Source organism: Pseudoalteromonas sp. MMG033 (genome assembly GCF_057197785.1).
Genome location: NZ_CM170070.1, coordinates 3,301,447 through 3,532,132, shown reverse-complemented (window position 1 = coordinate 3,532,132; position 230,686 = coordinate 3,301,447). Strand labels below are relative to the sequence as shown.

Sequence of the window (230,686 nt, the reverse complement as noted above, 5' to 3'; positions counted from 1 at the left end):
GAGCAATATCTAAAGATCCCGTTACCCCTCCAGTATGATCAATTCTTCGAACCATTACCGTCGTTTGCATTCCAACAGTCACGTTCGAAACGACGGTGACAACCTGTGCATCATCTACAAATATAGCCACAGGCTCTACACTTGCACCAGACGTCAATGGCAACTGAGTGTAACCAGAGCCAGCACCATAACTGGTATCATGGTTACCATCTGCTGATAGCCTAAATATGAGCAGCTCCTTAGTCGAACCAAAGTCTGCATAGCCTGCTACATAAATTCTATTCTCACCGTCTGTAGTAACCGAACTTGCAACTATATTTTGCGGCTGTCCTGCTACTTCAATGCCAAAATAACTGGTGAAAACTCCGTTAGTTGCAAACGTTCTATCAAAGTGCCCATCAGCATTTAACTTGCTCACAGCAGCTCGGTGAATGCTTCTGCTTACACTGGCCTCGTATTTACCAACTCCACCAACTGTAAGCAACTTACCATCTGGCAATAAAATAGTTTGCCCATACTCATGGTATTCTTTGCTTGCCCTTAAACGAACAACCTGCTCTCCATCTGTACCAAATGAAGTAAGCTTATTCGCGACAAAACTTTGCACCGCAACACTAACATTAATAGTGACTTGCGCACTGGTACATAAAGGAGGGGAAATATCGTCACACACTTCAACGGTTAAGTTATATACCGCCTCACCATTGCTCACTACTTGAGGTGCATTGGCAACAGTAACATGTCCATTCGCTGCTACTGAGAATAAACTGGCGTTCGTGCCACTCAATGCATAACTAATTCCATCACCATCAGGGTCAACAGCTGCAATTTGAAGCACAAGGTCACCGTTTGACACATTTGTGTCTATATTTGCAGAGTTGGGTGAAACCGTAGGTGGGTAATTTCTGGGTAATACTGTAATGGTGACTGTAGCAACATTGGAAGTTTCACCTAAGTTATTCATAACTTGATACGTAAAGCTATCAGTACCAACAAAGTTACTCACTGGAATATAACTAATATAGCCTGTAGATGTATCAATAAAAGTGTCACCATGCTCTACATCATTGATTATTTCGATGCTAGATAAATTTAACGTCTGTCTTTTGGCATCATCATTACTCAACACATCAATCATAACGGACGTGTTCTTATCAAGTGACGCTGTATCTGCATTCGCTATTGGCGTAGTATCCGGCTCCACTATTGTGATAGAGACTATTGCAATGTTTGATTGCGCCCCTTCTGTATCTCGCACCCTGTAAGAAAAACTATCACTGCCTACGGATGTGCCTGTATGCTCATATAAAATCTCTCCGGTAGACTCAACATTAACAGTGCCTTTACTAGGGTTTGCGACTACCTCAACAGTACTACCATCAATCATGCCATCTGAATCAATGTCATTATCCAACACAGCTACCACAACCGATACACCAATTTCCACCTGTGCACTATCTGCGTTTGCGACAGGAGCCTGATTAACAGCTTGTACCGTCACAGTAACCGACGCGATATTAGAAACCAGACCCTCATTGTCTTGAACTCTGTATTGGAATGAATCTGTACCAGAGAACCCTGAACTTGGCGTGTAGACTAAAATACCGTCGCTTGAATTAATATTCACTTGCCCGTTTTCTGGATTTGTCGTGATTTCAATAGAACTAAACACTAACGTACCATCTGAGTCAGAGTCGTTGGACAGCACATCAATATCTACAGGTATATCTTGGGAAGTGCTGGCAGTGTCATTTACAGCCATGGGGGCTGTGTTCTCTCCCGTAACAAATATTTGTACCTGCGCCTCGTTAGATTTAGCACCTTCATTATCATCTATTGTATAAACAAAATAATCAGGACCTCGGTAATTGGCATCACTCTGATAAATAAATTGCCCATTGCTTGAATCAAACGAAAGATTTCCGTGCATTGGCTGCATAACAATTTCTAATGTCGATAAAACCAGCTCACCATCTTTATCACTATCATTACTTGTTACATTTATTGCAGTTGGTTGACCCTGTGCAACTTCGATAGAGTCATCCACGGCCATAGGTGGATCATTGACACTGATGACATTAATTAAACCAAAAGCATTTGCGCTCAAACCTGCTTCATTGGTAATGCTATAAATAAAGAAGTCCTGTCCAGAAAAGTCTGCATTAGGGATATATCTAAACCCGCCTTGTTCGGTCAATTCCAAAGTACCACTCATTGTGGTTGTCTCAATACCAATCGAAACATTATCCAGCGCTTGATCCGTGTCATTCTCTAATACGCCGGGTGAGCTAACCGACAAAATAAAATCTTCGCTGGTCTCAAACATATCATTCACTGCGACGGGCGCAGTGCTAGTGACGTTATCTTGAACAGAAATAAAGACTTCTGCTAGCTGTACCTCACCGTCGTTGCTGCGTACGCGGTAAATAAATGAATCCTCGCCGATGAACTCACTATTTGGTACATAAATAAAGCTACCATCAGAGTTTAGTGTCAAAGCACCATTTTCCACATTACGCTCTGGCTGGGTGTCCATTTGCAGTGCTTGATCCAATAAATGCACATCATTCACAAGTACGCCGCGCCCAGTAACAGCCAACTCAGTGTTTTTTTCAACTACATAACTATTATTAAGCGTAAGTATTGAAACTCTTACCGCTTCTATTTCCAACGTAACAGTCGCCTGAGCCGTTGCTCCTTGCGAATTTTGAATTTGATAAACAAAACTGTCATTACCAAAAAAGTTATCACTCGGCGTGTATGTAAAGATCCCGTTTGCAGAAATATCAACAGTCCCATTTGATGGCACTGTAATAAGCTCATTTAGCACTTCAATAGGGCCAAAGCCTAAATCGTCATCATTGCTTAACACATTGCCAGAAATAGACTCAAACTGAAGCCCAGAGAAATTATCATCTCTTGCAATTGGTGGTGTATTCTCAGTAGCAGGCAACAGGATTGATTCACTAAAAGCACTTTCACCGCTACCATCTATGCCTGTTACCATAACGTAATAGTGCTTTGTGGGCTCCAAACCTGAAAATGACTGAGTGGTCTGTGTCAAAGCAACAAATCGATTGCCAGCTGGCAGTGAATTGATCGTCGCGCGACTGTTTACAGGCTCTTCTGACAAATAAACGTTGTATCTCAGTGCGCCATCAAGAGGCTGCCAATTAATCTCGACAGTGCCATCATCTTGCCTTTGTGCAGGCTCAACGACGATGCTTTGCGGCTGCCAGTTCACCTGTTTAATCGCCACTACACTGAGATTGCCATTGAGATCTTCTACCCACACTTGAAGATTAACAGTGCCACTTTGCTGGCCAAAGTCAAATGGATTAACTCCGGTTTGAGTAAATTTAAAAGACGAGCCACAATTTGCACTGCATAACTCAATAGCTTGCTCTGCATTATCAAAGCCCAAAAGTACTCGAGCAATACCATCAGGGTCTTCAATATTATCAACAGCAACCGTGATATTTCCGCGTTCAGTAAACGCACCTTGAGGATGGGTAAGATCACCGGTTCCATTTATCATCAGCTCATCAACTATCTGCGTTGCCCCTAATCGAGCATGTCTGAATTTAGGTTGATAAGAAAAATCCACCACAACAGGCGAACTTGAAAAAGTGACAGAACTAGAAAGTGTTGGCTGTTCAGCCGCTTCGGTAACGTTATTATTTTGCTGAAGTGGTTTACTATCATCCCCACCACCACAACCTGCAATAGCCGTCGCAAATATAATCGCAGCTAAAATTCGTATCAATGCACTTAGGTTCATCATATTTCTCCTAAGGCTGGCCTAATAGAAAATCACCACGAGCAGTCACACTCGGGTTGTCTATTTCTCTTAAATTGAAGTCACCACTCAACTTCTCAAGCCCATCTATAAATCGACTTTGAATGGTCCCATTAGCCAAGTTATTTCCATGAGAGGCAAAATTAACACCAAGGTCCATACCTTCAGTAGTTATCAAACCATTAAATGCTGCAAACCACTCACCACCCGAATCCTGAAAGGACAAAGCCCCTTGTTCAACAGTTCCTCGATCAAAATTAACTGTCATTTGCATATTTATCGCACTTACAGCGCCTAAACTTGAGCTGGCATTTATGCTTTCAAGTACCGTATAATCTGTGCTTCCAGTTCGCTCGGCAATCAACTCACCAATATCTGCGGTCCCCAAGCTATCTAGTTCTTGTTCATTGATGAACTCATTTTGTGATACATCATTTGCTACTTGAGCAAAGCTCCCCTCCAATATGGGGGTTGGCTGTTCAGTCGGGTCTAATTCAGCACTCGCAATCGTAGTGCCTTGTTCTTCAGTGTCATTTGACTGTGCAGATGAACTTACTGAAGAAGACAGTGAAGATAGCTCAGAAGGGGGTTTAAGCAGTGATGTAACGGCGCCATTCTCACTCACCTTCGCAAAAGAAAAATCGCCGCCTTTACCTAGTAATACAGGCCCTTCAGCACCTGTTGCACCACTCATATCTAACTCAATCGTACCGTCCCAAACAGCCAGAAATAATGCATTATTTTTCCATTCGACTTCATAGTGCGTGCCACGTATCCCAATACTGCCGACAGGTGTTTTTAGTTTATAGTTACTTTTATCACCCTTAATTTCACCTGTAATCGTTCGAAGTCCGCCAGAGATAAGCTCCATCACTACTGAGCCACCTTCAGCACTGCCCAGCGAGTACTCTTCAATCTTCAATTGAGTTTGAGCTTTGAGCGCGATGAGCGCGCCGTCTTGCATTCTGAGCTGGGCCTGACTTGATTCACCCGTATTTACAACATCGACATTATAAATTGGGCTACGCCTTTTGAGATCTCGTTGTGACGCATTGCTGCTGTCTGTCGCAACCACATCACCACGAGACATAATGGTTTTCCCTGCTTGTTCAGCATGGACAAAAAATGGCAATACGACAGCGAGAGCCATGGCACTTGATATTGATGTAAAGTTTACAATCAACTTAAAGTTAGAATTCATAACGGACTCCCGTGAACCATTCTGTTCTATCGTAACTATATAAGGTAATTGAGCTATGTTTGTCGTAGTAGGAAGCTGACAAGTCAATACTCAACGCTTGGCTCCATCTGTACTGCCAATTCAAATTCAGAATCACTAGCTCTTCATTTCTTGTCGACAAAAAAAGTGGGTGATCTGCACGATGTTCAATATCTCTGTATTGCGCTTTAAAGCTCAATAACCCCTTTTCTCCGGTTTTATGGCTTACCGATCCGGAAATAAAGTTATAATCTCGGCCATAATGCTCACCCTCTTCATATCTTGCAGGCTGCCAGGTGTATCCAATATCCGTCCTCACCAGCCATAATGCTGATGAATACCCTGCAGATCCTTGAATCGTATAAATACGACTATCAAGGTTTCGGTCTTGAACATTGTTTTGCGAAAAAATAAAGCCGCTCAAAGCAGCGAAATAGTGAGATGATATGTTGTATTGCGCAGAGCCATACAATCCGATATCTTGTTGATAGGTATTATCATCCAGTGCTAAAACACCAAACTGACCACCTGTGGTGAGCGTTAAATCATCTTTTTTATGCTCATAGCCAAAGCGAATATTGCCTTGGTATCTATCAAACTGATCTGCATCCTTGTGACGCTGATCTGAATAATTGACGTCCAGTCGCCAGCCTTGATATTGAGTTTGCTGCCAACTACCTCTAAAACGATACTTAAACCGCATAAAGTTATCTGATGTTTTCAAGCTGCTCTGGCCTAGTGTGAGAGGCAACCCGCCAATAACAATTCTGTCATCCAGCGCCCCGCTATTCACATTGGAATCATGACCCAGTGCAAGCGAGATTGCGTGGTTAAATGACTGCTCCAGTTTTTGCGTATTGCGATCAATTGCTTCTAATGCTTGACTTACCCTCTCACGCATTGTCGAACTTAATTGCGCATTTAACAAATCTGAAAAAACGCTACTAGCCTGAGCATAGTTTTTTTGTTTCGCATAGGTTAAACCTAATAAATAATGGCTAGGGATATGATCTGGCCAGCTCACCAACACTCGCTCTAATGCAAAAATAGCTTCATCATATTTGGCCTGTTCTAAAGCCGCTTGAGCATACAAAAAGTCAAAACTTGGCTCTCCAGCCCACTCGCCACTTGCAGCTTCCGCTTTTTGATATGCTGATTGATAGTCTTTTTCAACTAAGTTAGCGTTAATATCGCTAAGGATTTGTTTCAATTTCTCATCAGATTGAGATGGATTATCCAGTGCTAGACATATTGAACTACTCAAGCTAGCAAGGGTTATAAAAACGTACTGTGCGCATCGAAGTACTAGTGACATAGCTAATCACCTATCATTGGTTATCGTATGTTCATCACTACCTACTCCAAGCAAGACCTCTTTATCTAACCGTCGACCCGCTAACGACCAGAAAACATAAAACATGCCTAGATAGAGATATGCAAAGTATAATCAAGGACGTTAAAAATTCACTTTAGATTTCGGGTACATTTTCGAGGGATATAGATAATCACAACTTTTTGCAAAGATTCATGTAGTGCACAAAATCAAGCACACCATTCAGACTCGCGTTAATTTCGAAGAAAAAGATAAAAGTGGTCAATAAAGTAATATCGTAATTAAAGACCGATACTAGGCATTCATATCTTACAGAAAACGATAATTTTTGAAATTTAAAAGGGGTAACAATTGATGAGTAAAACAAGCTAAAACGATGTTTGTTCAGGCTACTCTTGCGAATAGCCTAACTTAAGTGATTACTCTCTTTGAAAATCATATACAGATCCAAGTTTTAGGATCTGTGTCAACTCATCTAAAGCCGCATAGTTTTCTTTCAAAAACTGGGGATCAGCCAAATCATATTCACTTAACTGGTCACGATAATGTTTATTTATCCAAATTGATAATGTGCTATAGAGCTGTTCATCCAACAAACAAGCTTGATTTGTGGCTTTAAGCTCAAGCTCAGATAAAACTACACGCAGACGCAAACAAGCAGGCCCGCCCCCATTTTGCATACTTTGCTTCACATCCATATAGATAACATCGTTAACTGGATTGCTTGCCTGCTTAAGTGCGCTTAAATAGGTTTCAACTTCATTGATTTTTTGACATTCACTCGGCGCTATCAATGCCATTCCGCCATTAGGCAAGCTAACTAGTTGACTGTTAAAAATGTAACTCTGTACCGCTTGTTCAACACTCACATCCGTATTTGAGACCTCAATTAAGTGCAAAGGTCGGCTACCTTTATAAGCCTCACGGATTTTCTTGACTGACGTTTGCTGATCATAAAATGCCTGTTCGTGGAATAAAAATACATTCTCATTACCAATCGCTATTACGTCATTATGAAATACACCGGCGTCTATCACATCCGGGTTTTGCTGTATAAAAAGACAGTTTTCAGTTTTAAGCATATGGCTGCGTGCAACCGCTTCACTTGCTTGGCGTGTCTGTCTAGCAGGAAATTTAGACGGCCTAATATCACTATGATTGTCTTGTCCGTAGACAAACAAAGCTAAACCAGAGTGATTATACGAGTCAGCCAAACGAGTATGATTTGCAGCTCCTTCATCACCAAAAAGGGGATGCTGTGGTAACGGTTCATGATGCGCAAAATAATCATTATCACTAAAGACTTGCTTTAAAATACGAGACGTTGTCTCAGCTTCTATTGCACGATGTAATTTATTGTTTAAATTAGCAGGCGTGAAATGAACCTTCCTGTCTTGCGTATCACAACTTGGCGACACCGTAGCCGCATTTGCTGTCCACATTGACGATGCTGAATAACATGCTTTGAGTAGTTGAGGTTCTAACTTGGCTGCTTTAGCAATAACATCGCCATCACTGCCACCAAAGCCAAGAGCACGTAGCGTTTTTAAATCTGGACGCGCATTAGGTGCTAACACGCCTTGATGTAAGCCCAGCTGTGCCAAAGCGTACATCTTGTCTAATCCTTGTAGCGCTGCCTGTTTAGGATTAGAGAATTTTTTCGCATTTGCTTTTGAAGCGACATTTCCATATGACAGGCCTGCGTAATTATGTGATGGCCCGACAAGTCCATCGAAATTAACTTCATAGAAGTTCATTATTGCCCCCTATTGGTGCATTTTGCACAATTTTAGTTAGATACATCTTGTTGATGAGCTCAGATTCACCTACTGATAAGCGAATAAGTAGAATTTCAGCTAGCCAAATCTGCTTATTCGCTAGAACATCAAGTTTAGTGCCAAATTGAAATATAGGAGGTAATTGTGGTTCCAGTCAGAATATACGTAATATAAAATCCATGAATATCAATTTATTTATATTGACAAAGCGTCATTTTATAAGTTGGCTTGCTGCTTATGCAGTTGCCATCCACCTAACGCGTAGCACAGGCCGATAGTCAAACATATCAAAGAGCTCACTATCCAAAATGTGAGTGAGTTTTCGGGAAACAAAGGCATAATAAACAGGAATGCAACCCCACGGCCAATAAACACTAACGCAACCATAAAGATAACTGTTTTTAAGAAAGGTAATCGACGTATCACGCCAGCACCGGACAATGCAAATACTCCCCATGTACTTAAAGCAGAGACAATCACAAAAGTAGTCAACGTGGGTTCAAGTTCTCCCGCCTCAGCCATCGTAGCCATTCGCTCACCAGCCCCGAAAAATCTATACCAAGGCGCACCGAATATAATACACCCAAGATGTAAAACAGCCGCCAAAAAGCTAGAATAAGCAGAAAACAATAAATATTTATTTTTCACACAACACCAAAAGTATAAAAAAGAAAAAACAATTTATACTAAAAAACAAAACAAATAGATACATTAATCATATTAATTTTATATTCGTCAGATACATTTGATCCGTTTTAAAGATATAACTCATTGATAAGATAAGCTTCGAATTATGCTAGATACTGAGTATACTATTGACATGTAAGTAGTATTGAAGGCACAAGCAATGAGACCAGATTGGGATGAATACTTCATTGATTTAGTTGACAGTGTTGGACAAAGGGCCACCTGTGATAGAGGTAAATCAGGCTGTATTATAGTTAAAGATAAAAGAATAATATCAACAGGTTATGTGGGTTCGCCCTCTGGTTTGCCACACTGTGATGATGTCGGTCACCTAATGAAGCAAGTTACCGATAGCGATGGCACCACAAGGCAACACTGCGTGCGAACCATTCACGCTGAGCAAAATGCTATCTGCCAAGCTGCTCGCTATGGCGTTCCTTTAGATGGTGCCACCTTGTATTGCACGATGGAGCCATGCCGAGTTTGCGCAATGCTCATCATAAGCTGCGGCATTTCTAAAGTCGTTGCTAAAAAACGTTATCATGCAGCGCAAGAAACCAGAGATATGTTTGAGATGGCAGGCGTTGAACTAGTTGTCATAGAGCAAGAAATCGCAACTTACGACGATCAGTAACGCTTAGATGGAGTGGTTTTTTAATAAATCCACTCCGACTCAAAGGCTTATTTAAGCCATAGACACCCTGTCAAAGACATCTTTATTAAAGTTTTCTCCAGTTATCCCATGACATTTTGCTCTGTCATGATTAATTCTTTTATTTGCTTCTTTCAATTGATTAATAAACTCGTCAATTTGGACATTATAATATTTAAATACCCCTCGAGTTAAAGCAAGATTAACTTCATTTTTATTGACCTCATCAGATGCACAAAACTGATGCTGAAAGAGTACCTGCGTAGGTGAATCTAATGACTTGTTAAATCTAAACATTGCGGCGTTATCAATGGCCTTCACCCGAGTTTGATTGCCAAGTCTCTCCCACCCAACTGCGCAAACAGAAAAAGAAAACTCTTCGCCAAACTCGTGCACAAGTTCATCTAATGGATCGTGCGCGTTGTTAATAAATGAATTGATATCAAACGCATCAACACTGACCATCCCGTAACGAGATTTATAGCGTAATTGCAAAGTATTCAATAAATAAAAAACTTCGCCTGTACTTTGCCAAATAGGCTCGACTACACTTCGTACAATCGGCTTCGTTACATCTGTACCCAATAGCTTCAGCATCCACTTTTTCATCAGCACCTCCAATTTGAATAACAACCAACTGTAAATGATAACAATTCTTATTGCTATTATTATTTAATGATCATAAGCTAAAAACATGAGTTACCTGATGTGCTCGTAAAACAGCACCCAACAACAACAATCGATGACAAATTTGGAGGTTGAAAATGCGCCTTATCATCGGCATTCGTAACTTTGTCTTAAAGCTACTATACAGAGCGGTTCGTCCGCTGATATTCCTGATGGACCCAGAAGATGCTCACTACATGTTTAAACGTGTCGGAGTAATACTGGGCTCAAACTTTCTAACCCGCTGGCTCACTTCTTTTTTCTTCAACTACGGCCATCGCAGCCTGAAGATTGAAGTTGACGGTATTAAATATAGAAACCCGTTAGGTTTATCCGCAGGCTTTGACAAAGATGGCGAATTAACCAAGATTTACCCATCGATTGGATTTGGCTTGGCTGAACTTGGTTCATTTACCGGTGAAGTTTGTCCAGGAAATCCTGGTAAGCGTTTATTTAGAATGGTCAAGTCAAAATCAATTCTCGTTTGGTACGGCCTGAATAACCAAGGTGCTGAGAAAATTTCATCACGATTAAAAGGTGTGAATTTTGGTAAATTAAAAGTGGGGATAAATGCTGCTAAATCGAATATAACGCCGGAGTTTGATCTACAAGATTCTATCGACGACTACACCAAAACAATGAAGCTATTCAAAGACATAGGCGATTACTATACTATCAACATAAGCTGTCCAAATACGCAAGATGGCGAACCATTTGTTGATAAAAACAATCTAGATGCATTACTTATCGCAGTAAACAAGCACAGAGTTGATGGCCGCCCTATCTATGTCAAACTCGCTGCAGACATGACTTTGGATGAGATTAACATCATTGTTGATGCTTGCGTTGAACATAAAATGGATGGCGTTGTGTTAACCAACCTTGCTAAGCCCAAGTTCAACCAAGAATATGTCAAAGAAGAGCTACCATTTCACAAAGGTGCCATGAGTGGCTTACCGCTTCAGCGTATTTCTACCAACGTGATCAGACATGTTTATAGAAGAACTCGCGGTAAACTCACCATTATTGGTGTAGGTGGTGTATTCACAGCCAAAGACGCCTATGAAAAAATTACTTCTGGCGCAAGCATCTTGCACATGATTTCAACACTCATATTTGACGGACCACAAAATATTAGCGAGATCAATCGTGGACTTGTCAAATTGTTGAAGGCCGATGGCTTTAATTCTATCGAAGAAGCTGTTGGTTCGAGAAACCCGCTGCCCAAGTTAAAGGCAGTCAAGGACGAAGAAGCTAACAAGGAAGTAAGCTCCGCAGCATAAGTTGCAATCAAAAGTTGATGCTACGAGTGGTGATAACTTTTTTCATTCTCCAAAGTTTATCACCACTATTTTAAATTTGTTTGTTCAATCTGGTATTGGCGACGCCAAATTTGAACTATCGGCCAAGAATTGTGCTTTAGGATGCCCCTCTAGCTGTGTTTCAACTTTGTGTGTTTGAGAGCGTTCAACATCGATGATTATGATCACATCACCAGCATCTAGGTGCTCATTGACAAGCAGCTGGAAATACTCATCAAATGACTTTCCAGCAAGTTTTACGATGAACATGACAACAAAACCACCAATAATACTTGCTGCTAGAGCTTGTATTAAAAATTTATTTGTTAAATCAGTAAAAAAATACATGAATGTCAGTAACGCTAATGCAGTCGCACCTGCGAGTAAAAAAGCTCTCTTTCTTGCTGACAATATTTGTGTTTTCTCTATCTGAGTTGAGCCGTGTAAATGATGCGTCCTTATGCCGCTTTCATCCCGAGATAGTACGTAAAAATGGTGATCATCAATACCCAATTGATGTACTTCGTCCGAAATCATTTCTGCATCATCCAAACTATCTGTGGAATAAAATAGTCTTTTCATATCGCACGCTCCAGAATTTTTTTTGACGGTGTCAATACGAAGTCTAGACATAAATCGCTCAAAAAACATCTAAATTTGAATTTAGAACGTATTGATGTAGGTCAAGTCAATCTTGAATTTTAGCTGCATTCCCTATAACATTCCCCTCCGAGAGGGGTGTGAATGGAAACAGTTCTCAATTGCATTAATCTCGTTAATTTATTCAGGCAGGTAATGGGGTAATTACCCGCGATATCAAGTAGGTTGAATATGCTGAAAAAGTCCTTGTCATTCGTAATGGTTTTTACGATGGCGTTTCTTCTAACAGGTTGTGAGCTAGCGCTTTTTGACCCTGCGGGTCCAATTGGTGAGCAGGCGAAAGACCTGATTATAATTTCTGTGGCTTTATTACTTATTGTAATAATCCCTGTATTATTTATGTCTATTTACTTCCCGTACAAGTATCGTACTAGCAATAAAAAAGCTGAGTACAAGCCGTCGTGGGAACACTCAACAAAAATCGAACTTGTTGTTTGGATTGTGCCTTGTATGATCATCGCAGCACTTGCATATTTCACATATGTCACGTCTCACACTCTAGACCCGCGTAAGCCGCTAGGTAAAGACAAAGACACATTGACTATTCAAGTAGTGGCAATGGACTGGAAATGGCTATTCATCTATCCAGAGCAGCAAATTGCAACCGTCAACGAAATCTCAATCCCAGTAAATACGCCGGTAGAGTTCCTAATCACTTCAGACACAGTGATGAACTCATTCTTCATTCCGCGTTTGGGTAGCCAGATTTATGCGATGGCTGGTATGGAAAATAGACTTAACCTGATGGCATCTAAAGAAGGTACCTTCCGCGGTATGTCTGCTAACTACAGTGGTTTTGGTTTCTCAGGCATGAAGTTCAAAACTCACTCTGTAGATCAAGCTGGCTTTGATGCTTGGGTTAATAAAGTAAAAGCATCAGAGTATGTGCTAGACGAACCTACTTACAAAGCGCTTAGCGAGAAATCAAAAGACCATCCTGTAGTTTACTACTCGGATGTCGACCCTCTGCACTTTAAGAAAACCATAGAGAAATACACTGGGGTTCAAAATGGCAAGTAAAGCTACCATAATCACAGATCCGGATCCGCTCACGGGTAAACTGACCTGGGATTCTATTCCTGTTCATGACCCTGTTATTTTGCCAGTAATGATCTGTGCAATACTTGGCGGTATCTTCCTATTCGCACTTATTACCAAAATGGGTAAGTGGAAATACCTTTGGGAAGAATGGTTCACTTCAGTGGATCACAAAAAAATAGGTATTATGTACATCATCGCAGCGATTGTGATGCTGGTTCGTGGTTTCGCGGACGCAATTATGATGCGTACTCACCAAGCGTTAGCAACCGCTGACAGCGTGGGAGCGGGCTATCTACCTCCTGAACACTATGACCAGATCTTTACGGCTCACGGTGTAATCATGATTTTCTTCGTAGCCATGCCTTTAGTTGTTGGCTTGATGAACATTGTTGTACCTCTACAAATCGGTGCGCGTGACGTTGCATTCCCATTCCTGAACTCTTTGAGCTTCTGGTTATTCGTAGTAGGTGCATTACTAGTTAACATTTCACTATTCGTTGGTGAGTTTGCTGCAACTGGTTGGTTAGCATATCCGCCGTTATCAGGTATTGAATACAGTCCCTGGGTCGGGGTCGATTATTGGCTCTGGGCACTACAGATCTCTGGTATTGGTACTCTACTAACGGGTGTTAACTTCTTCGTTACTATCATCAGAATGCGTGCGCCTGGCATGAAGCTTATGCAAATGCCTGTATTCACATGGACTTCTCTATGTGCAAACGTACTAATCATTCTATCGTTCCCTATCCTTACTGTAACTATCACGCTTCTAACGCTAGATAGATACTTAGGTACAAACTTCTTCACTAATGACCTTGGCGGTAACCAAATGATGTACGTAAACCTCATTTGGGCATGGGGTCACCCAGAAGTTTACATTCTGATCTTACCTGCATTTGGTGTTTTCTCTGAAGTCGCTGCTACATTCTCACGTAAGCGTCTGTTCGGTTATACATCGCTTGTATGGGCAACTGCCGTTATCATGGTTTTAGCAATGGTTGTATGGCTACACCACTTCTTTACAATGGGTGCAGGCTCAAGTGTAAATGCCTTCTTTGGTATCGCCACCATGATCATAGCCGTCCCCACCGGTGTTAAGATCTTCAACTGGCTATTCACTATGTACAAAGGTCGTGTTGAATTCACAGCTTCTATGTGGTGGACATGTAGTTTCCTATTCACATTCACAATCGGTGGTATGACAGGTGTAATGCTAGCAGTACCTGCTGCTGACTTCGTACTACACAACAGCTTGTTCCTAATTGCACACTTCCACAATGTAATCATTGGTGGTGCAGTATTTGGTTACTTCGCAGGTCTTACTTACTGGTGGCCAAAAGCAACTGGTTGGATGCTGAACGAGAAACTTAACAAGCTTTCTTGTGCACTATGGACAATCGGTTTCTTCGTTGCATTTATGCCGCTATACATCCTTGGTTTCAACGGTATGACTCGTCGTCTTAACTACTATGACAACCCAGAGTGGACACCACTACTGATCGTTGCAATGATTGGTGCATTCATCGTTGCTGCTGGTATCGCTGTTCAGTTCTACATGGGCTACGTGAGCTTCAGAGACCGTAAGCAAAATATGGACGTAACTGGTGATCCGTGGGATGGTCGTACTCTTGAGTGGGCTACTTCGTCACCGCCTCCATTCTACAACTTTGCTAAGTTGCCTAAAATCCATGACCGTGATGAGCATCATTACAAGAAAGAGCATGGTATTGCTTACCAAAAGCCTGAGAAGTACTCAAAGATCCACATGCCTTCAAATACATGGGCTGGCTTTGTGATCAGTGCATTCTCACTATCTTTAGGTTTCGGTTTCGTATGGCACATCTGGTGGATGGTTATCGCTAGCTTCATCGGTATCGTAGCTTCTTGGATTGCGTACTCATTTGATCGCAACAAAGACTACTACGTACCAGTAGATCAAGTTGAAGAAATCGAGTCAAAGCACTTGGCAGCTGTTGCAGAACACGCAGCTAATAAAGGCAAGTAGAGGAAAGTTTTAAATCATGTCAAACGATCACGTAATCGCAAACGACGCTCACGATCATCACGATGATCATGAGCATCATGATACCGGTGGTGATACTATATTCGGATTCTGGATATATATCATGAGTGACTGTATTTTGTTCGCAACATTGTTTGCAACATATGCAGTACTAAGTGGCGGCTTCGCAGGCGGCCCTACACCAAAAGAGTTATTTGACCTTAATCTAGTTGCAGTTGGTACTGCGTTCCTACTATTCAGTAGTTTTACGTTTGGTATGGCAATGCTTCAAGCCAACCAGCGCAAGATGAAAGGCATGATCACTTGGTTGGTCATCACATTACTTCTAGGCCTAGGTTTCCTTGGCTTAGAAATGTATGAGTTCTGGCACTTCAGTACACTTGGTGCTACGCCGCAAACAAGTGGTTACTGGTCTGCATTCTATGCACTAGTAGCAACACACGGTTTGCACGTATTCGGTGGTATCATCTGGATGCTTGTTCTATTCGTTCACTTCAAGCGTGACGGATTTAGTGAAGATAACTTGGTAAGACTTTCTTGCCTAAGCTTATTCTGGCACTTCCTAGACATCATCTGGATCTGTGTATTTAGCGTTGTGTACTTAGTAGGAGTGATGTAATGGGCCACACTAATAATGAACATGGCACTGGCGGTGCATCTCACGGTAGCGTTAAAGAGTACACGATAGGTTTACTTCTATCTCTAGTACTAACTGCTATCCCGTTTTTAGTTGTAATGTACGATATGGCATCTCCAGCTATCACGCTTGGGATCATCCTAGTTACAGCTATTGCACAGCTATTTGTACAACTTGTATTTTTCTTACACATGAACTCATCTTCTGAGCAAATATGGAACACTACTTCAGCCGCGTTTATTGTGTTGACAGTGGCCATAGTTGTGATTGGCTCCATTTGGATTATGGAGCACCTAAATCACAACATGCTCATGGGACATTAAAATGTTAAGAAGTTACCTGTTAATTACAAAACCAGGCATTATCTTTGGTAACTTAATCACTGCGGTTGCGGGCTACGTGCTCGCAGCCAAAGGTAATATTGATTTCGTTACATTTACAGCAATGATAGTGGGTACAGTTTGTATCATCGCCTCTGGTTGCGTTTTTAATAATGTGATTGACCGTGACATCGACCAGTTGATGTCACGCACAAAGTACCGAAAGCCACTCTTAGAGTCGATTTCGGTGAACAAAGCTTTGGCTTATGCAACCCTTTTGGGTTGCATAGGTTTCGCCTCTTTAGCACTGTATGCATCAATGATGAGCTTTTATTTCGGTGTGCTAGGCTTCGTGGTATACGTTGGCCTTTACACGCTTTATTATAAAAGAAAATCTATATACGGTACTTTTGTAGGCAGTATTTCTGGCGCATGTCCTCCTGTTATGGGGTACTGTGCTGTTAACGGTCAATTTGATATTGGCGCCGTTGTGATCTTGGCAATCTTCTGTATTTGGCAAATTCCGCATTCTTATGCCATTGCTATTTACCGATTCAAAGACTACAAAGACGCAAATATTCCGGTTTTACCAATTGTCAGTGGTGTTGAAGTTGCTAGAAAACACATGATTGGCTTTATTGTTGCCTTTACTGTACTTGCACTTTCTCTATTCACGTTGAACTATGTTGGCGCTATTTTCGCCTCATTTACGTTCATCATTGGTTTGATCTGGCTATTGAGCACAATTTTCGACTTCCATCGTATGGACAATCATACTTGGGCAAAACGCGTATTTATTTTATCGCTGGTTGCCATTACTTCTATGAGTGTTCTGATGTCAGTTGATTTTGCTCATATTGACCAAAATGCATATGTGACAGCAAGGTAGAGTTATGAAGCAGTTTAAAGCCGCTCACTTACATTGGATTTTATCTTTTCTTGGTATTATTGGACTCATTTGGTTTTATCTATCAACAACCACTAAAGACTTTAACGAAACAAGAAAGTCGTTCGATGAATTGGGTGGAGATTTTACGCTGCAAAGCTATGCCGGACCTGTTTCGCTCTCTGATTATAAAGGCCAAGTCGTCGTCATGTACTTCGGCTACCTGTCTTGTGCAGAGGTATGTCCTAACTCTCTCGCTGTAATGACTAATGCATTTATGCGTTTAGAGAAGCAAGGGCTTGATCAGGTGCAGGGCTTACTTGTAACAGTAGACCCTGCGCGTGATACAGTAGAAGATTTAAAGGAATATACTGACTACTTTCACGAGCGTATTACTGGTTTGACTGGCAGCGCTGCGCAAACCAAAGAAGTTGGTGGATTATATGGTGTTTATTATGATGACGAAAACCTTGAAGAGTCGTTTATGGAATACTCAGTAGCCCATGCATCAAGATTTTACATCATAAATAAAGAAGGCGATTTAATTACCGCTATGAGCCATACAACAACGCCTAATGAACTTGCAGCTCAAATTAGAGAGCTTATGCTATGAAGACATATTTATTCATAGCTGGCCTTTTAATGGCAAGTACTCAGGTGGTTGCAAAAAACTCGATTGAAACGATTATTGAAAAATATAATGTCAAACATTGCCATAGCGAATTAAAAGCGATGGCGGGTGATATTATTGGCTCAAAAAAACATCGTTTATTGGTATCAAACCAAACCAACAAAAATGAACTTGAAACTTTGTTGGTAACGGGTGTACTTGAATATAAAGACAGACAAAGCCATATCACTTTTTCTATGTCTCACAGTGCGGGCCATTGTGAAGTAGCGTATAAAGAAAGTTTTGCTGTTAAAAACCCATGTATTGTGGTGCGTGAGGAAGTATTCAAAAAGTGGCTATTCAAAGGTAAATTGAACGACGAGACACATGTTTTTGCTCATAAAAGAGATAAAAACTTTGTTGGCTATATGACCAGCACAAAAGACGGTTCTTATTGTTTAGTTAGCCGTCAGAAAAAGACTTCTTAGTCTGTAAAGTTACAGTGCAGTAACCCTTACTGCACTTTCTTACTCCCCTTCCCTGCTATCACCACCTTTTTAACGCGGCACAAAGCGTTCAGTAAAGAGTTTTATCAAAATATTAGGTAAAGGATACTTCTTATAAATCACCTTGAGATAAGCTTGCCATGCATCTTCTTTGAGCTTTTTAAGTTCATCCTCAGATACAATACCGTCGAAAATTGCTGAGAAATCCTTTAAAAACTGTACATCTCGACGTCGACTGGTTTTAGCATACCCCTTGCCAGCATAGTGAATAAAGTCGGCATCTAGGTAGCTGCCATTACCAAACATATCCATGTGATTAAATGCTTTATCAATCCCCTGATGTTTTAAACCATGTTTATGCAAACAATAATTAAAGTAGCTTTGCTCGTAAAAAGAGACCTCATTACATATCAGCTGCAAGTCTTCCAAATTAGTTATTGAGAATAACCCAGCTTCTTTAGAAGTCAGTATTACTCCTGCATTGTAATATGTCCGCATACCACTTTCAGTTGCCCATTCTACTGGCCCTAATTTTTCACAAATAAGCGAAATATCTGCTTGGCGGTCTTTTAGCAAACCTTCATTAAGCCAATAAGTTGTATCTAACTCTTTATGCAGTTCAAATATGTCTCGCGCATCTGGTCGAATGATAATATCAGAGTCAACGTAGAGTACTCTGTCATACTCATTCAATAGCTCCCCAATCCTAAGCTTTTCAGTCCAAGCAGGAGATGCATTAAACTTGGGGTTAACAATATCTATTTTATAGTGTAATTGGTCAGATACGATTAAATCAGCACCCACCTTTTGTGCGTAAAGTTTAAAACTATGTAGTGCAGCTTTGTACATTGGGTTGTCACCAATGGCCAAAGTAAAAATGGCTTTTTTCATTACTCTCCTTTGTCCAAAACCTTGCGAGATAACAACCCCGCAATTATTTGAACGCTTTACTTAGTCAGAAAACCGCTCAGATTCTAGAAGATAAGCGCATATGTTACAAATATATTTATAAAATAAACCCAGACCATTGATATATTGGATTTTTAATAACTATGGATAAAAATATTATCTTCGTATAGCCATGTTAATTTGCAAAGGTAACATCACCCGAGCTTAAATGCTGTTCTATATTGAAACACGGAAAATGAAAAATGTATTATTCTGTCGTTTTATGTTGATCGTTGACTGTTAGTTTGACTAAGCTTCATTTCTCATAAAGCTTAGTAATTAATCATCAAAGGTGCGTACTATCGGCAATGGTCAGCTCACCATTTAATGACATTCTAACCTTGTCTTCGTTATATATTTCGAGTTTACCTGGTAGTCCAACCAAGTAAGTCATTTCTGGAGAAAACAATTCTACCCAATCGTTGTTTTTATACTTTTGAATGGAATGCTTTATGGTGCTCTCTTTTCCACGCTTGATAGATTTTTCATAGTCTACATTTAAAACTACTCTATAAGTCGGTCTGTTCTTTTCATCGTAGTAGGTGATATCCGCAGGCTGTTCATCTTTGAGTGTCATTTTGACTTCATACAAGGCCTCTGTGCCAACTTGAAGTGCAAATTCATATTTTAAATTAGGTTCAGGTATCTCGTTCGCAGCCTGCGCACTACCGAAACAAAAGCAAAAAGATGTAATGAATAAGGTCGATTTATACCAATTATTAAGCATGAATTACTTCCTGGTTTTATTTTATATATCTATGGATATTCCACATATATTAATTAGCTTAAAATGAGCCATGAGATGTGGAAAATAATGTAAATCTAGAACGGTAAGATATGACTAAGCGAATGAAGATAGACTGAATGGTTAATAAGCGCAAAGTTTTACATATAAATAATAAAAGTTATTTAAAGTCAGAAGAGGCGGTCTATTCCCCCTCTTCATTTACATTGGTATTTAACTACCAATATTAGTCGACACTTTATAGCTCATTTGAACATCTTCAACAAATTCGCTCATGCCTGGGCGTTTCAAAAATAGCGTGCGTGTATAGTTTGAGATAGCCCATATGACGCCTTCTCTATCGACATCGATATTATAAAATGAGCCAAATTTAACCAGATTGCCATTATTCAGTGTGTATACGCTCTGCGGTCCATCGTTGCTACCATAAACACTGGCTACAACAAACACTTGGCCGCCACCAACTGCGATGTCAACAAGCGAACATAAATCGCCACAGGCTACTTTTTGTTGTGCCCACTTTACGCCATCATACTTAAACAACTTGTCACTTTCAGTGATGGCCCAAATAACACCACCTAGCGCAACATCAATTTTTTTAATTTTTTCATTGCTAATGGCATAGTAACCTTCGAAACTATCGCTGACATCATTGAACTTCTTCAAAGTACCATCGCCATTCACGCAGTATGCATGTTCTACTGTAAATGAGCTTACATCCTGTGCGCCCCAGCAGCCCACAACCGATTGCCAGTCATAATTTTGGTATCGATATGCATTGCCATTTTCTCCAACCGCAAAAGTCGCTCCTTCATAATATGCATACCCTTTATCATCAGGTCCGGTACCAAAATGATAGTGAAAATATCCACCTGCTGTTGCAATGGCCTTTTGACCATGTGGCAATGGCTTTTCACGCCACAGCCCAGCTGAGTCATCTTTATGCACCCATGGCACGCCTAAGTGATCAATCGCGACTCGCACAGGTGAATTTATTTCTGCTTCAGCTTGCGCGTTGCCTGATAACGCCACGCCCAAAGTTGCAATCACAGCCAATGTTAAACTTGTAAGTTTCATTTCCTTATTCCTATGTTTATTGTTGCCTCGACTGGATAGTTACACAGATATAACAACTGTAATTGTACCCATATGCGTAATTCAGATACTTTTCTAACAAGTTTTGGGAATTATTCTTACCATTTTCTAGTACTCCAAATTATTGATTAGTTTCAACAATCAAAAACACTGCTGCACACAGATACATACAACAGTGCAATTTGAATAACCCTACTCACTTCGATGGTTAAAAGAAAAGCTCGCTTCAGGGATCACTTGTCCAGACTTGTCATGTGGCGTTGTGTAAAAGCTCACATTTAAGCTGTCGCTGCGATTATCGAGCTCAATATGGGCAAAGCCCCAGATAAAGCTTTTAGCCCAAATTAAGTCATATTCTGGATAACGTTTTTCTTGTTGCTGAGAAAATGGCGTGTGTGTACCACGCATTTTTGAGGCTGCTCCACTGATAATGAGTGGAAGTTTTGGCTTGTTGTTCCCCGGCATAACACGAGAGCAGTCATCTGTCAGTAACTCAAGATCATGCTCATGTCCTGCAATGTAGGCATCTGCATACTGACATAACTCAGGTAAAATCAGTCTTCTAAGTACATGGCCCTCATCATATTTAGTTCCACCAATAGACCACAAGATGTGATGTCCATACACAATCTTCCATTTTGCGGTTGATGTTTTCAGTCCCTTAGCAAGCCAAGCAAGTTGCTTATGGTCTTCACCATTGACCGGCGACTCATGTATTTCTATGTCCTCTACTTCCGCATGTCCGTGTGCCAGTGCCGTCGCAAGACCTTGCTCACTGCCATCTTTTGCCAGTGGAATTTCATAATAATGCTGCCCTGATAACAGCATATTAGTATCGAGCACAAAAAACTCTACGTCATTGCCTGTCTCACCCACTCTGTAACGGTAGTATCCCCGTTTATCCATATGAAAGTTAGGTTGATTAGCCATCCATTGCGTTTGCAGTTTTACGCCCTTTCGAGATGTCTTCCAATCATGATTGCCAAGTGCAGAGTACACCACCAGCTCTTTATTATTCTTAAATAGCGGCTTTAAGGGACCTAATATCAAATCATTCATGCGCTTTTGGTCATCTTTACCATCATTCGCATCCGCACCATCTGGGTAGATATTATCGCCAAGCTGAATACCAAACTCGCAAGCTTTGCGCTCACATAGTGTCGCCATTGCTTTACCAACAGCCGCAGCTCCGGTATCTTCTGTGGCGATTTCTGTGCCAGGATAAACGTAAATTGGCGCGTGATTAAATTCCTCTATTGGCCTGTGATCCTCTAACCAGTCAGCGCGTTCGGCTTCTATAAATTGCTGTTTGTTTTTAGGCTTTTTAATATGCTTAGTTTTTGGATAATCAGGGTGATATCCCCCATCACCAAAAGCCAAAAACGAAATAGAATCTTGAGCAGCCACATTAAATGAGCCACTGAGTAATAACGCAGATACTGCGAAGCAAGAGGTAGATAACTTCATACATTTTCGCTGCAAGGTTACCCAAGCAGCGCCATTGTTGTTTTTAGAAAATTAGAAAGAACTTAAGGTGATACCCAATTGATAGGCGCGGCCATAACTTTCATATTGATAGTTATAACGCTGCTCGCCGTGATACACGTAATACGGCTCATCCGTCAGGTTGACTGCATTAAAATAAACTTGGGTTTGCTCATCGATGAAATACTTCACACTGAGGTCTATTTGGTTATGGGCGTCTTGATACACTCGCGCATCATTTTCAGTCATAATGTAGAACTTACTTTTGTAGCTAGCACTGAGGCGGGCACTGATCTCGTCATTTTCATACCCAATCATCAGGTTTGCCACTGTGTCAGACTGATTTGGCAGACCCTCATCTGCATCAATAAAAGTGCCATTAGCTGAAATCATCAGGCCATTATCAAAGTTTTTCGTGTACGCCAGCTCAATGCCACTCAATTGGGCTTTGCCGCCATTTACCGATTGGATAACTTCTTCAAAACCATCCCACTTGCCATTGTCTTGCACTTGCTGCTTAGCAATAAAATTATCGATATTTTTGTGGAACAACCCCGCAGACATAATGCCAACCTTGCCGGGGTAATATTCAATTGAGAAATCAAGGTTGCTCGATTCATAAGGGTTTAAATCAGGGTTGCCAACCTCGCCTTTGCGTTCTACTTGAATACCATCGTCATCACTGGATGTTTCGCTCTCTAATAACTGAAAAGCTGCGGCATCACCAAAGCTTGGTCTTGCAATCGTATGTGTGTAGGCAAAACGCGTGATTAATTCATCCGAATAGGCATATCTAAGTGTCAGGTTTGGTAATAAATGATCGTAGCTTTTGCTGACATTCCATGGCGTAATTGCAACTTGTTCGCTGTCTTCAATCTCATTTTTGAGTAGCTCAACACGGCTCCCTGATGTCTCATAATCAGTATCTTCGTAGCGCAGCCCAGCAATAACATTTAAGTCATTAATGTCGATACTCGCCATCACATATGCAGCTGCTACGCGCTCTTCAGATGTATAGGATTTACCTTTGCTCTCAATGTCTGTTTCTAATTGATTAAGTGTGAAGTACGCTTGATTCTCTGCAAAAAAATGTCTTATGCCACTTCGCGACAAACCTGGTCCAAACTGGCCGAGATCGTACTCTGGATTGTCTGTTGCAAAGCGCATTGCCGTAACGTCATCAAAACCGTCATCATAAACGTTGGTATTCACAAGGTTGCGTTTTTCACGGTCGCTGTATTTAACACCGGCTTTTAACTGTGCATTGTGCCCTTTTATGACTAAATCTTTACTCACATCAAGTTTAAAACTGAGCGCGTCATCTTCGCTGAGGTTGTGTTCACTGACAATCTCATCTAATGCGAAATTACTTAGGTCATGGGCATTGTCCGAATGAGCGAGTGTTGGTGCGTCACCTAGACTGCCATAACCCAGAGTAAAACCTTCTCCCGCAAAATCGACATCTAATCGGTTAGGCTCAATTTCATCCGACTTTGAATAACCAAGGTTGTATTCCACAAACCAGCTTTGCAGTATGTGCTCCCCTCCCGCCACCAACGACAGAATACTTTGCTCTTCATATCTATCCTTGGTGTCTCTGTCCATTTCCGCGTCAGTGAAATATGCCGCACTTGAACTTGACTCTGCTTCGATGTACTTGCCTTTGTCATACTTATATTCGTTGCGAAGACGATATTCATCGTCCGAGAATTCACTATATAAAGTCCGCAAATAGTACTTATTGAATGTATTATGATGAAGGTCTAAGTTGAGCGCAGCACCTAGTCGTTCACGAGTCACTAGATAATGACGCTGCTCTATCTCTTCGGCACCATAAAATGCAGCATCTTCTCCTGTTGAGGCCTCTTCTTGTTCTAAAGCCATCCAACCCCCGTCCGTTTCCATATTATGCGATCCAAACTTTCGTTCGAACCAAGAAACGGCTGTCGCAACACCTAACTGCGTATCATTGGAAAGCGCAAAAATATCACTAAAACTCGCTGACAATTTAGGGCTAGATTCACTAACCTGTTCGTTATAAGAGCCTTGCGCCGTAAAGCTGTAACTTTGCCCTTGCCTGTCAAACGCGCTGAGGCTTTTTACATTGATGCTGCCACCAATCGCACTGGCGTCCATATCTGGCGTGACGGTTTTGCTCACTTCTAAGCTTTGAATAATTTCACTGGGGATCACATCCATTGCGACACTGCGTACACCCGCTTCAGGCGAAGGTACGTTGGCACCATTAATCGACACATTATTCAGCCCAGGATCGATACCGCGAATTCCGACAAAGCGCCCTTCACCTTGGTCGCGCTGAATATACATCCCCGGTAAACGCTGTAATGCTTCTGCTGCATTTTGATCAGGAAGCTGGCCAATGCCATCTGCACTCACCACAGACATAATACCGTCGGCATTTTTTTGTCGGTTAAATGCCCCTGCTTGTCCTGCGCGCTGGACAACCACAATGATATTATCCAAATCTTCTTGCACAGGCTTGAGCTTCACAGCCACTTGCGTTAGTTGGTCGTCATTGATTGTTATTATTTGAACGGAAGATTGAGCACCAATATAGGAGATTTCCAGCGTGTATTCCCCAGCGGGCAGTTTAGTAAACACAAAACGTCCATCTCGACTTGTACTGATGTGTTTATTTAACTCAACGAGTTTGACATGCGCGCCTTCAAAAAACGCTTTATTTTGTGTATCTCCTACTTGCCCTTGCAGTGTATTTGCATGTGTGCCACTTGCAAACACGCCCAATAGTAGCGCAATGGCTTGATAGGACTTTGAAAAAGGTAACGGTAGTGATTGTTTCATATTTATCTCTTACAGATTGTGTTGATTGATTACCCTAAAAATCGCAGCAACAATATCTGGACAATATGAATTATTTATTTCATCACTAAACCGAAGGTACTGATTTAGCTAGCTTTTAGATTAAAACACTGAGCATTTGAGCTAATTTCACCCTCTTAAATAAGCTCAAAACAATAAACTGAGACTCTTTTAGCCTTAAATTGCCATCAAAGTTAAAAAAACTGTCAAAGTAATGAGCTAAATTGACCCTGTTCAAGAAATTTCACTGCAATAACATAACAACAATAAACATTTTGCTCGGCATCAATTTATGGCTCACTTTATTACATCGATAAAACACATTCATTTATGGGCACTGCTTATCGTGTCTGTCACCATCACAATATTAATGGCAGTACACTTTGGTGAATTAAAACCTTACGCCCAATTCGAAATACTTGACGCAATTGGTGAAGGAGGACTTGCTGCCATGTCTTTAGTGTGGCTAGTTGCAACATTATTGAGCCGCCCACAAGGACGCGTTACGACGGCGCTTTCTTTTGGCCTAACCTTGATGCTGATTTCATTGCTCTTAGATTGCCTAGATGAGTTCTTTTCTTTTAACCACATCCATCCAACTCTCAGCTCACTTGAAGCTTTCCCCGCATTACTCGGTATGATTGTGATGAGCATTGCCATGTATTGGTGGTATCAAGAGCAAACTTTTTTAAACTTAACGTTATTAAGAAAAGAGCGACATTTTAGAGAGCATACCTTTACCGACTATGTGACTGGTTTATACAGTGCGCGCTACATGGAAAAGCAAATTGACGCGGAGGTTTCGCAGCTCATCGATGATGGTACTCGGTTCTGTGTCGCAATCTTAGACTTAAAAGCCTATAGCCAGTTTTGCTTTAAACACGGTATCACCAAAGGCGAGCTATTACTTCGCGACACAGGGCAATTGATCACCCTAAATATTCGTGGCTGCGATCTCACATGCCGTTACGCTGGGGATAAATTCATTGTCTTATACCCTGCGACTAAGCTCAGTACTGCCATAGACATCACAAACCGAGTGTGCACTGCCGCAAAAGTCCACCACCAGTACGATAAAAATCTCGTCACATTAAACCCGAGTACACTGCACTATGCGTGCATTGAAGTTTCACTTGCGATGCAAAGCGTGCAAATTTTTGAGCAGCTGATGGCTCAACTTGCTCACAATAAGCAGGCCTGTTAATGCCTTACTTTGAATCAAACAATCTAAGATTTAACAGTCATCAATTGTTAGAACCACTGGTTGAGCTGGCAAAGCAACGGGGAATACATCCAGACAAAGCGCTCAAAGGCACCAAGATATTTTACAAGGATTTCAAAAATCAAAACCACAACTCTAGTTATGCGCAACTAGAACAAATCATAGAAAACATTACAAAACACAATTTAAGTCAAGACATTAGCTTTGTGTTGGGTCAACACCTATTGCATAGTCTTTGTGCTAAATATGCATCGTATTTGTTTCATTGTATCGACTTGAAAGCGTTGCTGATAGCCTGTAAACAACTGGAAAATGACCTATTTCCCTACTTCAGCATACGTATGCTTAGAGAAGGGCAAGCTATTCATTTCTTTGTAAACCCCGCTGTCAGTGAGCCATCTCCTTGCACCTATCAGTTTTTACTCGAAGTTTGGCTTAGCCTTATAAATGGCTTTATCAAATGGCGATTCAATAATTTAGAGATACAATTTCAACTGCCCTACGGCACGCCTGCGCACATTGAACATTACCATGCGATGCAGGTTGGTACGCTATCATTTGGTCACCACGCCTGTACTGTCGAGATCCGAAAAACTGTACTTCAGGCACGGCAATACGATGCCGTTGCAGCTTTGCAAAGCAATCTAGTCACTTTGCAGCCCTGCACATCAATGGGCTTTTTATCTTATGCAGAAACGTTTTTGATCCATCACCCCAAAGCATGCTTAGAAGATCTCGCCAACCACTTTAAGATCAGCGAAGCAACAATGAAAAGAAAACTCAATCAACATAACAGTCAATTCAGTAGCTTAAAAGACAGAGTGCTTAGCCAGCAGGCCGCATTTTGTATTCAACAACAAGGTTACTCAAATGCACAGGTAGCAAAAGCACTCGCGTTTAACGATTTACCTAATTTTCGCCGAGCGTTTAAACGCTGGTTTGGTGTCACACCGTCAGAGCTTCGAAATACTTAGACAGTACCCGAATGTTGCCTATTCACAATGCCTCATGGAATGTTTATTGCTTATATTTCATACGCTCAATCTCATTTTAAGGATAAAAGATGACCAGTAACATTACAGCCAATTCTCCCCAAGCCCCAAGCGGACATCAAACTTTAAAAAACCGCCAAGCCGTGACTGAATCGAGCTCAGTCCATAGTGCTCATACAGATACTCATAATAATATACGCAGTAGGCAATTTGATTTTTCTAATATGACATTAGAAGAGCAATCAAATGCTGCTGAGGCGCTTTATCAGCAAGGCGTGTTAAGCCTTGGCGAGGTTGCATTTTTAACTGGGCGATACAATTTAATTAAACATGATGGTGAGCTCGGCGGGACGACGCTTGCACAAGCAAAAGCTGAAAAGTTCGATGTGATAGGTCAATTAAAAGAAAACTTATCCACCGTTAAAAGTCAGGGCGCAGCAACACAAGATGTGGTCAGAAATTATGAAACTATGATCAACAAACTTGAAGTATATCAGTTCGGCTTTCATGCCAGCGCATAATTAATAATTTTGGTAATTCAAACATATGAAATGAAAAAAGCCGCGGCATAATGCACACGGCTTCAACAACCAGAATAGGTTACAGAGCTTGTTCTAGCTCAGGTAATACGTCAAATAAGTCGGCGACTAGGCCATAGTCAGCAACTTGGAAAATCGGTGCTTCTGGATCTTTGTTGATGGCTACAATGACTTTAGAGTCTTTCATACCAGCAAGATGCTGAATAGCACCGCTAATGCCCACCGCAATGTACAGATCTGGCGCGACAATCTTACCTGTCTGACCGACTTGCATATCATTTGGTACAAAGCCAGCATCCACTGCAGCACGAGATGCACCAATTGCTGCACCTAGCTTGTCAGCAACACCGTTTAATAGTGCAAAGTTATCGCCGTTTTGCATACCGCGACCACCTGAGATAATCACAGGTGCAGCAGTTAATTCTGGGCGCTCTGATTCAGTTTGCTCAGCACCAACAAAACTGCTTAGGCTGTTCGCTGCGCCATTTGATAGTGACTCTACTGACACAGGGCCCTGCTCGCCCGCAGCATCAAATGCGCTTGCACGAACAGTGATAACTTTTTGTGACTCAAGCGATTTAACCGTCGCAATGGCGTTACCCGCATAAATTGGGCGCTTAAAGGTGTCTGCATCTACTACGTCGACAATTTCAGAAATTTGTGATTTATCCAGTAGTGCCGCAACACGAGGTAAAATGTTTTTACCCGTTGTAGAAGCACTCGCTAAGATATGGCTGTAACCACCAGCCAACTCAACCACTAAATCAGCAGTGTTCTCAGCCAATTGGTGCTCAAAATTCGCATCGTCTACTAATTTCACTGACGTGACGCCAGCAATACCAGCAACAGAGTCTGCCGCAGCAGCCACATTGCTACCCGCGACTAATACATCAACATCACCACCAATTTTAACAGCCGCAGTGATCACTTTTGCGGTTTCTGGCTTCAATACGCCATTTTCATGTTCTGCAATAACTAATACGCTCATGAGATCACCTTTGCTTCTGTCTTAAGTTTTGTTACTAGCTCTTCAACGCTCTCTACAATGACACCTGCTTCACGCTTAGCAGGCTCATCGACTCTAACAAGCTCAACACGAGGTGTTAAATCTACACCTAATGAGTCTGCTGCAATAACATCTAGCGGCTTACGCTTAGCTTTCATGATGTTAGGCAGTGTTGCATAACGTGGTTCGTTTAAGCGAAGATCCGTGGTTACAATCGCAGGTAACGCTAGTGAGACAGTTTGTAGACCACCGTCTACTTCACGAGTTACCACAGCGTTTGAGCCTTCAATAACAAGCTTAGATGCAAACGTACCTTGACCACGTTTAGTCAATGCACCTAGCATTTGTCCAGTTTGGTTGTTATCAGCATCAATTGACTGCTTACCAAGAATGACCAATTCAGGGTTTTCTTGTTCTACTAATTTAGCCAGTAATTTAGCAACATGAAGAGATTCTAATGTTGCATCTGTTTCGATGTGGATTGCCTTGTCAGCACCAAGTGCCAGCGCAGTACGAAGTTGTTCTTGGCAAGCTTTATCACCGATAGATACGGCAATTACTTCAGTTGCACTACCTGCTTCTTTTAATCTAATCGCTTCTTCTACTGCGATTTCGCAAAACGGGTTCATGGCCATCTTTACATTTGTAAGATCAACATCGCTGTTATCTGCCTTGACTCTCGCTTTGACGTTGTAGTCAATCACGCGTTTGATTGGTACAAGTACTTTCATGGTTACTCCATCATCTGGTTATTTGTATAGCTGACGCGTACGTCAATGAAACAATTTGATGAAACCAGCCTACTTCCTGTTGACGTAAACGTCAACCTAAAATAACCTTAGCTTAACGTAAAAAGAACTTAACTCGAGTTTAAGTTAATCTACCGTCAATGTATACGAGGTAAAAATGGTCGAACGTGAAACCATGGAATTTGATGTCGTCATAGTGGGGGCGGGCCCTGCGGGTCTATCATGCGCTATTCGACTTGCTCAACAAGCACAGCAAAAAGAACAAGAACTCATGATCTGTGTGGTAGAAAAAGGCTCTGAAGTGGGTGCGCATATTTTGTCCGGTGCGGTATTCGAAACCAAAGCACTCGATGAACTCATCCCTGATTGGGCACAAAAAGGGGCACCAGTTACTACCAAAGTCACTGAAGACGAAATCTACCTATTCAAAGATGAGCAAAACGCGACAAACTTGCCGCACATGGTGGTGCCAAAAACATTTAAAAACGACGGTAACTACATCGTTTCTATGGGTAATGTCTGTCGTTGGTTAGCGGAACAGGCTGAAGAGCTCGGCGTAGAGATCTTCCCAGGATTTAGTGCCCACTCTTTAATCATCGAAGACAAAGAAGTAAAAGGCATTGTCACAGGTGACATGGGCTTAGATAGAGATGGCCAACCAAAAGACACTTATATGCCAGGTATGGAGCTTAGAGCCAAGTACACAGTATTTGCAGAAGGTTGCCGAGGACATCTTGGTAAACAGCTAATCAAAGAGTTTGAGCTAGATAAAGATGCGACACCTCAGCACTACGGTATTGGCTTTAAAGAAATTTGGCAAATAGACCCTGAAAAACACAAAGAAGGGACTGTCGTGCATGGTACAGGCTGGCCTCTTGATAACGAGACACATGGTGGCTCGTTTATGTATCATGCCGAAAATAACCAAGTTGTGGTGGGTCTTATTATCGACCTGAACTACAAAAATCCATATCTTAGCCCCTTTGATGAATTTCAACGCATGAAACACCACCCTGTTTTTAAGCAAACACTTGAAGGCGGCGAGCGTATTTCATACGGTGCTAGAGCCATTGCCAAAGGTGGCTTACATGCTTTACCAAAAATGCACTTCCCAGGTGGTTTATTGATCGGTTGTGATGCGGGGACTTTGAACTTTGCAAAGATCAAGGGTAATCACACTGCAATGAAATCAGGGATCATTGGCGCAGACACCATTATCGAAGCACTCTCACAAGAAGATGCGAAAGCAGATTTACACAGCTTCGATGATAAGTTTAAAGCCAGCTGGCTACACGAAGAGTTATATCAGTCTCGTAATTTTGGCCCTGCCATGCACAAGTTAGGCCGCTACTTAGGCGGTGCTTACAACATGATTGACCAAAACTTTTTCTCCGGCGCTTTACCGTTCACCATCAAAGACATCAGCAAGGATTATGAGTCATTAAGACTTGCAAAAGATGCAACAGAAATCACTTATCCAAAACCAGATGGCAAACTCAGCTTTGACAAACTCTCTTCGGTGTTTTTATCTAATACCAACCATGAAGAAGTGCAACCATGCCACCTGCAGTTAACAGATAGCACGATCCCTATTTCAGTGAACCTTGAGCAGTACGCTGAGCCTGCACAGCGCTATTGCCCTGCCGGTGTTTACGAAGTAAATGAAAATGAAGAAGGTGAGAAACAGTTTGTTATCAATGCACAAAACTGCATTCACTGTAAGACCTGCGATATCAAAGATCCCAGTCAAAACATTACTTGGGTAACCCCTGAAGGCGCAGGCGGTCCCAACTACCCGAATATGTAAAACCAACCAATTATTTACATATCCTAAATTGCAAGGGGCGAAATGCCCCTTTTTTTCTATACTTACCTCAGACTCAAAAAATGATGAGGTAGACATGGCCAACCAATCAGAAGTGATTTTCAGATTTTTAGCTGAACCAACCGATGTCAACTTTGGTGGGAAAGTACACGGTGGTGTTGTTATGAAGTGGATAGATCAAGCTGGTTATGCCTGTGCTGCTGGCTGGAGCGGTGCTTACTGCGTAACCGTATCCGTGGCAGGCGTCCGCTTTCACAGGCCTATTTTAGTTGGTCAAATTGTTGAGGTGTCTGCAAAAATTGCGCATACCGGCAAAACCAGTATGCAAATTTTTATTCAGGTTCGTTGCGGCGATCCGCAAAAGCAACACATGGTCGAAACCAACCACTGCATCATTAGCTTTATCGCGATGGATCAAGCAGGTTACCCTATCCCAGTTTCAAAGTTTGTTGCTCAAACACCAGAGCAAAAAGCACTAGAGCAATATGCCATCAAAATGAAAGACATTGCGATTCAAACAGAATCCTTACTGCAAGCTACATTCGACCAAGATGAATAGTCAAAATGAGCAATGGCAATTGCTCATTTATTTAGAGGTTAGCTAACTAACTGACGTTGTAACGACTTAAGCTCGCTCAGTGAACGTACGATATAGAGTTGTTTGTCACTGGCGATGTTTTTTAAGTTCTGTTCAAACTCATCATTCCAAAACTGTCGTGATAGTTTTAAATAATGATATGACTGACGTGTGCCCTGTATAATCGAACACCCTTGTGGCCACCCTTCTGGGGTTTTAATTAAGCCCTTAATTGCGCGTTTTGTCACAAGCCAATAGCTCAACCAATAGGGTAAGTCGATATAAATAAGAGTATCAGCGTGAGCTAGGCGCTGCTTGAAAGAACTCAGCGGACCCAGCCCCTCTAAAATCCAGCTAGATTGCTGTAAAATTTTGTCGTGGTTGTCATCAAACTGCGTTCGTGAGACTTGGCTGCCATCTTGATTAAACACCATGATATCTAACTGATGCAGAGGTAAGTCTACCTGTTTTGCTAAATATTTACTAAAGGTCGATTTGCCACTGCCTGGCTTGCCAAATACGGCGACTTTTTTCATTTATTTTCCTTAATAATTTGTCTCCCAATACCGCATAAAAAAACCCGCCGTATTGGGCGGGTTTGATAAAATCTTTGCACATCAAATCCCACCATTCCTATGGAATGATGATAATAATGTGTCGAATATTCTGATTAATTATTTTGTGCATTTTATCAGCATATCTGTACCTGTATTTTTTGTCAAAACTGTTTTTTATCTACAGGTACTTTTCCATCAAAATTAGAGGTTTTCCTTGATGCAGCGAAGTATTAAACTGTTTGTAACCCAATTTATTATAGATATGTAATCCGCGTTGGTTTGACTCAAACACGTCCAGCCAGATCCTTTGAGTATCAAACTGCGCCATGCAGTACTGTTCCATTTGTACAATCGCTTGCTGTCCAATTCCACGAAATTTGCTATCGACAACAATTCGTCTAAATTCAACTTCTCTGTTGGCTTGTCGCGCTAAGATGATAAATCCGGATAAAGCATTATGCGATAATATCGATAAGTAAATGACATCCTGCTTGTGCATTTCAGTTTGATGTTGCGCTTTTGTATAAGGGATAATGAATTTTGAGGTATCACTGCGTCGCTCCATCTCGATGAAGGCATCAATATGTTCGGCGATAGAGGGGATGAGTTTAAGCATTTTTTTGCTACTGAATTTTTATTCGTATGTAAATTAAGAGAGCATTACAGCTTAAAGAGGAACCTAAGCCCCTCTTAACCATTTCATCAGCACTATTTGCGTACTGCAATCGCTTCAATTTCGATGTTTACATCTTTTGGCAAGCGTGCAACCTCAACACACGAACGCGCTGGGTAGTTAGCAACTTGATGCTCATCGAAGAAATTACCGTACACCTCGTTAACTGTACCAAAGTCATTTAGATCTTTAACGAATACAGTAAGCTTTACAATATCTGCAACACTCAAGCCCGAAGACTCAACCACTGCTTTGACATTCTCAAGTGATTGTCTTGCTTGATCAGCAATGGCTTCAGGTACTTCACCTGTCGCTGGGTTTACTGGTATCTGACCAGAAGTCATCACCATGTTTCCTAAGTCAACCCCTTGAACATATGGGCCAATTGCCGCAGGCGCAGATTCTGTATGCAAAACTTTAGTCATTTTAATTTCCATTTCAGGTTAGTGGATAAACTGCGCTTATAGTCTCCGCCTTTTGGATTTTTTTCAAGTGCTTGAGGAAGGTTTGTGGGCTAGTTATAACCAATTAAATCGCTTTGCTATGCCAGCTTAAGTACCAGATCCGTGAGTAGTTCAGGTGTAAATGGCTTTGATATATAACCGTTTACACCTAACTCTTTCATCTCAAGTATTTTTTCTGGCGTGGTATCACCAGTGAGCATGATCACTTTCGTATGACGACAGGCCGGATTTTTCTTCATCCTTTTGATGAGCTCCAAGCCATTAATTTTTGGCATATTCCAGTCAGTTACAATTAAATCGTAACACTTAGCCGACATGGCTTTGAGTGCCTCTTCACCATTGGATGCCTGTGTTAGTTCTTTAAATCCTCGTTCTTGCAGGCTTTCACTGATAAGCTCTCTCATAAAGTAGGTATCATCTACGATCAAAATCTTCATGGCCTTCCTTACTGTTGTCATTTTGTGCATACCACAAATTGATGCTAGTAACAGCTCGCAATAATTGCAAAGCAAGACACCCTATTTAACTGTGTTTGAACGCATTTTGTTCAACCTGCTTTATCAAGCTCCAATTAAGTGTCGTGATGTGAGCCCTGCTAAACTAGCCAATTTGAAATCTGCTTGTGCAAATTGCACACAGTTAAATTGAGCGCTTGAAGGCACTGCTAATGTGCGCATATTTGCAGCCTTTGCGGCAAGCAACCCTGTGACAGAATCCTCCACTGCTAAGCATTTCTCTGGAGTAACGTTGAGCTTTGCCGCAGCACTCAAGTAGACATCTGGGCTGGGCTTACCTGACAGCTCGTCCTCTGATGAGCAGCAAACGGAAAAATAATGTGCAATATTGAGGACATTTAACACCTCAGGAATTAGCCTCTCTGGCGCATTAGTCGCAAGACCAATCTTAATCTGCTTTTCACTTAAATAAGCCAAAGCCTCATGCACACCAGATAATGCCTTACCTTTTTGTAAAATAAGTTCCGCTACACAAGAGACGACGTTATCAGCGGCTTGTGAAATAGAAGGTCCATTCCATGGAGATTGCTGATACCAAAACTCAGCAGCTCCAATGGTTGTCATTGACGCAGTATTGGCTGCCAAATCATCTGTCACATCCACACCTAAACTTGTAAATACCAGCTTCTCAGCTTCTTGCCACATGGGCTCGGAATCAATTAAGGTGCCATCCATGTCAAAAATTACCGCTTCTATCATAGCTTCTCCAATGCAAAAACCACTTCAAATTCTTCACATACAATAGGCATATCAGGCTTAGGCACAAATGCAGTCCCCGCTAATTCCCGATGATAATATGCCCAGTGTACACGCTGCCAATAAGCAAGTGACTTATCGCCCTCTCCTTCTATTTGCGCATAAGCTTCACTGATCTGATTGAATGGGGTAACAGACACTTTGGTTGTTTTTATAATGCATTGAGCTTCACCTTGGTAGTTTGTCACTACATTTAAATCTCCTACTTGTGGCAATGCTTCATCATTTGCTTCATACCACCATAAAGACGGTGACGTGGCCTTTTTCTCTCCTGAAAGTACCAAAGCGAGGCATGTATTTGCATCCATTTCGTTATCGCAAAAGTGCCAACTTTCGAGTTTCCGCTCTGGTAAGCCTTGATCATCAAAATAATGTTTACATATTTGAGCAACTGAAGGGTCTTGAGAATTATCAGCCAAACCATACTCCTGTTGGCAAATTAATGGATATGCACCAATAATAAAGACAGTCAAAGCGAGAATAAACAGCAAAAATCGCTTTTTGCTGTTACAAATTGATTATGCAAACTTATTTGCTAATGAGCGTGTTTCAACAAACGCCGTCTCCAGTGAGTTTTGATGGCGTAAATCCGCAAACTCTTGATACTCAGAGGCAATCTCAAATACTTGCTCACAGCCTAAGTACTTGGACAAGGTTTTAATATGCGGTGCTAAATGATTCATCGTCTCTCTTACTCCCCCTTTTTCGAAGCCAAACTCTCCACATGACGTAATTAGGACCAAGCTTTTCCCACTCAAGACCGGCTCTAGTGGAAAGTCACCTCGATTTAAGTCAAAGCTAAATGTTTCGTGGATCCGGACTATCTGATCAAACCATGCTTTTAATTGTGCGGGCATACCATAGTTATACATAGGGGTAGAAATAACGATGATATCGGCCACTTTCACTTCTTGAATTAATTGATCTGATATTGCCAGCTTCTGACGCTGTTGTTCACTGCGGCTCTGTTGTGGCGTAAATACGGCACCTAACCAATCCTGATCAGTAAAAGGTGGAGGGTTCATTCCCACGTCGCGGTGCTGATATGCTTTTATGGATGAGTTTTCTTTTAAGTTTTCGATAAAGCTGTGGGCTAAGCGTTTAGAGATTGAGTCATGGTTTGGGTTGTCGTTGACACGCTTTCTGATACTTGAGTCTATATGAAGTATTGAGTACATCGAGTTATATACCTATTGTTGCTGTTCTATGACTGCAATTTTGCTGTTTTTGCCATATCACGACAAATGAAAAGAACCCAGTTATAAATAAGTTTTACTCATGTATAATAAAAATAACTTTCGTTTTAGGAATAACCGATGACCAACGTTTCAATGCAAGCACTTAAGGTCTTTGACGCTGCAGCGCGCCACAATAGCTTTAAACTCGCAGCCGACGAGCTAAATCTCACGGCAACCAATGTGTCTCATCATATTAAAAACCTTGAAACGCGCTTGGGCATCGAACTATTCATTAGAAAAACACGAGAAGTCACGCTGACTAAAGCTGGGGCAGATTTGGCAAAAGCCACCAGTTCTGGATTTAGTACCATAGAGCGAGCGCTTCATCAGCTCGTAGAGCAAAGTAAATGCGTGGTGGTGCACACCACCTCGTCCTTTGCGGCCCAAATGCTGATCCCTGCCTTAAGAGGTTTTGCGAAATTAAACCCTGATATTGATGTATCGGTGATCACCGGCGAACATCTGGTTCATGATAATCAAGCTATTACCATTCGGTTTGGTGATATTAGCCACATTGAAACGCACCAAATTCTCTCAATTGAGCAATTTAACTTATATCTCAATCCAAACCTTGACGGCATAAATCCAAGTACTGTTTTTATGCCAAAGTGGAAAAATCAATCTCTTCCCGAAGCCCCCTGGTCAGCGTGGTTAAGTCAAAACCAGATGAATGATAAACAGCATGAACTTATCACTTATGACCAAGAACTCTATTGCATTCAAGAAGCCATTGCTGGCGCTGGTTGTGTTTTTGCCTCACACAGCTTAGTTAACATGCTTGAGCAAAACGGTGTATTAACTTGTTCAGCTCACCAACCTGTTTCCTCAAGCTTAGGATATTATTTGTCCTCGCAAGAAGTACGCTACAGCCAACAACAGCAAATCTTTGTTGACTGGCTTAAAAAGCAATTTATCTAAACATGTATTTATTTCTATGGTAGTAACTTCAAACAGGCAGATCTGTAAAACGCTTTATCATGCAAAATACAACCGAACTCAGCGCGTACTATCATGCCTTCAAAAAAAGTCAGTAGCATCTCGGCATGTTTTTGTGCATTAACTTGATTTTCACCCAGAGCACGAATAAACAAGGACAACAGCCATGCTTTATGATCGACGGCAATTTCACTTGGTTTTTGCTTTGTGCATTTAAATTCTGATTGGGCATGCATAAACATACACCCCTTAAACTGCGGCGAACCAAACCAATCAAAATGCCAATCGAGAATGGCTGAGATTTTATCCTTCGGACAGTCATGAGCACTGACAACCTCATCTAGCATTTGCTCAAAGCGCACATGCCGCCTATGCAACACGGCCTCCACTAAACCAAGCTTATCGCCAAAGCGGCGATACAAGGTGGTTTTGGACACTTTGGCTTCATCTCTTATTAGGTCAACACCAACCACGTTAAACCCATGCTGGTTAAATAAGTCTTCTGCCACATCCAAAATATGCTGCTGTATATCCATGTTTTTTTTTGCCAAAAAATTACTTGTCTGAAAGTGTACAAATCTGTACTCTTTTTAGCAAGCGGTGTACAGGTTTGTACACTTTTAAAATTGCAGCGCTAATATAAGGAGATAAAATGAGTAGATTAACTGATATCACAAAAGGTTTTATGGGTGGTTTTTTGGGAGTTTGGGGATTAGGTATGCTCTCTTCGTTGGTGCATCACCCGATCTTAATGGCCCCATATGGCGCCACATGTGTATTACTCTTTGCGGTTCCTCACTCCCCGTTATCAAGGCCAAAAAATGTCATCGGCGGGCATTGCCTTTCAGCTACCATCGGCTTGATCATGTTATTTTTACTTGGCTCAAGCCTTTTATCCATGGCTATTGGTGTTGGGTTAGCAATTGCCCTAATGCAGCTGTTCAAGGTGGTTCATCCGCCAGCAGGCGCTACCCCACTTGTCATCATCATGGCTGGCAATACACACATCGACTTTTTATTGTTTCCGGTTTTGAGCGGCTGCTTATTCTTGGTTGCACTGGCCAGCCTTTTGAATTTAACGTACGTCAAATGGCAAAAGACGACATGCTCAACAGAAACCATCATTAAATAAAATTTTCTTTAAACACTGGATAATATGTATCAATAAACACACAATAAAACTTCGATAAAATCCAAGCGCTTTTTTAACGCTTCATCGCTTAAATCGACTAACACGCTAACAACAGGAATTTTTATGTTTGAGTCTTTTAATCCAACACCACGTATATTAATGGGTCCAGGCCCCTCTAATGTATCTCCGAGAGTTTTAGGCGCCCTATCTAGGCCAACTATTGGTCATTTAGACCCGCAATTCATCGGCTTAATGGACGAGATAAAACAGCTCCTGCAATATGCATTTAACACACGAAATGCCTTTACTATTGCCCTATCTGCGCCGGGTTCTGCGGGAATGGAAGCCTGTATAGTGAATCTCATCGAGCCCGGTGATAAAGTCATTGTGTGTATTAATGGTGTATTCGGTGGTCGTTTAAAAGAAAACATAGAACGCGTAGGTGCCAAAGCCATTGTTGTCGAAGATAAATGGGGTCACCCAGTCTCAATTGACAAAGTGAGTGACGCCTTCAAAGCGACCCCTGATGCAAAAGCTTTGGCGTTTGTGCACGCAGAAACCTCAACAGGTGCCCGCAGTGATGCAAAAAGCTTATGCCAAATTGCACAGCAATATAACGCACTAAGCATCGTGGATGCTGTTACTTCTCTTGGCGGCAGCGAGCTTAGAGTTGATGAATGGGGTATTGACGCCATCTATTCAGGTTCTCAAAAGTGTTTATCATGCGTACCGGGGATCTCGCCTGTCAGCTTCAGTGAAAAAGCCGTTGAAGTACTTAAATCTCGTCAAAGCAAGGTACAAAGCTGGTTTTTAGATCAATCCTTGGTAATGGATTATTGGTCTGGAGAAGGTAAACGCAGTTACCATCACACGGCTCCGATTAACTCATTGTATGCGCTACATGAATCCTTACTTATGCTCAAGCAAGAAGGACTAGAAAACGCATGGCTACGCCACCAAAGGTTGCATGAGAAACTTCGTCATGGCCTTGAAAAGCTCGGCATTGAGTTTTTGGTTGATGAAACACACCGTCTGCCTCAGCTCAATTCTGTATTAGTGCCTGATGGGGTTGATGATGCGCACGTCAGATCAACTTTATTAAGTAAATACAATCTAGAAATCGGCGCAGGGCTTGGCCAACTTGCAGGAAAAACATGGCGCATAGGTCTGATGGGCAGCACAGCCAATGAGCAAAACGTGGCCTTATTACTTGCAGCCTTAGAAGATACCATCAAGTAAAAATATCTTGCAGGGACAGCCACTGTCCCTGCACTTTAGCTAGTTACTTCCGCGCATACAACACGCCCAAAAAGTGTAGACCAATCAGCCACCACAGAGTGTCAATGAGCATTAAATGAATGTCTAGCATTTTGGCATAAAAGCGTCCGTCACTACTAATCGCATCAGAAAGTTGCACACCAAATAATTGAATAACCACTTCGGCGTTTATCGCCATACCCAACCCAGTGATCACCAACCCAGATAAGATTAAATAAAAACATGCATGTACGCTTTTTACTAATCCCAAATGGAATGAATTGCGCATGGGTTGACGAGGAAGCCTGCTTGCGAACAACTTTTCCCAGCCAAGTCGTGCCAAAATTAAACCAAATACGCCCAGCGCCATTAATGCATGCGTTTCAATCGCATCTTGACGGTGCAGCGCCTGACCTTTTATACGGTAATCGATATTGTGAATTTGCGTGCCCATATTCATTAAAATAAATAGGATCAAAAAAGCGGCAAACCAGTGAAGGGAACGGTCGATAAGATAGTGCTTATTCTTCATAAAATAATCCTTTATTTCTTAGACAAGACCCTATTTATATTAGCGGCAAGAAATAAAGTTTCAATATTTTCTGAAAGAACAAAAGAGGGCTCGTTATGAGCCACTCTGGACGATTGCTAATCGTTACGGATTGACGCTACAGTCTGTGAGTTTTATCCAAGCTTCTGGATTTTGATCAGGTGACTCTTGAGTCCACCAGCTCGCCTTGTAAATTGCTTGTTTGAATGTAACTTGGTTATCTCTCACATAGGTGTTGCCAGCTTCAAATTCAGGCGCTCTGCATAGCGGTGACAGTGCGCCAAAAAAACCTGTAATTGTATCAAGTTTTAAATTTGATGCTGTCCCATAATCAACCCCTTCGGCTATGGTGACAGCACCATCAAATGCTGAAATATGCCAGTTAAATCTTATATTTGTACTTTCAACACTGCCATGTATTTCAACATTTGACACCAAAGTGGCATCAAAAGGCCAGAGTCCGAAGTCACGCATTTGCCCCTGAAAACCACCAATCCAACTGCTGACGCTTTGTGCATTGTTAACCAAAAACCCTGCCGTAGTCGGATCTTGGTAACGAAAGCCGGGGTTAGTTGCACGTTCTAACTTACTCACTCGTTCACTTTCTTCATAGGTATTCCAGGTACTCATATAAGTCAGTACATTCTGTTTAACCTGCTCTACTTGTGCTGTTGTTAATGGCTCAGCGCTCACATTAAAACTTAAAAAGCTCGAACCTAATAAAACTAAACCTGCTTGAATAGATTTCATGATGACTCCTAGTCGTTGTATTTATCACCTTTTTAGTTTTAAAGCGCCGCAAGCAAAATTATTCCATCTTGATAAAAGAGGAAATCTTTGAATTAATATCGATATCTATCAGTTAATTACACATGTCAATTTAGTTAAATTGACAGCTCAGAACGTGCATTACACACGCTCACTAAGGATAAGTTGATTATGTGGCTTGAACTACAACAAGAGTTTTATCTCGTATCGTGTTTATTAACATTATTTTGTGCAGGCCAAATGCAAAGATTCGAGCGTAGCTTTAATACCCGTTTGCCACTTTTGACCTTAGCGAATTGTGCTTTATTGCTGATCCCATTCACCAGCTATCTTCAAATTAAGTTTAATATTCATACACCTTTACTTTCCCAGTTAGCCAACAACTGTATCTTATTATTTTGTGGGCTTGCTTACTTGTTCTATCGATATAAGGTAACACCCAAGCTCAATACAATCTTGCTACATTGCACGCCTTTTTTTGCTTTTCTAATAGTCAAACTCGCCGACTTTCATACTCAAACAGCGCTCATGTATGTTGTCTATTTTGGCTTGATGTTCAGCTATGTAACGGCGATCTGGCATAGCCAAGGTGTAGCAAACGAAAAAACGTTAAAGAAAAGTAAGTTATTGCTGTACTGGGTCGTGTTTGTAGTTACACTCAATGGCGGTGTTGCCATCGCATTTTTAAGTAAATCAACATTGACTTACCCTCTTTGGCTACTATTGAATACCAGTGTTTGTGTTTATTTACTGGCATGTTCTTTCACTGCGGTCTATCGCATCAAGCAAACTCACCTTGCTGGAACAGTTAGTGCACCAATATTAGAAAAGCAGCTGCAACTAAGCCCATCGATTGCCCAAAGCTGCATCGATGAGCTCAAACAGTTACTTGAAGAAGAACAAGTATTTTTAGACAACCAATTGACGCTTGCACAGCTTGCAGACCAGCTTGGACTGACTCAACATCAAACCTCAGAGCTGCTCAATGAGCATATGAACAAGAGCTTTTATACATTACTCAATGAGCATAGAATCCATTTCGCTTGTGAGCTACTCAAAAAAAGTACAACAAGGAATAACATCACTCAAATCGCTCTTGATAGCGGTTTTAATAATAAAAGTTCTTTTTATACGGAATTTAAAAAGCAACTGGGCACTACCCCGAGTAAGTGGCGGGCTCAATATGCATAAACAGCTTTCATAGTTATACAACAGGATAAGTCACTGCTCTCAAACTACCCCTTTAATTAAGTGAGGATTCATTCATGCTAAGTAAGTTATTGCTTAGTGGCACTTTATTTACATGAATGAGTAAAAAGGAAATTGAGTCGTGAAACGTTACGCTGCTTATGTCGCACTTATACTTACAATAATCTGTATTGCTCCTGTGTTTATGCCAACAACGCTATGTGGCCCACCACCACAGTTAAAAATCCAATCAGATGTCGCAGTGATAGGCAAAATATTAACTTTAAACGACAAGACACTTAAACAGTATACGAGTCGCGCCGACAACATAACACAATACAAAAACACACTCACCAATACGTTAAATGATTCTCCACTCGATCCATGGGGTAAACCATACGGCTTTGAATATTTAGGAAGTGAACCTAAATCTTTTATCATTTGGAGTATGGGTTCAATTGACTCAGAGGAAGGTTTGATTATGTATTTATTCAAAGAAGAAGGTAACACCTACAAAGTATCACCACTAACAAGGCAAAGTGATGAATAGTACATATCTGGAGAGTAACCATTGAGCAAGCCCATTGTCGCGTTATTAATGTTAGTTCCTTTATTGCTGTTAGTATTAATATATCAACCAACAATACATTGTTATCCGCTATCCCCAGAAAGAGCAGCTCAGCTGGATATCCAACAATTAGGCACTGCCGCTGCCTTATATAGCAGCCTTTTAAAACATGATATTAGTCAAATCAAAGAACTACACGCCCTTGAGCAAACAACCCCTAAACTAATCGATAATGTCCCCCTAGACCCTTGGGGTAAACCCTACCATTTCAGATTTTTAGGAGGACAAGCTGAGGCTTTTATTATTTGGAGTACAGGCTCTTTGGACTCAGAGGCGGGCTTGATAATGTTCACCTTTACAAAAGTGAATGGCGACTATAAAGCCGCTAGATTACAAAGTGCCGAGCAACATACACTGCTCAATGTTTTAAGAGGTGAAAACTGAAAAGCATTAGCCTCTTGCTGACTCTGTCGCCGCGCACACATAAGCCCAAGCTTGCTGACCTGATTGAAACTGCCCTGCTATCCTAACGTATTCATCCACCTCATACTCATCAGCCTGAGCAAGCTCCTCTGGGGTGATTTCAAATACCGTGCCCTCAACAATATCTAACTCGTAGCCTGTGTATTTCAAAATCGGATGTATGTCTTTACCACTGGTTTTAATCACCTCTGCATCGGTAATTTTAACCTCAGATAGCACATAGCCAACAAGCTGATCTTTTTCGCCTTTTAGCTTACGGCCAAACGTTTCAATTTGAACATGTTCTAACTGCAATGTGCCATATGAAAACAACTTTTCCATTTTTAGCCTCTCCAATTGAGTAAAGTAAACGATTAGGATCTGAAACTTATCTCGCAGAGTTCTAAAGTGCAAGCTTCTGATTAAATTAATAAATAATTAAATATGGTGGGTTTTGTAGCGGGTTTTAAAAGCATTACTTTATCAATCACGCTAACCACAAAACTTGGGTAGCGTGATTGCGATGCGACTGGAAATAAAACAGCCTTAAATAATCGTCTTACGGCTTCTAAGTAAGCATTTTTCGTCTTTACTACACTCTAGTTTAGTGTTGATCAACTCTTCATACTTATCGACAAAGTAGTCTTTCGTTTCAACCGAAGCATCTTTAAAGCTGATAAACGAACCATGAGTTTGCGGAATATCATAGCTGCGGCATGACTCAATCCAGTCTTGCGCTCTATTTTCATAAAAACGCGTGGCAATTTCTTTCTCTTTGCTCACTGGCTTATCTTTGTCAGGTTGATCCCACCATGCTTGATATTGAATGGTGAAAGGTCTGTCTTGATAAGGAAATGCACATGATACTCTTTCACTTAATGGGGCTTTGAACTTATTTGTGTAGAACGGCCCACTTATTGCGCCTAGCGTAATATAGGCCGATACCGTCGAGTCACTATTTTGATCAAAGAGCAACGTTGACTGTAAAGACATCACAAGCGCTTCTCGTCCTTGCTCATCCCAATCAGGGGTTGGCATTCTCGACGTAATTTTATGCGGTGCAGGACCATCAGGTTCAAGCTCAATACCAGTACTGCGATCCCAGCTATCAAAATTCAAAGCATAGCCATTTGCATTACTGGTACTTGAATGTACCTGAGTATCTACATTAACCTTTTTATACAGTTCCGACAGTGAATTAGCAGCAGTTAATTGTGAAGTTGCCCCACCAGTCAGGCCAACAATTTTTGCCCATGCAGCTAATAACGCATCACGCTCTTCGACTGTGCCACCAAAATGTCCATTCATTTGCCAATCTAGCACAGCATCTTTGCTGATTTCAGATGCACAGGCCACCGCTTTGGCGTCAACTTTTAAGTTAGTCCCAATTAAGTTCTGATTTTTATCGCTTGCAATTAAGTGCTCCCAGGCTGCAATAATGGTCGTTGCTTTAATATTTTTCAGTGCAGGTATCGTGTCACTTTTAATAACAAAACTTTGTGCGATTTCTGGCAGTTCGAATGGTTCAAAGAAAAACTCTGTGACTACACCGTAACTCAGCCCACCGCCACCGCGTAGGGCACTTAAAAGCTGACTATTATGAACAGACTGAGTTTTATTATGGTAAGTCGCGCTTTCGCCAAGGTATTCAACCGTGCCATCACCAAGCACAATCGTTGCACCCGTTAACCGCTCACAGCCCATACCATATCTGCGTGTCCAAGGCCCCCAACCGCCACCCATTGTGTAGCCAGCAATCGCTACTGTCATACAGGTTCCATGCGGGATCCCAAGGTTATGCGCATCAAGCACCTTTTTTATATCGACAAACTTTGCACCAGGCTGGATCCTGACTTGCGCTTTGTCATCACTTACCTCAACCGCATCCATGCATTGGAAATCAATCAGTACTTTTCCCGTAGCAACACACTCACCTTCGTGGTCATGGCCCCCAGATTTAACAGTAAGATCGATACCCTCCCCCTGCAAATACGCGATGAGCCCAGAAACCTTCTCAGTATTGGTCACATGGACTACCGCGCTTGGTACAAAATCAAATTTGCGATTAAATACTTTACGAGACTCGTTGTACTTACCATCTAACTCTTTTAATCCATCATTTGGATAAAACACATTACTCGTACCAACAATTGACTCAATATCATCTTTTTGGCATTGGGTTAAAAACATTGCGATGCTTCCTTTTATACGTGCTAATACAATGCCTTTATTGTGGGTGGAGGTATAAAATAAAACTATTACAGGTTGTTACAGCTATATTATATCTTGGTGGAATAAGGGGTAGGTTCATAGCCTACACAACATCGAAAATATGAATAGAAGTTGGAGTTGAAAAACCTATCAACTCCATAGCTTAATGACTCTAAAACTTATAGAGATAGCTAGTAACCCCTACCAGCTGTTTACTCATCACTCAGCTTTAACTTGAATGAGACCAATAAGGCCAACCCTGGGTGCCTTCTTTGCACTTGAACCTCTCCTTGCTGTGACAACACTAGTTCGCGGACAAGGGCCAAGCCAATCCCCGTCCCTTTGGTATTTCGCGTCAGTTCGCTGCTCCCTCGATAAAACAGCTCAAATATTTTGTCTTCTTGCTCTTTGCTTATGCCATTACCGTAATCTCGGATCTCCAATTGAACCATATTTTGATTTGTGGGGTGCCTGCAAAAAGTAAAATCAATTTTCTTTCTATCATTGTCATCTATGTTTGCTGATTCAAAAAACTTGATGGCATTGTCCGTGATATTTATCACCACTTGCGTAAACGCATCAGGCTCAATATACGCTAAAACAGACTCGGGCTCTGCAAATTCCATACAATGCACCTGTTTAAAACCATGCTTGTCAGTCAATGACGAAATTTTAGAATGAATAATGTTTTGTAATACTGTCAGCGGGACATATTCTGGCGCCACATTTTGCTGCTGACGCTCAAAAGCAGACAGCTGTAAAATGTTATCAATGAGCCTTGCTAGCCTATCACTCTCATCACAGATAAAATCAAAATACTCGCCTTGGTGCTCTGGCGAAGCCACCATGCCAGATTTAAGCATCTCGGAATACATCTTTATCGATGTTAAGGGCGTTTTCAGTTCATGGCTTACCGATGAAATAAAGTTAACCTTCTCTTCTGAAAGCGCAAGTTGCTTAACACTAAAGCGATAAAACCCATAGCAAGCAGAAACGATGGCGATGAATAAAATACCGTTAAAAATCAAGCTAAATATGGTTGATTCAGCTAGTGGCATAGGCTTTGATGTCACCGATAGTGTATAGTTTTTATATGGCCAATCCAGTCGAGTTTCATAGATAGGCTGTTGTATGTAACTACTTTCTACTGTTTTCGGCTGTGAGACTGTCGGTGTACTCTCTGAAGGAAGATATAAAAAGTGTGCATGGGGTAGCGTCTCATCCACAATCTTAAGCGTTGCCAAAATCGGTATATCAAACCGCCTATTCTCAAGTATATCCGTCACTTGCTGGTGCAAGTACGGGTCTCTTTTTACTACATACCCTTGCAGCACGGATTGTTCCAAAACAGAGACAACACGATAAAAGATGATATATTCAGGCAAGTCGAAGTTCACATCAAACTGATTTTTTTTAAGGTCTAGTCCAATATTCAACATGGCTTTAATCGATTTAGATTGAAATACAGTGCGATAAACAGATACAGCCATTTCGCGACGCGTAATAGCCTCTAAAGTTTGAATTTCATTGGAAGTGTCAGACAACTCGTCAACTGTAATTGCATTTGGCCAAATTGGAGAATTAAAATTGCCCTTATGATCAATTTGAAAATACCCCACAAGTCCCGTTATATTTTGTGACCCATCTAGCTGTGCTAAAGGTGAGACTACTTTTTGTGTTTGCTTAGTAACTGGGTTATGTACATAGCGATAATAGTTAAATGCATCAACCGGAATTTGATTGCTCACACTGGTCATCCGAAACAGCTTTCTGTTAATAACCCTGACTAAATTACTGGCTTCTTGTTGATACTCAGACAAGCGGTTTTTTTCCGCTTGCTGATAACTAATACAAAACAGTAAAGAGAGGGGGATGAGGAGCAGCAATAAGAGTAAAACCGCCGAAATCTGCAATCGTCTTAAACGCTCAGAATAATTAAGTAAGCGCTTATTTTTTATAAAAGTCATTTGTTATTCTTATAGTGTATAGAGCTGATATCCTTCACCTCTGTGGGTGATTAAGTGCTTCGGTGTTTTGGGGTCTATTTCTATTTTTTTACGAATTTTAGCGATATGAATATCTACCGTTCGCGTATCTATATCTTTGGTTTCTTTGTATCCCCAGACATCTTTTAGCAAATCATCTCGTGACACTAAACCGCCTTTGCGATTTAAATAAGCCAAAATCTCCGCTTCTCTGCGGGTATATTTCATCTCTTTTTGATAGGAGTTACCCGTCAATGACTGTAAGCACACGGAAACTTGCTCACTGAGCGAGATAACATCACCTTTTGCTGTCCACCCTGAGCGCCTAACTAATGCACTGACTCGTAAAACTAACTCTGACGTTGAAAAAGGTTTTGAGACATAATCGTCGGCGCCGAGGGTCAGCGCATTAATGATGTCTTCTTCTGCATTTTTTGCTGTGAGCATCATAATTGGTTGCGTGCGAGAATGAGCTCGAAGTGCATTGCAAATATCAAAGCCATTCATTGAAGGCAGCATAACATCGAGCAAAATACAGGTGTAATCACCGCAAAGCCCCTTATCTAAGCCTTCTTTTCCGTCAACGGCACTGTCTACGTCATAACCATGAAATACAAATAAATCCGTCAAGCCCCTTAAAATGCTTGGCTCATCTTCAACGATGAGCAGTTTTGGTTTAATGCTCAAACCACTTCCTTTTGTTGATGTAAAAATCGATGTGATCGCTGACCTTCTTTCTCATTAGTTTTTATAGATGGCTCAGCAACCCATTTCTGTGAACACGCAGTTTACCAGTTTTCACAAAGGTTTGAATGCAAACTTTTGTAAACTCTCAATGCCCTCGACTTTACTCATTCGCCGACTACTCCCTTAATATTTTATCTCATCAACAGCACAAATAAACGAGTGGGACATTGAATTTTAATGGATATAGTCGTCAACAACACCAAGCGAAATGGCCTGCCATTGATTATGGACACTTTGCTTGCAGCGACAACCATCGTCCATCAAAATGTTACAAAGCAATGTTTTCTAAACCAACCGAATTCTAAATATAGAAAGCAAGTTAATTAGTATAAAGCATGAATAAAAATAAATTTAATATTTTATTTTTAAATATTAAAACAAAACATTAAAGTGGAAAATATAATTTACAGGTTATACGAGCAGGTAATAAATTGATTAATCTGTACAGAAGGATAAAAAGAATAAACTTCAGAAAGTAGAGGATTGCTCCCCTACTACTTATTACACCTTATTAAGGTTGTTCGCACGTAGCTGCTGGGCACGAATAGTCGTTTCCTGTCCAGCAGTCACCACCCCAAGGACTTGTCCAGCGTCTTGCTAATTGATGACCACCAGCAACTTGAGGCGTCATTCCTGCCATAATAGCTTTATTTTCAGAAAGTTTTTTTACTGACTTTTTGTTAAGTTTTAATTTCATTTATTTTCCTTAATGAATTTTTAGGTATTGTTATTGGTATTTCCTTTCATCCACATCAGGTGGATATAAAAAAGTTACATATAAATTCAGTATAAGTAAACAGAAAAACCCATAATAAAAAAAGCACACTGTAACAAATCATGACAATTGAAACATTTTTAAATGAAATCAACCCTTATCAATAGCATTCTCCAACGCAAAAAACTTAAAACCATATTAACCAGATATATTTCTTGATGAAAAATTGATTAATTAAATGGAAAAAACAAACATATTTCTTGATAAAAAAAGCGATTAAGTAAATAGAAAAAAACGAATATAAGACTCTATTTTTTTAACATGTAGACACAAGCACACTGGCAGATAAGTGAGAGGAAGTAGTGCACCATTAGCATAGGTGCACTTAGAAGAAAGGTGTCAACTAGTTACTGCTTTGCCTAACTAATTGATCTAAAAAACGCACACCCCAGCCTTGAGAACCTTTCGGTGCCACCGCAATCGGCTGATTTAACCAATCAACACCCGCAATGTCCAAGTGTACCCATGGAATATCTTTATCTACAAACGTCGCGACGACTGCAGCACCGATACTTGCACCTGGGTTACCTGCACCTGAGTTTTTAATATCTGCAATATCTGACTTAATTTGCTTAAAGAAATTCGGATGCAGAGGCAGAGGCCAAACCGCTTCACCACTGGTTTCACCAACTTGCATCATATTTTGAGCAAGAGACCAGTCGCGCGTAACCATGGCCGCATACTCATCACTTAACGCTCTTGCGGCTGATCCTGTCAACGTCGCAATGTTAACCAGCATTCTAGGTTTAAATTCATCTTGTGCATAACGTACTGCATCGGCTAGTAACAAACGGCCTTCCGCATCCGTTGAGATGATCTCAATCGTCGTCCCTTGCATTGTTGTTAGTACATCCCCCGGACGAATAGCATCTTCCGCTGGCATATTTTCAGCTAGCGGCATCACACCGACAACATTGACATTTTCACCTCTGCTTGCCACAGCCAATAATGTACCGGCAACCGCTGCAGCACCAGACAAATCAGATTTCATCTGCCACATACCGCTGTTTTTCTTCAAACTGATACCACCAGTATCAAATGTGATCCCTTTACCCACCAATGCAATTGGCGCGTCTTTTTTGTTACCGCCACGGTAGTTGATCACCAACATGCGTGGTTCATGGATAGAACCCAAGCCAACACCTAAAATCGCGCCCATATTGCGCTTTTTCATTTCTCTGACTTTCATAACCTTGATATCAACGTTATCGATATCATCAAAAGCATCCTTTACTCTGTCTACAAAGCTCTGCGGATAAATTGATTTACCCGGCTCTGATGCCATATCACGGGTTAGATGTACGCCTTGTACCATGTACTGTAAATCGTCATTATATTTTTTAGTAGCTGCAGCAACGTTGTTACTATAAAGCACAAAGTTACGAGGTAAGGATTGCTTTGCCTGTGATTTATATTTGTCAAAGTGATAATCGCGAAGACCTGCACCCATTGCGACCCAAGCTGAAGGTGTTGCAACTTGAGTATTGAGCGCATCAGTAACGATCGCATACTGAGCATGGCCATTATCTGGTGTGCTCGCCGCTGCGTAGCCACCTAAGTCTTGCAGTTGAGCTTGTGTTAATGCATCAGAGCCAGTACCGATCACGGTAATTTGTGCAAAAGGCGCCAGACCATAAAACGTTTTCGTTTTACCAAACCCACTTTTAAAGCCTGCGCTCTCAATTGCGCCTTGCAATTGACCATTTGTTTTTGTGTTTACTTGCGCCGCAAGCCCGCTTAATGAATTCGCGTTATCAACAAAAATGATTAAACGCTTGTTTTGCGTTAAGTCGAGTTTAGAGAATTGAATATTAGGTAGCGCGTGCGCCATGCTTGCAGCCAACATAGTCAGCGCAGCAAGTGTAAATTTGATCATGCTATTAATCCGCTTAATTAAACCGATAACACTCAAAAGTGTCGCTTTGAGAGCCAAAACCTTAAGTAGACCTGAGTATAGTCAAGGTTTAAGCGGTATGAACTTTACCTCGTATGAGTGAATGTAACCATTTGTTATCGATGAATATAAGCAAAAATGCTGTGTATGGATTAAGACAATTAAATTGCTTTGTATTTTGTATGTGAGAGGACCTATATTAAAACTTTACTTTCAACATTATTCTAGGTCCCCTGATATAAGTTTATTCAAACAGCTCGGAGTTTTTCAAGCGACTGTGGTCATCAAACACTTCGCATGGTGCACCACCACCAACTACGCAACATGGTTGAAGCGATTCTGACGACTTTACCTTCCTACACAATAGCCCTGTGCCCAATGGTCCTGGTTTATCCAATATACAAGGTGTACAACTCGGCGCAAAACAAGCGCCATTTTGGAAATCTTCAAGAGAACAAAGTACAGCCTGGCGTGGGTTGATAAAATGCGCGTTTTCAAGCAGATCAGACGCATCATTAAGTGCTTTTCGCAGCGCTTTTACCGACAAATCTCCTTCTGAATCCTTGACTAAAGATTTGTATTTGGCCAAATAGCTAGGGTCGTTAAAATTTGATGCTAACAAATAGATAATCGCGGTATTTAAGCGCTTTTCTAGCTCCGCCTTTATCCGCGCTTCCTGTGTATTTATACCTTTTGCTGTCGTTTCTTGCCCGTTACTCGCTGCAAACATGGGCATAGCAATAAGAAACATTAAAGATAGTATAACTAGCTTCACTTTAGATAATCCTTTGATATATGTGTGTTCGACACGAAATTACGGACTTTCATAAGAAAAATCTATTACACAGCATTACTCTAAGAAGGCTTATGGAGTAGTCAAAGATCAGTTTCAACAAACATTTATAGCATATGAGTCAACCTCGAATAAATTTGCACAAACCCGACGCTGTAGACACTTGTTATGCATTAAAAAGTTTCATATATTGGCACAGCATTATCTAACCCAAGGAAAATAATAATGAAATCGGGTGCTCTACTTAAAGTGTTATCTTGTCTAACTCTGCTTGTGGCTTCTCAGGGCGAGGCCAATCAACAGAAACTTTTACCTCATGACGGCAAAGCCGATGACAGTTTTGGATTTAGCGTTGCTGTAGACGGTAAAACTGCTCTGATCGGTGCCTTTAAAGCGGATACAAAAACAATTCAAAATGCAGGGGCCGCCTACGTGTATGCACTCGGCAGCAACGGCTGGTACCAACAAGCAAAGTTAGTGGCAGAGCCTGCATTCAGCGAGGACACACTTGGTGGTAATGTGGCACTTAAAAATAATATGGCCATGTTAGGTGTATCAAGAAGAGACAGCCGAGGTAAAGACTCTGGCGCCGTGGTGGTATTCGAAAAACAAGGCAACACTTGGACACAAAAACAAATTTTAACTGCAATTGATGGTAAAGCTGGCGATGTATTTGGACAAAGCATTGCACTGACTGAGCGCTTTTTAGTCATCGGTGCGCCGCACAGTGACGCTCCACACAAAGACTCTGGTTCAGCTTATGTATATACTCGCGAAAACGGTGCTTGGCAGTATCAAACAAAACTCACAGCCAAAGACGGTGCTGCGGATGATTTATTCGGTATTAGTGTGGCGATTGATGGTAATACCATTCTTGTCGGTGCAGACTTACATGATGAAATAGCACAAGAGGCCGGTGCAGTTTATGCCTATGAATTTGATGGTAAACAGTGGCAGCAACAAGCTAAACTGATGGCAAAAGATGGTGGACATACAGATATCTTCGGAGTACGAGTTGCGCTGCGAGGCGATACTGCACTGATCTCTGCCAGAAGAGACGATATTGAAGGTGTAGGTGAGGATGCAGGTTCAGCGTACATTTTTGAGCGCACGGATGGAAAATGGACGCAAACACAAAAGCTGGTCGCGCCAGATGCTCATGCAGATGACCGATTTGCACGCGGCGTAACACTCTCTAATGACACCGCCCTAATTAGTGCGATGCACCATGACGCCAACGGCAGCAATGCAGGTGCTGTCTATATGTATAAAAAACAAGGTAGCCAGTGGCACTACACATCAAAGATCGTCGCCAAAGACGGAAAAATCGATGACAGATTTGGCTGGAATCTCGCGCTATCAAATCAACATGCCATCGTTGCCGCACCACATCGCGATGATAACGGCAATTCATCAGGTGCGGTGTATATGCTGGATTTAGAAGGTAGTAAAGCAGTTGCGTCAAATCGACATGATAAAGTGAAATAATATCCATCTGAATAAATACTAAAAAACAATTAAAAGAGCGATTTTTGTTCATTAATTGTTTTTTAGTAAAATCTATAATCATGAAAAGTCAGCTTACTCCAACCTACATATATTTTCAGACTTCCAATTGTTATAGGTTATTTCTTCCCTTGACGCCTCCTTTGAATTTGTTTACTCCGGTTCCCATGAACTTGATCGTGTTGCCTATTAGTTCCTGGTGTACCCTTATTAGCATTTGGCATATTTGCAGAGTTGTTTCGCGGTGTAATTTTAGATTTTGTCATAACATTTCCTTTTCTATTGTTTAATTGAGTGTTAGTTTTTCATATAAGCAAATAGAAAAAAGGGACTTTTCACTGAAATATGATATTTCCTACAAGCATGAATAAAGGGTTACTGTTTAATTACCTGCCGGAGTTAATCATAATTTCATTAAAGTGCATTTCATCAGAATCAGACTTATTAGTTAAGCTCGCCAGAAAACTTAAAAGAGATAAAAACATTTCACACGATCATCAAATCTTTAGAGATATAAGGCATGGTAGAAGACGATTATCTATTTTTGAATCGTACTTCAATATTGATACTGATTCTCTTAAGCTAAACTTTAGTCGAGAACCTAACCCACAAAATATGGGTAGCTGGTACTTATTAAAATCCTTTGTTAACGGCGGTAAGTATAACAATCAGGAAGAAGACATTGCTTTAAGATATTACTGGAGCTTTCTAGAGGCTCATTGTGACCTTGAGCATACTATTTTGGAAGAACTAAGTTCCGCTAAAAGCATTGAGTTAATAGAAAGTTACTTAAAAACATGGCTTAGCATCAAGACACAGAACAACTTTGATCTAGACGGCAACACCATGTATATTTATTTAGTTAAATCAGTAATGTACTGGGCAGCTTTATTTGAATTATTTTTGGAGCTTGAATTTAATACTACTGAATATTCATATCTCCACAAGGTTTTACCAATCTTCAATGAGAAAACTAACAAACTAAGCCTTTCAACAGAACAGTTCCTTATTAATTTCAAAAAAGCATGGTCACGCGACGAGCATGGCTATGCCAACGAGCGGACTATCAAATGGGCCGACCTATATCGCGATATAGCTAAAAAGAGAATGCAAGATCCAGATATCACGAACCCGCCCATTAGTTCAAACTCTCCTGAGTTACATGAACCTGATATCACCGCTATAAAGAAAAAATTTGATAGATGGCGAAAAGGAAAGACATTAATCTCAATGAACGAAATGAGAAGTTTCATTGCAATTCTCAGGGTACCATTTTCTTACTCTAGAGATGAACTTAGGTTTTCGCACTGCATATTTATTAACTTATTTACATTCATTCAATTACAAGGCTTAGAGCTTAACATCGACTTGAAGCTGCTCTCTGATGCCTTTTCTGATTATAAAAGATACAAAGAAATAGTAAACCGGCGGTATAAAACATATAAACAGACCAAAAAACTAGAGCCTTAATAATTAAATACATATTGCAATTCCCCAAGTCGATTTTTATTTTTAGTCGCTTGTACACAGTTAACTAAACCACATAATCAATCTGCTGCACTAAGTTCGGTGTACCCTGCTCGTCCAGATAAAAACCTGATTTTCTGATTGCACCTTTCAGCTCGCCTTGCTCGCGAATATTCATAGGGGTATCTGCATTTTGCAACCCGATAGCGCCAATATTGGCCTCTGACAGTGTCACCAACTTGTCTTCATCTTTGTTTTTTATCCACACTTTGAGGCTGTCAAATACCTCGTCATTTTCGTCAATAAAGCCGTTGCCATCTTGATCGTATTGAGCTAAATCAGCAAAACCATTACCACTTAACGCACCAAACAGTTCAGTGCCATCATCAATGCGTGAATTATTGTTTAAATCCAGCGCCAAAAAGCCATAGCCTTTTTTAAGATGGGAGAATGTATCTGCTTTGCCATCGGCATCAATATCAAACTGCATCTGCTCACTATCCAGCTCAACTGCCTTATTGGTAAAGCTGATAATCAGCGGATCTTTCATATTTATATCTTCAATCGTACGCTCGTAACTGGTGTGGGATTGCTCAAATACAGACTTAAACGCAAAAGCAATTTGCTCGCCATTTTGGAGTGTAATTTGCCCACCTACTTTAAATACATTAGATTGGTGCTCGTGACTTAAACGCTCAACAATAACATGAGTTGGCTCGGGCTGCTCGGCATCTGCAGCTGCAAGCTCAGCGGCAGCTTCAGCCTCTGCTACGTCCTTACCTATGGTGTCATCGTACCAACTCACTTCTTTTCCGGTTAGCTTCTGTACCAATAACTTAAGAATATACAGCTTAGCATCGTTGCCCATTTCCATGTCACTCGCTGCTTGCTCTGCCTTAGCAACTTCAGTGTCAGCCATGGGCAAAGCACTTTGCTCCTCTTCTGGCATTGTAACTTCTGTACGCTGCTCACTGACGTGAAATTGCCCTTCATGTTTGTTACGCATTTCAATTTGTGCACTTTCAATTTTCATAGCTCCTCCTAACCCATCCATGTAATTTGGTTATCGGCAATAAAGTCTATAAATTGAGCAGGAATTTAAAGAAATAAAAGCAAGGAACAAGCACTATGTGCAGCGGTGTCGCAGCATGTCTCACTCACCCAACTAAGCTGCGAAAGTGGGTGAGTGAATTTACCTTTATTGCCTTAGTCTTACAGTGCTGGGCAACACAGGATCACAGTCATGGTAAAACTCACTACGGTAAGTGTGTGAAACACTATTAATGCAGTATCCATCCGCGTAGTTTGTCGCACCTAAATGCGGGTTTTTAGCCTCCCCATAAATACGGTTACCACTGAAGTGGCTCAACCCTGAGCTAACCTGAAGTGAAAACTCATAGGTAAGCATACCTCTGGCTGTTATATGTGGGCTATGAATTGTGACTTGATTACCGCCAACATAATGCTCACCGATAGCTTGGATCCCTCTATAAGCCCTCTGTAACTCTATGACATTGCTTGAAATTATATTTTCTGAGCATGGCGTCGAGTGGCAAAGTGAGAATATAGCTGATGAAGTAGTGCCTATTGTTTGGCGATCCACACTGTTACTTTGACCATTTGAAAAGAGGCGGTTGTAGTGAACATTGAAATTACTTGCTAAAAGCTTAATGCCATTATTACCAAAAGCATTAATTTCATTATCTGATATAACTCCATAATAACAACGATCCACACAGTCCATACTTTGTACGTAAATTGCGCTTGAATCTAAATAACCATAAACATCACGAATGGTATTTTTAGATACTTCTACCTGACCAGAAGCTGACCCGACTATAGATATTCCCCTGTGCGCCAAACGTCCTTCCCTCACAAGATCTACACCATTAAAATACCTATCAGAACTGGCGTCATACCCTCCAACTCTATCTATGAAATTATTGAAAATATGAATATTACGACTGTTTGTGATCTGAATCGCCCGAGCTGGGTAAATTTCTGAGTAATGCGTTATTGTGCCAGTTTTAAAATCAGTTCCTAAAAAACGACTGAATACCGAGTAAGAAATATCAATGCCATCCACACCTTGTACTTCTACGCCTTTTGTTGCTAAAAAGCCCCCATCAATCACAACTTGCCTGATCTGGCTCCCACTGGCATTTTCGGTAAACTTGAGCATAGCAGCAGAATCGGCAAACTTACTTTTAGCAATAATCTGAGCGGTATGCCCTATACCTTCAAATCGGACAGGCCTATCAATTATCAAAGGTTTGGTAATTAATATGGGTTGTCCACAGATATAAATATTACCTATCCGGCTATCGGCCAAAAAGCTTCTTAGCGCCTCTTCTTTAAGTTCGGGTGGATTGCTATCATCCCACCCCCAACATAAGTCTCCTTCATGCCGCGCAAACACGGATACAGATAAAAGTAGTAATACGATTCCAAAACAGATTCTTTTCATTTTTGTCCCTTATGAAAAATAATGAGTCTGGTAATACAATCCGCTTTTTATTTCAGTACAAAAAAACAACCTCAAGCAAAAAGCAGATAATCCAGTCGACTGAATTAACTTGAGATATTCACCTTTTAATCTGCCAAGCTCAGCCCAGACATCGTTGTCAGGCCAAAGCTCAGCATCTTTTATAGGCCGAATTTATTGCTCTACTAACTTCAAAATGATTTCCTCAAGGTAGTTAAGATACATATCCATATAAGTAACGCCATTTTTATCATCTGATAACCATGGGTTCATCAAAGTATGTCGTAAGACAAACAGTGCGTTATCTTGATACTCAACCTGTTCAACATCTCTCACAAACGAGTGCGGATCAAGACCAAGCTTAATACATAAATTATGTGCTACTTTATCATTGATGTTTTTTCTAAAAATAGAAGTATAAGAGCCAATAAACTCCTTACTAAACATTGGCGTCGACTTCTCAATTTTAATGTGCTCAAACACTTTGCGAGTAAAGTCATTTAACACTCGAGTACTGGTGTTACCCGCGGGATTAATAGCCAAGCAAATCAGGTTTGTGTCTGGCTCTATGGGCGCAATCAAGGTCGCTTTGCCTGCCAGTTTTTCACTCAATGCTGCAATCTTATGGTAAAACACTTCTGTGGTGCGAATTGTGCTCGCTGGTAATTTTCCGAAATGCTCAGCATTGAGTGGTAAAACATTTTGCGCCACATAACTTGCTGCTGCGGCTGCTCCCGGCTTTGAGCCTTCCATAATATACTGACCTAACTGATTTAATTTAGGCTCAGGCTCAACAAATCGGTTCTTTTTATCAAATACATAGGCAGCTTCTTGCACCACAAAGCCACACATATTTTTGTTTCTGGCGATAAATGCACCGCTGCCAAAGGGCATATAACCTAGCTTATGTGGGTCAACCGTAATGGAGTCAGTCTCACATAGCGCGGCAAATGCATTGTAGACTTTGACAGATGGGAAGTATTCAAACCCTGCTTTGACCTCTTCATGCTCGCGCATTCGATTGTCTTCATTTCTAAATACAGACGACAAGTAGCCACCCCATGCGGCATCCACGTGAATATAGTAATTCAATCCCTCATTTCGGATCATTTCGTCACGCAAAGATACAATGTCAGCGATAGGGTCAACGGTACCAAACTCAGTAGTCCCCAAGACGCCAATCACCGCAAGGACGGTACGGTTTTCAGATTTAGCTTTAAGCAATAACTGCTTAAGTGCTGCGGGGTCTAAGCGCATTTTTTCATCTGTGGGGACTTGCCATAGGTTTTTACTGCCTATACCCAAAATCTTCATGGCTTTTATCCATGAATAATGAGCAGTGGCTGGCACAAACACCACGGGCTGTTTTAAATCTTTATGTTGGTCAAAAAAGTCAATGTGACCTTGGTGCTCAATGCGCTGCTCTCTAAGTAACTCGATCAGTTCATCATATTTCTCATCACCCATGGCTTTGAGCTTATTTAAGCAATTGACACGAATTTGCACTACTTCGTCAATCGAGAGATTCATTAGCTCCCAAGTAGACATGCTTTGCAATGAACGCCCTTGCCCATCCACAAAGTCAATATCTGCCAGCTCACCACAGCGCTTTACCGCCAATGGGTAGTACTTCACGGAGCGAAACATCCATAAGCTCTGATAGTTCGCCACCGTACCACCTGAGGTTAAATGTCCCCAAGCGACTGCACCTTTGTCTGTATCCAAGTTATAGCCAAACATTTGCGCTAGTTTATTACCCACTTCCAACTCCATTTTAACGGTGACTGGCGCAGCTTCTTCTGTAACATTATTGGGGTTATACAGCGCAGTAATAAATTGCGCCAGCATTCCCGGTAGCAGCAAATCAGACGCCATATGCCCAATATAACGTGGGTTTGAAAACGGCACTGATTGCTTTAAATCCGCACTCAGCTTATGCAGTTCTTGCTTAGTTTTAGCCATGGTTTCTAGGTAATGGGAAGACTGTTTTTCAATAATTGAGACGGGCGGTAAATCTTCTGGATGAAAACTACGTCGCCAATAAACGTGATCCCGAAAGAACTCTAAAAAGATATCTTCAAACTCGTGGTTATTTTCACCATAAGAGCCAAGAAAGTAAGGAGAGAAAAGGCGTATATCCATGTTAGTTTACTCAGTCTGTATATTTAAACAATCATTCACCATGCCATCGCGTTAATGCGCTCACATGCTGCTATCCTGTGCACTGTATACCGCTCGTTTTCCCGTATAGTTAGGGCAAAGCAATATATGAACGCATCAAGAATACGTTTCATAGACTCAGTAATTAATAAAAAATTTAATTGAAGTGTGTTTATTAAACAGTGGTTTGAGGTAAAACAAACTTAAATACAAATAATGACGCTATTTTTTGGTATATGCCTATATTCGATAAACAGCTTAACGAAGCTCCTTCTTCGAGCCAGCAATTATTTTTTTAGTTCTAACAAATCCCACTTGTTGCCATATAAATCTTCGAAAACGACTACAGTTGCGTACTGTTCAACTCTTGGCTCTTCATGAAACACTACGCCATTGTCTTTCATAAAATGGTAATCACGCCAAAAATCATTAGTTTGTAAGAACAAAAACACCCGTCCACCGCTTTGGTTACCGATCGCCTGTCGTTGTTCATCATTGCTTGCTTTTGCCAACAGCAAATTAGTGCCATTTGAATTTGGTGGGGCAACCTGAACCCAACGCTTACCAGCACCTAAATCAGTGTCTTCAACTAGGGTAAACTGTAGTTTTTGTGTGTAAAACTCAATGGCATCATCATAGCTTTCAACGACGAGTGCGATGTTACCAATTTGCTGCTTTATTGGCTGGGTCATACTTTTATCCATGAGAAAAAGCCCAGTTTATACTAGAAATTACGCAAGCAATAAAGTCGCTCAAGATGAGGCGCGTAACACCTATCGGAACAGATTAATAAGTAATATCTGTGCTAAGTACATATTTAACACAGGATAAGACTTTGATTAAATTAAAGCACCCCGCACTCATCTTGGCGGTTGAGATATGACGCTGTTAACTCAATACGACCAACAAAAACCTGTTAATCAATATGCGCCTGATGTGCTAACCACTCCTCACGCGCCATCCAATAACAGATGTGATTCACTCTATGGTCATATAAAAACTCAGCGTCAGGCTTAAACTCTTTATTCACAAAACCTAATCGAAGCGCAATGTCTTGGCTTTTGTAATTGTGCTCTGCAATAGAAAGGGAGACCTTATTAAGCGCTAAGGTTTCAAATGCATGATCAATTAAGTAGCTCACAGATTGGGTTGCAATACCCTGCCCTTGATACTTTTTAGCAAGCCAATAACCAATTGATGCACATCCATTTCTTTTATCTATGGGATGATATCCACACATGCCTACCAAGGCATGATTTAAATATATCCCGCCCATCAAACCAAGCTCATCATGTAATTGCTTTTGAGTTGTTTTAATGAATGCTTCAGAGTCTTGAACTGACTGGGTAAAATCAAGCCAAGGTAGCCACTGTTTTAGATACTGCCTGTTGTCATCAACGAGTGTAAATAACGTTGGGGCATCCGACAAAGACAATAACTTCAAACAAATTTCATCATTTACTTCTAGTTTTACCAAGGCCTTACTCCTAAGTGTAAAATACTACAACAGGTGTTTTTGTGTGTTTTACTGTGCACCTTCGCTCAGTTAACTATATTTTTGTAAAACGCAGTTTTTAGGCTAATTACAAATTCTTTTGTAACTTTAAGTACCCATAACAAAAACTATCAGCATATTCATTGTTTGTGAAGTATCTACATAATTATTCTCAACAAATAAAAAAACCAAATAATTAACATACTTTTAAACCCTCTTTGAACAACAAACAGGTAGACTATCGCCAATTGCATTTTGTATTAGGTTAATAATGAGACCATCACTAGTATCTATCGCCTTAGCTGCCACTTTGCTAGGCACAGGCTGTCAGCAAACATCAACGCAAACAACGACAACTGACACAGCCACTGTTAACGACACCACGATACGTGTTGCAACGTTTAACGTGAGTATGGAAGCAACCAACTATCAAGCTGATAAAGCGTTAGATGTTTCTGGTAACGTATTAACTAAGGCGTTAAAAAGCGGTGAAATAAAGCAAATCAATAATATTGCCGAGATCATTCAACGCACACGTCCTGACATTATCCTTTTAAATGAATTTGACTATATTGCCGACCCTGAGCAAGGTATAAACTTATTTAAAAGTAAATACTTAGAGGTATCTCAAAATGGCTTTGAGCCAATTTCTTATCCTCATGTATATTTAGCACCTGTCAATACGGGCGTTAAAACACCTTTGACTGGCAAAGACAGCAAACTCACTCATTATGGATTTGGCAAATATCCGGGCCAATACGGCATGGTGCTGCTATCAAAGTTCCCAATAGACGCTGATCAAGTACGTACTTTTCAAAACTTTTTATGGAAAGATATGCCAAATAACATGATGCCAACCACCAAAGATGGTAAGAGCTGGTATGCTCAATCTGAACGTGACATCATGCGCCTTTCTTCAAAGTCTCACTGGGATATTCCAGTTCAGATCTGCAACCAGCAGCTAAACGTGCTTGCTAGCCACCCAACGCCACCTGTTTTTGATGGGCCTGAGGATAGAAATGGTAAAAGAAATCATGATGAACTAAGGCTTTGGAAAGACTATATTTCTGCAACTGGTCACAAATACATTTATGATGACGCAGGTGTGAAAGGCGGTTTCAACGGTTCATCTTTTGTGATTGTCGGTGATTTAAATGCAAGTGACGTCGATGGTGATGGCCACCCTAATGCCATCAAGCAGCTCCTCACACACAGTCGAGTAAACAATTTAGCAACGCCTAAATCAGAAGGTGGAAGATTAAACAAACCGCAAAATGCAAATGCAGTGGCACACACTGCACATTGGGGAATGCGCGCTGATTACGTGCTGCCATCTAGCGATTTAAATGTCATTAATGGTGGTGTATTTTGGCCTGCACAACACGAGCCCGGCGCTGAATTAGTGGCTAATAGAGCTGCTTCTTCTGATCACAGATTAGTGTGGGTTGATATTCTCCTGCCAAATACTTGTGTAAAATAATTACACACGAGCAGGCTAATTGGCCTGCTCAAAACCTGCCTTTTTCCTCTGGCAATTTCCAAATAGAATGTGTGAGTCCAAAGCGCTCAAATATTTCTGTCGCTTCTTGCACAGTCCACTTTACCCAATCAGGGCTCAAGTGTCGCCCGTACCAAGCTTTTGAAAACGCCCAAACCTGCTCCATTGGCTGAACATCGCCCTTATGCATGTTGTGTCTTTCACACCATGCATCAATGTCAGATTCAGACTCAAACATCAGCATAGTACTGCAAGTGTAAATTACATTATCCCACGCTTTCTCCATGGGAATAGGAAAATGAACATACAAATGCTTGTTCGCTATTCTTCCTTGTGTGATTTCAATCTCAACCTGTTTTGACTCGCTACCTAGTGTAGTTGTTATGGTCAAGTCTCGATCAAGTAGTGCAGCTGCCCCCAAAGCACACCAAGCGCAATTTCCCCACCAGCCCATATCACCGGAATTAATCCAAAAATTAGTTGGCGCAGCAGAAAACGGATGCATCACCCAAATTTCATTCGATATTGGGTGCAAAACAACACCATGTTCCGCTTGTAACAACTTTAGTGCCTTAATAATACAATCTTTATTGAGTCCAAACAAAACGCTCAATTCGTCTATACTCGGCGCTTTTGCATGCTCAACAAAATGCGTCATTATCTCATAGTGTAGTCTTGAGTGAGTTATTACCATTGAAATCTCATCGTTTAAATCGTGTAGAGATAACTTAGCTGCCAAATCTAGGTATGGCAAAACAACCACATCTCACAGCTGCATTAATAAATATCGCTAAATTGCGTTTCAAATCCAGAGTAAACGAGCGCTTTAAGCTTGGTAAACTTAATACCCTTTGTGTAATTGCTCATCAAAATCAGTAGCTCATCTGTTTTCATATTTCTGATAATAAACGCATTTGAGCCAAGTTTATCATTTGAGTAAGAGACTATTTCAGGGCGGTGCTTATCAATAACCCAACCAAAACCATAATATTCGGTTGAGCCATCATTGAGTATAGCCGGGGAAAATGCCTCATTTAACAACGAAGGCGGCAGTAATTTATTACCGTTTAGGCCTTGATGCCACTTTAGAAGATCGACCGCAGTTGAATAGACAGCACTTCCGCCTGTCACGCCTTTAACTTGGACCTGATCATTTTGTTTGTTACCTGACAGCCCGTAGACTCTATTTTTAAACTCAGCATTCTTTGAGAATGCCGTGAATATACGTGTGTTATGCATATTGAGTGGTCTAAAAATATGCTGCCTAGCAAATTCTTCTAAAGACTGTTCAGATACACTCTCAACGATATGCGCCAGCATCACATAATCAGTATTGCTAACGTTATACTGACTTCCGGGAATAAACGCCAAGTTTGGCGTAAATTGGATAAACAGCGACACTATATCTTTATTTGTAAATAGCTGTTTTGATATGGGCTTATCTATCAATTCCTCATAGCTCACGATGCCCGAAGTATGTGTTAGCAAATGCCTCGCTGTTACTTCTGAGTAAGGGAAATGAGGTAAGTACGCCTGAATCGGTTTATCGTAATCTAACTTACCTTGGTACCTAAGTATCATAATGGCCATTGCAGTAAATTGCTTTGACAATAAACCCAAATTAAAAGCTGAACTTTCAGTTATTAATTGGTTAGATTGAGGATGGATCTGCCCTACAACTTTGTGAAATAGCACTTGCCCTTGACGGGCAAACAAAACGCTACCACTAAACTCTCCCTCTTTGCCTAGCATATCTATTTGCTGAGTGAGCGCTCTAGCTTTTAAAGACTCATCTAAGGTTGAAAACTTAGCAACAGATGTAAAACTGCATAAAATTAATATAATGTATAAATAAACCGCGTTTGTTTTCATAACGTTATCCTTGTTATTCTAACTAACATCTCATTCGATAAACTAACTTATACCCGAGCTAATTGCTTACTGTGCCGGTTAGATTTACTGTACTAAATAGTTAAATCTAAATAGGTTTTGTCGCATGCTCATTTTGATATATCCTGTTAGCAATATTGGCGCTTAAACCGGCGTATTTTTGTGCGTGTACTCATCATTGGCGAAGCCGTATTTAATTGGACCATACGCCCAAGCGTCCACTTTTCATACCAAGGTACTTCATACAATTCATGGTTATTTGAATTTACGATCAGTGTTCGAATCTCTGTGACACACACCTCGAGCTCAGCAAGCAAATCTTCGTATTGCCAGTCAGCATATGTTTGATGAAAATGCTCTGCCAATAACCCTAATTGATTCCATTTAAATCCGCGTTCAGGGAAATCCACTGGTTGCGCTTGTTGCTTTAAGTGATACCACTTTAAAACAAGATTCCCCCACCCCAATAAATAAGCCAAGGTATCGCATACGCTGACAACGGAGCCTTTGACGTTCCCTTGTACACCTAGAACTCGAGACTTACTGGCAGATATCGAGCGATAATCTGCCATTAATTTAGGGAAAATCGTGTCAATGGCAGACAACAGCTCTTCTTTATTTGAAGCAATTCTAGACATCGCATTTCCTTGCTGTCGTTTTCTAAATGAAGTGGGTAGGCTTAAACGTCAAACGACATTGTAACCCCCTGAATCCACACTCACTATGCTGTTTTTACCGTACTAACCGGCACCCAGCCAATTTCTCCTACACCTCTTTTCACCCGATATCACGCACTTAATTCAAAGAGCACTGTCAGGTTTTCACCAACCGAGGTGTTTAACTCATTATTATCATAATCCTGTGTAAGTACCCCCTCACTTGCTACAGAACCCTTTCCAATGTACTGAGTTGGCGCCCACCCTTGTTGGCCCGACTGTGTTTTAATGAAAACCCAATTTGGAAATTCATCATCCATATTACCAAGCGTTACTTGCTCACCTTGGTTTAAAAAAAAGGGCTCTGGAAACTCAGAGACATGCGCCTCGACAACAACTACTTTCATATCTAACTCATTTATCTAAAACTTTTACATTGAACTTCTAACTGCTTGGTCAGATTCACTCTCTGAAAATGGGTCTTTTTCTGCAAATTGCTCATAACCTTTGCCTGCAACTGGAGGGGTGTTAATCAAATTTACTGTCGCGATGTGTTCAATTCGAAATACCAGCTCTCCTGAGGTCTCTTTGTTGTCATAATCATGAATTAAATCGTCATTCCCCCAATACTTAACCTTCGACATTAAAATAAACCCAGAGCCAATTTCATTGTTTGAAATAGATTCATAAAGAGGCTTAGATACCTCCCCATAGTAATAATAAGACTCTATCTCACCGCCTTCTTCTGGGACATTAAACTGCGCAAAAACCCAAACCCGCTCAGCATCGTTCAACATTTTAAGCGCAGAAAACTCATCTAACGGACTACAGCCAAGTATTGCTGACATTAATAAAGTTAAAAATATAAACTTCATCCGACCTCCAAGTCGATTTTATAAAAACGCTTCCTGAACTTATTATACAAACCGAATTAAGAAAATAACTAGGCAAATATTAATTATTTAATGTGGAATTTATAGTTATTCTTATTTTGAAATATTAGTTCATAATAATTAGTAATAGACTAACGAGCATAAAGGCGTTTTATTAACACACTATCTTCTGGACAACTTAAGTTCACTAGTGCTTTAAATTCATCTTTCGAGAGCACTCGGCCATGGTGAGACGACACAAAATGTTCAGCCTGAATACCAAGCTCGTTAAGCCTCTCGTTTAAAACCTGCGCCCGATAATATACATCTCGACTTGGCCAGCTATTAGGTGAATGAAACCCCGCCTCCAAGCTACTGCCAAACATATCCTCCGCAAATACAACCTTTTGCTTTGGTAAATACACAACGAGGTTATGATCAGCATGGCTGCTTGGGACATCAAAAACCTGTACCTGGTTATTGGCTAGCATCATACCGTCGTGTAGCAACGTACTATTTTTTGGTGTTAAAGGCTGTTCTACACTCGCTTCTACCGCCTTTTGATGTTCCGCCATCAAAAGTATTTTAGCGCCATGTGTACTGACTTCATTTAACCCCATTAAATGGTCGTCATGGTGATGTGTCACAATAAATTGAGACACTGGCTTTTTAGTGCCCAGATGCTGTTTCAACTTGTTTAACCTTTGCTGCCAAGTGAATGTATCATTAGGCATTTGCCATGAGCCGGCCGAGATATAGGATGTGCCAATATCAACAAATAAAGTAAAGCTCCATCCTTGACCAACTAAAAATACGCCCTTAGCAATTTCATTTACGCTCGCCTGTGCAAAATCTAAAAACGTGTCGTTGTCGCTAAGTTTGTAGCCATCAGGTTTTAGCACTAAGGGGAATGTTGATGTACTCTGTGTGACAACGCGCTCTGTAACATGCAAGGTGGGTTTATGCTCGTGACTTACAAGCGTTTGACTCGCCCATGTAAGCCCTTGATTATTTTGTGTATGGCCTAAAAAGTCATAACGCGTCATTTTTCCGTTTTCTTTCGTTATTAAACGCGACAACAGACCAGAAGCTGAACCGATATAAGCTGTTTTACGCACTTGATTAATCGTCCAATTAAGTACCGTATGAGCGTCCCCTTGAATATAGGTAACCCCACCACTGCTCACATCTGCGCGGTTGTCACTGAGCTCCTTAATAATTAGCGTGTCTACACTCGGCTCCATATTAAAAGCCACAGAGTCCCAACTCATTCTAGTGCTGGGCTGATACGTTTGCATGCAATGATCTACCTTCATGCCTTTGCCATTTAGATAACGTCTATCAAGCGTAACTAATGAATGATAGCCATAATTACCAATTAAGTTCTCATCACTGCGTTTAAACGATTTACTTTTGGCAGCAAAATTAATTTCAAGTTGTTGCTTATACCGATGTAACACCAAACTGTGCGAGCCCTCTTCAACATGGCCACTTTGCCCTTGCATGTAACGATAAAGTGACTCCTCCACCTTTAATTGTTTTAGTTTTGAAATTTTGTCAGTACCATAGACTTCAGCAGCGCGCGTAATTGCTTTGATGGCAGCCTCATCTGCGTAAGCAGAGCTACTTTGAAACACCACGAGTGCACAAAGCAAAGCTCGACAGTCATGTGTCTTTGACCACGTTTTTTGTATGAAATAGATACGCATAATATTTCCCTTCATATGAAATGACTTTTGCGCCACTACTGTGCTTTAAAGCCCGAAAAGCACAACAAAGGCACACTGAGGAATTCATGATGAATAGCTGATATCTATAATTTACAATAGGTTATATAATATTTTGATACTCGACAGCCTCTGATTAACTGCATATACTCGAGCATACTTCGAGCCGTAAAATAAGATTATGTCCCCAACGCAGCGTTTTTATATTCAAGAACATCTCATAGACTTATCTCGTTCTGAAATCTCTTATGCAGAGCAAAGTACCAAGGTAGAACCCAAAATTTTACAGGTACTGCTTTTACTCGCACAAAACGCGCCTGAAGTGGTTAGCCACCAACAAATCATGGATGAAGTTTGGAAAGGCAGTGAAGTTGTCCCAAATGCCTTACAGCGGTGTATTGCACGGCTAAGAAAAGTACTTGGGGATGATGCAAAGTCGCCACATATCATTGCGACACATCCCAAAATAGGTTATCGGCTCATGGTAGATGTGCAATGGCTGCCCGAAAATAAAACTAAATTCGCCGCCATGCAAAGCTCGCTGAGTCTCAAACAGGCTCTATATTTTGGGCTGCCGTGTGTTTTGATTATTATGCTTGGCTTAGTGACATGGTGGCATACGCAACCCGAAGCTTTAAAGGTGAACTCTTTTAAACAGATCACTTATACAGATGCCTTTGAGAGTGAAGTAACCTATAGTCCCGATGGACAATACATCGTATTTAATCGCCATACGCACTCATGCCAAAGCCATATCTGGGCTAAAAACCTACAAACAGGTATTGAAAAACAACTAAGTGTAGAGCCCGGCTTTTACCGCGATACACGTTTTACACCGGATGGGCGTAACATACTTTATACAAAGCAACGCCATTGTGATCAAAGCAAAACGACACAACACGAACCGTTACAGGCTAACTGCTGGCAAATCAATATGCTGAATTTTGCTACCGCCTTAAATACACCGCAAGTTGCGACTGTGCCCTATCAGTGCCAAGCCAACTCGATAACACGACCCGTGGCGCTGCCAAACCACCAATATGCATTTTTAAGCCGTCAAGGTAACACGCAGACCTTAATTAAGTTCAATGCACTGGCACAGCACTCGAATACCCTATTTAACTTGGTAGGTCATTCAATTTATACGTATGACTATGACCCAATACAAGCTCAGTATGCAGTGCTTTCCTTTAATCAAGAAAACCAGCATATGCTGAGCATACTCAGTAAGCATGGCGAACTCTTGCAACAAAACGAAATAGATACAAGCAATCAACAGCTGCAAGTAAGCCACTTTTCTATCCGTTTTTCAGGTCATGGCAATGCATTGTTGGCAGTCTCACATGGTAAGCTTTATCACTTAACACTGGATGGCAAAGTGACTGCGTATCAAACTGCAATCAATGATATTGTGAGTGCGCAATCTCATCCTTTAACTTCAAACATCATCGCCATCAAAGGCAATAAAGATACAGATATTGCACTCATCCCTTTAAGTGGTGAGCTCGAAGTCAAAACAGAGCGCGTAATAAACCAAAGCGTGCAACCATATCCAAGTTTTGCGCGCTCTAAAAGCCGAGAAAAGTATGCGCAATTTCAACCAAATGGTGAGTTGATCGCCTTCATTTCTGATCGCAGTGGACAAGATCAGATATGGCTCTGGGACGGCGTACAAGAAAAGCAACTGACACACTTTTCGCAGCACAGCAAAATAGAGCGGTTTAGCTGGTCTCCAGATGGTCAAAACCTGGCTGTCATTCATAAAACCCAGCTCCACATGGTTAATTTGAATGGAGAAACTCACATCATTGAAGCGCCAGCCCCATTAGTGGAAGTACTAAACTGGCACCCTCAATCAGGGATTTTTGTCACGGCATCTCAGCCCTCTGCCCATACACTTTGGCAACTGGACCTAGACAAGCAAACATTTACAGCCCACTCAGTTGACGATGTTCAGTCAGTCTGGCTCAGTGACCATGCACTCTATATCAGTGACTTTGATGGGCTAGTGTTTAAGCGAACACTTAACTCTGATAGCACTGAATATCAGCGAATGCCGACACTGAATGGCCACAGCTTAGTGTTATACAAACAACACTTTTATAGCTATGACATAAAATCAGGTTACTTAACGAAATACGACTTAAACGGCGAATTCATTAAAAAATTGAAGCCACTAAAGCCCTTTGCATGGAAAATATCAGATATAAAAGGTAACTATGTGTTGCTAGCTCAGCTTATCGAGCTGAATCAAGATGTGGTAGAACTCAGCTTATAATTTTGCGTTATTTTTTGAGTTATTGAGGGAGCTCCACTTCCCAAAGTGCTTGCTTTACTGAGGTATGCGTATTGTTTTTTGTTGGCTCAGTGCTGTGCAAGGTTATTGATGAGCCATCGCGTTTTTCGGGGAGACTAAATTTATAAAAGTGTGTCTGTCCCATTTTAGCTACATTGTAAAATCAACCAAGGCCTAGAAAAATCACAATTCTTAGCTTCGCTTTCCCTGATCCAAAAATACAGCATCCCCATATCACCCCACATTGCTTCTATTTCCTCATCAGAGTCAAATTGTAAAAGCAGCTTCCAATCTAGTAATTCACATCGCAGCTTTTCAGCTTCCTTAGAGTTATAGCCTTCAGGGTTACCACAATAAACACCGCCACTAGCTAACTGGCAGTCTTCTTCCATTGAATCTCCTTGAATGGGGCTTGGAAAACCACCTATTTGGTGTCGAGGTTCATCGCCAAAATGTTCATCGATGAAGTCATAATATTCTTCGTCATCATCTTCTGAAATCCCAAGAGATTCAAAATCCAACCTTTGAACATCAGGGTAGCTAATAAAGCTTTCAGACTTAACGTATTTGATTGACGGTAATAAGTGATCTAAATCAAAATCTGACGGCAGATCATACGGAAATAAATCAGAATGGCCATTCTCATATAGAATTGCCCAACCCCCAAAATCTTTAGGATCAAAACCCCAAGGCCACTCTTCGAGATCATAGAAAAATAAAAGTCTACCCGTTTGAGGTAGCCAGTCTATCTCTTTTTTTGGATTGATTTCTTTTAAATCTAATTGCCCGATGAAGCCAAGAGGTTTTTCATTTTTCCGTGGCCAGTCAAACTGGCCACCAACTATCGGTTTCCCACCAAGAAAGCTCGATGTACGTTTATCAGAGCTCACTATTCGCAAACATTTTTGGCCTAAAGCTAGAACTTTTTCATTCATTGTTTCAACAACTCCATTTTATGGCTAACGTATTGCACAGCGGATTTGGAGACCCTGCGACAAAATCCGTTGCTGACTTTTGCTAGGTATTTTTAGTACTCCACACCAACAACCAACATTATTGGGAACTCTCTGTCCTCTTGACATACTGCCAGATAAAGTATCAATTCCTCAGTTTCCCATATGGCCGACGAAAAAGAACAAGGAACGTAAAACGGCTCCCCCTCTTCTTCGCCCTGATCTTCTGTTTCATCATCAAACTCTTCTTCATCTAATGTGATTCTAGGCTCACCGTACCATCCAGCAAGATCAGAAGCTAAGCCCTGTAAAACAATTGTAAAATCATGAATTACGGAGTCAATTAACTCATCGTCGTGTTGTTCACTCTCTTCATCTAGTACACGGAGTTTAATTACTTCAAATTTCTCTTCACCTGAACTAATAAGGTCCTCTACGAACCGAACAATATCTTCTGGTATTTCTACTTTTTCCATAATCTCTGAACCGATTGATTTATGCTTAACGCCGTTGTAACCGGTTACAAATTTATAAATATGTGCCTGTACCATTTGGTCTTTGCCTTTTTGGTTCTCAGCTATAAATTATCCCGTTGACATGGCTTGTTATATGTGTTTACCAATAAACCTTTATTAATTTATTGTTTTTAAATTCGAACTTTGTAGTGGTACCGAAGAATACATAATTATCTTCAACACTAACATAGTTTGAGTTTTTAACTGCGTTTGGATGCTTTTTAAGTCTCGCAGCCAATTCACTTTGAGACAAGTTTTGAAACTGAAAAAACAATAAACTCGTAAGCTCAGTTATCACCTCATCTCTTTGTTTTATTTCTAACTCAGACATCGTTTGTTCATGTGCCAAAAGGGGATATGAAAAAATAACAAAGAATAATACTAATAGTTTACGCATGACTTCCTTGGACATATAAACCTCTGCAAAGGGGCTGGTAATGTTTGACTAAATTTGTGCCGACCCTTTTCGGGTTTTAAAAACACTCGCTCAAATCTTGGTGCAGCTTATTCAAATCACCCTCTAAATAGCGCTTGAACTTCTTGTTCTCTACTGTTTGGGTTGTCATACTTGATCCTTTTTAAAGCAATTATAAAACTGTGTTTTTAAATACAAAGCCATCAATATTGATGAGAGTGAAGATAAAAATATAAATAAAAAAATAAATGAAAAAGGGTTATCGTAAAACCCTATAAGATTACGAATACTCCCTTCTCTATTAGCCTTTCTAAAAAAAAGAGAAAAAATGAATGCAGGCGGACAAAAAACCGCCACCTCCATATGCCATGGCTTTTTCAAAGCTGCTCTACTGAGGATTTTTTTCGTTATTAAACACACAAGAACACCTTGAATTGGCGATAAGAGCAATTGAAAAATTAATAAGCACTTATAAAATTCAGGGTATTTTCCATATTCATTTATATTATTTAAAAAAATTGATCCAGATAGTACTTCATCTAACATCCCAGTCAAATATGACACATCAAAAAACAACCACACGGGTGTTGAAATGAGTAACGGTGAGAGAATAACAACCCATACGATATAGTCTTTTTTAGTCAAAATAGGTCCTCAAAAAACTTAAAATAGAGAATGTGTGTATTAAATTAATAAATATGTGCCTGTCCTATTTGGCTACACCACTAAAACCTATTTATAGTACAAACGCTACGCACATCGAATCACTCTTAAACAATTTGTTATGTATGTTGGGCAATGACATTGTCTATGGATTTGACTGCCGCCGCCCTATGTTTTGATAATTTAAAATGCTTCGGAAGATGCAGTAATGATGCCCTGTACACCCCAAATGCTTCTTCGCGACGGTCGGTGGATGCAAGATAATCCCTTATAGTAAGAGCATGCTCTTTTGACCAAGCCCAAAGTATTTTCCCTTTGACCTCAAATCTCCAATATGCGTCGTCAACCCAATCAATATCAGTAGAGTCACCTTGATAACCACAATTTAAACACGAAACTTCGCATTTAAATGATCCGCTGACTACTTCAGGCTTATAACGAACAAGCTCATTGTTTTCGTTTTTTAGGTTTGGTAGCTCGCTGGCTCTTGCTTCTGCGCTGCATTTAGGGCAGGAAACAGAAAAGTATCGAGGAAAACTAAACCAATCATAAATGTGCGTCATTCTAGCTCGGAGTTTTCACAAAAGTTGTGCCTGTCCTATTTGGTCAACCTTTGAACGCCCATGCCTGAGCGATTTGTTAGGTGCTAATTAACCACCAGCAAAAAAGAAATTATACCTAAAATAATTACACCCATGCTGGCTGCACAACACCAGAGAATTTTGAAACCTATAAACCTGATTCTTTGCCCTGATTTAGAAAAATGTTCAGGAGCTAACGTTAAAGGCCACATATTAGCTTCAATTGATAGCTCTCTTTCTGGTGCAGACGGTAAAATATACTTGTAAAGGAGCTGAGGAAGAACAATTATTGTTAAGCAAAATACAAATGCTAATGAACCTACAAGATAAAAAATGATTGTATCCATTACACCAAACCTTCATTAACAACTAACACTTTTAACTACCACAAACATCGCATAACAACAACGATTCAGATACGTACTGTACCAACCCATAGCATAACAATAATTTAGGCGAATGTAACCAAAACAGAAACTATCAAAGTACTTCACTTGCCACATCGCATTCATCACTAACAGAAATATCCCTCTGTGCTTACTGAATAAGAAATCATAACACTGCGAACACACAACCCTCATCAACATTTACTAAAAGCCTATTTACTTTATGGCAGTAGCTTGAGGTTGCTGTAAGCCCCTAGATTACGAGTACAGCTTAAGATGCAAACTCATCAATAAATTAAAACCAGTCAAGCCCTTCGCTTGGAAAATATCAGACATAAAATAAGTATGTGTTGTTAGATCAGGTTATCTAATTGAATCAAGCTGTACTGGAACTCAGGTAATAATTTTGTATGTTATTTTTGCGTGTTACTAAAGACTTTCCATTTCCCAAAGCACTTGCATTCCTATTGCGTACGCATTGTTTTTTGTCGGCGCAGCCCATTGCAAGGTAATTGACGGGCCATTCTGGCTTTCGGGTGAAGTTAATCTCAGTTCAATGCGTTCATCAAAACAATTTGCCAAAACAACATAGGGAAGGCCTGACACTCGCAACTTGATTGCGTCCGCCTCTAAAAAATGCAAACTATCAGGAATATCTTCGTTTCGCAGAACTTTACCAAATACATCAACAGTATGTACTGAACGTAAACTTTTCAGTGTAAAGTAGGCTTGCTGGAGCTGCTGCGCCGACAGCGCTCTTGCATGGCCCACCGCAGGGTGTGACTCATTAGCAATGCAACCAAAGCCGGTATAAGGGTCTCCATCACAACCTGCTGTTGCCAATAGAGTACAGGGTAAGATGCCCTTGAACAATAAGCCTCTGAAACTCATTTATAGTCCTTTAATTAATCTAGTAACTACCGTGATAATACTCGACTTTATTGCTTTAAAATCATCATCAAAGCAATTAAAAATGCCTGAGCACAGATTTGTACTCAGGCATTAAAACGTTTAATACAAACTAACTTGTTGCTAGTTTATAGTGTGTCTTCTAACCATTTGAAGAATTCACGTTGCCATACGATGCCGTTTTGCGGCGTCAGTACCCAGTGATTCTCTTCAGGGAAGTATAAGAAACGGCTCTCTAAACCACGTAATTTTGCAGCTTGGAACGCCTGAATACCTTGGCCTAATGGTACACGGTAGTCTTTGCCACCATGGATCACAAACATAGGTGCATCCCACTTATCTACATAATTAATTGGGTTGAACTCATTATACGTTTGGTTGATAGACGCATTGCCTTGCTCCCAGTATGGACCACCAAATTCATGGTTTACGAAGAATAGTTCTTCTGTTGTGCCATACATACTGCGTAAATCGAAGATACCACAATGTGAGATGAAGGTTTTAAAGCGACCATCATGGTTGCCCGCTAAATAAAATGCAGAGTAACCGCCAAAGCTTGCACCGATTGCGCCAATGCGCTTTTTATCAACGTAAGATGCTTTTGACACATCATCAATGGCATCAAGGTAGTCTTGCATCGCCTTACCACCCCAATCTTGGGTAATGTCTTCATTCCACTTGACACCATGACCTGGCATTCCGCGGCGATTTGGTGCTACAACGATATACCCTTGTGATGCCATTACTTGGAAGTTCCAGCGGAACGAATAAAACTGTGAAAGCGCAGACTGAGGACCGCCTTGTAGATAAAGTAGTGTTGGGTACTTTTTACTTTCATCAAAATTAGGTGGATAAATCACCCAAGTTAACATTTCCTGACCGTCTTTTGTCGTCACCATACGCTTCTTAACGGTTGGTAAATCAAGGCCTGCATAAAATGCGTCATTGACTTTAGTCAGTGCTGTTAGGTTTTTCTTGCGCAGGTCAAAACGGAAAATTTCTGATGCACGGTTCATGCTGCTACGCGTCACGACTAAGTGCTTATCCATTGCCGCGACAATCCCATTCACATCAAACTGGCCTTTCGTTAGCTGTTTGATCTTTGGTTTAGTACTGACTGATACTTGGAACAATTGGATTGTGCCATCGGTTGGCGCAACAAAGTAAATGCGCTTGCCATCAGGGCTCCATTTGAAGCTATTTACCGTGCCATCCCAATGCTCAGTCAAATTAACTTCTTTGTTTTTGATGCGCACTATGATGTCGTTTTTATCCGCTTCATACCCTGGCACGTCCATTTGAAGCCACGCTAGATTTCCTTTTGACGAAAACGCAGGGCTTTTATCATAACCTAGGTTGCTTTCAGTGATATTGGTTGTTTTTTTACTCGCTAGGTTATAACGATAAATGTCGGTGTTGGTACTGGTAACATATTCAGTACCCGTCAGCTTTTTACTCACATAGTAAATGTTCTCGCCTTTAGGGCCCCAAATGTAATCACTTGAGCCACCAAATGGAGAGGTTGGGCTTGAGTAAGGCTTACCTTCCATGATGTCGACTTTCTTTTCAGTCGCTAAATCTTGATAGAAAACGTGCTTAAAGCCACCATCATTCCACGTGTCCCAATGGCGATAATTCAGGTCATCGAATACATAAGCATTCGCTTGAGACAAGTCTTTATGCCTATGACTAGCTAAAACCGACTCAATATTCACCTTTTTATGGAATAGCTTTTTAGTACCATCAGGAGAGATATTGCTATCAATCAATAGACCTTGATAGGCTTCTAATAGCTGTGTACTTCCGCCTTTAACAGGCACCTGATATACCTTGCTGGCAAAATCATTATTTGCCACGCTCGGCGTCGTTACGCTGTAAATTACATGGGTTTTATCTTTATTTAATCCCAGCGCAGTAACACGTTTAACTTCCCACAGTTTTTCAGGGGTCATCACATCTTGTGCTGACACACCTGCACTTACTGCAAGCCCTAAACTTGCAGAAATAAGAATTCGCAACATAGCGAAATGCCTCCAAAAATAAAAACCCGTCTAGACTACATAAAACCGTCATAACTTAAAAGGAATCAAGGTGATTAACTGGTCACACCTATATTTTGACTGAGTTTAAAATGCGAAATTTATGAAATAGTATGAATTTAAACAAAAAATAAGGGCATCATTGTTAATGCCCTTAAGGGAAGGAATTTGCTTTGTTTGGTTTTGATTTGTCAATATATTTGGGTTGATGACACCATCACCGATTTTAAATACAAATTTGGGGATTAGCCCTCTGTTTAACTATTAACTAGCCCCAAATTTTTGAACTTGTCGATATTGCCTTTTAATGTGTTTTCAGCAAAGTGCAACATTGCTTTATGTAAATGGCTTGCCAGCCCTATACTGTAATGCTCATACATTTCTCGAGATATCGCATTTGTTACAATTGAGTCCGCATAAGCTAAATACCCCTCATAACTTACTCCTTTGAATTCTGTATCGTTATCATGCGTCTTGTAGGTAAACCGATTAGTGATGACATAGTGCTGTTCAACTAAGGCTTGCACCTCTTTACTGCGAACTGGCAAGCTCAGTAATTGCTTATAATTTGAAACCCACACATCAAAATCATGCAGTTCAAGCTCAGCATCCTCGCGACTTAAGTGCTGTAATGATAAATAATACTCATCTAAGGAACCATCTTCTGCGCTTTGGGCCATCATATCTTTCCAGCGCTCTACTTTTTCTAAGGGTAAATCTTTAAATAAAATATCTAAGTTACTTTGACCATTTATTATACTCATTGAATTCTCCAGACTGTTGATAATTAACTGTGTTTTTTCTTGTCTTTTCAACAGCATGTTTTTTTGGTCTTTTAGAGCTTGCAATAAGTCAAAATCTGTTGCGTTTAAAATACTTTGTATTTCTTCAAGGCTAAACTCGAGCTCTTTATACACAATAATTTGCTGCAACTTGATCAGGTGAGTTTGTGTATACTCACGATAACCATTTGCTCCTCGAAGCGGTTTTAACAAACTAATTTTATCGTAATGGTGTAATGTGCGAACACTCACCCCAGCAAGCTGGCTCAATTGACTGACGCTATAACGTTTTGCTTTATTCAACTCTTAATCCTTTGATTACTGCTGAAAGACAAGCCCATCGTTAACTATCACCTAACGTTAGGGTCAAGCATTTTGTAGAGTTTTTCCAATGAAGGTATATCTTGATAAAACCTAATTCACAGCTTTAAGATTTAGCAAAGTACCGAACGTTTAGATATACGACTCGGTACATTTACTAAGCTCATTTAGAGCTCACATATCTCAGAAACTTTATTTTTAGATATAAATTGAGACGCCAACTGAGTAAAACATTTAGGCGCGACCATAGGTAAAATATGCGCAGCATCCTTAACCGTAACAAACTGAACATCACCTAGCTTTTCAAGGTGCTTTGAATGTAATTGAGCTGCTTCATATGGTGTATTTGGGTCTAGCGTGCCCTGCACAATCAAGGTTCTCGGGAGCTGCTTTGGTAACTGCCCAAAATATTTATCACGTGAATATAATGGCGCTGGTACATCTACCAACAATCGAGGTAAGTGACTAGTAAATAGCGCACCTTCTGCCTCTTTGCTCACTATTTCCTTGGTTAAATTGGTCCTACTGTTATTTTCAGAGCTTGTGATCAACATGGAAAGAGGTAAAGAAGGCACTGCTGTTGGGTAAGCTGAAATAATATCGCCTTGCTTGTCTTTAAGTGATTGCAATGTTTGCTTGAGGAGTGACGTATCGCCCGCAGTTAATTGCTTAATTAAATCCGGGATCTGGCTCCGTAAGTCATGATAGTTAAGCAATGAAGCCATGAAAAAGCGAATATCTCCGCCCTCTAGTACCGATTGCCACACTTTATTATCAGACGCTAGTAATGTTTTTAACTGCTTTTCTTGTTTATCTGTCAGTAGCTTACGCCCTACACTATCAACAACTCTGGTGCGATGGCTGATCTCCCATTCAGTATCACCTTCTTTTGGTACAAGTCCATCTAAAATAATACCGTCTAACTTTGGTGAAGCCACTTGCATCAAACGTAACGTCAATTGCGTACCATAAGATACACCATAGACATATACTTCTTTATCAGCGCGGTACTTTTCAATTAAGCCTGCCAGATCCTTAGCAGCATGAGTAATTGTAAACGCCTGTGTTCTTGATGGATTAGCGTATAAAGAGCCTATGCAAGGCCCCCACTCTGTATTACCAAGTGCATAACCCGCTTCACTGCTTGCCGACTCCTGAGCTGGGCAAAGCCGACTAGACTCACCGGTGCCTCGATGATCCGGCACAACAATGTCATACCCTTTAAACGCTTCCCGAAATACAGACAAAAACGGAGTGAACCCTGCTCCTGCTTCACCTGGCCCACCATGTATAAGCCATACTTGTCCGCGGGACTGTTTAGCATCTTTTGTTGGAAATTGACGAACAGCCAGTTCGATTTGGCCTAGATCTGGGTTTGTATAATCAAGAGGCACCTGTGTTTTAGCACATGTTGACGCCTCAAAGCCTGATACATTGGTTGTAACGTCACATGCGCCAAATGTAGCCGCTTGCGCCGATAAAGAAAGAACACCCGCTGACAATAGTGATAATATTTTTAGTTTCAATATGATTACTCCCTAGATAAATCTTCAACATATTGTTTTGTTATTCATATCGAAACCATTATTGCACGAACCGATTTATTAACCAAAAACTAATCCATAAGCTATTGCTAATACAATTCATTGACAATGAGACATTTAAAATCAAAAGTTAATAGATAACGAAAAGAAACATTAATACAGGTGGAAAGTGTTTAGCTATCTATGAAAAATAATAAGTAGCCAAAGTGTCTTTTCAAAGCAGCGCGTGCATCATTGCGCCAATACCCAGCAGAGTGATGATGGCCCCAACCAAATATAAAGGCGCTTTGTAACCGAGTGCAACTTCGCTCTTGATGAGCCTAGGGAACAAACTTCCACTGGTATACAGTAAGATCGCAGCACCACTAACAAACAAGATCAAACCATCGATAGTACTCGAAAAATCCATAGCTCCCTCCAATCGCATTTGAAAAAATTAAGGTAACCCTAAATTTGATGCTTTGCACGGTGTATAGCTACGCCACCTGCAACACCAATAGCGACACCCGCACCAATTGGGATCCCAATATAAGCGAGTAAACCAAATGGCATCCCGATCGCCAATCCAATAATGCATCCAATGCTGCTACCTGCAGCTACGCCCTTGCCAATATAGTATGCCTGAGTAGGTTTAGTTCGCTCATTACCCGATTGTGCACTCATGAGAAAACCCTTATTAAGTGTTACTAATTGACTACACTGTATTGTCACCATATTTAGTGCAATGTTGTCAACGAGGTTTAAAACACAACTTTAAATCAAAGTAACAAATGGATGTAGTAAATAGCTCGATGAATATCCCATAAAAAGAAGTTACTGCTTCTTCTGGTTCAACAATGTATGTTTAATAAACACACCAAACCCAATACCAAGTGTATATGCTGCTAGATCGCTCACTTTAAAACCAAATCCAAACACCAAGGCACCAAGTTTGGTATGCCTTATTGTGTTTAACCAGTCACCTTGATAAAGCTGAGAGAACTCAATCGAATAAGCAAACAATAATGCCATCATAGCTAACTGCATATTTGTAAACTTGGGCTTTAATGAGCATATTAACCAAAACACCATTAGCGCCCACAAAAAATCCCCAAGGTAAAGATGGACCCACTGAGGAAAATCCACCATGCTCGATCTGGTTAGAAGCCCAAGTGACATAGTTAATATAGTTAAAACTAAATAAAGCCCATGCAACTTAACTTTTTGCGCTGTTTTAAACTCCATTTTTTACTTAATCTCCTGATTTATATACTGCTAATTCAGATTTAAGGACATGATTATACCACTATCAATTTCACAAGACGCACCATAAAAATCACGGTTCGGAGTGTTTAACTAACCAATCTAAACATATTTGCCAAAGTACTTCTGATCTGCAGCTGAAAAACTTCATATGGCCAATTTCTTTCAAACCAAACTCTTTAGGGTTTAAAGTTAAAGTTTCTGCTTTCATGTTAGGACTTACAGACATCATATCCCGCACATTTTTATCATTTGCAATAAAATCATCCACGGCATTCACCCACAAAGCGGGAATCGTCAGCTCTGAAAAGTAGTGCTTGTCTATGGTTTTACCAAATGCAGTTTTGACATAGCCTTTTCCATTACACCAAGTACGCCACTGTTTTGATACAGCTGAAGGCAACGGCTCTCCCATGCCAAACCATTGAGACTTTGTATGGCCAAAAAGTAAATTAGAAAACGGAATAAACACGTTCATAAAAAAATGTGACTTAACTTGATCCCGCAACTTCATATTAAGCAACCGACCCGACGAGCTCGCAACATTAAACATTGATTTGAGTTTCAATGCGTTAGATGCCAAACCAATTAACTGTCCACCAGCACTGTGGCCAATTAAATGATAATTGGAGTCGGGAAATTCAGATATCAGCGCTGCAATGGCGGCTTGTTGATCAAGCTGCCCCCAACTTTGTAATGTCGCATCATGATCACTGACATTACCTTGTAAAGATTGCCCTATTCCACGGTTATCATAGGTTAAAACACCATAGTCATTGGCAGCCAAAAACTCTGCAAATGCGGTATAAAACTGTCGCTTTATCCCAGTAGCAGGACCAATTAAAACGGCTCCTCTCAATGTACCTTTGGGTAAAAATACAGTTGCGGAAAGTCGGTATTTATCCTCTCAGTGCACTGTGATTTCTCGACATACAATAAATGGCATAGTTGCAATAAATGAAGGAATATATGCTTATAGCTTACAACTGGTATAACCAGTTAGCAAGCTACAAAACCCCGAATTAGAGTTTTAACTCTAAACTTGAGAGAGATAAAATACTAAAGTGTAAACATGTCTGTCTTTGAAAGGCTGCTAATCACTTGGATAAGCATAAAAGTCCACTTTCAGTTAAACATGACGTGCGTGCTGCACACCATCCAACCGTTTACTCCAATTGCCATTATGCTCAGCGGCACATGCCTCTTCGGTATCAAATAAAATGCGCTTTGTAACACCTTTAATCTTGATGTTGTGTGCTGTTAACTTGCGCTCAATCGCCGACTTAAACCCTGTACCTTTATCGTCGCCCATTGCCAAGTTTAAGCTCTCTTGATTATCAAAAATACATACGACTGTTAAGCTGTCGGGAAAGTTTTGAAAATTAACCACATGCGTTAACCACTCAAACCCTTTATACACTTTCAAAGCATCCTCACACGCTTCTGTCAAAGCAGCAACAATGGCCTTTTCTAATTTTTTATCTGATTTGCGCATAATCTTGGATCAACCTCTAAACTACAGCCGAAGCATTAAACACAATGGAGGCTAATCATCGAACTGATATAAAATAAACTGGCGACATCTTAGCGCCGTTTAATCTCAATGTTAAGTGCTGCCTCTCACCCAGCTATACAAGCAGCCCTTATACATGCTCAATTTTTCAACTTCATTATAAATAGATACAAGATTGTTATTTCGCAGTTAAATCAGAAGTCACACATTTGTCATAGCAACAACAAAATAAAGCCCAATCATTTATGCAAATAATCTCAAGCACGAATGCTTTATTATCATCAATCCCGACCTTTGATAAATATCACCTATAAATACCACCCCACACAATTAACAAACACTTAATAAAACGTAAACGTAATTAAAACATTCCGTGGGTACTATTTTTCCGTCAACAGGCGATAAATCATAAACTCTCTAAATTTAATAAGGATAAAAAAATGAAAAAATTACTTGCTGCACTTGCCCTAACGGCTCTATCTACCTCAGCAATGGCAACAACTGCGACAATTTACTCGTATGACCAAGTATTAAACGCACCTGAAGTTGCAGACTCTACTATATACGCACATGTTGATGTGGTTAAAATGGTGTCAGTTTCTGACTTCGATTTTGATAACAATAATGCGTTACTAATCCCTGGCGTACAGTATGATGAGCATGGCTTCATTTATTATACAGGCGAAGGAAGTCAACCTCGTGAAGTTTTATCAGGTGACGTTGTACTTAATCTAGAGTGTAATTTTAGTAAAGAGCCTGAGCATGCGGGCTTTAAAGGTATGACATCTATTGCTATTACATTAGAGCCTGGCGCAGAATATGAGCTATACGCTGTGCATGATTCAAAAGCAATGGGATGGTTTGGCGCGCCAAAAACAAACTTTTACCGCTGTGTACCGGGTATTAGAAAGCGCTAATTTCAAATAAGTCCTGTTGAATAAGCTATGAATAAAGGGAAAGTAATTATTTTCTTTCCCTTTATTCAGCGGTCACAAGTGATCCAAATAAACGACTCAAAACCATCAATATAAGATGGAAAGCAAAATTAACTGGTTGTTATTTATACTGACAGTTAAATAGGCTACTCAGCCTACCTGTTAAAAATACGCGTTGTCAGTATGCTCTAACTTTAAATTGTTCAAGGAACACACTTTGAAATATACAAACCAATATTTACAACTTTTCTTTTAGTTCTTTAATTTTTGCAGCAAATTTGTCAGTCTCATCATAACCGGTTTCTTGTGAAAGTGTATAGGCTTGCTCATATACTTTTATGGCTTCTTTCACTTGTTTGTTTTTTTCTAGGGCTTCTGCCAACCATACATAGTTTTGTGGGTATTTATTCATGATATAAGCTTCAGCATTACGCCTAAACACCGTGACAGCACCTCCATAGTCCTTCTGCTTCATCAGCTCTAAAGCCAAAGGCACATATATTTCTTGAGGCTGCTTCGCTGCTTGACCGTATTTTTTCATAATGCCCGCTTCATGAGCTAAGAATTTCTCACTGCTAAAGTCATCCATGATCGCCTGAGGAAGCCTCATGTCCGAAAAGATAAATTTGAGCGCAAAATAGTTGTTAAGCAGTGGTGCCGACATATGCCCTTCATCATCAAACTCTTCATGTTTCCAACGAACACCTTTAGGTGTCGTAGTTTCAAGCTCTTTGACAAATCGCTTCAACGAATGGCGATTACCATCTTCTTTTCCAACACCAAAGTACAATGCTTTATCTAACGTATCAGCAGCGCTTAAAAATGCTTTAAAGTCTTTCACGGGCTCTTCTTTATTCCACCAAAATGCGGGCCCCATCACTATGTAAGCATCAAATAAATCTGGCGATTCCATCAATGTATACGCGGCAAACAACCCAGCTAGGGAATGACCTTCTAACACGCTAAAACCGTTTGTTCTATATGTATTATTGATATACGGAATGAGTTCTTTGCTCAAAAAATTTAAAAAAGTTTTCGCTCCGCCACTCTCCTCAACACCAGTCATTTTTGTTGGGCTGAAATCCTTCATGCGGTTTTCACTTTTAATCCCAACAATAATACTGGGTGGCACGCTACCTACGCGCGTTAAAACATCAACACTCCCCACTACATGTTTCAAATTTTGAACACCATCCAGTAGGTAGATCACGGGGTAAGCGGCTTTTGATGCGTCATATCCATCCGGCAGAGATACCACTATTGTTCTTTGCTCTTTTAGTATCTTTGATTCAAATTCAAAGCTTTTTGCAATACTGACTTGCGATTGTGCATGTACGCTAAACTGCAACAACAGCAAAAAGATAAGGGCCACTCTAATCACTCTATATATCTCCTTGATTTATTTTTATTATTCCACCGTACCAATAAAGCCAAGTTGATAAGCTACTTAGTCCATTTTCAAAAGTCCCACTACTCACTTTTTTATATGAATCCAATAGAAAAACAATGAGCTTTAATTACAGTTACTTACTTATTTGATTTATCAAGTTTAGTGAACGTTCGAAGTATAGAGTCTAACTGCATGATAAAGTTCATTAAAAAATACAACAAACTAAATTTCAATGCTAAAAGCATATAGGATTGCTTTTTCCAAACGAAACTATAAAAGAGGAAAAGACATGATTACTGATATTGTGAAATATTAAATGCTCAAACAAGAGTAATAGTTTTACCCAGTAAGGAGTCATGGTAAGTTAGTTTCCTTACCATGCTCATATATGATTCTTAACTACCCTTTGAAGTAAGCCTCTTTCAACTTAGTGATAACTTGCGTACTGACCCAATAAATATTTGAAACAGCATCTGGTTCGTTATATCTGGCAAAAAATAAATACTGACCATCTGGCGACACTCTTGCAACAGTTTCTGAGTAAGGTGTATTGATACTTGTACCTAAATTAATAGGTTTGGACCAACTACCATCAGCTTCCTTGAAGTAGACAAATAAATCACTGTCTTTTCTCGCTTCATCGTCACGATGTCTCGCGTTAACCAGCAAGTAATCTTCATTAGGTGATATAAAACCATGCAAACCAAATTCAATGTCCATCGGCTTAGCCTTTAAAAACTGCCCATTTTCTTTTTTTGCGGTATACATTCTGCGCTCTGACATATTGGTAAAAATCATATCGCCATCAATGCCCTGATTAAAATCAGAAAGTCGTCCAGTGTTAAGTGGTGATTCAAAACGCTTTGCTTCGCTTAGCCCTTCATCTTCTCTGGTAACATACCAAATACCAGACTCTTTAGAGTCAGGACTTCTGCCAGTAAAGTACACTCGCTCTTCATTTAAACTTGCGTACGGAACGAGCTCATACTTCATCTTTCCGCCAGTAAAACCGGCTTCTTTGGGCTTTGTCCAGTGCCCGTTCTCGATTTTTGAATACATGATTTTAGGGCTTGTATCCACTCCTTCAATCACATCTAATGCTGTAAAGTACATCTCTTTCAAATCAGGAGAAAAAGAGATGCCAAACTCATAACGCCCTTCAATTGACACCGTATTTGCTGCAAATACCTCTGGCGTTAACCCTGGTGTTTGTTGGCCGAACCAATCCCCTTTAAGCGCAGGAAATGATGCGGCTACACTCACATTGCACATCATTGTCGCTGCAATACATATCACACTTGAAATTGATTTAATTTTATTCATGGCTTTATCCTTTACTTATTGTCACTCGAAATTCGACTTTGGTTTCCAAGTTTGCTTTGCATATTGTTTTACCACTCTGATCAGTCGCACTAATGCGAGTGTTTACCTAAAAACAAACAGAGCAGATTTAATTTTTATTTATTATCAAGCAAGTAGCTCTCAATTCACTGAAGCCAATGTACCAACTTTAATCGATATGTGGTGTAAACTAATGTAAAACGTGAAAGCGCTTTCACGATGAAACAACATTAATAGATGTCTGGGCCGAGCCCGTCATTGCAGAAGAGATATGAGACAAAGAGAGTATAAACAAATGTAAAGTAGTCGATTCTTAAAGTATCGACCTAACAATAAAACTGACTTGAAAAATCTCAGAGCCTTCTATTCATAAGTAACAAAAGGCATAAATATAAAACAAAACGCTTTGTTGTCGAGCATGGGTTTCAAAAGCGTCTTTAAGTACACTATAAATTTATGATACATGAGCGAGCCTTTAAACCTTGTTTAAAATACCCAACACACCAAAAAAAGCAGCAATAGGCACAACTGTTGCGGCATCAATTGCAACGGCAACAGGTGTCACGACGATTTTACCCGCTTTAGTGACGCCACTTTCAGGTGTCCCAATCACAACATAATGATCATCCGCTAAGGTTTGAAAAGGGAAGTCTCCTTCAACATCGTAGCGCTTGCCTTTTAAATTAAACTCAAGCGCTACATTGCCATACTGATCTAATGGGATGTTATTTACCTCGAGCACTTTCTTATCTGCAACCCTATTAGACACTAACTTAAGTGTACCTGTGATCTGGTTGTTCGTGTCGATTTTGAAGCCACTATACGTAGGAATGAATTCAATATGTCTGCTTACTTCTAATGAACTTGTCAGTAAATCATCAGCCTCAAAAACATAGCTGTATTTTGTGCCAGTAATTAACAGCAACTGTTTATCTTTAGCCGCGTAAAAACCGGTAATCTTCTCTTGATAGCTGGGCGCCTGCCATAGTTGCGAAGTACAGCCAGAAAAAATCACCAGTACAAATATGATAAAACTAAATTTCATTGTTCAATATCTCCCTATATATTCTTATCCAACAGCAGGTTGCCCTTATTTAAATAAAATCATTGTGTTATGTAGTGTGCCTAGCCTGCTCTCAAAGCCAAGATAGAATCAATATTATCTACATCTTCAAACTGACGTAGTGTCTCACATTGACGCTCGATAGCTACGATTGACATCCTGTCAGCAAGTTCATTACCTTCTATGCCAACATGCCCATTGACGTGATGGACCTTAACCTTACTCGCAATTTTTTGATAAATCTCAAATGCCGGTTGAATAATATCTAAATTCTTGATCTCACCATCGGACTTTGTCCAACCTTTTTTTTGCCAACCCATGGCCCATTTAGTAATACAATCAATCGCATATTTAGAGTCACAAAATATTCCAACAGTGTGCCCTTGATCTAAATAACTAAGGGCAACCACCAGTGCTTGCTTTAACCCTCGCAATTCAGCCGTATTGTTTGTACCAACCGGCTGATAAAATCCATACCAAAGCTCAGATAATTGATTGCTATGATAAATAGCAAGCCCAGTACCCGCTTCGCCTGGGTTCGGATCGCACGCACCATCAGTAAAGATTTTAAATTCATATGGCATAGTATCGATTTGCACTTGCGTCAACGGCGCTGTTTTTGGTGCTTTACCACCTTTACTTGCCGTACTTTTTTCACTTTGTAAATTAGATTTTTTACCAAACGCGGCTTCCGCTTCTGCTAATGACGGAAAAGACTTAAATCGAGCTCCCGCAAAGCCATCAACCAAAGACTTGCATTGTGCCCATGTTGTAAAAATTCCCGTTTCTCTGCCCTTCCAAACAACATAATATTTTTTAGCCAAACTTCTCTCCTAGCGCTCATAAGGTGCAGGCTCCATTGTAGAGTATCTCAACGAAAAAAAATTAATATATGCACGAGTAGGTGAAAAAACAGCGATTACTTAAACTATAAGGACAACAATTACACAAAAATGCATAAAGGCGCTCAATAGGCGCCTTTATTCAACTAACAATATACTATGACTTTTAACGCTTGGGTCTAAGATCATCAATGACTTTGGCATCTACCCACATAATATCCGAATCATCTTCGCTAAATTTTCTGTTGAAGAATAAGTATTTTCCATCAGGAGACACCACAGCGCCTGTATCTGGCCCAGGCGTATTGATTTTATCTCCTAAGTTAATTGCATCGCTCCATATGCCGTTTTCTAATTGAAAACTCACATACAAGTCAGTCTTACCATAGCCGCCTTCTCTTTCACTGTCCCAAATAATATAGCTTTCATCTGGTGCTACAAATGGATGCGCGGTCCATTTTCCTGAGTTTATCTGCTTGCCAAAAGCTTTTGGTGCCTCGCGTTTGCCATCAATCAAACGGGAATATCGAATTGTACCTTTAACCTCGCGCTCATCAAAAACATACATACCCTTGTCTGATACGCTGATCACCATAATAGGTATCGATTGAAATGCCTTGCCAATACTTTTTGGTTCAGACCATTGAACACCTATGCGGTCACGATAGGTTCTACCCGAGTACATCTTCATGCCATCAGCAGAAACAGCGCCTCCGACACCTGCTGGCAACACTTTTTCATGCCATTTCCCATCAATCAGTTTAAACATCAATTGTGTACTGGTTCGAGCCTCACGATTGTTTCTTGTAAAGTAATATTCAGTCATGTCCGGCGTAAATCTGCCTGTCCAATCTCGATGCTCCTTAGATACAATACCCGGCGCGAAAATTTCTGGCGTCTCGCCAGGTGGTGTTTGCCCAAAATAAGGGCCCGTAATATCTTTGGCAAATCCAGTAGCGCTAAATATTAAACTTGATAAAAGTAACGTGATCGAATGAGAGTAAAGCTTCATTGTTTTTTCCTTATTATAGGCGCAATTCGTTATCTCATCGAGGCCAAACTCGATTAAGCAAATTCAGCTTATGCACTGCAAAAAAGAATCGCCTTACGTCTTGATGATTTCTCATTGATTTTTCCTGAAAATCAGAGTGGATCACACAAAAAACAATAATAAGCATTAGTATCAATTGGTTAATGATTTAGAGCTGTAATAAAGTGGAAACTAGTATGTTGAATTTTAAAAGCTATTCATACAATTAGACGAGCTCTCTTAGGTCAAACCGACTTAATTATCTGAGCTTCCAGTCAATAACTTTTGTTATCAAGTCTCCGTGTTTTCGCGAAAAGAAAACCGCTCAAACTAACTGACTCCGCCGCGATTAAGCTATTTAGTCACTTATGATTTTTATGAAAATCGCACCAGACACGTTATAAATATGCTGAAGCACAGTGCTTAACTTGAGCAATCTGAATGTGTAACAGCACGACACATTATTAAAATAAAAAGTATAAAAAACTGAACTTAGCAACCAATCCAAAACTTTATGCCGATAAAAAATTTATAAAACGCCTGTTTTCATCAAACTTTATCCCATTTATTGAAGTAAATATAAAATATTTCATTTCATTATTTTTCAATAGCCAAATAACTCAATCGCATTATGATTGATGTGCAATTATTAAACAAAAAAGGAAATTACAATGAAACTATCACTTAATAAAAAAAGTATGAAAAGTCTTACTAAAACAAATAAAAACCTACCACAAGAGCTAACCGACAAAGTTGCAGGCGGGTTCAGAACGGATTGGAGAGACTGTACGGGTACAACTTATGGCTGCCACTCATTTGGTACTTGTCACTCAAGGCTTTGCTAATAAGTAATCAAAGATAAAAAACGATGCTTACCTTGCCAAAAGTAAAGGTACGCATCGTTCATATGGCAATCAGGCTTCACCTTTACTTTTTTGCTTTACTTTTTTGCTTTACTTTTTTTCTTTATAAACCGGATACTTCTAAAAAAGTATAAAGAGGCAAGAATAGTCAGTATGTAATAAGGCACATCAATAGCATAAATTAGATAGCGCTTCACCCTATCCTCTAACAATATCAGCATGATTACTTCAAGAAATAGCGATATTAAAATTGAAAGAGAAAAAACTTACAACCATTTTCAATCGCGACAAACATGTCTGCGCTTTCACCTTGCGAAAAATTTTTTAACTTTACATATAACACCACAAAATACCTGACAAAATTACTCCCAGCGAAGTATCCACAGCTGAGGCTTATGAAATATCTATGAATACAGATCCCATAATAATTTTCCTCTGCTTCTAGAAAAACTGATCACAATACAGCTATATAAACAAATTAGCCCAACATCTTAGAACATTTCAAACTAGAATAACCAAAACAAAATCAATCCTTTTTACCTACTCACTCGTCGAATTTAATTCAAAATAACTATTTCTCGTGTTAGATATGCTAAGTGCTAGCAAAAAAAATATGAGAAAGGATATGAAGAAAATAACAAAGAAAATAGGGCTATCAATTTTGTTGATGGGTTTTAGCTATAACACGTTGGCTTCATCAGATCACATCAAACTGCTCAAGCAAGTTGAGTCCAAGGTCATTGATTGGCGACGAGATATCCACCAGAACCCCGAACTGGGCAACCGTGAAGTGCGCACAGCTGCGCTCGTCGCAAAGCATTTAAAATCTTTAGGGATGCAAGTCGAAACAGGCATTGCCTACACTGGCGTCGTCGGTTTTTTAAAAGGCGCAAAGCCAGGACCAACAGTCATGCTACGTGCGGATATGGATGCGCTCCCTGTGACAGAAAAAACTGATGTGCCCTTTAAATCAACAAAAATGACAAATTATCAAGGCGTCGATGTCGGTATTATGCATGCTTGCGGCCACGATACACATGTCGCAATGTTAATGGGTGCAGCTGAAGTGCTCAGCGGTATGCAAAGCGAGCTTGCAGGTAACGTCATGTTCGTCTTTCAACCGGCTGAAGAAGGTGCCCCAGAAGGAGAGGAAGGCGGAGCTGAGCTGATGTTAAAGCAAGGAATATTTGACAGATATCAGCCCGATGTGGCCTTTGGTTTACATATCACATCCAAGCTCAATGTCGGCCAAATCGGCTATCGAAGTGGTCCAACGATGGCCAGTGCCGATAGGTTTGAAATTACAGTGACCGGAGAGCAAACGCACGGCTCCACACCTTGGGCTGGCGCAGATCCCATTGCGGCCGCCGCTCAAATTGTATCTGGAGTCAATCATATTGTGAGCCGACAAATTGATATTACCAAAGAGCCTGCAATCGTATCTTTTGGCAAAATCTCAGGCGGTGTGCGTAACAATATCATTCCTGAAGAAGTAAATATGATAGGGACAATTCGCAATTTTGATATGGAAAATAGACAGCAGATCTTTGATAAAATAACCCATACCGCAGAGCACACGGCAAAAGCCTCTGGCAATAAGGCCAAAGTCGTGATTAAAGAAGGTTACCCTGTCACCGTCAATGACCCATTACTGACTGAAAAAATGCTTCCGTCGCTTGCAAAAGTGGTCGGCGACGCGGGGCTCATTAATATGCCGAAAGTGACAGGCGCCGAAGACTTCTCATTTTACGCCATGGAAGTACCTGGTTTATTCGTGTTTTTGGGGGGAACCCCGAAAGGCACGCATCCTAAAGATGCACCAAGTAACCACTCGCCTTACTTTTTTGCCGATGAGTCAGCCTTTAAATTAGGTACGCGCGCACTCACTGAGTTTGCCCTTGATTACTTGTCGCAATCGAATTAACCACTTGATATAAAAAGCCGAGTGAGTGCAATAAGGATTTAACTGCACTCACCCTTTTGAACTATTTTACTCAGCACAAATTCAATTAACTGTGTTTGTTGTTTTGTAACAACGTATCCAGCTTGGCCTCAAGACGTTGAATGTCCTCTTTTGTCGCAGAGGCGCCCTCTTCTTTTTCTTCTTGTTCATGCATAACTTGCATTGCGTCGACAATAATACCAATGAAAAGGTTTAGCACCGCAAAGCTCGTAAAAACAATAAAGGGAATAAAGAACAACCAAGAATAAGGGAACAGCTCCATTGTCGGCCTTACAATACCCATTGACCAACTCTCTAACGTCATCACCTGAAACAATGTGTACGAAGACGCGCCAATACTGCCAAACCACTCTTGCATATTCGGATCAGGATGCTGACCAAATAGCTTGGTGGTTAATACCGCAGAAACATAAAATACAACTCCTAACACGCCTACAACTGATGCCATACCAGGTAACGAATGCCCCAAAGCCCCTATGACTTTTCGCATCTGTGGCACAACTGAGAACAGGCGTAATACTCTGAGAATTCTGAACGCTCGTAGCACTGATAACGCGCCACCAGCAGGTACCCAAGAAATTGCAACAATGATTAAATCAAAGCAGTTCCAGCCCGATTTGAAAAACTGTATTCGATAAGCAATTAGCTTTAACACTAATTCAAAAGTGAAAATAAGTAAGATGACAGTGTCAATTTTGTGCAATAAGTCAGCATTGCTCTTGCCAATATTGGTGGTTTCTAAGCCTAAGGTAACAGCATTAAACAAAATGACTGCTATCAAAAAGTTTTGGAACAGCTTTGCTTCAACTAAAGCGGTTATTTTAGACATCATATTTTTAAGCTCGACATAACTAAAATTTTATTAAAAAAGAAAAGACATCATTTTATTTAATTTAAGCATTGTCAACAATAAAGTATTGAAAAAACAGCCTAAAATTCAACCGCATTAAATATTTAATTTTATAGAACCCAGGCATTTACACAATGCAAACAAGTCGGTAACTTATAATCCCCTTATGATACACTACATTAAAACAAAGCGACTTAAGTGATGGTATCGTTAAGCTTTTATGACGTTAAAAGCTAATGATGTGAGCATGGTAAAGGTATCATTGGGGGCCCATACAGCCAGAAATGACTGAATTGTATTGGTAATGCTATAAGAACTGTTAAATATAAAAATTTACGGAACAAAATACCAATTAAAAGGGCACTATATTTTTTAAATATGCATCTAAAGTCAATAAAACCAAACAGCAACTGAGTTGAAATAATAATTTAAAAGGATTGAATATGAAACTTAGCCTAAATAAAAAAAGCTTTAAATCCCTAAGCCAAGATAATAAACAGCTTCCAGTTAACGCAACTCCAGAAGTTGGTGGTGGACGCCTTACAGATAATTGCACCAATCACTGTGGCTCTGTCAAAGCACAAACATGTGATACATTACTATATACAAATAAACAGCAAACAGCCTGCTGTTGGACTGCTATGTGTTAATGTGATTTTATTTAACTAAAATAAATCACGATGTGATGGTTAATTTTAAAAGCCATCACTTTATAATTTTAATAGCAACTAATCACCAAATACTACTGATTTTATAATTAAACCACTAAACAATAGCACAACTACTGCGCCAGATATCACCACTAGTGCAATACAGCTTTTCATAACCTGACTCCTAGTCCAACTTGCTTCAATTTTAGTTAAAGTAGCTTCTACAAAGGATGAAAACGCTCAGCCCTCAGTACGAAAGCTAATATTGACTCGCAAACGCTTAATACCATCGGCTTGAGTATACTGAGTTGTTCAAACAGGTTTCCTCTTTTGTGAGTACTTCTTATGACCCCCTTTTCACTGCACACAGTTTTAATTTTACCTATAAATAAAAACAACGAGGACTCCTTTCAAAATCCTAAAGTAACGAGCAGACGTATTTTGCTCATAGTTTTGACTACTAACTATACCTAATCACACACTCACGATAGCAACCAATAAAACTTTAAGATCATCTGTTAAAACAATGAAGTATGAAAGCTTGAAATAAGGAAACAAAAATGTGTGGCTAAATAATGTTCTTATATGAAGAATAAGCTCCTAAATTTACACAGCCACTGATAGTAACACTATCAGTAAGTACTTAAAAAACACACAGCCAAGGCACTTGCAAATTTAGCGCACCAAGTTTTCTAAAAGTAAAACGTGCTACCTAGGCCGTGTAATTTACTTATTTAGATTGGCTCTAATTAAAGTGCCTTTGAATCTTTAATAAATAGTAGCCCCAAGCGCCTACATACGTTGATGGACAGCTCACATGTCCAGAATAGTACTTAGTGAACGAATCTGAGTTTGGCGGCCTAATATGATCTGGAGCGCCGGTCTCAAATTCATACTTGCACAATGTGTATGGAGAACCTGATGCCTGAGCCGTTGATATCAGTGTACTTGCAGAGAATAAGATAACTGCCATACCCATAAGAGATAACTTCATATTTAATTTCCTTTTGTTTGTATTAAAAATATAAACTAACCGCCAACTGCTGAAAATTACAACAAATATGAATTGATTTATTTTCATTTACTAATAACAAGTTGAATTCACAGGTATTTAGGTTAGAAAGATGCTCATGGATAATTTATTTTAAAACCCGCTACCATTTAAAATTAATAATGGATTTGTGAATAGCTTTTAAATTATATTCACCAAACTCGACAAGCAACTACAGCTACGCATTTACTATAGAAGCCTGATTTAGCTCACTTATTATTGCGCACTCATATTGAAAACCATATCAATTCATGTCATAACTAAGTTCGTTGTCACAATCGTTAAGGATATTAATTATGACTAAGCACATAACTTTTTTAATTTTTATGGCGCTGATAAGTGGCTGCTCTAGTACAAAAGATACTCCTCCTGAAACAATCCCTTTAGTATCAGCGCTGTTTAGTGACAATACATTCGAGCAAGCACTTACGATAAATGAGCAAGAAATATTTACACTCCCTGCCCAAGAACAAGAGAAATTCTTAGACTATTTCAACAACGAACTCATTAAAGGGGTTAGAGAAGATAAGATCATTTTTAATTATCTTAAACAGCGTATCAACCAATTTACTTACGATGGTGATACCCTCACGGCAACTGAGTCATTAGAAAGAAATGAAGGTAATTGCATTTCATTAGCCATACTCACTCAAGCATATGCAAAACTTGCACAGGTGGATACGACGTTTATAGAGGTAGGCACAGTTCCCGTATTTAAAAAAAGTAATAATACCATCCTCATTTCAAATCATTTTCGTACCAAGCTACTAGCGCCGAAATCGAGTACTGACCCAAACATAATTGAAATCATTAGAGCAGGTACAATCGTTGATTACTTCCCTGCCCAAGACAGTTTTTTTATCGACAATGCAAATTATCATGACCTTGTTGCTAAATATTATGCAAACCGAGCTGTTGATGCATTATTGGAGGACAACTTTAATCAAAGCTTCAACCTGCTCAAGCAAGCGTTGAGTTACAAACCCTATGATCCTGAATTGATTAACATTGCAGGGGTGCTACATCGTCGCAGTGGTCAAGAAAGCCATGCTATAAGAATTTATGAATACGCAAAGAGCTATAACCTAACTAGCCAAAACTTACTTTCAAATTACCTTTCTATTGCCAAAAACCAAAATAACATCACGCTTGTAGAGCAGTTGGAGAGTTTACTTGATAAAACAGCATCGACACCGTTTGATAAGATTCAAGTTGCTCAAAGGTCTGCTCAAAAAGGACGATTTACCAGAGCAATTCAAGAGCTAAAAGAAGTCATCATTGAGACGCCCTACCTGCCTGAGCCCTATTTTGAATTAGCCCGAATTTACCACACCAAAGGAGATATAGAGAAGACAGATAAGCTACTTGCTTTGGCTGTTGAAAGGTCATCAGATCCAGAGAAGCGCTCTCTATTTCAAGCCAAGAGAGATACTATCCCTAAACCATAAATGCATGGAGTATTATTGATACTCCAGTGCTCTTTAAACCTCTCCTAAAACCCAGTTTTGTTTCAAAGATTAAATTGATGAGTTTTGAAGGCTGCATGGCCTTCTCCAGCTTATGCAAACTAATTATCGTTAAGTATCTGTATTTAAATCAAATTTCACCTTATATCACTAGACTAAAGCTATGTATTTCACTTTTTAGGGTTGTTAATAATACTAATTTATTTTTGTCTTAGGCTATTACTGAGTAACTGACAGACCGTATTCTGGTTTGAGGCATAAAAACGTTACAACAAGATCTAAAAAAACAAATACAAAAAAACAATTATTATATTCAAATAAATTGAATATAATTTTTACATAAAAAAGGCATGCTAAGCATGCCTTTTAAAGTCTCTAAAATACTAATTAAAACTTGTAAGAGAGTCGAACATAGCCAAAGCGCCCTATATTGTCATAGGTGCCTCCCTCAAGCGTAGTACCTGTGGTATATCTGATCATCTCTTTATTGAAGATATTATCTATACCCACTTTAACTGCCATTCCGTTGTCAAAATTATAACCACCAGAAATATCTGTTATAATATAGGTCGGCCATTCCATATGATTAGAAGGGTTGGGGTTCTTCTCTAATTCATCAGCACGGTAACGATTTGTTTTTTGGGTGTAACGTGTTTTCCAACTAGCAAAGAAGTTATCATAATTATAGCCAATATCTAATGCCCCCGCCCAAGATGGTTCTGTATCTACACCAGCATACTCTTGAAATTCAGTCACATCTTCTTGGAATGGGTAGTCCTTTCGTTCAATCAAGCGTGTTGCCATTAGGCGAGTTTTAAAGTTACCAAAACTTGTCTTGAAATCATAATTTACTTCAAAATCAACACCTGCTGATTCTTGCATAGCAATATTCAAGGCTTTATTTTCAATAAGCGTCAACCTGCCATCATTCGCACGTGTAAGTAAAGCACAGTACTGGTTATCAATGCTGCCAGCATCAACACAACGGGTCACTATTTTCTTAGAATCAATAAAGTCTATCGCATCTTCTAATTCTATATTCCAATAATCAACAGTAAAGGTTAGACCATCCACAAAACTAGGTGTAAACACAGCACCGACGGTGTAACTTGTAGACTCTTCGGGAACAAGCTCGTCATTACCAGACTGTTGACCTCTGACCCTAGCTGAATCATATGAGTCATCAAACCCAACAGGCACGCCTAATGCAGTACAATTAGCTTGTCTTAAATCACGAGCCGCACCTGAAACCTGATTTAAGTTTTTAACTCTACATGGGTCATCAATACCATAAAACGTTTCACTAACAGCCCCGAATAATTCACCAATGTTTGGCGCTCGAATCGCTTCAGATAGCGTAGAGCGTAACCTTAGATCATCATATACCTGCCAATCTAAACCTACTTTCCAGCTCGTCACATCACCGACAGTACTATAGTCAGCATATCGACTTGCAACCTCTAAAGTCAGTGTATCAATCAGTGGTATATCACCTAAAAGAGGAATGGACGCCTCCACAAACACTTCTGATACATCATACTCCCCCTCATCTTCACCGAGAACATTAAAGAAAGTATCACCAGATTTAGCATTATCATCTTCTCTTTGACGACTCTTCTCTTCTCTATATTCAATACCAAAAGCAACCCCTACAGGACCGGCTGGCAGCTCATAGAAACCAGCATTAGCAAGACTTGCCCCCGCATTTAACTGCTCTAATTTAGTTGTACCTACAGATACCGTATTGACGTAATCAATAGACTCTTGGCTTGGGCGGTTATAACCCATAATATCCATTGGCACACAGCCGTTTGCACGAGCATTGGCATCTCGGCATACCACATTACCTGTATCGTCAAAGACTGCGTCTATTGCAGCCTGAAAGTTTGGTCTGACTAAGTTGTTATAATTCGCGCGTTCAATTTCAGTCACACCCGAATTGATGAATACTTCATAGTCCCAATCCTCAGCAACAATCCCTTCTAACCCAAAGACAAAACGTGTTGTTTCACGTGTACTAATTTCGAAACGGCGACCAATATCACCATTAAAACGATTAATACTAATAGCCGTCAAAGGATTACCTTCATCATCGAACGTTGAATCCATGATCTGGGCTGTTTGTGGGTGTAAAAATGCGTTGTCCCGAGAGAGTGTGATCCCTGAACGTGTATGGTAGCTTGGCTGCCCCCACCTTTCAGATTCAATCTTTGCAAACTTACCTTCAAAATAGAAAGAGGTCTCATCATTGATATCATAGTTGCTTTTAAAGTTGACAATATGCCTATCAAAAGTTGGCTGGACCTCTGTATATTTACGCAAGTTAAAATACTCGCAATCTACACATCCATATCCATCCAACTTATTATAATCCAGCTGCACAGGACGTGGAGTACCATCCTCATTGAATGTGTAATAAATACCACCCGCATTAAATACTCCAGATTCTGTTAGATTAAAGAGCCCAGCATTGTCATACATTTTTTCATCTGGATTATCTAAGTCATCAGGCCTATTCGAGTCTCGTTCAAAGTTAGTCAGCTCGCGAACAGCATAATTTGTAAATTCATTATCGAGTGCATTCAGTCTTGATTGAGTTGCAAATTCATAGGAGACACCAAAATTACCTTTTCCATCTAGAAAATCTTGGCCAAAAGAAATATTAAACTTTTGATTGTCATAATCAGAATTCGCTGCCTCACCATGTGTTGCAGAAACAGAGAATCCCTCAATCCTATCTTTAAGGATAAAGTTAACTACCCCCGTTACTGCATCAGCACCATAAATAGCAGAGGCACCACCAGTAATGACTTCGACTCGATCAACCCATTCAGTTGGGATAGTATTAGTATCAACCATAGATGAACCACCACTACTTGAAACATGACGCTTGCCATTTACAAGTACTAAAGTTCTATCAACGCCCATGCCTCTCAAGTCTAATACGTTGAGGCCGGAGGTTCCGATAAAGCGACCTGAGTTTTGCATACCGAATGTAGGTTTTAAACTTGGTAGTTTATTTAATGCTTCACCTATATTTAGAGCACCAGTATTAACTAAATCTTGCCCTGAAAGGACTGACACAGGGTTTTGTGCAATCACTCCTTCACGCATAATACGAGAGCCTGTAACTTCAATTTTTTCTATTGCGTCTTCATTTGCGTATGCAGTATGAGCAGGCACAGCACTGAGTGCACCTAAACACATCAATTTAACTGACATACTTATTGGGTTTAACTTACTCTTATTCCCCATAATTACTTCCTTTCTATATATAAAAACCAAACCAAAAACAAAAAACTCAAAACAGCCACATATTAATACCACAAAATCCATTATGTAAATAAAGAAACATAAAAATAAAATAATAAAACAAAAAATAAAGAAAAATAAATCAAATTAGATTCCAACAAGAACACAACAAAAAATAAACAGTAAAAACAGAGACCTAAAGTTACTAATTTTTTTTCAATCGACAACCAACCGTTCCTTTCAACTCACGTATCAGCAAGATAAGAAAACCACACACAAAAAACTTAAACACATAAAAATTATTGATGAAAAATTCATGACAACATAAGGTTATATAAGAAAACAACCAACACATATAACGAGTAAAAAATAAAAAATCATAAGCTACAAGTTCAGCATTTGGCTTAAGACGATAAAAAGCCTACCTTGTGAAAATATAGGTCTTTATTGATATAAATCATAAACATTTAAATCCCACAATAAAAAATATCGAATTTAAACTCCTTTTCACTTAACTTAGAATCAAAAATACCTATAAAATTTTAGATAGATTTTTATATGCTTAACTTTACACAACCTCATTAAAACCACGTTGCAAAAAATATAAGAATCAATCTTATATAATGTCCTATATCACATTAATCCAGATTAAACTTTTGGCGTTTAAAACACAGATAGTCGGCATGATCAAAGAAGCTGGATCGGGTGTGCCTGTACCGGAAATATGTCGTAAACATGGTGTTGGTCAAAGTACATTTTATAAGTGGCGTTCTAAATATGGTGGGATGGACGCCTCTGATGTGAAGCGTTTAAAAGAGCTTGAAGATGAAAATCGCAAGCTAAAAGGCATGTTTGCGACTCTCAGTTTAAAACATTCAATGCTTGAGGAAATCATCTCAAAAAAGCTGTGAAAACAAGCAGGCGCAGAGCTTGGGTCGAACATTTACGAGCACGGTTTGAGGTTAGCGTGGCATTTGCTGTAACGTAGCGGGTTTAGGTCGAAGCGTTTATTACTATAAATGCAAGCGGCCATCGGATGATGATGTGATTGATGCTTTGTTAGCGCTTGTTGAGCGGCACCCTAGGTGGGGCATGCCAAAACTGTTTAAACGACTTAAGCATCAAGGCAAAGTATGGAATAAAAAGCGTGTTGAGCGAGTATATAACATGCTTAAACTTAACCTTAGACGAAAAGGAAAACGCCGTTTACCATCACGCACACCGAAGCCGTTAAGCGCACCGAGCAAATACAAAGACTCGTGGTCGATGGATTTTATGAGCGATGCACTTAGTTACGGACATCGTTTTAGAACACTGAATATACTGGATGATTACAACCGCCAAGCATTAGCGATTGAGATCGATACAAGCCTGACAGCTGAACGCGTTATTCGGGTGTTGGATTTATATCTGTTTGAATCACTTCAGCAAGTTCGTGACATTACAGATGAATGGTTAGATATTTATAATTATGAACGGCCTCACGATGTACTAGGAAATCAAACTCCAATGAGCTATCTTAAGGCAGCATGATTCTACTAATGGGCTGTACTAAAGTTGGGGGTAGTTACACAATAACTACAGCAGGCAAAAGAACAACCAAAACGCATGCTGAACAATAAGTTTTATACAACCTACATAATAAACCATGCGGTTAAGTTATCTGTCATTGGTGAATTTATGAGTTACTAAAAATGAAAAGTGATATCTTTAATTATCACTATTCATGTTTAGTAGTTAAGCGTTAAGAAAATAACCAAATTAATAACTTATATGCTCGCCTATTCTGAGTTCTGGCTGCTTTAAAAAGTCCAGAACATTTAAAATATCAATCAAGCTGCTTTCTAATCTTTGGCATAATCCGCCTGCTAACGGGTACTGTATCGCCGGAGCTCAGTATCAAATTCCCACCACCTGATGGGAGCTTTTGAAGAGACTGTATCAGCTGCTTATTTACAATGTATGAGCGATGTATACGCAAAAATGTTGCGGGTAATCTTTCTTCCATGATAGTCAAAGTCTCGTTGTGCAACACACTGCGCCTATCTAATAGGCTGATTTCTACATAATCTCTCGCGCCTTTCACGAAGCAAATACTCTCACATGATATCCACTCGCTTTTGTCTGCAAGATTGAGCTTTATCTTAGATGGTGTCTGCTGCTCACTATACTCATCTAATGCCAGCTGTAACTGATCAGCTCTTTGCTGTGCAAGCTGCTTTTGAAATTGCTCGTGTTTATATGCAATTGCATGTTGAACAAAAAAGAATAACAAAAGCGCAGCGACAAAATAATAAAAATAGAGATCGAGAAATTGATTAGGGTTCACCGCAATTATGGTAAAAAATATGAAAAGTGCGCAGGCATGTTTTCTCGCATTTTCCTGCCTATTAAATACTTGAAAAGCTGTGATTAAAAAGCTGATACCAGCAGGCACTTGAATGGCGATCACGGTTTTGTCTTCTATCGTACTACCCAGATAAATAAATATAAACGTCAATAACATGGATAGGGAAAAGCAGCTCTTACGATGATTCTTTACAAAACCATCTATGATATATAACAGCAAACTCAGACCGCTCAACGTCCCCAGTAATAAAATAACCACCAATCGAATTTCATGATAAGGATATTCGTATGCGACTAAACCCCTTGACACTTCAGTCAACAATTGGAGTACCACCAGCAAAGAGAGTAAAGGAAGCCAAAAAGCACTTAGCCTTGGACTCGAGTCTTGCAACACCAACAAGCTTGAGAAAACCAAACCAATGATCAAAACACCTAACGGCACCAATGTGGGTAGATAGTGATGCAATACGATATCTTGAGGTGAGTCATAGTATGTAACTATCGCAAGCCCAATGGAGCGACTGATATCAAACGCTTTATGATGAGATGACAGTTTAATAACGATTTCATTCTGAGACTTCTTCAGCAGCCCTTTAGGTATATAGGTAACAAAGTCCATCACACCTGGCCGCTCTTCGTCAGGTTGAGAAGAGGGATAACCATTTCGGCCAATTAATTCGCCATTAAAGTAAAACTCAGCCGCCGCTTGGGCAGAAAAAAACAACCCAATTGGTTTATCGATAAGCTCAGGTGCGTCTATGTCAAACGTGGAGCCTATCCAAGTTACCTTATTACCCAACTTTACCTCTCCTAGAGACATCGTTTTGCAATTTTGAAGGAAAAACGTCTTTGAAGACAGCTTTTCGTCTTCATCATAACAAACCCTAACCTCTTGAATAAATTGCTTATTAAATTCATTTGCTACGAGTTGTGTCGAGAATATCATGCTAAAAATGGCCAAAAAGCACCCACATATCTGATTGATATTTATCACAATGGGATTTAAGAAAGCTCGAACGCACATCTTGATAAGTTTTACTGCCTTTTGCAGAAGAAACGCCACCGCTTGCATATAAGTGCTAGAAAAATAAGAAGTAATTGGTAATGTCCTTATCAATTAGTAAATTGCTTTAAAGGGTCTATTTAAATGAACTATATCAAAAAGTCTGTATATACAGGAATCGTCTTATCACAGTTAATTTTTTCTCCACTATGTCTAAGTGCACAGTTAACGCCAAAACAAATAGATGCACTTGTTGAAAAAGCATCAAACGAGCTTAATGTGCCAGGAATTGCATTGGCAGTTGTAAAAAGTGGAGAAGTGATCCATGCAAAAGGCTATGGCGTTCAATCTATTGAAAGCAAAACTCCAGTAAATACGGATACCCTATTTCAGGTCGCGTCAATTTCAAAATCATTTGTAACTGCTGCATTGGCACTACTCGTAGATGAAAACAAACTCAGCTGGGACGATAAGGTCATTGATTACCTTCCGCACTTTCAAATGTATGATCCTTGGGTAACAAGAGAGTTTACTATTCGCGACTTATTAACTCATCGCTCTGGTTTGCCTCTGGGTGCTGGGGACTTATTACAATGGCCTGATGCACAGGCACACGCAACGCCTGATGAAATCATCTCAGCATTAAAGTATTTAAAACCAACCAGTTCATTTCGTTCTGAATATTCTTATGTCAATTTAATGTATATTGTCGCCGAAGAGGTGATACGCGCAATCACCAAGATGCCTTGGGACGAATATGTCGAAAAAGCATTATTAGCACCGCTTCAAATGACTCACTGTGTAGCAAGCCCGACTCGAATTAAAATACCAAGTAAACGTGCAATACCGCATATGGAAGTGGATGGTGAGCTCAAAACCACTTTTTTCAAAGATGATACCCAAATTAATTGTGACATAGCGGGTATGGCAAAGTGGGCACAGCTATTTCTTTCCAAAGGAAAACTGCCTAATGGGCAAAACTTACTGTCTGAAAAACAACACGCAGAGCTGTGGAAGCCAGTGACTTTAAAGAAAGTCTCTTATATTGATCAAAAATACGCGCAGACTCATTTCCAAGCATATGGATTAGGTTGGAATTTGATGGACTTTCATGGCCACTTGCATGTTTCTCATGGCGGCGCGGTACAAGGCATGACCTCACATATCGCTTTTTTACCTGAAAAAGATGTTGCTGTGATTGCGCTTACAAATCAATGGTCACGAGCAGCTCAAGGTCTAACCGCAACTATCCTAGAACACTATATTGAAGCAGAACCCACAAATTACATTGATGTGTACATAGAAGGCAACAAACGATACGAAGCCTACAAAAAACAGCAAAAGAAAACAGAAAAGCCTTTACAACTGAGCACAACCAAACCGCCTATTGCACTTGTTCAATATGCCGGTACTTACAAGGATAATTGGTATGGTACAGTGGATGTCACAGTAAAAGGCTCCGAGCTTAATATTAAGTTTTCTCGCGGTAATGCTTTAACTGGTAAGCTTGACCACCTAGAAGGCAACCGGTTCGTTGCAAAATGGCATGACCGAACACTGAATGCAGATGCTTTTGTAAACTTTGACGTCGACTTCGATGGTAAGGTCAGCGGATTCAAAATGAAAGCAGTAAGTAGTAGCACTGATTTTTCTTATAACTTTCATGATTTAGACCTAAAAAAAATCAGCGAGTAGCAGCAAGGCTTTGCGCTATCTTTTAGACTCAAATGAGCCCACTTATCATTCAGCAACAGTGGTAGGGTGGGCTCAACACAAAAAGCTTTTAGGCCAAGAACTTGCGTATAACTTAGTCTTTGCAACAAATTGCCTTAATTGATGTAGTTAAACCCTATCGCATTCCATACCCAAAAAACATATAAAAAGCTTAAACAGCTCAGCGTGAAAATCGAATAGAGAAGCTTGTGTATCCACCCTAATTCGGTCATACGCCAGATAAATGCCAATCCAACCAACTTTATTAACGTAGTAAAACCAACAACTAATACAAAGCAAAGTAGCAGTTTCACTTCAAGTGTCGGGAAATTTAATAAGAAATTATATTCGTCCAACACAAAACCGGAATTCATGAAAATAAAGCCAATCACAGTAACCAGTATCAAACCCGCAGAGATGCAGGCTGTATTTTCGAATATACTGAGGCGCTTAACCCGGCTCTTTCGATTGCCAGTGAGTATTAACATAGACAGAGCAAGTAATGAGGCGAGCACTAAAACAAAATAAAAGAAAAACGGGCTTTGCGACAAGCTCATCTTTTCATAGTCACCAGACCACATACTTGCAGAGAAGCGTGCTATTTCTCCTGAACTATCTGGATAAAAATAAAAAATAGAACCGTGATAAGACTCTGCTTGAAATACATTTTCTTGAAGTCGTTTTAGCTTAAATGACACGTTACTTCCCAAACGACGCATTTTCAAATCACCCTGTGCATCGAGAGAAATTGTCACTGAACTATCCAAGGCAGCCATTTTTTCTAACTGAGTGTAGGAGCGGCGGGTACTCAACCAAGATCCGGTATATTCGTCTAACTTACGCGTTGCAACAGGCACCGACAAAAACTGGCTATATGCACCTACTGAAGTAGGCTCGACTAACTTTAACGGTTTACTTTGATAGTACTTATTTAAAATAACTTTAGGTAAAGAGTCTGCTAAATGAGCGGCCCCGCCAACCATATTGCTTGCGATAAAAATACCCAGCTTTAACTCAGGATAAATGACCATATTAGATGAGAAAGTGAGCGTAGCCCCCGAATGGTGGTAGTATTGATGTCCTCTAAAGTGACCTTCAAACATACCATGAACGACATCTGCAGCGAGCGGTCTATCATTATACAGCCTGTGCTTCATGCTATCGTTGGTTAATGGCGTGACTAGTTGATTGTTTTCACGCATCAGGGCGCACATATACAGTGCCATATCATGTGCAGTTGAAGAGACCGCCCCAGCCCCGCCAATGTGTCCTAGAAATTCAAACGGCTTTACCAAATTGCGCCCAACAGTGTCTTTGAAATACCCCGTTGCCAGCTGTTGCCGCAGAGTATCATTCATATTGGCAGCACCATAGCTGCTACCAAGCGGCTCACGTAGCGTGGTATTTTGCATACTTAGAGGAGCAAACATGTTCTGCTTCATATAGGATGCCAAATCCATACCCGATTTTTGCTCTACCAAATACCCCAGCAAACCAAACCCATAATTTGAATAAGACATGTTATGACCAACAGGCCAAATTCTATTTGGCATATATTTAGCCAGATATTCAGGTGTACTTAGCATCTGCTCAGGCTGGTCGCTGATTAAATGACCTGCGTCCGCTTCTTCAAAGCCTGCTCGGTGGCTGAGCAAAGCTGCAATGGTTATTGGCGCTTCAAATGTATTAGGGATTTTGAATTCAGTGAGGTAGTCATTAATATCAACATCAAGGGCCAGTTTGCCCTGCTCTACCAATTGCATAACCGCGATGGCCGTCATGGTTTTAGTAATTGAACCTATACGGAACATGGTTGTATTGGGGTCGACTTTCTTTCGACTACTCACATCCGCATAGCCATAGCCTTTGAGCAACGCTACGTCGCCATCCTTAACAATGACAATGGTGACACCTGGTATTGAATGCTGCGTCATGCCACGCTCAATCAAAGAGTCGACATACTGCTCTAACCCGATTAACGCTTGCGTCTCAACTATTTTTTCACTGTCATCAATAGAAGCATTGGCATTTGCACTTTGAGCAGTAAAAAGGCTAGCGATAAAAACCAGAAACAGAAAAGTGGCTGTAGATAGCGAAATGGCTATTTGTGTCTTCATGTAGCAACCTTGCTTGTTTATCATTTTAATCAAAAATAGTGACCACTATATCCAAATGATAAAAGCAGTTCATAACACTCATGGCGTCAGTGTATATTTATATCACCAACATAAGAACACCTATTCTAATATAAACACCTAACAGAGCATTATGTACTTAGGTTTTAGACTACACTTTATCCGTTCTCCTAACTATAAACGTAGTCATGCCATTCTTTATGCAAAAAATCACACTTGACATTTTTCAACGCCTTTTCGACAGAAATTGGCTCATCGCTGTCAGCGATTGCCTTAAGATAGCTTTGCCTATCTTGTATGGCCTGTAAAATATCCGCCGAACCTTTAAATGCATTACCATGAGAAAGTAACAAAGTATAAGACGCATAGTTCTTGAGTAGCTCTAAAGAGTGCACATGTTTTTTTGCATTATCAACCTGCACTGAAGGCAATAAAGGCAATCCACCATTGGAAGTCATGACATCATCAGCGACGTGAATATATGCATCGTTGATAATTGTATACATGCCACAAATTACATGACCTTGTATTAACTTAAACGTCAAACGAAATGCCCCAAAAGATAACGCGTTTCCATCCATTATAGGGTTTACCCCCTCAAAGTAGTGGTGTCTTTCTTTAGGTATATATTTCTCTAAGGTCGACTTATATAAATAACTACCGTAAAGCTCAGGTGAATTAAGTACCGGCAGACCAGAAATATGATCTGGATGAAAGTGAGAAAAAACGACTTTTTTCACTTGGATACCTGTGTTAGCTAAATCATCTATCACTGCCTGAGCCTGTTCTTCAAAGGCCGTGTCAATCAACAGTGCTTCGTCATCTTGTATGAGCGCATAAATGTTAAATCCAAAATGTTGATTTTCAAATGGAGGAAACTGATATTGATAGAGCCCCTTTTCTAACTTAATTTTTTTCACAGTATTAATTCTATGTCCTTATATTTATGTTGAAATTAGTATGATATATATCGCTTGTTCACTGTCGTTTTGCGCTATGCATGTCGATATGACTTCACCTTATTGAAAAAGTCATTAACCCAGAAAGCTAGCCATACCCTCTAAACCTTCAAAAAGACGATTGAAGTGCCTTTTTCATCCACCAATCTCTCGAGAGCTTATATAGACAGTGTTTCTTTAGAGAGTTTGGGTAAGGTACATCTGGATGCTCAAACACAACATTGGTATTTATCATGTGTATTCTTTCCATTACTGCACGAGATGCAAAATTATCAACCACCGCAAATGATACGATTTCGTTTAATCCAATATCTTCAAAGCCGACTTTTAGCGCAGCCCCGGCCGCCTCTGTCGCATAGCCAAAGCCCCAATGTGGGCGTGCGAGTCTCCACAAAACTTCAACACAAGGTGAGCACGGCAAAGTGGCAGTCGGCTTATGCAAACCCACAATACCCACAAACTCACTGGTCTTACGCTGTTCTACTGCCCACACTCCCCATCCTTGTTGAACAAGCAAGGATTGACATGTTTTAGCAATAGAGTCGCTCTGAACTCGATTCAATGTACTAGGGAAAAACTTCATCACTTCAGGATCAGAAGACATTTTAGCAAACTCAGGGAAGTCACTTTCTTTCCATTGTCGCAGCTGAAGGCGTTTAGTTATGGGCTCAATTATCTCTGTCATACTTCCCTTGCTTAGCGCTCTGTCTATCTAATTCAATTTCGTGTCTGCTAGTAAATAGGAGCCAAAATAACATGCTATTCACTGCCTATATATGACCATAGAAACAATTTACTCTGCTAATCAATCTATTTTTATATATAAGCCTGTATCAACACGACTTTCACGTAGTTCCTACCTGAGAGTTATACCAAATACTGAGTGTAAAATTCTGCCAAGTTATAGAATAAAACTAATAAGGTAGATATTCACGCTAACACTGGAATTATCAATATAGGCGAAAAGCGCACATCACCTCACAAAAACTTCTGCATATAAACCTAATACAACTCAGTTAATATAACTAATTTTAACTTAGGAAAATATTTTCTAGCTTTCTATGTTACCTTTGAGTATTAAATACTGAGCTTGATATAGCCTCAACATACTCAGAAACACCCCGCTCACTTAGAGGACAACATGAGTAAAGCGTTTAATTTCATAAAAAAATCTAATCACGTCTTATTCTTTTTGGCAGTGACACTTTTTATTGTCGTCATTTCTGTCGAGTTTATTTCGAAATTCTTCGACCATAAATATGAGCCACCAAAAATTGCACTGGTCGATAACAGTGATACCCAAGAGCAAATTAAACAAACACAGTACACAAAAGAGTATTCAACGAAGTTAAAAGGTGTGTACATTTTTGAGTTGATCTCCAAAGAAATTGATATTACTCAACATCATGACAGCGAGATTTATTCTATGTTTACAGGCCCAAAAGTGTCGCACGACTTATATAACGGACACTTCTTATCCAGAAACGCCGTTAACTTGATGTTTGTTAGAGAAAATAGCAAACCGCATATGTTATTGCGAAAAGACGGACTAATGCTTAAGTTTTTAAAGGCAAGATTCTCATCAAGTGAAGAGGAGCACTTATTAAATAAAAACATTTACCTGATCATTAATGAAGACACTAATCAAAATGGGTATCTTGACCATGAAGATTCAGCCAAGTTATTTACCTCAACCTTTGATGGCAAAGACTTAAGACTCATATTGGAAGACGTCAGATCATTTAGATTGATTGAAAATAATAAGTTGCTTATATCGCAACAAGGCCAATCTCCCCAGTTTTATACTTTTGATTTGACCAGCTCCACCTTATTGGGCTTGGATACATCAATCAAAACATCCCGAGAGAAAATTTAAAATCTAATTGATATAAACATAAAATCAAATTGCACTCCTAGCTGGCGCTTGTATAGCAAGTTTTCAGAGCCAAATCGTCATTCATGATGCGAGCTTAACTGATTACTAAACGCCCAATAGTGGTAGATGCTTCCTCTGCTGATAAGTAAGCGCTAATTCTAAGCAGTGCTTAATGATGGTCTGTGGCAGTGGCTCCGCAACAGAGAGTACTATTGCTCTATTGCCATTAAATTCAAGTGTTTCACCGTATAACACTCGAAAGGTATCAACCAACTTTGTTTGGCAATGAAAATACAGAAAGTAATTGTGTGGTGTTTTGGGCTTCCAATCGATTCTTACTGGGCTACCTACTTTTACTTTATAGCTAGGCTCTCCCCATTTAAGAGACTCTTCAACGTCACCTAAATCGAGTTCATTGGCAACTTGGAAAACTAACTCGCGAAGTAATTCAAGCTGGACTCGTACATGCTCAGGGTATTGCTGCCAGCATGCTTTAACCGCCCTATCCATTTATAAACTCCACTGTTATCCCTATTCACCTAAATTACAAAATATAAACCAAAAAACCAATAGACAATCAGCATAAACGCTTTAATAGATCTAGGTTAATTGAATTCACCCACAATCATAAAAAACCCAAGCCACTGATAAGTTTGGATATAATTCAAATCATCAAACTGTAATCAAAAAATCATAGGGAGTTCAAGTCCACCTTTCTTATTTCATTATAGTAATTAGCAGCAGATGAATTGGCGTGAATAATTACGAGTGTAAATCACCTCAATCCAATCTAAATAATAATTACCAATAAAGTAACAAGGATAAAGAATGACTCTAAAATGCGCAGTGAAAAGCTTACTCACCATTGCTGTCTTATCCAGCTATAGTGGCCTTGCCTCAGCAAGCAATAAAGAGAATACGCACTTAGCACCTGAAGTTGCAAAAGCAGATATACACATTGGTTATACAGAAACTCCCTTTCTTAAAAAAGCATTTATCGATACATCTCCGGAAAATAGACAGGATGGGATCTCCGTAGGCAAGCTAGGTAACTCTGGGGCTGATAAACAACAGATCATACAGTTTGCAAAAGAGCTTGCAGCCTATGAGCACGGACATTACGACAGCCTTTTAATCTCCCACAAAGGAAAACTGGTTTTTGAATCCTATTATGCAAAAGGCCGGGTAAACCTACCTCATTATCAGGCCTCAGTCACAAAAACCTACACGGGTTTAGCGCTCGGTCGGGCCATTCAATTGGGCTACCTTTCCATGGATGACTTAGACAAGCCAATAACGAGCTTTCTAACCAAATTAAACTTAAAAGGAGCAATTAAAAAAGGCGCCGATAAAGTGACTTTGCGTCACGCATTGACCATGACTTCAGGTATTCGAACCAATGATGAGCAAAGGGCACAGATAAATAAGTTACCAAACCAATTAATGGGCCAAAAAGAAATTCAAACAATACTAAATTACAGCACACCCGTCACCAAAGACTCACAAACATTCAAGTACGGCTATGGTCCGCTACTGGTTATGCACGTCCTCGAAGCGGTCGTTCCGGGCTCAGCAAAAGACTTCATCAAAAAAGAGTTACTCGACAAGATGGGGATCAGCAATTATCGATGGAGAACGAATGGAGCTTCAGGTTTGCCAGAAGCGGGATGGCGTACCAACATGACCTCACGAGATATGGTCAAATGGGGCATGCTAGCTATGAACAAAGGTAAATGGCAAGGTGAGCAGCTCATACCTGAAAAGTTTATCACTGATGGTACTAGCAGACTTGTCATTACCGGTGATGATGAAGTGCATTGGGGCGGTAAAGATGTATCTAAACAAGGTTACGGCTATCTGTGGTGGGGAGTAGATTTAAAAGTTGGGGATAAAAAATATTTAGGGGTTTCAGCTCAAGGCGGCAACGGTCAAATCATTATGATCATTGAAGAGTTAGACCTACTGATTGTGCACACAGCCAACGATAACAGTATTGCGTTCAAGCAGGTCATTGCTGAAAAAATTCTGCCAGCATTTATTTAAACGCAAAGCTAAAAAGTTGAGGTACTAGACAAGCCACTTAACTTACACCGTATTGTATTGCTTTGGTTAAGTGGCATACTCAAAGAAGATCCACATTTAGGGCATATATTGAAAATGCCCTACTTTCAAAATTCAGTGCTTATTGCCTTTGAACTAGGCTAAACCAATTTCCAGAGTTATCCAGCGCCATCGCTTCAACACCGTACAGCTGATCTGTTGGCGGTTGAATAAACTCCACACCACTCGAAACAAGTTCTTCGTACGTTTTTTGGCAGTTTTCTGTTTCAAAAACACCCGCACCAAATGCGCCTTCTTCAATTAGACTCCGTATTTTCTCCGCCGCGTCCTTGTTAAACATAGGCCCTTCTTTAGGCTCTGCCAATACTAATTGGAGTTCGGGTTTAGATTTCGGGTGCACGGTCAACCATCGAAAACCGCCCTCCACTTTCATATCATCTCCCACTTCAAAACCAAGCTTGTTTTTATAAAAATCAAGCGCGTCTTCCTGATTGAGAACATAGATTGTTGTATGTGCTATGGATGTGATCATTTATATATTCCTTATTTGTTCAATCATCTTCATCATACAAAAATAATCACAAGAATATTTCTTCAATCTTGCTCATTTCGTCAATTTACCCAAAAAGTGATATGCATAGCACGCAGGTATCGCCTGAGCAGGAAAGCAATAGGCTTCTGCTGATAAAGCCCATAACTTACGTCGATATGAAGTCGGCGCTACACCAACTTGTTTTACAAATAAAGATGAAAAGCTACCTAGGCTTGCATAACCCACTTTTTCACAAACCTCAGAGACACTACACTGTTCTGTAATAAGCATTCTCTTTGCTTGCTCGACTCTAAGCCGGATCAAATAATCATTGGGTGTTTCACCATACGTGTCCTTAAAAACACGCAAAAAATGGTATGGGGACATACATGAGTGTTTTGCGATATCGGATAAGCTAAGAGGTTCAGGGTAATTGTCTACAATAAAATCCCTGCTATCGCTGAGTCTCTTATATTTGTTGCTGCTAGCCATGAACATATCCTTTTACTAAAGCGCATTCATAATACACCATTAAAGCATGCGAAGCGCCACGACCCAAAGCAATCATCAGCCCTTACAAAATACTCTATTTTTTTGGGCTTGCTTAAGTTGTATTAGAACCAAATATCAATCAAAAAATCCTATAACTACTAAGCGCTCACCGAATTCATCTCTAAACGACTATTGCCACTTCTAGATAATATCAGTATGTCGTTTCAAAGCAGAGAATATGAAAGTGGCAGTCTTTTAAATAAAGATACTAAAGCATTGTGCGATTGCAGTATGTCGCCTTCTCAAAATCATCAACGTTCATGGCGATATTTGGTACGTGTGGGAACATTTCAACAAGTTTTGATACGACAGCCTGAGATAATGCCGTCTTTTGCTTTTCTGTTCGACCTTGCATGATGGAAGCAAACACATGAATAAACTCCTCTCGTTTGTTGCCAACTGAGTACTTTTTAAAAGGGTTAATTCTCACTTTAATGTCATTGTCATCAAATAATTGAGTCGCGCTCGCTACCAAAAAAACTTTCTCAAGAATAAACTCTTCATCATGCATTTTTAGAATGCCTTCTGAGCAATCCATTACAAAATGTGGCATGTATACTCCTATCTATTATTGTTTTACCTGCGTTCAATCCAAACACACTAAGTCTCAGATCCTAAAAAATATGACTCTACTATTCAGCCTAGCTTACCGCCTTATCTATCAAGTTTAAACGTTTCTTACTTCCCAAATACTAAGTCGAAGCTTTCACCTGAATTTAGCCTGTCTACTTTCTCCTATCGCTTTTTAGGGTCAACATTTTCAAGAGCAACTCTCGAAGCTTAGTAAGCCGATATACCTGTTAAGAGAAGCTTTTGAACGACATCACTTCGTTCATGTGCGAATGATCAATATCTAGATATTCAAGAATAAGAAAAGACAGTACTCAAAATAAGTATCTGACCCCTTAAGTAACCATGGCTTTATCTTAAAGTACTTTTTTGAAAAACTCGCTCGGTTAAAATCTTCAGCGTATGTATTTTCATGTGTAGTAAAGGCTATATTAAATTTTCATTCTTTCTAAAGTAAATTATAAGCTTTTAAGTGACCAAAAATCTCACCACAAACCCACCATCAAATCGAAAAAGGCATAAAACCCCGTAAAAGAAAATGAATTTAGATAAATATATTTATAATTAAAAGAAAGCCACAAACTAAAAAACTGAAAATACAAAAATAAATTTTAAAATAAAAAAGAAAAACCAGCCCAAAAACACCAACAATAAAAATATAAACTTAAAATAAAAAATAAGTGTATATTTTATCATTTACACAATTATACTATATCGTTAACTTAACTGCGTATACGGAGCATTTTCGCTCTGATAAGCTATTGGCATAAACTTCTGGAGTATACAATTGACACATAAACCAACTTTTTCTGTAGCTGCATTGCTCTCTTTCTTTTTAATTGGCTGTGGTGGTGGCAGCAGCAGTAACAACAATAGTAATACAAACAGCTCTTCTTCCACGACAAATATTGTAACTTATACCTTAACGACCAATATTGTCGGATCTGGTAGAGCCATTGACCCTGCAAAAACAGTGCGAGCCGATGGTGACACTCGCTTCTTACTAGAGCCAGATGAAGGCTACTATGTCGCCTCAGCTACTGGGTGTGGTGGTACACTGTCTGACAACTGGTATAGCATTGAAAGTATGCAGTCAGGCTGTACTGTTGATATTATATTTAAACCTCGTGTCGAACTCAGTTCATTGGATATAGATCCTGTACTTACTCAATGTTTATCTGAACAAGGCGACTACAAGTTCGCCGATGAAGTTACTTCCATTGACTGTCATCAGCCCATAGAAAACACGGAAGCCATTAAGCATTTTACAAAGCTTCAGTACTTAGAACTTCATAATCAAAGCTTTACAAACATCAATATTTCAGAAAACCCAGAGCTGTATTTGCTTGAGATCTCTAGCCCACTCCTTGAAACGCTTGATATTTCAAACAACACCAAACTAGAATGGCTAAGGATCGATGATAGTCAATTAAATTCTTTGGATATCTCTAACAACACACATCTCATAGACCTTGCTATTTCCAGTGGGCAACTAAAAGCGCTCGATGTCACAAAGAATAAAAAACTCAAAATCTTGTCTGTAGGTGCGGCTCAATTAGAAACCTTGGATGTATCTAAAAACATCGAGTTGTACTCTTTGTCTATCAACAGCCAAGTGCTGTCAAATATTGACATTAATACGAATATAAACCTTGAACATTTATATATTGAAAATGCATTTATTTCCAGTTTACAACTCTCTGCCAACCTAAAACTTAACTCTTTATCGCTCAGCGAAGCCAATATTACTCAGCTAGATCTGTCACAAAACTCTGAATTACATCATGTGTTTATAACACACACCCCACTAACCACTTTAAACTTAACTAACTTGCAAAACTTGGAGCATTTAGAGCTATTTGACAACCAACTAATAAACTTAGATCTTTCAGATGCTCAACACCTGACATTTTTAACAGTATCAAAAAACCAACTATCTGAGATCGACCTCAGTAAGAATACTGACTTGAAGAATGTAAATTTATCTTCTAATGCGCTAACAAACATTAATTTAGAGAATAATCCGCATGTGCAATCACTCAATCTCACGAATAATGCATTAAACACAATTAAACTGTCGCAAAATCCAGAGTTGTTGGAATTGCGACTGGCGGATAACAAGCTTTCGACATTAGATTTAACGGGGCTACCTAATCTCTCAAAACTCTTTGTAGAGAATAACCAACTGACTCAACTGGACATCTCGCGCAACCCAATGCTTACAGAGTTTCACCTGTTAAATAACCAACTTACAAAACTTAGTTTCCCTATTAATGAATTGCTTACTGAACTATCCGTCTCTGGCAATGGTTTTACAGAACTGGACTTTTCAAACTTTAAAGCACTTGAAAAACTGTCAGTTTCAGACCCCAAACTTGAAACCATTAAACTAGATGCAAATGCTAGCCTGACAGAATTAAGCGTATTTTCGGATAATTTGCAAACAATAGATGTGTCAAAAAATACCGCTCTATCCCAATTAACACTTGAGAGCAGCACCCTTACAACACTGAATGTTGAAAATAATACAGCGTTAAATACACTGCAAATATTCAGTTCAGAGCTTGATGAACTCGACATTTCTTCAAATAAATCATTGCAAGATCTGCATGTTCAAGCTTGGGGAATGGACCGCCTCAACACATCTAACAATGAGCAGCTTCACAACCTTCATGTTTATAGTGATGAGCTCGCTTCACTCGACTTATCTAACAACTCGCAGCTTCAGCAACTGACTGTATATGCTCACGGACTAACACAGCTTGACCTTTCTGCCATACCGGATCTCATAGAGCTCCGTATTAGCTCTTACATAAAAGACATAGACTTGTCTCATTTAACACGGCTTACTAGTCTAGATCTAAGCAATATACAAATAAATGACTTAGACTTATCTGCTCACTCTCAGCTCAACTCATTATCGCTAAGTTACTTGCCACTAAAGAAACTTGACCTGTCTGGTATGCCAGAGCTCTACTCTCTTTCTGTCAATGGGTTACAACTTACTTACCTTGGTCTTGACCTTGAACACAATACAAAACTGAGTTACTTGGATGTTAACGGCAATGCTTTGACTGAGCTAGATATCTCCAATAATCCGGAGTTGACAATCCTATACGCCTCGAACAACAATCTAACCAATATAGACTTATCTAACAATGTGCTTTTATCGTATTTATCGTTGGAATATAACCAACTTTATCAATTGGATATCAGCGACAATATCGCCTTATCCTCTTTATACGTTTCGAATAATCAACTAACCGAAATTGACCTATCCAACAACTTACTACTGGAAAGAGTTACATTATCTAACAATAAGCTTCAAGAATTAGACATAACCCAAAATACTGAATTGTACTATCTAATTGCACCCTCTAACAAGTTAACGACTTTGGATATCTCAGATCAATCTAAGTTAGAGACACTAATTGTAAACGATAACAAACTAAAGACGTTAACAGTAACAAATGCACCTGCGTTATCATATCTTTATACCTCTGACAACTTACTCACATCTATTAACCTTGAGGGAGCGAACGCACTCAAGACGCTTAATGTTGATAATAACCAATTAGCAGAACTTGCGTTATCTTCAGCCTCAGCACTACAAAATTTGGATGTATATTCAAATCAACTAACACAACTTGACCTGAGTAATAACCCATTACTGACTAAAGTCAATATAAGCAACAATCACTTATCATCACTGATTTTGGGAAGCCATGACTCCCTAATTGAACTAAAAGCAGAGAATAACCAACTTTCAGAACTTGCGTTATCTTCAGCCTCAGCACTACAAAATTTGGATGTATATTCAAATCAACTAACACAACTTGACCTGAGTAATAACCCATTACTGATTAAAGTCAATATAAGCGACAATCACTTATCATCACTGATTTTGGGAAGCCATGACTCCCTAATTGAACTAGAGGCAGTGAATAACCAACTTTCAGAGCTCACTCTAGCCTCTATCCCATCTCTCATTACTCTTAATATAGACTTCAACCTGTTGACTGACCTAGATACCACTGCAAATCCTTCATTGCAGACATTACATGCAAGTAACAATAGTTTGAACAAACTTACCATAGCCGCTAACTCAATGTTGTCTGAGCTACATTTGAACGATAATCAACTAAGTGCACTAGACTTATCAGGACAACCAGAGCTAACCCACGCATATTTATTCGAAAACAATATCGCTCAGCTGAATATAACCAAAAGTACGGCATTGACAATGTTAGCAGCCAGCAATAACGAGCTTACGCAACTCAATACAAGTGATAACAGTGCACTTGTAGAGTTATATCTGGACAGCAACAAATTAACCACTGTCGACCTCGCAAATAATAGCCAATTAAGCTACCTCCAGTTACATAACAACGAATTGTCTGAAGTCGATATCAGTTCAATTGAAGAACTATATAATTTGACCCTCGACTACAATGTTTCTTGTACTGGTAATATGTGCTTTATGGCGTATTACTACTAACCGACAAATAAGCAACTGACACACTGAGTGTGTTAGTTGCTAAAAGTAGTGGCTGTAGTGGCCCAATAAATTTGGCCACCTGATTAGAGGTGATAGAATCACCATAACTGATTTGGTGCAAGTATGACTAAAAGAACTCGTCCAACTTATTCTCCTGAATTTAAACTTGAAGTAGCTCAGAGAAACGCTTCGTGAGAGATGTTGCCGAGTAGATGGGACTAGGTAAACCCACTGCCGATAAATGGGCTCGCCAACAAAAAGAAGAGCCTAATGGTAACCTCACAAGTGCGAACCCGCTGACCCCTGACCAACTTAAAACCCGTGCACTTGAACACAAACTCAGCGCCTAGAATAGGACAATGAGACCCTAAAAAGGCTTCAGCTCTTTTGATGTAAGACTCCATCAAAGGTTTACCCTGATCCCCTCCCTTCTAGAGAGAAGGCCTGTGAAGCGCTTGTGTTCGGTATTTAAAGCGCAGCGTAGCAGTTTTACCTATATTGGCGTGAAACACTAAGTACCATAACGCCTGAGCGGCTACGTTTAATTGCCAAAATGAAACGTTGGTTTGGGCTAAGTCATAGCTTAGCAAGTCAATGAACTTTAGTTCAGCTGCTCACAAAATCTGGCTTAAAAGCAAGTCGTTGGTTGGTAACTAAGTTGATGAAACAAGTGGGACTAGTTAGACGTCAAATGCCAACACATAAGTATGCAAGAGCAGAAAAAGAACTCGTTAGCATGCCGAATTTATTGAAAAGAGAATTTAGCACAAAAGAACCAGTTCAAGTCTAGTGTGGCTCTCGTGGGCTTTATCTGTCAATTTTAATCGACCTATATGCTCGCAAAATTGTTGGCTGGGCAACGTCAGCGAAACCAGACAGTGAACTAATGAAAAGGCTTTGAGAATGGCTTATGAAAACCGAGGTAATCAAAAGCGGATACTAATCCATAGTGATAAAGGCTGTCATTATACTAGCAAGAGTTTAAGTCAGTTACTCTGGCGTTATGACATACAACAAAGTCACTCTCGTAGGGGAAACCGTTGGGATAACGTGCCAATGAAACGCTTTTTTAGGAGTTTAAAACCCGAGAGGATGCCTATTACGGCTATCGAAAAGCTCACCATAAACCCACAACCAACTCGAACAGAATATAAAAAACAGAAGAGAAATAAATTTAGATAAATATATTTATAATTAAAAGTAAAACGCACGCTACAAATCATTAAAAAATGAAAAAACAAAAGCCCGCATAATTAAAACTAGGAACCCCCTCCATAACCCAAAAATAAAAGTACACGTTAGGTTTTAAATAGAGCCAGTAATAAGGCATTAAATTTAACCAAACAAAACCCAAAAAAAACATTAAAGTTACAAAAAAATCATGTTCGTATCTTTTTTAACCTCAATATTGTACCATATTGCGCATTATTGCCTTCTTATTCAGAACGCTCGCGCTCTGATAAGCTATCGACATAAACTTCTGGAGTACCCAATTGACACATAAACCAACTTTTCCTGTAGCTGCATTGCTCTCTCTGTTTTTAATTGGCTGTGGCGGCGGCAGCAGTAACAACAATAGTGATACAAACAGCTCTTCTACTACGACAAATATTGTAACTTATACCTTAAATACCAATATTGTCGGTTCTGGTAGAGCCATTAACCCTACAAAAACAGTGTATGCCGATAGTTACACTCGCTTGTCACTAGAGCCAGATGAAGGCTACTATGTTGCCTCAGCTACTGGGTGTGGTGGTACACTGACAGACAACTGGTATAGCATTGAAAGCATGCAGTCAGACTGTACTGTTGATATTGTATTTAAACCTCGTGTCGAACTCACTTCATTGGATATAGGCCCTGTACTCACTCAATGTTTATCTGAACAAGGCGACTACAGGTTTGCCGATGAAGTTACTTCAATTTTCTGTTATCAGCCCATTGAAAACACAAAAGCCATTGAGCATTTTACAAAGCTTGAATATTTAGAGTTGTATGAGCAAAATTTTACCAGCCTAAACACTTCCGAAAACCCTGAGCTGCGTTCACTTGTCATTTTAAGCCCACTCCTTGAAACGCTTGATATTTCAGGCAACACCAAACTCGAATCGCTAAGGATCGATGGTAGTCAATTAAACTCTTTGGATATCTCTAACCACACAGATCTCGTAAACCTTGCCATTACCAGCGGACAACTTAGAGCGCTAGACGTCACAAAGAATGCAAAACTTAACTCCTTATCTGTAAATGCTGCTCAATTAGAAACCCTGGATGTGTCTAAAAACCTTGAATTGAGCAACTTGTCAGTCTCCAGCCAAGTGCTACCCGATCTTGACGTTAATACGAATATAAATCTTGGCAGCTTAATTATTAATAATGCACCAATAACCAACCTACAGCTATCAAATAACCCAAAACTTAGCCGATTATGGCTCTACGAAGTAGATGTTACTCAGCTAGAACTGTCACAAAACTCTGAATTAAATGATTTATCGATCATACATACCCCAATAACCACTTTAAATTTAACTAACTCGCTGAACTTGGACCGTCTAGAGCTTTATGAAAACCAACTAATAAACTTAGATCTTTCATATGCTCAACACCTGACATTTTTGACAGTATCTAAAAACCAACTATCTGAGATCGACCTCAGTAAGAATAATGAATTGGTGATTGTCAATTTATCTTCTAATGCGCTAACAGACATTAACTTAGAGAATAATCCGCATTTGCAATCACTCGATCTCACGAGTAATGCATTAAATACAATTAAACTATCGCAAAATCCAGAGTTGTCCGAATTACGACTGGCGGATAACAAGCTTTCGGCAGTAGATTTAACGGAGTTACCAAATCTCTCCAAACTCTTTGTAGAGAATAACCAACTGACTCAACTGGACATCTCGCGCAACCCAATGCTTACAGAGCTTCATCTGTTAAATAACCAACTTACGAAACTCAGTTTTCCTGTTAACGAATTACTTACTGAACTAGCCGTTTCTGGCAATGGTTTTACCGAACTGGACTTTTCGAACTTTAAAGCCCTTGAAAAACTGTCAGTTTCAGATCCCAAACTTGAAACCATTAAACTAGATGCAAATGCTAGCCTGACAGAATTAAGCGTATTTTCGGATAATTTGCAAACAATAGATGTGTCAAAAAATACCGCTCTATCCCAATTAACACTCGAGAGTAGCGTCCTTACAACACTTAATGTTGAAAATAATACGGCATTGAAAACACTGTTAATATACCGCTCAGAGCTTAATAAACTCGACGTTTCTTCAAATAAATCGTTGCAAAAGCTGTATGTTCAAGCATGGGAAATGGACCGCCTCAACACATCTAATAATGAGCAACTTCAAAGCCTTTCTATTTATAGTGATAAGCTCACTGCGCTCGACTTATCTAACAACTCGCAGCTTGATAAACTAAATGTTCATGCTTACAGACTTACACAGCTTGACCTTTTGGCCACGCCAGATCTAAAAGATCTCAGTTTATTGGGTAGCCATGACATACAAGACATCGAGTTATCTCATTTAACACAGCTTACTAGTCTGAGTCTAACCAATATACAGATAAATGACTTAGACTTATCAGCCCACTCTCAGCTCAACTACCTATCGCTTCAGAGCTTACCACTAGAGACACTGAACCTATCTCATGTGCCTGAGCTCAATTCTCTTGTTGTCATCGGGTCATACGTAACAAACCTTGGCCTTGAACACATTACAAAACTGAGTTTCTTGGATGTTAGCGACAATGCTTTAACAGCGCTAGATATCTCCAATAATCCGGAGTTGACGACCCTATACGCCTCGAACAATAAACTAACTAATATTGACTTGTCTAACAATGTGCTTTTAACGTATTTATCGTTGAATAATAACCAACTTACACGGTTGGATACTAGCAATAATAGCGCCTTATACTATTTAGATGTTTCGGGCAATAAACTAACCGAGGTTGACCTATCCAACAACATGAATCTGGAAGGTATCACATTGTCAAATAATAAGCTTCAAGAGTTAGACTTAACCAGCAATGTTGAATTAAATTATCTGAGTGCTGATTTTAACGAGTTAACATCTCTAAACCTATCGAATAAATCAGAGTTAGGGACGCTTAATGTAAATTATAACAAACTAGATACATTAGACCTCGCCAATACACCTGCACTCGAATATATCTATGCCACTGGTAACTTACTTACATCTATCAACTTGGCAGGAGTTGAGGTGCTCAAAGAACTTCATGTTAGTGATAACCAGCTTTCAGAGCTCATACTACCGCCCAGTCCATATCTCATTACTGTGGATGCGAACTACAATCAACTGACTCAACTTGATACCACTGCAAACTCCGCATTGAAGACATTATATGCAAGCGGTAATAAATTGACCAAGCTTGATATAGCAACCAACTCAGTCTTGAGTACAATATATGTGGACGACAACCAACTAAGTGAACTTGATTTGTCAGAGCAGCCTGAACTAACCTACGCAAAAGTGAGTCGAAATAATATTGCCCAACTCAATATTACCCAAAGTGAGGCATTAACAAATTTAATAGCTGACAACAACGAACTTACGCAGCTAAATACGAGTGATAATAGTGCACTTGTAGAGTTATATTTAAACAACAACAAGTTAACCACTGTCGACCTCGCAAATAATAGTCAATTAAGCTACCTCCAGTTACATAACAACGCATTGTCAGAAGTCGATATCAGCTCTAATATGTCTCTTTCTTATTTAACGCTTGACTTAAATGTATCTTGTATAGGTGATTTTTGCTTTGTAGCGTCTTACTACTAGCCTAAAAATTAGAGACCGGCACACTCCGTGTGCCAGTCTCTATATTTACCTATGCGATTTAATTCAGCTTCAGATTAGAAGAACAAAATAATTGTCAATGCCATAATGGAATGTGATACTTGAATATAATTATTAGCCGCACAAATGAACCTAATGTTTAGAAAGTAATTCTAGCTCAATTGCTTATTTATGCTAAATTTCGTTTATATTGAGGAACAGTTCAAATGGTTCAGCCATTAGCCAAAACTATTTTGAGATCATACCCTTCCCAATACATCTCGGGCTACTACAACCGCTACCGGCCTCACAAACACAATGATGGTTGCTCGCCAATCATGAAACAACGGCAGTATTGGGAATAATTATAACTAGGTGACCAAAAAGTATTAATTACTACATTTCCTTACTCTTCTTCAAGAACAAAATTACCATAGATTTGTCTCATCATTTAACACTTTACTTGGCTCTTGAGATAACAGTACCTTATCAGCATTAAAAGGGTTGCCAAAATAGATATTATACACATGCTTATAATATGCCCAAGTGTACTCTATAGAAGATCGCTCATTAGTAACAATCTTAATCCATGTATTCGGTTTTAGAACACAAACATGTTTAACATGACCTCTTTTGCCCCATTTCGAAACTAAGAGCTCTCCATTCAATACTTCGAGCTTAAAACCCAGCTGACGTTGCTAAATATCATTTATACATCTAAACTCAGACACCACAGGGTCACTAAAGTTACTATACTCTGAATATTTAACTTTATATAAGAATACACCTTGGGTTTCTGGCACACCCTTTATTGAATAATTTTCAGGGACTGCATTTCGTACTGCAGCTCTTGGATTACCGCGAGACTTTTTTGTCCAATACGTTTCTATATGCTGAATTATCGTATTCATAACACTTACATTAAAATTTATATAAATTGAAAGCAGCCATCGACGAACATTAGGAACAAACATAAGGCCTGCCGCGCCCATAATACTATAACAAATATTCAGTAGAAGTTAGGTATTCACTTACAGCCAATCGTTTTACTTTTTAAAGTCATTCTCACGTTTGTTAAGCACCGTATACCATTTCATATTCAGAACAATCTGAGCTGATAACCCGAAAGCCAAGCGCGTCATAAAGATTCTTTGCGGGGTTACTCTTGAGAACACTTAAGCCTACCGATAATTTGTCTTTTTTCGCTTTTTCACATAAATCAGTGATTAGATTCCTACCTATTCCAAAACCTTGATATGAAGGTAGTATTTGTATCTGAAAAATATACCATTGTGATTTTTCAGAAATGAAACTAGCTTTAAACAATCCAATATTTTCATTGTTAATTTGGATTATCTGGGCGTCTTCAAAATTATATTTTATGCGATAAAGATGCTCACTATCACTTATATCTACACCATCACTTAATAAATAGTTATCCATTGTTATTCGGCGCAGATCCAATAAAAAATCTAAATCACCGTCGTTGGCTTTGCGTAAAGTATAAATCATGTACTTTTTAAACCTTTTTTTGTTTTTAATATAAAATTATTGAATGTATTTTTAAAGTAGTAAATGACAAGCACAACTAACCTCAAAATCGTGCTCAAAACCGGACAGGCACTTCTTAAAGCGAACTGGAGAACAAATAGAAGAACAACTAGGACAGATATATTTTGAAGATGTCTCGAGTTAGGGCATTACTTACCCACCCTAAATTACCACTGAGCTTCAGCGAGGCGTGATAGTGGTTGTTTAATTAACTCAGCCCACCACGAACCATTCGCTGGAAATGGTCTCTTATCCAAAGCCAATTATCTGGCTTTTGTAAAGATACCTAACTCTCATAGCTCACCACAGTTCATTAAAGATATAGCAATACAAACCATCTTATCAATTTGTAGAAATACTCATTATTTTTTTGAACCGAAAATACTTAGGGGACGTATTACAGAGTCGTTTGGATAACAGTTCTGGTGCAAAAATCTTAAAACGTTATGAACAAAACACAGTTCAACAAGGTTTACACAGAACACAAAGATTTAGCTAGGATAGCCGTAGAAAGTGGCTCTTTTTAAAGATACACTAGCGCGGTTTAAACTAGGGCCAATATTAGGAATTTACATTGAAATTCACCGACAAAAACGTATTGCTATTTGATTTGGATGGCACATTGATAGACAGTGTGCCAGATTTAGCGCTCAGCATTAATCAAATGCTACATGAATTAGACATGAAACCCTACCCTACAGATACGATCCGCAGTTGGGTTGGTAACGGCGCAGCGGTGTTAACCAAAAGAGCATTATCAGGTCATATTGACATCACCCCTGACTTAGATCCCGCTTATGTCGAAAAAGCACTTTCAATTTTTCTAACTTATTACGAACAAAATGTATGTGTTGATACGACACTATACCCCAATGTAAAAAGCACATTAGAATCCCTGCATCGCGACGGTTATCGATTGGTAATTGTTACAAACAAACCAGAGCAGTTTGTTCGCCCAATTTTAAAGCACTTAGGTCTAGACAACCTTTTCGAAATGGTTGTCGGAGGCGACAGCTTGCCAAAACGCAAACCTGACCCTATGCAGTTGACTTACGTATGTGAATCGCTCGGCGTTAAAGCATCGTCGTGTTTAATGATAGGTGACTCGAAAAACGATATTTTTGCAGCAACAGCAGCAGAGATGCAGAGCATCGGTTTAACCTATGGATATAATCACGGTGAAGACATTAATAGCCATGGCGCATCACTGGTGTTAGATAATTTTGCCGACATCATTGAAGCCCTAGTTCCCGTTGCGGAATCAGCACATTAACAAGCTCAGCCTTTTGAAGTTTGACGTTTTAACATTTCCATTATTGTGTAGAGCATGATAAATAAACAGCCAAAGTATGCCAATACTCGCGTCGGGATCATAGGCGGCGGTATTGGCGGTGCAACCATCGCATTAAAATTAAGCCAACAAGGCGCTGACGTATTACTTTTCGAAAAAGAGAGTAGCTTAGTCAATGGCCCGCCAATGTGTCACCTGCACGCAGGGGGCAATTTATATAGAGAAATATCAGATCAGCAGTGTATCGATTTATTAAAACAATCGATTAATACAGCAAAGCTGTATCAAGAAGCCATAGATTACAGGCCGACAATCGTGGCTGTACCATCGCACGATAAAGGCGAACCAAGCGATGTTATATCTAGGCTAACAGTGCTACAGAGGGAATATCAGAGGCTCGTCGAGTCAGATCCTCAAAATGAAATACTGGGGCCTGCATCCGAGTATTTTAGATTGTACCAACGCGCAGACATTGAAAAATTGTCGCAATTACCGGTTCCAAATCATCCACAAACCCCCGATGAATGGATGATAGCCTTTGCGAAGCAAACAGATTTAACGCGGCTTAAATTCCCGATCTTTTTAGTACAAGAATATGGCATTAGCGTTTTCAGGCTAGCAGCATTAACCAGTTTAGCACTAGAAAATAGTCCACATTGTGAGTTACTCACAAGCACTCAAGTGACTTCAGTCACACAAAACAGTGCACAAAAATGGATGATTGAAACAACACGCTCGGGCATAGATGAGACATTTGAAGTAGACTATCTAATTAATGCCTGTGGGTTTAGAACTGGTACCATTGATGACATGGTAGGTGCCAAACCAAAGCGTATGGTTGAATTTAAAGCCGCTTATATTAGCCGTTGGAATGACACCCAGACTAAATGGCCCGAAGTTATCTTTCATGGTACTCGAGGCACTAAAGATGGCATGACGCAGTTAACTCCATACCCTAATGGTTACTTTCAAATACACGCAATGACGCCTGACATTACCCTTTTTGAGGATGGGTTAGTGTCGTCTAAACAGGAAAGTGCTCAACCAGAGTTACCGAGCAAATACATCAGAAAGGTAAATCATCAGTGGGACGAACAAATCATCAATGAAAGAACCGCCAAAGCTATCGAAAAAGTAGCGGGCTATATCCCTGATTTTAATAGTGCTGATGTTGGTGGCCGCCCTATGTATGGCGCGCAGCAAATACCAGGTGCTGATGCGACATTAAGGGTTGCTGATGTGGCTTTTCAATCAAATAGCTATGCTCGATGTGAAATCGTCAAGGCATCGTCTGCCCTGCCAGCGGCAAATACCATCTTTGATAAATTAGTCGAGCTTGGTTTGTTAACTGACGAAAACTCACAACGCTGTCGAAATAGCTTTGTTGATACTTCCATGACTAACAACATACCTGAACAACAAATTGCCCAAAGGGCTGAATACCTAGCCCTAGAAAGAGGCTTTCCTGCAGATCTAGCAGGGAGAACAATGCCAAGTGTTACATAACTAGGTCTAACGGCTCTAGGTAATGCAAAAGCCTTTAGCCGTTTTCCTCTTCTGAAAAGTGAATTATTTCATTCGTATTTTGGTAGATAGATTTTGTATGGCGTTATGGACAAATCTTGTCTGTCCCATATTCCCTCAACAAAGTAAAAGAGCAATGCTGAGGCAATGATTAGATCTATACCCTTGTGTGTCGAACTAAAACATGGAGCAGCTAGCCAGCTACACCGCATTTAATAAAAAACATACATTCTTGAATTATTAAGCACGTAAAAATAGCACTGAAACCCTGACGAAGCTTTGTTCCCCTAGTAATAGAGTTCAATCAGAAAAACATGCACATAAACCTACATGTTTTCCTGTCATTGCAATTAGTATTGTGACTGATGTCTTAGATATTATTGCGAAGATATCTATTTAGCTCGGTTATATCGACACTATAAATATTCATAAGACCATTAAGAATACTTTCCTGCCGTTGTAGCAATTCATTATAATTTTTTACAGCCTTTACTTCAGGATTCTTATCACTTGAGAAAAATAACGTATTACCGTCAGCTGATAAAATAGGATCTGAGTCCATTCTACGTGAATTAATTTTGTCGCCTAAATTGATAGGCTCCCCCCACTTACCATCCTTCTGTTTAACCGATACATGCAAATCATAGTGCCCTAATCCGCCCGGTCTCATTGAAGTATAAAATAACAGTTTTCCATCCGTGGATACCTCTGGATCAGCATCACTGGCCGTGGAGTTAAGCTCTGAAATCTCCGTTGGTGCTAGATACCCTTCAGGGTGATACTTAGATATAAAGAGATCCATGCCCCCTTTAGAACCTTTTATCACTGATGAAAAATAGATATCTTTATTGGTGTGCACTGTCGGATAGATCACATTATGAACACCGTTAATTTTACCAGGCACTAACTCAGGCTGGCCAAATTTATCGCCATCAAAGTTTACTTGCCACATTTTAAATATACCTTTATCAGACCCTTCAACGGGCCTTCTGGAAGTAAAGTAAAAGGTGTTGCTGTCTTTGGAGAAGTAGGGGTTAGTATCATGAAACTCGCCACTAAATGGCATTAGAGTTGGGGTTTGCCAAGTATCCCCTTGTTTATGGGTAATAACCAGCGCACTGTGTGAAAATCGGGCCAACGCCCTAACAAACGCAAACTTTTTTCCGTCGGGGGATAAACTAGAACCATAATCAAATTGATTGGTCGATACAATATTTGGTGCAAACAAACTCGGTTTTAGGTTGTTTAAAATGGCTGCTAACTTATCATCAGCTTGTACAGACCATTGAGCGGAAAAAGCTGAAATCAATAACGCTATTTTTGCGACTGTTTTTTGTTTTATCATATAAACATCCATTCTTGCTTTAGCATACTTTATTTTCTTTTAGTCGTTGTATGCGTGTTGAATCAAGCTGTTTGAAAAACAACTATGTCCTTAAAATTTATAAACATTACATTTCACTGAAATTTAAAAGTTCAATGAAACCACAAGGCTTATGACTTTTTAAACACCTCCTAGTTAATCTTAAGCATATTATTACGTTGATTATGACTTTAGTGAGAACAAGTAGAACTAAGATACCAAATAGGCAGATGCCAAATGGGACAGGCACCTTCAAATTTAATCACCATATTAAATTGTAATAAACACGCTTTTTTGAACAATAAGTATGTGCCTGTCCTTGAATTATAAACTTGAAGCTATACGCACCATTTTTTGCGCTATCACAGATACTTGGTTATATGTAGTTTCAAATGTTTCTGTGACACTAAAGCCATACTCTTGATATAGGTATTTAGCTGGTTGGTTTGTGCTTGCCACATATAAGCACGGCTGCCCAGATATATTGGACAATAAAAACTCAAACAATGCTTTCCCTACTCCCTTCCCTCTATGCTCAGGAGCAACAAACAACGCGCGAATTTCATGCCCACAGATAGCGCCAAATCCTAAAGCCTCGCCTTGCTCTTGATACACAAATATTTGTGATTCCATTAAACCTCTTAACCGCTCCTTATCCTCCTCAAGTGGCAGAAGTGTAAATACTTTCTCTTCAAACTTGAGTTCATCAAGCTTTGAGCGACGATATATATCAAAAATCGCCGCAAGATCGTTTTGTGTATATGGTCGAATATCCATGTTATTCCTAATAATCTCACCTAATCGGCACAATAACAGTAAGAAAATTAACGAGCAGCAAATGCAGCCCTACTAGATTGGCCTCATAAGATGAAACGTGTGTAATATGGCTATGGTCCCCAATAATCAAATTTAAAAATAACGCCCTCAGGCACAGTGAAACTAATTGATACACCACAATGAATAGTGTGCTCGCCAGCCTCAATTTCTGTTATCTCACCCAACGCTAAACTCCATGGTTTACCGTCTAAGAGCAAAGGGCCACATTCACCACCATTATCATCGATGACACCAAAGTATGTTTTACCATCCGCCGATGGTTTTACCTCACCACGCAGATAATTATCACCATTGCAGGCCACAAGTATGAGGCTTAACAGAATTATAAATAGGAACTTCACTATTTCCTGCTTGTATCACTTCTACGAATTACGGACCAACTCGCTATTTCACAACCTTACTATGTCATTTACGGTTGAAGAAGTTGCTTACTCCAATAGCCGTCAGTGCGCTCATATAATTCCCGCAAATGAAGCCTGCTCTCTTGAAACGTTAGAAACTCAATTGAGACTGGCTTAATGGTATAACCTCCCCAATTATCTGGTTTTGGCACAGGTTGACCATCCAATTTTATAGACGCTTTCTGTAAACGCGTTGCTAAAAGGCTTACTGATTCAAGCGGTGCACTTTGCTCAAAAGCAGAGGTTGTTAACTGAGCACTTCTTGTTCTTGCTTCCCAAAACCGATCGGCTTCAATTTTTGAAATCTCTTCTGCATGACCGATAACACGAACTTGGTAGCCGACATGATCCCACCATATAGTCATAGCTGATTTTGAGTTATGCGAAATCTGTTTGCCTTTTGCTGAGTCCAAATAAGAGCAAAAAACAAAGCCTTCATCACTCACAGCTTTTAAATCAACAAATCTCCCTGATGGAAAACCGCTCTCATCAAGAGTAGATACACACACTGCATTTTTTTGATTTAAAGGGCTATTAGCCTGTGATTCCTGCCACCAAACTTTGAATTTACTTATAGGGTTATCCATAAACCTCACTCCTTTTTAGATTTAATTTGCCAAACAAGGGAAAAACTGAACAACATGCCTGTTTTGTTCCCTTCTGGCAATATTGTAATCCATTAGATAGATAAAAATTTTCTTAATATGGATTAACTTGTTCCTTCCGCTGGTTTATCTTTAACCCCCATGATCAAGAGCCACAAACAAATTCCGATTTCCCCCAAAGAAGCTGGCAGTTCAACAAACAGTGGAATAGCAAAATTTGGAAAAAGAAGATAACCAAAGAATTTTATCAAATACCCAAAACAGCCAACCATCAATAAAATGCCAAATATTTTAGGGATGAAGCCTGATTTATAAACGAGGTAACCGAAAGGAAATAACCAAAGACCCCAAAATATCTGAACTACTGAAATCCCATTATTGTATGATCTAAGCAATAACATCACTTGTGTATGTATTTGCTCGACATCAAATGAATTTAAATATTCAGCTCCGCTAAGGAGGGTAAGTACATCAACTTTATTGATCATATTGAAAATGGAAATAGGCACACTGACAACAGCGAGCGCCACCATGAAAAAGGCGTAATTTTTGTCAACTGACTCGAATAATTTGTACAAAATAAATGGCAGCACAAAAAAGCTTATATAACAGAGCACCCCACTAACAATCCCAAACCTGAATAAGAGCTCAGAATTCAGAATGTTATTAGCCGTTACTGCCGCATCTCCCCATACAATAAGTTGCGATGGTACATAAATAAGGTTAAATATTCCTGTTAAAACAACTGCCAAATAAAATAAGCCAGCGAGTCTTGCAATACTATTTTTAGACACTACTATTCCTTATTAAAATAAACTTGTTTAGTTTGAATACTCAGGGCTCAGGGCTCATAGTGCCAATTTAAACGCTGAGTAATCGATTACAAAAATATCAAGTGAAGCGGATCCGAGTGAGCCTAATACGGATCCAACTTTAGGCTTTGCTATTCGTTAGACTCTTGAGGCCATTTCCAAGCAAGCCATACAATTACCATTGTAAGAATCGACTCAACGACAGCATACATTTTATAAAAATACCAACCCACAGCATATGCAAGGAACATAAGCATAATTGTCATTATGAACCCAACGGCTATGTTCAATATTCTGTTTATTTTTGCAGGTAATAAAACCGACAAGCAGATCATCAAGCTCGTGACCAACATTATCGAGGACAATCCAAGCAAGGTCGTTTGATCGCCGGAACCGAAAATAGTTGTACCGTTTATCATTGTCTCGATTTTTGTAGGCGTATAAAGTTCAAAATAATCACAATAGATATAAAGTGACATTACCGCAGACCACAAAGCACAAAGCTTAATTTTAATATTTACCTGATATTCAGAGAACTTTGACATTATTCTGATACTCCTTTTTTGTCTCATAACTACAGCGCATCTCCTGCCGTATAATTACGACTACTCATATGCGCACTCGATTAAGTAATACAATAACAACAACTTAACTGCATGTAACCATACTAGAAACAATTAGAAACAATCAAAATACGTCAACCTCAATAAAGCTGCGTTATTTGGCGAATTGGGGGGGCTGGATAATTGGAAAACACAATATTAATTTGCGATGAAGCCCTTGCTTTATCAATGTTTCAGCGCATATTAACGAGTAAATAACTTTTTTAGCTATCTATACAGATAGAGAAATAGAGGACGAGAAATAGAGGACAGACAGATAAATAGGATATATGGGATAAATCAGTGATAAATAGTAGAGATAAATAGGACAGACACTTTTAAATTACAATCGAATCATAGCCCCCTTTCCAATCTAAGAGTTTTATGTATAGAGAAAACTGTAATAACCCACCTTATGGTAGCAATAAATTTAAATTAGGAATATTTTCATTTCAATAAGCTATTGATAACTAGATTAGAAAGAGAAAGAGAAATAGAGGAGAAATAGAGGACAGACAGATAAATAGTAAGGATAAATAGGACAAGGATAAATAGGACAGACACTTTTAAATTACAATCGAATCATAGCCCTGTTGTGGTCAACTAATTCCGGACAATGATTTAAGTTGTTCTTCCATTACAGCTGGTGCTGTCATATCGTTGTGACTGTGCGGTCTTTTCCAGTTGTAGTAACTCATCAAATAAAAGCTTATATCTTGTTCTGCTTCTTTAATTGATTTATAGCCCGTGCTCGGAATCCACTCTGTTTTCAGACTTCTAAATAAACGTTCCATTGGAGAATTATCCCAACAGTTACCTCTGCGACTCATACTTTGTGTTATTTGATAGCGCCATAACCTCTGCCTATATTTGATTGAGCTATACTGACAGCCTTGGTCCGAGTGAAACATGAGCCCTCTAGGTCGGCCTCTTTGTTCATAGGCCCTATCTAACGCTTTGACAGCCAACGCTGCATCTGGTTTATCTGACATTGCCCAGCTAACCACTCTTCTGGCATATAAATCAATCACTACAGCTAAATATGCCCACTTCTGACCTGTCCAAATATAAGTAATATCTCCGCACCATGCTTGATTTGGTTTGTGAGCACCGAACTCACGATTTAGTCGGTTGGGTATGTCTGGACGCTCATTCACTGCTCTTTTATATGCGTGAGGCCCTGGCTGTTTCGATACAAGTTGCATATCACGCATGATCCGCCTGATTTTGAAAAGGCCAACATCAATATCATACTCGGCCAGCATTGCCGAGAGTGTTCGGCTTCCTGCGGAGCCACGGCTTAATTTAAAGCACTCTTGGAGCTTAGCTCGAAGGAACACCTCGTTAGTATCAATGACATTAAGACGGCGCTTGTAGTCATAGAAACTTGAACGAGCGACATCAAAGACATTACAGACCAACTCAACCGAATCTTGCTCACTTAACTGGTCTATTAGAGAATACTGTTTGTTTCTTCTGACATTAAGAGAGCTGTAGCCTTTTTTAGTATCGATTTCTCTCGTTCTAAGCGATTGATACGGGCTTCAAGTTCTTGGATCTTCTGTTGTTCGGGCGTCAAAGCTTTCGACTTCGGTGTTTCACCGTTCCTTTCAACCTCAAGTTGCTGAACCCACCGTCTTAGAGTCGTTTCACCCACATCCAAGGAGCGACATGCATCTGGAAATGAGTAACCTTTATCTAAAACTAAGCAAGCTGCTTCAAGTTTAAACTCTTTACTAAATGTTCGACGTTTTCTGGCCATTTGACACCTCTAGTTAAGTGGTAATCATACCACCTAAAGTTGTGTCCGGGTTTATTGAACCACAACACCCCCTTTCCAATCTAAGAGTTTTATGTATAGAGAAAACTGTAATAACCCACCTTATGGTAGCAATAAATTTAAATTAGGAATATTTTCATTTCAATAAGCTATTGATAACTAGATTAGAAAGAGAGGCATAATCAAAAATAGGTTACCCTACCCCTTTATACCAATTCATGTCATTTTTAGCAGCATGCGCCCTTAATACCGTTTGCGAACCTACAAAGTTTCCATAGTGAGTACCATAATTTAGCACCCTCTCCAGCCAACTCACTTCTTCAATTTTCAACGATTCAAGAATTTTAGGAATACCTTTTAGTACGCTGCCTTTCTTTTTAGGATGAACATGCCGACCCGTCCAATCAACTAGCTCAAGATAATCCAAGAGCGAGAAAGGTAATGTGTTCTCATGCCCCCTTACTCCAAACGGCTTTAGTGACTTAGGTTGGTTGCAGTTGCTCTCTATTACATGGTGATTAGATTTTTTTACGTTTGCTTTGGCGTTTTTAAAGTGCCTTATGCGCTCTTGAATCGATGTGAAATCACTATCCTCTAGATTATTTGCCATGTTGGAACGAATTGGATTTAAGTCCACATAGGCCATACAACTGAGTAAAGCTGATTCATCTAGCAAGGCTTGTGACTTATATCGCCCTTCCCAGTATTTACCCGTGCAGTTATCTTCCTTGTTTGCTTCTTTTGCAATATATTCATTAAGGTTTTTCATGAACCAACTAATGTCAAATAGTCTAGCTCGCCACGTTTCAACTAACTCAGATACAAGCAGTTGCTCTGCCTCACTCAGAGTATCACCTTTTCGCTGCTTATCTATGATAGGACTCCCCTTGTACAACTTATACCATCTAGATATTACCTCGTTATCTGACCAACTAAGTGCTTGCTGTCTATTCACTTTAACCACTAAATGATAGTGATTACTCATGATGGCATAAGCTGCTATATCAATGGCAAATACTCGACTTAGCAGTTTTACTCTTTCGACTAACCAAGTTCGTCTATGGTCAAAGTTCTTACCTGTGTATTTATCTTCTCCGCACAAAAAAGCACGGCGTACACACCGTGCTATCAAGTGATAATAAGACGTCGACGACAGATCTATCAGTGCTTTCCTTGCTTTTGTCATTCCTATTCAACTCAAATTAAAACTGGATATTTAAACAGTAGTCAAGTAACGCGATTTGAGCAATTAATATGTGCCTGTCCGAGCGAATTACCTAAATTACAATACGCTAAATAATTGGTAATGAAGGCATATATGGAATTATGTGGAATTTTACAGCTGTTCACTATAAGAGCGTTAAAAGAAAAAGTACCGGAAGCCCAGTACTTTTGAAGCTATGCAGCTAAACCTGTTGTTCTAAGATCAAGGACAGAATTGTTGTGACTGGCAGAAGTTTTCGCTTAGGCAAAACCAGTCAGTCTCACAAAGTCCATTTTTAGATTTTGGCGCTTCGCCGGCTCCAATATTGGGAGTTAAGTTTGGAGATATTTCGTTTTTATCTGCGGACAAATTTTTAATCTTTTGCTTCTTTAATCTAATTTTCATACCTATTTCCTTATTGTGTGTTAAATGAGCAGGTATTACCTGCAGAAAACACTCTAGGCACAAAAAACGAACAACGCAAATTTTATCTAAAATACATACTATTATGCTTTGTATTACATTAAATTATGTGTAAAAAGTATATGTTAAAGTTCAATGCTGTTTAGGTAGACAAGGAAACAGCTGGACAGTTACTTTCCAAGTGCACCACTACCTATATTCGCCTGAAATCAAGGTGTTTACCTGTTTACTTATCCTCTTCGCACACAAAAGATCGAAGTGCACAGCGCTATCAAGAAATCAATAAGTGGTTTCCGAGCACTTATCATCCCTATTCAACTCAAATTAATTTAGATATTTACAAAATGATCAAGTAAGCAGTTTGAGCAGTCAATTTGTGCCTGTCCTATTTGACTGCTATTTGACTGCTCTATTTGACTGGCTTCATATTTAGCTGGTTTGGTTATACATACATTTGTTTGACAAGCAAATCTATAACGCCAGTTAATGAAACGATAACGACCATGTATCCAATAAAACCACCAAGAATCTTACTGCCTTTTTTGAAGCCAAATTTAGCGTAACCATATGCAGGTATACCTACAACGTTTAATAATCCACATAACAATGGGAAAAACTTTAGGTCTTTTACAGAGTTTTCCAAAGCATGTTGTTTACACCAAACAAAACAACAAACCGCAATAAACAAAGTATGAAGCAGAAAGGTTACGCCTTCTTGCCCTTTTGCGTACAGGAAGTAACTGTCGACGAATGCGACTATGACGAATGAGGTAATTATTAAGATTATTGTTTTATTCGATGCTTTCATTTTATATGTACAACATTTTAATCTACAGATAAATATCTGAATAAAACAGCGTAATTTCTGACGCACAACATCGGCTATTCAAATACGTACTTTATTACTCTCAATCATAACAGTAAGTTAAAACGATGCAACCATATCGGAAACAAACTGAGTGCATCAATTGACGCATCGAGAATGAGTTGGACAGGCACTTTTACAAGATAGAGAAAATTATAGCAACATGTTTGTGCCTGTCTTATTTGGTTTTACTTTTAACTCACCAGTCCAATCTTTCCATGAAATCGACTTGCCAGGTAATGCTATTTTTGAGAAAGGCCAAGCGGCTTGAAGCCAATTTAAAACAGTCTGATAAAGTATTTTTTCTAACGCAATACTATCATCTCGGATCCAAAAGTAGACTTCACAGTCATAATTTGGTGATTGGCTTGGATCTATATAAACAGAGCCGAGGCATTTTTCCTTTGAATTGTTGAATACGGAATATGCAAAAGCATCTCTTGCTTCAAATTCTTGTTTGTGAATCTTTAAGCTTTCTATATTTTCTTCAAGGGTCATATTAACTTTAGGCCACTCAGTTTCAGGGCCAAATATTCCCTGTAGCCTTTTTTGACTGGACATTACTGCTTCAAAGTCTAATTCCGCAACTTCTTCTTCAAGAACTCTGAAATGAAAATTTTCACTATCAAAAAACGTCGGAGGCTTGAATGATTCGGGAATAAAAGGATTGGGCATACTTTGGCTATCCGTAGTTGTCTGACGCCGCAAATAAACGGCTAAAATTAGTTGGCTATAATTTTGAGCGAAACGGCAGCGTTATTTATCCGCTGCGAACGCCGGTGAGTATTAATACGTTTGTTAGGACTAACCCCTAGAACCAGCGCACTAAACCAGATAAAAATATGCTAACTAGACCCATTAAAGCAACTGCAAACGCTACGCTTCGTAATGCTTTTAAATTAGCATAATAGAACGCCATATGGCCTAACCGGCCAACAAAATAAACCATAGCAGATATATTTACCCAACTAGAATTGGATGAAGACAAAAGTGCGAACATTAGGAAAAGTATGAAAATACCCACTGTCTCATTGCTGTTAGCGATAGCACGACTAGAGCGAAATAAAAAATTGTCGTGGCTTTGCTCTGCAATCGTGCCAGGAGTATGACCTTTTTTAATACTGACAACATCGGCAACAAGTAATTGAACTAAAAACATTAAGCCTGTTAAACCAATAACTAAAATGCTGATTTGATACTGCTCAAACAATTCCATTTTTAAACTCCAAAGCGGGCAATTTAGTAAAAGCCCTAACATTTTTATCTACAACAAATGCTTCATAACAACAGCGTAATGCCTGCCACATAACAGCAGACCTTTAGATACACCTTACAACACTATCAACCATATCAATAAGTTAAACAGATGTCACCAAATTAGGAATCATTAATGAACATCACTTGCCGCATAGCTGTGATATTTAAAAAGGGAAAGTTGGACAGACACTTTTATAAAATAGGAAAGATTACAGCAATACATTTATACCTGTCCTATTTGGTTTTAAGCTCTGGACCTTGAAGCTGTACTCTTTTAAAAAGACTATCAAGTTCCTTCAGATATTGGTTGCGACCAACAATATGCGTATTGGAATGGGCAGCACCTTTAACTTCCATGACACTAACATTTTGGGACGAGCCAATGGCACCTTTTATTTCCTCATATGACGCCACTAAATCATGCGAGCCCTGAAGGACAACAACCCTCGAACTAAACTTTGAAATAGCTTGGTCGAAGTTTGGATTAGCTGCCATGAAAACCTCTAATGGTAAATACGCAGCTGGTGTTGTGAACCAACTCTTTTTAAACTTTGCGCGAAACGCGACGGCAAGCGAAGGAGCAACTGAATCCACTAATATACCCGCAGGTGGGTTTTTAACAGCAAGCTCTACTGCAATCGCCCCACCCAACGAACGACCTAGTAGTACAGATTCTTGCAGACGACATGAACCGGCTTTATTTATGTGTACCAATGCACTATTCCCTAGCGCTTTGACGTTCGAAAAAGTACTTCGCCCCGCGGCACCGTCATAACCGGGAAATGAGATAGCATAAATACTGATATCTGATTCAAGCAAATACCCAAATATTTCTTTTTCATATCTCGGGATGCCGCCACTGCGCCCAGGGAAGAAGATTACGTAACGCCCAGCGTTTTTTGCTGAGTAAACCCGAACTAAAGCTTCGGATTTACCTTCACTAACTTTGAAGCTCGAACTTTCATTAGTTAAACCATCCGGTGAAGTCACAAAAACTAATTCATCAAGAAAGAACCGCAACCCGATAAACACCATCAGGACATATAACAAAGCGATAGCACTAATGGAGCTTAAAAACCTAAAAGTAAACATATCTCCTTGCTATTGTAGAAGTAAATGCAGTCTTAAGCAGTAAATAATGGTTTGCTAAAATGTGACTCGAGGCGAAATCGCGCCAACTGATACGAGGCCTACGTTAAGGCTATGCCAGTTAAATTTGAACGCTGTTTAGGGCGAAATTAATGTGCCTGTCCCATTTAATTCTAATTCTTTAATTCTTTTTCAATTACGCACTTTATTCATCTTAACCATAACAACGAGTGAAGCGGATGTCACCAAATTAGGAATAATTAAAGGACATCACTTGCCGCATAGCGGTGATATTTGAAAAGAGTAAGTAGAACAGATGCTTTTATAAAATTGAGAAAATTACAGCAATATATTTGTGCCTGTCCTATTTGGCTTTACTATTTGGCTTTATTTGGCTGTATAGCTTTATGTCATCTGAAATTTTTGCGAGGCGGACTTTAGCGCTTCTAATCCTTTATTGAAAACATCTTTCACACTGTTATTAATTCTTGCTGTCAGGTTCGTTTTATTGAACAGAAAACCTCAAAACACTATAAATTTACTTAATTGTAATTGAACTACGTAAAAGAGAACCTACATACAATTATTTTAAGGTACATGCACAGCCCAATTTAAATGACGTTTAGAAGCTGTACAAACTTGCTTACACATAAATTAAGCATTATAAATGTCATCTCACTTGCGAAAAAAGGATAACGTGTGGCAACTTTTAAATTCTTAGACTTCACCTTTTGTGATCAAAGCTATCGATTATGCCAGTCAGGTAAAACCATTCATATCCGACCTAAAACAGCGCAAGCAATAGAGATGTTTATCAATAATCCTCAAACTCTGATCACTAAAGATGAATTACACACTGCTTTATGGGGCAATTCACAACATCAAGATTACCGCCTCTTTCAAGTGATCAGTGAAATACGTAAGCTCGCGCCCAATAAAAACCTTATTCGCACTCAACCTAATCATGGCTATTACTGGCTAGCTTCTATCGACAAACTCGCAGTAAAAAAGTCAAATAAAGTGGCAAACTATGCCGTTGCTGCATGCCTGGCCATTTGTGGTATCAGCTCAACGAGCTTTTTTATTCAAGAAGACAATGCATTTGAGCCTACTTTACCACCAGCTTTTAGCAGCTATACAAATGCAGTTGATGCTTATCGCTCACAAGACTACACAACAGCTCAAAAATGGCTGGAGTTCAGCCTTAAAGAAAACCCATACTCTCAAGAAGCCAAGCTACTGTTAGCCGAGATAAAATTCAGTCAACAGCAGCTAGCCCATGCTAAGCAATTAGCACATGAACTAGTGCTAGAAAATGAATCACAAAGTTATTATCGAGGACAAGCACTTTCTTTATTGAGCAGAATAGCCACAATGCAGCATAACTTTAAAGATGCACTAGATTTTGCAATTCAAGGAAAAGAATCCGCTGAAGAAGGGTTTGCAATCTGCAGTGCGCACATGTTCGAACAACAAATCGCAGCCCTAGTCAGTAAACAGCAAGATAAATCTTTTAACTCACAGGTACGCATGCAAATCGACAGTAAAGAGGCCCTATCAAGTAACGCAGAAAACAAAATAGAAAAGAGCGAATATGCGCAACTTTGTAAAGAACTTAAAGACTCCGTGACTTCAAAACTAGAGTGTGAAAACGTGGAATTTACTGCCCAGTTAATAGGCATAAGACAATTCACCACCTAGACTTAACCCAATGAAAAGTAAACTAATATATATAATTATAGAAACTTAGAGGCATTTATACTGACATAAAATGTGCAGCTCACTTTATAAAGGCATTTACTTATCTAATATTGAGAGCAGCCAATGAAAGCATTTAATCGATTATCAATTTTAGCATGTGCTATTTTATCTTTCACAAGCCTTAATGCAGTATCCGCAGAGGTACCTACTAATCAGTCATCGAATTACTCAAACCCAGTTCTAAGTGCAAAGCTACATCGATTGCTTGGCTCTAAGGCAAACTTTGAAATAACTTCATTTAATGACACTTTTGAGCGCGTCACAATCGACAATCAAATCTTACTTGCCAGTAAAGATGGGCAACACTTATTTTGGGGTAAAGTGATCGACACCTCGACAAGCACAGATCTGATTGAACAGGCAAATCAACTTCATAGGCAAACACTACTCGAGTCTATTCCAAGAGAGAAACTACTCACCTACTCAGCAGCTGAAGAGCGACATAAAATAACTATTTTTACTGACATTGACTGTCCATTTTGCAGAAAGCTTCACGCTCAAATTAAAGACTTAAACCAGCTAGGTGTCAGCGTCGATTATGTCATGTTGCCCAGAGGAAAAGCGGGTAGTAAAGCTTTCAATAAAACCGTAAATGCACTGTGTGCCACAAACCCGCAAGCAGCCATGGACTCTGCAATGCATACGGGGCACTTTGAAACAAACATTCAAGCAACCCCAGAATGTATTAACAACCTCAATACTCAAAAAACGTTGGCGCAAAAATTTGGTTTTAGCGCCACGCCAACCATTTTATTTGCCAATGGAGAAGCAGTACCCGGCTTTATAAGTACTGAAGATATTGCAGATATAATTAAGAAAATAAAATCAACTTAATAAGGGTATTTAGATGTACCCAGAGACAAGAAATTTCTGACTGACAGCTAATGCCCACATATGCGGAACTAAATACTTGGCTATAATTGATGATGTGCGAACCAAGCCAAGCCTTTTGGTTCCGCTCATAATGCGCTTTTCATGTACCGCATTGTAACTTAACAACTTTACCAGACATTATAATTGCTGTAATTTCCTTTTCTCCACCGCCAGCAGTGAATACAAAATTATTGTCAGAGCGAGACTCAGGCATGCCTAAATGAAAATATAACTCGTTTTGAGATATGCCCAATTTTAACTCTTCACAAATTGAGTTATTCCTATAACTTGGTTTGCAAGAGCTGGTTTCAGCACAATTTTTATATATGCAAAAGTTGCCATTTGATGCCCACTTTCCTCCTTGATCTAAACAAGAGTCTTGAAGTAAAAAAGTCTTTGCTGGTTGCCAAGCTAAAGTAATCAAAGCTATAAGAATTAACACCAATGCTAATTTAATCTTCATAGGTAAATAACGATCCCTTAAACGGCATAAAATAGCTGGCTAAAATTAGCGACGAAGGAGCACAAGCCTGATGTTCTGTGTCCTTTATTTTATCGCCTTGTAAGAGCCCCTACAGTTTTGTCGACAGCCAAATTGCAAATTTAGTTGAATATTTAACGACTAACCGAATTGGTGAATAAACTAGTGAGTTAGAGCCATTAAGTAGACCCAAACTTTGATGCGCTTCCTCTTCTTGTTTAATACTCAATACGGCTTCATAGGCACTCGGGTCGTGTTTGCTTAGGTAGCTGAGCTGCCAATCCAAGTGATGGAGCACAGTTGATTCAACGGCGTGAGTACAAACCCAAATAGATTTACGCCCCAATAACGCAGTGACTAAACCCAAGAAGTAACCACCAATAGCCCAAAACCAAAGCGCATAACAGTGCCTGACGCTATTTTGTTCGAGCCAACTATTAAACGTATCAAAGTGCTCCTTTTCGTGGTGCAACATATCATCTAATTGTTCGACGATATCCTTGTAAAGCAATTTGGCTACTGTTCGTTGTGCTCGATAAATATTAATTGCACCAAACTCACCAGCATGGTCAACACGAATAATTCTCTGAACTTCTTTGGATGGCATGATGCTAATCTCTAGAGCTTATAATGCTTGCCGTAAACGGCATAAAATAGCAGGCTAAAATTGGCAGCGAAGGAGCACAAGCCTACTGTTTTGCGCCCATGGTTGAGGCACTGTTTATGTTTTGCTTAGCCGTAAGTTCATTAAGCGAATAAATTTTTCAGCCAGTCAAAAGTAAGTACAGTGGTAAATACTTTTAAAGCGATTAAGCCAATAAAAACAAATACAAGAGCAACTTTAACTGCTTTGCTTTCAATCTTATTCCAAAACAGCAATTTAGCTTTTACCTCACTTTTTAGTTCATCCATAGCTTCTTTCATAAAGATCCTTTTTATTTAATCTTATATTAGTTACTGAGCTTATGTTCCGTAAAACATAACATTTTAATCTACGAAAAATATCGCATAACAACAGCGACTCAGATACGCACTTTAATCACCTTAACCATAACAATAAGTTAAGCAGGTGTCACCCAATTAGGAATTATTGAAAAATATGAATACCCGTGTAACTGTGGTACATGAAAAAGAACAAGTTGAACAGGCACATTTATAAAATAGAGAAGATTACAGCAATATATTTGTGCCTGTCCCGTTTGTTTTACTATTTGCTTTAATAGGCAGAATGGAGAGGTGAAGAACCATATCTAATTATCAAAGAAGAATTCGTTGATAATCGGGGAAGTCCATGTAGCCCGAATAAAGGGCAGCAAAACGTAGCGGCGACTTGATGCGATTGTTATGTGCTTGATTGGCAGGTTACCTGATTTTCTTTAACCAAAAGCACCACACGCTTATGAACCTCGTTATTTGTAACGTAACCACACTTACCCGACAAGACAAGACCACTTTCAATTTTGAACTGGTATTGATAAACACCGTCACTTTGCTCTAACGCATAATAAATCGTGTTCTTCGAACCAGCATTAATGGGGCCAAAGTCCAATCCTGAGCTTGGCAAGTTAACCCTCGCGCTTTCAACTGCCGATTTTGAGTTGTTTATCACCGTTACACTGGGAAGCGCAAAGAAGTAAGTATGGTATGCCGAAAACAGAATGCACACCAGTGCTGCCACAATCTTGAATGTTAATTTCATAAGCTCCCGAAAGCACAGAACATTTTTATCTACAACAAATGTTATATAACAACAACTTTTCAAATACGCACTTTAATACCCTCAACCAGAACAATAAGTTAAGCAGATATCACTAAGTTAGAAACGTTCAATTTGCAACTTTGTTATATAGCGCTTTCAACCTAAATGCTTGTATCTTTTCTTAAGCTTTTCGAACTTGTTAACTCTTTTATTATGTTCTTTGACACTATAAAAGCCAGCAACAAAAGAAAATACCCACACTATCAAGAAGCCCAAAAAATAAGCTCCAATCAAGATGAAAAACAATAGTACAGCAATTGTCGCAAGTAATTTATTACTATAAAACAAACCAAATGGACCAAAGAGTAACACCAATACGAATTGCTTAAAGTTACTCTTTATTTCAGCAGTTTCTAATTCCATAACTTCAGAGCTAAATAACATTTTTATCTACGACAAATGTCGCATAACAACAGCGTAATGTCTGCCGCATAACAACAGCTTTTCAGATACGCACTTTAATACTCTCAACCATAACAATAAGTTAGGCAAATGTCACCAAATTAGAAATGTTTAAAATATGTCACTTGTCGTATAACAGTGATATTTGACAAATACTGAGCGCTGTATATATATACATATAAATAATTTAAAATGGAACTGCATATGAAATCACCATTTTTATCCATGATTCAGGAACATATGTATACGCAAAGATATGCCAAAAGTACTATTTCATGTTATCTCTATTGGATAACTGCCTTTATTCGATTTCATAATTTATTGCACCCAAAAACACTTGATGAGGAGGCGGTAGAACAGTTTTTAAGTCACCTAGCCAACCAACAAAACGTGGCTGCAAATACACGCGATCCTTACCCATAAATTCAGCTGTTTGATTGATAGAGCACCCATATTCTAGACTGTTGACGACATCAGAGTGCTTAATCAAAAAACCTTCAATGCTAACTAACAAATGTTTCGGCGACCAATTAAGTAATTTTTGTGTGTTAAAAGCTTATCAGATTAACTCCAACATAACTTTCTTGACGTTCTCCATGCTACCGCCTTCTGAAATAAGATTCTCGTAGTAGGAATTAATTATTGAATTTTTGAGCGCTACAATTTTCAGATTAGCTAAACTTCCACCGGTAAAATGAACATTTGTACAAGAGTTTTCACCTGTAACCCAAAGCCCTGCTTTGGCACTTGAACCAGCCGGATAAATAAAACATCCTTCAACAAACGCATTGGCTAAATTACTCATAACTACCGTACTAAATTCATTAGTAGCACCTGAGAAATAGCAGTTTAATATGTTTATATCACGAATTCTCCAATTTCCATCACCCACAAAATCCCTTAAAAATAAAGCTCTTTTTGCAAAACTATTGCATTCCAGTCTGACGTTTTGAATTGCCCAATGAGATACGTAGGCTGAAGTATTACTAAAAACAGTTACTATGTTCGAGTTAAATGCCTGAGAAGATACTTTAATAGATAAGTTGGAAATCGCTCCACCAGTATTTAGTGCTTGATATGCATTAAACCGAATAAAACCATGAAGGTCATCTGAATTACTATAATTTACAAAAAGTGTTGTACCAATCTGTTCAGTAGAACCCGTAGATCCTTCCCCTGTTATTACCACTCCTTTTGTTATTTCATTTATAGGATTATTAAAATAATATCCACCGCTAGGGAAGAGAATAGTTTTACCTGCATTGCTAACGGAAATGTTTGCTCTCTCACCTTGTTGCGCATAATACAATGCAGTGTTAAAAGCTATACTACAATCAAAGTCCTTGTCATTGGGTTTAGCTCCGAACCATCTAATATTTAGCACTCCTCCATCCCAACACCTGATCCACCGTCCCGTCATTCTTTGGTCAGAAGGAATAACAAGCATACCGTCATACTGTTGGTTGTTAAAAGTTGAGGCGCTTGAGTTATCATAAAAAAATAAACCTCCCCCTCCGTCATTTTTGCTATGAAACCCAAGAACTAGTGCCACAGAGCCAGGTTCGATGGTCAATATATTTGAAAGTTCTTCCATAGACTCTATACAAATAAAGTTGTTTGCTCCACCATTAAAACTAGAGGCATTTGAACTTAAAGATGCCAACAGAGCTGTTCCTCCGCCTAGAGCTAATGATTTCTTTAGTAAATTACGTCGTTGCAGATTGCTGTTCTCATTCATTTATATACTTTCTCATTTGCTTAACAAGATAATAGAGTAGGTATTGTAATCGATAATTACTTTTACGGCGATTTCACCTGTTTCTTTTTATGCAAATAAAACAAATAAAAGACAAATAGAGAAACAAATAGGACAGGCACTTTTCTTTGTTTTCTTTTTTTAAATTAGAACCAAATTGCAGAAATGCATTACAAGCCAAAGGTTTTTATGAGTAACATGAATCACCCCCCTTACGGAAGAAATAAATATAAATTAGGAACATATTCATTTTATTAAACAATAATAAAAACAAATAGGGCAGGTACTTTTCTTTCTTTTCTTTTTTAAAGTTAGAACCGAATTGCAGAAATGTATTACAAGCCTAAGGTTTACTGAGTAACGTGACTACCCCCTTACGGAAAAAATAAATATAACTTAGGAATATATTCATTTTATTAAATGATAAGAGCCTAGATTTATAAGCAAAGCTAAAACTACTTTTTACTAACCAACTCCTTTATACCAATTCATATCATTTTTAGCTGCATGTGCTTTTAACACAGTTTGCGAACCTGCAAAGTTACCGTAGTGACTTCCAAAACTTTGTATCCTATCCAGCCATGTCACTTCTTCAATTTTCAGTGAAACTAGAATATTAGGCATGCTTTTTGGTATATACCCCCTCTTTTTGGGGTGAACATGCCGGCCCGTCCAGTCAACTAGCTCAAGGTAGTCAATTAATGAAAAAGGTATTGTGTTTGCATGCTCCCTCGCACCAAACGGTTTTAGTGATTTAGGTTGTTTTGCTTGGCTCTTGGCTTCATTTAGATTTGATTTCTTTGCGTTTGATTTGGTGTTTTTAAAGTGCTGGATGCGCTCTTGAATCGATGTGAAATCACTATCCTCTAGATTATTTGCCATGTTCGCTCGGACTGGGTTTAAATCTACATAGGCCATGCAGCTGAGCAGCGCTGTTTCGTCTAGCAAGGCTTGAGACTTGTACCGCCCTTCCCAGTATTTACCCGTGCAGTTATCTTCCTTGTTTGCTTCCTTTGCGATGAACTCATTAAGGTTTTTCATAAACCAGCTGATGTCGTATAACCGAGCTCGCCACTTTTCAATCAGTTCCAACACAAGCAATTGCTCTGCTTCACTGAGAATATCACCGTGAAGGTATCTATCAATGATAGGGCTACCCTTGTACAACCTATACCATCTAGATATTACCTCGTTATCTGACCAATTAAGTGCTTGCTGCCTATTCACTTTCACCACCAAATGATAGTGATTACTCATGATGGCATAAGCCGCTATCTCAATGGCAAATACACTGCTTAGCAGTTTTACTCTCTCAACTAACCATGTTCGTCTATGGTCAAAGTTTTTACCTGTATACTTATCATCTCCGCACAAAAAAGCACGGCGTACACACCGCGCTATTAAGTGATAATAAAACGTCGATGACAAATCTATTAGGGCTTTCCGTGCTCTTGTCATTCCTATTCAACTCCACTTTAAACTGGATATTTAAACAGTAGTCAAGCACCTCAATTTATGCAAAGAAATTGTGCTTGTCCCATCTGTGTTGATGTAGTCGCCATTTTTATCCATGTTCCAAGCACATATATGCCAAAAGTACTAGTTCAATTTACCTCTATTGGATATCCGCCGCTATCCAACTCAAAATTTGATGACCCTAAATCACTTGGTGCAACGAACTCGTGCCTGTCCCATTTGGTTCTAGCGTTTAGTGAGATATACACAGTTCTATAGGAGTCAATTTTTATAGCATAATTAGTAAGAATTGATTCGACTTCACGCCACCCAAATATGACATCGTCATGATCTACTTCTGCACTATTTGGTGTAATATTTCCACATCTAATACTGATAGTTTTCAAAATCACCTCTGAATGGCTAACATTTTTATCTACGACAAATGCCGCATAACAACAGCTTTTCAAATACGCACTTTGATACCCTCAACCATAACAATAGGTTAAGCAGAAATAACCAATCTAGAAACGATTATAGTACGTCAATAGCCGTATAACTGTGATATATGAAAAAGCACCAAACACTATACGTATAGAAATTCAAATAAATCAAAATAGAACTGGTTATGAAATAGCCTTTTTATCCATAATACAAGCGTATCTTCCTACGTAAAGGTATGTCAAAAGTACCATTTCATGGTATCTCTATTAGATAACTGCCTTTACTCGATTTCATAATTTAATGCCCTAAATCAATTGGTCCAATGAATTTGTGCCTGTCCTATTTGGTTCTACCTATCCTTATTTGTTAGTTTACTATTTTGAATCAACTTTATAGGTACCTGCTGGACCTTCAACTATAGCTATACCACATTTGTTTGCTATAGATTGAATTGAGTCTTCTAGCATTTTGTAACCAAGTTCATCCGCGCCAATTGGTTCTAATGAAAGCACATATCCATATTTTAAATCTGGCTCCAATTTTAATGCTTGAGCGGTGGGCTTCTCTGAATCATCCAATTTTTCTAGAATCAACTGCCAATCCATTTTAGGGCTGGGGTATACATAGGAAGTAAAATCATCCCACTTTTCCTCATTCCAATCGCCTGTTCTTGGGAGATCAGCTGGTAAAGCCGCGATACAAGTAACCCAAATTGCAACATCCATGCTCATATAATTCTCCTATTAAACTAACGTATTAATAAACGGGGTGAAATAGCAGGCTAAAATTAGCGACGAAGGCGCGCAAGCCTGCTGTTTTTCGTCCTTTGATTTAGGCACTTGTTAGGCATTTACATGACTATTTATTCGAATTGGCCCCATATGAAGGCCAAAAACAATTGTAAGTTTTCTCTTAGGATTATGAAAGAAAATCATAAAACCTGTGTCATTGGGTTCTTCGAATTCCTCAGCCGTACCGTAGTAATTAATAAACCAATCAAGCTTTTGAGCTTTCTTCTTGTCATTGTTATTAAACTGTTCACTAAGATAATTTACAAATAAGATCTTATCAGCAGAAAAACCAACGTTAATACGGGTTTCATGATTCTCTGCGACATACTCAAAATCGACACCTCCCCCTTGCGACTGTTCAACCCTTACTACTGAGGAGAATTTAGAGAGAATATCTTTTACCTCTGCAGCAGAAGCGTCCAACTCGATAATTGGAAAGTTTGGTTCAAATTTTTTCTTTTTGAATAGTGAGAACATACATGCCTAACATTTTTATCTACGACAAATGCCGCATAACAACCGCTTTTCAAATAAGCACTTTAATACCCTCAACCATAACAATAACTTAAGCAGGTGTCACCAAATTAGGAATTATTGAAAAATATGAATTGCCGTGTAACTGTGATATTTGAAAAAGAGCAAGTTGAACAGACACATTTATAAAATAGAGAAGATTACAGCAATATATTTGTGCCTGTCCGTCCCATTTGGCTAACGGCACAAAATAGCAGGCTATAATTGGCGACAAAGGAACGCAAGCCTGCTATTTTGCGTCCTTGTTTAAGCTTTTGTTAGAGTATCTTTACTCAATAACTCTAAAGTTGCTTATATAATAAAAGCACTCATCATCTTGTATATCCTTATCCCAATCAATTTTAATACTCGTTGGGAAAAATACATTGAATCATATTTTAATTCGATGCTTGCAGCTTGAGTTATTCCCTTTTTTGCTTTGTAAAACATTTCATCAATTGTTATTTCAAAATCATGCTCATTTTCATGTTCAAAAAGAGCAATGCCATCAATAACCAAAACATTCGACGAAAATGCCAGCATGCATCCATTCTGAACTTTATAGCTATAGCTAAATGGCTCTTTCTCTTTCCAAGATTCAAAGTTTCGATCAAGTGTTTTTCTTATATCACCTTTAATAAATTGGAACCCTACCCCCCAAAAAAACAGAATAATAACGATAGCTGTTCCAAGAACAAATAGAACAGATATTGGCTTTCGGCTATCAAAAATTTGCATGAAACTCTAAAGTCCAGCTAAGCCGCTGGAACGGAGTTGATTATTTTGTGCAAGCGTAGCGAAAAAGTACAAAACGAGCAACGCAGTGGAAGTCAGCTTGAGCTGTTTGTTACATGCTTTCATATTCGAAGTACGGAACCATCTGGATTAAGCGCGATGATAGAATACTTACCTTTGAAGACGATATTTACTTGACCACCATAAACATCATCGATTGCTAAATGCTTTGTACCTTCCAATTTAAGAATTTCTGCCCCGCCGATGGCACGGTTTATGCGACCTAACTCAACGAAATTGGCTTTCGATATTTCTTCCACTTCTGTGATTTTCACAAATAAGTATGGCCAATCATCAACATGTGAGGTCGCCTCTTTTAATTCGTCTGGTAACCAAACTGAATCCCATTGAAATGCCAACGTGACTGACCTATCAAATGCTACGTGATGAAATATACCGACCCAGAAAGAGTCATGGAGAGTGTACTTACTTAAGAACTCTTCAAAATCATGCGATGGCTTTTGCTCCCAAGGTAAGTCATCCTCTATAAGCTTTTTATAAAGCCAATCTGGGTAAAACTGATCATTATCCAATGTTGAAAACTCTCCTTGCATGTAACGTTTAAATAATAGGCAGGAAATTATTGGCTACACTGCCGCCTCTCGGCAAGCCTATGATTTTATGCCCTTATTGATTGACTTGTTATGCACGTCTACTGCTCAAATATTGCATACATGAGCATATTAATTTCAAAAACGTCTGACTCACTGAAATCCGTGGTTAACTCGATTCCTTTATCAGCAGCGCCATTAAAGTTATTTTGAACTTGATCTGAGATAGTGAACAGCCAGCTTACTAATTCTCTTTCTATACTTTCAGCGCCTGAGACTTCTCCAGAGATCATCTCCAAAGCTTCAAGTAGCTTTGTAAAATCTTCTCTACTCGGATATTTTCCAAACCTTGAGGTATAGGCTATTCCTTCAGTAGCATGAAATTGGACTATTTCTTTTGCTTCTTTATAGTTCATTATTCAGATAACACTCATTCTCTGATTTATTTGTAAACGACCAGTATTCACCATTGCTATAAGCGCATAACACCCGCATTTTCAGCTTGTTTGGAGCGCAGCGTAAAACCAGTCCGGCAACATGCGCTTGTTACGTGTTGCCAGTACACGTTACTTTGTTACAAGAAGGACAGGTAGCGATTTCAATTGCTGGAGAAACCTCCCATGCATTGCTGCACTCACTACATTGCCTCCAATTTTCATCTAACTTTACAGCTAGCACCATATTAGTACTCGGAACCTGAGATCCTAAATGTTCATTATTGCCATGTAGCTCTGGTGTGATTTTATAAAATAGCTGTTTGCATTGGATTATAAAATCACCATCTAGTGACAACTCTATTAGCTGCTCAGGAGAATCAATAAATTTTCCTGAGCTACCCATAAATTCTTCTGGGCCAGTAGCATTTAAGTGATTTATACCAATGCAAACTATTTCAAAAGCTACAGGATCCCACTGTGTTTGAAACAGCATTTTCGCATCAAACCTGTGATCCATGTTCATGGATTTACTCTCCATCACATAGCCACGGTTAATTATCTGCATCTCTTTCAGCATGCCATCATGAAAAGTAACCTTTTCATGTAGAAACTGTTCTAGCTCTTCCGGAGACTTAATCTCAGTGTATTCGTTCATACTCATTGGTACACGTAACGCCCTGATAATAGAAATATTTTTCTGGGTTGGTTTATGCGCGCGAAGCGCAATGCATTAAGCGATACAGTTAAATTTGTCCAATTAATCAATTTGTTATGTTTTAAATACTCGCCACCACCAAGGCTTTGTGACCTTGTTTTACTATTATTGTATTTTTCTAATATTCTTTCATTTGCTTTCTGTTGATAGTTTGAAAGCTTCTTAACACTTGGTACATAATCTTGAAAGTGAAATTGTGCCTGTCCCATTTGGTTGATTTCATAACTTAATGCCCTAAATCAATTGGTCCAATGAATTTGTGCCTGTCCCATTTGGTTCTTTTGTCCCGCTTTAGTTACTTGTTCGGTTAATTTACTACTATATAAAGTCATTTGTAACCATCATACCACCCACGAAGAATACCCATAACATAGCCAAAATAGTAAGAACATGAAATATATGCAGAAGTTTACTGCCTTGAAAATACTTTAAACTGGCTATGATAGAGATAATTGGCAAAAGGGATAGTGCAAAAAACAAACACAAAATCCATATTTTAACTATGCCGCTAAGAAAAACTAAAAATGCTATACCAAATATGACTAAAACTAACAGCCCATGAGCAGATACAAGAAAGCGTAATTTTGTAGGGTTTGAATCCTTTAACCAGAATATAAGGCTTATAAATATTAAACACCCATAAAACAAAAAATTTATAAAAATTTCACTCATCCTGAGATTGACCTAAAGCCTCGCATAACGAGCTAATAATACTTGACTAAAATTGGTAAAGCACGAACCAAGCCAAGCTTTATTAGTCCATACGTTTATGCGTTTGTTATGTGCCGCCGCTCATTTTTTCAATATTGCATAGAAAGGTAATGCATAAGTCGCTGGATCAACCGCGATTAGCCACATAAACTGATTGTTTGACATTAACATACTGCATAGTATTGTCAAAACTGGAACAACTGCCAAAACATATGATTCAGTTGTTTTCTTGAGAATTTTTAAAAACAATACGCGGAAGTTATAGAAAATAACCAGCGCAGGTATAGTTAAAACAGCATATTCCATTATCAGCTCAGTTCAATGAGACGGCACAAAACGCCCAACTAACCGGTGAGGTTTGCTGGCACATTGTTTTGCGTGTTTTTGCAAAACGCGTGACCGTAAACCGAAAGAGATTGTGTCTGTCCCATGTGTGTGCTTTATCAAAGATAACACCATCAGCTTTAAAGCACTGTTCTTTTTCAAGTTTAATGGTTTTAAATTTTATAAGCTTACCTTCAAGGTGAACTTCCGAAAGCACTATTATTCCTGAAATAGTAACTTTTGTTCCATTAGTTGGCATACTTGAAAAAGTATCAAAAGAAGCTAACGCCATAACTAATGCTAAATATTTCATGAAAACTCTAACGCCTTAATAAACGGCGAAAAATAGTAGGCTAAAATAAGCGACGAAGGAGCGCAAGCCTACTGTTTTGCGTCCAAGGTTTAATTAATTTGTTAGGTTTTCTTTCCGCTCACAGCTGTCAGATTTAATAGTTAAAACATCGCCTTCAGTATATAAAAGAGGACCTGCATAATAGCTTCCTGTTTTAAACAGATAGAAAGCTGTCAATTCACCTAGTTTACCTTTAATGGTAAAACCAACAGAGTTTTTGCTGGTACAAACAACAGAAAGCTCATTAATATCACCAAATTGTGACTTTATATTTCGGGAATTACTCAAGGTTTCTTTTAGTTTTTTAATAGATGTTAATTGAGATTCATCAAGACTAAAGCCGTAAACTGATAGTAATTCATTATCGTTAGTGCCAACACCAACCTTTTCTACGTGAGGTATTTGTTTAAAATATTCCTGACATAAAGGTAATGCAAAAGCCTTTGCCATTAGCACTACTTCTATAAACATCAGAGAAATTAGAAGTTTCATACTCAGTTTCCAGAAAACATAGACATAATGACTCCCACAAGGTGCTAGCCTCCGCATTTTCGTGGGTTAGCTTAAAGCCAGAGCCATAATTAGTTTGTCAAATAACTATATAGCAGAGGCCAGCATGACTAAACATAACATACTTTTCATTGGTTTAGATACTCATAAAGAATTCATTGAGGTTGCCTACATTGAAGATAATCGCGGCGCACACCCCATTCATTTCGGTCGTATTTCTTCTGCTAAAGTAGCTATAAAAAGGCTCATCAGGCAATTTGAATCTAAATACCCCAATGCAACTCTGCATTTCGTTTATGAAGCTGGCCCCTGTGGTTATTGGATTTATCGCTTAATTACTTCTCTTGGGCATTGCTGTTACGTAGTTGCCCCCTCGCTTATCCCTAAAAAGCCTGGTGAACGTGTTAAAACTGACAAGCGTGATGAAAACAAATAGGACAGGCACTTTTCTTTCTTTTCTTTTTTAAAATTAGAACCGAATTGCAGAAATGTATTACAAGCCTAAGGTTTTTCTGAGCAACACGATTAAAATCCGCCTTATGATAGAAGCAAATATAACTTAGGAATATATTCATTTTATTAAACAAGAAGAGTCTAGATTTATAAGCAAGGCTAAAACAACTTTTTACTAACCAACTCCCTTATACCAATTTACATCATTTTTAGCGGCATGCGCTCTTAATACCGTTTTCGAGCCAGCAAAGTTGCCATAGTGAGTACCATAATTTTGCATCCTATCCAGCCAAGTTGCTTCTTCAATTTTCAGTGATACTAGAATATCGGGCACACTCTTTGGTATGTACCCTTTCTTTTTCGGATGGGCATGTCGACCCGTCCAATCAACTAACTCAAGGTAATCCAAAAACGAAAAAGGCAATGTGTTTTCATACTCTCTTTTACCAAACGATTTCAGTGTTTTTGGCTGTTTGATTTGATGCGCAGCTTTATTATTTTGATTAGATTTTTTTGCGTTTGATTTGGCGTTTTTAAAATACCTTATGCGCTCTTGGATAGATGTAAAGTCACTATCTTCTAGATTATTTGCCATGTTCGCTCGGACTGGGTTTAAATCTACATAGGCCATGCAGCTGAGCAATGCTGTTTCATCTAACAAGGCTTGTGATTTGTATCGTCCTTCCCAGTATTTACCGGTACAACCATCTTCTTTATTTGCTTCTTTTGCAATGTATTCATTAAGGTTTTTCATAAACCAGCTAATGTCGTATAACCGAGTTCGCCACTTTTCAATCAGTTCCAACGCAAGTAATTTCTCTGCTTCACTGAGAATATCACCGTGAAGGTATCTATCAATGATAGGACTACCCTTGTACAACCTATACCATCTTGATATCACTTCGTTATCTGACCAATTAAGTGCTTGTTGTCTATTCACTTTAACCACTAAATGATAGTGATTGCTCATGATGGCATAAGCTGCTATTTCAATGGCAAATACACGGCTTAGCAATTTTACTCTTTCGACTAACCATGTTCGTCTATGGTCAAAGTTTTTACCTGTATACTTATCATTTCCGCACAAAAAAGCACGGCGTACACACCGCGCTATTAAGTGATAATAAGACGTCGACGACAAATCTATTAGGGCTTTCCGTGCTCTTGTCATTCCTATTCAACTCCACTTTAAACTGGATATTTAAACAGTAGTCAAGCACCTCAATTTATGCAAAGAAATTGTATCTGTCCCATGTGTGTGAGTAAAGTCTGCTCTGCTCATAAAAGTGAGTAACCAACGAATACCAGCAAGAAAACCGACGAAATTACTTGCTTCATCCTATTCATTAACTCTTTCTAATTCGAGTTAGGAAATTATGGCTTAAAGTTAGGCAAGGATCAGTGTGTATAACTTGACAGAGGGAGTCATACCAACGCCTTAATAAACGGCGAAAAATAGCAGGCTAAACTAAGCGAAGAATGAGCGCAAACCTGCTGTTTTGCGTCCATTGTTTAATTAATTTGTTATGTTTCAATCTCACTGATTTCTTTCTTAACCGAATCAATGTCAACATGCTTTGCGACCAAGGGCCACTGCTTTATGGTTGAATCAAGGTACATAGACAAGCCATATAGGATTCCAGAAAATGATGCTAATGCAGGCAAATACAAACCACGTAATTCTTGAAAGTACAAAAGAAAACTAACAAAGAATCCAATCCATGCAACGACAGCTAAAAGCCGACTCTTTTTAATTAGTTTGGATTCATGTTCTTGGGGATGTTCAATTGCAAACTCAATAGACTTTAATGATTTCACTTTTCTAGAATTATCCACAAACTTTCCTTGAAACATAACGCCCGCATAAAATGCGGAAAATGCTTGGATAAAATTAGCGAAGAATGAGCGCCAGCCAAGCATTTGACGTCATTTTTGATGCGTTTGTTAGATTCAATTGATGATTTCAGATGTTTCAATTATTAGCGCTTCTGCGATCATTCTTATCAGAGGTATTTCTTTTAAAAGCAACCTTTCGTGATGGAAAGGAACAAACTTTGTCTTGTCGCCTTCTTTACTATGGACAATTGCATTTCTCGTTCGATAAATTCTACTCGCAAGATTCTTGTAAATGACATTTTCATCGGAAAGATTAAAGTCAACAGCCTGGCCATCAGAAAAGAGAACCTTATTGTTCTTATAATAATCAATTAGACTATCATCAAAATCTTCTAACTTCGCCTTTAAGTCTGAAAGATCAATATGCTTCTTAAGCGTAAGGATAAGAGCGCTAGCTTCGTTGAAAGTAATAGTTTCACTACGTATTTGTAGGGATTTACTGACATCTTTGACTAAAGACATTACATCTTTCTTTCGTTTGTATGAGAAGTCAGGTTTTGTAATTTTATCTTTAATTCTTTCAATTAAATCATCATTGAATATCGATTCGAAAAAATGCTCTATCACATGATAAAAGGAAATAAACTCTAAAACGGGGTTATCAGCACCGACACCTAACTGGTAATGATGAATCAAGTCAGGAATATACTTCCGCTTTGGTGCGTCAAAATCATCAAAACCCGACTTTCTATGCCTTATCACTCGACCTCTTCTTATTATCTCCTCAATAAATCTTTGCTGAACCAATGCAATATCGAGGTTATATGAAAATTGAAATAAATAAGCACTTGCCATCAGTTGAAATTCTTTGAATGACCTTGACTTAGTCGACTCAACGGATAGAGTCAGCATCCTTGGTGTAATCTCCGCTAGTATATCTAAAGCGCTTGAATGTTTTTCTAGTACCCGTTCCCACATCGAGTAATGAGAGCCACCAATGAAATACCTTGCTTCAGAAACTTTAGCAACTTTTGAAAGAAGAAATACAATATATTCTTGGCTAGCCGCCCCTAGTTTATAGCGATATCCATTATCCGAGTCTTCATTTTCAATGGGCCCTTCTCTCCGACGCATAAAAAATGTTGGAATATTCCCCTCTTCTTTTACAAGTACTTCAAATGACTTGTTAGAGGAAATAACCGTTTCATCTACTTCTTCTAGTTTTTTAAGATTAGAGACAACCTCTTCTAAGCGCTCTCTTGATTCATGAAACTCTACGTTTATACGTGGATTACTAAACCTAAATAGAAAATTTCCATCTTCTTCCACTTCTAATTCAGAACGCAATGCTTCTGCGATGATAGCAGCGAGTTCATCAATCGATACTTCAATATCCATGTTACCTCTATGGGAATCTAACATTTTTATCTACAACAAATGTCGCATAACAACAGCGTAATGTCTGCCGCATAACAACAGCTTTTCAGATACGCACTTTAATCCCCTCAACCATAACAATAAGTTAAGCCGGTGTAACCAAGTTAGAAACAATTAAGGTGAGTCACTTGTCGTATAACAGTGATATTTGACAAAGAGCAAGTTGAGTAGACACTTTTACAAGATAGAGAAAATTATATAAATATCTTTTTGCCCAGTAAATTTGTGCCTTTCCCATTTGATTCAGTAAACGCGAAAGTAATCGTAACTAAAACCGCAAACAACGAAAGCACAAAGATAAAACCCGCAAACACTCTAAACGGAGCTCTAACGTTAGCTAATTGTGCTCTCCGTAAATTCATAACTTCCTTTGACTTATAACGCCTTACTAATTGGCGCATAAATGCTTGGTTAAAATTAGCTACGAAAGAGCGCAAGCCAAGCGTTTTACGTCATTTTATGTGGTTTGTTATTTTACTATTTTAAATCAACTTTATAGGTACCTGCTGGACCTTCAACTATAGCTACACCACATTTGTTTGCTATAGATTGAATTGAGTCTTCTAGCATTTTGTAACCAAGTTCATCCGCGCCAATTGGTTCTAATGAAAGCACATATCCATATTTTAAATCTGGCTCCAATTTTAATGCTTGAGCGGTGGGCTTCTCTGAATCATCCAATTTTTCTAGAATCAACTGCCAATCCATTTTAGGGCTGGGGAATACATAGGAAGTAAAATCATCCCACTTTTCCTCATTCCAATCGCCTGTTCTTGGGAGATCAGCTGGTAAATCCGCGATACAGGTGACCCAAATTGCAACATCCATGCTCATATAATTCTCCTATTAAACTAACGTATTAATAAACGGCGGAAAATAGCAGGCTAAAATTAGCGACGAAGGCCCGCAAGCCTGCTGTTTCTAGACCGTGGTTTAGGCACTTGTTTTAGTTTGCATCTTTTGCTTTATAACCCGCAACCTTTTTGGCAAAAGTTTTGTTTGGCGTTTCTATTACAATTGAGCCCAGTGTAAGATAGTAAATCCAGCCCATGTTAACATCGACTTCATCCTCATCTGCTCCATCAATATAATACATTCGGATATCTTCAGGATCTTTCTTTGAAACCCAAATTCCCCCTTTAATATTTGACAAACAGCCACCTGATTTGGATTTAGTACCAATGCAAGAAGAAAAGCCACCACCAATATAATAATACGCTTCGTCATCTTGATATTTGGATATATAAATTCCTTTTCTTATGCCATAAAACCAATCAACAAACCCCTTCTTTTCTTCATAAATAACGTCGCTTTCGACAATATACTTTGTCTTAGAAACAAACTCATTAAGCCTGTCAGGATTGCGAAAAGATGGGATTTGTGCACAACCTGCTATCGCAATTAACAATATGATGATTTGAAATACTTTCATTCAACGTGCTCCATAATTTTTAAATGCAAACTAACGCTTGCCGTAAACGGCACAAAGTAGCAGGCTAAAATTGGCGAAGAAAGAGCACAAACCTACTGTTTTCCGTCCTTGGATTTACGGCCTTGTTAGCTGTACTTTACTAGAACTTCTTTAGCAAACCGATAAAAACAAACTGCCGCTAATAATGTGAAAATCGAGGGGACAAGAAATACGGAAACCTCAAGTAAGCCAAACTCTTCAGAGCTCTCAACAATTGCACTCGCTACAAATGAAGAGAAAATTGTAGCAACAATAGAGATTTTAACTCCTTTGGCATGCTTACTTTTTGTAACTTTATCCAGTTTTACAAATGTGAAAAGTACTATTAAAAGAGCTATTAGATAAGTAAGAGTATCTACTATCATCACAGCCAATTCAGTCAGTGAAACTCCATACAAATTCTTGATAATTTCTGCGAACATTTCCACTACTCAGGCTTTCCTTGTACAACTAACATTTTTATCTACGACAAATGTCGAATAACGACATCGTAATGTCTGCCGCATAACAACAGCTTTTCAGACACTCACTCTAGTACCCTCAACCATAACAGTAAGTTAAATAAATGTCACCAAGTTAGAAACAGTTAAAGTGCGTCAATTGTCGTATAACAGTGATATCTTGAAAATACTAAGAACTGTATATGCCAAAAGTACCATTTCACGTGACCTCCATTGAATAACCGCCTTTGTCCAATTTCACAATTTATAGAACTCAAAAACTCTCGTTAAATAGCCGAAAGAGCAAAATCAGTAACGCACATTCACACCACCAAAACCTTACTTGGATCTAAATAAAACATCTTCTTCCAGCCTTGGGTTTCAAATGTTACAAGCCAAGGTAGCGGGACAAGTGACAAAATAGAATAATGTACGTGAGCAGGTTTTCCTTTGGCGTTGCCTGTACCGCCCAAAGTCCCAATGGGTTGACCTGAACTTAACCACTGACCAGCAAAAGTTATAACACTCTCTAGGTGCGCATAATAATGAACCCGCCATTTGGGTCCGAGCACAATCACCACTTTACCGCCTTTATTGACCTGTCCTGAAAATAGAACTGCCCTGAAAATAAAAAAAACCGTCGGATGCCGACAACACATCTGTGCTTTTTTTCCCAAAAATATCTATGCCTTTGTCCACGCCCGAACTCCCCCACGGTTCATACCAAAAAGTCTCTTGATGCCAATCATGAACACTGGCTCCACGTACCGGTATTTGTAATGTTTGAGCAAAAAATTAAACAGACTTCTTCTTTTTTTTACACTCCTCAAACACAAAGCTCAACGATGGAATGAAGAATACCAAGCGCAGAGACCCTTAATTACTTTGTTACTCTAATGAATTAGCGGAACTACTTTGATTAAAAAAGATCCAAGAAAAAAATAACATGAAAGCAAAGTCATTTAATCCATAAATACTGTAGAAAATACCTGCAAACAGATCCTCTTCATAAACTGAACTAAGTTCATTTCCCTTAAACCAAAGCACCCAAGCAACGACATAAACTAGCTTTTCTAGTGCAAATGCACCAGCTATCCATTTAATGCCTTGAGTAACCTGAGAAGCCCCAAGAAAAACAAAACCCCACACCATAATCATTAACAGACCAAAATTGGACATTACTACTGGGTCAAACTCGTTAATTACCGAATTTGTAAACACTCGTGAAAATACTAGTACAGCAACAATATTGATCATACCTGAAGCTATAAAACCTAGCTTAATCGCATTCATACTCACCTACCATTCGCTTTTCTATTTGATATCAAGCTTAGCAAACACTTTTCGATGAGGTAGGTAAGCTGTATTGCTTAAGTAGGTGACCCATATCTATTTCACTTCACCAAAGCCTTACTTGGATCCAAATAAAACATCTTCTTCCAGCCTTGGGTTTCAGGTGTTACAAGCCAAGGTAGTGGGATAAGAGACAAGATAGAATAATGCACATGTGCGGGTTTGCCTTTGGCGTTGCCTGTATCACCCAAAGTACCAATGGGTTGGCCTGAACTTAGCCACTGACCAGCATGAGTTGTAACACTCTCTAGGTGCGCATAATAATGAATGCGCCATTTAGGGCCGAGCACAATCGCCACTTTGCCGCCCTTATTGAACTGCCCTGAAAATAAAACAACCCCGTCGGATGCCGACAGCACATCTGTGCCTTTTTTCCCAAAAATATCTATGCCTTTGTGTACACCCGAACTCCCCCACGGTTCATACCAAAAAGTCTCTTGATGCCAATCATGAACACTCGCACCACGTACCGGTATGTGTAATTTCTCGGGCAGTAACAAACCAATTAGAATGATGAAAGTCACAACAAAGAATAAATACTTTAGATACCTCACACTGCCACCCTTAAAATTTTTGCCAACTAATACAGAACAAAAACAGAATAATTTAGTTGCATAAAATGCACGAAAAAACATAACTTAGTGACAAACCAGCCTTTAAAAGTAGATTAAATACTAAAACTCCTTAAAAAGTGCTGAATAACGCGCTGATTAAAATACAAACTAATAAACTAGTATTATAAAAATAAAATTTATTCCTCCATTTTGCTTTCATAATTATGTACCACCATGCGTTATAACTAAGATGATCCCGCTTGGAAATGGTATGCAGCACGCTATAGATCATGAAAACGTCCAGTTAACTGGTGTCATTTGTGAACAAAAACATAACAACAAAAACCAACAAAGTACTAAAGTCACAAACAGCTTCGACTTAGCCAAGATTTCACCAAATAACCTTGGCTGTGCCAATTTTCGCAAGGACTATGGCCTCAAATATGCCTATTTGGCAGGCGGCATGTATCGTGGTATCGCCTCTAAAGAGTTGGTCATCGCACTTGCAAACGCAGGCGTGATGGGCTTTTTAGGCACAGGTGGTAGACAGCTAAAAGACATTGAACAAGACATAATTCATATTCAAAGCAAGCTCACACATAGACAAGCATATGGGATAAATCTAGTTGCAAATTTAGACTCGCCAGATACCGAGCTTGCCACCGTAGAGCTCTACCTTCAACACGGGATTAAGTGTATTGAAGCCGCCGCGTTTATTCGCATTACACCCGCTCTGGTATTGTATCGCTTACAGGGTTTATACCAAGATGAGCAAGGCAATGTGCGCACCCACAATAAACTGATCGCCAAACTCTCTCGCCCAGAAGTCGCCAATGGCTTTTTAAGCCCAGCACCAAAGCAAATCGTCCAACAACTGCTTGATGATCACAAAATCACGGCTGAGCAAGCTAAATTAAGTCAGTCCATTTTTATGTGTGATGACATCTGCGTTGAGGCTGACTCGGGCGGCCATACAGACAGAGGGCAGCCCGCTGTTTTACTGCCCGCAATCCAAAGCTTACGGGACCAAAAAGTCGCTGAGTTTGGCTTTGTGCATTCACCGCGAATTGGGCTTGGTGGCGGCATTGGCACGCCAAGTGCTGCCGCAGCCGCTTTTATGATGGGCGCAGACTTTATTCTCACGGGCTCTATCAACCAATGCACCGTCGAAGCAGGTACATCCGATACCGTTAAACACATGCTGCAACACATCAATGTGCAAGACACTGAGTACGCGCCCGCTGGCGATATGTTTGAATCCGGTGCCAAGGTGCAGGTACTGAAAAAAGGTAGCTTTTTTGCGGCGCGTGCCAACAAGTTGTTTCAGCTTTATCAGCAATATGACTCGCTCGACGCCCTACCGCCAAGAATACAAGCGCAGCTACAAGACAAGTACTTCAACATGAGCTTTGACGAGATCTGGCAACAAACCAAAGGCTACTTGCTTGCATCTAAGCGCCCACATGACGCGGAGCGTGCCGAAAAAGACGACAAATACAAAATGGCCCGCGTGTTTCGTTGGTACTTTGCCCACAGCATGAAGCTCGCCTTTAGTGGCGATGAGCAAATGCGAGTGAACTTTCAAGTGCACACTGGCCCAGCTCTTGGTGCATTTAATCAATGGGTCAAAGGCACTGAGCTTGAACCATGGCAAAACCGTCACGTTGACAAAGTTGCCGAAAAACTGATGCAAGACACCGCTGAATTGATGAATGCCAAAGTGCAACAACTACTGGCTGCAAACCTCGCTTACAAATAAAAAACGGAGTAGATATGAAAACATACATATTTCCGGGACAAGGATCACAATATGTCGGTATGGGCAAACCGCTTTTTGCTGAGTTTCCTGCGTATGTTGAGCAAGCCAGTGACTTACTTGGCTACTCAATCAGCGAGCTGTGCTTGGCAGATCCCAACAAGCAGCTTAATCACACTCAATTTACTCAGCCTGCGCTTTATGTCGTCAGTGCCCTCGCCTTTTTACAACAGCAAAAACAACGAGAGCCTGCGGACTATTTAGCAGGTCACAGCTTAGGTGAATACGCTGCGTTATTTGCCGCAGGCGCAATCAGTTTTGAAACTGGATTAAAGCTGGTACAAAAGCGCGGTGAGCTCATGAGCAAAGCAGCCCCCGGCGCCATGGCCGCTGTGTTGAATGTCAGCGAATTTGACTTAAATAAGGCACTGACAGAGAACAACTTAAACACCATTGATATTGCCAATTTGAATGCGCCAGACCAAATCGTGATCTCTGGGCTTGCTGAAGGCATTAACCAAAGCCAAGCTTGTATTGAGCAGCTAGGTGGTCGCTTTATCAAACTTAATACCAGTGGTGCATTTCATTCTCGCTATATGGCCCCTGCGCAAACTGAGTTTGCTGAATTTATTCAAGGCTTTGAGTTTAAAACTCTACAAATACCTGTGATTGCTAACGTCACAGCACAACCTTATAACCATTCAGATATCGCCCAGCATTTAATAGCGCAAATTACCCAGCCTGTGCAGTGGACCAAAAGCGTTGAATACTTGCTCTCACAAGGTGATATGGACTTTTTAGAGCTTGGGCCAAAAAAGGTGCTCACTAAATTAGTGCAAACCATTGAAAAACAGTTTGTGAAGCCAGTGCAGTCAAGTGCCGTAAAAATACCATCAAATGTTCAAGCAGGCATTACGCCGCAGCAACAGGTTGCACACTGGAATAACACGTATCCAGTGGGTACCGAGGTGCTTATCAAAGGGCAAACAACGCCCTACAAGACCCGTACTCAAGCCACTTTGCAGTTTGGTCACCGCCCTACACTTTATTTGCACGGTTTCGGCGGATACTTCCATTTAACTGATTTACGCCCTGCCCAGCAGCACGCGCACATACCCGCAACGGCTTAAATCCACATGAATACAATCACTGGCCCAAGCAAGGCCATCAACAGAATAAAACTTAACCATAATATTGGACCACAGCGATGAAATATTACATTGGCTTAGCCACCTCATTTCACGACCCTGCAATTGCAATCGTTAACGCAAAAGGCGAACTCATTTTTGCCGAAGACGCAGAGCGCTTTTTAGGCTACAAACGTGGCCTATACTGCTTGCCAGACAACCCTTACTACATTGAAGAAGTACTAAAAACCCACTGCGCTGATTGCACTGAGCTTGTGATTGCCAAAACATGGAGTAAAGGCCGCGAAAAAAGCACCAATATTTTAGAAAATGTGGTTTTAAGTATTTTAGAAACTTTCTCATTTAATATTGACGTCAACACCCGTGATATTAAAGATCAGTTCTACTTTGCTCGCGCTTCTCAAGCAGCGGCTGGCAGAACCCTATCACGCTTTTTTGAAGCTGGTTGCCGCAACTTTATCGTTGGTAACTACAGAACTAAAAAACCAACGGATGTACGCTATCACGACCACCATTTAACCCACGCGGCCAATGCTTGTTTTAACAGCCCGTATGATGACGCGACCTGTATCGTGGTAGATGGCATGGGCGAAAAAAGCAGTATTGCCTATTACACCTACAAACATGGCAAAATTAAACCAGCGCCAATCAAGGTAAAACGCTCATTTAAAAGCTTGGGTTTGTTCTACACCATCATCTGTGAAAACCTCGGCTTTGACCCGCTCAAAGGTGAAGAGTGGAAAGTGATGGGCCTTGCGCCGTACGGTAAAAAAGACCAAAGAGTCTATGATTTACTGCGCTCATCTTTACAGGTTAAAAACGGTAACTTTGCTGTTCCGAAAAACCTTAATGCCATCATGAAAGAAATCAAAAGCATGGCAAGAGAGCCTGGTGAGTCGGTTGAACGCTATAAAGACTTTGCTTACACAGGTCAGTTGGTGTTTGGTGAAATCTTCATGGATTTAATCAACGCCGCATACGAGTATGCACCGTCTAAAAACCTATGTATTTCAGGTGGCTGTTCACTGAATTCCTCATTTATGGGCACCGCTCTCGAGCGCTCTAAATTTGACAACATCTTTGTGCCTTCAGCCCCTGCTGATGATGGCAATGCCATTGGCGCTGCGTTGTTAAGTTACCAGCAAGACAACCCAAGTTGGCAGCCAAGTAAAACCGTGCAATCGCCATACACAGGCTCGACAGTTAAAGAAAAATCGCTGCAAAAGCTGGCGCAATATGGCCACTTAAAAGCCACAGATTGCGGCGATGAGGTCTACAAAAAAACCGCAGAGTTTTTAGCACAAGGTAAAATCATCGGGTGGGCACAAGGTCGCGCCGAATTTGGCCCGCGCTCTTTAGGTAACCGCTCCATCCTCGCAAACCCATGTTTGCCAGATATGAAAGACACCATCAATGCCCGCGTTAAGTTCCGTGAAGAGTTCAGACCGTTTGCACCGTCTATTTTGCACGAGCATGGCGATGAATACTTTGAAAACTACCAAGAGTCGCCTTACATGGAGCGTACTTTGGTCTTTAGAGAAGAAGTACGAGACAAGGTGCCTGCGGTTGTGCACGTCGACAATACAGGTCGTTTACAGTCAGTGAAAAAAGAGTGGAACGAACCTTACTACAACTTGATCAGTAGCTTCAAAGAGATCACAGGCGTGCCTGTACTACTAAACACCAGCTTCAACATTATGGGTAAGCCCATTGTGCATTCTGTTGAAGACATGCTCGCGGTGTTCCTGATGTCAGGCATCGACGTGTTGGTGATTAACAACACCATTTACGAAAAGAGCTAACAGCAAGCGCCCTAAATCAATAGTGATTTAGGGCGACCGCCAAGGTAGGCGGTCACTTTATTTGCTTTGCACATTATTAGTTACACCCGTTTTACTGAGACAAACCATGAAAAACAAGCAAGATACTACGGCTAACAAACACACCTCAGCTCAACAAGAGATTGCCATTGTTGGTATATCGCTACGCTTTCCCGGCGCCAGCAGCAAAGAGCAGTTTTGGCACAACTTAGCAAACAAAGTAAGTAGTATCAGTGAGATCCCAGCAGCGCGCTTTCGATGGCAAGATGACTTTGACCCAACTCCGAAAAAAGACGAACAAAAAATCGTGAGTAAATGGGGCGGATTTATCGACAATATTGACGGTTTTGATGCCGGATTTTTTGCCATATCCCCCAAAGAAGCGCAAAGCATGGACCCACAACAACGCCTGAGCATGGAGCTGGCGTGGCAATGTTTTGAAGATGCGGGTTTGTCTCCAAGCAGCTTCAAAAATACCAAAACGGGTGTGTACTTAGGTTGCAGTAATACCGACTATCAAGAGCTTGCCACGGGTAACATCGACCCGCATTTTTTAACGGGCATGTCGACTGGGGTTTTTGCCAATCGCATCTCCCATTATTTTAATTTCCAAGGCCCCAGTGAGACCGTCGATACTGCGTGTTCATCATCTTTGGTTGCGTTGCACAAAGCCATGAACGACTTTAATGCCGGAGAGATCAACGCCGCCTTAGTTGGCGGTGTTAACCTGCTTATCACCAAAAGTCGCTACGTGTCATTCAGTAAACTTGGGGTATTATCGCCAAATGGGCACTGCAAAACCCTAGATGCCAATGCCGATGGCTATGTGCGTGGCGAAGGCGTGGGCATGGTACTGCTGATGCCGTTAGAGCGCGCTTTAAAAGAAAACCTCACTGTGTACGGTGTGGTCAAAGGCAGCAGTGTCGGTCATTCAGGTCACACCAATACCCTCACCTCACCCAGTCCATTTTCGCAATCTCGTGTCATTCAAGAGGCCATCGACAATGCGGGGATCCATAGTGATGATTTATCTTACATTGAGCTACATGGGACAGGCACTCGACTTGGCGACCCAATCGAAATTCAAGGTCTAAAACGCGCTTTTCGTGCCACAAAATCTAAAAAGTCAGACGGAGACTCTACTTGTTATCTCAGCACAGTCAAAACCAATATCGGTCACTTGGAGTCCGCTGCGGGCATAGCGGGTATCATCAAGGTGCTTTTGAGTTTTAAACACCAGCAAGTACCACCGCTACAAAACTTCGAGACGTTGAACCCCAAAATCACGCTGGATAAATCACCGTTTGCCTTAGCAACTGACTGTGTCCCCTTAGAGCAAAAGCATGTGCTTGCTGGTATTTCATCATTTGGCTTTGCAGGCGTAAACGCCCATGTGATTTTGCAATCACCACCAGCCCAAATAGCAAATACCGTTAGTTTAGATACGCCAGCTGTTATTATGCTCTCCGCCAAAAAGCCTGAGGCCTTAATGGCGCGCGCCAAAGCACTCAAAGCCTTTATTGAAGCGCAAAACTTAACTGATGATAACTTGGCCGATTTGGCATTTACCCTACAAGTTGGCCGCGAAGACATGAGCCAACGCTTGGCTTTTAGTGCCAGCTCAATGGCTGAAGTAACAAAACAGCTTAATTTGTTTATTGAAGGCAAAAGCGGCGCTTGGCAACAAGGGAAAGCAGATAAAGACAACGCGAGTACCTGTATAACAGCAGATAATCAAAACACTTCAAATGCACTAAGCCAATGGCTAACAGATGCGACTGTTGATTGGTCAGCACTCTACCCTGATGCCAAACCGCAGCGACTTGCCCTACCCGGTTACCCGTTTAATCCAAAGCCATATTGGATAACCTCAAAAAAAGACGCGCCTAAAGCCGAAGTTTTACACCCACTACTGCATAAAGCACTACCTGCTTTTGATGAACTACTATTTAGCTCGACTTTTACTGGCGACGAATTCTTTTTAGCTGACCACAAAGTCAACGGCGAATGCGTATTGCCTGGGGTTTGCACGTTAGAAATGGCCCGTGCAGCCATCGCATTATCCCATAATTTAGATGCGTCTCATGCCATTCAAATTAAAAACGTCAAATGGCTGCGCCCGATTAGCATTGAACAAGGGGCATCCACTGAGCAAAACACCGTTTATCTATCCCTTTGGCAGTCAGATAGTGCAATGCAATTTGAAGTGTGGCAAAAGCACGAAGGCGCACAACAAGTCTGTGCCTCAGGAGAAGTGCAAGTTTCACAGCACAGCGCGCCCGTCACCTTATTTGAATTAGCCACCGAGTCTGATCAGCTGCTTACACCAAGTGACGCTTACGCCACGTTTAAAAACATGGGCATAGACTACGGCCCCCGCTTTCAAGGCCTACAACAGTTAAGCAAACAAGGTATAACAGCAACCGCCAAAGTGGCCGTGCCTTCGTCGTGCAGCCAAGGCTTTGGCCTATCACCTGCCCTTGTCGACGCGGCGCTGCAATCCTTAGTCATATTCGCCGACCAATCACACGCAGCTCTGCCATTTGCCACCGAACAGGTGTGCTTTTACAACGCACAGCAATTAAGTGCAGCACAGCACACTGAAGTCTGGGTCAAAGCAACGCAAACAAGCACCGATACAGATAACACACAAAAGTTTGATTTGGATATTTGTGATCTCGATGGCAATTTACTTATGGGTATTAAAGGCTTTTCAACTCGAAAAGTATCATTAGATGCTATCAAACCAAGTACGCAAGACTTGCTCACGCTCACGCCTTGCTGGCAAGCAGTCACACCCGACTTTGAAACGCCTCCTGAACTGCACGCTGCTTACTTTGGGCCACAGGCATTAAAACCAGATTGGTTAACCGAGAGTAATGACACCAATCAGCTGGTTTGGTTGGCACAAGATGAGTACGCACAGCCGCTGGCTTTATTCCAACAACTCAAGCGCATGTTAGCAGACGGGTTTGATAGTAAGCCACTGTCAATCACCTTAGTGACAAAACAAACACAAGCCGTTTTTGGCCAAAATGAACAAATTAACTGTGAAGGTGCAGGCCTAATTGGCCTACTGCAAAGCGTTGCACAGGAATACCCAAGCTGGACGGTGCGCATCATAGATGCGGAGCAATTAGATTCTATCCCAAGTGAATTTACAGCGCTGCCTGCGGGGCTGTACGCGCATCGTACCGGGCAATATTTTAGCTTTGAGCTGGCGCAGCACACCTTTATAGATGCGGCAGCTAACAATGCGAGTCTGCAAAAGCAAGGCACCTATCTCGTACTGGGCGGGGCTGGCGGTCTTGGCCAAGTATGGAGCGAGTGGATGATAAAGCACCACGATGCGCATATCATCTGGCTTGGCCGCCGTGAACTAAACGCGGATATTCAAAGCGATATTGACCGTTTAGCAAAGCTTGGTAAAGCCCCTGTATACATTCAATGTGATGCCAGTGACATAGATGCGATGGAAAGTGCATATCAAGACATCACCCGTCACTTTGGTGGTTTAAATGGTGTGGTACATTCGATTTTACACCTAGAAGACCAAACGCTGGCAAACATGAATGACGCGCAATTTAACCGCAGTTATCACGCCAAACAGCAAACTGGTGAAGTCGCACTGGAAGTATTCAGCCAAGCAGATTTAGACTTTTTCTTGTTCTTTTCATCCATGCAGTCGTTTTCTCCTGCTGCGGGGCAAAGTAACTATGCCGCAGGGTGTGTATATCTAGATTCACTTGCTCGCACTTACCAACATAAGTGCCCAGTTAAAATCATCAATTGGGGATACTGGGGCTCTGTGGGCGCAGTCCAAGACGAGTACTACCAAAAGAAAATGCAGGCGATGGGCATTGGCTCTATCGAGGCAGATCAAGGCATGCAAGCACTTGCGACCTTGATGGGCGCAAACTTAACACAAGCGGGCGTGCTTAAAATCACGCAAGCCGCACTAACCGATACCTTTAAGTTACAAAGCTTTAGTGCATCAGGCGCGCAGCACGCACTCGCAAAGCAAAACTCTAAATATCAAGCGCCTAAGCAAGATATCAAAGCGCAGGTTGACCTAAACCAACTTTGCGCGGCGCTCCACCAAGCTGGTTGGCAACAGCCAGCCCAGCGTGAACATGCCCTTGCCATTTTGCCAGAGTATTTCAGTAAGTGGTGGACAGAGACCGAGCGCTATTTAGAGGCGCACCAGCTAATGAAAAATGGCGTTATTCAAACTGTTGAAGCTACCCATATTTCAACCCCATCGGAGGATCTACTAGATAATTGCTTGGCGAATTTACCTGCCATTTTAAATGGCGAGATCAAAGCCACAGATGCGCTCTTTCCCAGTGCATCCATGGCCTTAATCGAAGCGGTTTATCAAAATAATCCGGTTGCGGATTATGCAAATGCGGTGCTGATTGAGCAGCTGCAAACCTACTTGGCGACAGCTAATTTGGAGCCGATACGCGTGCTTGAAATTGGCGCAGGTACTGGCGGCACGACTCGCTCGGTTTTACCAGCGCTTAAACCGTGGCAAGTTGAAGAATACGCTTATACCGACTTATCCAAAGCATTCTTTAACCATGCCAAAGCGCAGTATCAAACTGATTACCCATTTGTTGACACCAAATACCTAGATATCAGCAAGCCTCTTGCAGGGCAAAATATTGATATCGGCAGCTATGATGTGGTGATTGCTACTAACGTTCTACACGCCACTGCTGACATTAAAAATACCCTGCAAAATACCAAGGCTTGCTTAAAGCAAGGCGGTGTTTTACTTATTAATGAAGTGGTACACACCTCCTTATTTACACACCTGACATTCGGCTTATTAGAAGGATGGTGGCTAAGCCAAGATAAGCACTTGCGCTTAGCAGGCTCGCCGATGTTGTCTATCAAAAACTGGCAACAAGCCCTTTTTGAAACTGGATTTGTAAACGCCTTTACCGCAGGTGATGCAAGCGCGCCTCAGCAGGTTTTTTGCGCCCAAAGCGATGGCTTTTCTTTACAAGCAAAAACGCCAACTCACACCAAGAACAAAAATAAAAAAGACAATCACAAAGCAACACAGAGTATGAGCAGTACATCAATACAACAACCACAACACAATGCAGATCCCTCTGTGCTAACTGAATTTGTCCACAATGCGCTATTTGACATTGCCAGTGCCGCCCTAGACATGGCTCCTAATGAGCTAGACGCAGATGAGTCCTTTGCAGACTATGGGGTAGACTCTATTTTAGCCATTCAAATGCTGGATGAGATCAATGCCAAGTTTAACGTAAACTTGCCAGCAACCTTGCTGTTTGACTACCCATCAATTGACACACTGAGTACTTATATCATCGCAGAGCATAAAGAGCAGGTTTTAGCGGAAATGCCAGCCCAAAGCGACAGCAACGCAACTGAACACGTTGTTAAAACAAATACAAACTCTGATAACACGCACAACTTGCGCAAGCACAGCTCACACAGCAAAGTGGTGCAGTCAGAACAAAAAAAATCAACGGCACAAGCGCCAGTTAATAGCGGTAAAGTCGCCATTGTGGGCATGAGCGGTCAATTTGGTGATGCAGACAATCTCGAAGAATTTTGGTGCATGCTGGCGGAAAAGCGCACCTCGGTCAAAGCACAAACACGATGGGATTTATCACGCCTTACTGACAATCAGCAAAGCTGGAGCAAATACGCCAGCTTGCTGAATGACATCAGCCTCTTCGACGCGCCCTTTTTCTCAATTACGCCGCAAGAAGCCATGTACATGGACCCACAGCAAAGACTCTTTTTGCAAGAAGCGTATAAAGCATTAGAAGATGCCAATATGATCACCAAAGTTGCGGGTCAAAATGTCGGCGTATACTTGGGCTGTGCGCAAAGTGATTATGCTGGCTTGGCCGAAGAAGATGCGCCCGCACAAGTGTTTTGGGGCAATGCAGGATCAGTTATCCCAGCTCGTGTTTCTTACTTTTTAAATTTAAAAGGCCCTGCACTTGCTATCGACACAGCGTGTTCGTCCTCTTTGGTTGCCCTTCACAGTGCGTGCCAAGCTTTAAACAACAATGAGATCAGCAGCGCCCTTGTCGGCGGTGTTACTACTTTATGCACGCCTAAATTTTCCATCCATGCGGGTAAAGCAGGCATGCTGAGCCCAGATGGCACCTGCTATACCTTTGACGATCGCGCCAATGGCTTTGTGCCCGGTGAAGGCGCAGGTGTGCTCGTACTGAAAAAGCTTGAAGACGCCGAGCGCGATGGCGACCACATTTACGGTGTGATCCTAGGTTCTGCCACCAATCAAGATGGCACCACCAGCGGGATCACCGCACCAAGTTCTTTATCACAAGAGCAATTGCACCGCGATATTTACGCACGCTTTGATATTGCACCCGATTCAATTCAAATGATCGAAGCCCACGGCACAGGCACAAAACTGGGCGACCCCATTGAGTTTCAAGCACTGACCCGTGCATTTAGAGCCCACACCGACAGCAACGAGTTTTGTGCGCTGGGCTCGGTCAAAACCAATATCGGCCACTGCCTAACCGCAGCGGGCGTTGCTGGGGTGATCAAAGCGCTACTTGCCATGAAGCACCGCACAATTCCTGCTTCGCTTCACTATGAGCAAGGCAACAGTCACATCAATTGGCACAACACGCCATTTTTTGTCAACCAAGAAGCCATCGCATGGCAAAGCGACAATGGGCAAAAGCGCCGTGCAGCGGTGAGTTCCTTTGGCTTTAGTGGCACCAACGCCCATGTTGTACTTGAAGAATACCTGCCTCAATCTATCCAGCAGCAAAGCACGACTACGCAGCCTGTGATCATCACGCTTAGCGCCAAAAGCAAAGAGTCACTCAATGACAAAGCGCACGCCTTGAAGTCATGGCTAACTCGCAAAAACGTACAAGACAGCGCCCTGACTAGCCTTGCCTTCACGCTACAAAGCGCCCGTGAAGAGATGGACTATCGCATGGCATTTACCGCAAGCACCATTGCAGATGTGCAAGATGGCCTGACGCAATTTACAAACAAGGCACGTGGTCACTACAAGCAAGGGGAAGTCAAACAAGGTAAAGAGATTTTAAGCGCACTGGATAGCAGTGACTTTATGCGTTGGATAGAGCAAGGCGACTTGAACAAGTTGCTGGCGCTTTGGGTTGTTGGTGCTGACATCGATTGGCCTTTATTGTACACACAGCAAACGCCAGCGCTATTGCGTTTACCCACTTATCCGTTCGCTAAAACGTCATTTTGGCTACCAGAAAAAAGTACAGATAAGCCAGCTGAAAAATGCGAGCCAAGTGCTGCACTCGACTTTATTAGTCCAAGCGCAAACGAGCAAAACACGCAAGTGTTTGAACCTGTACCGCACACACCAACTGCACAATCATCCACTAAGCCGTCCGCACTGCTCCATTACACTGCAAACTGGGCAGACAAGCCGTTAACTTCTACTGAGCCTGCGACATATCATCGTCAAGTTGTATTGCTTGGTGATGACTTACCAGAAATATACTCGGTATCGAGCACGCGTCTAAGCTGCACAGCCTCTGAAACTCAAGCGCAATTAGAAACCTATACAAATGGACTTATCGGCTATTTTAAGCAGCTCGAACTACAGCAAGGCACCATCACCAAAAAGACGCCGAGCAAGTTACTTGTTCAAGTTGTAGTGAAAGACCAAACCTCACTTTTATCTGCACTCAATGGTGTACTGAAAACAGCCGCTATCGAATACAGCAACATTGAGACTCAGCTTATTGCCGTTGATGATACAAATAATTTTGAACACCTTGTTGAGGATGAAGCAAAAAAACAAGACGCCTGCATACGCTACCAACAAGGACAGCGACAGGTTTTAACCTTTGACTTGCAAGCCTATCAGCAAGTTGACGCCACCACTTTGCCTTGGAAAGAAGACGGTGTGTATGTCATAACAGGCGGTCTTGGCCAACTTGGTCAAACCTTTGCCAAAGAAATCATCCAACATACTCAACAAGCACATATTGTATTTATTGGCCGCCGAGCACACAGTGATGCGATTCAATCACACCTTGATGCACTTGGAGGCGAACCTTCCAAACTGAGCTATGTATCATTGGATATTGCCAATCATGATGACGTCAACGCCCTGTTTGCAAACCTCAAAGCCAAACATGGTGGTATCACAGGCATAATTCACAGTGCAGGAGTGATCAAAGACCAACTGATAAGCAATAAAACGCCGCAAGAAGTCGCACAGGTGTTTGCGCCAAAAGTAGCTGGCTTAATCGCGTTAGATGAAGCAAGTAAAACATGTGATTTAGACTTTTTTGTCTGCTTCTCTTCCATTGCCGGTGTATTTGGCAATATGGGACAGGCAGATTATGCCTGTGCTAACGCCTTTATGGACCGCTTTATGGCGGCTCGTCAAATGCAAGTATCACAAGGTATGCGTAGCGGTTTGAGCCTGTCAATTAACTGGCCATTGTGGTCAGAAGGCGGCATGCAGGTTGACTCATTAACCACGTCTATTTTGCAATCTCAAGGCATTGAAGTCATGCCGAATGAAGTCGGTATCGACGCGTTTTATCGTATTTTTACCTTGCACAACATCCCTACTCAGCACTGTTTTTTATACGGCGGTGCCAGCAAATTAACACAGCTTTGGCACAAGCCTAGCACCACAAATCAGCGCATCAACACCAGCTCTGTTGAGGGTGGAAAAAGCCACGCTCAGATCCGCAACCACGTTAAGTCAATTATTACCGACATCACTAAAATCGATGTGAAAGATTTAGACGATGAGGTTGATTTTAAAGACATGGGTTTTGACTCCATCATGCTGATGTCAGTGGTGCAACAGCTTGAGTCAGATACGTTTTTGAACATTGAAACTTTGCCACCCGCACTGCTTTTTGAGATAAGCACCATCAATGAGTTATGCGACTATTTGGCTGCGCACCAATTGCCAACGCAAGTGGATGAGCCCTTGGCTCAAAGCACACCAGCCAGTGCAAATTTACATGGGCCTATGCCACTGTCAAAAGCTCAGCAAGGTCTGTGGTTACTGCACAAGCAAAACCCGCAACTAAGCACTTACCACGTACCAATGGTTTTTGAAGTCAATGACTTGAATGTGGACTGCATGCAGGCTGCGCTTAACTGGCTCAGCCAAAAACACCCCATTTTGTCGGTGCAGCTTGCTGAAGTGGAAGGCTTACCTCAGCAACAAATCACAAGGCTTACACCCACACTGGTACAAAATCACACGCCAGTGGCATCAAAATCAGCCTTGATTGATTTGATCCAAGCTGACATCAAACAGCCATTCGCGATGACACAATCACACTCTGCACACAGCCCGCTGCTGTGGCGCGCAACACATTGGCAAATAAACGGCCAGCTCGATGTAATGGTTTTAGTATTCCATCACCTCATCATTGACGGTGTCTCTGCGACCCTATTGCTTGAACAGTTATGGCAAACTTACCACGCTTTGGTCGCCAATGAGTCGCTAGAGCAAGCTCAACCGGATACTGGCTTCTTCACCTACCTTGAGTGGGAAAAGCAGATGCTCAACAGCGAGCAAAGTACACAGCTAAAACACTATTGGCAAACACAGTTGCAAGGTATTGAGTCTGAGCTCGTACTGGCTGGCAAACAAGAAAAGCAAAGTGCGAACAAGCAAGCAAAGCGGCTTGAGCTGGCGATGAATAACAACCAAGTGCAACGTATTCAGCAGTTTTGTAGTAGCAATAAAATAAACCCTGCTGCGTTTTTCTTATCTGCGTTTCAAACTCTATTGAGTGCCAAAACGCAACGTGATGACATCACTTTGGGCGTGCCAGTGCTGCACCGCCCAACCAGTGATATGGCCAACTCATTAGGCTTGTTTGTAAACCAGCTGCCACTTAGCGCTTCTGTCAATCAGGCGCACTCATTCTCACATTTGGCACTGCAAAACCAACACCAGCTTGGCGAGCTTATAAAACACAGCGGCTATCCATTTGCTGAAATCGTCCGCGCAACGGGTGCTAAACGCGCGATGCACAGCCATCCGATTTTCCAAATCGGGTTTGCCTACCATAACTTCTTAAAACCAGATTGGATTGAGTCTAATCAAGACTTGATGAACGCCATTTGGCCTGACTGTGTGCAAGAACCTGAACTAGATTTAAGCTTGGAAGTCACGCCTTTATCACACAGCTTTAAAGTTGCGTTTAAATTTGATGAAGCCGTCTACCCTTCAGCAATTATTGATGCATTGGCTAAAGACTATACGGCTTTAATTGATGACGTGATGTTTGCAGGCGAGCAAACACTTGGCAGCTTACCAGTCTTTACTCATGTGCAAACACAACCAGCCGCTCAACCGACCCTAGTCAATTTGTTTGAAGCACAAGCCGCTATCCACCCAGAGCACATTGCGGTTTGCTTTGGTATGCAGTCAATCAATTACCGTCAACTCAACGACAAAGCCAATCAATTTGCAAACACGCTCTTAAATCACCCTGAATTTAAGCAAGGCGCTGAAAACCTTGTTGCGCTATGTGCCAAACCTTCTATTGAGTTAATCGTCGCGATACTGGGGATTTTAAAATCAGGAGCAGCCTATGTCCCCCTTGACCCCAACTCACCTGCGGCGCGCATTAAATATATTTTAGAAGACGCCAAACCAAGTATTTTAGTACTTGGGGCAGAGATGCCACATGCAGGGGCCTACCAGCACCATCAAGTGATTAATTTGCAAGCGGCCCTTGCAAGTACGACACAAGTTGCCAATATCAATCGCGCATCTGCATCCAACTTGGCGTACATCATTTATACATCAGGCTCAACGGGCAAGCCAAAAGGCGTTTTGGTGGAGCATCACAATGTATGCAACTTGTTTAACAACACCCAATCGTTATTTGACTTTAACGAGCAAGATACTTGGTGCTTATTCCACTCTTATGCCTTTGATTTTTCTGTGTGGGAAATTTGGGGCGCGCTACTGCACGGTGGCAAGCTGTTGATCCCAGATGAGCTTACTCGCAAAGAATCCGTGAGTTTTGCCAAGTTTGTCATTGATAATCAAGTGACTATTTTAAACCAAACGCCATCGGCATTTTACCCACTGATGGACAACTTGTTGGCAAGCCCACACAATGCACTGCGTAAAGTGATATTTGGTGGTGAAGCACTCGATGTGAGCAAGCTGGCTCCTTGGTTTGAGCAAGCACAGCCACAAGCTGAGCTTGTAAACATGTATGGCATCACTGAAACCACAGTGCATGTCACCGAAGTCACCATAGATGCGAGCATGGTCTATGGCACACAAGCGCGCAGTATCATAGGTCGTGCCCTACCCGGCTACGAAGTATTGTTGTTAGATGAACAATTTAACCCAGTTCAAGTAGGCCAAGTTGGTGAGGTTTTTGTCGCAGGTTGTGGCGTGACTCGAGGCTATCACAATCAACCCGCGTTGACTGATGCACGCTTTATTACTCACAGTGATGGTAAGCGTCTTTACCGCTCAGGTGATTTAGCCCGATTAAATGAGTCTGGCTTACTGGAATATATGGGCCGAGCCGATGACCAAGTTCAGATCCGTGGTCATCGCATTGAACTTGGCGAAGTCCAACATGCACTGCAATCACTGAGCTACATCACAGACGCCTATGTCACTAGCGCACAAAAGCAACGTGGCCAAGTATTGGTCGCCTATATCATTGCCCCAAATTCGCCATCGACTGCGAAGATCCGCACCGATTTACTGAGCAAATTGCCTGAATACATGGTACCTGCTTATTTTGTATTGGTGCCCCATTTCCCAATTACTTCAAACGGTAAAATAGATAAGCAGGCATTATCAAAGCAGTTACCATTTGTGCCATCACAAACAGCAATGTTAGACGCAAAATCTAACGCCAGCACCCTCACTGCAACACCTAAACTGACTGGGCGATCAGAGCTCAAAGCAGCAGTGACGCAAATTTGGCAGCAGGTTTTAGAAGTCGACCACATCGCCTCCAACGTGCCATTTTTTGAAGCTGGCGGTGATTCACTGCTGGCCAATGTGCTCACTGCTAAGTTTAAATCACAGTTAGATGTTGAATTTCCACTGACGCAGATTTTTCAATCTAGCACCATAGATGCGATGACAGACTTTATCGCCCAAGCACCTGTTCAAGAGATAACAAGCGATACAGCTAATAGCAATTCTTACAATCAAGAAAATCACACTCAAGATATCGCACTCATTGGCCTATCTTGCCAGTACCCTGATTCACAGAACCACACCGAATTTTGGCAGAATTTGGTCAACGAAAAAGACTTACTCAAACGACTTAGTGAGTCTACCGAGCAAGGCGATATTACCTGGCTCGACTCTTGGGTTGAGGGCCAAGACCAATTTGACCCAGAGTTTTTCAATATCTCTGAAAAGAACGCCAAAACAATGAGCTACTCGCAACGTCAATTGCTTCTACATGCGTGGAAAGCCATTGAAGATGCAGGCTACTGCGCTGAAAACATGCCAAATACGGGCGTGTATGTGTCATCCTCTGGTGCGGACAACCCAGATTTAAACCTGCAAGACAAGTTTAAAGATGGTCAGTTTATTTTAAACGCACAAGACTATGTGGCTTCGACTATCAATCAACCTGGTACACTGCCAACCACTATTTCATATCATCTTGGCTTTACTGGCCCAAGCTTGTTTGTGCACTCAAATTGCTCATCGTCTATGTCTGCTATCTCGTTGGCATGCAGCGCACTAAAAGCTGGCGAGATTGATTACGCCATTGTCGGCGCTGCTTGTCTTTACCCTCAGCGCTACACCGGATATGAATACGAGAAAGGGCTCAACTTTGCAGGCGATGCACGCTGTAAGGTGTTTGACGAAAAAGCCGACGGTATGATTGGCGGCAGCGGCGTGTCTGTGATTGTATTAAAACGCGCCGATGATGCAGTCAATGACGCTGATAACATCTACAGCCTCATTCGTGGTATCAAGGTAAATAACGACGGCAAAGACAAAGCAGGCTTTTTCGCTCCGGGCACCAAAGGCCAAATGCACGTCATAGCGCAAACTTTAAAAGCCGCAGACGTCTCTCCTACTTCAATCAGTTATGTGGAAGCCCATGGTACTGGCACTGCTCTTGGTGACCCCATTGAGTTTTCATCTTTGCAGCAGGTTTATCAGCAATATAGCGGCGACAAACAGTTTTGCGGTTTAGGTGCTGTTAAATCCAACCTAGGTCACACAGATACATTAGCGGGCCTCACTGGCTTAATTAAAACATCGTTGGCGCTTTATCACAAAAAGCTGCCAGCTTCATTACATTACAATAACGCTAATCCGCACATAGATTTAGCAAATTCACCATTTTATGTGGTCGATAGCACACGAGATTGGCACACACCGCTACTACCAAGGCGCGCAGCCGTAAGCTCTTTTGGTATTGGTGGCACCAATGCCCATGCGGTGCTGGAAGAGGCCAATGACATCGAGCATCACGAGCTTGAAAGTCAGCTGATCCATACACCGGCCATTATTGTGCTCTCTGCACACACGCAAGCGGTATTAGACAAACAAGTGGCGCAACTACACGACTATTTAGCTGCTAACAACTTAAATGAGCGAGATCTAAGAAGACTGGCTTATACCTTGCAAACTGGCCGCACGGTGATGCCAATTCGCACAGGATTTGTCGTCAGCTCTATTGCTGAGCTGAAATCAAAACTCGCTGAATACGTGCCAACAGCCACAACTAAGCCAACGCACTCAATTGAGTTAGCGCATGCGATAAGACTTTTAGATCATCAAGAGATCTTAGCCCATTGGGTCGAAACTGGTTTCACAAACTGGGGCTTTATCTATCAAGGTGCAAAGCTGCCAAAGCTCAGTTTGCCTACCTACCCGTTTGCACTTAAAAACATTGGCCTTGGCGATGTACAAATCGTGCAAACACCAAAAGTTGGAGATGATGAGCAGGCTAAAATGACGCTGAAAGCCCCTGTTTGGGTCAAAAAAGCCAAAACAGGCCAAGCTCATACGACAGCGACTGATACAGAGCGTCACCTTGTTTTATGTGACTTCCCTGCACACGCGCAATTCAGTGAACTGACAGATGCGCAAATACACTCATTGCACTCTGAACACTTCGCGATTGAGCAAAAAATTGCAGACTATGGCTTTCAACTGGTTGAGCTTATCAAGCTCTTAGCAAAGGCCAAGAAGCAGATAAAACTGCAACTGGTCATTGGCGACACTGCATCCACCGATACTCAAGCGAACCTGCATACTTGCTTCCATGCGCTATTAAACACAGCCAGCCTTGAGCACACAACACTGCAAACACAATTGTTGGTGTTAGACGCAGAAACAATAGAAAGTAACGTTGCTAAGATACTCTGTGCCGAACAAAGTGGCTTTGATGATAAATTTGTTCGTTACACCAAGGGTGAGCGTGAAGTATTAACCTATCAAGCAATTACATCAGCTGAGGCAAAAATGCCGTTTAAAGCAAATGGCGTTTACCTCATCACAGGTGGCTTTGGTGGCATAGGTCAGCACTTTATCAAGGCGATCAATGCACAACCTTTTAATAAAACCATTGTCGTGACAGGGCGTAAACCGCAAAGCCATCCTGAAGTACAAAAGCAGTTGGTGGCGCTAAGCACATCAAATACGCAATTGCAGTACCAAAGCGTGGACGTTTCACATAAAATGAATGTGCTTTTGATGGTTCGTGACATCCTTGCCAAGCATGGTTCGCTGTGCGGTGTTATCCATGCGGCAGGCATTGTTAAAGACACACTTTTAAGCAAAAAAGATAAACACAGCTTTTCGCAAGTACTTGCCCCTAAAGTTTCGGGCGTGGTTGCATTGGATGAAGCCACTCAAGATTTAGTATTGGACTTTTTTGTCTGTTTTGCAGGGCTAAGCGGCGTAAATGGTGCTTTGACGCAAGTCGACTATGCCACTGCCAATGCCTTCTTAGATAGCTATATGCACTATCGCAGTGGACTGCAACAACGCGGTGAACGCCAAGGTATGAGCGCCAGTATCGACTGGCCATACTGGCAAGATGGCGGCATGAAAATCAACCCTGATTTTAAAGACATGCTGGCACAAACTGGTTTTACACCTATGCCAACACGCACAGGCATTGACGCTTTTTACAGTGCGCTGCAACACCCTCAAACGCTCGTTGAATATACTAACAAGACGCAAACTGCCAATGTCAGTATCACTCACAATGCACACCTGTTTGACAGTATCGAGGCACTCACTGCTGAGCTAAAAACGGGATTAAGCGGCATTGCCGCTGACATTTTAGGGGTGGATGCCAACGAGCTTGACCCTGATACAGATTTAGGTGACTTTGGCGCAGACTCTATCGCTTTTATCACCTTTATCAACCAAGTGAATGCCAAATACCAACTAACATTGTCGCCGAGCGTGCTGTTTATGCACTCTACTTTAAACAGTATCTTTACCCATATTTTGGACGAGCACAGCGATAAATTGGTTGGGAACAACTCAGATCATACTGAGCTTCAAAAGACCCAAGTTACTGAACAGAAGAATGAAACGGATGATCGCATTGCGATCATTGGGATCAGCGCACAATTTCCACAAGCAAATAACATTGATGCATTTTGGCAAAACCTCGTCAATCAAACTGACTGTGTGACTGAATTTAACTGGGCAGGTGAAAATACTGATACCCGTTCACAACAACCATTACCAAAAGACATTAACTGGCTTGGTCGCCTTGAGCGCAACCAAAGCTTTGATCCGCTGTTTTTCAATATTGCGCCAGCTGAAAGTGACCGCATTAAACTTCAAGAAAGCTTGCTGATGTCACATGTTTGGCAATGTATTGAAGATGCAGGCTATGATCCAAAATCCTTAGCTGGCACCAACACTGGGTTATTCATTGGCTGTCAGGCTGGATATCACGAGGGCTTGCTCACCTCCTCTGCCTATGCGCCAAACCGCATGAGCTACTTCTTGGATTTGCACGGCCCTAGTGAAGGCGTAGACACCACCTGCTCGTCTTCTCTCGTTGCCATCCACAAAGCAGTACAAGCCATTCAAAATGGTGAGTGTGATCAGGCCATCGTAGGCGGTGTAAATGTCATTGACTCTCCCAGTGCATCGATTGCAATGCATGACATTGGCGCGCTCTCACCCACAGGGCGTTGTCGTACTTTCTCGGCAAATGCCAACGGTATCGTGCGCGGCGAAGGTGTGGGCATGATCTTTATTAAAAAGCTAAGTGAATCGGAGCGTGATAAAGATCACATCTATGGGACGATTTTAGGTTCCGCCATTAATCACGGCGGTAAGTCTCAAGGCTTTACTGTCCCCAATGCAAAAGCGCAAACTCGCCTGCTCGACAAAGCTTGGCAAGATGCGGGCGTTGACCCAGGCACGCTCAGCTACATTGAGTGCCATGGTACCGGCACCTCACTTGGCGACCCTGTTGAGCTCGATGCACTCAAGGCCGCCTATAAAAAAATCAGCGCGGCTACAGATAACGCGCAAACCTGTGCGCTGGGCTCAGTGAAAAGTAATATCGGCCATCTTGAAATTGCCGCAGGTATTGCTGGGGTGATCAAAGTATTACTGCAGCTTAAACACCAAACTTTGGTGCCATCGCTGCATGTGGATGAGCTCAATCCGTACTTAGGCCTTGAGAACTCACCATTTAAAGTACAAACAGAGGTGACACCTTGGCAAAGCGAGCAACCACGCCGTGCCGGGGTAAGCTCATTTGGTATCAGTGGCGTCAACGCCCATATCGTACTTGAAGAATACAGCAAACAGCCTAATGTCGAGACCACAGCAGCGGATACTGAGTCTGCCATCGTGCTTTCAGCTACTAGCGAATCAGCGCTAGAAGCAAAAGTTAAGGCGCTCAATGCCTATCTTGAGCAGCAACCGACCGTGTCGTTCGAGTCCCTAGTTTATACACTGCAAATAGGTAGAACGGCGCATAAATACCGCACTGGCTGGGCTGTTTCCTCTGTTGCAGCTTTAAAACAAAAACTCGGCGCTGAGCTTGAAAGCAATACTTTGATGATTAAAAAGGTGCCAAGCACAAAAGCTGAGGCGATTACTGATAACGATGTATTAAAGCTTGCACACAACCCAGCGGCTCTACTGCGCTTTTGGCTTGAAGGACACCCAATCAATTGGTCTGTACTGTATAAAACACCGGTGCAAAAAGTCAGCTTGCCAAGTACACCGTTTTTAACCACAGAACCCCCTGCTGCGCCTTGGTTACTGCTAGAGAATCAATGGCAAACGATGCCACTGAGTTGCCCGCTAGATTGGCAAGCACAGTTAAAACCACTGCTTGCCAGCAAAAAAGGGCTTATCGTCGCACAAGATAAGCAAAGCGCTGAGCCACTGCGTGCTAAGCTCAAAGGCTGTGACGTGGACATTATATATTTTTCAGAGCTCGAAACTTTGGTATTTAACCAAGATACGTTACCTAGCTTTGCCTACTTCATTGCCGAGCAAGCAGAAACAAAGCCTGCCACTATAAAGCCTCTGTTCGAATTTATACAGGCGATTGCCAAGTTTGATAAACACGCGATGCAGTTGTTTTACGCTTTGCCAAATAGCCAAATTAATAGCAGTTATGAAGACATCAGCGCACTTCTTAGAAGCTACACCATGCGCAACCCTGCCCATGTTTGGAGTCTGGTTGAGTTTGCTGACAACGGTTCAAACTGGGCTGACAAATTACTGCAAGAGCTGGTTTGCCCAAGCTTAAACAGCGATGCCACTCAACCTAACCAAGTGAAGTACCAAGACCAATCTCGCTTTGGCTTAGCGCTGAACAAAGCAGCTTTTCCTGCAAATAACTCTGCCCTCATTGCAAACAACTTTAAGCAACAGGGTGTGTATTTGATTGCTGGCGCACTGGGCGAGTTAGGCATGGCACTGTGCGAGCAGTTATTAACGCAATTTAACGCCACCCTTATCTTGCTTGGTAGACGCAAAGAGGCGCAATGTATTGACTCGCTCAATCAACTCAAAGCATCTCAACAAGGTCAAGTCCATTACTTGAGCGCAGATGTCACATGCGAGCAAAGCCTTCAAGAGGTGCACAAGTACATGGATGAACACAACTTGCAGTTAAATGGCATACTGCATTTAGGTACCGCCTTTCAAGAAGATGAAAACAACTGGGCTGACTTTGAGCAAGCGATGCAAGTCAAAGTGCAAGGCTCAATCAATCTGGACAAGGTATTTGCACATACCGACCTTGATTTGTTTGTGATGTTCTCATCCATGGCGGTATTCGGCAGTTTAAATCACCTATCCTATTCATACGGTAATGGCTTTCAAAACGCATTTGCCCACGCCCGTCAACAACAAGTACTGGCAGGTGACAGACATGGTAAAACGTTGGCCATTAATTGGGGGTACTGGCATTCGGATGACCCTGTAAAAAGCATTGAAAATGGCTTTGCAGAGAAAAAAGGCTACCAGCTGATTACCATGCCTGAAGCGTTTAGCTTAATGCAACACGTGTTGAGCAACGAAGTCACCAACATGGGCGCTTTACTGAGCTCCGCACCTGATAAAATCTATCAAAATACCGCGCGCTTGATGAGCCGTCAGGTTGCGCCAGCTGACACGGTCACACACTTATCAGGTGAACAGGTCGAAGTAGTCAACAGCGCTGATATACGAGGTGCAGTGATCCAAATCGTCAGTAATGTGATTGGTATAGCAGCAGATGAGTTAGACCTAGATTGTGACCTATACGAATATGGCTTTGACTCTATCTCTTTACTGAAAACCTTTCAGCAATTAAAAGAGCAGCTTAATATTGAACTACAGGCAGATGCGTTTAAAAACATGAATACCATAGCGGCATTCATTGAAGACATTGAAAAGCTCTATGCTGTGCAGCAAACAGATAGCCAAAGTGAAGATAGCCAGCAAAAGCCTGACTTTATTTTAGATGCGGGCTTCACCCCAACAGCTAATACTACTGGGCTAACAAAATCCTATGAAGGCGACGTGAAATCAGTGCTACTCACTGGCGCAACGGGCTTTTTAGGGAGCCATATTCTTCAGCAGTTATTAGATGAGACAGATGCCACCATCTACTGCATTGTCAGAGCAAGTTCATTAAATGAGGCCAAGCAACGTATTACGCACTCAGCCAAAAGCTACCAGCTTTCACCTGATATGAGTCGCGTCGAGCCCATGCTTGGAGATATGGAAAAGCCACAGCTTGGCTTGTCTGATAAAGATTGGCAAAGCTTGTGCGAACATGTGCAGCACATAGTTCATACGGCTTCTTACGTGAATCATATTCAGCCTTACTTTGCATTTAAAAAGTCAGTGGCGGGCACCAATCAGCTGTTACAAATGGCCACGACAAAATCGCTCAAAATGATGCACTTTGTCTCGAGCACGACCGCCAGTACACAAGTCAAAAATTCGCATTTTTCAGTGAATCCCATCGAAGACTTTATCGACGTCACTGATGCCGAGCTCATCTGTAGTGGCTACGGTCAATCTAAATGGGTGCAAGAGGAGAATATCCGCCAAGCTTCAGAATGTGGTGTGCCCTACACCATTTATCGCTTTGCGCAAATTTCAGGGTCGTCACAAACTGGCATTGGCAACACCGATGATATTTTCCATCGAATTTTAAAAATGATGATGCGCACGCCTGTGCAGCCCGCAGATGTACCGTATTTACTGGATATTATTCCGGTGGATAAAGCCGCTGCCGCCATCGTACTTGGCATGAATGATGAGCAAAAACGCAATACGGTCTTTCATGTGGCAAACAAAACACCACTGCCTGTCTCGCAGTTTTACGACATGGCACAAAGCCAAGGCTTGCGCTTTGAGCAAGGTGAAAAGCATGCGTTTATTGAGTCATGCAAACACTATATCGAACACGCAACGGAGGGTAATACCCAAGTCATTATGGATGGCTTACTCACGCAGCGCCCAGGATATGATGAATATTTGTTTGAAGCGTACCTAATGCCAATGACACCGTACGACAAAGACAATTATTTAGCGCTGGTCAAACAATACCAAGTTGGATTAGATGACTGGGAGGCGCTGTTTAACACCTACTTTAAACAGTGGCGAGAAGACTCGCACTATCAAGTTATTTGGCAAGAGGCTGAACTCCCCTCTCATTAACATAAAGGCTCAAAGTCGCCAGCTTATTTGTGCGGCTTTGAGCTTTTCCTATAATTCAGCTACCGTGTTTTAAAAAAACGTACTGAAATACGCTATGCATATTAAAGACACCGCACATCAAGCGCTTGCAGAGTTTGGCTACCCAGAACAAAAAGTCAAAACAGCACAAGCTCGACAAATATCAGCAACCCTGTACCGCGCATTGCCTGATCATCATATCGATTCAGTGTTTGAACTCTGTGAGCAGCTACTTGAGTCAAGAGAGTGGATGCTCAGTTTAATCGCCTTTGACTGGGCATTTAGAGTTAAAAAACAATATACCCCAAACACATTTGAGGTGTTTGAGCGATGGCTACTCGAATACGTAACCGATTGGTATGACTGTGACGATTTTTGCACGCATGCTTTTGGTGAGTTAATCGTGCAGTACCCGCGGTTAATAAATAAAACCCATGCATGGGCTAAACACGACAATTTTGCTGTTAGAAGAGCCGTTGCCGTGATCTTAATTTACCCGTTAAATAAAGGAAAATATCCCCAAAGTGCGCCTTTAAACGCGGCGAATCTCTTGTTCAATGATGAGCATGATTTAGTGCAAAAAGGCTATGGCTGGTTACTCAAAGTACTCTCTAAAACCTCGCCCAATGAAGTAATTAATTATCTCAAAAGACATCACAAAAAGATGCCACGTGTGGCATTTCGATACGCACTTGAGAAACTAGATAAGCAAGTCAAAGCTGAGTTAATGTCACTGTAAAGCCAAGCTGTTCCCGTTATGGTAATTTTCGTTACGATCCTTTATTATTTTGTTACTTTATAACAATTATGAGCGACCCATGATAACGATAACAAAGCTCTGTGATAAATACATTGAACAGGTTAAGCGCATCCAAATCGAACAGGATCAAATTGAATTTGCAGGCACTGCGTCAGAGTTTTTAGAAGAAATATGCGACACCACACATTTACATGTCATAAAACATCAAGAAGAGGTGATTGGTTATTTTAAGCTTGATCTCGCCTATGCGAAAAAGTACGATTTTTGCCCAGAAGATGGCGTTGGGATCCGCGCATTTGTCATCGATAAAGGCCAACAAGGAAAAGGTTATGGCAAGCAGGCTGTTGCCGCACTCTTCTCTTATGTAAAAGCATTTTACCCACAATTTAATCAAATTTGCTTAACTGTCAACTGCCGCAATTCGTTAGCTTATGAATGTTATAAAAAAGCTGGATTTACAGACTCTGGCAAGAAGTATTTAGGTAGTCCAGCTGGGCCAAACTATATTTTGCAGAGTTCATTAATTGACTAATACTGCGTATTGGTCGGGATTCAAATATAAAAAATGCCTTATCTAAGTTAAAAATATGCACTTATAAAAAGTGCATATTCAATTCAAGACCTATAGATAGTCCACCTCTGCTAAACCGCCATCACGACGACAACGATCTAAGTCAGCTTGAAACTGAGCCCTGAAGATAGACTTGGATGACCATAAATAATTATAGTTATTTTTATCTATACAAGTTACCAAAATAGTCATGTATGCATGAGCCGTTGATTGTACACCAAGTGTCATCGTCACAGCTGCAATACCACCAAATAACATTGATTTTAATTTCATTTTATTAACTCCCTTGTTTAATCACTATTTAAAACTCGGAGAAAATATATAAACAATTTAAAAAGGTGTAAATACAGAAATTTAACTTTACAAAACTTTACCTTTGCGCTGTTGAAGGTTTATAAAATTTATGAATAATCAAGAATAAATATGATGTTAATATGAAAAAATACAAGAGGTAAGAAAGTAAGAAAGCTATATTCCAGCAATTTAAAAAAGTACGCCCACTAGACAGACGTACTTAAGAACTTAAACTAAATAAGCTTTATATCTGGAAAACCACCTTCGTTAAAGCAACGTGATAGAAAATAGTTTTGCTCCCTAGGGTTAGAGGCAGTAACAGACCATAACTCTATGAATTCAGAGCGGTCTACGCAGGTAATCAGCATGGTACCACTGCCTACTGATGCAGAAACTTGGTTACTTAAAGCTAAAGTGACTGCAGTAATACAGCCAAACAACATTGATTTAATTTTCATTCATCAAAACTCCTTGTTTAATTTTTAAGTGAAAATATATATAAACAAAAAACCAGTGTAAATAATAAATTTAAAAAACCTTACTTCAAATTAAAACAAAACCAATAGACACTTTGATAGAGTTATTTATAATTTAGAAGCTAATTTATAAATAACGGAAACAAATAATTGTCTTATCAGACATGTCTATTCTGAATTAACAAAAAAATTACACATTTCATCCACATTTGCGAATTAAGCTGACTTCATGGGATACATCCAAGCTACCTGAAGAACTGTATGATTGAGCATGCTGCATTTGATGAAATTGTCATAGCGAGCCACAACCTTGGTAAAACGCGTGAGATCAGCGCCTTAATAAAACCCTATTGCCACAAAATTCGTTCCGCTCACGCATTGGAATTAGATGAAATAGAAGAGACTGGCACTAGTTTTTGTCAAAATGCGCAATTAAAAGCACTCAATATTGCCCACCTTAGTGGCAAAGTGGCAATTGCTGATGATAGCGGATTGTGCATAGATGCACTAAATGGTTTACCTGGGCTGTACACTGCAAGATGGGCCGAACAGGCCGGCGGATTTGATGGCGCCATTGACCATGTGTTGACCCGCATGGCCTTAACACAAAAAAGACACGCCAAAATGGTGTGTGCATTAAGCCTTGCTTATCCTAGTGGTGATGTTTGCTCTTTTGTTGGCGAATTACCGGGTACGATTAGCTGGCGCGCATCAGGACACAATCGCATTGGCTTTGAGCCAATATTTATTCCTCATGGGCACAACTCAACACTTGCATCACTCCCCCCTGAGAAACGAAATGTGCTTCACCCTAGAGCCAGTGCATTTAAGCAGCTAAAAGAACATTTGTTTTGCAAACCGGCAATCACACTGAACCAACCGCACTGCGAGGAGGTACGCCATGCCACTGTATGAGCAATGTCTCGAGATCAATCTAGCGTCAGATCTGCAAATTGAACTCAAGCTCAGCTTAGCAAATAAATTAAACTCAACTCAGTTACAAAAAATACAAGCACAAGTGCAATTTTTGTATGACAGAATATGTGAAATAAGCGCAACAGAATTTTTAATAATTATTCCTAATTTACTTTTTTGTCGTTTCAAGTGGCTTGATAGTATTGATATTACTGTGAAACCTCTCTTGCTTGAATATAACCACAACATTATCTGTCAAAGAAGTATTGTTGAATACGAGACCCAGACATTTGGGACTGTCGACATTCTATTTGAAAACGAAAAGTTTGGCATTTATTTGCTTAACATCAAAGCTGGTGAGTCAATCCCCGCACACATGCACCTGCAGATGGAAGAACATGAGCTCGTTTTAGATGAAGGCTTAATGTTTAACGGAGAAAATATAGAGCCCGGTAGTAGCTTTGATTGGCCAAAAGGCGTGGTGCATGGTTATGACAACCTAAGTGCATTACCTGCTACCATCTTATGTATAGATCGTCCTAAGTTTATTCCAGAGGATGAAATTATTGTCAACCATACTAACCCTTTAGGATCAGTGACACCTGCCAACATCAATTACTATCAAGGTATCTCAGCAACATGAGCAAAACAGTTTTAGTCACAGGTGCAAGTTCAGGCATAGGCTACCAAATTTGCAAAGATCTACTAACCAAGGGTGAGCGGGTGATCGGTTTAAGCAGGACCATAGATAGAAGCCACCCGCTTAATGAATTTGAGCAATTTATCCCGTGGCAATGTGACTTATCGGATATAACTCAAGCTGGCGACTTGTTTCAGACTTTGATTGATAATATCGGCTCAATTGACGCATTAATATATGCGGCGGGCGTTTGTTACCACGAGCCGTTTGGCCAAACTAAAATGAGCTCCATCACTGAACAGCTTAACGTTAACCTTATTTCCGCTTTTTTGCTTTGTGAGCAAGCCATTGCACATATGCCAAAACAAAGCACCATTATATTGCTCAGCTCAACACTGGCTGAAAAGCCCATTGCTACCAGTGCGATATATAGCGCCTCAAAAGCAGGACTCGAACAAGTAATGAAGGCGTCGGCAATCGCTGGGACAGCCAAGCAGATCAGCGTCAATGCAGTAGCACTTGGCTGTGTCGATACGCCCATGTTAAGCCAACATCGAGACGATAACTTAGAACAGCAAACACGATTAAAAGCACTCGCTGAGCTACACCCATTTGGACTTGGTAAAGCAAACGAAGTGGCGCAAATCATTACCACTTTATTATCTCAGCCTTGGACAACTGGCAGTGTCATTAAGGTTGATGGCGGCCTTTCATTAAACTAGATAACAGCACTATGAATACATTCCCAATTACATTATTACAAAATATGATGCTGGCATTTTGCAGCGCAGCCCCTCATTTGCCCATTGCCAATGCTGGGGGCGTCATCAAATTTGACCATGTTGATGCCAATAAACTCGTTGAGGCACAAAGAGCCGTGATGGCCTGTCACGCAAGTTTTGATTTTTATTTTCATCAAACGCCCAATGGCATTGAGCAACGTCAACATGCACATTGCGAGCGCTCCTATCCAATTACCGATTTATCCACACTGCCTTTTGAACGTGCAGAGCAAGTAGCCCGTGACAAAATAGAAACGCTTTTTACGACTCCTATTTCTGCATTTGAGTACCCGCTACACAGAAATGAAATTTTCATACTGCCGAACAATCAAGTTTGGCTAGCCTTTTTAGCCAATCATTTAATCTGTGATGGATACAGTGCATTTGCTTACTTAAAGCAAGTTGTAGACTATTATGATAAAGGACATACCCCGACAAATACTCAATTTGAACCAGCTCAACTTGCCAATCAGCAAGCAGAGTACCTGACATCAAACCAGTACCAAAAGGACAAAGCATTTTGGCTAAGTCACTTAGCAGCGTCGATTGAATTTAGGCTCTTTTCACCAACAAACCCGTTAAAAAGTAAAGCGATACACCTTTCTTTACCTCGGTCACAACTCGCACCAGCCGTAGAGTTTTCAAATCAACATGAACTGAGTTTATCCACATTGATGCTGACCCTTTGGATACGTCAATTAAACCAAGATTTCCCCCTGCCTAACTCAAATCAATTGCGTGTTGGTTTACCTGTCCACGGGCGTAAAAAAAGCGACAGTAATTTAATTGCATTTATGGCGAATATGTTGGTTCATGAATTTTCATTATCTGATGAGCTCGATTTGGCAGCACAAGCGCAGAAAATCTCTACACAATTAAAACATGCCTATAGACATAAAAAGCTGCCTCCGGAACTCTTGTATGAAGAGCTTAATTTACCGCCACATATACCCCTGAGTGAGTTCAGGTTTGGCTATATGGAACTGGAAAAGCTCAGCGATACACCGGGTATGCCAAGATCATTCAGCTATGAGTCGCATCAGCATCACAGCTTACCGCTACAGCTGAATGTGATTAACTTCCATGGCGTACATCAGGTAGACTTTTTAATCGAATACAACCCACATAACCTCAATGAGGAACAAGTGGTTAAGCATATCTATTCTCTCTTTGACGCCATTAAAAACATCGCTAGTAACTGACAAAAAATGAAGCAAATACCAAAAGTAACTAACAAGGAGATCAGCGCTTTGGGCATCAAATTTATGGATGACCCAGCAGGATTTCTGATGACACTTGCAGATATATTTGGAGATGTGCTGCAATTTAAACTTGGACCATTTAAAGTCACTTTGATCTCTAACCCCAGCATGATCCAAGAAGTGTTGATTGGGAAAGTGAAGCAATTTCCTAAATCGACTAGAGATACGAACATTCTCAGCAAAGCCATCGGCCAAGGTATTGTCACCGCAGATCAGCAAACACATAAACCACTGCGTAAAATCGCCCAGCCCGCCTTCATGCATCGTCGCCTGCAAAGCTACCAAGGTGTATTTGAGCAATATGCTCTAGAGTCAGTTTCTGAGCTGAGCCATGGCGATACTGTCGATATGGCAGTAGAGATGGAACGGTTATCGCTGCAAATTACGTGCAAAACGCTGTTTGGTTTGTGTCAATCCGAACTGAAAAAAGCCAGTGCTGTATCAGAAGCGATGAATGAATTACATCATTTGCTCAGTAAAAACTTTGAAGCTGTAGTCAACTTTCCTGCTTGGTTCCCCTCGCCGCTTAATGTCAGAGTAAAAAGAGCACGTAAAATCATAGATCAAATTATTGATGAAATTCTTTTAAAAAGAAGGAACGAGCCGTTTCAAGATCATGGTGACTTATTGTCATCCTTACTTGAAGCCACGGATGAAACAGGCAATTCACTCACCAATGAAAATATAAAAGACCATTTGGTGTCTTACTTTATCGTCGGCCATGAGACAACCTCGAATAGCTTAATGTGGTGCTGGTATTGTTTGGCAAAATATGATGTTGAGGCCAATAAAGTATATAAAGAAGTTATCAATCACAAAAGTGGTGAGTCGCTGTCTTTTGATAAATTTCCAGCGACTCTGGCATTTATAAAAGAGGTGTTGAGGCTATTTCCACCTGTATGGCTGATTGGCGCTAGGCGTGCTCAAGAAGATACAAACCTAAATAGTTATAAAATAAGTAAAGGAGATAAAGTATTTATCTCTCCATTTGTTGTGCACAAATTAAAGAGCAACTTTGATAACCCCGAAAACTTTGATCCAACTCGCTGGGAAAATGAGCCCGACATAAAAAAAGGCAGCTATATCCCCTTCGGTGCGGGCCACAGAAACTGTATAGGGCAACATTTCGCAATGCAGGAAATGCTGAGTGTTCTTGTCACGTATTTAAAGCAGACAAGAATAGAGTTTTTAGATGAGCAAGTAGACCCACAAAACATCAATGCCAGATCCACACTCTCTAATCACAATGGCATGCCAATGCGCATAAACAAGCAGTTTCAAGCAACAAGTATTAAAGAAAAACTTAAAGCTTTTTAATGGAGTTGAAGTTAAAAATTGATTCCCTCAAGGCCAATATTCTGTTGTTTATACCGCAATTGATACATTTAATGGGCAATTTTACACAGACTCCGATATATTCTTAAAGCAGTAAACGACGTATCTCATCAAGTAATTTACTGCTAAAAGCGCAATTAAATTAGATCCCTTGGCTACCAAGGGACTTTACCAGCTTTTCCCAATTCTGCTTTTCTTCTTGCGTTGCAGATACCATAGATCCAAATAAATTCGTTGCCGCTTTTTCAACCCCACTAAACTGCAATGTATACTTATCTAACTGCTTCAAAACAGGCCTAGCCTGCTCTTCAAGAAAAGGCTCAGGCATATCCATCGTGAGTACGATGCGGGATGTTTTACCAATCAATAGTGGCGTTGGCTGTGGATTTTCAAGCTCATACTTAAAAGCGAAATGAGGTAGAAAAGATCTATCAAAAAGTCCTTTTAGCTTTGCAGGTAGACCGCCCCACCAAATTGGTGAGAAGATCACAATATGTTCAGCCCATAGGAGCCACTTTTGAAAGTCTTTTAAATCTGGTTCCAAATCTTGCTCTGCATCGTAGCCCGAGTCTAGACTAGGGTTAAAAGCCATTTCAGATAAATTGAAGTGCTTTACTTCATAGTACTCTCTCGCCTCAACAGTGTATGTATTGGCTAATTGTTGGCAAAAACTCGTGGATTTCGGGTTTCCATTAAGAATTAGTATTTTCTTCGTCATCTTACTCATTTCCAATTTTAAGAGGTCGATAACGATTCTACTCTCTCCCCTTAGGGGTAGAGTCAAGCATTGTTGGACAAGAGTTTATTGCCGATAGGCAGGCATCCACTCTTCCTATTCGCTCTTTTAATATCTCTGTTTGCTGGGTTAATTGACACTTCAGTTTTATCAAAAAAGTCTCAATTTTTGGCCAATCGACTTCTCCATTGTCATACACTATCACCGCCTCTAATTGAGATAGCGTTGAGCCCAAAGATTTTGCCTCTTTTATCAGATTCAAAATTTCGACATGTGAAGCATTATAATATCGATACCGTCCCTTTCGAGGTGGTAAAGTGATCAGTCCCCGCTCTTCGTATAGGCGTATCGCTTTTATAGAAAGTCCTGTTTTTTTCGCTACTTCACCTATGTACATAATACTTCTCTGCTCTTTGACAACTTCGCTAGATTAATTTCCAGCCTCAAGTCTCTATTAGAATAACAGTTGATGCAATAGTCGCCCTGGTACACTTGCTGCCACAATGGCTGAGATGACAGTACCAATATATGCGCCACTCATACAGTGCATATGGAGCTTTTGGTTTTGCTTATAAATAGCATAAGTTCCAATGCTCACCGACACTATCACTAAAATTGCAAAAAGATGTAGCCAAGTTAGACTGCCTGTGGGCTGAATTAGAAAAGAAATTAATGACGCTATAATCATCAATACTACCCATACTCGACCAAAAAGCTTATGTAGTGAAGTGCCTTTTTTCATTGCTAGATTAAGAACCCCCAATCCAATAGCAGGAATTACAGAAAACAAATGTATTAAAATAGGCAATGAAATATCCATAAATACCTTTTTAATTTTTATCAAAGGAAACTGTGAAAATATTTATTTAAAATAATTATTCTTTAAGACTGAAATTTAAATTAACAAGCTCAAATTTAAATTTTCACTAAAGTGAAAAGGGAAGTAAATCCCCCCCATTTCACTCGGTAAAACTAGCAGTTACATAACATTAATCAACAAAGGGTATGCCGCCGTTTCTTCTACATATCCTTTCCAAAAACCTTGCTTCATAATGCGACTCAACGGTCTCAACCCATTCAAGAGCCCCTTCTTTATAACAAGACACCATAAATCCGCCATAAGCATTTACAGAGATGGAAGTTGATGAAGCCACCAGTATAACAGCAGCGATTAAGAGTTTATTTAACATTATATTTTCCTTATTTGTTAACACTAAATTCGATACTCACCTTAGATACAAAAACCACTTTTTACTATCGACATTACAATTCAGCCATACCTGACAAGACCATATGCATTAGTATGCTCGTAATATCTGCTAGACATCTATGCTTAATACAGCTCAAAAACTGGTTAATACAGGTCAAAAACTGGTTAATGTTTACACAAATCAATATTGCATATCATACCTTTGATGTAAATAAATATTAAAAATATATATCAGGCATGTTTTATGGAGTGTTTTAATTTCATAAAAGGAAATAGTGAAGTAGCTTATCAAAGTTGTGAGCTGTATATGTTGTAGGAAATTTTAACGATAGGTAAAATTAGAGGTAATTCAAGTAGTGGCCAGGGATTTAATTACATGGCGCACTACTTTTTTCAAATATCAGAATTCAAAGTTTACTTGCACAGGGTAATGGTCAGATAGTTCATTATAATATCCATTATGATAATAGCGCCCTGAACTTAAGTTCCAATTGCCCTTTAAATAGCTCCAATAAAAGTTACGCTCTGCTTTAGGGTAACGAACTGACATGCTCGGATTGTTTTTAGGTTGTTTATAATCTTTATGCCAAAATACATAATCTAAAGTATCGTTGTACTCTAGGCTGTAATCAAAATAGTATGCATTGGCTTTGGTAAACCAATTATGTTTTGCTGAAAAAGAGCCTACTTCAGGTGTTTCAAAGTTCAATTTACTATGAGAAGTCGTCAGCATATCTGCAATTTCATGTTGCTTGCTCCACTCAACATTCATATCACCACCGATGATCACAGGCTCACTGGTGGGAATATTTTCTGCTTTGATAAATGTTTGAATTTCGCCTAACTGCCCCATTCGAACGCGATGCTCTTGCTCTGTATTACCATCATGTGTTGCTTGCAAATGCGTGCCCACAAGATGGTAGCGTTGCCCGTTTTTTTCGATTTCAACATAAGCGAAACCTTTGTTCGCTAAATAATCCCAGCTGCCGCTTAAGCTATTTTTAAAAACATGTGCTTTTTGTGAAATGATTGGGTACTTAGAAATAATCACAACACCACCTCGAATAACAAATGGGCTACTTGAACAGTTCCCTGTTAAGCTATCCCATCCGCTACCGCTGCAATCTTGTCCCACATTAGGCGTTTGATATGGGTAAATATCTGACAAAGCAGATAATGCTTGTTCTGCGTCACCATTGAATACCTCATTGACAAGAATAACATCTGGACTATCACTCAGTGATTTAATCACCGCCGGCAGTCGCTCAGCTCTATTACTTTGGTCCCAATCTTGAACGTTTAACTGCATAATATTGTATGCCATCACCTTAAGCGATTGAGCCATACTCTGTGTGCTCAACAATATCAAAACGCAAAATAGGGTTAGTTTGATCTTCATTTTATCTCCAGTACTTCATTATTTTTGTATGTTTCGCTGAGAAACTCGCGCATTAACGCATTTACAAGACGACTTACGGCGTAACAAATTTCGGTACAAAGAGGTTAAGCTTTGAAAGTGTCTATCTCATTTCAAAAACTTGTTATTTAAATGAAGGTTTTTATTTTTATGTATGACGATTTTAAGGAGAATTTATTACATAGAAATAGAGGGGTTTACAGCTATTTAAATAGCTGTAAATAAGGGGCGTATAGCCCCTTATTTATGTACCAATATTTATGGCGCACATTCTGCCCAAGCTGTTGTACAAATATCAACATCTGTTAAAACACAAAACAATGAGAAGAATCCACCACCATTGATTTCTTTAGTCTGCTTTGCATTAAGTGACTGTTGATTTTTAGAAAGGACTTTTAAATTGTTCTTTTTTATTTTTAATTTCATTTTTCTTTCCTTAGTTAATTCTCATCCCAGATTAATATTTATGGGGCACACTGAGCCCAATTTGTTGTACACAATTCAACATCTGTTACAAGGCAACGTCCTGTGACGAAAAATCCTCCATTAATCTCTTTAGTCTGCTTTGCATTAAGTGACTGTTGATTTTTAGAAAGTGCTTTTAAGTTATTCTTTTTTATTTTCAATTTCATATCTCTATCCTTATTGGTTAATTTTCAAACTTAAACTAGCACAATAAAAACAAAAAAATCAACGAATAAAAATAAAATAATCATTTATTAAAAGACAAGTAAATTACAAAAATAAAAAATTAAAACTACAATACTTTTCAAATTTAAAAGCACACTTTAAAATTTAAAAATATACTTTTCAAATTAAAAAACACCACTTTCACAAAGTCAACGCACTTCAAAACACATAATGATACTTTTCAATTTAAAAAGCATTTCAAATCTTTTAACTTCCTACTTAGTGAAATAGTATATTCGCTTTAAATACCCAATAAATTTATAACAACGCCAAAGATGACAAAACATGTTAAGGTTATGGCAAATCAAAAAACTTACCGAGTGCTCTATGACAATAGAAAGCTATCTTGCTCTATTCAGCGCCATGTTTATCGTAGGGATCATTCCGGGCCCTGCTGTATTTGCTATTACCACCGCTTCTATGACAGGCGGCTTTCAACGTGGTGCAGCAATGACATTAGGGCTTATCATTGCTGATTATTTTTTCATACTCTTGGCGGTATCAGGACTGGCTTTTATAGCAGAGTCTATGGGCAGTACCTTTGCGATAATAAAATATCTATGTGCCGCTTATTTAATCTGGATGGGTATTAAGCTATTTCGGGCAACTCCTGCTATAGATGAGCAAACGCCACCAGCAACCAAACATCATATTGATATTTTGGCTGGTTTCTTATTAACCATGAGTAATCCAAAAGCCATTATATTTTACGTTGCACTGTTCCCTGCCTTTGTGGACTTTCATACTATTACAATAACTGACATTTTGGGGATTTTTATCTGTGCTACCTTAGCGTTTGGTTCGGTCAATCTCGGATATTCATACCTCAGTGCAAAAGCAAAAAGGTTTGTTTCTACATCAAAGCGAATGGGAGTTTTTAATAAACTCGCAGGCAGTTTGTTGTCAGCCTCCGGAGTGGCCGTGGCGATGAGGACATAACAATCTAATACAGACTTCGCTTTCAAGGAAAGATAAATATGGAACTATTGCTCGGACTAGTTGCATTTATAACGTCACTGATTGCAGCCATCGTTGGATTTGGCGGTGGCATGTTACTAATTGCGCTTCTACCATTTTTTTTAAATCCCGCGCTGGTGATCCCCATACATGGACTCACTCAAATTACCAGTAATGCATCACGGGCGCTGTTTTCTCTCTCTGATGTCCAATGGTTCCTCCTCCCCGCTTTTTTTGTCGGCTCGATACTCGGTACTCTCCTTTTTGGTGTTGTTTTATATAACATGCCAACAACCTATATTCCGACAGCAATTGGCCTGTATATCTTGTTAAACCTTTGGTACTCACCTTTTTCGAATTTTATTAAGCGTTTTGAGAACTTCTATATCATTGGCGCCTTACAAACCGGGCTGGGATTAATTGTGGGTGCCACAGGGCCACTATCTTTGACAGTGCTGACCAAACAACTTCAATCCAAAGACCAAGTTGTGGCCACTAGTGCAGTGTTCATGACACTCAGCCATTTAGCAAAAGTTCCTGTGTTTTTGTTAGTCTCCTCTGAGCTATTACAAAACGGCCCTGTTATTATTACCATGATATGCGGCGCAATGTTTGGGTCATATATTGGCACTAAGCTACGTTTATCCGCGAACAACACACAACTCATTGGTATCATTAAAGTGTTACTCAGTGCTCTGGCAGTTAACATGCTACTATCAGCTCTTTTTTAGCCACCTAACAACTAAATAACATACCGTAAAGCGGTTTTTTACCTTTATCAAACACAATACTAATGTCCCAATCAATTAGCTCCACACTCCTTCCATATTCTTAGCATATAATAAAATAGATTTAGATAAGATAGAGAAACGACATGCGCTTGATCCCATATGCTCTTTTGAGCTTAGCCACTTTGACTGGGTGTCAATTCAGCGAAAATGACACGCCTGAAGTTACGGTAGTAACACCAGCTCCGGAAGTACAAAGTAATTTGGAAATCACTGATATATCAACTGGTCCGCTAGATATGTTAGCACCAAGTGATACCGTTAAAACTTATTACACGGTAGATGTAACGGGTTTTGATAATATTGACGTTGAAGTCCATTTTTACCTAATGCACTCCGATGAGCTAGATTCACAAAGTGAGCAAGAAGCTGCAATTGAAGACATTCAACAAATCGCTGTTGTTGAATTAGCAGGGCTTTCTGCTGGTACTAGCGAGCACGAAATTGAACTGACATTGCCAAATTCTTTAGAAGGCGGTAACTACCACATCTTGGCTCAAATTGATCCAAATGACCTACACGTGGAAGACATTGAAGAAGATAACCACCCTTCTGTTGATCACGATCCTCATTTAGAAGGCAACTTCCCACATGCTGACATTGTCGTTCGCCAGCAAGAAGGTCATGATTATAAATTACTTGGCGCTGAATTTGGTCAAGCGGCGCTAATTTTGGACACGCCGGACGTCGACAATGGTGCAAGTGACCACCACTCTGATCTTATTGGTTACTTTGAAGCTGACTATGAAGGCACAAACTTAGGCCTTTCGCATATTAAAGCAGAAGTCATGGTTGCTGGTAACTGGGTTGAAACACACTTTTGGGATGCAACAGCGGGCCAATATACAGACACACTTGCCCATGAATTCAGAGCTGAATTACATGATGAGCATATTGGTTTTGACATCGCATTAGAGCCTGAATTAATCAAAAGCCTACATGAAAACTACGACGCGAATGCACAAAATAACCTTGAGCTGCGTTTTACCCTCATTGATGCGGCCCAAGATGCTGAAACTAACACTGATAACAATCAGGTGTTAACCTCTATCCCGTTCTACTTTTTTGAGCAAGAAGCGGCAACCGAAGAGCCTGCTAGCCGATCTTCAAGACAAGCTAGGTTTACTGAGCAAGCCATCGTGCCAGCTTCCGTTGGTTTGGCCAATATCAACTTCCAAAGTGAATTTGATAAGTCATACGGTGACAAATCTAAGTTCAGTGTTGGCGTAGACTTACAAGGTCAGCTATTTATCGTACCGACTGGCGATCCAGGTGGTCGTATTACCGGTGAAGGTACCGTTGAAGCTTACTTCTTCAAAGCGAAAAATACCTTATTCAGTATTTCTTATAATGGCAGTGCTTACATCAGTGGCCTAAATACAGGTTATGAGTCTGAAATGATCATCTTCAACAATGTTGTGTTTGAAGATGAAAAGTTTACTGCTAAATATGAAAAGTCATGGGAAAAGAAATGGGAAGAAGATAAAACGCTTGCCCAAGCCACATTTACTGTAGGTCCAATCCCTATCAAGGTAGAAGCAGGTGTCACAGGTAACCTAGGCTTTGAACTTACCGTTGGCTACAATGCAGAGCTATACGCTGAAGGCGACCTATTCCATGTCGACTTTGGTGCTTTTGGTCGTGGTGGTGTAAACCTACTCGTTGCTTCAGCTGGAGTACAAGCGATTTTAACGTTAATCGATAATACGTTTGCCATGGAGTCAAATGCAGGATTTGCACTGCTTACCAACAACAACACAAATCCACATATTTACTACGGTATTGAATTGAAGAATGACCTTGATGTCATTTCAGGTAAATTTGGTTTATATGCGGAAACCTATGGTGTTAAATGGTGTAAAAAGTGGGGGATCCCTTACCCTTGTGGTAAGAAAACATCTCGCTATGATCTTTGGTTATATCAAACCAATAGTGTATTTGATAAATCTTGGACAATTTACTCCAAAGAAGGTGAAATCGATCTATGATCACGCTTAATAAAGCGATGCTAGCCAGTGCACTTTGTGCACTGGCTGTTTCTAATACAGCCGAGGCAAGCTGTTCAGCACAATACAACTTTGTTATCGATACGCACACCACATTTAACTACGATCAAGTCAGCCAGCAAGGGCAACAAACCCATATAAAGCTCAATGGATTGTTGACTATCAAAGCTGCAAAGCACAATGACGAAGACGGATGGTGGGCAATCAAAGCGGATAAAGTGACAGCTGGTCAGGGGCAGTTTGCATCAGAGCTTGCTAGCTACACAGTTCCATTTGCATTTAAGTTAGCAAAAAATGGGCTAGTCACAGACTTTTGGTTTCCAACCAAACTAGACACTCAGACGCAAGACCAACTTAAAGGCCTAGCCTACTATTTTCAGTTTCAGCGCAGCAATCCAGCTTTAATCAAAAAAGAGCAAGATACGCTAGGCCGTTATACCGTGTCTTATCAATTTAAAGATGATGAGATCCATCTAAATAAGCACACCTATGCGCTCCATGATAAAACACAAGCGGCATTGCAGACGGTAAACGTCGCTTCATCAGGTCATCAAATCACACCTAATGCATGTTTTTTTGAAACCCGAAAAGGTCAAGAAACGCTGCTTTTTTCTGGTCAATCACAAAGCCTAAATTTAAAAACCAAGCAGCAATATCAATTGCGACCAACGAGCTCAGCATATCCCTCAGCGCTATTTAGTTTACCCACGAATTTAGAAAGCTGGCCAAGCACAGAAAAAACACTCAGCGAGGATGAGCTTGCTCAGCTCAAAAAATCCTTACAAAGCTTGGTGAGCAAAGAAAATCTAACCGATATTTCAGCCTACGATTTAGCCAAACAGCTAAGTCAGTTTGACGCAGTTATCGGCTCACTAGAGACGATATTTTTGCAACAAACACTCTCCGATGAAGCGCAAATGCGCTTGTTTAATGCATTAGGTCAGCTTGATAGCGCTAACAGCCAACTGCTACTGGGCCATATACTGGTTAATGCAGAGAAAGATCCTTTAATGCAGTTCCGTGCCCTTCGCGCCTTATCTCAAGGGCAAAACGCGCTGAGCCCCGAACTTAGCGCCTTGTTGACAGAGCAAATCGAGAGCGGCTTCAATAGCTTAGACTCAGAAGTGACGAGCAGTTTTTATATGACCATTGGTGCCATGCTCAATAGCCGAGCTGCCAATGCCCAGTCTGCTCAGCTACATGACGTATTGTCTGAGCAATTGTCATTAGTCACAGAGACAAACATAAAATCAGCGCTTATTACCAGCCTTGGTAATAGCCGAGATGAGCAGCACTTCGAGCAAATCGACAGCTATGTAGAGGATTCAAATAAAAGTGTGCAACGAGCTTCAATTAGAGCGCTCGGCATGATGCAAACTGAGCAAGCGTACACGAGTTTAGAAAAGCAACTTGCTAAACCTCAACATCAAAATCAAGTCGCGCTGCTAAAAGCGCTATCAAATTATCAACTTGAACCAGCTGCCAGTGATGCTGTACTTGCAATTGCCATGAACAACCCAACAGCTGAGAGCCGTTATGCAGCTATTCAAGCACTTGCAACACAAGAGCGTAAAGACGGTATTAAAGCCACATTACGCACTGCGTTAAAAAAAGAAACGTCTAAGCGTAACTTTAAAGCCATTGTTGAGCTGCTTCACAATACAAAGCAAAGCACACCATAAACTTTCAAATAGTGGCTTCGTCTAACTAATTGTTAGTCGAAGCCATAACTCAATGACATTCCACTCCCCCATTCCGATTATCCGTAGCTTTGATAAGCACGTCACACACGCTTTTTATATCGAATTTTTAGGGTTTAAAATAGACTGGCAACATCAATATCAAGCTGACTTGCCCATGTATATGCAAATATCAAAAGATACCTGCATACTACATTTGTCAGAGCATTATGGTGATGCATCTCCCGGGGTGAGTATCAGAATTGGCTGTGATGATCTTAAGTCTTATCACGCACAGCTAATTGAGAAACAGTTTAAGCATGCGAGGCCTGGCATTATCGAGCAACCGTGGGGACTTGAAATGGCCATATCTGATCCATTCGGTAATAAGCTGATCTTTTTCCAAACCGCCGAGTAGAAGGTGAATGAGTTCACCTTCTAAAAGTTATGGCCCCATGTCTAATCTTTCATTTGTTCTATCGCGACAATCTCAGAGCGGTTCATTGTCAGCTTATAACGTTCTAGCTGAGTGTCCTCACCTGATTTAAAGCGCATAACTAGGTTGATTTGATATCGACGCTCCACCGAGTTTTTCGACACTTTATGCCCTTCAAGGCTGTAAAGCTTGCCGGCCCCCTTTTTTAGATAGCGCGCAAAAGAGCTCATATTAAAGGTGATCCTTTGCTGCACTTCCTCATATCCCGGTAAAAACTCGTCAATCTGAACCTGGTTTTTACAGCTAAAGTGCAATAAATTTGCTTCCTGACGATTTTGTCTGCCGCGCTTTTTAAGCAGCTTATCCACATCATCTGGTATATCTTTCTTTTTGATATGCTCCAGCCAAATGGTTTGCGTACAGACGGTTTCATCATTGACTGAGTTTTTAAATTTGTTGCGCCATTTAGGCCGGCCCTTTTGTACCTTGCGCCACGCCCATTGAGTCAAATCATCTTTAAAGGTTTCTCTCAAGCCATAAATGACTCCTAACAGGGCAATAAGCGCTACCGTGATCTCTTCAAAATTTGACCGCGCATTCAGTACCAGATACATCACAAACGCCATGATCACCGCAGTCACCGCACCGCGAGCAAGACGCTTTAGGTTAGCACCTAAGTTGGTAGTTTCTTTATTAAATACCACGCCATATTCTATGAGCCTTTCCAATAGGCGCATCTTATTAGTGATTCGGTTTGGGTCGTCCAGCGTCACTTGTGAGTTATAGCTTTGCTTTTCTCGATAGAGGTTTTCTTGTTTGCAGAAATCGATTACCTCGCCCCGCTCTTTACTAAACTCACTTGATTTAGGGCCCCGAGCCAGTAACTTTAAAAAAGCTTGCTCTGTATGCCAACTTAAATAATTGTCAGCATTTTGAAAGTACGATTTAAGCCGGTTATCCGGTGGCGTATAGCGTCTTAACTTCACCAAGAGTTTTGCGCTTTGCTCAACCAATTCAATAGCTGCGGGATAAAACTCCTCAGCTTGTTTGATCTTTAAGGTTTGCTTCACGTCCGCATCTAGCGCAATGCGAATTTGATAACAAAATAAATTGAGGTTGACACGATAATCGCTTTTTTGCCCCTTGCTTTGGCTGATAAAACGACTTCGAACAAGTGGAAGGTGTAATTGCTCAGAATAATAGGCACTGTGACACTTGATATTGGCATTGAAGTAATCAACTTCATTGAGCGTGTTCGCATTGATCCCCATGTCGATTGGGATGGAAAAGTATAGATCAAGCTGGTTTGTCTCTTTTGGCAGGAGCTGATAGTTGATTTTAAATGATAGGCTTTCGTCTTGGCTTAGTTTTGCTTTGCTCACTCGAATAATTTCCCTCCTATTTTTAACACCGAGTAAGTATAACACAAATCCTTTTCTTACATTGGTTTAAGCTACTAAAAACTCAAGTATCACGACAAAATTTCATTATGATTAGATTGCCAATACAAGGATAATAAAGCTTTTGATTAATAGGAATTAACATGTCAGACACACAAAATGAAACGCTTGAAAATTTTATTGAACGCTTGACACATCAAGGCGAATCAGTTGAATTTGAACACACTATCCAGCTCATAGATAACTTATATGAATTCACACCTTGTGAATTTAAAAATGGCGAGCTGAATAATGAAGCTGGTAAAAATTTAGGGTCATGCAAAATTCTCGCTTTTGCAAAACAGCACAAATTATCGGAACAAGCCACCCTACATTGCTTTGGACAATACTACCGTCATGACGTCCTGCAAAACCCAGATAGCGATGACCATGGCAATATCAGAAACTTTATTAAGTATGGCTGGAGCGGGGTTTCGTTCGAAGCTAGTCCTCTCAAGGCTCGCGCTTAGTTCGATAAATTAAGGGCTTTCAAATATAAAACTGATCGGTTTGCTAGCCAATACGTACAGTTTAAAAACTCAATTTTTGGCAGCAAAATGGACCACGTAGATACATCCAGAATTATAGAAATGGCTTGGGAAGACAGAACCCCTTTTGAGGCAATACATCGTTTGTATGGCCTTGATGAAAAAGCGGTAATTAGATTGATGCGTGACGAGCTCAAAGCCAGTAGCTTCAAACTTTGGAGAGCGCGAGTTTCAGGTAGAAAAACCAAGCATCAAAAACTGCGCTCTCCTGAAGTCAGCCGTGGCTATTGTCCGACTCAGTATAAACATAGAAAATGAAACTAAGGTATGAATACAACTAGAGTTCATACCTGTTTTAATCGTCATTATTCAATATTTAAATAACCAGTCCGTTGTAGTTCTGACGATTTGAACTTGACTGGGTCTTGCAATCGACAATCGCCTCCCTGCCTCACAAACCCTTTTATAAAGTCAGTATCATCTTCATTTGAAAAACACGTTTTAGGCACCATGATAGACTTTAGCTGTGCTGGTGAAAATGCCCAATTTTCATCTGCCTGCAGCTGTAAACTCTGTAAATAAAGCGCATATACTGTCGCCGCTGGTGCTATCCAAGATGTGTGTTTTTCATAGTCGGGTGCATAACGCAAACCAAATGCATCAAAGTGCATTTTTGGCGTACTATTAGTACCTAATTTTGGGAATATTTCTGCACCGGTATTAATAAACATATCAACCGTTTCATGCATATTGAACTCATCAACATATTCTGATGCAGTTTCTCGCCAAAACTGTTCTCCGGTCTTGTCTAACTGACTATCCTGCACACCCGTTGTGAAAGAAGCTATACGCAATCGGTTATCAAACTCAATAACGTCCAATGCATGAGACAGCGGATCAGCCTCATGCAAAGCGGACTGCAAGCCTAATATATCCTCTAAATTAAACATAACTTCATAAAATGGCTGCAAAGATAGTAGCATTGAACTTGCTTCTTCAATCGTCAACAACCCATCACAATGTTTATTGAAAACACCTGAGACCATATCGGCCGTATGTGAGCCCGAATAGTTAACAAATCTAACACCGTGCTTTTGAAGAACATCTTGTTTTAGAGAATCCGCAGCAGCCTGAAACTTTGCCAATAGTGCATTACTGTCTTTTTGGCATACCAGCTCATGATTCGTTTCAAATGGCCTGAACTTTCTTACGTCAATAATGACAAACCCAGCCCTTGGCGCGTACTCTGCCATATAGCCAATCACCCTATTACCATGGGCGTTTTGGTGGGAGTTTGTCTCTGAGTTAAATTCATCTTGAGGTACGCGTTGCGCATATTGATTACCTAATTCACCTAACCAAAATGACGATGCAAACCCAGGTAAAGACTCCCCGCTTTCAGCATCTGTAAACGTAAATTGATCAAGCTCAGATAATATTTTTACACCTACTCCAGAGAGCAATAAATTTGGGTTGTCAGCAACAAACTTGTTAGACTCTGCATCATAAGCATAAGCCGCTTTCATTCTGCTTCGGTAACGCAGTGCAACTTGTAAGGCAATTTCACGATCCAAAACGAGTATTGTTTGGTCTTCATCGACTCTTTCGCTGTCAAATTGACCATCAGTGAAATTAATACGGACCTGCTCACACAACTCATGTCTCGACTGTACTGGTTCAAGCGTACAATCGATACCTGCTTGCTCCATCCAAGCAATTGTATCTTTTGAATATTCCTCAGCTGCAGCTTTAAGTGCTTTTAGGTTTTGTTGAGGTTCTGGTAATTTATTCGTGGGCGGGTTTGGTTGAACAGGCTCCTCAGGTAGCTCAGAAACGGGCTCTTTGGGTAACTGCGAGACTGACTCAGACGAACCGCAACCTACGAGGCCTACCAAACATATTGCCATCAATACCCTATTAAAATAATGTCTTTGTTTTTCCATTTATCATCATCCTTAAAATCTAATGTGACTTTTAATAGCTGTAATTTACGAGATTTTATAAGGTAATATCGATGCAGATGAATGTGCTCATACTTTGAACAAATGAATTTTTAGAGAGTAGGTAGTGTCAATTCCAATAACTAGCTGTGCGGGAGTAAAACACCACACAGCCATAAAATAACTAGATTTAGAGGGCCAAGTAACCTAGGGTATTTAGTTGATCTGCTCGGTATTTAAGAGGGTCTTGAATCCGACACATGTAATCGCCTTTCCACATAAATGCGCTAATACCATACACATACCAATAACCGTCTGCATCATTACACGTCTTTGGTAAGATCTGATCTTTTAAAAGCGCTGGCGCAAAACCGACTTGAAAGGTTTCATCGTATAGTTTCGCTTGTTCGTTTATTGCGTAAGATACCGCTACAGGTGTTGACCACGAAGATGACAACAATGCCCAATCCGCCGCATATTGCATACCAAATACATCAGATGTCATTTTCGGCGTACTATTTTGATTAAAGAAATTAGTGCGGCCGTAACCAAAGTTTACATACATGTCTATATGATCATGTCCTGAAAACTCGTTGCTAAAGTCTTTAAATACTTTTTGCCATCCGCTTTCACCTGTCGGCGAAACATCCGTATCTACATTCTCTGATGTATATGGCTGAACTCGAATACGATTAGGGTAATCAATCACATCTAACGCATCATCTTTGTTATCTGCATTGATAACCGCCGCTTGAAAACCAAGTACTCCTGGTGCTTCAAACATTGCATCATAATACGGCTTCATCGCCAAGAGCATGTTACTTGCAGCATAGTTTGACAGGTTACCTGAACACTCATTACGCTGCCATGCTTGCTTTACGTGATACCTGTTATAACCCCCAGAGAAATTAATATATTCAACTCCGTATTGCTCAATAACATCTTGTGTTAAAGAGTCCGCAGCCGTTTGCATATAAGACTTAAAGGTCTGACTGTCTTTGTTACACACAGCTTCTTGATGCTGAAGGTAAGGTAAGAATGTTGCGGTATCAATAACCACAAATTCAGCATTAGGGTTATGCTGAGTTAAGTATCCAAGCACTTTAGAACCATGGCTAAAGTGTGGCTCTTGCGTAGTATGATCTCGCGTATCACCCGGCGCTGCGCTGCCATATGCAACCGCTAAATTTCTCAGCCATGCTGACGGTAAAAATGCTGGCACTTGGGTCTCTGGATCTTTAAAGGTATCCAATTCTGTCAGTAACTTTTGACCAAGTTTAGAAATCGCCACCTCAGGATCGCCCTCAACAAACGTATTTGTTTGCGGGTCAAACTCTAAATGCGCTTTGATACGACTGCGATACCTTAATACTGTGTGCAAGTCCATCGCTGAGTCTAGTACTAAAATTGTTTGTCTTGGATCTGTACGATTTTGGTCAAATGCACCGTCACTAAACTTAACAATGCTGGTTTCACACATTGCATGAGGCGCTTCGCCTGCACACTGAATGCTTTCACTTTGGATCCAAGCGACGGTATCTGCAACATACTGATCGCTAGCAGCTTTTAGAGGATGTGCCTGAGCTGACATCGCCACAGCACTTGCGACCATGCTCAGTGCGATTGATAGTTTATCCATTGTTTGTTCCTTGCTTGTTAAATAGTTCTTGAACACGTGCAATTGATTCATCAATACTCGCATGTCTTACAAATACTGAACCAAATAAGTTTCCGTATATTTTGCGAATTTTATCATGTTGCGCATCAGAGTAACCCAATTCGTCCATCACGATTTGCGGGTTCTCTAATATTTGCGACTCCTCAAATGAGTTAAGTGAGGCAAATACAAGCTCTTCTAAGTCCAAGTCTTGTCTTTTCGAAAACGCCACATCTTGATTTGCCTGTTCATTTAATTTTTCTGCAAGCTGTGCTGTCGTTTCATACAAAGGGTAAGGCTCCCCTTGCTTTGCTAATTCATCCAATATTTTTATCGAGTACACTCTCGCCATAGCTTGATCTTCACCAAATTCAGCCATTGCGCCCTCTAAATCAACCAGCGTATTTTTTGCTAGCTCGATAACCGCTGGGTCATTCAATAATGCTTGTATTTCCGCTTTTACAAACCCTGATGAGTTAAATTTACCTACTGAGGCTTGCATACGATTGAAAGACACTAACATGCGCTCTTTCGTACTGACTTCACCTTGTTTAGGCAATGGGTGTAGCTGATCTATATCATCAGCAATTTTGTTGCTCAGTTGCTTTAACTCACTCACTTGTGAGATCTCAACTTGTTTTGGCTGTGTTTCCGTATTTTTTACTGTCGGTTGTGAATCATCATTTAGCCAATATGCACCTCCAAGTGCAATACCAAGCACCACCGCACCAGCGAGCGCTGACTTACCAATATTCATCCTTAAACTCCTCAAACAAATATAACACTAAAAGAACAAAGGGAAGCTAAGCTTCCCTTTGCGTACAGAGGATTACTGACGAACAATAACCTTACCTAAATCAGCAGCGAACTGGTTCTGCCAAGTTAAGTCACCAACAAACATACCGTTAGCTACGATGATGTGGTTAGTTGTTACGTCGCCTTGAGTTTCGAAGTTGTAAACGTCAAACTTAGTGTACTCACGCTCGATTGAAGCAACTTTAAGCTCAACACCTTCAGCGTTGTACATAGAGTGGCCAACTTTAACGTCTTTTGCAGCAACCATAGTACCGTCACCAATTAGCATACCGTGGTGCTGAGTTACTTTAAGCTCGTTACCATCTTCGAAAGTGAATACGTAAAGAGCCGGAGTTTCAGGACCTTTAGTACGTGCTTTCATTTCAAATACTTCAGTAGACATGTTGCTTAGTGTTGCATCATCATTAAGCGCAACTAGGCTGTCTTCAGTACCTAAGTCTTTCGCGCGAATGTCTTGGATTTTGCCATCTTTAAGTACACGGATTAGTGTATCTTGCTCAAAACAACCACACTTACAAACTGCTGCGATATTATGGCTGAAAAAATCAATTACAGGGTAGAAGCCATTTGCTTTACCCCAATCACCAGCGCGCTGAGTGATTTTACCATTTTGAACAGCCCAGTCGATACGCATATGACAAGCGCTTGTACCAATCGGTTGGTAAACACAACGGCCAGCAATACCAGCGTCTACTTCTGCGCGGTTAGAGTAAGTAGCTAAATCCATTTGTGCGCTTGCTTGAAAAGCCAAGAAACTTGCAAATAGGCTTAGTAGAAATGTAAAGACTTTCATTTATTTATTCCTTTATGTTTAAGTTTATGGTTAAAGAATTATTGATGGTTTGCTTTTAGAGTTACATTGTTGAACGCTGCATAACCATAAGCTGAGATGTACCATGTACCAGCTTTAGGGTTATTGATTACACAAGACTCATTTGATGTGTCTGGATTCTCAGATGCGCAATCACTATCAAACGCCCAAGGCTCTGCACCATGTTTGATATATAAATCCGCATCACCAGAACCGCCACTTAATGTCACTTTTAAGCTAGTAGCACCTGCAGGCACTTCATAAGTGAATGCTTTAGTCTCGTTTTTACCGCCACTGATGACTTTTTCAAAACCACCGTCATCACCGCCTGCTTCTACATAAACAAGCTTATTAGGTGAGCCTTTTACGTCACTGATTTTGTTCTCAGACGCACCGCTAGAAAGCGCAGCAGTTACTTGAGTAGGTGAACTAGTTGGATTTTTTTCAAGGAAAAGTGCAGCAACACCAGCTACGTGAGGAGCGGCCATTGACGTACCACTAATGGTTCTTGTCGCAGAGTCTGAGCCAATCCAAGCAGATTTGATTGATGAACCAGGACCAAATACATCGATACATTTACCCCAGTTTGAGAAACCAGAACGTGCATCTGAAGAGGTTGATGAAGCAACTGTAACAGCGGCTGGTGTGCTTGCTGGAGAGCGAGTACATGCATCAGAGTTTTCGTTACCAGCGGCAACAACAAATGAAATGCCTTTGTTTACAGCGCTTGTCACAGCGTTATTTACCGCTTGTGATTTACCACCGCCAAGACTCATATTTGCAACAGATGGACCATTTGCATTGTTAGCAACCCAATCGATACCAGCGATAACACCTGCATAAGTACCAGAACCGCTACAGTTAAGTACTCGTACACCCACAAGTTTTACATTCTTAGCAACACCATAAGTAGCACCACCGATTGTACCAGCAACGTGTGTTCCATGACCGTTACAGTCTGCTGAATTACCATCGTTATCTACAAAATCGTAACCATTAACTGAACGACCACCAAACTCGTTATGGCTGTTCTGAATACCTGTATCGATTACGTAAGCAGTTACACCAGTGCCTTTGTTTGGTGCTTCAAACTTATTGTTTAGAGGAAGGTCTCTTTGGTCAATACGGTCTAAGCCCCAAACAGGGTTATTCTGAAGTGCTGAAAAACCAGATTTAGATTTGATAGGCGCCACTGTCACTATCGCGTTTTGCTCTACAAAATCTACATCAGGGTGAGATAATAACTTAAGTAGCTGCTTTGCATCAGCATTTACAGCAACACCTGAAATACTACTAGAATATTGACGCGTAACTTCAATGCCAATTTCAGTAGCAAGTGTATTTGTTAATTGTGTCGTGAATTGCGCTTTTACTTCATTGTCTGCCGACGCAATGCCTTGAGGTACTTTGTACACTACGATGTAGCTATCTTCAATCGCTTGAGTACCTGCTGAATTACTATAAAACTCTGCTGCTTGCACTGAAACAGCCGATCCCGCTAGCAAACCCATTGCTATGGGGGTGAGTTTCCATTTGTTCATAAATTATCCTTATTATGCTTGTAAGTGTTTTTATATCGAAACATCTCTCTAAGTAAGTGCGACAAAACTACAGCAAACATCAGTCATACACCCACTTACTCCTCAATGGATGCATATTAATATTTACATACAAGGAACCAAAAATAAACACCCAATACATCAAATTACAACAATTAAATTACATTTTATTAATTTAAAAGGGAAAATTATTTGTATTTGGAACAGTGGTGAAGTGCTTATGCTCAATTTTAGTCTTCTTGAAAAAATGAATAATATACTAAAATACCAAGTACAATTTCTTACCTAATGAATTGTGAACACGGCTGTATAATTACGCCCATCACATTCATAATTCGCAAGATAAGATACGATAAATCAGATAAATACGTTTTTTAAAAATATAAAGTTAATTTGTACTCACTAACTTTATATAACTTTATTATACGGCAAAAAACCAAATAAACGCTTGATAACCCAAATTGAAAAGGCAGTTTTTGCAACAATAATAAAAGAGCAAATAGCAAGATATTGAAATCTGCAGAATGATTAGAAAAGATTTAGTGACAATAACAAAATAAAAACAACCATCATGTATAACTCATTCTCGAATAATTAATTTAACCTCCATGTATTGCAGCCTCTAAAAATGCATAAAAATCACCCACGAACAAGCAAATCAAAAAATTAACACCAAATACACAAGTAAGCTCACTTTACATACAACAATTCCATGTTGCTTGCACACTTTATTGCTAGCTTAATGTCCGTAAAAACCGATGCAAAATATCATCTTAAAGCTTCACTCAGTAATGATAAAATTTAGAATGTAAGGATCAACTTCATGCGCAAAAATTTATCAAAGTTAACCAAAATAACGACCTTCGTGACGTTATCTTTAGGTTTTCATGCGTCCAGTTACGCCTGCACAGGCCTGGACAACAGTATTAATGTAACAACCAATACCATACATAACGGTATGATGACCTACCTGTCATTCACACTTACTAATAATCAGCATACTTTGCATGCTTTAGGTGGTGATAGCTTCGTTAAAATGACATATGGCAACACCTGTGAAATGTTCGATATCAGTAATTACAATGGTGTGCAGGTCAATTTGAGTAATCATGGAAATACATACAATGGTCAAAGCCTGCATACCCACCAGCTTATCTATGGCGGCAATGGCGATGATGTCATTAGGACGGGCAACAAAGTCGATTATGTCTACTCAGGTGCTGGTAATGACCAGTTATTCACCTTTGGCGATACAGATATCGTAGATGCAGGCAATGGTATAGATTGTGCTGAAGTAGGTACGGCAGGCTCTATCCCTCAGCGCCCTGAAAATCATGAATTATCGAGCTGTGCTAATTTCTCGACCATCATAAGTAAAACACAAAGCTGTACTGGCGGCGGCGCCTTATTCACCGATTACTATGTCAATGGTGTTTGGGGAATTCAGTCAAAGATCAACAGTGTGAGCTACACCTTTGAGCAGTATGGTGAATTGGTTTTTGTTAATGCAAAGCTTGGCAACTCAACAGCCTGCTCAACACCTAATACCTCAAATATTGACCTTATTTTTGCCAAATTGAGTAGTGGTAACGATACCTTGAATGCCTCAGCAGTTACTTACAACATGACGGTATACGGCCTTGAAGGTAAAGATAATATAACTACTGGCAGCGGCCATGATTGGGTATTTGGAGGCAGTAATAAAGATACCATACGCGGCGGTGCGGGCAATGATTGGCTCATGGGCGACTCACGTATTGAAACAGATAAACGCGGTGTTGTATTTACGCTTCCTTTAGGCAGCTCGGCAACCGCGCAAGACAAAATATATGGACAAGATGGTCACGACGTGATTTTTGGTAATGGTCATTCCGATCACCTTGAAGGTGGTAATGGCGATGACCTCGTTTTTGGTAATGCCGGTGATAAAGACCGCTTACATGGTAACAGTGGCGACGATATCTTAGTGGACTCTGGTGGTAACAAGTGGAAAAAGCGCGCAAAATTGTGGGGCGGAAGCGGTAACGATATCGTGTTATGTGAGGATGGTGACTGCGAGCTCTTTGGTGGTGGTAGCGCAGACTTTGTCGCAAGTTTCTCGCAATATAATCACGATGTTGGATTATATGGTGGTGATGGCGGCGATACGCTTTACAACCGTGGCGACCAATACCCTGAAGGCTCCGGTGGTGGTGGTAACGACCGATGCCATGGTCCGTGCGACCTGATAAGATCAGCTGGCTCTGGTATTGGTGGTGATAGCATTGAAGCCGCAGCTTATTATGCTGCAGGCGCTATGACCGCTGTATATGAGGGCGCGATTGATATGCGCAGTTTCAGTGGCAATCACAGTGATTTTAGTAAGCGCATCGCTGATTTAGTTGACCAAGCAGCGCTCGATTACTGGCAAAATAATCGTCACCACTCAATCTATGTCATTGAAGGTAGGAAGTAACTAACAGCCTTAACTTGGTAGCCACCTTTGCGCTACCAAGTTAGTGTAAATGAAATAACAGTTAACGGGCATTTACGTCACCGCTTCTAAATAAATTAAGTTCTTCATTGCTTCTTCATTAGTACTACCGCAAGTTTCCCTATCGGCTTTAAAATCACTGCATACTTGGGGGCGCTCTGGCTCACCAAAGATAGAACATAAATTATTGTCGTTTAAGTACTCACAACGAATATTAGCAGCCTTTCCCAAAGAGCTAATACTTGGTGCTATACAGCATGCACCACAGCCTAATCTACAGTCCATAATCAGCACCTTTTCAATTCAAAAGTGCCATTATACCCGTTGTACTGCCATCTGTATGTCATTTACACAAAATATACACCGCTTTTTGCAATTGTAAAAATGTAACAGGGTACGCAATGCTTTGTTACATATTGAGCTGATATCAAAACACCTTGAAATATCTATTGGCGTATTATTGATGGTAATTGATACGAACTTGATTAATACAAGCGTATCCAAATTGTCAATTCAGGAAGGAATTAACATCGTGGCTAGTAAAAAACAAATTATATTACCGGGTGTCGTCTTACTTGGCGGTATCGCAAGTGCAATCGCATTTGCGTCGATGAAAACGCCACCCGCTGAAAAAGAAAAAAAAATCATACACCCATTGGTTGAGGTAGCGCCTGTACAGGTTGCGCCTCTGGAAATGTCTGTAAGTTCTTACGGCATAGTAAAACCTAAGTACAGTACAAAATTGGTCGCGCAAGTAAGCGGCCAAATTATTGACCTCTCAGAGCAGTTTGTTAAAGGCGGGTTTGTTAAAAAAGGCGAGGTGTTAGCACGCATTGACCCCAATGATTATGAAGCTGCATTGATTGACGCGCAAGCCACGCTTGCTCAAGCGAGTTCCGCACTTGAGATTGAACAAGCACAAGCACATGTTGCGAAGACAGAATGGGAGCGCATTAAAAGCAATGCAAGTTCTACTATCCCTTCTGAGCTGTATTTAAGAAAACCACAACTTGCAGAGAAACTGGCCAGATTTAAAGCGGCACAAGCAAGTGTAAAGCGTGCGAAAAGAAACTTAGAGCGTACATATGTAAAGGCACCTTATGATGCGATCATTGAAAGTCGAGCGCTCAGTTTAGGCAGCGTAGTTAACCTTGGAAGCTCCGTTGGTGTATTAAATGCGATTTCTGTGGCAGAGGTTCGTCTACCCGTCGCAGATAGCGATCTACAACACCTGAAAAACAACGGAATTGACGCCAGTGTCACCTTGATGGCCAAAGTCGCCGGCCAAGATGTTGCTTGGCAAGGTAAGATAGTCCGTAGCGAGGGCGTTATTGATAACCGCAGTCGTATGACCTATCTCGTTGCACAAGTTGAACGCCCTTATGATAACAATCAAGCACCGCTGCGCTTTGGCGCCTATTTGAACGCACAAATCAAAGGCAAGTTATTAAACAACGCAGTAGAGATCCCACACCATCTTGTACGTGATGGTAAAGTCGCTATCTTAAACAAAGATCGTACTCTTTCATTTAAAACTTTAAATGTCGTCAGAGAATACGATGGTTTGGTAGTTGCTAACCAAGGTCTTGAATCAGGACAGAAATTAATTACCACCTCTTTAGAATTCCCAACCGAAGGCATGCAGTTGAGCTTAGACGATGGCCAAGCTGCAACACCTTCTAATGCCCTTGCATTAAAAGAGGAGTAATAGCGTATGGAAAGCCAAGAAAAAGGCATTATTGCGTGGTTTGCACGCAATCCAGTTGCGGCAAACCTGCTGATGATTTTCATTCTCGTCGGCGGTCTGCTCACAGCATTCACAATGCAAAAACAATTGTTCCCACAAAATACTAACTACTGGTTGAGCATCCAAGCCATCTACCCCGGTGCTGCACCTCAAGAAGTCGAAGAAGGGATCACGATAAAAGTAGAAGAATCAATGGAAGGCCTTGAAGGTATAAAACGATTGATCACCTACTCCAACAGGGGCTACTCACAAACTTGGATTGAAGTCGAACATCAGTACGACCCCAAAGATGTACTCGATGAAGTCAAAATGCAGGTTGACTCTATTTCAACCTTCCCCGCTGACATGGAGCGCCCTGTCATTCGCAATGAAAAGAATGAACAGGAAGTCATGCTCCTGACATTAAACGGGGACATGAGCTTCGAAGATCTCAAGCACCTTGGTAACAATTTGCATGACGAAATGCTTGCTTTACCGGGCGTAAATTTAGTTACGTTCAATGGTGGCCTGAATTATGAAATTGGCATAGAAGTTAGTCCGGATAAACTACGTGAGTATGGTCTAACATTTAGAAATATCGCGGATGCAGTACGTAACTACTCTGCTAATATGTCCGCAGGTCAAATCCGCTCTGATAATGGCTACATTTCAATGCGAGTTGAAAACCAAGCTTATCGCGGTCATGATTTTGAACAGCTTCCTTTGATCACATTAGAAGATGGTGCTCAAATTCGGTTAGGTGATGTTGCCACTATCTCAGATGGCTTTGAAGAAGGTCTGATGTACTCACTCTATAACGGTAGAAATTCACTGATCTATGAAGTTCGTGCGTCAAAAGATCAAGATATCACCAATGTTGCAGGGATCATCAAAAATTACCTAAATGAGAAAGAGGGTCAATTACCACAGGGCGTGAAACTAGAACCATTTTTAGATTTCACTTACTACCTTGAAGGCCGCCTCAATATGATGATTGAAAACATGGTCATCGGTGGCGTACTCGTCATGCTGATGTTGGCGCTGTTTTTAAGAATTAGGTTAGCGTTTTGGGTCATGATGGGTTTACCAGTATCGTTTTTGGGCGCATTTTTACTCATGCCTGCTGGCTCTATCGACATCACCATTAATCTAGCCTCTCTATTTGCCTTTATACTGGTACTCGGTATTGTGGTAGACGATGCCATTGTCGTCGGCGAATCAGCACATGCTGAAATAGAGAAACACGGTCACAGTTTAGATAACGTTGTCCGTGGTGTAAAACGAGTTGCAGTCCCTGCGACATTTGGTGTACTCACCACCATCGCCGCGTTTTTCCCACAAACATTATCTACCGGCCCAGAAGCGGCATTTTCCAAAGCCATTGGCGGTGTTATCATTCTTTGCTTAATTTTCTCTTTGATTGAATCAAAGCTTATCTTGCCCGCGCACCTAGCGGCAATGAAAGACAAGCCAAGCAACCCTAACAACCCATTCCACCGCCTGCGTGAAGCGCTAGACAACGGTCTAAAAAACTTCATCGAAAACACCTATAGACCTTCTATTGAAAAGTGCATTCATTATCGCTATACGGTGATCGTTGGCTTTATTTGTATTCTTATTGTCAGCGCGGGATTATTCGCTGGCGGATTTATTAAGTTTGTTGCCAACCCTAAAATCCCTCATGATTTTCCGAGCATTCAGGTTGAAATGAACTTGTCTTCTTCAGAATCGGCAACACTCGAAACCATCAAAAAACTCGAAACTATGCTTAATAAAGTAGAGCAGCAAATTGAGCAAGACTACGATCAAGTTATGGTTAAAAACTTCGCTATCAATATGAATGGCAGAACCAACGCGACTATCCGCGCTGTGCTGGTTGAGCCTCATTTACGCCCAATTGATACATTTGAACTCAGTGCCATGTGGCGCGAAAATATGCCACCGCTACCTGGTGTAAAAACTTTAAATATTCAAGACAGTATTTCTGACGGCGGTCGAGATGATGGCGATATCAGCTTCCGACTTGAAGGCAAAGACAAAGACACCCTAAAAGAGGTGGCTGAAAGATTAAAAGATAAGCTCAGAACCATTGAAGGCGTTGGTGATGTTAACGACTCTATGCAATCTGCTACTGATGAAATCCAATTGGAGCTAAAACCACTTGCCTACAGCATGGGACTTACGCTTGCTGACATTGCTTCGCAAGTAAACTTTAGTTATTACGGTATTGAAGCTCAGCGGATATTAAGAAATGGTGAAGAAATTAAAGTCATGATCCGTTACCCTGAAGCGCAGCGAGATGCCATCAGCGATATTCAAGACGTGCGTATTATCTCACCTGCTGGCGCAGAGATCCCCTTGATTGAAGTGGCTGACATCAAGCAAGTAGAAGGTGTAAGCCGTATACGTCGTGAAAACTCCAAGCGTACTGTCAGTGTGTGGGCATCCATAGATACTGACAAAGCCGAACCCTTTAAGATTGCAGAACAGATCAGTGAAGAATACCTACCTAGTTTATTAGAGAGCTACCCTGGGGTTTCAAGCAGTATTGCTGGTCGTATTCAAGAGGAAATGGACAGCGTTGCAGAGCAGTTTAGAGACTTCGCCATCTCTATGATGATCATATTCGCACTACTGGCAATCCCTCTGCGCTCTTATTCTCAGCCATTATTGATAATGTCGGTTATCCCATTTGGCGTGGTTGGAGCTGTATTTGGTCACCTAGTGTTGGGTATGACGATGAGCGGTTTGTCTATGTTTGGTATTATTGCTGTGGCTGGCGTTGTTGTGAATGACTCGCTGGTAATGGTCGATTTTGTCAATAAAGCCCGAGAGCAAGGTATGAGTATAAAAGAAGCTGTTGTTGAGGCTGGTTGTCGCCGCTTCAGGGCAATCCTTTTGACTTCTCTAACAACATTTATTGGTCTTGTGCCCATTATTATGGAAACCAGTTTACAAGCACAGATTGTCATCCCGATGGCTGTATCGTTGGCATTTGGCGTTCTATTTGCCACTGTCATCACATTACTGCTAATCCCATGTCAATACGTTATGTTAGAGGATATTAAACAACTCTCAAGAAAGGTACTACGCCGACAAAAAACCGAACAGCCTCAAGTTCCCTCTAACGTCAACTAACAGAAATACTTCACCTCCTGAAAGAGCCCAGCATAAAGCTGGGCTCATACACTTAATTACAAATACTATACAATCGCCAACCTTGATGTTCAGTTTTCATTCAATTAAATCCAACTATCTTTCATGTGGTTAAAAATAAACCACTACAAAAACAGCATATATTAAGGATTAAAAATGCGAAAACTACTCATAGCTCCACTAATCACATTACTCACAGCCTGCGGAGGCGGAAGTGACAATGATAGTTCAAATAGTACACTGACCCCTCGAGCAGACCAAAGTCAAAATCAACCTGTCAGTGAGAATAGCGCACCTACCGCTTTTATCACGGGTGAAACCATTGCGTTGTCCAAAGAAACCATAACGCTATCGACCCAGTTTGTTGATGCAGAGAGTGATGACTTAACAGTCAACTGGAAAAGCTCTCTAGCCGATGTTACGTTTAAGCAAAACTCACTCTCTGAGACAATCGTTTCCTTTCCTGCTGTGACTGAGAAAAAAAGCATAGTAATAACCTGTGAAGTATCAGACGGAGTCAATCAACCGGTAAGTAAAAACTTTAACATCACCCTTTACCCTGAAAGTATCGGGGCACACATCCAAATGGCTGATGAATATAAGTTTGAAGGCGGTAGTAATGTCAGCATCAATGTGCCCTTCGAAACAACATCCACGATTAAGTCGGTAACTTGGGACATTGAAGGCTTTGATCCTGACTATCAAGATGTGACTGAAGGCTTAGCAGATACACATGGCGACTCCTCGCTTAACCTTCAACTTCCCGCAGTCACCGAAGTCATAGAGTTCTTCGTGACCATCATTATCGAAACAAATAATGGTGCACACAAACAAACGGCAAAAATAAAAATTTCTCCAGCTGATGGGCCTGTCTTAAATGTTTCTCTTGCAAAAGGGTATGCAGTTTCTTCAACAGCACATTTGAGCATCGTGCCGACAATTGCAAATTCTGATGATATTATTGGTTATGCGTGGAGCTGGGCCCCTGACCCACAACCTACAAAGCCTTCATCTACAAAACGTGTTTATCAATTTTACGCACCGAATGTTGAGCAAGAAACTGACTTTGACGTGTCACTAGAAGTCACGATGAAAGGTAACATTACAAAAACAGCAACCACAAAAGTTAAAGTATCACCTATACCTGCTGATAATAAGCTTTCACTCTCTAGCTCTCACGCCCTTGCCGCTGCTGGTCAAACCGTAATTATTAAAAGTAACCTAGAAGATACCTCTGAGGTAGAGTCTGTAACTTGGGATATTGACGGTGGCTTTGATAAAAGCTTGCTAGTAGAAGCGCCCAATCAGCTTACAATAGAATTGCCAGAACCTGACGACCTTAAAAAGATTCATCATGTGCATTACGAAGTTAAATATAACACTGGCGTTACCAAAACCGCTAAGATCCCTCTAGTGTATCTCAGTACATCAGCTACGAGAGGAGAGATCCAACTCAAAGACAAATATCAAGAATTTGAGATCTACCCACAAAAAGAAGTCACAGCCAATTACACATTAGCCAGCAGTGTTAAGTTAGACAGTGTACGAGTAGTTGCGGCATTTGGCACATATACTTATGACAAGCTTGAATCTGAAAATCATGATAATAATCTCGCAATTACATTACTAGACAATGAAGTACCTTTAGCTGGTCGACGATTTTTCAAGGTCATTGCTAAGGCAGGATTAGCTGAAAAAGAATTTAATATCACGGCATGGGCATACGACTCTTTATTGCGAGCCTATTCTGGCATAGATGAAGTATTTATCACCGGTGACCGCATTTCTGTCTTCGGGCAATTGATCCATACTGACGGCAAAAGCGAGTATGCCCCAAACTGGTCTTCTGACACGGCAAGGTTTACATTTGAAAACCCACAAACGCTGGCAAACGAAGCAAACATTAATGAGCCTTTTCGTCCAAAAGCTGATACCGTCAAACTGAGATTAGTAAGCCAAGATGACAACAATAAAGCCACCTCTAGCGAGCTTCAAATCCGCTTCGTAGACAACATAACAATCGAAGGAGAGAAGTACAATTGCGAGGTGAAAGATCGTGTTTTGCAAAAATGTGTCAGTGAAAATGACCAATTGCTTTTTGAAAACCAGCCAGAGCAGTTAAAACAAGTAGTCGCTAGAGGAAACTATGTCTGCTTACTAGGCTATGATGGCAAAGTTCAATGTGATGGTGAAACCGAAAATCCTGTACTGGACGTGCCTAATTTAGAAAATATAGTTAGACTCAATACAGTCGGATTAGAAACCGTCTGTGGGCAAAGACAAGATGCAAGCTGGCAATGCTGGGGAACGCGTGCCACAAAGATTGAGAACTTGCTCGAACAGCCTGGCCAAGTACATCAGATTTTAAACCTAAATGAGCAAACTTGCCTAGTCCGAGACGGGAAGATGCAATGCTATCAAGATGAGAAAAAAACCTATGAAAGTGCGGGTAAATTTGTATCAACTCTACTCGAAAAAGACGGCCAAATTTGTTACAAGCCTAAAAGCTCATACTCCATAAGCTGCCCCATCAATAACTAAACTGTCTCACTCACCTCAGTCAGCTCTGAGGTGAGTGCAGGGTCATGCTTAATGACAAAAAACTATAAAAGTCCATCCCTTTATACTAAGTCGAAATTATAAACCAATCGAATTTCACTAGTCACCTTTACAAATGCCAAGAATAAAGACACACTAGAGTCAGTGTTTCGTTATTCTCTCGTATTATGAAATTATCTGCTTTACTTATCTTTGCTCTTTCGTTTTTGATAACAGCCTGTGACAATGAAGAGGCTGGTCGAGGTGACAAAGATACACCCGGTTATACCGCAACCATGTATTTTGACGCACTTTACAATAAAAAGGATATGAAAACGGCTCTAGACCTTGCCACACCTCGACTTGCGAGGATCATGCGCTCGTACGGCACGCCCTCACAATTCACTAGAAACCTAGTCAACATGCAATTCGACCATGTCACAATTGAGCTAGATATGACAAATAAGAGTTTGCGAGAGCAATATGGTAAAAATGCCAAAGTAAACCTTATTTTTACGGGACAATTGCACGGTGATCAAGTAGACGACATGCGCAGTGTGCAAATGGTTAAACGCAAGGGAAGCTGGTATGTAGATAAAATTAACCCAGACCCTTACGCACGATAAGATAATTAAGAGGCGCTCGAGACATCAACACTGAGCGCTTCATCACATACCTGTAACCACTCCTCTAGCAATTGCTTGTCCCCTTCAGAAATAATTCCAGCTTCACACGCTGCAACCAATTGCTCAGGCATAGATTTATCATACAGTTTTGCAGTCTGCTTTTTTTGCCACCTTAAAAAGTCGTGATACGCTGAAGTCACTTTTTTTGACAAACTCAGTGCTGACTCCAGCTTTTCCAATCCAAGCATGTTTGTACTGGGGCATAATGCGCTGATCCGCATCCGCGTAGTGTGGTTTTCATACACGCTTGCACATAACGCTTTAACCTGTTCATCAGACATCTCTCGAGAGCGAGTGCCAAAAGGGAAAAATATGCGCTTAGCGATGCTTCGAAGTCCCCTAGGTAAAAAGTTATCAATAAAGCTTTTCATCGCACTGCTATAGCTTGATAAATGATGAGACATCGCAACGTGAAGTAGCGGCAAATCACCACACTGATGCCCATCATCTTCAAACTTTTTCAATACACAAGATGCCAAATACAAATGACTTAGCATGTCCCCTAACCGAGCTGACTGCATTTCGCGATATTTGAGCTTTCCACCGAGCCTCAACATGGCAATGTCACTTAGCGATGACAATACTTGGCTATACCAAGTGAGTTTTTGATAGTAACGCGCCACATCACCACTTACAGGGCTACGTACAAAGCGCCCCACAGTTAGACCGTTTAACAGAGCTTTCACTGCATTTTTACCTGAATGCGCAATGTGCTCGACAAGTAATTTATCGAAAACCTTCAGCCCCTGCTCTGGATCTTTCATTTGCGCAGCTTCCATTTCTTGTAAAATAAAAGGATGGCAGCGACTTGCCCCTTGACCAAAAATCATCAAATTTCGTGTGAGTATATTGGCACCTTCTACAGTGATGCTAATTGGCATGCCTGCATAGTGATTGGCTAAGTAATTTAATGGGCCTTTTTGTATTGCTTTACCACCATGAATATCCATCGCATCATTGATGACCACCCTAGCTTGTTCTGTTAAATGATATTTAGCAATAGCTGTTATCACCGATGGCTTTTTCTTCAAATCCACCGCAAGCGCCGTATTCTCTCTTGCAGCTTCAATACTATAAGTTAACCCATAAATTCGAGCTGCTGTACTTTGAACACCTTCAAAATGACCTATCGGCTGCTTAAACTGATAACGTAGCTGGCTGTAAGCAGAAGTCGATTTTGCACATAACTGCGCAGTGCCTGCGCTCAAAGCAGGTAGTGAAATTCCCCGTCCAGCACTTAGGCAAGAAACGAGCATTCGCCACCCTTTCCCTACACCACTCTCCCCACCAATGACCCAATCAAGTGGGATAAAAACCTGCTTCCCAGAAGTTGTGCCATTCATAAACGCTAAGCCCATTGGATCATGGCGTTCTCCTTGTTTAACCCCATCATGTGAAGTTGGGATAAGCGCACAGGTAATACCACGCTCAACTTCATCGCCTAGCAGTTTATCTGGGTCGTATACTTTAAACGCCAAGCCCAGCACATCAGCCACAGGGGCAAGCGTGATATATCGCTTCGACCAAGTCACTTTTAAACCCAATACTTTTTCACCTTCATACACTTGGCGACACACGGTGGCATGATCTGTGATCCCTCCAGCGTCAGAACCAGCATGCAACGACGTCAATGCAAAGCAAGGTAATACTTCACCACTGGCCAATTTTGGTAACCATTGCGCCTGCTGTCCCTGTGTGCCAAAGTGCAGTAGTAATTCCGCAGGACCTAAGCTATTTGGCACCATCACGGTCACTGCAGCAGACAAACTACGCGTTGCGATCGTAGATACAATGACAGAATTAGCTTGTGCACTAAACTCCTTACCGCCAAAGCTTTTAGGAATAATCATTGAGAAAAAGCCTTTTTCACGCAGAAATTGCCAAATTTCCTTAGACAAATCACCTCGTGCCGTTATCTCAGTCTCATCAAGCATGGTCATTAATTCAGCTAACTCGTTATTTACAAAAGCTTGTTCTTCGTCTGATAAGCGAGGCTTGCCAGATTTGAGCCACATCCCCCAATCTGGCTTACCACTAAATAAACTGGCGTCCCACCACGTGTCTCCCGCTTTCATTGCTTCTCTCTCAGTGTCTGAGAGTTCAGGCAAAGCGCGTTTAAAGTAATTAAATGTCGGTTTTGAAATCCATTTTAGGCGTATATCTTTGACCGAAAATATAACCCAAACTGCAATAATTAATAATAAAATTAGCCACATGAGCGTTGTTCCCCAACTAAGTATCAAGATAAGTATGGATGAAAAACACACTAACTCAATAATTCACTCGCTTTGTTGATCTAGGAATAAATTTAACTACTTCGCTAAATATTTTAACGTCAAGTGTGACTGCAGATAATTGAGCACATTAGCAGACGCTGCTATCATCACCCCTCTCTATAACAAAAAGTGAAAACACAATGTCAGCAAAATTTAAACTCAGCCTAAGCGCAATCTTTGTCGCTGGGGCACTCTCACTGAGTGGCTGTAATTCAACAACAACGACTGAAAAGCTAACAGAAAAAGACGCTGAGGTATTTCTTGCAGAAGCTGAAAAGCAACTTCAAGATTTATCTGTAAGAAGTGGCAGAGCAGCATGGATCTACGCTAATTTTATTACTGAAGATACTGCCGCGCTATCAGCAGAAGTTGGCAGGGAATACACAGCTGCACTGGTTGCGCTTGCCAACGAAGCGGCTAAATTTGATGACCTAGAGTTAAATTACGACAACCGTCGAAAGCTTGATAAATTAAAGCTTAACTTAACACTTCCTGCGCCAAAAGATCCGCAAAAAACAGCAGAGCTTGCAAAGTTATCAGCCGAACTTGATGGCATCTACGGTAAAGGTAAGTACTGTAATAACGGTACTTGCATGAGCCTAGGTGATATGACAGCTAAAATGGCCACCAGCCGAAATTACGAAGAGTTGCTAGATATCTGGCAAGGCTGGCGCGAAGTATCAAAACCAATGCGTCCGCTTTACAAAGACCTTGTGTCATTAGCAAACGAAGGTGCTAATGAGTTAGGTTATGCTGACACTGGTGCAATGTGGCGAAGCAAATACGACATGCCAGCAGATGATTTTGCAAAGGAACTCGACCGTATTTGGGGTCAAGTTAAGCCGCTTTATAACTCTCTACATTGCCACGTGCGCGCAAAACTTGGCGAAAAATACGGTGAAGACAAAGTACCGCAAGATCAGCCTATTCCTGCGCACCTGTTAGGTAATATGTGGGCGCAGACTTGGGGTAACGTTTATGACTTAGTTGCGCCAGAAAACGCCGATCCAGGTTATGACTTGACCAAACTACTTGTAGAAAACGACTACGATGCGATTAAAATGACCAAAGGTGCTGAAAAGTTCTTTACTTCTATGGGCTTTGAACCATTGCCAGAGACTTTTTGGACACGTTCACTATTCTTAAAGCCGCAAGATCGTGATGTTCAATGTCACGCATCAGCTTGGAATTTGGATAATAAAGATGACCTGCGCATCAAAATGTGTATTCAGCAAACCGGTGAAGAGTTCTCTGTTATTCACCATGAGTTAGGCCATAACTTCTATCAGCGCGCATATAACAAGCTGCCTCTTTACTATCAAGAAAGTGCTAATGATGGTTTCCACGAAGCCATTGGTGACACCATCGCGCTATCAGTGACGCCAGGTTACCTGAAAGAAATCGGTCTACTTGAACAAGTACCTGATGAATCGAAAGACATTGGCCTATTGATGAAAATGGCGATGGATAAAGTCGCGTTCATTCCATTTGGTCTGCTCGTCGACCAGTGGCGCTGGAAAGTATACTCTGGTGAAATCAGCCCAGAGCAATACAACCAAGCTTGGTGGGAATTACGTGAAAAATACCAAGGTGTTAAAGCGCCGGTAACACGTACCGAGAACGACTTTGACCCAGGTGCAAAATATCACGTACCTGGCAATGTGCCATACACTCGCTATTTCTTAGCACATATCTTGCAGTTTGAATTCCACAAGTCTCTGTGTGAAATTGCTGGTAGCAAAGAAGCAATCCATCGCTGCTCTGTATACAACTCTAAAGAAGCTGGTGAGCGCTTGAATACCATGCTTGAAATGGGTAGCAGCCGCCCTTGGCAAGAAGCCCTAGAAACAGTAACAGGTAATCAGCAAATGGATGCGACTGCAATTTTAGACTACTTCGCACCATTACAAGCTTACCTTGACGAGCAAAACAAAGGCCGTCAGTGTGGCTGGTAATAATTAACTAAAATTCAATAGCGCAGCGCCTTGCTGCGCTATTTGTTTCAAGCGCCATATTCTGCAACACTTTTTTGCTTCCTCCTCTTCTTAATTCGAGCTAATGTATTGATCTGAATGAGGAGACCTTATGAATTTTCAACGCACTTGGCTATTTGGCCAATTTGAACTTACACGTTTATTTGCCACCAAACGAGGCTGGCTCGCCATTGCCGCATTTTTTCTTGTCTGGCTTATGGTATTGCGCTACCCCATCTACAATGCAGTCCCTTTCATCAGCAGCTATGAGTTTTCAGACATTGTCGGGCAAGTCGCTGGCACTGTCGGATTGTCAGCTTTGATATCTTGGTCTGAAGCAGAGCTTGCGATGTTTTGGCTGATCGGTCTATTTACCTTCCCTATGTTCACAGTATTTGTCACAGCAGATCAAACCGTCGAAGATAGAAATAGAGGTACTTTAAGGTTTTTAACCATGCGCAGCACACGACTTGAAATATTACTTGGTCGATTTGCAGGACAAGTGATGATCTTGGCGTCACTTATCGCCCTAGTCACCGTTGCAACGCTTGCCATGATGCTTTATCGGGATGCCAGCTTACTAGCATCCGCTTTGCCCAAATCTATCGCAATTTGGGGCAAGCTGCTGCTCACCTGCTTACCTTTTATCGCGCTGATGAGCTTACTGAATCTGATCACTAACTCAGCAAGAATGAGTATTGTTTTTTCCATTTTATTTTTTACCATCGTGGCGTCAGTGATCAGCTATCTCGGTGTGCAATACCCTATGCTTGATTGGTTAAATTATTTTATCCCGGGACATCAAGTTACAGAGCTGACCGGTTGGCGAAATACCCCCGCATCTGCTTATCTGCTCCCAGCATGCCAAACACTGGTATTGCTTGGTATTGGACATGTTTTATTAAAAGGGAGAGATCTATGAGCGCAGTAATTGAAGTAAGCTCTTTGAGCAAAACGTTTGGTACAAAACAAGCACTGAATAATGTTGCTTTTACGATAAAAAAAGGCAGTACAGTCGCGTTAGTTGGCCCAAATGGGGCGGGTAAAACAACATTGTTCAGCATCATATGCGGATACTTAAAACCATCTAACGGGTCAATTAATGTACTTGGTCACAACCCCGGCGATGCTAATTTGTTTGGCAAAATCTCCGCGCTGCCTCAAGATGCGCAGCTTGACCCCAAATTTTCAGTCGCAAAGCAACTAAGCTTCTTTGCTCAGTTACAAGGTATGTCGCGCAAAGCGGCAGAGACAGACACACAGCGCGTGTTAGAGTTAGTCGACTTAGTCCATGTTGCCAGCTCAAAAACGGGCGAGCTATCTCATGGCATGCGAAAGCGCGTGTGTATTGCACAGGCATTACTGGGCAGCCCGCAAATTGTATTGCTTGACGAGGCAACCGCCGGACTAGATCCGAAAAACGCCAAAGCAATTCGTACCCTGATTGCCTCTTTACAAGGTGATATGACGTTCATTTTGAGCTCACACGACCTCAGTGAACTCGAGCGACTCTGTGATACCGTGCTTTATCTGGAGCAAGGTCAACTCTCAAGCCATCAAAGCGATCTTTACCAAAGTGAGCAAGGCAGCTTTATTACTTTGCAAATGCTCAACCTAGATGGACCCATGAAAGACAAAATAGCAAAATTGAACGGTGTAAAAAAAATCAAACAAACCCAATCTGATGAGCTTGTCATTGAATATGCCAAGCAAGATGAGCCGTTTGATTTATCTTTACTCACCCTGATCCATGAAAACAGTTGGACTTACAAACAACTGGTCAATGGCAGAACGCTCGAAAATCAATTATTTGTTGATTAACAACATCATTAGACGTGCTATGGACCATGCTGTGTGTATTTACTTACAAATGAGACATATATGAAAACACTCAGGTTGGTCCGTCATGCAAAATCAAGCTGGAAAGACCCATCTCTTGACGACTTTGATAGACCACTCAAACCAAAAGGCATTGCACGAGCAAATAAACTAGCAGCGACACTTGGGTCATTGCCAGATACACAAATTGTGACAAGCCCAGCAAAACGCGCAATAGACACTGCCAAAATTTTACACCACGGCTTTGCACCCAAGAGTGACCTGCTGCGTTGCGATGCGCTCTATACCTTCGACCCAGAGTCACTAATAGACGCAATTATGCAGTGTGATGAATGTTTTAATGATATTTGCATTGTCGCCCATAACCCTGCTATCACGGCTGTGGCAAACCTCTTGGGCGCACCTAATCTCAATAATGTTGTGACGTGCGGATATGTTGAATTGAGTCTCAATGCATACAGTTGGGAACAGGCTACTACTAAAAAAATGAAGTATGTTAGACATCTATTCTTAGATTAAGACTTGACCACCCCGTTTTAGGAACTAATATCAGTGAGTAAACAATACGATAAGGAAAACTATGCAATTTATTCAATTAAGCAGCCAAAGCGCAGGACTTGCAGCGCTTTTTAATGAAATTGATACGTTAATGAATAGCCTCTATCCCGCAGAGGCCAACGATCTAATACCAATCGAAGAGGTGGATAACCCCAATACTTATCTCATCGGTCACTATGACGAAGAAGAGCTCGTCGCGTGCGGCAGCTACGTTGTTAAACAAGATCAATCAAGCTACGCGGAGTTAAAACGCATCTATGTCAAACCATCTCAACGTGGCAAGGGCATGGCGAAAGCGGTTATACAACACCTGCTCTCGCAAGCTAAAGCAAGTGGACTAAAACAAATCAAGCTAGAAACTGGCGATCAACAGCATGCAGCAATTAAGCTATATGAGGCGTTTGGATTCGAATTCTGCGATGCGTTTGGGCAATATCGTCAAGAGCCCTCTTCTGTATTCATGCAGCTTTCACTCGAAGGCTAATTACATAACTCAAAATACTTGCTATTAGCTGATGCACTATATCTAATAAACCATCACGGCAATGAAAAAAGTCTAAATAAACAATGAAAACAGCAATTGTCCTCGGCGCGACAGGTCTTATTGGTAAAAACCTTGTGCAACAACTTGCAGAACATCCCTCAATGAGTCACGTTACTGCTGTTACACGGCGACCTGTTGATTATCAATCGCCTAAGATCACAAACCACGTAGTGGACTTTGATAACCTGAGTCAATTCGCCTATATTTTTCGAGGTGATATGTTTTTCTCTTGTTTGGGCACCACCAAAAAACAAGCAGGCTCGATTGCAAAGCAAAGAACCGTCGACTTAGACTATCAGCTTCAAGTTGCTCAACTTGCAGCCCAAAACCAGATTAAGCATTATTTTTTGGTTTCTTCCAGTGGCGCCAATGCAAATAGCCGCAGTCCATACCTTCAAATGAAAGGTGAACTTGAGCAGCATGTGAAACTGCTGCACTTTGACACGGTCAACATCTTCCAACCTTCATTACTGGTTGGTCAGAGATCAGATACACGCATAGCGGAAACCATCGGAAATTATCTATTACCGACACTCTGTAAACTGCCTTGGCTGAAAAAATACCGTCCAATCTCTGGGCAACAAGTTGCGAAAAAAATGGTATCAGTGGCGATGGCAGAGCACAAAAAAACTCAAACCTATGCACTGGATGTATTATTCGATTGCTAGCAAGATTCAAAAATTAGACCTCATTCCCTCGCTTTTATAACAGAAATTAGAGGGAATGCATTGTTGCTGCAGGATCACAAAATATGGATTAAATTCGTTTGGCATATGCGCTGAGATACAACTTGATTTAAACTCAATTACGGCCAGCCTGCGTGGCGTAGCCCGCACATTCACACTGGAGCTCAACACCTTGAACACGTACACGCCATTTAAGCTTGGTGTCCGACTTTTTAGTATCAGCTTCAAATTTATGGGTAAGATTACGAGAACAGGCTGACTGCACTTGTGCAGACGCTTGGGATTTTGAAATAGACAACGGATACCCCAATTCGACACACGCGCCCATTACGAATTTTTGCTCATCATGCATCACATTGTAAATGCCATTCGATATACTGGACTTTGGCACACTCTGTACTTCGCTCCCAGTGCTTTGTAAGTTCTGATTGCCCTCACATCCAGTCAGTATAAAAGTGGCTATGATTAGGGTAGACCCCGTTAATACATTCAGTCTGTCCTTGATTAGCATATTAAATTCTCTCATTTTAGAGCTGCGTGACTTAGATATTATTGTAGAACCCTCGCACTGTTGTGCCGTTAAATTTCTTCATCTACCGCAATATTTCCTTTAAAAGGGACTTGTTAACATGCAAATCATTGGTTTCACTCCTTCTTAACCTTGCTGTATACTAGTCCCCAATCCCTCGTCAAGAATGCAAAAGTAGATCAATTTCCGAGAACAGCATGACCAATAACGCTTCAAATACCGCCCTTATACAAGAACTCAAGTCTATCGTTGGTAACAGCTTTGTACTAACCGATAACACTAAAAAGCAGCCATACACCAAAGGATTTCGTTTTGGTTCAGGCGAAGCATTAGCAGTAATAAGACCCGCTACTTTATTGGAAATTTGGCAAGCACTTAAAGCCTGTGTTGCCGCAGACGTTATTGTCATCATGCAGGCCGCCAATACTGGTCTGACTGGCGGCTCTACACCAGATGGTAAGGATTATGATCGCCCTATTGTCATCATCAGCACTATGCGCATTGATAGCATCCAGCTTATCGACAATGCCAAACAAATCGTTGGCCTAGCAGGTAGCACGTTATTTGGTCTAGAGGACACATTGGCACCACATGGTCGTGAACCGCATTCTGTGATCGGCTCATCATGCATTGGTGCATCCATTGTTGGCGGGATTTGTAATAACTCAGGCGGTGCATTAGTGCAAAGAGGCCCCGCATATACTGAGCTATCTTTATTCGCACAAATAGATGACCAAGGAAACTTATCACTGGTTAATAATCTCGGTATAAACCTTGGGAGTACGCCCGAGGAAATCCTGACTAATTTGCAAGAACAAAATTACACAGATGCCGATGTGCAATTCCCAGAGCTGCGCGCATCCGATGATGAATACCATGAGCGTGTAAGAGATGTTGATGCCGATACCCCTTCGAGATTCAATAATGATGGGCGTCGTCTTTATGAATCTTCAGGCTGCGCTGGTAAACTTGCCGTTTTTGCTGTGAGATTAGACACTTACCCTGTTCCTGATAAGCATCAAGTATTTTATGTGGGCACGAATGACCCTGCCGTTTTAGCGCAAATACGCCGTGACATTTTATCTAAGTTTGACAACTTACCGGTATCAGGGGAATACCTACATAGAGACTGTTATGACGCCTCCAAGAAATACGGTAAAGATACCTTTTTGGTAATCGACAAACTGGGTTCTAAATACATTCCAAAGATGTTTGGTATCAAACGCACCGTGGATCGCATTGCTGATAACTTTAAGTTTTTACCCAACAAGTTTTCAGACCGCATCATGCAATATTTAAGTTGCCTGTGGCCAAATCACTTGCCAAAGCGCATGGATGAATATCGTGACCGTTATGAACATCACTGGATTGTGGAAATGAGTAACGCTGGTGTTGCTGAAGCCAAAGCTTACTTTGATGAGTTTTTCAAAACCAATGAGGGGAGTTACTTTGAGTGTACCGAAGATGAAGGGGAAAAAGCCATTTTGCACCGCTTTGTCGCTGGTGGCGCGATTGGCCGAATGCAAACTATGAACAGCAAAGAGATGGGCGCAATCATGACCATTGATGTTGCCTTCCCTCGTAACGAACAAGATTGGTTTGAGCAATTACCTCCTGAAATTGATGAGCAAATTGCTGTAAAACTTTATTATGGCCATCTTTTCTGCCATGTTATGCATCAAAACTACATCATGAAGCCTGGTGTGGATGCAAAAGCTGTCAAAAATAAAATCTTAGAAACATTCGATAAACGCGGTGCTGAATATCCAGCAGAGCATAACGTAGGACACGAATATTTCGCCAAAGACGCATTAAAGTCTTTTTATAAAAAGCTTGACCCAACTAACTCATTTAACCCGGGGATCGGCAAAACCAGTAAGTGTAAACACTGGCATGAACCTGCTGATAAATAGTCTTTTTCGCTGCAATACTTAACAAGTATTGCAGCGCTTCACGCCATTTGCTCGCCACTGAGTTAAATGACCCTTTATTCGCGATGAATAAAAATATTTATATAATCTATTTGCAATATTTTTGATACACTATATCGCTATTAGA

The 230,686-nt window shown here is 40.5% G+C and carries 201 protein-coding genes and 2 pseudogenes (1 of these 203 cut by a window edge); 73 read left to right on the top strand and 130 right to left on the bottom strand.

The genetic code is table 11. The features are described from left to right. The 5 genes from AC2CZC_RS15400 to AC2CZC_RS15380 all read right to left on the bottom strand — a co-directional run. Positions 1-3,784: the 5' portion of an Ig-like domain-containing protein gene (locus AC2CZC_RS15400; RefSeq protein WP_484582465.1), read on the bottom strand. Its footprint begins 1,943 nt before the window's first position; only the first 3,784 of its 5,727 coding nucleotides appear in the window; it begins with the start codon at positions 3,782-3,784; its stop codon lies off the left edge, out of view. A 7-nt stretch (positions 3,785-3,791) separates the two neighbouring features. Then, positions 3,792-5,000: a FecR family protein gene (locus AC2CZC_RS15395; RefSeq protein ID WP_484582464.1), complete on the bottom strand. Its 1,209-nt coding sequence runs from the start codon at positions 4,998-5,000 to the stop codon at positions 3,792-3,794. Beyond that, positions 4,990-6,333: a tetratricopeptide repeat protein gene (locus tag AC2CZC_RS15390; RefSeq protein ID WP_484582463.1), complete on the bottom strand. Its 1,344-nt coding sequence runs from the start codon at positions 6,331-6,333 to the stop codon at positions 4,990-4,992. Before AC2CZC_RS15390 ends, AC2CZC_RS15395 begins: the two co-directional genes overlap by 11 nt. Before the next feature lie 437 nt (positions 6,334-6,770). Next, the gene (astB, locus tag AC2CZC_RS15385) at positions 6,771-8,108 is read right to left on the bottom strand and encodes an N-succinylarginine dihydrolase (protein ID WP_484582462.1); all 1,338 of its coding nucleotides are present in this window, start codon (positions 8,106-8,108) and stop codon (positions 6,771-6,773) included. Positions 8,109-8,345: 237 nt separating this feature from the next. After that, positions 8,346-8,777 carry a hypothetical protein gene (locus AC2CZC_RS15380; RefSeq protein WP_484582461.1) on the bottom strand — a complete coding sequence of 144 codons (432 nt, stop codon included), beginning with the start codon at positions 8,775-8,777 and terminating at the stop codon, positions 8,346-8,348. A 199-nt stretch (positions 8,778-8,976) separates the two neighbouring features. On the opposite strand from AC2CZC_RS15380, the gene AC2CZC_RS15375 reads away from it, so the two are divergent. Then, complete coding sequence (locus tag AC2CZC_RS15375) at positions 8,977-9,450, top strand: deoxycytidylate deaminase (RefSeq protein WP_039609746.1); 474 nt, start codon at positions 8,977-8,979, stop codon at positions 9,448-9,450. A gap of 51 nt (positions 9,451-9,501) precedes the next feature. On the opposite strand, the gene AC2CZC_RS15370 is transcribed toward AC2CZC_RS15375, so the two are convergent. Next, positions 9,502-10,077 carry a hypothetical protein gene (locus AC2CZC_RS15370; protein WP_484582460.1) on the bottom strand — a complete coding sequence of 192 codons (576 nt, stop codon included), beginning with the start codon at positions 10,075-10,077 and terminating at the stop codon, positions 9,502-9,504. A 155-nt stretch (positions 10,078-10,232) separates the two neighbouring features. On the opposite strand from AC2CZC_RS15370, the gene AC2CZC_RS15365 reads away from it, so the two are divergent. Beyond that, on the top strand, positions 10,233-11,417 hold the full coding sequence (locus tag AC2CZC_RS15365; RefSeq protein ID WP_484582459.1) for a quinone-dependent dihydroorotate dehydrogenase: 1,185 nt from the start codon (positions 10,233-10,235) through the stop codon (positions 11,415-11,417). Between the two features lie 84 nt (positions 11,418-11,501). Here the strand turns inward: AC2CZC_RS15365 and AC2CZC_RS15360 are convergent, their stop codons facing one another. Continuing rightward, positions 11,502-12,017 carry a hypothetical protein gene (locus AC2CZC_RS15360; RefSeq protein ID WP_484582458.1) on the bottom strand — a complete coding sequence of 172 codons (516 nt, stop codon included), beginning with the start codon at positions 12,015-12,017 and terminating at the stop codon, positions 11,502-11,504. 288 nt (positions 12,018-12,305) lie between these two features. Between AC2CZC_RS15360 and cyoA the strand changes: the two genes are divergently transcribed. The 7 genes from cyoA to AC2CZC_RS15325 are packed head-to-tail and all read left to right on the top strand — an operon-like array spanning position 12,306 to position 18,100. Further along, complete coding sequence (gene cyoA / locus AC2CZC_RS15355; RefSeq protein ID WP_230851852.1) at positions 12,306-13,115, top strand: ubiquinol oxidase subunit II; 810 nt, start codon at positions 12,306-12,308, stop codon at positions 13,113-13,115. Further along, entirely contained in the window at positions 13,105-15,141 is a 2,037-nt protein-coding gene (cyoB, locus tag AC2CZC_RS15350; protein ID WP_484582457.1) for a cytochrome o ubiquinol oxidase subunit I, read from the top strand. The genes cyoA and cyoB overlap by 11 nt, the downstream gene beginning before the upstream one ends. A 16-nt stretch (positions 15,142-15,157) precedes the next feature. Further along, positions 15,158-15,778 carry a cytochrome o ubiquinol oxidase subunit III gene (gene cyoC, locus AC2CZC_RS15345; RefSeq protein ID WP_039609742.1) on the top strand — a complete coding sequence of 207 codons (621 nt, stop codon included), beginning with the start codon at positions 15,158-15,160 and terminating at the stop codon, positions 15,776-15,778. Beyond that, positions 15,778-16,119 carry a cytochrome o ubiquinol oxidase subunit IV gene (gene cyoD, locus AC2CZC_RS15340; RefSeq protein ID WP_039609741.1) on the top strand — a complete coding sequence of 114 codons (342 nt, stop codon included), beginning with the start codon at positions 15,778-15,780 and terminating at the stop codon, positions 16,117-16,119. The genes cyoC and cyoD overlap by 1 nt, the downstream gene beginning before the upstream one ends. 1 nt (position 16,120) lies before the next feature. Then, a complete protein-coding gene (gene cyoE, locus AC2CZC_RS15335; RefSeq protein ID WP_063364051.1) occupies positions 16,121-17,005 on the top strand; it encodes a heme o synthase in 885 nt (294 codons plus the stop codon). Positions 17,006-17,009: 4 nt separating this feature from the next. Next, a complete protein-coding gene (locus tag AC2CZC_RS15330) occupies positions 17,010-17,615 on the top strand; it encodes an SCO family protein (protein WP_063364052.1) in 606 nt (201 codons plus the stop codon). After that, positions 17,612-18,100: a hypothetical protein gene (locus tag AC2CZC_RS15325; protein WP_484582456.1), complete on the top strand. Its 489-nt coding sequence runs from the start codon at positions 17,612-17,614 to the stop codon at positions 18,098-18,100. The genes AC2CZC_RS15330 and AC2CZC_RS15325 overlap by 4 nt, the downstream gene beginning before the upstream one ends. A gap of 69 nt (positions 18,101-18,169) precedes the next feature. On the opposite strand, the gene AC2CZC_RS15320 is transcribed toward AC2CZC_RS15325, so the two are convergent. From AC2CZC_RS15320 to AC2CZC_RS15300, 5 genes are all read right to left on the bottom strand, one after another. Further along, positions 18,170-19,009 carry a glycosyltransferase gene (locus AC2CZC_RS15320; protein WP_484582455.1) on the bottom strand — a complete coding sequence of 280 codons (840 nt, stop codon included), beginning with the start codon at positions 19,007-19,009 and terminating at the stop codon, positions 18,170-18,172. Between the two features lie 343 nt (positions 19,010-19,352). Beyond that, positions 19,353-19,793 (bottom strand): hypothetical protein, encoded by a 441-nt coding sequence (locus AC2CZC_RS15315; protein ID WP_484582454.1) that lies wholly within the window; start codon positions 19,791-19,793, stop codon positions 19,353-19,355. Positions 19,794-20,024: 231 nt separating this feature from the next. Continuing rightward, positions 20,025-20,888, bottom strand: a complete 864-nt coding sequence (locus AC2CZC_RS15310; protein ID WP_484582453.1) for a hypothetical protein — start codon at positions 20,886-20,888, stop codon at positions 20,025-20,027. Between the two features lie 210 nt (positions 20,889-21,098). Then, positions 21,099-22,373: a metallophosphoesterase gene (locus AC2CZC_RS15305; RefSeq protein ID WP_484582452.1), complete on the bottom strand. Its 1,275-nt coding sequence runs from the start codon at positions 22,371-22,373 to the stop codon at positions 21,099-21,101. A 51-nt stretch (positions 22,374-22,424) separates the two neighbouring features. Next, positions 22,425-25,214 (bottom strand): TonB-dependent receptor, encoded by a 2,790-nt coding sequence (locus AC2CZC_RS15300; protein WP_484582451.1) that lies wholly within the window; start codon positions 25,212-25,214, stop codon positions 22,425-22,427. Between the two features lie 310 nt (positions 25,215-25,524). On the opposite strand from AC2CZC_RS15300, the gene AC2CZC_RS15295 reads away from it, so the two are divergent. The 3 genes from AC2CZC_RS15295 (at position 25,525) to AC2CZC_RS15285 (ending at position 27,967) form a co-directional block, all read left to right on the top strand. Next, positions 25,525-26,436 (top strand): GGDEF domain-containing protein, encoded by a 912-nt coding sequence (locus tag AC2CZC_RS15295; RefSeq protein WP_484582450.1) that lies wholly within the window; start codon positions 25,525-25,527, stop codon positions 26,434-26,436. Further along, positions 26,436-27,428: a helix-turn-helix transcriptional regulator gene (locus AC2CZC_RS15290; protein WP_484582449.1), complete on the top strand. Its 993-nt coding sequence runs from the start codon at positions 26,436-26,438 to the stop codon at positions 27,426-27,428. The genes AC2CZC_RS15295 and AC2CZC_RS15290 overlap by 1 nt, the downstream gene beginning before the upstream one ends. Positions 27,429-27,517: 89 nt before the next feature. After that, complete coding sequence (locus AC2CZC_RS15285) at positions 27,518-27,967, top strand: hypothetical protein (RefSeq protein WP_484582448.1); 450 nt, start codon at positions 27,518-27,520, stop codon at positions 27,965-27,967. A gap of 79 nt (positions 27,968-28,046) precedes the next feature. On the opposite strand, the gene AC2CZC_RS15280 is transcribed toward AC2CZC_RS15285, so the two are convergent. Beyond that, complete coding sequence (locus AC2CZC_RS15280; RefSeq protein ID WP_211036979.1) at positions 28,047-28,973, bottom strand: electron transfer flavoprotein subunit alpha/FixB family protein; 927 nt, start codon at positions 28,971-28,973, stop codon at positions 28,047-28,049. After that, entirely contained in the window at positions 28,970-29,722 is a 753-nt protein-coding gene (locus AC2CZC_RS15275) for an electron transfer flavoprotein subunit beta/FixA family protein (RefSeq protein WP_039609730.1), read from the bottom strand. The genes AC2CZC_RS15280 and AC2CZC_RS15275 overlap by 4 nt, the downstream gene beginning before the upstream one ends. 175 nt (positions 29,723-29,897) lie before the next feature. On the opposite strand from AC2CZC_RS15275, the gene AC2CZC_RS15270 reads away from it, so the two are divergent. Continuing rightward, positions 29,898-31,547: an electron transfer flavoprotein-ubiquinone oxidoreductase gene (locus tag AC2CZC_RS15270; RefSeq protein WP_484582447.1), complete on the top strand. Its 1,650-nt coding sequence runs from the start codon at positions 29,898-29,900 to the stop codon at positions 31,545-31,547. A gap of 94 nt (positions 31,548-31,641) precedes the next feature. After that, positions 31,642-32,124: an acyl-CoA thioesterase gene (locus AC2CZC_RS15265; protein ID WP_046357112.1), complete on the top strand. Its 483-nt coding sequence runs from the start codon at positions 31,642-31,644 to the stop codon at positions 32,122-32,124. A gap of 38 nt (positions 32,125-32,162) precedes the next feature. On the opposite strand, the gene AC2CZC_RS15260 is transcribed toward AC2CZC_RS15265, so the two are convergent. From AC2CZC_RS15260 to AC2CZC_RS15230, 7 genes are all read right to left on the bottom strand, one after another. After that, complete coding sequence (locus AC2CZC_RS15260) at positions 32,163-32,678, bottom strand: P-loop NTPase family protein (RefSeq protein ID WP_063364064.1); 516 nt, start codon at positions 32,676-32,678, stop codon at positions 32,163-32,165. 199 nt (positions 32,679-32,877) lie between these two features. Then, positions 32,878-33,315, bottom strand: coding sequence for a GNAT family N-acetyltransferase (locus AC2CZC_RS15255; RefSeq protein WP_063364065.1), 438 nt, complete (start codon positions 33,313-33,315; stop codon positions 32,878-32,880). A 92-nt stretch (positions 33,316-33,407) separates the two neighbouring features. After that, a complete protein-coding gene (locus tag AC2CZC_RS15250) occupies positions 33,408-33,797 on the bottom strand; it encodes a Rid family detoxifying hydrolase (RefSeq protein WP_039609725.1) in 390 nt (129 codons plus the stop codon). Positions 33,798-33,913: 116 nt separating this feature from the next. Next, complete coding sequence (locus AC2CZC_RS15245; protein WP_063364066.1) at positions 33,914-34,273, bottom strand: response regulator; 360 nt, start codon at positions 34,271-34,273, stop codon at positions 33,914-33,916. 123 nt (positions 34,274-34,396) lie between these two features. Further along, positions 34,397-35,050 (bottom strand): hexitol phosphatase HxpB, encoded by a 654-nt coding sequence (gene hxpB, locus AC2CZC_RS15240; RefSeq protein ID WP_484582446.1) that lies wholly within the window; start codon positions 35,048-35,050, stop codon positions 34,397-34,399. Next, positions 35,047-35,526, bottom strand: a complete 480-nt coding sequence (locus AC2CZC_RS15235) for an ASCH domain-containing protein (protein ID WP_484582445.1) — start codon at positions 35,524-35,526, stop codon at positions 35,047-35,049. The genes hxpB and AC2CZC_RS15235 overlap by 4 nt, the downstream gene beginning before the upstream one ends. Positions 35,527-35,625: 99 nt before the next feature. Then, entirely contained in the window at positions 35,626-36,285 is a 660-nt protein-coding gene (locus tag AC2CZC_RS15230; RefSeq protein WP_484582444.1) for an FMN-dependent NADH-azoreductase, read from the bottom strand. 138 nt (positions 36,286-36,423) lie between these two features. Here AC2CZC_RS15230 and AC2CZC_RS15225 point away from each other — a divergent pair, with 138 nt between their 5' ends. Beyond that, a complete protein-coding gene (locus tag AC2CZC_RS15225; protein ID WP_484582443.1) occupies positions 36,424-37,263 on the top strand; it encodes a LysR family transcriptional regulator in 840 nt (279 codons plus the stop codon). A 14-nt stretch (positions 37,264-37,277) separates the two neighbouring features. Here the strand turns inward: AC2CZC_RS15225 and AC2CZC_RS15220 are convergent, their stop codons facing one another. Next, on the bottom strand, positions 37,278-37,832 hold the full coding sequence (locus AC2CZC_RS15220) for a TetR/AcrR family transcriptional regulator (RefSeq protein ID WP_211036986.1): 555 nt from the start codon (positions 37,830-37,832) through the stop codon (positions 37,278-37,280). Positions 37,833-37,933: 101 nt separating this feature from the next. Between AC2CZC_RS15220 and AC2CZC_RS15215 the strand changes: the two genes are divergently transcribed. Continuing rightward, a complete protein-coding gene (locus AC2CZC_RS15215) occupies positions 37,934-38,413 on the top strand; it encodes an HPP family protein (protein WP_211036987.1) in 480 nt (159 codons plus the stop codon). Between the two features lie 123 nt (positions 38,414-38,536). Next, complete coding sequence (locus AC2CZC_RS15210) at positions 38,537-39,652, top strand: pyridoxal-phosphate-dependent aminotransferase family protein (protein WP_484582442.1); 1,116 nt, start codon at positions 38,537-38,539, stop codon at positions 39,650-39,652. Positions 39,653-39,695: 43 nt separating this feature from the next. On the opposite strand, the gene AC2CZC_RS15205 is transcribed toward AC2CZC_RS15210, so the two are convergent. Next, entirely contained in the window at positions 39,696-40,202 is a 507-nt protein-coding gene (locus AC2CZC_RS15205) for a cytochrome b/b6 domain-containing protein (RefSeq protein WP_484582441.1), read from the bottom strand. A 123-nt stretch (positions 40,203-40,325) separates the two neighbouring features. Continuing rightward, entirely contained in the window at positions 40,326-40,970 is a 645-nt protein-coding gene (locus AC2CZC_RS15200; RefSeq protein ID WP_484582440.1) for a hypothetical protein, read from the bottom strand. 189 nt (positions 40,971-41,159) lie between these two features. Between AC2CZC_RS15200 and AC2CZC_RS15195 the strand changes: the two genes are divergently transcribed. The 3 genes from AC2CZC_RS15195 to AC2CZC_RS15185 all read left to right on the top strand — a co-directional run bounded on the left by AC2CZC_RS15195 (position 41,160) and on the right by AC2CZC_RS15185 (position 43,188). Next, on the top strand, positions 41,160-42,179 hold the full coding sequence (locus AC2CZC_RS15195; RefSeq protein WP_484582439.1) for a helix-turn-helix domain-containing protein: 1,020 nt from the start codon (positions 41,160-41,162) through the stop codon (positions 42,177-42,179). A gap of 139 nt (positions 42,180-42,318) precedes the next feature. After that, positions 42,319-42,726 (top strand): type II secretion system protein GspG, encoded by a 408-nt coding sequence (locus AC2CZC_RS15190; protein ID WP_484582438.1) that lies wholly within the window; start codon positions 42,319-42,321, stop codon positions 42,724-42,726. A gap of 21 nt (positions 42,727-42,747) precedes the next feature. After that, the gene (locus AC2CZC_RS15185) at positions 42,748-43,188 is read left to right on the top strand and encodes a type II secretion system protein GspG (protein ID WP_484582437.1); all 441 of its coding nucleotides are present in this window, start codon (positions 42,748-42,750) and stop codon (positions 43,186-43,188) included. A gap of 6 nt (positions 43,189-43,194) precedes the next feature. Here the strand turns inward: AC2CZC_RS15185 and AC2CZC_RS15180 are convergent, their stop codons facing one another. From AC2CZC_RS15180 to AC2CZC_RS15150, 7 genes are all read right to left on the bottom strand, one after another. Then, the gene (locus AC2CZC_RS15180) at positions 43,195-43,548 is read right to left on the bottom strand and encodes a gamma-glutamylcyclotransferase family protein (protein WP_484582436.1); all 354 of its coding nucleotides are present in this window, start codon (positions 43,546-43,548) and stop codon (positions 43,195-43,197) included. Positions 43,549-43,752: 204 nt separating this feature from the next. Continuing rightward, a complete protein-coding gene (locus AC2CZC_RS15175) occupies positions 43,753-45,396 on the bottom strand; it encodes an FAD-binding oxidoreductase (protein WP_484582435.1) in 1,644 nt (547 codons plus the stop codon). 233 nt (positions 45,397-45,629) lie between these two features. Then, complete coding sequence (locus tag AC2CZC_RS15170) at positions 45,630-47,384, bottom strand: sensor histidine kinase (RefSeq protein ID WP_484582434.1); 1,755 nt, start codon at positions 47,382-47,384, stop codon at positions 45,630-45,632. Between the two features lie 9 nt (positions 47,385-47,393). Beyond that, positions 47,394-48,089, bottom strand: a complete 696-nt coding sequence (locus tag AC2CZC_RS15165) for a response regulator transcription factor (RefSeq protein WP_484582433.1) — start codon at positions 48,087-48,089, stop codon at positions 47,394-47,396. 571 nt (positions 48,090-48,660) lie between these two features. Continuing rightward, complete coding sequence (locus tag AC2CZC_RS15160) at positions 48,661-48,846, bottom strand: hypothetical protein (RefSeq protein WP_484582432.1); 186 nt, start codon at positions 48,844-48,846, stop codon at positions 48,661-48,663. Positions 48,847-49,267: 421 nt separating this feature from the next. After that, entirely contained in the window at positions 49,268-50,800 is a 1,533-nt protein-coding gene (locus AC2CZC_RS15155) for a leucyl aminopeptidase (RefSeq protein WP_237138762.1), read from the bottom strand. A 262-nt stretch (positions 50,801-51,062) separates the two neighbouring features. Continuing rightward, entirely contained in the window at positions 51,063-51,593 is a 531-nt protein-coding gene (locus tag AC2CZC_RS15150) for a hypothetical protein (RefSeq protein WP_237138763.1), read from the bottom strand. A gap of 243 nt (positions 51,594-51,836) precedes the next feature. On the opposite strand from AC2CZC_RS15150, the gene AC2CZC_RS15145 reads away from it, so the two are divergent. Continuing rightward, positions 51,837-53,099 carry an FG-GAP repeat protein gene (locus AC2CZC_RS15145; protein ID WP_063364085.1) on the top strand — a complete coding sequence of 421 codons (1,263 nt, stop codon included), beginning with the start codon at positions 51,837-51,839 and terminating at the stop codon, positions 53,097-53,099. Between the two features lie 363 nt (positions 53,100-53,462). After that, positions 53,463-54,587, top strand: coding sequence for a hypothetical protein (locus tag AC2CZC_RS15140; protein ID WP_155733176.1), 1,125 nt, complete (start codon positions 53,463-53,465; stop codon positions 54,585-54,587). A 64-nt stretch (positions 54,588-54,651) separates the two neighbouring features. On the opposite strand, the gene AC2CZC_RS15135 is transcribed toward AC2CZC_RS15140, so the two are convergent. The 5 genes from AC2CZC_RS15135 to AC2CZC_RS15115 all read right to left on the bottom strand — a co-directional run bounded on the left by AC2CZC_RS15135 (position 54,652) and on the right by AC2CZC_RS15115 (position 60,706). Further along, the gene (locus AC2CZC_RS15135) at positions 54,652-55,617 is read right to left on the bottom strand and encodes a hypothetical protein (RefSeq protein WP_484582431.1); all 966 of its coding nucleotides are present in this window, start codon (positions 55,615-55,617) and stop codon (positions 54,652-54,654) included. Positions 55,618-55,782: 165 nt separating this feature from the next. Beyond that, positions 55,783-57,051: a hypothetical protein gene (locus AC2CZC_RS15130; RefSeq protein ID WP_484582430.1), complete on the bottom strand. Its 1,269-nt coding sequence runs from the start codon at positions 57,049-57,051 to the stop codon at positions 55,783-55,785. Between the two features lie 192 nt (positions 57,052-57,243). Continuing rightward, on the bottom strand, positions 57,244-59,211 hold the full coding sequence (locus AC2CZC_RS15125) for a pyridoxal phosphate-dependent decarboxylase family protein (protein ID WP_484582429.1): 1,968 nt from the start codon (positions 59,209-59,211) through the stop codon (positions 57,244-57,246). Positions 59,212-59,516: 305 nt separating this feature from the next. After that, on the bottom strand, positions 59,517-59,921 hold the full coding sequence (locus AC2CZC_RS15120) for a VOC family protein (protein ID WP_484582428.1): 405 nt from the start codon (positions 59,919-59,921) through the stop codon (positions 59,517-59,519). Positions 59,922-60,145: 224 nt separating this feature from the next. Beyond that, positions 60,146-60,706 carry a GNAT family N-acetyltransferase gene (locus AC2CZC_RS15115; RefSeq protein ID WP_484582427.1) on the bottom strand — a complete coding sequence of 187 codons (561 nt, stop codon included), beginning with the start codon at positions 60,704-60,706 and terminating at the stop codon, positions 60,146-60,148. 289 nt (positions 60,707-60,995) lie between these two features. On the opposite strand from AC2CZC_RS15115, the gene AC2CZC_RS15110 reads away from it, so the two are divergent. Beyond that, positions 60,996-62,204 (top strand): endonuclease/exonuclease/phosphatase family protein, encoded by a 1,209-nt coding sequence (locus tag AC2CZC_RS15110; protein ID WP_484582426.1) that lies wholly within the window; start codon positions 60,996-60,998, stop codon positions 62,202-62,204. A 28-nt stretch (positions 62,205-62,232) separates the two neighbouring features. Here AC2CZC_RS15110 and AC2CZC_RS15105 read toward each other — a convergent pair whose 3' ends face one another. The 6 genes from AC2CZC_RS15105 to AC2CZC_RS15080 form a co-directional block, all read right to left on the bottom strand. Next, a complete protein-coding gene (locus tag AC2CZC_RS15105; RefSeq protein WP_484582425.1) occupies positions 62,233-62,916 on the bottom strand; it encodes an alkylmercury lyase family protein in 684 nt (227 codons plus the stop codon). A gap of 83 nt (positions 62,917-62,999) precedes the next feature. Next, on the bottom strand, positions 63,000-64,094 hold the full coding sequence (locus AC2CZC_RS15100; RefSeq protein ID WP_484582424.1) for a serine hydrolase domain-containing protein: 1,095 nt from the start codon (positions 64,092-64,094) through the stop codon (positions 63,000-63,002). 146 nt (positions 64,095-64,240) lie between these two features. Further along, positions 64,241-64,750 (bottom strand): ClbS/DfsB family four-helix bundle protein, encoded by a 510-nt coding sequence (locus AC2CZC_RS15095; protein WP_484582423.1) that lies wholly within the window; start codon positions 64,748-64,750, stop codon positions 64,241-64,243. Positions 64,751-64,899: 149 nt separating this feature from the next. Beyond that, positions 64,900-65,175, bottom strand: a complete 276-nt coding sequence (locus tag AC2CZC_RS15090; RefSeq protein WP_484582422.1) for an SH3 domain-containing protein — start codon at positions 65,173-65,175, stop codon at positions 64,900-64,902. A 24-nt stretch (positions 65,176-65,199) separates the two neighbouring features. Then, a complete protein-coding gene (locus AC2CZC_RS15085; RefSeq protein ID WP_484582421.1) occupies positions 65,200-65,643 on the bottom strand; it encodes a hypothetical protein in 444 nt (147 codons plus the stop codon). A gap of 149 nt (positions 65,644-65,792) precedes the next feature. Next, a complete protein-coding gene (locus tag AC2CZC_RS15080; protein WP_484582420.1) occupies positions 65,793-67,349 on the bottom strand; it encodes an MBL fold metallo-hydrolase in 1,557 nt (518 codons plus the stop codon). Between the two features lie 199 nt (positions 67,350-67,548). Between AC2CZC_RS15080 and AC2CZC_RS15075 the strand changes: the two genes are divergently transcribed. After that, positions 67,549-69,645, top strand: a complete 2,097-nt coding sequence (locus AC2CZC_RS15075; protein ID WP_484582419.1) for a winged helix-turn-helix domain-containing protein — start codon at positions 67,549-67,551, stop codon at positions 69,643-69,645. A 164-nt stretch (positions 69,646-69,809) separates the two neighbouring features. Here the strand turns inward: AC2CZC_RS15075 and AC2CZC_RS15070 are convergent, their stop codons facing one another. The 15 genes from AC2CZC_RS15070 to AC2CZC_RS15000 all read right to left on the bottom strand — a co-directional run bounded on the left by AC2CZC_RS15070 (position 69,810) and on the right by AC2CZC_RS15000 (position 81,508). After that, a complete protein-coding gene (locus AC2CZC_RS15070) occupies positions 69,810-70,598 on the bottom strand; it encodes a YwqG family protein (RefSeq protein ID WP_484582418.1) in 789 nt (262 codons plus the stop codon). A 92-nt stretch (positions 70,599-70,690) separates the two neighbouring features. After that, positions 70,691-71,167 (bottom strand): hypothetical protein, encoded by a 477-nt coding sequence (locus AC2CZC_RS15065; RefSeq protein WP_484582417.1) that lies wholly within the window; start codon positions 71,165-71,167, stop codon positions 70,691-70,693. Positions 71,168-71,231: 64 nt separating this feature from the next. Next, positions 71,232-71,528, bottom strand: coding sequence for a hypothetical protein (locus tag AC2CZC_RS15060; protein ID WP_484582416.1), 297 nt, complete (start codon positions 71,526-71,528; stop codon positions 71,232-71,234). Positions 71,529-71,693: 165 nt separating this feature from the next. Continuing rightward, positions 71,694-72,191 carry a hypothetical protein gene (locus AC2CZC_RS15055; RefSeq protein ID WP_484582415.1) on the bottom strand — a complete coding sequence of 166 codons (498 nt, stop codon included), beginning with the start codon at positions 72,189-72,191 and terminating at the stop codon, positions 71,694-71,696. Positions 72,192-72,328: 137 nt separating this feature from the next. Then, positions 72,329-72,772 (bottom strand): hypothetical protein, encoded by a 444-nt coding sequence (locus AC2CZC_RS15050; RefSeq protein WP_484582414.1) that lies wholly within the window; start codon positions 72,770-72,772, stop codon positions 72,329-72,331. An 83-nt stretch (positions 72,773-72,855) separates the two neighbouring features. Then, a complete protein-coding gene (locus tag AC2CZC_RS15045; RefSeq protein WP_484582413.1) occupies positions 72,856-73,137 on the bottom strand; it encodes a hypothetical protein in 282 nt (93 codons plus the stop codon). A 468-nt stretch (positions 73,138-73,605) separates the two neighbouring features. Then, on the bottom strand, positions 73,606-74,067 hold the full coding sequence (locus AC2CZC_RS15040; RefSeq protein WP_484582412.1) for a hypothetical protein: 462 nt from the start codon (positions 74,065-74,067) through the stop codon (positions 73,606-73,608). 146 nt (positions 74,068-74,213) lie between these two features. Continuing rightward, positions 74,214-76,106 (bottom strand): S9 family peptidase, encoded by a 1,893-nt coding sequence (locus AC2CZC_RS15035; RefSeq protein WP_484582411.1) that lies wholly within the window; start codon positions 76,104-76,106, stop codon positions 74,214-74,216. A gap of 275 nt (positions 76,107-76,381) precedes the next feature. Next, a complete protein-coding gene (locus tag AC2CZC_RS15030) occupies positions 76,382-77,209 on the bottom strand; it encodes a MerR family transcriptional regulator (protein ID WP_484582410.1) in 828 nt (275 codons plus the stop codon). A 185-nt stretch (positions 77,210-77,394) separates the two neighbouring features. Continuing rightward, a complete protein-coding gene (locus tag AC2CZC_RS15025) occupies positions 77,395-78,753 on the bottom strand; it encodes an alpha/beta hydrolase (RefSeq protein WP_484582409.1) in 1,359 nt (452 codons plus the stop codon). A gap of 232 nt (positions 78,754-78,985) precedes the next feature. Continuing rightward, entirely contained in the window at positions 78,986-79,180 is a 195-nt protein-coding gene (locus AC2CZC_RS15020; protein WP_484582408.1) for a hypothetical protein, read from the bottom strand. A gap of 38 nt (positions 79,181-79,218) precedes the next feature. After that, a complete protein-coding gene (locus AC2CZC_RS15015; RefSeq protein WP_484582407.1) occupies positions 79,219-79,434 on the bottom strand; it encodes a hypothetical protein in 216 nt (71 codons plus the stop codon). A gap of 150 nt (positions 79,435-79,584) precedes the next feature. Further along, positions 79,585-79,899 carry a ribosomal maturation YjgA family protein gene (locus AC2CZC_RS15010; RefSeq protein WP_484584894.1) on the bottom strand — a complete coding sequence of 105 codons (315 nt, stop codon included), beginning with the start codon at positions 79,897-79,899 and terminating at the stop codon, positions 79,585-79,587. A gap of 187 nt (positions 79,900-80,086) precedes the next feature. After that, a complete protein-coding gene (locus tag AC2CZC_RS15005; RefSeq protein WP_484582406.1) occupies positions 80,087-80,872 on the bottom strand; it encodes an alpha/beta hydrolase family protein in 786 nt (261 codons plus the stop codon). A 270-nt stretch (positions 80,873-81,142) separates the two neighbouring features. After that, entirely contained in the window at positions 81,143-81,508 is a 366-nt protein-coding gene (locus tag AC2CZC_RS15000) for a Fis family transcriptional regulator (RefSeq protein ID WP_484582405.1), read from the bottom strand. A 458-nt stretch (positions 81,509-81,966) separates the two neighbouring features. Between AC2CZC_RS15000 and AC2CZC_RS14995 the strand changes: the two genes are divergently transcribed. Beyond that, on the top strand, positions 81,967-82,443 hold the full coding sequence (locus AC2CZC_RS14995; protein WP_484582404.1) for a hypothetical protein: 477 nt from the start codon (positions 81,967-81,969) through the stop codon (positions 82,441-82,443). Positions 82,444-82,699: 256 nt separating this feature from the next. Here AC2CZC_RS14995 and AC2CZC_RS14990 read toward each other — a convergent pair whose 3' ends face one another. The 5 genes from AC2CZC_RS14990 to AC2CZC_RS14970 form a co-directional block, all read right to left on the bottom strand. After that, positions 82,700-83,842: an alpha/beta hydrolase-fold protein gene (locus AC2CZC_RS14990; RefSeq protein WP_484582403.1), complete on the bottom strand. Its 1,143-nt coding sequence runs from the start codon at positions 83,840-83,842 to the stop codon at positions 82,700-82,702. Positions 83,843-84,250: 408 nt separating this feature from the next. Beyond that, positions 84,251-85,174 carry a hypothetical protein gene (locus AC2CZC_RS14985; RefSeq protein ID WP_484582402.1) on the bottom strand — a complete coding sequence of 308 codons (924 nt, stop codon included), beginning with the start codon at positions 85,172-85,174 and terminating at the stop codon, positions 84,251-84,253. 493 nt (positions 85,175-85,667) lie between these two features. Next, on the bottom strand, positions 85,668-86,237 hold the full coding sequence (locus AC2CZC_RS14980; protein WP_484582401.1) for a hypothetical protein: 570 nt from the start codon (positions 86,235-86,237) through the stop codon (positions 85,668-85,670). 80 nt (positions 86,238-86,317) lie between these two features. Beyond that, complete coding sequence (locus AC2CZC_RS14975; protein WP_484582400.1) at positions 86,318-87,079, bottom strand: ribonuclease H1 domain-containing protein; 762 nt, start codon at positions 87,077-87,079, stop codon at positions 86,318-86,320. Positions 87,080-87,263: 184 nt separating this feature from the next. Then, positions 87,264-88,109, bottom strand: a complete 846-nt coding sequence (locus AC2CZC_RS14970; RefSeq protein WP_484582399.1) for a TolB-like translocation protein — start codon at positions 88,107-88,109, stop codon at positions 87,264-87,266. Between the two features lie 689 nt (positions 88,110-88,798). Here AC2CZC_RS14970 and AC2CZC_RS14965 point away from each other — a divergent pair. Together AC2CZC_RS14965 and AC2CZC_RS14960 are read left to right on the top strand one after the other, a co-directional pair. After that, on the top strand, positions 88,799-88,972 hold the full coding sequence (locus AC2CZC_RS14965; protein WP_155732025.1) for a hypothetical protein: 174 nt from the start codon (positions 88,799-88,801) through the stop codon (positions 88,970-88,972). 685 nt (positions 88,973-89,657) lie between these two features. Then, a complete protein-coding gene (locus AC2CZC_RS14960; protein WP_484584893.1) occupies positions 89,658-90,914 on the top strand; it encodes an amidohydrolase in 1,257 nt (418 codons plus the stop codon). A gap of 85 nt (positions 90,915-90,999) precedes the next feature. Here AC2CZC_RS14960 and AC2CZC_RS14955 read toward each other — a convergent pair whose 3' ends face one another. Beyond that, on the bottom strand, positions 91,000-91,785 hold the full coding sequence (locus AC2CZC_RS14955) for an ion transporter (RefSeq protein ID WP_484582398.1): 786 nt from the start codon (positions 91,783-91,785) through the stop codon (positions 91,000-91,002). A 461-nt stretch (positions 91,786-92,246) separates the two neighbouring features. Between AC2CZC_RS14955 and AC2CZC_RS14950 the strand changes: the two genes are divergently transcribed. Next, a complete protein-coding gene (locus AC2CZC_RS14950) occupies positions 92,247-92,453 on the top strand; it encodes a hypothetical protein (protein ID WP_063364119.1) in 207 nt (68 codons plus the stop codon). Positions 92,454-93,198: 745 nt separating this feature from the next. On the opposite strand, the gene AC2CZC_RS14945 is transcribed toward AC2CZC_RS14950, so the two are convergent. Then, positions 93,199-93,447: a hypothetical protein gene (locus tag AC2CZC_RS14945; RefSeq protein WP_484582397.1), complete on the bottom strand. Its 249-nt coding sequence runs from the start codon at positions 93,445-93,447 to the stop codon at positions 93,199-93,201. 353 nt (positions 93,448-93,800) lie between these two features. Here AC2CZC_RS14945 and AC2CZC_RS14940 point away from each other — a divergent pair, with 353 nt between their 5' ends. Then, positions 93,801-94,952 (top strand): tetratricopeptide repeat protein, encoded by a 1,152-nt coding sequence (locus AC2CZC_RS14940; RefSeq protein WP_484582396.1) that lies wholly within the window; start codon positions 93,801-93,803, stop codon positions 94,950-94,952. Between the two features lie 405 nt (positions 94,953-95,357). On the opposite strand, the gene AC2CZC_RS14935 is transcribed toward AC2CZC_RS14940, so the two are convergent. Continuing rightward, entirely contained in the window at positions 95,358-98,225 is a 2,868-nt protein-coding gene (locus AC2CZC_RS14935; RefSeq protein WP_484582395.1) for a TonB-dependent receptor domain-containing protein, read from the bottom strand. Positions 98,226-98,845: 620 nt separating this feature from the next. On the opposite strand from AC2CZC_RS14935, the pseudogene AC2CZC_RS14930 reads away from it, so the two are divergent. Further along, positions 98,846-99,755: pseudogene (locus tag AC2CZC_RS14930) on the top strand (IS3 family transposase). A 295-nt stretch (positions 99,756-100,050) separates the two neighbouring features. Here the strand turns inward: AC2CZC_RS14930 and AC2CZC_RS14925 are convergent. Further along, positions 100,051-101,370 carry a LytTR family DNA-binding domain-containing protein gene (locus tag AC2CZC_RS14925; protein ID WP_484582394.1) on the bottom strand — a complete coding sequence of 440 codons (1,320 nt, stop codon included), beginning with the start codon at positions 101,368-101,370 and terminating at the stop codon, positions 100,051-100,053. 348 nt (positions 101,371-101,718) lie between these two features. On the opposite strand from AC2CZC_RS14925, the gene AC2CZC_RS14920 reads away from it, so the two are divergent. Further along, positions 101,719-103,269 (top strand): serine hydrolase, encoded by a 1,551-nt coding sequence (locus AC2CZC_RS14920; RefSeq protein WP_484582393.1) that lies wholly within the window; start codon positions 101,719-101,721, stop codon positions 103,267-103,269. A gap of 134 nt (positions 103,270-103,403) precedes the next feature. Here AC2CZC_RS14920 and AC2CZC_RS14915 read toward each other — a convergent pair whose 3' ends face one another. From AC2CZC_RS14915 to AC2CZC_RS14905, 3 genes are all read right to left on the bottom strand, one after another. After that, the gene (locus AC2CZC_RS14915; protein ID WP_484582392.1) at positions 103,404-105,404 is read right to left on the bottom strand and encodes a serine hydrolase domain-containing protein; all 2,001 of its coding nucleotides are present in this window, start codon (positions 105,402-105,404) and stop codon (positions 103,404-103,406) included. Between the two features lie 188 nt (positions 105,405-105,592). Continuing rightward, entirely contained in the window at positions 105,593-106,342 is a 750-nt protein-coding gene (locus tag AC2CZC_RS14910) for an MBL fold metallo-hydrolase (RefSeq protein WP_484582391.1), read from the bottom strand. Positions 106,343-106,490: 148 nt separating this feature from the next. Further along, a complete protein-coding gene (locus tag AC2CZC_RS14905) occupies positions 106,491-107,066 on the bottom strand; it encodes a GNAT family N-acetyltransferase (RefSeq protein ID WP_484582390.1) in 576 nt (191 codons plus the stop codon). 456 nt (positions 107,067-107,522) lie between these two features. On the opposite strand from AC2CZC_RS14905, the gene AC2CZC_RS14900 reads away from it, so the two are divergent. Then, entirely contained in the window at positions 107,523-108,257 is a 735-nt protein-coding gene (locus AC2CZC_RS14900; protein ID WP_484582389.1) for a hypothetical protein, read from the top strand. Positions 108,258-108,362: 105 nt separating this feature from the next. Here the strand turns inward: AC2CZC_RS14900 and AC2CZC_RS14895 are convergent, their stop codons facing one another. Next, a complete protein-coding gene (locus AC2CZC_RS14895; RefSeq protein ID WP_484582388.1) occupies positions 108,363-108,767 on the bottom strand; it encodes a DUF1801 domain-containing protein in 405 nt (134 codons plus the stop codon). 318 nt (positions 108,768-109,085) lie between these two features. Here AC2CZC_RS14895 and AC2CZC_RS14890 point away from each other — a divergent pair, with 318 nt between their 5' ends. Beyond that, complete coding sequence (locus AC2CZC_RS14890; RefSeq protein WP_484582387.1) at positions 109,086-110,300, top strand: serine hydrolase domain-containing protein; 1,215 nt, start codon at positions 109,086-109,088, stop codon at positions 110,298-110,300. Positions 110,301-110,439: 139 nt separating this feature from the next. Here AC2CZC_RS14890 and AC2CZC_RS14885 read toward each other — a convergent pair whose 3' ends face one another. The 3 genes from AC2CZC_RS14885 to AC2CZC_RS14875 all read right to left on the bottom strand — a co-directional run bounded on the left by AC2CZC_RS14885 (position 110,440) and on the right by AC2CZC_RS14875 (position 111,955). Beyond that, a complete protein-coding gene (locus AC2CZC_RS14885; RefSeq protein ID WP_484582386.1) occupies positions 110,440-110,850 on the bottom strand; it encodes a VOC family protein in 411 nt (136 codons plus the stop codon). Positions 110,851-110,922: 72 nt separating this feature from the next. After that, complete coding sequence (locus tag AC2CZC_RS14880; protein WP_484582385.1) at positions 110,923-111,342, bottom strand: helix-turn-helix domain-containing protein; 420 nt, start codon at positions 111,340-111,342, stop codon at positions 110,923-110,925. A gap of 268 nt (positions 111,343-111,610) precedes the next feature. Further along, a complete protein-coding gene (locus AC2CZC_RS14875; protein ID WP_484582384.1) occupies positions 111,611-111,955 on the bottom strand; it encodes a 5-carboxymethyl-2-hydroxymuconate Delta-isomerase in 345 nt (114 codons plus the stop codon). Between the two features lie 804 nt (positions 111,956-112,759). Between AC2CZC_RS14875 and AC2CZC_RS14870 the strand changes: the two genes are divergently transcribed. The 4 genes from AC2CZC_RS14870 (at position 112,760) to AC2CZC_RS14855 (ending at position 121,293) form a co-directional block, all read left to right on the top strand. Next, a complete protein-coding gene (locus AC2CZC_RS14870; protein ID WP_484582383.1) occupies positions 112,760-116,470 on the top strand; it encodes a leucine-rich repeat domain-containing protein in 3,711 nt (1,236 codons plus the stop codon). Between the two features lie 212 nt (positions 116,471-116,682). Next, positions 116,683-116,820, top strand: coding sequence for a hypothetical protein (locus AC2CZC_RS14865; protein WP_484582382.1), 138 nt, complete (start codon positions 116,683-116,685; stop codon positions 116,818-116,820). 547 nt (positions 116,821-117,367) lie between these two features. Continuing rightward, positions 117,368-117,652: a DDE-type integrase/transposase/recombinase gene (locus tag AC2CZC_RS14860; RefSeq protein ID WP_484582381.1), complete on the top strand. Its 285-nt coding sequence runs from the start codon at positions 117,368-117,370 to the stop codon at positions 117,650-117,652. 311 nt (positions 117,653-117,963) lie between these two features. Further along, positions 117,964-121,293, top strand: a complete 3,330-nt coding sequence (locus tag AC2CZC_RS14855; RefSeq protein ID WP_484582380.1) for a leucine-rich repeat domain-containing protein — start codon at positions 117,964-117,966, stop codon at positions 121,291-121,293. Between the two features lie 695 nt (positions 121,294-121,988). Here the strand turns inward: AC2CZC_RS14855 and AC2CZC_RS14850 are convergent. Together AC2CZC_RS14850 and AC2CZC_RS14845 are read right to left on the bottom strand one after the other, a co-directional pair. Continuing rightward, positions 121,989-122,201, bottom strand: a complete 213-nt coding sequence (locus AC2CZC_RS14850; protein ID WP_484582379.1) for a hypothetical protein — start codon at positions 122,199-122,201, stop codon at positions 121,989-121,991. A gap of 163 nt (positions 122,202-122,364) precedes the next feature. Next, on the bottom strand, positions 122,365-122,802 hold the full coding sequence (locus tag AC2CZC_RS14845; protein ID WP_484582378.1) for a GNAT family N-acetyltransferase: 438 nt from the start codon (positions 122,800-122,802) through the stop codon (positions 122,365-122,367). A 613-nt stretch (positions 122,803-123,415) separates the two neighbouring features. On the opposite strand from AC2CZC_RS14845, the gene AC2CZC_RS14840 reads away from it, so the two are divergent. Together AC2CZC_RS14840 and AC2CZC_RS14835 are read left to right on the top strand one after the other, a co-directional pair. Beyond that, positions 123,416-124,114 (top strand): phosphoglycolate phosphatase, encoded by a 699-nt coding sequence (locus AC2CZC_RS14840; protein WP_484582377.1) that lies wholly within the window; start codon positions 123,416-123,418, stop codon positions 124,112-124,114. A gap of 54 nt (positions 124,115-124,168) precedes the next feature. Further along, positions 124,169-125,638 (top strand): FAD-dependent oxidoreductase, encoded by a 1,470-nt coding sequence (locus tag AC2CZC_RS14835; RefSeq protein ID WP_484582376.1) that lies wholly within the window; start codon positions 124,169-124,171, stop codon positions 125,636-125,638. Between the two features lie 388 nt (positions 125,639-126,026). Here AC2CZC_RS14835 and AC2CZC_RS14830 read toward each other — a convergent pair whose 3' ends face one another. The 13 genes from AC2CZC_RS14830 to AC2CZC_RS14770 all read right to left on the bottom strand — a co-directional run bounded on the left by AC2CZC_RS14830 (position 126,027) and on the right by AC2CZC_RS14770 (position 136,897). After that, positions 126,027-127,001, bottom strand: a complete 975-nt coding sequence (locus AC2CZC_RS14830; protein ID WP_484582375.1) for a hypothetical protein — start codon at positions 126,999-127,001, stop codon at positions 126,027-126,029. Between the two features lie 342 nt (positions 127,002-127,343). Further along, positions 127,344-127,796, bottom strand: coding sequence for a GNAT family N-acetyltransferase (locus tag AC2CZC_RS14825; protein WP_484582374.1), 453 nt, complete (start codon positions 127,794-127,796; stop codon positions 127,344-127,346). A gap of 110 nt (positions 127,797-127,906) precedes the next feature. Further along, the gene (locus tag AC2CZC_RS14820; protein ID WP_484582373.1) at positions 127,907-128,197 is read right to left on the bottom strand and encodes a hypothetical protein; all 291 of its coding nucleotides are present in this window, start codon (positions 128,195-128,197) and stop codon (positions 127,907-127,909) included. A 68-nt stretch (positions 128,198-128,265) separates the two neighbouring features. Continuing rightward, a complete protein-coding gene (locus AC2CZC_RS14815) occupies positions 128,266-128,844 on the bottom strand; it encodes a pyridoxine/pyridoxamine 5'-phosphate oxidase (RefSeq protein ID WP_484582372.1) in 579 nt (192 codons plus the stop codon). Between the two features lie 122 nt (positions 128,845-128,966). Next, the gene (locus tag AC2CZC_RS14810; RefSeq protein ID WP_484582371.1) at positions 128,967-129,656 is read right to left on the bottom strand and encodes a DUF4386 domain-containing protein; all 690 of its coding nucleotides are present in this window, start codon (positions 129,654-129,656) and stop codon (positions 128,967-128,969) included. Between the two features lie 149 nt (positions 129,657-129,805). Then, on the bottom strand, positions 129,806-130,219 hold the full coding sequence (locus tag AC2CZC_RS14805; protein ID WP_484582370.1) for a DUF6326 family protein: 414 nt from the start codon (positions 130,217-130,219) through the stop codon (positions 129,806-129,808). 656 nt (positions 130,220-130,875) lie between these two features. Further along, a protein-coding gene (locus AC2CZC_RS14800; protein WP_484582369.1) for an IS3 family transposase occupies positions 130,876-132,038 on the bottom strand; the annotation gives its coding sequence in 2 pieces (ribosomal slippage) (positions 130,876-131,783 and positions 131,783-132,038; 1,164 coding nt in all). A 211-nt stretch (positions 132,039-132,249) separates the two neighbouring features. After that, positions 132,250-133,242, bottom strand: a complete 993-nt coding sequence (locus tag AC2CZC_RS14795) for a transposase (RefSeq protein ID WP_484582368.1) — start codon at positions 133,240-133,242, stop codon at positions 132,250-132,252. Between the two features lie 240 nt (positions 133,243-133,482). Further along, entirely contained in the window at positions 133,483-133,665 is a 183-nt protein-coding gene (locus tag AC2CZC_RS14790) for a hypothetical protein (RefSeq protein WP_484582367.1), read from the bottom strand. A gap of 460 nt (positions 133,666-134,125) precedes the next feature. Further along, positions 134,126-134,491, bottom strand: coding sequence for a hypothetical protein (locus tag AC2CZC_RS14785; RefSeq protein ID WP_484582366.1), 366 nt, complete (start codon positions 134,489-134,491; stop codon positions 134,126-134,128). 210 nt (positions 134,492-134,701) lie between these two features. After that, positions 134,702-135,223 carry a hypothetical protein gene (locus AC2CZC_RS14780; protein WP_484582365.1) on the bottom strand — a complete coding sequence of 174 codons (522 nt, stop codon included), beginning with the start codon at positions 135,221-135,223 and terminating at the stop codon, positions 134,702-134,704. Between the two features lie 136 nt (positions 135,224-135,359). After that, positions 135,360-135,764, bottom strand: a complete 405-nt coding sequence (locus AC2CZC_RS14775) for an MAPEG family protein (RefSeq protein ID WP_484582364.1) — start codon at positions 135,762-135,764, stop codon at positions 135,360-135,362. Between the two features lie 275 nt (positions 135,765-136,039). Further along, the gene (locus AC2CZC_RS14770) at positions 136,040-136,897 is read right to left on the bottom strand and encodes an alpha/beta hydrolase (protein ID WP_484582363.1); all 858 of its coding nucleotides are present in this window, start codon (positions 136,895-136,897) and stop codon (positions 136,040-136,042) included. A 696-nt stretch (positions 136,898-137,593) separates the two neighbouring features. Between AC2CZC_RS14770 and AC2CZC_RS14765 the strand changes: the two genes are divergently transcribed. Continuing rightward, positions 137,594-138,595 carry a winged helix-turn-helix domain-containing protein gene (locus AC2CZC_RS14765; protein WP_484582362.1) on the top strand — a complete coding sequence of 334 codons (1,002 nt, stop codon included), beginning with the start codon at positions 137,594-137,596 and terminating at the stop codon, positions 138,593-138,595. A 123-nt stretch (positions 138,596-138,718) separates the two neighbouring features. Continuing rightward, positions 138,719-139,489 (top strand): DsbC family protein, encoded by a 771-nt coding sequence (locus AC2CZC_RS14760; protein WP_484582361.1) that lies wholly within the window; start codon positions 138,719-138,721, stop codon positions 139,487-139,489. 139 nt (positions 139,490-139,628) lie between these two features. Here the strand turns inward: AC2CZC_RS14760 and AC2CZC_RS14755 are convergent, their stop codons facing one another. The 5 genes from AC2CZC_RS14755 to AC2CZC_RS14735 all read right to left on the bottom strand — a co-directional run bounded on the left by AC2CZC_RS14755 (position 139,629) and on the right by AC2CZC_RS14735 (position 142,131). Then, complete coding sequence (locus tag AC2CZC_RS14755) at positions 139,629-139,991, bottom strand: hypothetical protein (RefSeq protein WP_484582360.1); 363 nt, start codon at positions 139,989-139,991, stop codon at positions 139,629-139,631. Between the two features lie 109 nt (positions 139,992-140,100). Beyond that, entirely contained in the window at positions 140,101-140,616 is a 516-nt protein-coding gene (locus AC2CZC_RS14750) for a demethoxyubiquinone hydroxylase family protein (protein WP_484582359.1), read from the bottom strand. Positions 140,617-140,756: 140 nt separating this feature from the next. Beyond that, the gene (locus tag AC2CZC_RS14745) at positions 140,757-140,933 is read right to left on the bottom strand and encodes a hypothetical protein (RefSeq protein ID WP_196760697.1); all 177 of its coding nucleotides are present in this window, start codon (positions 140,931-140,933) and stop codon (positions 140,757-140,759) included. Between the two features lie 418 nt (positions 140,934-141,351). Beyond that, positions 141,352-141,708, bottom strand: coding sequence for a hypothetical protein (locus AC2CZC_RS14740; protein ID WP_211037568.1), 357 nt, complete (start codon positions 141,706-141,708; stop codon positions 141,352-141,354). A 156-nt stretch (positions 141,709-141,864) separates the two neighbouring features. Further along, complete coding sequence (locus tag AC2CZC_RS14735; RefSeq protein WP_063363390.1) at positions 141,865-142,131, bottom strand: hypothetical protein; 267 nt, start codon at positions 142,129-142,131, stop codon at positions 141,865-141,867. 243 nt (positions 142,132-142,374) lie between these two features. Between AC2CZC_RS14735 and AC2CZC_RS14730 the strand changes: the two genes are divergently transcribed. Beyond that, complete coding sequence (locus AC2CZC_RS14730) at positions 142,375-142,593, top strand: site-specific integrase (RefSeq protein WP_484582358.1); 219 nt, start codon at positions 142,375-142,377, stop codon at positions 142,591-142,593. Between the two features lie 136 nt (positions 142,594-142,729). Here AC2CZC_RS14730 and AC2CZC_RS14725 read toward each other — a convergent pair whose 3' ends face one another. The 10 genes from AC2CZC_RS14725 to AC2CZC_RS14680 form a co-directional block, all read right to left on the bottom strand. Next, the gene (locus AC2CZC_RS14725) at positions 142,730-143,908 is read right to left on the bottom strand and encodes a hypothetical protein (RefSeq protein WP_484582357.1); all 1,179 of its coding nucleotides are present in this window, start codon (positions 143,906-143,908) and stop codon (positions 142,730-142,732) included. 483 nt (positions 143,909-144,391) lie between these two features. Beyond that, positions 144,392-145,384, bottom strand: a complete 993-nt coding sequence (locus AC2CZC_RS14720) for a transposase (RefSeq protein ID WP_484582356.1) — start codon at positions 145,382-145,384, stop codon at positions 144,392-144,394. A gap of 815 nt (positions 145,385-146,199) precedes the next feature. Next, the gene (locus tag AC2CZC_RS14715) at positions 146,200-146,556 is read right to left on the bottom strand and encodes a hypothetical protein (RefSeq protein WP_211037518.1); all 357 of its coding nucleotides are present in this window, start codon (positions 146,554-146,556) and stop codon (positions 146,200-146,202) included. Positions 146,557-146,667: 111 nt separating this feature from the next. Beyond that, on the bottom strand, positions 146,668-147,093 hold the full coding sequence (locus AC2CZC_RS14710) for a hypothetical protein (RefSeq protein WP_211037519.1): 426 nt from the start codon (positions 147,091-147,093) through the stop codon (positions 146,668-146,670). A gap of 325 nt (positions 147,094-147,418) precedes the next feature. Further along, a complete protein-coding gene (locus tag AC2CZC_RS14705; protein ID WP_484584892.1) occupies positions 147,419-147,472 on the bottom strand; it encodes a hypothetical protein in 54 nt (17 codons plus the stop codon). A gap of 514 nt (positions 147,473-147,986) precedes the next feature. Further along, positions 147,987-148,457 carry a hypothetical protein gene (locus AC2CZC_RS14700; RefSeq protein ID WP_211037521.1) on the bottom strand — a complete coding sequence of 157 codons (471 nt, stop codon included), beginning with the start codon at positions 148,455-148,457 and terminating at the stop codon, positions 147,987-147,989. 119 nt (positions 148,458-148,576) lie between these two features. Continuing rightward, positions 148,577-148,891 carry a hypothetical protein gene (locus AC2CZC_RS14695; protein WP_484582355.1) on the bottom strand — a complete coding sequence of 105 codons (315 nt, stop codon included), beginning with the start codon at positions 148,889-148,891 and terminating at the stop codon, positions 148,577-148,579. 130 nt (positions 148,892-149,021) lie between these two features. Beyond that, positions 149,022-149,573, bottom strand: coding sequence for an Rcat domain-containing protein (locus tag AC2CZC_RS14690; RefSeq protein ID WP_484582354.1), 552 nt, complete (start codon positions 149,571-149,573; stop codon positions 149,022-149,024). Between the two features lie 1,078 nt (positions 149,574-150,651). Then, positions 150,652-150,975, bottom strand: a complete 324-nt coding sequence (locus AC2CZC_RS14685) for a hypothetical protein (protein ID WP_484582353.1) — start codon at positions 150,973-150,975, stop codon at positions 150,652-150,654. A gap of 93 nt (positions 150,976-151,068) precedes the next feature. Beyond that, positions 151,069-151,506, bottom strand: coding sequence for a hypothetical protein (locus tag AC2CZC_RS14680; RefSeq protein ID WP_211037534.1), 438 nt, complete (start codon positions 151,504-151,506; stop codon positions 151,069-151,071). A 124-nt stretch (positions 151,507-151,630) separates the two neighbouring features. Between AC2CZC_RS14680 and AC2CZC_RS14675 the strand changes: the two are divergent. Next, a pseudogene (locus tag AC2CZC_RS14675) lies at positions 151,631-151,957 on the top strand (IS110 family transposase); the annotation flags it as partial. A 195-nt stretch (positions 151,958-152,152) separates the two neighbouring features. On the opposite strand, the gene AC2CZC_RS14670 reads toward AC2CZC_RS14675, so the two are convergent. The 9 genes from AC2CZC_RS14670 to AC2CZC_RS14630 form a co-directional block, all read right to left on the bottom strand. Then, on the bottom strand, positions 152,153-153,148 hold the full coding sequence (locus AC2CZC_RS14670) for a transposase (RefSeq protein WP_484582352.1): 996 nt from the start codon (positions 153,146-153,148) through the stop codon (positions 152,153-152,155). A gap of 353 nt (positions 153,149-153,501) precedes the next feature. Then, entirely contained in the window at positions 153,502-153,897 is a 396-nt protein-coding gene (locus AC2CZC_RS14665; protein WP_484582351.1) for a hypothetical protein, read from the bottom strand. A 30-nt stretch (positions 153,898-153,927) separates the two neighbouring features. Continuing rightward, on the bottom strand, positions 153,928-155,211 hold the full coding sequence (locus AC2CZC_RS14660; protein WP_484582350.1) for a hypothetical protein: 1,284 nt from the start codon (positions 155,209-155,211) through the stop codon (positions 153,928-153,930). 516 nt (positions 155,212-155,727) lie between these two features. Continuing rightward, a complete protein-coding gene (locus AC2CZC_RS14655) occupies positions 155,728-156,084 on the bottom strand; it encodes a hypothetical protein (protein ID WP_484582349.1) in 357 nt (118 codons plus the stop codon). 112 nt (positions 156,085-156,196) lie between these two features. Then, entirely contained in the window at positions 156,197-156,682 is a 486-nt protein-coding gene (locus tag AC2CZC_RS14650) for a hypothetical protein (protein ID WP_484582348.1), read from the bottom strand. Positions 156,683-156,807: 125 nt separating this feature from the next. Beyond that, complete coding sequence (locus tag AC2CZC_RS14645) at positions 156,808-157,143, bottom strand: hypothetical protein (RefSeq protein WP_484584891.1); 336 nt, start codon at positions 157,141-157,143, stop codon at positions 156,808-156,810. Positions 157,144-157,484: 341 nt separating this feature from the next. Then, a complete protein-coding gene (locus AC2CZC_RS14640; RefSeq protein ID WP_484582347.1) occupies positions 157,485-157,838 on the bottom strand; it encodes a M23 family metallopeptidase in 354 nt (117 codons plus the stop codon). Between the two features lie 211 nt (positions 157,839-158,049). Beyond that, positions 158,050-158,454 (bottom strand): hypothetical protein, encoded by a 405-nt coding sequence (locus AC2CZC_RS14635; protein ID WP_484582346.1) that lies wholly within the window; start codon positions 158,452-158,454, stop codon positions 158,050-158,052. Between the two features lie 101 nt (positions 158,455-158,555). Next, the gene (locus tag AC2CZC_RS14630; protein WP_484582345.1) at positions 158,556-159,068 is read right to left on the bottom strand and encodes a M23 family metallopeptidase; all 513 of its coding nucleotides are present in this window, start codon (positions 159,066-159,068) and stop codon (positions 158,556-158,558) included. 271 nt (positions 159,069-159,339) lie between these two features. Here AC2CZC_RS14630 and AC2CZC_RS14625 point away from each other — a divergent pair, with 271 nt between their 5' ends. The 6 genes from AC2CZC_RS14625 to AC2CZC_RS14600 all read left to right on the top strand — a co-directional run bounded on the left by AC2CZC_RS14625 (position 159,340) and on the right by AC2CZC_RS14600 (position 185,272). Then, a complete protein-coding gene (locus tag AC2CZC_RS14625; protein ID WP_211036896.1) occupies positions 159,340-160,827 on the top strand; it encodes a PfaD family polyunsaturated fatty acid/polyketide biosynthesis protein in 1,488 nt (495 codons plus the stop codon). Between the two features lie 14 nt (positions 160,828-160,841). After that, positions 160,842-161,954 carry an ACP S-malonyltransferase gene (fabD, locus tag AC2CZC_RS14620; protein WP_484582344.1) on the top strand — a complete coding sequence of 371 codons (1,113 nt, stop codon included), beginning with the start codon at positions 160,842-160,844 and terminating at the stop codon, positions 161,952-161,954. 77 nt (positions 161,955-162,031) lie between these two features. Continuing rightward, positions 162,032-163,774: a carbamoyltransferase family protein gene (locus AC2CZC_RS14615; protein WP_484582343.1), complete on the top strand. Its 1,743-nt coding sequence runs from the start codon at positions 162,032-162,034 to the stop codon at positions 163,772-163,774. A gap of 106 nt (positions 163,775-163,880) precedes the next feature. After that, complete coding sequence (locus AC2CZC_RS14610) at positions 163,881-183,962, top strand: amino acid adenylation domain-containing protein (protein ID WP_484582342.1); 20,082 nt, start codon at positions 163,881-163,883, stop codon at positions 183,960-183,962. A gap of 94 nt (positions 183,963-184,056) precedes the next feature. Beyond that, positions 184,057-184,719: a DNA alkylation repair protein gene (locus AC2CZC_RS14605; RefSeq protein ID WP_484582341.1), complete on the top strand. Its 663-nt coding sequence runs from the start codon at positions 184,057-184,059 to the stop codon at positions 184,717-184,719. 79 nt (positions 184,720-184,798) lie between these two features. Next, a complete protein-coding gene (locus AC2CZC_RS14600; RefSeq protein ID WP_484582340.1) occupies positions 184,799-185,272 on the top strand; it encodes a GNAT family N-acetyltransferase in 474 nt (157 codons plus the stop codon). Positions 185,273-185,362: 90 nt separating this feature from the next. On the opposite strand, the gene AC2CZC_RS14595 is transcribed toward AC2CZC_RS14600, so the two are convergent. Then, positions 185,363-185,584 carry a hypothetical protein gene (locus tag AC2CZC_RS14595; RefSeq protein ID WP_484582339.1) on the bottom strand — a complete coding sequence of 74 codons (222 nt, stop codon included), beginning with the start codon at positions 185,582-185,584 and terminating at the stop codon, positions 185,363-185,365. Positions 185,585-185,838: 254 nt separating this feature from the next. Further along, positions 185,839-186,063, bottom strand: a complete 225-nt coding sequence (locus AC2CZC_RS14590) for a hypothetical protein (protein WP_284019738.1) — start codon at positions 186,061-186,063, stop codon at positions 185,839-185,841. A 279-nt stretch (positions 186,064-186,342) separates the two neighbouring features. On the opposite strand from AC2CZC_RS14590, the gene AC2CZC_RS14585 reads away from it, so the two are divergent. Genes AC2CZC_RS14585 through AC2CZC_RS14565 form a run of 5 tightly spaced genes read left to right on the top strand, consistent with a single transcriptional unit; the run spans position 186,343 to position 190,997 of the window. Continuing rightward, a complete protein-coding gene (locus AC2CZC_RS14585) occupies positions 186,343-186,996 on the top strand; it encodes a non-canonical purine NTP pyrophosphatase (protein WP_484582338.1) in 654 nt (217 codons plus the stop codon). Continuing rightward, complete coding sequence (locus AC2CZC_RS14580; RefSeq protein WP_484582337.1) at positions 186,983-187,639, top strand: cupin domain-containing protein; 657 nt, start codon at positions 186,983-186,985, stop codon at positions 187,637-187,639. The genes AC2CZC_RS14585 and AC2CZC_RS14580 overlap by 14 nt, the downstream gene beginning before the upstream one ends. After that, positions 187,636-188,358 carry an SDR family NAD(P)-dependent oxidoreductase gene (locus tag AC2CZC_RS14575; protein WP_484582336.1) on the top strand — a complete coding sequence of 241 codons (723 nt, stop codon included), beginning with the start codon at positions 187,636-187,638 and terminating at the stop codon, positions 188,356-188,358. Before AC2CZC_RS14580 ends, AC2CZC_RS14575 begins: the two co-directional genes overlap by 4 nt. 11 nt (positions 188,359-188,369) lie before the next feature. After that, on the top strand, positions 188,370-189,620 hold the full coding sequence (locus AC2CZC_RS14570; protein WP_484582335.1) for a condensation domain-containing protein: 1,251 nt from the start codon (positions 188,370-188,372) through the stop codon (positions 189,618-189,620). 6 nt (positions 189,621-189,626) lie between these two features. Beyond that, the gene (locus tag AC2CZC_RS14565; protein ID WP_484582334.1) at positions 189,627-190,997 is read left to right on the top strand and encodes a cytochrome P450; all 1,371 of its coding nucleotides are present in this window, start codon (positions 189,627-189,629) and stop codon (positions 190,995-190,997) included. Between the two features lie 160 nt (positions 190,998-191,157). On the opposite strand, the gene AC2CZC_RS14560 is transcribed toward AC2CZC_RS14565, so the two are convergent. From AC2CZC_RS14560 to AC2CZC_RS14530, 7 genes are all read right to left on the bottom strand, one after another. Then, a complete protein-coding gene (locus AC2CZC_RS14560; protein ID WP_484582333.1) occupies positions 191,158-191,733 on the bottom strand; it encodes an NAD(P)H-dependent oxidoreductase in 576 nt (191 codons plus the stop codon). A 37-nt stretch (positions 191,734-191,770) separates the two neighbouring features. Continuing rightward, a complete protein-coding gene (locus tag AC2CZC_RS14555; protein WP_237135889.1) occupies positions 191,771-192,148 on the bottom strand; it encodes a MerR family transcriptional regulator in 378 nt (125 codons plus the stop codon). 57 nt (positions 192,149-192,205) lie between these two features. Next, positions 192,206-192,571, bottom strand: a complete 366-nt coding sequence (locus AC2CZC_RS14550) for a DUF2306 domain-containing protein (RefSeq protein ID WP_484582332.1) — start codon at positions 192,569-192,571, stop codon at positions 192,206-192,208. 169 nt (positions 192,572-192,740) lie between these two features. Next, positions 192,741-192,941 carry a hypothetical protein gene (locus tag AC2CZC_RS14545; protein WP_484582331.1) on the bottom strand — a complete coding sequence of 67 codons (201 nt, stop codon included), beginning with the start codon at positions 192,939-192,941 and terminating at the stop codon, positions 192,741-192,743. 420 nt (positions 192,942-193,361) lie between these two features. Continuing rightward, positions 193,362-194,360 (bottom strand): sphingomyelin phosphodiesterase, encoded by a 999-nt coding sequence (locus AC2CZC_RS14540; RefSeq protein WP_484582330.1) that lies wholly within the window; start codon positions 194,358-194,360, stop codon positions 193,362-193,364. Positions 194,361-194,636: 276 nt separating this feature from the next. Continuing rightward, positions 194,637-194,804 (bottom strand): hypothetical protein, encoded by a 168-nt coding sequence (locus tag AC2CZC_RS14535; RefSeq protein WP_484582329.1) that lies wholly within the window; start codon positions 194,802-194,804, stop codon positions 194,637-194,639. Between the two features lie 38 nt (positions 194,805-194,842). Then, positions 194,843-195,010 (bottom strand): hypothetical protein, encoded by a 168-nt coding sequence (locus tag AC2CZC_RS14530; RefSeq protein WP_484582328.1) that lies wholly within the window; start codon positions 195,008-195,010, stop codon positions 194,843-194,845. 385 nt (positions 195,011-195,395) lie between these two features. On the opposite strand from AC2CZC_RS14530, the gene AC2CZC_RS14525 reads away from it, so the two are divergent. The 5 genes from AC2CZC_RS14525 to AC2CZC_RS14505 all read left to right on the top strand — a co-directional run bounded on the left by AC2CZC_RS14525 (position 195,396) and on the right by AC2CZC_RS14505 (position 200,916). Next, positions 195,396-196,007: a LysE family translocator gene (locus tag AC2CZC_RS14525; protein ID WP_484582327.1), complete on the top strand. Its 612-nt coding sequence runs from the start codon at positions 195,396-195,398 to the stop codon at positions 196,005-196,007. A gap of 38 nt (positions 196,008-196,045) precedes the next feature. Next, positions 196,046-196,756, top strand: coding sequence for a sulfite exporter TauE/SafE family protein (locus AC2CZC_RS14520; RefSeq protein ID WP_484582326.1), 711 nt, complete (start codon positions 196,046-196,048; stop codon positions 196,754-196,756). A gap of 143 nt (positions 196,757-196,899) precedes the next feature. Beyond that, the gene (locus AC2CZC_RS14515; RefSeq protein WP_484582325.1) at positions 196,900-198,801 is read left to right on the top strand and encodes a hypothetical protein; all 1,902 of its coding nucleotides are present in this window, start codon (positions 196,900-196,902) and stop codon (positions 198,799-198,801) included. Next, on the top strand, positions 198,798-200,501 hold the full coding sequence (locus tag AC2CZC_RS14510) for a HEAT repeat domain-containing protein (protein ID WP_484582324.1): 1,704 nt from the start codon (positions 198,798-198,800) through the stop codon (positions 200,499-200,501). Before AC2CZC_RS14515 ends, AC2CZC_RS14510 begins: the two co-directional genes overlap by 4 nt. 52 nt (positions 200,502-200,553) lie before the next feature. Then, positions 200,554-200,916, top strand: coding sequence for a glyoxalase superfamily protein (locus tag AC2CZC_RS14505; RefSeq protein ID WP_484582323.1), 363 nt, complete (start codon positions 200,554-200,556; stop codon positions 200,914-200,916). 41 nt (positions 200,917-200,957) lie between these two features. Here AC2CZC_RS14505 and AC2CZC_RS14500 read toward each other — a convergent pair whose 3' ends face one another. Continuing rightward, a complete protein-coding gene (locus tag AC2CZC_RS14500) occupies positions 200,958-202,316 on the bottom strand; it encodes a hypothetical protein (protein ID WP_484582322.1) in 1,359 nt (452 codons plus the stop codon). A 161-nt stretch (positions 202,317-202,477) separates the two neighbouring features. Between AC2CZC_RS14500 and AC2CZC_RS14495 the strand changes: the two genes are divergently transcribed. Together AC2CZC_RS14495 and AC2CZC_RS14490 are read left to right on the top strand one after the other, a co-directional pair. Then, positions 202,478-202,843: a HopJ type III effector protein gene (locus AC2CZC_RS14495; protein WP_484582321.1), complete on the top strand. Its 366-nt coding sequence runs from the start codon at positions 202,478-202,480 to the stop codon at positions 202,841-202,843. 87 nt (positions 202,844-202,930) lie between these two features. Beyond that, positions 202,931-203,179, top strand: a complete 249-nt coding sequence (locus AC2CZC_RS14490) for a TIGR03643 family protein (protein WP_484582320.1) — start codon at positions 202,931-202,933, stop codon at positions 203,177-203,179. Between the two features lie 47 nt (positions 203,180-203,226). Here the strand turns inward: AC2CZC_RS14490 and AC2CZC_RS14485 are convergent, their stop codons facing one another. The 5 genes from AC2CZC_RS14485 to AC2CZC_RS14465 form a co-directional block, all read right to left on the bottom strand. Then, the gene (locus AC2CZC_RS14485) at positions 203,227-204,804 is read right to left on the bottom strand and encodes a hypothetical protein (RefSeq protein WP_484582319.1); all 1,578 of its coding nucleotides are present in this window, start codon (positions 204,802-204,804) and stop codon (positions 203,227-203,229) included. Between the two features lie 187 nt (positions 204,805-204,991). Continuing rightward, the gene (locus AC2CZC_RS14480) at positions 204,992-206,440 is read right to left on the bottom strand and encodes a hypothetical protein (protein ID WP_484582318.1); all 1,449 of its coding nucleotides are present in this window, start codon (positions 206,438-206,440) and stop codon (positions 204,992-204,994) included. After that, on the bottom strand, positions 206,433-207,215 hold the full coding sequence (locus tag AC2CZC_RS14475; protein WP_484582317.1) for a hypothetical protein: 783 nt from the start codon (positions 207,213-207,215) through the stop codon (positions 206,433-206,435). The genes AC2CZC_RS14480 and AC2CZC_RS14475 overlap by 8 nt, the downstream gene beginning before the upstream one ends. Positions 207,216-207,287: 72 nt before the next feature. Beyond that, positions 207,288-208,067, bottom strand: coding sequence for a Hint domain-containing protein (locus AC2CZC_RS14470; RefSeq protein WP_484582316.1), 780 nt, complete (start codon positions 208,065-208,067; stop codon positions 207,288-207,290). A 38-nt stretch (positions 208,068-208,105) separates the two neighbouring features. Further along, a complete protein-coding gene (locus AC2CZC_RS14465; RefSeq protein WP_484582315.1) occupies positions 208,106-209,626 on the bottom strand; it encodes a S8 family peptidase in 1,521 nt (506 codons plus the stop codon). Between the two features lie 841 nt (positions 209,627-210,467). On the opposite strand from AC2CZC_RS14465, the gene AC2CZC_RS14460 reads away from it, so the two are divergent. After that, a complete protein-coding gene (locus AC2CZC_RS14460; protein ID WP_484582314.1) occupies positions 210,468-212,099 on the top strand; it encodes a calcium-binding protein in 1,632 nt (543 codons plus the stop codon). A gap of 72 nt (positions 212,100-212,171) precedes the next feature. Here the strand turns inward: AC2CZC_RS14460 and AC2CZC_RS14455 are convergent, their stop codons facing one another. After that, positions 212,172-212,402, bottom strand: coding sequence for a YkgJ family cysteine cluster protein (locus tag AC2CZC_RS14455; RefSeq protein ID WP_484582313.1), 231 nt, complete (start codon positions 212,400-212,402; stop codon positions 212,172-212,174). A gap of 247 nt (positions 212,403-212,649) precedes the next feature. Between AC2CZC_RS14455 and AC2CZC_RS14450 the strand changes: the two genes are divergently transcribed. The 4 genes from AC2CZC_RS14450 (at position 212,650) to AC2CZC_RS14435 (ending at position 220,163) form a co-directional block, all read left to right on the top strand. Beyond that, complete coding sequence (locus AC2CZC_RS14450; protein ID WP_063362461.1) at positions 212,650-213,825, top strand: efflux RND transporter periplasmic adaptor subunit; 1,176 nt, start codon at positions 212,650-212,652, stop codon at positions 213,823-213,825. Between the two features lie 6 nt (positions 213,826-213,831). Further along, entirely contained in the window at positions 213,832-216,981 is a 3,150-nt protein-coding gene (locus AC2CZC_RS14445) for an efflux RND transporter permease subunit (RefSeq protein WP_063362338.1), read from the top strand. Positions 216,982-217,155: 174 nt separating this feature from the next. After that, a complete protein-coding gene (locus AC2CZC_RS14440) occupies positions 217,156-219,540 on the top strand; it encodes a hypothetical protein (RefSeq protein WP_211036876.1) in 2,385 nt (794 codons plus the stop codon). 185 nt (positions 219,541-219,725) lie between these two features. Further along, on the top strand, positions 219,726-220,163 hold the full coding sequence (locus AC2CZC_RS14435; RefSeq protein ID WP_081216491.1) for a hypothetical protein: 438 nt from the start codon (positions 219,726-219,728) through the stop codon (positions 220,161-220,163). 5 nt (positions 220,164-220,168) lie between these two features. Here AC2CZC_RS14435 and AC2CZC_RS14430 read toward each other — a convergent pair whose 3' ends face one another. Continuing rightward, on the bottom strand, positions 220,169-222,439 hold the full coding sequence (locus AC2CZC_RS14430) for an acyl-CoA dehydrogenase (RefSeq protein WP_484582312.1): 2,271 nt from the start codon (positions 222,437-222,439) through the stop codon (positions 220,169-220,171). A gap of 200 nt (positions 222,440-222,639) precedes the next feature. Between AC2CZC_RS14430 and AC2CZC_RS14425 the strand changes: the two genes are divergently transcribed. The 6 genes from AC2CZC_RS14425 (at position 222,640) to AC2CZC_RS14400 (ending at position 228,081) form a co-directional block, all read left to right on the top strand. After that, entirely contained in the window at positions 222,640-224,454 is a 1,815-nt protein-coding gene (locus AC2CZC_RS14425; protein ID WP_484582311.1) for a M2 family metallopeptidase, read from the top strand. A 130-nt stretch (positions 224,455-224,584) separates the two neighbouring features. Continuing rightward, positions 224,585-225,394 (top strand): ABC transporter permease, encoded by an 810-nt coding sequence (locus AC2CZC_RS14420; protein ID WP_484582310.1) that lies wholly within the window; start codon positions 224,585-224,587, stop codon positions 225,392-225,394. Next, positions 225,391-226,293 carry an ABC transporter ATP-binding protein gene (locus AC2CZC_RS14415; protein WP_484582309.1) on the top strand — a complete coding sequence of 301 codons (903 nt, stop codon included), beginning with the start codon at positions 225,391-225,393 and terminating at the stop codon, positions 226,291-226,293. Before AC2CZC_RS14420 ends, AC2CZC_RS14415 begins: the two co-directional genes overlap by 4 nt. Before the next feature lie 60 nt (positions 226,294-226,353). Continuing rightward, positions 226,354-226,830 (top strand): SixA phosphatase family protein, encoded by a 477-nt coding sequence (locus AC2CZC_RS14410; protein WP_484582308.1) that lies wholly within the window; start codon positions 226,354-226,356, stop codon positions 226,828-226,830. Between the two features lie 61 nt (positions 226,831-226,891). Next, on the top strand, positions 226,892-227,353 hold the full coding sequence (locus AC2CZC_RS14405) for a GNAT family N-acetyltransferase (RefSeq protein WP_484582307.1): 462 nt from the start codon (positions 226,892-226,894) through the stop codon (positions 227,351-227,353). Between the two features lie 83 nt (positions 227,354-227,436). Further along, positions 227,437-228,081: an NAD(P)H-binding protein gene (locus AC2CZC_RS14400; RefSeq protein WP_484582306.1), complete on the top strand. Its 645-nt coding sequence runs from the start codon at positions 227,437-227,439 to the stop codon at positions 228,079-228,081. Between the two features lie 133 nt (positions 228,082-228,214). On the opposite strand, the gene AC2CZC_RS14395 is transcribed toward AC2CZC_RS14400, so the two are convergent. After that, on the bottom strand, positions 228,215-228,625 hold the full coding sequence (locus AC2CZC_RS14395; RefSeq protein ID WP_484582305.1) for a hypothetical protein: 411 nt from the start codon (positions 228,623-228,625) through the stop codon (positions 228,215-228,217). A gap of 200 nt (positions 228,626-228,825) precedes the next feature. On the opposite strand from AC2CZC_RS14395, the gene dld reads away from it, so the two are divergent. After that, positions 228,826-230,541 (top strand): D-lactate dehydrogenase, encoded by a 1,716-nt coding sequence (gene dld / locus AC2CZC_RS14390; protein WP_484582304.1) that lies wholly within the window; start codon positions 228,826-228,828, stop codon positions 230,539-230,541. The last annotated feature ends 145 nt before the right edge of the window (positions 230,542-230,686 follow it).

Coding starts and splice junctions, on each gene's coding strand:
- AC2CZC_RS15395 (WP_484582464.1), bottom strand. CDS start 5,000: ATGAATTCTAACTTTAAGTTGATTGTAAACTTTACATCAATATCAAGT.
- AC2CZC_RS15390 (WP_484582463.1), bottom strand. CDS start 6,333: ATGTCACTAGTACTTCGATGCGCACAGTACGTTTTTATAACCCTTGCT.
- astB (WP_484582462.1), bottom strand. CDS start 8,108: ATGAACTTCTATGAAGTTAATTTCGATGGACTTGTCGGGCCATCACAT.
- AC2CZC_RS15375 (WP_039609746.1), top strand. CDS start 8,977: ATGAGACCAGATTGGGATGAATACTTCATTGATTTAGTTGACAGTGTT.
- AC2CZC_RS15370 (WP_484582460.1), bottom strand. CDS start 10,077: ATGAAAAAGTGGATGCTGAAGCTATTGGGTACAGATGTAACGAAGCCG.
- AC2CZC_RS15365 (WP_484582459.1), top strand. CDS start 10,233: ATGCGCCTTATCATCGGCATTCGTAACTTTGTCTTAAAGCTACTATAC.
- AC2CZC_RS15360 (WP_484582458.1), bottom strand. CDS start 12,017: ATGAAAAGACTATTTTATTCCACAGATAGTTTGGATGATGCAGAAATG.
- cyoA (WP_230851852.1), top strand. CDS start 12,306: ATGGCGTTTCTTCTAACAGGTTGTGAGCTAGCGCTTTTTGACCCTGCG.
- cyoB (WP_484582457.1), top strand. CDS start 13,105: ATGGCAAGTAAAGCTACCATAATCACAGATCCGGATCCGCTCACGGGT.
- cyoC (WP_039609742.1), top strand. CDS start 15,158: ATGTCAAACGATCACGTAATCGCAAACGACGCTCACGATCATCACGAT.
- cyoD (WP_039609741.1), top strand. CDS start 15,778: ATGGGCCACACTAATAATGAACATGGCACTGGCGGTGCATCTCACGGT.
- cyoE (WP_063364051.1), top strand. CDS start 16,121: ATGTTAAGAAGTTACCTGTTAATTACAAAACCAGGCATTATCTTTGGT.
- AC2CZC_RS15330 (WP_063364052.1), top strand. CDS start 17,010: ATGAAGCAGTTTAAAGCCGCTCACTTACATTGGATTTTATCTTTTCTT.
- AC2CZC_RS15325 (WP_484582456.1), top strand. CDS start 17,612: ATGAAGACATATTTATTCATAGCTGGCCTTTTAATGGCAAGTACTCAG.
- AC2CZC_RS15320 (WP_484582455.1), bottom strand. CDS start 19,009: ATGAAAAAAGCCATTTTTACTTTGGCCATTGGTGACAACCCAATGTAC.
- AC2CZC_RS15315 (WP_484582454.1), bottom strand. CDS start 19,793: ATGCTTAATAATTGGTATAAATCGACCTTATTCATTACATCTTTTTGC.
- AC2CZC_RS15310 (WP_484582453.1), bottom strand. CDS start 20,888: ATGAAACTTACAAGTTTAACATTGGCTGTGATTGCAACTTTGGGCGTG.
- AC2CZC_RS15305 (WP_484582452.1), bottom strand. CDS start 22,373: ATGAAGTTATCTACCTCTTGCTTCGCAGTATCTGCGTTATTACTCAGT.
- AC2CZC_RS15300 (WP_484582451.1), bottom strand. CDS start 25,214: ATGAAACAATCACTACCGTTACCTTTTTCAAAGTCCTATCAAGCCATT.
- AC2CZC_RS15295 (WP_484582450.1), top strand. CDS start 25,525: ATGGCTCACTTTATTACATCGATAAAACACATTCATTTATGGGCACTG.
- AC2CZC_RS15290 (WP_484582449.1), top strand. CDS start 26,436: ATGCCTTACTTTGAATCAAACAATCTAAGATTTAACAGTCATCAATTG.
- AC2CZC_RS15285 (WP_484582448.1), top strand. CDS start 27,518: ATGACCAGTAACATTACAGCCAATTCTCCCCAAGCCCCAAGCGGACAT.
- AC2CZC_RS15280 (WP_211036979.1), bottom strand. CDS start 28,973: ATGAGCGTATTAGTTATTGCAGAACATGAAAATGGCGTATTGAAGCCA.
- AC2CZC_RS15275 (WP_039609730.1), bottom strand. CDS start 29,722: ATGAAAGTACTTGTACCAATCAAACGCGTGATTGACTACAACGTCAAA.
- AC2CZC_RS15270 (WP_484582447.1), top strand. CDS start 29,898: ATGGTCGAACGTGAAACCATGGAATTTGATGTCGTCATAGTGGGGGCG.
- AC2CZC_RS15265 (WP_046357112.1), top strand. CDS start 31,642: ATGGCCAACCAATCAGAAGTGATTTTCAGATTTTTAGCTGAACCAACC.
- AC2CZC_RS15260 (WP_063364064.1), bottom strand. CDS start 32,678: ATGAAAAAAGTCGCCGTATTTGGCAAGCCAGGCAGTGGCAAATCGACC.
- AC2CZC_RS15255 (WP_063364065.1), bottom strand. CDS start 33,315: ATGCTTAAACTCATCCCCTCTATCGCCGAACATATTGATGCCTTCATC.
- AC2CZC_RS15250 (WP_039609725.1), bottom strand. CDS start 33,797: ATGACTAAAGTTTTGCATACAGAATCTGCGCCTGCGGCAATTGGCCCA.
- AC2CZC_RS15245 (WP_063364066.1), bottom strand. CDS start 34,273: ATGAAGATTTTGATCGTAGATGATACCTACTTTATGAGAGAGCTTATC.
- hxpB (WP_484582446.1), bottom strand. CDS start 35,050: ATGATAGAAGCGGTAATTTTTGACATGGATGGCACCTTAATTGATTCC.
- AC2CZC_RS15230 (WP_484582444.1), bottom strand. CDS start 36,285: ATGTACTCAATACTTCATATAGACTCAAGTATCAGAAAGCGTGTCAAC.
- AC2CZC_RS15225 (WP_484582443.1), top strand. CDS start 36,424: ATGACCAACGTTTCAATGCAAGCACTTAAGGTCTTTGACGCTGCAGCG.
- AC2CZC_RS15215 (WP_211036987.1), top strand. CDS start 37,934: ATGAGTAGATTAACTGATATCACAAAAGGTTTTATGGGTGGTTTTTTG.
- AC2CZC_RS15210 (WP_484582442.1), top strand. CDS start 38,537: ATGTTTGAGTCTTTTAATCCAACACCACGTATATTAATGGGTCCAGGC.
- AC2CZC_RS15205 (WP_484582441.1), bottom strand. CDS start 40,202: ATGAAGAATAAGCACTATCTTATCGACCGTTCCCTTCACTGGTTTGCC.
- AC2CZC_RS15200 (WP_484582440.1), bottom strand. CDS start 40,970: ATGAAATCTATTCAAGCAGGTTTAGTTTTATTAGGTTCGAGCTTTTTA.
- AC2CZC_RS15195 (WP_484582439.1), top strand. CDS start 41,160: ATGTGGCTTGAACTACAACAAGAGTTTTATCTCGTATCGTGTTTATTA.
- AC2CZC_RS15180 (WP_484582436.1), bottom strand. CDS start 43,548: ATGGAAAAGTTGTTTTCATATGGCACATTGCAGTTAGAACATGTTCAA.
- AC2CZC_RS15175 (WP_484582435.1), bottom strand. CDS start 45,396: ATGTTTTTAACCCAATGCCAAAAAGATGATATTGAGTCAATTGTTGGT.
- AC2CZC_RS15170 (WP_484582434.1), bottom strand. CDS start 47,384: ATGACTTTTATAAAAAATAAGCGCTTACTTAATTATTCTGAGCGTTTA.
- AC2CZC_RS15160 (WP_484582432.1), bottom strand. CDS start 48,846: ATGAAATTAAAACTTAACAAAAAGTCAGTAAAAAAACTTTCTGAAAAT.
- AC2CZC_RS15155 (WP_237138762.1), bottom strand. CDS start 50,800: ATGATCAAATTTACACTTGCTGCGCTGACTATGTTGGCTGCAAGCATG.
- AC2CZC_RS15145 (WP_063364085.1), top strand. CDS start 51,837: ATGAAATCGGGTGCTCTACTTAAAGTGTTATCTTGTCTAACTCTGCTT.
- AC2CZC_RS15140 (WP_155733176.1), top strand. CDS start 53,463: ATGATATTTCCTACAAGCATGAATAAAGGGTTACTGTTTAATTACCTG.
- AC2CZC_RS15135 (WP_484582431.1), bottom strand. CDS start 55,617: ATGAAAATTGAAAGTGCACAAATTGAAATGCGTAACAAACATGAAGGG.
- AC2CZC_RS15130 (WP_484582430.1), bottom strand. CDS start 57,051: ATGAAAAGAATCTGTTTTGGAATCGTATTACTACTTTTATCTGTATCC.
- AC2CZC_RS15125 (WP_484582429.1), bottom strand. CDS start 59,211: ATGGATATACGCCTTTTCTCTCCTTACTTTCTTGGCTCTTATGGTGAA.
- AC2CZC_RS15120 (WP_484582428.1), bottom strand. CDS start 59,921: ATGACCCAGCCAATAAAGCAGCAAATTGGTAACATCGCACTCGTCGTT.
- AC2CZC_RS15110 (WP_484582426.1), top strand. CDS start 60,996: ATGAGACCATCACTAGTATCTATCGCCTTAGCTGCCACTTTGCTAGGC.
- AC2CZC_RS15105 (WP_484582425.1), bottom strand. CDS start 62,916: ATGGTAATAACTCACTCAAGACTACACTATGAGATAATGACGCATTTT.
- AC2CZC_RS15100 (WP_484582424.1), bottom strand. CDS start 64,094: ATGAAAACAAACGCGGTTTATTTATACATTATATTAATTTTATGCAGT.
- AC2CZC_RS15095 (WP_484582423.1), bottom strand. CDS start 64,750: ATGTCTAGAATTGCTTCAAATAAAGAAGAGCTGTTGTCTGCCATTGAC.
- AC2CZC_RS15090 (WP_484582422.1), bottom strand. CDS start 65,175: ATGAAAGTAGTTGTTGTCGAGGCGCATGTCTCTGAGTTTCCAGAGCCC.
- AC2CZC_RS15085 (WP_484582421.1), bottom strand. CDS start 65,643: ATGAAGTTTATATTTTTAACTTTATTAATGTCAGCAATACTTGGCTGT.
- AC2CZC_RS15080 (WP_484582420.1), bottom strand. CDS start 67,349: ATGCGTATCTATTTCATACAAAAAACGTGGTCAAAGACACATGACTGT.
- AC2CZC_RS15075 (WP_484582419.1), top strand. CDS start 67,549: ATGTCCCCAACGCAGCGTTTTTATATTCAAGAACATCTCATAGACTTA.
- AC2CZC_RS15070 (WP_484582418.1), bottom strand. CDS start 70,598: ATGAATGAAAAAGTTCTAGCTTTAGGCCAAAAATGTTTGCGAATAGTG.
- AC2CZC_RS15065 (WP_484582417.1), bottom strand. CDS start 71,167: ATGGTACAGGCACATATTTATAAATTTGTAACCGGTTACAACGGCGTT.
- AC2CZC_RS15060 (WP_484582416.1), bottom strand. CDS start 71,528: ATGCGTAAACTATTAGTATTATTCTTTGTTATTTTTTCATATCCCCTT.
- AC2CZC_RS15050 (WP_484582414.1), bottom strand. CDS start 72,772: ATGACGCACATTTATGATTGGTTTAGTTTTCCTCGATACTTTTCTGTT.
- AC2CZC_RS15045 (WP_484582413.1), bottom strand. CDS start 73,137: ATGGATACAATCATTTTTTATCTTGTAGGTTCATTAGCATTTGTATTT.
- AC2CZC_RS15040 (WP_484582412.1), bottom strand. CDS start 74,067: ATGAGTTTCAGAGGCTTATTGTTCAAGGGCATCTTACCCTGTACTCTA.
- AC2CZC_RS15035 (WP_484582411.1), bottom strand. CDS start 76,106: ATGTTGCGAATTCTTATTTCTGCAAGTTTAGGGCTTGCAGTAAGTGCA.
- AC2CZC_RS15020 (WP_484582408.1), bottom strand. CDS start 79,180: ATGGATTTTTCGAGTACTATCGATGGTTTGATCTTGTTTGTTAGTGGT.
- AC2CZC_RS15015 (WP_484582407.1), bottom strand. CDS start 79,434: ATGAGTGCACAATCGGGTAATGAGCGAACTAAACCTACTCAGGCATAC.
- AC2CZC_RS15010 (WP_484584894.1), bottom strand. CDS start 79,899: ATGGTGGATTTTCCTCAGTGGGTCCATCTTTACCTTGGGGATTTTTTG.
- AC2CZC_RS15000 (WP_484582405.1), bottom strand. CDS start 81,508: ATGCGCAAATCAGATAAAAAATTAGAAAAGGCCATTGTTGCTGCTTTG.
- AC2CZC_RS14995 (WP_484582404.1), top strand. CDS start 81,967: ATGAAAAAATTACTTGCTGCACTTGCCCTAACGGCTCTATCTACCTCA.
- AC2CZC_RS14985 (WP_484582402.1), bottom strand. CDS start 85,174: ATGAATAAAATTAAATCAATTTCAAGTGTGATATGTATTGCAGCGACA.
- AC2CZC_RS14980 (WP_484582401.1), bottom strand. CDS start 86,237: ATGAAATTTAGTTTTATCATATTTGTACTGGTGATTTTTTCTGGCTGT.
- AC2CZC_RS14970 (WP_484582399.1), bottom strand. CDS start 88,109: ATGAAGCTTTACTCTCATTCGATCACGTTACTTTTATCAAGTTTAATA.
- AC2CZC_RS14965 (WP_155732025.1), top strand. CDS start 88,799: ATGAAACTATCACTTAATAAAAAAAGTATGAAAAGTCTTACTAAAACA.
- AC2CZC_RS14960 (WP_484584893.1), top strand. CDS start 89,658: ATGGGTTTTAGCTATAACACGTTGGCTTCATCAGATCACATCAAACTG.
- AC2CZC_RS14955 (WP_484582398.1), bottom strand. CDS start 91,785: ATGATGTCTAAAATAACCGCTTTAGTTGAAGCAAAGCTGTTCCAAAAC.
- AC2CZC_RS14950 (WP_063364119.1), top strand. CDS start 92,247: ATGAAACTTAGCCTAAATAAAAAAAGCTTTAAATCCCTAAGCCAAGAT.
- AC2CZC_RS14945 (WP_484582397.1), bottom strand. CDS start 93,447: ATGAAGTTATCTCTTATGGGTATGGCAGTTATCTTATTCTCTGCAAGT.
- AC2CZC_RS14940 (WP_484582396.1), top strand. CDS start 93,801: ATGACTAAGCACATAACTTTTTTAATTTTTATGGCGCTGATAAGTGGC.
- AC2CZC_RS14935 (WP_484582395.1), bottom strand. CDS start 98,225: ATGGGGAATAAGAGTAAGTTAAACCCAATAAGTATGTCAGTTAAATTG.
- AC2CZC_RS14920 (WP_484582393.1), top strand. CDS start 101,719: ATGAACTATATCAAAAAGTCTGTATATACAGGAATCGTCTTATCACAG.
- AC2CZC_RS14915 (WP_484582392.1), bottom strand. CDS start 105,404: ATGAAGACACAAATAGCCATTTCGCTATCTACAGCCACTTTTCTGTTT.
- AC2CZC_RS14905 (WP_484582390.1), bottom strand. CDS start 107,066: ATGACAGAGATAATTGAGCCCATAACTAAACGCCTTCAGCTGCGACAA.
- AC2CZC_RS14900 (WP_484582389.1), top strand. CDS start 107,523: ATGAGTAAAGCGTTTAATTTCATAAAAAAATCTAATCACGTCTTATTC.
- AC2CZC_RS14895 (WP_484582388.1), bottom strand. CDS start 108,767: ATGGATAGGGCGGTTAAAGCATGCTGGCAGCAATACCCTGAGCATGTA.
- AC2CZC_RS14890 (WP_484582387.1), top strand. CDS start 109,086: ATGACTCTAAAATGCGCAGTGAAAAGCTTACTCACCATTGCTGTCTTA.
- AC2CZC_RS14885 (WP_484582386.1), bottom strand. CDS start 110,850: ATGATCACATCCATAGCACATACAACAATCTATGTTCTCAATCAGGAA.
- AC2CZC_RS14880 (WP_484582385.1), bottom strand. CDS start 111,342: ATGGCTAGCAGCAACAAATATAAGAGACTCAGCGATAGCAGGGATTTT.
- AC2CZC_RS14875 (WP_484582384.1), bottom strand. CDS start 111,955: ATGCCACATTTTGTAATGGATTGCTCAGAAGGCATTCTAAAAATGCAT.
- AC2CZC_RS14865 (WP_484582382.1), top strand. CDS start 116,683: ATGGGACTAGGTAAACCCACTGCCGATAAATGGGCTCGCCAACAAAAA.
- AC2CZC_RS14850 (WP_484582379.1), bottom strand. CDS start 122,201: ATGAATACGATAATTCAGCATATAGAAACGTATTGGACAAAAAAGTCT.
- AC2CZC_RS14845 (WP_484582378.1), bottom strand. CDS start 122,802: ATGATTTATACTTTACGCAAAGCCAACGACGGTGATTTAGATTTTTTA.
- AC2CZC_RS14835 (WP_484582376.1), top strand. CDS start 124,169: ATGATAAATAAACAGCCAAAGTATGCCAATACTCGCGTCGGGATCATA.
- AC2CZC_RS14830 (WP_484582375.1), bottom strand. CDS start 127,001: ATGATAAAACAAAAAACAGTCGCAAAAATAGCGTTATTGATTTCAGCT.
- AC2CZC_RS14825 (WP_484582374.1), bottom strand. CDS start 127,796: ATGGATATTCGACCATATACACAAAACGATCTTGCGGCGATTTTTGAT.
- AC2CZC_RS14815 (WP_484582372.1), bottom strand. CDS start 128,844: ATGGATAACCCTATAAGTAAATTCAAAGTTTGGTGGCAGGAATCACAG.
- AC2CZC_RS14805 (WP_484582370.1), bottom strand. CDS start 130,219: ATGTCAAAGTTCTCTGAATATCAGGTAAATATTAAAATTAAGCTTTGT.
- AC2CZC_RS14795 (WP_484582368.1), bottom strand. CDS start 133,242: ATGACAAAAGCAAGGAAAGCACTGATAGATCTGTCGTCGACGTCTTAT.
- AC2CZC_RS14790 (WP_484582367.1), bottom strand. CDS start 133,665: ATGAAAATTAGATTAAAGAAGCAAAAGATTAAAAATTTGTCCGCAGAT.
- AC2CZC_RS14785 (WP_484582366.1), bottom strand. CDS start 134,491: ATGAAAGCATCGAATAAAACAATAATCTTAATAATTACCTCATTCGTC.
- AC2CZC_RS14780 (WP_484582365.1), bottom strand. CDS start 135,223: ATGCCCAATCCTTTTATTCCCGAATCATTCAAGCCTCCGACGTTTTTT.
- AC2CZC_RS14775 (WP_484582364.1), bottom strand. CDS start 135,764: ATGGAATTGTTTGAGCAGTATCAAATCAGCATTTTAGTTATTGGTTTA.
- AC2CZC_RS14770 (WP_484582363.1), bottom strand. CDS start 136,897: ATGTTTACTTTTAGGTTTTTAAGCTCCATTAGTGCTATCGCTTTGTTA.
- AC2CZC_RS14760 (WP_484582361.1), top strand. CDS start 138,719: ATGAAAGCATTTAATCGATTATCAATTTTAGCATGTGCTATTTTATCT.
- AC2CZC_RS14755 (WP_484582360.1), bottom strand. CDS start 139,991: ATGAAGATTAAATTAGCATTGGTGTTAATTCTTATAGCTTTGATTACT.
- AC2CZC_RS14750 (WP_484582359.1), bottom strand. CDS start 140,616: ATGCCATCCAAAGAAGTTCAGAGAATTATTCGTGTTGACCATGCTGGT.
- AC2CZC_RS14745 (WP_196760697.1), bottom strand. CDS start 140,933: ATGAAAGAAGCTATGGATGAACTAAAAAGTGAGGTAAAAGCTAAATTG.
- AC2CZC_RS14740 (WP_211037568.1), bottom strand. CDS start 141,708: ATGAAATTAACATTCAAGATTGTGGCAGCACTGGTGTGCATTCTGTTT.
- AC2CZC_RS14735 (WP_063363390.1), bottom strand. CDS start 142,131: ATGGAATTAGAAACTGCTGAAATAAAGAGTAACTTTAAGCAATTCGTA.
- AC2CZC_RS14730 (WP_484582358.1), top strand. CDS start 142,375: ATGAAATCACCATTTTTATCCATGATTCAGGAACATATGTATACGCAA.
- AC2CZC_RS14725 (WP_484582357.1), bottom strand. CDS start 143,908: ATGAATGAGAACAGCAATCTGCAACGACGTAATTTACTAAAGAAATCA.
- AC2CZC_RS14720 (WP_484582356.1), bottom strand. CDS start 145,384: ATGACAAGAGCACGGAAAGCCCTAATAGATTTGTCATCGACGTTTTAT.
- AC2CZC_RS14715 (WP_211037518.1), bottom strand. CDS start 146,556: ATGAGCATGGATGTTGCAATTTGGGTTACTTGTATCGCGGCTTTACCA.
- AC2CZC_RS14710 (WP_211037519.1), bottom strand. CDS start 147,093: ATGTTCTCACTATTCAAAAAGAAAAAATTTGAACCAAACTTTCCAATT.
- AC2CZC_RS14695 (WP_484582355.1), bottom strand. CDS start 148,891: ATGAACTATAAAGAAGCAAAAGAAATAGTCCAATTTCATGCTACTGAA.
- AC2CZC_RS14690 (WP_484582354.1), bottom strand. CDS start 149,573: ATGAGTATGAACGAATACACTGAGATTAAGTCTCCGGAAGAGCTAGAA.
- AC2CZC_RS14685 (WP_484582353.1), bottom strand. CDS start 150,975: ATGAAATATTTAGCATTAGTTATGGCGTTAGCTTCTTTTGATACTTTT.
- AC2CZC_RS14680 (WP_211037534.1), bottom strand. CDS start 151,506: ATGAAACTTCTAATTTCTCTGATGTTTATAGAAGTAGTGCTAATGGCA.
- AC2CZC_RS14670 (WP_484582352.1), bottom strand. CDS start 153,148: ATGACAAGAGCACGGAAAGCCCTAATAGATTTGTCGTCGACGTCTTAT.
- AC2CZC_RS14665 (WP_484582351.1), bottom strand. CDS start 153,897: ATGCTTGGCTGGCGCTCATTCTTCGCTAATTTTATCCAAGCATTTTCC.
- AC2CZC_RS14660 (WP_484582350.1), bottom strand. CDS start 155,211: ATGGATATTGAAGTATCGATTGATGAACTCGCTGCTATCATCGCAGAA.
- AC2CZC_RS14655 (WP_484582349.1), bottom strand. CDS start 156,084: ATGAGCATGGATGTTGCAATTTGGGTCACCTGTATCGCGGATTTACCA.
- AC2CZC_RS14650 (WP_484582348.1), bottom strand. CDS start 156,682: ATGAAAGTATTTCAAATCATCATATTGTTAATTGCGATAGCAGGTTGT.
- AC2CZC_RS14645 (WP_484584891.1), bottom strand. CDS start 157,143: ATGTTCGCAGAAATTATCAAGAATTTGTATGGAGTTTCACTGACTGAA.
- AC2CZC_RS14635 (WP_484582346.1), bottom strand. CDS start 158,454: ATGAATGCGATTAAGCTAGGTTTTATAGCTTCAGGTATGATCAATATT.
- AC2CZC_RS14625 (WP_211036896.1), top strand. CDS start 159,340: ATGCAGCACGCTATAGATCATGAAAACGTCCAGTTAACTGGTGTCATT.
- fabD (WP_484582344.1), top strand. CDS start 160,842: ATGAAAACATACATATTTCCGGGACAAGGATCACAATATGTCGGTATG.
- AC2CZC_RS14615 (WP_484582343.1), top strand. CDS start 162,032: ATGAAATATTACATTGGCTTAGCCACCTCATTTCACGACCCTGCAATT.
- AC2CZC_RS14610 (WP_484582342.1), top strand. CDS start 163,881: ATGAAAAACAAGCAAGATACTACGGCTAACAAACACACCTCAGCTCAA.
- AC2CZC_RS14605 (WP_484582341.1), top strand. CDS start 184,057: ATGCATATTAAAGACACCGCACATCAAGCGCTTGCAGAGTTTGGCTAC.
- AC2CZC_RS14600 (WP_484582340.1), top strand. CDS start 184,799: ATGATAACGATAACAAAGCTCTGTGATAAATACATTGAACAGGTTAAG.
- AC2CZC_RS14595 (WP_484582339.1), bottom strand. CDS start 185,584: ATGAAATTAAAATCAATGTTATTTGGTGGTATTGCAGCTGTGACGATG.
- AC2CZC_RS14590 (WP_284019738.1), bottom strand. CDS start 186,063: ATGAAAATTAAATCAATGTTGTTTGGCTGTATTACTGCAGTCACTTTA.
- AC2CZC_RS14585 (WP_484582338.1), top strand. CDS start 186,343: ATGATTGAGCATGCTGCATTTGATGAAATTGTCATAGCGAGCCACAAC.
- AC2CZC_RS14580 (WP_484582337.1), top strand. CDS start 186,983: ATGCCACTGTATGAGCAATGTCTCGAGATCAATCTAGCGTCAGATCTG.
- AC2CZC_RS14575 (WP_484582336.1), top strand. CDS start 187,636: ATGAGCAAAACAGTTTTAGTCACAGGTGCAAGTTCAGGCATAGGCTAC.
- AC2CZC_RS14570 (WP_484582335.1), top strand. CDS start 188,370: ATGAATACATTCCCAATTACATTATTACAAAATATGATGCTGGCATTT.
- AC2CZC_RS14565 (WP_484582334.1), top strand. CDS start 189,627: ATGAAGCAAATACCAAAAGTAACTAACAAGGAGATCAGCGCTTTGGGC.
- AC2CZC_RS14560 (WP_484582333.1), bottom strand. CDS start 191,733: ATGACGAAGAAAATACTAATTCTTAATGGAAACCCGAAATCCACGAGT.
- AC2CZC_RS14555 (WP_237135889.1), bottom strand. CDS start 192,148: ATGTACATAGGTGAAGTAGCGAAAAAAACAGGACTTTCTATAAAAGCG.
- AC2CZC_RS14550 (WP_484582332.1), bottom strand. CDS start 192,571: ATGGATATTTCATTGCCTATTTTAATACATTTGTTTTCTGTAATTCCT.
- AC2CZC_RS14545 (WP_484582331.1), bottom strand. CDS start 192,941: ATGTTAAATAAACTCTTAATCGCTGCTGTTATACTGGTGGCTTCATCA.
- AC2CZC_RS14540 (WP_484582330.1), bottom strand. CDS start 194,360: ATGAAGATCAAACTAACCCTATTTTGCGTTTTGATATTGTTGAGCACA.
- AC2CZC_RS14535 (WP_484582329.1), bottom strand. CDS start 194,804: ATGAAATTAAAAATAAAAAAGAACAATTTAAAAGTCCTTTCTAAAAAT.
- AC2CZC_RS14530 (WP_484582328.1), bottom strand. CDS start 195,010: ATGAAATTGAAAATAAAAAAGAATAACTTAAAAGCACTTTCTAAAAAT.
- AC2CZC_RS14525 (WP_484582327.1), top strand. CDS start 195,396: ATGACAATAGAAAGCTATCTTGCTCTATTCAGCGCCATGTTTATCGTA.
- AC2CZC_RS14520 (WP_484582326.1), top strand. CDS start 196,046: ATGGAACTATTGCTCGGACTAGTTGCATTTATAACGTCACTGATTGCA.
- AC2CZC_RS14515 (WP_484582325.1), top strand. CDS start 196,900: ATGCGCTTGATCCCATATGCTCTTTTGAGCTTAGCCACTTTGACTGGG.
- AC2CZC_RS14510 (WP_484582324.1), top strand. CDS start 198,798: ATGATCACGCTTAATAAAGCGATGCTAGCCAGTGCACTTTGTGCACTG.
- AC2CZC_RS14505 (WP_484582323.1), top strand. CDS start 200,554: ATGACATTCCACTCCCCCATTCCGATTATCCGTAGCTTTGATAAGCAC.
- AC2CZC_RS14495 (WP_484582321.1), top strand. CDS start 202,478: ATGTCAGACACACAAAATGAAACGCTTGAAAATTTTATTGAACGCTTG.
- AC2CZC_RS14490 (WP_484582320.1), top strand. CDS start 202,931: ATGGACCACGTAGATACATCCAGAATTATAGAAATGGCTTGGGAAGAC.
- AC2CZC_RS14485 (WP_484582319.1), bottom strand. CDS start 204,804: ATGGAAAAACAAAGACATTATTTTAATAGGGTATTGATGGCAATATGT.
- AC2CZC_RS14480 (WP_484582318.1), bottom strand. CDS start 206,440: ATGGATAAACTATCAATCGCACTGAGCATGGTCGCAAGTGCTGTGGCG.
- AC2CZC_RS14475 (WP_484582317.1), bottom strand. CDS start 207,215: ATGAATATTGGTAAGTCAGCGCTCGCTGGTGCGGTGGTGCTTGGTATT.
- AC2CZC_RS14470 (WP_484582316.1), bottom strand. CDS start 208,067: ATGAAAGTCTTTACATTTCTACTAAGCCTATTTGCAAGTTTCTTGGCT.
- AC2CZC_RS14465 (WP_484582315.1), bottom strand. CDS start 209,626: ATGAACAAATGGAAACTCACCCCCATAGCAATGGGTTTGCTAGCGGGA.
- AC2CZC_RS14460 (WP_484582314.1), top strand. CDS start 210,468: ATGCGCAAAAATTTATCAAAGTTAACCAAAATAACGACCTTCGTGACG.
- AC2CZC_RS14455 (WP_484582313.1), bottom strand. CDS start 212,402: ATGGACTGTAGATTAGGCTGTGGTGCATGCTGTATAGCACCAAGTATT.
- AC2CZC_RS14445 (WP_063362338.1), top strand. CDS start 213,832: ATGGAAAGCCAAGAAAAAGGCATTATTGCGTGGTTTGCACGCAATCCA.
- AC2CZC_RS14440 (WP_211036876.1), top strand. CDS start 217,156: ATGCGAAAACTACTCATAGCTCCACTAATCACATTACTCACAGCCTGC.
- AC2CZC_RS14435 (WP_081216491.1), top strand. CDS start 219,726: ATGAAATTATCTGCTTTACTTATCTTTGCTCTTTCGTTTTTGATAACA.
- AC2CZC_RS14430 (WP_484582312.1), bottom strand. CDS start 222,439: ATGTGGCTAATTTTATTATTAATTATTGCAGTTTGGGTTATATTTTCG.
- AC2CZC_RS14425 (WP_484582311.1), top strand. CDS start 222,640: ATGTCAGCAAAATTTAAACTCAGCCTAAGCGCAATCTTTGTCGCTGGG.
- AC2CZC_RS14420 (WP_484582310.1), top strand. CDS start 224,585: ATGAATTTTCAACGCACTTGGCTATTTGGCCAATTTGAACTTACACGT.
- AC2CZC_RS14415 (WP_484582309.1), top strand. CDS start 225,391: ATGAGCGCAGTAATTGAAGTAAGCTCTTTGAGCAAAACGTTTGGTACA.
- AC2CZC_RS14410 (WP_484582308.1), top strand. CDS start 226,354: ATGAAAACACTCAGGTTGGTCCGTCATGCAAAATCAAGCTGGAAAGAC.
- AC2CZC_RS14405 (WP_484582307.1), top strand. CDS start 226,892: ATGCAATTTATTCAATTAAGCAGCCAAAGCGCAGGACTTGCAGCGCTT.
- AC2CZC_RS14400 (WP_484582306.1), top strand. CDS start 227,437: ATGAAAACAGCAATTGTCCTCGGCGCGACAGGTCTTATTGGTAAAAAC.
- AC2CZC_RS14395 (WP_484582305.1), bottom strand. CDS start 228,625: ATGAGAGAATTTAATATGCTAATCAAGGACAGACTGAATGTATTAACG.
- dld (WP_484582304.1), top strand. CDS start 228,826: ATGACCAATAACGCTTCAAATACCGCCCTTATACAAGAACTCAAGTCT.